The organism is Mediterraneibacter hominis (genome assembly GCF_014287475.1).
In the GTDB taxonomy this organism is placed as follows: Bacteria; Bacillota; Clostridia; order Lachnospirales; family Lachnospiraceae; genus Mediterraneibacter; species Mediterraneibacter hominis.
This window is the reverse complement of the sequence record NZ_JACOPF010000001.1, coordinates 230,687-461,372: the sequence shown is the minus strand read 5'-3', so window position 1 is coordinate 461,372 and position 230,686 is coordinate 230,687. Positions and strand designations below refer to the sequence as shown.

Below are 230,686 nucleotides of genomic sequence, written 5' to 3'. Positions count from 1 at the left end.
TGTAAATGCTCACATATACTACTTATTTTCTCAACTAATTCCTCATCTGTCAAGACAGTTACTCTTCCATCTTCATATTCTTTGTCCACCCAGTCCTTCACCTGGCTGACCAGTGCAGAATTTTTGTCCACCTGGCGTTCTTTTGGCAGTTTATAAAAGGCATTGATCCAGTAGGCAATTCCGGCAGCGCCGGATGTATTGGATACAGATACACGCGCCGGACGATTTAAAAACTTTTCTGTGTCAAAAATATTATATATTTCTTCACTTTTGAGCATACCGTCCGCATGAATTCCGGCCTTTGTCACATTAAAGTTCTTTCCTACAAACGGAGTTCCAGACGGAATATGGTATCCGATTTCCTCCTCGTAATACTCTGCAAGCTCTGTAATCACTCTGGTATCCATTCCATCCAGCGTCCCCTTTAGCTGCGCATATTCAAATACCATTGCTTCCAATGGAGTATTTCCCGTACGTTCCCCGATTCCAAACAGAGAACAGTTCACTCCCGATGCCCCGTACAGCCATGCAGTTGTTGAATTATTCACTGCTTTATAAAAGTCATTATGCCCATGAAACTCAATCAACTCGCTTGGAACCCCCGCGTGTGTCATCAAGCCATATATAATCCCTGGAATAGAACGCGGAATTACTGCTCCTGGAAAATTCACGCCATATCCCATTGTATCACAGACCCGTACTTTTACTGGTATTTTATATTCTTCCATCAGTTTCATTAATTCTACACAAAATGGAATAACAAACCCGTAAATATCTGAACGGGTAATATCCTCCAGATGGCATCTCGGCCTTACACCTATCTCCAGACAATCCCGAATAACGGAAAGATAATGTTCCATTGCTTCGCGTCGTGTTTTTTTCAGCTTATAAAAAATATGATAGTCGGAACAGCTAACCAGCACGCCCGTCTCTTTCAACCCAATATCTTTTACTAACTGAAAGTCCTTTTTGCTGGCGCGTATCCAGCTTGTTACCTCCGGAAATGCATACCCTTTCTCCAGACATTTGTATACGGCATCCCTATCCTTTTTACTGTACAAAAAGAATTCACTTTGACGGATTTTTCCCTTCGGTCCGCCAAGACGGTGCAGGTAATCAAAAATTGTCACAATCTGTTCTGTCGTATATGGTGCACGGGATTGCTGTCCGTCGCGGAATGTCGTATCCGTAATCCATATTTCATCCGGCATATGATGCGGTACGATGCGATCGTTAAACGCAATTTTAGGAATTTCATCATAGCGAAATAGATTTCTAAAGACATTGGGTGTCTTTACATCTACCAAAGGATACATATGTTCTTCTAATTCTAAAAGATTTGTATGTTGGTTCATAAATACTTTTCTGTCTTCCATGCTTTCCTCCCATTATCCAGAGCAGACCGCCGCTCTTTTTCTTTCTTTGTATAATTGTATACATTTATACATTACATGTCAACTACAAAATCTCCTGCTAAATAAAAAAGAATGTGCAAAGTACATTCTCGCGCCGAAGCACGGCTGTGTGAGCAGCCATTTTCCGCTTGCGCGCAGTGTGCATCCCCCCCCGGAGGGTTTTATTGTATAGGGAACAAAGTTTCCTATACAATAAAAAAGACTGTATCGGCAATTTTTTACAACTGCCAGTACAGTCTCTTCTTTTCTCTACTGAATGATTCGTACTTTTAATACTCCTTCAATGCTTCCGAACTTCTCTATCAGATCGGCCGGCACATTCGCGTCTACATCCATCATCGTATATGCATACTCATTTCTGCTTTTGTTGCTCATCAGAGCAATGTTTAAATTTTCCTCTGCCAGCAATGTAGTAAACTGCCCCAGCATATTGGGAATATTATGGTGGAGTACGGTAATACGTGTGCCTTCCCCTTTTGGTCCCATGTCACAATCCGGATAATTTACAGAGTGTACAATGTTTCCATTTTCCAGATAATCAATGACCTCTGCAACTGCCATACGCGCGCAGTTATCTTCTGATTCTTCTGTGGAAGCTCCCAGATGCGGAATGACGATCGCCCCTTTTACGCCTGCTATTTCCGGTGTCGGGAAATCTGTCACATAACATTTTACCGAACCGGATACAAGAGCATCTACCATGTCTTCACTGTTTACAAGGACGTCACGCGCGAAATTTAAAATGACTACATTCTTTTTCATCAGGCTGATCGCACCTTTGTCAATCATTCCTTTCGTATCCGGTGTCGCAGGTACATGAATCGTAATATAATCACATTCTTTGTAAAGTTCATCTACTGTTTTTGCATGATGGATATTTCTGGACAATTTCCATGCAGTGTCTACAGAAATATATGGATCATATCCGTATACATCCATTCCCAGATGCGTTGCTGTATTTGCTACAAGCACCCCGATAGCGCCCAAACCGATCACGCCTAATTTCTTTCCTTCCAGCTCTGTCCCTGCAAACGCTTTTTTCTTTTTCTCTGTGATCTTAGCGAGATCTCCGTCTTCCTCATGCTCCTCTACCCAGTTAATCCCGCCGATAATATCTCTTGCGGAAAGCAGCATTCCGGCAAGCACCAGCTCTTTTACTCCATTTGCGTTTGCTCCGGGCGTATTAAACACAACAATCCCCTTCTCGGCACATTTGTCCAGAGGAATGTTGTTCACTCCTGCTCCTGCGCGGGCAATTGCTTTCAGACTGTCCCCCAATTCCATATCATGCATGGATGCGCTTCTTACCAGCACTGCATCTGCCTCATCTATATTCTCTGTTGCTGCATATTTCTCTCCAAACTGTTCCAGTCCGATCTCGGCAATCGGATTCAGGCAATGATACTCATACATTTTACAGATTCTCCTTTTCAAAATTTTTCATAAATGCCACAAGCGCCTCTACACCCTCATATGGCATTGCATTATATATGCTGGCACGCATACCGCCTACCGTTCTATGTCCCTTTAAATTCTCAAGTCCAGCCGCTTTTGCCTCTTTTACAAACTTTGCATCTAAGTCTTTATTTCCCGTAACAAAAGGCACGTTCATTAAAGAACGATCCTTTTTTTCAACTGTTCCTTTAAAAAGCTTACTCTGATCCAGAAAATCATACAGCAATTTCGCCTTCTTTTCATTGCGCTCTTTCATAACAGCCAGACCGCCCATAGATTTCAGCCATTTAAACACCTTTCCGCAAATATAGATTCCATATGCCGGAGGTGTATTATAAAGAGATGCAGCATCTGCATGTGTTTTATAGGTGAGCATAGTCGGCGTGCCCGGCAGAACCTCCTCTGTAATCAAATCTTCCCGGATGATCACGATAACTACTCCTGCCGGCCCGATATTTTTCTGTACGCCGCCATAAATCACGCCATACTTCTCTACCTCAACAGGCTCGGAAAGAAAACAAGAAGACACATCCGCAACCAGTGTTTTGCCTTTTGTATTCGGGAGTTCTTTAAACTTTGTTCCATAAATTGTATTGTTCTCACAGATATATACATAATCTGCATCCTCCGAGACCGGAAGATCGGAGCAATCCGGTATGTAAGAAAAGGTTTTATCTTCGGAAGAAGCGATTCGATTCACTTTTCCATACTTCTCTGCCTCTTTTGCCGCTTTTTTTGCCCACTGTCCTGTAACAATATAATCTGCCACCCTGTTTTTCATCAGATTCATCGGAATCATTGCAAATTGCTGGGATGCTCCCCCCTGCAAAAACAAAACCTTATAATTGTCTGGTATTCCCATAAGGTCGCGCAAATCCTGCTCTGCTGTCTGAATAATTTCTTCAAAGGCTTTCGATCTATGGCTCATCTCCATAACCGACATTCCTGTACCCTTATAATCGAGCATCTCTGATGCCGCTTCCTTTAGAACTTCTTCCGGAAGCACTGCCGGCCCTGCTGAAAAGTTATACACTCTACCCATTTTTCTTTCCTCCTGCAATTCTTAAATTTTATGATAGTGGATTTATTCTTCCATATCTTCTTCATCAAACGCATCGCTGATCGCTGCCCCTGGAGCCACCATCGGCCATACTTTATCGTCAGCACCAATCTGACAGTCTATGACAACAGGACAGTCGCAGGACAATGCTTCTTTTAGCGCTTCTGCAAATTCCTCCTGCGTCTGCGCTCTGATTCCTTTTGCCCCCATTGCCTCGGCAAGCTTTACAAAATCAACTGCATCTCTAAGCACAGTTGCAGAATACCTTTCATCATAAAACAGATCCTGCCACTGGCGCACCATACCGAGCACATGATTATTTACAACAATCTGTACAATTGGAATATGATGCCGTACTGCCGTAGCGATCTCATTCATGTTCATGCGGAAACAGCCGTCCCCTGCTATATTGATCACTGTCTTATCCGGACAGCCACATTTTGCTCCCAGAGACGCCCCCAGACCATAGCCCATCGTTCCAAGCCCTCCGGAAGTCAACAGTGTTCTTGGCTTTGTATACTTGTAATACTGCGCCGCCCACATTTGATGCTGCCCTACTTCTGTGACAAGCAATGCCTCCCCGTTTGTCTGCCGATAAACTTCCTCTATGATAAACGGGCCGGTCAATGTATCTTGATGGTACTTCAACGGATATTTTTCCTTGTACTCCCTTATCCTTGCCAGCCATTCAGGATGTGACTGCTTCGGCAATTTTTCATTGATTCTTTTCAGGGTTTCTTTTAAATCTCCGACCACGCCTTGCGTGATAACCACATTTTTATTCATCTCTGCCGCATCAATATCCAACTGCAAAATCTTTGCTTTCCTCGCAAATTTTTCTGTATTGCCAGTCACTCTGTCGCTAAATCTGGCTCCTGCCACAATCAAAAGATCACAGCCGCTGACACCATAATTGGACGTTTTTGTTCCATGCATGCCAAGCATGCCGGTATACCTGGGATCTGTACCTGGAAATGCGCCTTTTCCCATCAGCGAATCTGTAACAGGGGCATCTACCTTATCCACAAACTCCTTAAGCTCTTTAGAAGCACCGGAGAGTACCGCACCCCCACCCACGAATATATATGGGCGTTTCGCTGCCTCAATCATCTGAACAGCCGCCTCAACTTCTTCCTCCGAGACAGATACTGTCTTTATCCCTTCTGTATTGACAGTCACCGGAGTGTATTCCGTCTGATTGGCAGTAATATCCTTTGGAATATCAATCAGTACCGGACCTGGTCTGTCAGATTTAGCAATCTGGAATGCCTTGCGGATTGTATCGGCAAGCTTCGTGATGTCTTTTACAATATAGTTATGCTTAGTAATGGGCATGGTAATCCCTGCAATATCAATCTCCTGAAAGCTATCTTTTCCAAGCAGAGAAACTCCTACATTACAGGTAATTGCTACAATCGGGATCGAGTCCATATAAGCAGTTGCAATCCCTGTCACCAGGTTCGTTGCCCCTGGCCCACTCGTTGCCAGACATACACCTGCCTTTCCCGTTGCACGTGCATACCCATCCGCCGCATGTGCCGCCCCTTGTTCATGGGATGTCAGCACATGACGGATTTCCTCTCTATGTTTATATAACGCATCATACACATTTAAAATCGCTCCGCCTGGATACCCAAATACTGTATCTACTCCCTGCTCCTTTAAACATGCAATTACAATTTCTGCTCCATTCAACAACATGGCGCTTTCCTCCTAGCTGTTCTTCGGTATTTCCAAAATTGCCCCCCGGTTGCCGGAAGTAACCATAGAGGCATATCGCGCAAGATATCCCGTTTTTACTTTCGGTTCTCTAGGCTGCCAGTTCTCTTTTCTTCGTGCCATCTCTTCGTCTGAAATGTCAACCTCCAGTTTCAACTCTGGAATATTGATCTTAATAATGTCGCCTTCTTCTAAAAGTGCAATTGGGCCGCCTACTGCTGCTTCTGGGGAAACATGCCCGATAGAAGCGCCTCTGGAAGCGCCGCTGAATCTTCCGTCTGTGATCAGTGCCACACTGGATCCAAGCCCATAGCCTGCAATCGCAGAAGTAGGATTCAACATTTCACGCATGCCGGGCCCTCCCTTTGGCCCTTCGTAACGGATGACTATCACATCTCCCGGATGGATTTTTCCCCCTTTAATTGCGGCTGTTGCCTCTTCATCACTTTCAAAAATACGCGCCGGCCCTTCATGGACAAGCATTTCATCTACTACCGCAGAACGTTTTACTACGCTTCCGTCAGGCGCAAGATTTCCTTTCAACACCGCAAGTCCGCCTGTCTTGCTGTAGGGATTTTCAATAGGACGGATCACTTCTGGATTTTTATTGACACAGCCTTCTATATTTTCACCGATTGTTTTTCCTGTCACCGTCATACAGTCTGTATGAAGCAATCCTTTTTTGTTCAGCTCATGCATTACAGCATAAACGCCGCCTGCCTCGTTTAAGTCTTCAATATATGTATGCCCTGCCGGCGCCAGATGACAGAGATTTGGCGTTTTTTCACTGATGCCGTTGGCAAAATCAATCTCAAAATCCATGCCTATTTCATGGGCGATTGCCGGAATATGCAGCATACTGTTCGTAGAACATCCAAGCGCCATATCCACTGTCAGCGCGTTTAAAACAGCCTCCTGCGTCATAATATCGCGGGGACGTATATTTTTGCGCACTAACTCCATCACCTGCATACCGGCGTGCTTTGCAAGCTGCAGTCTGGCAGAATACACTGCCGGAATGGTTCCGTTTCCTTTCAGCCCCATGCCCAGCGCCTCTGTCAGACAATTCATGCTGTTTGCTGTATACATGCCAGAACAAGAGCCGCAGGTCGGACATGCTTTGTTTTCAAACTCACAGATATCTGCATCTGTCATTTTTCCTGCCGCGTAGCTTCCCACTGCCTCGAACATACTGGAAAGGCTTGTTTTAGAACCTTTCACATGTCCTGCAAGCATCGGGCCGCCGCTGACAAAAATCGTCGGAATGTTGACGCGCGCCGCCGCCATCAAAAGTCCCGGCACATTTTTGTCACAGTTTGGAATCATGACCAGACCGTCAAACTGATGTGCCATTGCCAGTGCTTCTGTGGAATCTGCGATTAAGTCCCTCGTGACAAGGGAATACTTCATCCCAATATGCCCCATTGCAATTCCATCACAGACAGCAATCGCCGGAACCATGATCGGTGTCCCTCCTGCCATTGCAACTCCCATCTTTACGGCCTCTGTAATCTTATCCAGATTCATATGTCCAGGTACAATTTCATTATAGGAGCTCACCACCCCGATAAGCGGACGCTCCAGCTCCTCCTGCGTCATTCCCAAAGCATTAAAAAGGGAACGGTGCGGTGCTTGCTGCACCCCCTTTGTAACAGTATCACTTCTCATCTTTTTTCCTCCTGTTTTTTATTTCTGTCTGACGATTTCTATATTATTTAATATAGGAACAAATTCGATCTCCCATTTCAGATGTTCCGATTTGTTTTTTTCCCTCTGACATAATATCCACTGTGCGGTATCCTGCCCTCAATGTTTTTTCCACCGCTGCTTCTACCGCGTCAGCCGCTTTGTCCAGATCAAAGGAGAAACGCAGCATCATTGCCGCAGAAAGGATCGTCGCAATCGGATTGGCAATCCCTTTTTCTGCGATATCTGGGGCAGAACCGCCGCTTGGTTCATATAATCCAAATTTCGTCTCATTCAGACTTGCAGATGCAAGCATTCCGATAGAGCCAGTTACCATACTTGCCTCATCAGAGAGAATATCTCCAAACATGTTCTCCGTCAGGATCACGTCAAACTGTGCCGGATCTTTTACAAGCTGCATCGCACAATTATCTACCAGCATATGTTCCAGCGTCACATCTGGATATTCCGCCGCAGTCTCTTCTACGATTTTTCTCCATAATCTGGAAGAATCCAGCACGTTTGCCTTGTCAACGCTGGTTACTTTCTTTTTTCTCTTTCTGGCAATATCGAATCCTCTTTTTGCAATTCTGCGGATTTCTTCTTCATTATATGTAAGTTCGTCCCGCGCCGTCAGTATGCCGTTCTCTTCTTCTGTACTGCGCCTGCCAAAATACAGTCCTCCAGTCAGCTCCCGCATAATCATCATATCGAATCCGTCTTTGACAATCTCTTCTTTTAAAGGACACGCACCTTTTAACTCCTCATAGAGAACCGCCGGACGCAGGTTTGCAAACAAATTCAATTCTTTTCTGATACGCAGAAGCCCTGCTTCCGGACGTTTCGAAGGCTCTAGCTTATACCATGGGGAAACCTTTGCATCGCCTCCGATAGACCCCATCAGAACCGCCTGGTTTTCTTTTGCCTCCGAAATCGTCTCCTCTGTCAAAGGAACTCCATATGCGTCAATAGATGCTCCGCCCAGTAGAAGTTGTGTATATTGACAGGTAAACCCGTAATGCTCTCCTGTTTTGTCGAGAACCTTCATCGCCTCTTCTACGATTTCCGGTCCGATTCCATCTCCTTTGATTACACCGATCTTTAATTCCATATCTCTTCATCCTTCCAAACGTAAAAATACTAATTTTAATGATACTCCATTTCTTCAGGTGTTTCAAGTATTTCAGCATAAAAAACAGAGCACTCTCCGTTTTTTATATAGATAGAAGGAGCGCTGATCCTGTCCAAAGAATCAGCGCTCCTTCTATCTATATGGCAGGAATTTTATTTCCTTCCTATTGATATTCACTCTATGCCTTTTATTCTGCGCTCGGCTTTTCAATCTGCGCGATTGCAGATTTCTGCATTGGGATACGGCAGTTTTTGTTATTGCCAAATTCTACAATTACATCGTCATCCGTAATATCAATGATGACACCATAAAATCCGCTTGTCGTCAATGCTGTATCTCCAACTTCCATCGTAGAAAGCATTGCCTGTACCCTCTTCTGCTCCTTTTTCTGCGGACGCATAAGAAGAAACCACATACCTCCTAATACTACAGCATAGATAAGAATAATACCTATCATATCCATTTTGTTCCTTTCCTCCTAACTTCTATGGTCAAACCAATAAGATAACTATACACAAATTTTAGACAATCTTCAAGACCGTTTTTTATTTTATCGCTTTTTTAAGACAATTTTTATATTCTACGGCTGTTTTTCATTTTGCCTCATCATTCCGGTAAGCTTTTCTTTCTTGTATTCTTTATAATTTCCTGCCTCTATCGCCCCGCGAATTTCTTCCATCATATGATTGTAGAAATACAGATTGTGCAGTACACAAAGTCTCATTCCCAGCATCTCCTTTGCCTTTAATAAATGCCGGATATAGGCTCTGCTGTAGCTTTGACAGGCAGGACACTGACAGTTTTCTTCGATAGGTCTGCTGTCCAGTTCATACTTTGCATTAAACAGGTTTAGCTTTCCTCTGTTTGTATAGACATGTCCATGCCGCCCATTTCTGGTCGGATACACACAGTCAAAGAAATCTACTCCCCTGTCCACTGCCTCCAGGATATTGGCCGGCGTGCCTACGCCCATCAGATAAGTAGGTTTATCCTTTGGAAGATACGGGACGACTGCATCTAGAATTCTGTACATCTCCTCATGGCTTTCCCCTACGGCAAGACCGCCTACCGCATAACCGTCCAGATTAAGCTCTGCTATCTGCTGTGCATGTGCGATTCGAATGTCTTCATAGATGCCGCCCTGGTTGATTCCGAATAATAACTGCTCAGGATTCAGTGTGTGCGGCAGAGAATTCAGCCGCTTCATTTCTGTTTGGCAGCGCTTCAGCCATCTCGTAGTCCGCGCTACAGAATTTTCCATATATGTTTTATCTGCAACGCTGGAAGGACATTCGTCAAACGCCATTGCAATGGTAGATGCCAGATTTGACTGAATCTGCATACTCTCCTCTGGCCCCATGAAAATCTTTTTCCCATCTATGTGAGAATGAAAGTGCACGCCTTCCTCTTTAATTTTTCTTAAACCTGCAAGAGAAAATACCTGGAATCCTCCAGAGTCCGTCAAAATCGGTCTGTCCCAGTTCATAAATTTATGGAGCCCGCCTAATTTCCTGACGATTTCATCTCCCGGCCTTACATGCAGGTGATACGTATTAGAAAGCTCTACCTGTGTCCCTATCGTCCGCAGATCCTCTGTGGATACTGCTCCTTTAATAGCCGCAACAGTTCCTACATTCATGAATACCGGCGTCTCTATCGTGCCATGCACAGTTGTAAGCCTTCCCCGTTTTGCCATTCCATCTGTTTTTATTATTTCATACATCTGTCTTATTCTCCTGTTTTTTCCGGCACACCCAAAACTATCCTTGTTTGCTGCTGTCTTAGTTGTGGATGATAACCGGTGTTCCTAAAGACAGCATATTGAATAGAGCACCTGCCTGATCCAGAGGCATATTAATACAACCGTGGGATCCCAACCCATCTTGATACAAAGTACCGCCGAACGCAGGCTGCCAGGTAGCATCATGGAATCCGATGCCACTCCATGTCACTCTCATCCAGTATGCAACCGGCGTTTCGTACTCTGGTTTTCCTGTTGCAGGATCGATCTCTCCCACCAGGGTTTCATTTGGGCTTATTTCTAAAATGGAGTATACACCTGTAGGGGTAATTTTTTCTGGTATCGGAACCCCTGTTACCACGTCCGTCTCAAGTGCAATATTTCCGTCTACAATATACCACATATGCTGTGCAGACAGATCTACCTCCAGATAGGTTGTACCCCAGTCCTGTGCTCCATGTGCTGCCGCTGTCTGGTAGTAAGCGGGCTCCTTTGTCACAGTTTCACCATTTTTAATACTGTTTGTCAAAGCCTCAAATTCCGTATCTTCATCTATAGACCATCCATAGTCCCCACCCGAAACTTCTGCAGTCTTTCCCGTCGGAGTTGTAATTGTGCGCGTAGTTCCCTGCGTATCATAGGTATCTCCAAATTCCGTCAGCCATGCCCTCACCGCGTCTGTATTAAAGGTTACATTCATGTCACCGTCCACGGTAAGCCATCCAGATATCAAAGCCTTATCTACAACGACATCTTCTCCCATCGTATATGTGATGCTCGCCTTGCAGTAATTATTCATCGTATCACATGCCGCCTGTACTTCCTTTGATTCTGATGTAAACTTTGGTTCCGCATAGCAGCCTTCTTCTTTCATATCCAGCTTTGGTTTAAATTCTGAGATATACGTGTGTATCTTTTCTGACAAAACCTCCATATTTACAGCTGTTCCATAAGTTTCCGGTTCTATGACAAACTTCTCGCCGTCAAACTTCGGAGCAGCAGATACAGGCTGCGTCTGCTCCACCGTTACTGGTTTTAAATTTTGTATCAATGTATTCAGCGCATCTTCATCATAAGATACATCAACAGTCACCTTTTGGGTATTTTTTCCAAAAAATGCTTTCGGCCACAGAAAACCATTCTGCTTTTTCAATGCATCCTGAATATCGGAGTTTTCTTCATATGTCAGCGAAATGTCATCTCCGTCGATTATATCAGACTGGTTGTCCTTTTCCAGAATCTCCAGTTGATAATCCTTCACCTGTTCTTTCATATATGCTTCTACATCCGCCGCTGACTTTCCAGAGAAATCATGTCCGTTAATCTCTGTATTTACAAAGAAATGACTCATAAAAAATATGGAAATTCCAATATAAACAACTGCCAGTGCGCCAAGAATACTCCCACCGATAATCAACGGTTTCTTTTTGCCTTTTTTCCGTCCTGTTCCTCCGCGTCTTTTCCCTTTTTTCTCCTTTTCTTCTGATTCAGAAAAGTCATCCTCTAAATCGTCTTCTCCTAAAATTTCTATATCTTCGTATCCATCATCTTCGTGCGCATCATACACTTCGTCTTCTGCGCCGTCTGCATCATCAAAGTCATCATCTAGATAATACGCTTCTTCCTGCATTTCTTTACTTTTTGACTTTGTTTTATTTTCATCTTCAGAAGTAGGTACATGTTTCCTTTTTATGTCCTTATCGCTCATATAGTAGGGCTCCTTCTCTTTTACTCAATATCTGGACACCATTATAGTACGAAACTGCAAAAAAGTACAGTATTATCTGCTTTCTTAAAACTTTCTTAAAACAATTTTACATTTTTTTCAATAAATATACATAATATCCATACAAAACTCGTTGCACCTGTGATTTTTCGCTCTTATAATTCCACTCTTGTCAACATAGGATAGTTTCTTTATAATGTGTTTGTATCAGTTCAGCCATACAGTGTGCGGGAAGCATAAAACATGCTTCAGTCAGAAAGGAGTTTTCTATGAGTGGTTCTACATTTGGCAAAATATTTCGCGTTACAACCTGGGGGGAATCCCACGGTGCTGCCGTCGGGGTAATCGTAGACGGATGTCCTGCCGGCCTTTCTCTTTCGGAAGCAGATATACAGACATTTTTAGACAGACGTAAACCCGGTCAGAATAAATATACAACCAGAAGAAGTGAGGCGGATACTGTAGAAATTCTTTCCGGTGTATTTGAAGGATATACCACAGGCACCCCGATTTCCATGGTCGTGCGCAATAAAGATCAGCGTTCCCGCGACTATGGAAACATTGCTGCCACGTACCGTCCGGGACATGCAGATTATCCGTTTCAAGAAAAATACGGTTTTCGTGACTACAGAGGCGGCGGACGTTCTTCCGGAAGAGAGACCATCGGAAGAGTCGCCGCAGGTGCAGTTGCTTCTCTCATATTAAGGGAGCTTGGCATTACCGTAAAAGCCTATACCAAATCCATTGGCCCCTACAAAGTTGAAGCAAATGCATATCACTTTTCAGAAATTGAAGAGAATCCACTCTTCATGCCTAACAATGAAGTAGCCCAACAGGCACAGGCATACTTAGATACTTTGATAAAAGAGCTGAATTCCAGCGGTGGAACTATCGAATGTATCGCCAAAGGACTTCCCGCTGGAATCGGTGAACCTGTTTTTGACAAGCTTGACGCCCTTCTGGCGCAGGCAGTCATGTCCGTAGGCGCTGTCAAAGCAGTGGAAATTGGCGACGGAATCTCCGTAGCTGCCGCAGTCGGCAGTGAAAACAATGATCCCTTCTTCATGGATAAGGGGAAAGTTTCGAAACGTACCAACCATTCCGGAGGTACCCTCGGAGGAATGAGCGACGGTTCTCCTCTGGTTTTGCGTGCAAGTATAAAGCCCACCTCGTCTATTGCCCGCAAACAGCACACAGTTACCATAGACGGCCAAGACACCGAGATTTCCATACATGGACGACATGATCCTGTTATCGTGCCCCGTGCCGTAGTTGTCATTGAATCTATGACAGCAATTACCTTAACAGATCTTCTTTTGCAGAATTTATCCAGTAAAATGAAACACTTAAAAAAAGTTTATGCGGAGGATAAAAATGTCGAATAAGCTGATTGACATTCAAGACATTACAAAATCCTATGACGGCACTATAGTTCTGGACAAGCTAAATCTTTATATCCGCGAAAATGAATTTCTGACTTTACTAGGACCAAGCGGTTGCGGTAAAACTACCCTATTGCGTATATTAGGAGGGTTTGAGACACCTGACTCCGGTAATATTATTTTTGACGGTAAAAATATCAATCAACTGCCTCCCAACCGCAGGCAGTTGAACACTGTTTTCCAGAAATATGCACTGTTTTCCCATATGTCCATAGCTGAAAATATTGCTTTTGGACTAAAAATAAAGAAAAAATCCAAGGCTTATATTCAAGATAAAATTCGATACGCCCTCAAGCTCGTAAACCTGGAAGGCTATGAAGAACGTTTTGCAGATTCTCTAAGCGGCGGCCAGCAGCAGCGTATTGCAATTGCCCGCGCTATTGTCAACGAGCCAAAAGTCCTTCTTTTAGACGAACCCCTTGGCGCGCTTGATTTAAAGCTCCGTCAAGATATGCAGTACGAGCTGATACGTCTAAAAAATGAGCTGGGAATCACTTTTATCTATGTCACACATGATCAAGAAGAAGCGCTTACCATGTCTGATACCATTGTTGTTATGAATCAGGGATACATTCAGCAAATTGGTACTCCAGAGGATATTTACAATGAACCTCAAAATGCCTTTGTAGCTGACTTTATCGGTGACAGCAACATTCTTCCTGCAACTATGGTGCAAGATAAGGTAGTGAAAATGCTGGGTTCCGTCTGGAAGTGTGTAGATGTCGGATTTGGACGCGGCACTCCTGTTGATGCGGTGATCCGGCCAGAGGATATTGACCTTGTAAAGCCTGAAGAAGGCACGATTGAAGGGGTGGTCACTCATCTGATTTTTAAGGGAGTTCACTATGAAATGGAAGTTCTTGCTAATAACTATGAGCTTCTCGTACATAGTACAGATATGGTTCCTGTGGGAACAGAAGTAGGAATAAAAGTCGATCCTTTTGATATACAGATTATGAAAAAACCAGAATCAGAGGATGAGGAGGCAGTAGGAATTGAAGAGTAGGAAATTACTTACAGGCCCGTACCTGTTCTGGTCTGTATCTTTTGTTATCATCCCGCTTTTCATGATTGTCTATTACGGACTGACAGATAAAGAAGGCGGGTTTACCCTGTTAAACCTGGCACGTATAACAACACCCGAGAACTTAAAGGCGCTCGGTCTTTCTCTGTTGCTTTCTTTGGGCAGTACTCTTATCTGCCTGCTTCTGGCCTATCCTCTTGCCATGATACTGGCAGAAAAAAAGGTGCGGCAATCCAGTTTTATTGTATTGATCTTTATTTTGCCTATGTGGATGAATTTTCTTCTGCGAACGCTGGCATGGCAGAATCTTCTGGAAAAAAACGGAGTCCTCAACAATATACTGCATTTTTTTCATCTGCCGTCCCTGACGATCATCAATACTCCCTACGCAATTATATTAGGTATGGTTTACAATTTTCTTCCTTTTATGGTACTTCCTATTTATAATGTCCTCGTTAAAATTGATCGAGATGTTATCTTTGCTGCCAGAGACCTGGGTGCAAATACAATACAGACATTTACAAAAATCATATTTCCTTTGAGTCTTCCTGGCATCATCAGCGGAATTACAATGGTATTTGTTCCTTCTCTTACCACTTTTGTTATCTCTGATTTACTTGGAGGAAGTAAAATTCTGCTTATTGGCAATGTCATCGAGCAGGAATTTAAACAAGGGAGTAACTGGAATACAGGTTCCGGACTCTCTCTCGTACTGATGATTTTTATCATCGCAAGTATGGCTCTGATCGCCAAGTATGACAAAGACGGGGAGGGAAATGCATTCTGATGAAAAATATAGCAAAAAAAATCTATCTGACACTTATCTTTCTTTTACTGTACGCTCCTATCGCCACCTTGATCGTGCTTTCCTTCAACAATACAAAAACCCGTTCAAAATGGGGAGGCTTCACCGGCAAATGGTACCTTTCTTTATTCCATAATCAAGATATTATGAACGCGTTATATACAACCTTGATTATTGCTCTCTTATCTGCTCTTATCGCTACTGTATTAGGTACTGCTGCTGCGATTGGCATGCAGGCGATGAAATCAAAAATTCGGACATTTTTACTGGGAATTACAAATATTCCCATGCTCAATGCAGATATTGTGACTGGAATTTCCCTGATGCTTCTATTTATCGCTTGGCGCTTCACACTCGGGTTTTCAACTATTTTGTTAGCTCATATTACATTTAATATCCCTTATGTCATATTAAGTGTGCTTCCAAAATTAAAACAAACAAATAAAAATATATATGAAGCAGCGCTCGACTTAGGAGCTTCTCCTGTTTACGCGTTTTACAAGGTGGTCTTTCCTGACATACTTCCGGGTGTTTTTTCTGGATTTCTTTTGGCTTTTACTATGTCCTTAGATGATTTTGTCATAACCCATTTTACCAAGGGGCCTGGGATTGATACACTTTCTACGAAAATATACAGCGAGGTCAGAAAAGGAATTAAGCCAGAAATGTATGCACTGTCCACGATTCTGTTTCTGACCGTACTGCTTCTTCTGATTCTTGTAAACTTTACACCGGATACACAGAAAGAAGATAAGAAAAAAAGTAGGAAAATTACACATATACACAAAATCTCCAGCCTTATATTCAAAAAGGCAGTACCGGCTCTTATGGTAATCGTCATTACAGCCGGCGGAATATTCTATCATTCCCGGAATCAAATGTCCACGCAGAATCAAGTTATTGTTTACAACTGGGGAGAATATTTAGATCCGGACGCTGTCTCTATGTTTGAGAAAGAGACTGGTATTGATGTAGTATACGAAGAATATGAAACAAACGAAATCATGTATCCTAAAGTCCAGTCCGGTGCGATTGCCTATGATGTGGTCTGTCCTTCTGACTATATGGTACAACGTATGATTGAAAACGATCTGCTTGCAGAGATAAATTATAATAACATTCCCAACCTGGAATACATTGGGGATATTTATATGGAACAGTCTAAACAATTCGATCCTGAGAACAAATATTCTATTCCCTATCTATGGGGAACTGTTGGCATCCTCTATAATAAATCTATGGTAGATGAACCAGTCGACAGTTGGGGAATCCTTTGGGATGAAAAATATGAAGATAATATACTCATGCAGGATAGTGTCCGAGATGCTTTTGGCGTTGCTTTGAAATACTTAGGTTATTCGCTGAATTCTACGGATCTGGATGAACTAGAGGCGGCCAAAAAATTATTAATCGCCCAGAAACCTCTTGTTCAGGCATATGTCATAGATCAGGTACGTGACAAGATGATTGGAAATGAAGCAGCACTCGGAGTCATCTATTCTGGGGAAGCGCTTTACTGCCAAATGGAAAATCCCGATTTGGAATATGTAATTCCTAAAGAAGGTTCTAATCTCTGGATTGATTCCTGGGTAATTCCTGAAAATGCCAGGCACAAAGAAAATGCTGAAAAGTTCATCAATTTTCTCTGTCGTCCAGACATTGCCAAAATGAATTTTGACTATATTACTTATTCCATCCCCAATACTGCCGGGCGCGAACTCATAGAGGACGAATCTGTCCGAAACAGCACCATCGCTTTTCCAGATCCTTCACAGCTTACAAACTGTGAAACCTTCCAGTTCCTCGGAGATGAAAACGATACACTCTATAATCAACTATGGAGAGAAGTAAAATCCCAATAAATAAAGTTAATTGACAAAAATAATCCGCGCAGGAGGGCGTGTGTTGCAACGTTCGTCAGGGCTTCGCCGAGATTCCTCACTTTTGCAACACACGCCCTCCCTCGCTTACACTTTCGCCAGCTTAAGTTTATAATTTCAGACAGAACAGAACCGGCTTCCCACTGCTACAGACTTCCAGTCAGAAGTTTTTCCGTTATCTATTGAGAGGCAACTTTCTCACAGAAATTCACAAAAAAAGAAATCGGCTTCGCTTTGCTATAAATCTCCACTTAGAAGTATCTATATTACTTCCTAATTGGAAATGTATAGCAGCGTGAAGCCGATTTTTTCCGCCTAGAACTATAAACTTAAGCTGCGAAAGTGTAAGTGTGAAAGAGATGCTTTGCGTGAGTGAGGAATTTCGGCGAAGCCCTGACGAACGATGCAAAGCGTCTCTTTCACACGTCTCTTTTGTCACTTAGTTGTATATTCTAATCATAGATTATAAGTGCCATAAACACTAACGGCTCTATCCCTGTATTTTTGAGTGCATGTCCTTTTCCATCTGGGGTATAGGTTACATCTCCTGGTTTTACAGGACGGATATTCCCATTGTCATTGTACTCTCCTTCTCCTGACAGAATATAATACGTTTCACTATTCTGATGGTGTTCATGGTAGCCCAGACTGCACCCATGCTCCAGAGTCACTTCCGCATACATTTTACATTTTCCGTTTAATTCTTTCTCTCCTAAAAGACGTTTGATAATTACATGTCCTTCCCCGCCGCACATGTTTTCTACTCTTTCTATTTTCATAGATGATCCCTCTTTTCTTATAATTTTATAACTTTCTTAATTTTAGCACTTTTTTGCATACTCTGTCCAGAGGATCTATACTATAATCCGCCTCCCTAGTTTCTTATGGTTCTTCTACTTTCAGCTTTACAAGGCTGTTTGCTTTCTTCTTTAAATTGTCTCGGTATCCTATTCCTCGGTAGCGCTGAATCTGCAATGTAGTGCGTCCCATCTGTTCCGCTGTCTGTTCTTTGGTCGCTCCATACGCAAACAAATTATATGCACATGTATTTCTTACGGCCTGTGCACTGTATGGAGGAATTCCTGCCTTCTTCGTATACTTTCTCATCATACGGCTTAGATACATACTGTTCAGCCTGCGTCCGCTGCGGTTATAAAACAAGCTCTGAAATCTTTGTCGTCCCTTCATATATTTTTCTAATATGTTCCAGGCATCCTCTGGAATATAACAAGGTTCCTTTCTTCCCTGTACAATCGCATAGGCACCCTCCTCATATAAAGCAAAATTTTCTTCTGAATTTAAGGAAACAATTTCACTAGAGGATAGTCCAGCCCGATACATTAATGTCAAAATCGTATAGGCCATTCTGTCCTCTTTGGCTGCTTCAAGAAGCGCATCCATATCCTCAATTGGAATATAACGTGCAAACTTTTCATCCTTTGCCATTCCCTTCAAGTATGGATAAAAATAATCCTGAAATGTACTTCCGGCAGTTTCATCCTTTTCCGCTGTAAATACTGCAAAAGAATGTAATTCCCGAAATTTTTTTGTGGCGGTAAGTGCGCTGATTTTTCCTCTTTTTACACGCTCCTTTGAAAATTCAAAATAAGCCCTGACATCCTCTTCCGCCGTCTTTACGAATGGTTTTTCAGTAAACTGGCAAAATTCCTGTATATCAGACCAATACGAAAGCGATGTTGTCTCGCTTTTAAAATGCAGGCAAAATAATTTCCATATATTCATATTGACAAATTCATTCGGAAAGTTTTGGCTCATTGTCTGCCCTCCTCCTGCCTTGTTTATATCTTTTAAATATGTTATTTATATTATTCATACTATAACATTTATTATAAATTCTATCAATACAAATATTTTTTCTATTCTTTGTACCCTGCCTTTTTAAATATGCTATAATTTAAAGGTATACTTACAAAAAATCAGCAGGAGGATTTTTATGGAATTTCAAAAAATCAGCTCTCCTTCTCTCAAGGAGCTCTTTATAGAACAATTAGAACATATGATACTCTCCGGCAAATTAAAAATTGGAGAAAAGTTACCGCCTGAACGCCAGCTTTCTGAAATGATGCAGGTCAGCCGTGCCGTTGTAAACAGTGGAATCTCTGAGCTTGAAAAAAAGGGATTTCTGATCGTGAAGCCTCGGAGTGGAACATATGTAGCAGACTACCGGAGAAAAGGAACGCTTGATACACTGATGTCGATTATGAAGTACAACGGCGGACGCATCCGCAATGAAGAGATCCGTTCCATTTTTGAAGTCCGCATTGCATTGGATACGTTGGCTGCAAGACTGTGCATCGACCGCATTACAGATGAAGAAATTCAACTTCTTTTTGAAATTGTAGAACATATTCACTATGCACAAACCATATCTGAAGCTATCCAATACGCCTTTGAGTTTCAGCACGAATTTGCTCTGCTCTCCAAAAACACTCTCCTGCCTTTGATATTTCAGTCCTTTCGTGCTCCTGTTTTTACCATGTGGGAACGTTTCTGTGACTTATACGGCATCCAGACTCTTTATGAGAGCAATTATAAAATGTGGACGTATATCCGCGACCGCGACACCGAAGGCGCTGTCTGCTGGATTGAACATTCTATGGAACAATGTATTGATGGGGAATGGAAGATCTATTACGATTAAGAGGAGAACCTTTCAGGACTACGTTCACTTATTTATAAGTTGTCCGCTAATTCCAAAATAGGTTCTCCTCTGTGATGATACAAAATGCCGGAGCATTTATTTCTGTTCTTCTGCCCTTGCCATTGCCAGCTTGAAGTCTCTTTGATCTGTAAAGATTTCCTGTTTGTATGGGTTTTTCTTTTGTTCTTTTGCCCGTTTGATAATCACGGCCAGGACAATCACATTTGCCGCCAATGCTAGAATCGCGATAATCCCCTGCATGGTCGGATCGGCAGATGTCGGCCGCACTGCTGCGTTCATCACGCCGTCTGTGTATACCGAAGAAATCGTAGTAAAACGGCTTTCATCCTGAAATAGTGGAAATACCTGTGCAAACATACACCAAAGCGCCAGTGTATTGGCGCGGTTTTGTATCCAGCCGCCTTTGTTCCATAACGCATTGGCAAACGTAGGAGCAAGCAAAAGAGCCAGACCACAGTACCATGCATGCGTCGGCAGGTTATTGTAGGTATATTCGAAATTCCATAAATCATACGCAATGATAAAGCAAAATGTCATATCCGGCCAAAGCATATCTTTTTTATCTCTGGAGGAATAGATTCCCCACCAGCCTGTCATACATAAAATGTTCAGAATTCCAGCAATTCCATTGACCCAGTTCCACCATCCGCCGTACAGCCATACATTCTCTGAGGAGAGCCACCAGCGGTCTCCATGTTCTGCGAGCGCCATTGCGCCCCGAATGCCAGACTCAAAATCACTTACCACTGCAATCAAGATATTGATCGCCACAATCAGAAATGGAAAGATTTTAAACCACTCTTTTTTCCCAATGCTCCATTTATATTTCAGCATCATAAAGCCAATACAGCCTGCCGTTGCAGCATAGAGCTTTGCATAATGAAACCAACTGTTCATATGCGTATAAGTAGGGTTATTAAGCGCCCATTCGGCCCCGCTTGCTGCTCCTACATATATAGCGATAAAATATACAGTCAGCGCAGCCGGAAGAATCAGAAAACAAAAGATTCCTCCCGCCTTTGTACGCCTTGCAATTTCATTTGCCAAAATCAGCCCTGCGAATACCAAGAGCCACCCTAAAAGCTGCCAGCCGGCATTATCTCCATAAATCTGAAATAACATCTTCCTTCCTCCTTTTCTTTTCCTCTCTGCCTTTTCTTCTTTGTCAACAGGCTTCTATCTCTTTGATGTTAAACTCATTCCCTGTCATAAGATATGTATGCTCCCCGGCACAGTAAGGGCAGGTTTTTCCATACTTTACTGTCTCATATGTCCTGCTGCAATCCTCACAAAAAGTCACTGCCGGAATCACTTCTATTAGAAGCTCTGCCCCGTTTAACAAGTCTGACTTTTTCACCGCCCATTTCCAACAATCCTTTAGATAAGAATCTGCCACACCAGAGACTTCCCCAATTTCCAATATCACACTGGCTACTTCTTTTAGCTGGTTTTCTTCTCCTATCTTTTCCAGACTATTGATAATATGGAATACAATTCCTAATTCATGCATTTTCTTTTCCCCTGTCTTTCCTGCCGAACCTGATTTTAAATTCTCGTTTCAGCATATAGGGCAGAATTGCCTTCATCTTATCTTCCGCTTTATACATCTTGCTGCACTCTGGATGCTCTCTATAAAGATGAATTGCATCAAACTCACATTTTGTAGTACATACACCGCAGCCAATACATTTGTTTTCATCCACAATAGACGCACCGCAGCTTAGGCATCTTGCTGTCTCTGTCTTTACCTGTTCCTCTGTAAATGTTTTCTGTACATCTTTGAAGGAATATCTGGCATCTATACTTGTATCTTTTTCCGGTATCTGTCTGGAGGAGGTATCATAAGCATCTAAAACAATATTTTCTTTGTCTAACTCTTTAAACTTTCTGCGGTTTCTTCCAATCGTCAGACTGCTGTTTGGCTGTACGAAGCGATGAATGGAAATTGCCCCTTCTTTTCCCGCCGCGATCGCATCGATTGCAAATTTGGGGCCGGTATATACATCCCCACCTACAAAAATATCTGGTTCCGCTGTTTGATAGGTAAGGGCGTCCGCCACAGCGCCATTTCCCCTGCCCAACTCTACCTTAGAATCTCTTAATAAATCTCCCCACAAGATACTCTGTCCGATACTTAAAAATACATGCTCACATTCTACTGTAATCGTCTCTTTCTCATCATATTTTGGGGAAAATCTGCCTGTTTCATCAAATACACTGACACATTTTTTTAAGACAATTCCACAGACGTTTCCTTCTTTTTGCAGTATTTCTTTTGGTCCCCATCCGCAGTTTATCTGTATATTTTCTTCCTCTGCTTCCCTTATCTCCTCAACAGAAGCCGGCATTTCCTCACGGCTTTCCAGACTAAACATGCACACTTCAAAAGCACCGCAGCGCACACTGGTTCTAGCTACATCCACCGCTACATTTCCACCGCCGATAACAACGGTTCTTCCTTTCATTTCCGGCGTTTCTTCTGCCGCTTTTCTTAAAAAATCTACCGCTGTCATAACGCCGTCTGCATCTTCTCCCGGTATTCCCGCCATTTTTCCGCCCTGGCATCCGATTGCTATATAAAATGCCTTGTATCCCTGCGCGCGTAATTCTTCCAGCGTAATATCCCTGCCTACCTCAACGCCGCAGCGAATGTCCACGCCCATCTCTTTGATAACGTCAATTTCCGCGTCCACTACATCCTTTTCTAATTTGAAAGACGGAATCCCATAGACCAGCATGCCGCCAGGCCGTTCATTTTTCTCAAATACAGTCGGTCTATATCCTTTCTCAGCCAGATAAAACGCGCAGCTTAATCCAGCGGGGCCGGCTCCGACAATCGCGATTTTTTCTGTAAACAGCCTTCCTGTGGTCGGCGGTATAATCGGGGGAATGTATCGTTCCTTTGCATCCAGATCTTTTCTTGCAATGAACTTTTTCACTTCGTCAATTGCCACCGCTTCGTCTACCGTTCCCCTTGTACATGCATCCTCACATCTTCGGTTACAGACATGCCCGCATACCGCAGGGAATGGATTTTCTTTCTTGATCAAGGCAAGTGCTTCCTTATATCTCCCCTGTGCTGCCATCTTCAAATATCCCTGCACAGCAATGTGCGCCGGACAGGCAGTCTTACATGGAGCAGTCCCCGTATCATAGCAATTAATACGGTTGTTGTCGCGGTATTCTTCATCCCATTTTTCCGGTCCCCATTTTACACGATCCGGAAGTTCCTGTTTCGGATAGATTACAGGGCCGTCTTTCGTACAGAGCTTCTGCCCTAATTTGACAGCTCCCGCCGGACAATATTCCACACACCGCCCACATGCCACACAGTCCTCTTTCGTTACCCGCGCCACATAGGCAGAACGAGACAGATTCGGTGTATTAAAGAGTTGGGAAGTGCGCAGTGCATAGCAGACATTGACATTACAGTTACAAATAGCAAATATCTTGTTCTCTCCGTCAATATTCGTTATCTGATGGACAAAGCCGTTGTCCTCCGCCCGTTTCAGTATTTCCATCACTTCGTCATATGTAATATAGCGTCCGCCTTTATTGGTCTCCACTACATAATCTGCCATGTCTCCTACTGCGATACACCAGTCTTCCGGATCATCCGCACACCCTTCATCAAATGTCTGTCTGGACATCCTGCAGGAACAAGGACTTGCCGCATATTTACCGTCGTACTTTTTCAGCCAATGAGAAATATGTTCTATATCTGCTGACTGATTTTCCATCTCAATTGCCTTTTCTACCGGAATAACGTGCATACCAATCCCAGCCCCGCCCGGAGGCACCATTGGAGTCACCTTCTCGAGAGGCAGTCTTGACATTCGTTCAAAGAAACGTCCCAGTTCTGGATGCTTCTCAAGCTGCTCTTTATTCATATTCGTAAATTCTGCACTTCCTGGCACAAACATTGGCAGAACATACTGTTTTTCGTGCGCCGGATTCTCCCAGTTATACTCCAAAAGCCCGACAACACACATTTCATGCAGCAGGTTCTCCAGTTCCTTTTCCTCTTTTTTCGTCACTGCCGCCAGTTGCTTTAATGTCATAGGCTTACGCACCTTCATCTTGAGTGCCACCTCTGCCATCTCATCTGTCACCACACTGGCAAGGCCCCAGTATTCCGGATCCTCCACGGTCACCTTATGCCCGATTCTGTCCGTAATCATCTGCCCCAGCTTCAGAATCTTTTCTCGTTCTTCGCTCATACTTTTTCCACCTCCTTAAATATTTCTACCTCTCTTTGAAGCCATTTACACCACGCTTCTATTCCTTCCCCTGTCTTCGCAGAAACAGGAATAATTTCCGCTTTCGGATTTCTCTTTCGTATATTTTCCTTGCATCTTTCCATGTCAAAGTCAAAATATGGCATTACATCGATCTTATTGATCAGTACCACATCACAGACAGAAAACATAAGCGGGTATTTTAATGGTTTGTCATCTCCCTCCGGCACACTTAGAATCATCGCATTTTTTACAGCACCTGTGTCAAATTCCGCAGGACAGACCAGATTTCCTACATTCTCCAGAATAACAAGGTCTGTGTCCTCCGCCTGAAGTCCGTCTAATCCCTGCATCGTCATATCCGCATCCAGGTGGCACATTCCACCCGTATGCAATTGAATCGTCTTTACTCCAAGTCCGGCAACCGTCTGGGCATCCACATCTGAATCAATATCCGCTTCCATAACTCCAATGCGTATTTTTTCTTTCAAATGTTCGATTGTCCGAACCAATGTCGTTGTCTTACCCGCACCAGGGGACGCCATCAGGTTTAACAGAAACACCTTTTTTTCCTTTAATGTCGTTCTGACTTCTTCTGCTCTCCTGTCATTGTCGGCAAAAACACTCTGCTTGATCTCCAGAACTTTAAATTTTTCCATTCCTTCGCCCCTCTCCATATTGGTTATACCAGATTTTGTTACTTTTTTATCATTATACTATTACGCACAATTTTTGTCAATTATTCGAATAATTATTGTACATTTTTCAAGTAAATTTTCGATTAATTTTTATAAAATACGAAAATTTCATTTTTGGTATCTGGTATAACCAAATCCATATCAAATAAACCCGTTACAGCTTCTTATACGCATCATAATTTTGAATAAGAACCTTGTTATGATATAAGAAAACTTCCCTTGTATTATAAAAAGGTATCGGCAGTTCCTAAAACAGAATTACCGATACCTTTTCTTGTCTTATTTTGTATTCTCTTATACTCTATACTGACTTTCTTATTTATTCACACTTTGTAAAATACATGGAGATTCCTTGTCCGCCGCCTATACACATACTGATCATGGCATCCTTTTTATCCGTCCTCATCAATTCATACAGCACTTTCACTGTCAGGATCACTCCTGTTGCGCCAATCGGATGTCCGATAGAAATACCGCCTCCATATATATTGACTTTTTCCGGATCCAGTCCCAGATCTCTTCTGACTGCATACGCCTGGCTTGCAAATGCCTCATTTATCTCAAACATATCAATGTCTTTTAGGTTAATCTCTAATTTTTCCGCCAGTTTTTCGCTGGAGAACTTCGGAGAGTATCCCATCAGCTCCGCGTCAAATCCCGCAACCGCATATCCTTCTATCTTCAGCTTTGGAATAACTCCCAGCGCTTCTGCCTTTTCTTTCGCCATAACCACGACCGCAGCCGCCCCGTCATTTAAACTGGAAGAATTACCCGCGGTGACTGTTCCGTCTTTTACAAAGCAAGGCCTTAATTTTGCCAGTTTCTCTATTGTCTGTCCGTCTCTTGGTCCTTCATCTGTATCAAAAATTGTTACATTTCCTTTCCTGTCTTTTAGTTCCACTGGCAGAATCTCTTCTTTAAATTTTCCTTCTTTGATCGCCTCACAAGCACGCCGATGACTTTCCAGGGCAAATTCATCCTGTTCTTCTCTTGTCACCTGGTATTTTTGTGCCACATTTTCCGCCGTTACACCGTTATGGTTTCCATCAAGAGGCCAAGTGAGGATATCAATCACTCCGTCCTCAAACACTTTATGTCCCATCCTCGCTCCCCAACGCGCATCCTTTACGTAATAAGGAAGCTGGGATATACTCTCCGCGCCTCCGGCAACCACTACATCCGCCTGCCCTGTCTGAATTTCCATCACAGCTTCTGCGATCGCCTGCAGGCTCGAACCACATTGGCGGTTAACGGAATATGCAGTCGTCTCTTTTGGCATTCCTGCTTTTAAGCTGATCGCTCTTGCCACAAATCCATTTTCAGCGATTTCCCCCACCTGTCCGATCACTACTTCATCTACCTCTGATGGTTCTATTCCTGCGCGGTTTACCGCTTCTTTTACCACCATTGCCCCCATGTCAATAGCAGAAATATTTTTCAAGCTTCCCCCAAAACTTCCCACCGGAAGTCTTACTCCACTGACAATCACTACTTCTCTCATATTTCTTCTCCTTTCATTTTCCACTCTTTCTTCTATTTCTAACTGTTATTGCTTTTCGCTCTCTTATTTGTTGTATTTATAAAATCCTTGTCCGCTTTTTCTTCCCAGATGTCCTGCTTTCACCATTGTCTCAAGAAGTGGACACGGTCTGTACTTGCTGTCGTGAAAACCATTATAAAGCCCTGTCATGGTTGCCAGCATCACATCCACTCCCACAAAATCCGTCAGCTCCAATGGCCCCATGGGATGATTCGCCCCTAGCTTCATAGCATTGTCTACATCCTCTGGCTTGCACCCTTCCATTACCATAAAAGCTGCTTCATTCTGCATAGGAACCAAAATACGGTTCACAATAAAGCCAGGATACTCCGGTGCATCTACTACCGTCTTGCCAAGACTGACAGCAAACTCTCTGACTTTGTTGTAGGTATCCTCGTCCGTCGCAATCCCGCGGATCAATTCCGCCAGTTTCATCACCGGCGCCGGATAGAAGAAATGTACACCCATGACTTTATGAGGCCGCATCGTCGCCGCCGCCATTTCAGAAATACTAAGTCCTGAAGTATTGGAAACCAGAATTGCGTCTGCATCTGCAATCTTATCAAGCTGCTCAAAAACCGTTTTCTTTAAATCTATTTTTTCCGGCACAGCTTCCACAACGATCGCACTGCCCTTTACCGCTTCCATCTGGCTGCTGTATGATATTTTTGATAGAATCTTCTCCTTTTCGTCTTCCGTCATACTACCTTTTTCGATCTTCCGCGCAAACAATTTCTCGATATTCGTCTTCGCCTTATCTATTGCCGGTTCAAACACGTCGATATTTACGACTTCGTATCCAGCCTGCGCGCATGTCTGGGCAATTCCACTGCCCATTAGTCCTGCTCCGATTACTGAAATCCTCATTTTTCTCCTCCTGTCTGATTGTCATACCTTGTCGGCCAAAGCCCGCCTTCCCTAAGGGAATGTATTGCGGTGCACCCTTAGGGTATATAGTTTCCTTATACGATCATTCCACCGCCTACATTGATCACTTCTGATGTAATATAGGCCGCCTCGTCAGATGCAAGGAAGGCTACCATATTTCCTACATCTGAAGGTTTTCCTGCATATCCTGCGGGAATTCTCTTCATCATACTCTCCCATGCTGCTCCGTCATTTACTTCTTTTAACTTCAGTGTCATATCTGTTTCAATAAACCCTGGACATATCACATTGCAGGTAATACCCTTTCGTGCATTTTCTCGCGCCGCTGTCTTTGTAAGCCCCACAACGCCCGCTTTTGCCGCCGCATAATTTGCCTGTCCGACATTTCCAAGCCAGCTTCCCGACGAAATATTAATGATTCTTCCATAACCTTTCTCACGCATATATTTTACAGCTTCCTGTGTTCCATAAAAGGTTCCTGTCAAATCCACGTCAATCACTGTATTCCAGTTTTCTACCGGCATCTTATGCAGCATGCCATCCCTGTTAATTCCGGCATTATTCACCATAATATCTAACTTACCATATGTATCGATCGCAAACTGCACCATAGATTGTACTTCTTCCTGTTTTGCCACATTCACCGTATATGCAGAGGCTTCTCCTCCCGTTTCTTTGATTTGTTTCACGGTTTCTTCCGCGGGAGCCATATCTGCCGCAATCACCTTTGCGCCTTCCTCCGCCAGCTTCACAGCGATTCCGCGCCCAAGTCCTCTGCCTGCTCCTGTTACAATTGCTACTTTTCCTTCCAGTCTCATTTTTCTTACCTCCATTTTTTATTTTTACTTTGATTTAGCTAAAATCCTATCTTTCATTCCAACCGGCCCGTCAGAAAACAGATCTTCATCCATTAGTTTTAAATCCTTGGCTATAATCGGTGTAAAGTCCATCAAAGCGAGCACCTGTGTTTCCAAATCAATCCCCGGTGCAATTTCGATAAGCATAACACCTTCTTCCACCAGCTTAAACACAGCGCGTTCTGTCACAATGAATACCTCTTGCTTCTTCTCTCTGGACAGCTTTCCATTAAAAGAATATTGCGCTACCTGGGATACCATTTTTCGTATTTTTCCTTCCTTTACAATCGTTAGTTTATGGTCATCAAACCGAAATTCACACCCGCTTGCTGTAAATGTCCCGCAAAATACAACCTTCTTGGCATTCTGGGTAATATCAATGAAACCGCCGCAGCCCGTACACCTTGGCCCCATCTTCGTCGCATTTACATTTCCCTGCCCATCTAATTCACCAAAGCCCATAAACGTTACATCCACACCCGCGCCATTATAATAATCCATCTGTTCATGGTGTCCTATCATGGCATACAAATTCTGTCCGATTCCAAAGTCGATTCCCCCAGCCTGCACACCTCCGTATATGCCTGACTCTACAGTGATCATAATATCGTCATTGATTCCTTCCTCATTGCTGATATTTCCAATCACATCATTTGGAATCCCTGTTCCTAAATTTACAACACAACCCGGATATACTTCTTCTATCGCCCTTCTGCCTATAAATTTTCTTACACTCATTGGAAGTGGCTCTATAGCATTCTGCGGCACTCTTGCCTGTCCGGAATAAGAAGGATCAAAAATCCATGAAGAGGTCTGTCTGTGGTCTACATCTGGATTTTCGCACACAACAATCCCGTCAATGAACACTCCAGGTACCGTTACCGCTTTAGGATTCAAAGTCCCTGTCTGCACGACTCTTTTTACCTGTGCAATCACCTTGCCGCCAAATCTTTTTGCCGCCAGAACCCCTGCCAGAACTTCTAGTTTCATCGCTTCTTCCTCTGTCGTGAGATTCCCCATTTCGTCACATTCTGTTCCTCGTATCAGGCAGATGTCAATTGGAATCTGTTTATAAAACATATATTCCTCTTCGTGGTATTCCATAATCTCTACAATGTCGTCCAACGCCTTTGTACGCTCATTCATTTTTCCACCTTCATATCGGGGATCTACGAACGTTCCCAATCCCACCTTCGACATCTTCCCCGGCAGTCCACATGCCATACTTCTGTATAATTGCGCGATCTGTCCCTGGGGCAGACAGTACGCTTCTACCTTGTTGTTCGCGATCATCTCCATCCATCGAGGCTGCAGGCCCCAATGGGAACCTATAATTCGCGTCACGAGCCCTTCATGGGCAAAATGCTGTATTCCATCCTTCCGGTCGCTCTGTCCGCAGGAATGCAGCAAGGTAAGGTTTGCCGGATGTCCCGTTTCAAGATAGGAAGCTTCAATTTCTTTTAATACCGCTTCACTGGCACTGACAAGCGTCATTCCAATCGGGCACACCGTCATATTATCCTGTATGTACCCTGCCGCCTCTTTTGCTGTAATAAAGTTTGCTTTTAACATTTAGTTTTCCTCCATCAATATTTTTTTAATTGCCACTTTATCCGTTTTTCCATTTGGTGTCTGTGGTATCTCCTCCACCATCTTGATTTTCACAGGTATTTTATATTTTGCCATACGTGTCTTCAAATACCTTTTGATTTTTTCTTCTGTCAGAGTATATCCTACAGCAGGCTGTATCAGCGCCGCTGCGACTTCTCCATATAATTCATCCGGTATGCCGACCACCGCATTATCCTGCACACCTTCTATTGCAGCAATCTCATTTTCCACATCATAACACCAGATTTTTTCACCGCCCCGGTTAATCATATTTTTCTTCCGGTCTACTACATATAAATATCCTTTTTCATTAAAGTATCCTACATCTCCTGTATACAACCAACCGTCTGCCAGACTGTCCGACTCCTGATTATAATAGCAGTCTAAAACGACGCTCCCATTTACAGCAATCTCTCCTACCTCTCCCCTCGGAACTTCTTTTCGCTCCTCATCAACAATTTTGAATTTTGTTCCTGGGACAGGCAGACCAGACGAACCAATATATATGCTGCTAGCCGCATCATCCGGGAACACCGTCGCAGGTGAAGTCGTTTCTGTGAGCCCATAAACTGTATGGAATTTTGAATGTGGAAGCCAATTATGTAACCGCAGCAGCTTCTCCTTCGTCATATTGCTGCTTCCACACGCAAACGATCTCAAAGTCGGAATTTCTTCTTCATTTTCTCCCTCTTGTATAAGTAAATTAAAAACAGTTGGAGAAGCATGAAGAAAAGTAAATCCATATTTTACCGCATCCTCTATCACTCTCTTTGCATCAAAAAATTTATGAATATGCAAGGTTCCACCCACATGAACGAATAAGCCCAATAGAGCAACGAGACCCGTAATATGATAAATCGGGGTTGCAATTACAGAAATATCATTATCCGCAACACCAAGCGTTCTTCTATATACTTCTACGGCATGCATTACATTATAATTTTTAAGCACTACCCCCTTACTCCGGGAAGTTGTACCCGATGTAAACATAATGATCGCCGTGTCCTCAGTCTTTCCCCTTTTGTTTCTCTCTGTTTCTTCTATATCCATATCACGGTTTTCCCATCCCTGGAATACCGTTTCAAACCCATATCGTTCCCCCACGTCTGTCACAGCCAGCACAGTTTTTTCTTCAAACCCTTCTTTGAACCATCCTGTATAGTCATCATCGCAGATCAAAACCTTTATATCCGCGCGTTCTATCAAAGGCAGCACCTCCGCCTTTTTAAATTTGCTCGGTAAAGGAACTGTAACCGCCCCCAGTTTTGACAGTGCTAAAAAAGCAACACAAAATTCAACACAGTTATACATAAGCAGTCCCACATGTGTTCCTTGTCTGACAGATTTTACACAGTACAAAAAAGCCGCAAGCTCATCCACCTTCTCCAGAAATTCCCGATAACTGTATTTCTTTTTTCTGTCATCATACAGCAGTGTTTTTTCTGCGTGCTGTGAAGCTGATCTTCTCAGCGATTCATACAAATTTACAGGTAATTCCGGAAAAGTGTAGATTACCTTTTCTAGCGAAACACTTTTCTGGATCATATCCCGGATCATTTCGTTAGCCCACATAGAATTTCCATCTATCACTCTGCTTCCTCCCTTTGCATATCCCATATCTTGTCGTTGTCGGACGAATCCCTTTCCCGAAAGGAATGTATTACAGGGTGCCCTTTATAGTATACATTTTCAAAATCAACCTTTACGCAATCGGTTTCTTTGTTTTTCATCATATCAAACACATTTCCGCAAGTCAATGCACATTTCTTCTATATCTCATAGTATTTTTTTAGTTATTCTGTATATTTCACTTTTCCACACCCTTTCTTTTTGTTTTATGTATTATTTACATATTTTATTTACTATTTTTGTATATTATATACAATATGCACTCTTTTTTTGTATTTTCTCTTGTTTTTTACCCCCCCCCCATGATATTATCTATTCATATCTTAAAGAAAGCGATTTCGTTAATCTCCTCTCTGATTTAGTTATCGCTTTCTTTATATATCACCATATTACTATTTCAGAAAGGAGAAAAGGTCTATGAAAAAAGGTGTAAAAATAGCATTTGTAATCTTTAATATTATCTATTTCTTTATTGATTACATATTAGTCACGTTATTGCCCAACCCGATTCTTTTTGGTTGGCTGCCTTTGCAGTTATGTATACTTTTATTTTTACCTGTACCTGCTGCAATCGTCTGGGGTCTTTACTACAACGCTTTTTTCAATACCCAGGAACATGTAAAATAAAAATTTTAAGCGAATGAGATAATAAGGAGGATATTTATGAACCCAGCTATTCTTATTAGTTTAGGAATTTTAGCCTATGCTGTCTTTATTGTATGGCATGGCTTTCGTTCCTTTAAATCTACCAGTGAATCTTCTGAAAAATTTTTCACTGCTGACCGAGGATTAAATCCTTTTGTTCTACTGTGTACTACATCTATTTCTGTATTCAGTGCCCTTGCATTTTACGGTGCTCCTGCCGGTATTTACAAAGACGGTATCGGTTTCTATTCTAACACCGGAGGTATGATAGCCGGCCTGATGTTCGTAGCTCTTGGATACAGATTATGGCTTTTAGGAAAAGAGTACGGCTTTACGACACCAGTGGATTATCTGCGTTCCAGATATTATTCCGAAGGATATGGCCTGCTCGTCTCTATTGTCCTGGTACTTTTCATTGTCCCCTATGTTGCCATGCAGCTCATTGCTATTGGGGATGCCGTTGTCGTTACAACAGATGGACTAGTTCCTTACGTGATCGCTGTTGCAGTTGGAACGATCGTCGTATCTTTACATATTGTCGGCGGAGGTATGGGATCCGTTGCCTGGATGGATACTTTCCATATGTGCTTGGGATTCGGTACCCTGATCACATTAATTGTCTATTTGACAATGCACTATTTTCCAAATGGAGGCTTTGCCGAAGCCGTAGATATCATGAGACAGAATGGAACTTTCAGCATTCTTTCCACTCCTGGTCCAAATGGAGCTTTTGACTGGCGTGGAATAGTAGGAAACGCTCTTACCGGAGCTATCGCAACGGTTGTATGGCCTCATATTTTCATGAGAACTTTCGTTGCTTCCAGTAAAGAAAATTTCCGTCAGATGTCCTGGGCTATGCCAATTTCCTATGTACTGGTTTATACTCCTATCGTATTAATTGGTGCCATCATTGCTCCTGCAATTTTAGGACCTGGTTTTTCGCAGCCTGACAACATTGTTGCCGTATTATCTACACAGTACGCTCCACCGTTTATCGCATTTATCTCTCTGTTGTGTCTGTTTGCATTTGGTGTTTCTACGGCTGATTCCCTTTTGCTTTCCGCAAGCGCGATGGCCTCCAGAGATATCTACCTGCATCACGTATATGAGCTGAAAGGAAAGACATCTAACCCAAAACAAGTCGTAAAATTTGGACGTGTTGTTCTTTTGATTCTTATGGTAATCACACTGGTTATCGTAGCAATCCGTCCGGCTTCCATTACCGACTATGCATATAAACTTTCTTCCCCATTCTTTGCACAGATACTTCCCGCTACAATGGCAGGTTTATTCTGGAAGAAAGCTTCTAAAGAGGGTGCGATTGCAGGTACTGTCGGAGGGCTTATAGTTGCAACTGTCTTTACATTCTTTGTAACTCCTCCTCTTGGTTTTTCAGCGCTTATCTGGGCATTGGTAGCAAATACTATTTTGCTTGTTGTCATCAGTCTGTTTACCAAGGTTCCTGAGGATGTAATTTCTAAATATCATACAAGAATTGATTCTATCATTTACTCCGGCGCAGAGCTTTCTTCTCTGACAGATGCTACTATCGCCGCTGTAAACAATAAATAATTTTGTGCAGAAAGGATGTTGTATATGTTTCGTTTTAACAGAGGGAATCTTGCAGAACAAGATTTTCATCAGCCTAACCACTTACAGAAAATCGTATCTGAAGAGTATCATTTGATTCCGTTTCAAGTTTATGGAGTAAGTATCCTTCATCCGGATACGTGGCAGATATATGTAAACCCTAGTAAGTCTTTTGCATTTCACGATGGTTTCGCTAAGATCGATCGTTCTGCTGATAAGCACAGCCCTGACCAGGCTTCTCTGTCGTTGAGATGGGCAAAGCTAAAAAAAGAGACAACAATCGATGAGTATATGCAGGAAATTCAAGTGCAGTATAAGAGGAAGCAAAAGAAAAATAGAAAAGACCGTTTTGAGATCGTTTCTATAGAGCCAGTAGATGGATTGCCGCATAAAGCTTACCTTATGCACTCTTCTATTCGGGCTAACCATTCTGTTTACCGTTCTTTCGGAAAAGAAGAAACAATATTGTCACTACAACTCACTACTTACTGTGATGTAACCAAACGCCTGGTCATTGCAAGTATAGCTTCTACGCCGGAGGACTTTAAGCAAAAGGAGGAAATGTATAAAAAGATATTATTTTCTTTGACCTGTCACTAAAGAAATATATACAGCATTTTTTAAGAGGACATCTCTCCTGCCAGAGTATTAACTTATAAAAGAGAGATGTCTTCTTATTTTCTTTTTTCCTGAAAAATGCTATACTAATTATATTAATTAATATTCAGAAACAATATCAGGATAAGGGGATAAAATTTATGGATAAACATTCTTATACAATAGCTGAAGTTGCTAAAATGCTTAAGGTTTCTCCTTCGACAGTATCACGTGCTATCAATAATGCCCCTGGAGTCAGTGACTCTGTAAGAGAAAAAATTCTTAATTTTGTAGATGAGATTGGTTACCGTCCCAATACAATCGCCCAGAGCTTAAGCCGTGGCAAAAGCAATATGGTAGCATTGATCCTCGGTGATATACGAAATCCATTTTATGCAGATCTCGCTTTTGGAATTCAAAAAAATTTGGACACACACGGCTATATTGTCACAACTTTTAACAGTGAATATGATTACCGCAAGGAGATAGAGTTTATTCAATTTGCCAAACAGTATCATTACTGTGGAATCATTCTTGTGACTGTCAACAGCAAAGAGGCTGATAAATATATCAATAAACTGGAGCTTCCTATTCTGCTTGTCAACCGTATCACTGAACATTACAACGGTTCCTTTGTCGTCACAGATAACTTTCAGGCGGGTTATATAGCAGCCCGACATCTAATCAATCTCGGTCATAAGAAAATCAGCTTTATGTCCGGACATCATAAAAGCTCCACTGCTTCTTACCAGCGTTTTTTAGGTTACCGTCAGGCGCTCAAAAATTATTGCCTTTCATATAATGAACAATATTGTCTCTTTGATCTGAACTGGAAGATGGAAACAGGATATGAGGCTGCGAAAAAGATTTTTTCCCTGTCCCCTTCTCCTGATTTTCCTTCTGCTTTTCTTTTGTCCAATGACTTACTTGCCCTTGGTTTCATGGATTACTGCGAAGAACACGGGATACGAATACCAGATGACGTATCCCTCGTAAGTTTTGATAATATCGTTTATTCCGGGCTGCACCGGATACAGCTTACTACCGTCAGCCAGCACGTAGAGAAAATATCGTCAGAAGCTTCTAAAGTTATGATCGATCTACTAGAGGAACCATCGAAAGAGCCCAGAAAGATTATCATAGAACCCACTTTAATCGAACGAAACACTACGCGTGCATACAAAAACGCTGAATCTTGAAATTAAGATTCAGCGTTTTTCATAATTTGTAACTATTTCAGCAAATTCCCATCTTTAAATGCATTCCCAACTTTCTCCCCCAATGCCAGATACGTATAATTTACAGGATCAAATGTAATTGGCTTTAATTTTGCCGGATCTATTTTTCCGTTTTCATCCAATATTTTTTCATCCGCATTTACATTTACAATCTCTCCCACTACACGTTCATATTCTGTATCGTAGCTAATAAGCCTGCACTCCAGCGCCATAGGGAATTCCTCTATCAAGGGCGCGTCAACGAATTCACTTGGAAAAGTGTGAAGTCCTGCCTTTTCTAGTTTATCTGGCACTTTATTTCCTGAAACGATTCCCACATAATCCGCCTCCACAACATGCGCTTCATCTGCCATACTAACAGTAAACGCCTTACGCGCCAGAATATTTTTCACAGTTTTATGTCCCGCACTTAAGCACATGGAAATCTGATTAGACTCGCTGATTCCTCCCCACGCCGCATTCATAGCGTCCGGTGTTCCGTCTTCCCCATAAGTAGCAATAATCAAAACCGGTTGTGGATACGTAAACGGTTTTGCTCCAAAATTTTTTCTCATTTTTCTTCCTTCCTTTCCCTGTTCATATTCTTCCTGCCAGGCAAGCCTCCCATATATTCCTCCGCCCGATAGAGCCACAGTAAAAAGACCCCAGTGGTGCACCACCGGGGTCTTTGCTGTAGTCAAGTTCCATGGATTACTCACTTCATTTTGCCTATTGGCATTGTAGCATATACGATTCTTAAAAGCAATATTCTTGAAAATAGTTTTTCTTGATTATTATAAATAAACAGAAGTTTCTTAGAATTTGCCTTCTTTTGTCGCTTTCTAGGTGGAAACAGGAGCCTCTGTAAACACGGGCACATACGGCCTTTTTGTTACCTGTATGTTACCTTTTCACAGCATTTTTACTTAATCTTGTTTTCCAGCTTCTTCTAGTGCTACCTGCATTTCCTCATAGACTGGCAAGCATCACGCAGACAATACCTCTGACAATATTTTTACTTCTTTATTTCAATTGCCTTTTAATTATGCTATACTCAAATTGAAAATGAAAAGCTCAAAGGAGGTCTGATCCATGTCATTAGCACATGTTAAAATTTATACAGAGGATGATTATTACAATCTGCCTGAAAATATCCGAGCAGAACTGATTGAAGGGAATCTAATCTATAATCAAGCCGCCCCGTCAAGAATTCACCAAACTATACTCGGCGAATTACACACAGTCATCAATAATTACATTAAATCAAAAGGCGGTTCCTGTCGCATCTATCCTGCCCCATTCGCCGTCAAATTGTGGGAAGATAGAAAAACCATAGTCGAACCGGATATAAGTATAATATGCGACCGCAACAAGCTCACAGACCGCGGCTGTACTGGTGCCCCCGATTGGATTATTGAGATCGTCTCTCCTGGTAATTCCAGCCATGATTACGTTTTGAAACTGAACTTATATGCGGAAGCCGGAGTAAGAGAATACTGGATCGTAGATCCTGCAAAAAAAAGTATATTCGTTTACTATCTTGAACAGGGGCATTTTAATGCTGAAGCCCATTCTTTCCACGACAGTATCAAAGCAAATATTTACGAGGACTTAACCATTAACTTTTCGGAGCTAGATCTGTAAGTTTTCTAAATATCATTCATTTTCTATCCCGGAGAGGATATTTCTTTCCGGGTATTTTCTTGTACTTTCTCCCGATAATTAAAAAAGAAAGAGACCATGTCAGAACTCTTATAGATATGCATTAGACTTGATATAGACATGCCATCGAAGAATCGCTACTCCTTGGATATGTAAATGCCTGCCATCAGATCAACCTCCGTAATAGAACGTGTAAATTTCGCGAAGCTTTCCATCGAAGCATTGTCATTTCACAGGGATAATCCTCATACCCCAGAGTATCACTTTTATGAATCCATCTATTACTCCTTTGATTCCCCTCTCTTTACAAGAACACACACCTAAATCCATGATATTTTCGCGATTTGCGGTGTTATCCTTAATCGTCGTACTCCAGTACGCCCCAATCGTCTGCCTTGTAAAAGATGAATATGCTATTAAATACATGGTCGGACATTCCATTGCAGATATTACAGAACGGGTGTACACAAAACGTGACCCCGACCGACTGAGAACAGAAATAGAAAAAATAAAATAGAATGTAATTCGTGTTTTATCCTGTAGGAATCCGCCTGTAGAAATAATGTAGGAATAATGTAGGAGTGGTCTGTATTTTCATACATTAAACCACTCCTTGCTGCTCTTAAAAATCTTTATTTTACGCTGTTTCTTAGAATTTGCCAGCCTTAGCTGCTTCCTCAATGCTTACAGCAACCGCTACTGTCATTCCGACCATTGGATTGTTTCCTGCACCGATAAGTCCCATCATCTCTACGTGGGCCGGTACAGAAGAAGATCCTGCAAACTGTGCGTCAGAGTGCATACGTCCCAGGGTATCTGTCATTCCATAGGAAGCCGGCCCTGCCGCCATATTATCTGGGTGAAGAGTACGTCCTGTACCGCCGCCGGAAGCTACAGAGAAATATTTCTTTCCTGCCTCTACACATTCTTTCTTATATGTTCCCGCAACTGGGTGCTGGAAACGTGTCGGGTTTGTAGAGTTTCCTGTGATAGAAACGTCAACGCCTTCCTTCCACATGATTGCGACACCTTCACGTACATCATTTGCCCCATAACAGTTTACTTTTGAACGAAGTCCGTCTGAATAAGCAGTTCTGGATACTTCCTTCAATTCTCCTGTATAGTAGTCATACTCTGTCTGTACATATGTAAATCCATTGATTCTGGAAATGATCTTTGCTGCGTCTTTTCCAAGACCGTTTAAGATAACACGCAGTGGTTTTTTGCGGACTTTGTTTGCTTTCTCTGCAATACCGATAGCGCCCTCTGCCGCTGCGAAAGATTCATGCCCTGCAAGGAATGCGAAGCAGTCTGTCTCCTCCTCCAGAAGCATTTTGCCAAGGTTTCCATGTCCTAAGCCTACTTTTCTCTGATCTGCAACCGAACCTGGAATACAGAATGCCTGCAGTCCTTCTCCGATTGCCGCTGCCGCGTCTGCTGCTCTTGTACACCCTTTTTTGATCGCGATTGCAGCGCCAGTGATATATGCCCAGCATGCATTTTCAAAACAGATTGGCTGGATTCCCTTAATCTGATTATAAACATCCAGTCCGGCATCTTTTGTAATCTTCTCTGCTTCTTCCAGAGAAGCAATGCCATAGCTATTTAATACTTCATTGATTTTATCAATTCTTCTTTCATATGATTCAAATAAAGCCATTTACTTGTCCTCCTGATTATTCTAATGTTATCTGTATCCATTTGCCGCGGATGCAAAATGAACTTTGTTCCTGCCGGTGTAGTTCACTTCTGCATTTTCTGCCCGCCTTTTTGACTATTCTTTACGTGGATCGATAATTTTCACTGCATCAGCTACACGGCCATACTGTCCTTTTGCCTTTTCCCAAGCATCATTTGGTGTATCGCCTGCCTTGATAAAGTCAGTGAATTTTCCAAGGCTTACGAACTGGTATCCTATGATCTCATCATTTTCATCCAGAGCAATACCTGTTACATAACCCTCTGCCATTTCCAGATAACGAGGACCTTTTGCCAATGTTCCATACATCGTTCCTACCTGAGAACGCAGTCCTTTTCCAAGGTCTTCTAATCCTGCACCGATCGGAAGTCCGTCTTCTGAGAAAGCGCTCTGTGTTCTTCCGTATACAATCTGTAAGAACAATTCTCTCATCGCTGTATTGATTGCATCACAAACTAAGTCTGTGTTTAATGCCTCTAAAATTGTTTTTCCCGGAAGGATCTCAGATGCCATAGCTGCAGAATGAGTCATTCCAGAACATCCGATTGTCTCAACCAGCGCTTCCTGAATAATTCCATCTTTCACGTTCAGCGTCAGCTTACATGTTCCCTGCTGCGGAGCACACCAGCCTACACCGTGTGTCAAACCGGAAATATCCTTGATCTCTTTTGCCTGCACCCATTTTGCTTCTTCCGGAATCGGAGCTGGTCCGTGATTAGCACCCTGAGCCACCGGACACATCATTTCTACTTCATGTGAATAAATCATGTTAAAACTCCTTTCAAATATCTATAATTTTCTTCCTATACGGCACGTTGCCTTTTTCCGCACAAAAACGGACGACCTCACGCCACCTGCCGCGAAAGGTCAGCCCTGCACCATATACAGGTATTTTCGCACAATTTTCGACATTCGTCAATCGGTACTTTGTACAAGTTTCCACGCTAATTCGGTCTTTCCTCTAACATTTCAAGCAGCATCTCAAGCGCCGTCTGTACAGTCATCAGCCGGTTCTCCATCCGGCTTCCATCAAGGTGACATTCCTTCACTGTCACATTGCCGTCCACGAAACAGCCGATATAAACAAGTCCCACCGGCTTCTCTTTTGTTCCCCCACCTGGTCCGGCAATTCCCGTCGCACTCAACGCCGCCTCTGCTCCTGCCGCTTTCGCTGCTCCAAGAGCCATCTCTTTTGCAGTCTGTGCACTAACGGCACCATAGTTCTCCAACGTCTCACGCTGCACGCCCACCAAGCGTTCTTTTGCTTCATTAGAATACGTAATGTATCCTTCACACAGTACCTTTGATGCTCCTGCCGCATTGACAAGCGTTCCTGCAATGAGCCCTCCTGTGCAAGATTCTGCCGTAGTAACTGTCATATGACGTCTAAAAAGCGCTTCAACCACTTTTTCTTCTAATTCCATTTTACATGCCTCCTTGTGTCAGCACCTGCTTATTTTTCATAATATAGTCAAACAGTGAAATGAGCGTAAGCGCGAGCGCAATCCAGATGAGAATCTCTCCAATTACATCAAATACACCTCCAAAATCTGCAATTAAAACAATGATCATTGCCATCTGGAATACGGTCTTAAATTTTCCCCAATAGCTTGCAGCAATCACAATTCCATTGTCGGATGCCACCAGCCTGAAGCCACTGATAATAAATTCTCTTGCAATAATCACAATCACAATTCCAGCAGAAAGCTTTTTCTGCGGAATCAAACAAATCATAGCTGAGCATACGAGCAGCTTATCTGCAAGCGGATCCATAAATTTCCCAAAATTTGTCACTAGATTGTATTTTCTTGCTATCTTCCCATCCAGCATATCTGTCAGGCTGGCAATCACGAAAAGTGCAAGGGCAATCCACTTATTTGCTGCTCCTCCTACATCTGTAAGCATAAAAAATACAAAAAAAGGAACCATTATTACTCTTAAAACTGTCAGTTTATTTGGCAGATTCATTCTACTAATCCTCCTATCAAATCATAATCTATGGCGCCTGTTACCTTCACCTTAGCGAAGTCTCCGGATACAAGCACCTCTTCTGTATTGATGAATATCAGCCCGTCCACATTTGGTGCATCCCGATAAGTGCGTCCTACATAGGCATTCTCATCTGCAACCTTTCCTTCTACCATCACCAATACTTCTTTTCCAACCATCGCATCTGCATTGTCGAATGCAATTTCCTGCTGAAGCTCCATCAGCTCCGCCTGTCGCTCCTCTTTTACCTCCTCTGGAATCTGATCCGGCATGCCGGCTGCGGGGGTATCCTCTTCCGCGGAATATGTAAATACACCCAAACGGTCAAATTCCATTTCATCTATAAATTGCAGCAATTCTTCATGCTGCTTTTTTGTCTCTCCGGGAAATCCTGTAATCAAAGTGGTCCGCAGGCAGATGTCCGGAATTTCTTTCCGCAGCTTTGCAATCATTTCTTTTATTTCCGCCTTTGTGGTTCTTCTTCCCATCCGTTTTAAAACCGCATCACTTGCGTGCTGGATCGGCAAATCCAAATAGTGGCAGATCTTCTTTTCTTCCTTCATCACCTGGATAAGCTCCTCTGTGATCTCCTCCGGATAGCAGTATAGCAGTCGTATCCATCTAAGTCCCGCAATTTTGCATAATTCTTTCAATAGAATAGGCAGTGTTTTCTTTCCATATAAATCTGTTCCGTATAGCGTCGTCTCCTGCGCTACTAAAATCAACTCTTTGACTCCCTGCTTTGCAAGTTCTTCTGCTTCCTTTAAAAGTCGTTCCAGGGGAACACTTCTAAAATTCCCCCGTATTTTGGGAATAATGCAGTATGTACAGCATTTATCACACCCTTCCGCAATTTTCAGATAGGCAAAATGTCCTCCCGTAGTGACAAGCCGCTTTGTATCCACGAGCGGAAGCATATCCTTGTCCTTGAGTATCACCTCACTTTTGCCTTTCAGTGCTTCGTCCACTGCTTCCAATATTTTATCATATGCAGTCACGCCCAGAACAATATCCACCTCCGGTATCTCCTGTAAAATCTCCTCACGGTATCTCTGTGCGAGACAGCCTGTCACAATCAGTGCTTTTACTTTTCCGTTCTTTTTATATTCTGCCATCTCTAGGATATTCTGGATACTTTCTTCCTTCGCATCATGGATAAAGCAGCAGGTGTTGATCACAATTACGTCCGCCTCTGCCTCATCATCTGTCATCTGGTATCCTTTCGAATCTAAAAGTCCCAGCATCACTTCTGTATCCACCAGATTCTTATCACATCCAAGAGAGATAAACAATACCTTCATCCTCGTCTCCTTTACAGTGGAAAGGACAGATACCACACATGCGCATCTGTCCTTTCTTTTTATTCTTCTGCATTTTCAGCGATAATCTTTAACTTTCCTTCATTCAGTTCTTCGATTGCAATGGAAAGCGGCTTCTCTCCGTTTTTTGTATGAACGAGAGATGGTTCTCCATCTATGAGCTGTCTCGCCCGCTTGGATGTAGCAAGAACAATCGAATACCGGCTGTTTACGATCTTTGTCTCTCCCTCTTCAACATCCTTATTTACCACTTTCATTAAATCTGTATAAGATGGGTGCAGCATAATCCTTTCTCCTTTCTGATCCCTTTTTCAAATTTTTCTTAATTCTTCTTTTATTTCCTGTATAAATTCACTGTTGCGGCTGCTGCGCAGATGTTCTCCCTGGATAATGGCATGCATTTCTTCCACGCAGGCTTTCAGATCATCATTGACAATCAGATAATCGTAGAGCTCCATGCCTTCCGCTTCCTGGGCAGCCCGCTTCATACGGGACTCGATCATTTCCATTGTCTCCGTTCCTCTCCCCACCAGACGCTTTTTCAGTTCTGCAATCGACGGCGGCGTGACGAACAAAAGCAACGTATCCGGAAACTTCTTTTTTACCTTCAATGCGCCCTGAATTTCAATTTCCAGAATCACATCTTTTCCGGAATCGAGCATTTTTTCTACATATGCTTTCGGTGTCCCGTAATAATTTTCCACATATCTAGCATACTCGATCAATTCCTCTTTCGCAATCATTTTTTCAAATTCGTCTTTTGTCTTGAAAAAATATTCTCTGCCCTCCCGTTCCCCTTCTCTTGGGCTTCTTGTAGTAGCAGAGACAGACAATGCATACGTTTCTTCATACTTAGAAAGCAGCTCTTTCATCAGTGTTCCTTTTCCGGCACCGGAAAATCCAGAAACAACAATCAGAATCCCTCTTTTTCTCATATCTTTCTCCAACTTTTTTATACTTCGTTATCTTTTTATTCTATATTTTGTATCTGTTCTCTGATTTTTTCGATCTCTGTCTTTAGCCCGATCGCATAATTAGATACTTCCAAATCATTCGCTTTCGAAAGAATGGTATTTGCCTCTCGGTTCATCTCCTGAGCAATAAAATCCAGCTTCCTGCCGACCCCTTCTTTTTCCTCTAAAGTCTTTCGCATATTCAAGACATGGCTTTTTAGCCTCACCACTTCCTCATCTGTACAGATTTTATCTGCAAATAAAATTACCTCTGCTGCAATCCGGCTTTCTTCTATCTGCGTATCGCAAAGTAGTTCCTTTACCTTAGTCTCCAGTTTTTCTCTGTATTCTGCCATAATCTGAGGCGAACGCTCCTCCACTGATGCAATCAGCTTCTCCATTCCCGTTAATTTTTCAAGAATGTCTTCTTTTAAATGTCTTCCTTCCGCAGTACGTGTCTCCACAAACTGCTGGAATGCTCCGGTAAGCGCATCCTTTAATCCCAGCCAAAGTTCTTCTTCATCCTCACACTGTTCCTCTAACGTAAGTATCTCTGGATAACGGGACAAAGCGGACACCTTGACATCATTTTCTAAAGAAAATTCTTCCTCCATCTGCTTTAAGTACTTCAAGTATTCACCTGCAAGAGACGCATTATACTTTAAAACCCCTTCTCCTTCAGATAAATTCTCATAGGTGATGAATATATCCACCTTTCCGCGGTTTGCATACTGTTTCAGCAGATTTCGGATTGCTGTTTCAAAAAAATTCAGTTTCTTTGGCATACGGATATTGACGTCCAGATAGCGGTGATTCACACTTTTTAGTTCCACCGTATATTTTCTGGAGTCTTTTTGTATCTCACATCTTCCATAGCCAGTCATGCTTTTTATCATATTATGTATCCCCTGTTTTTATAATTAAAATTGGAGCCAGTACAAAAGGCAGATATTTCTCCTTTGTACACCTACGCTATTATACCCCCTACAATAGTATGAGGTCAACCTTCAAACAGTCTTTTTTATGTCTTTGGAGTAACAGTTCAGCCATACAGTGTGCGGGAAGCATAAAACATGCCTGCATGTTTTTGCGAGCGTACATCTGTATGAGCTTAAGCGCCCATCAATGAGTAAAACGGCGGCGGCAGCCACGATAAGCACGCAGTGCGGTTTTACGAAAGGCGTGGGCTGAACTGTTACTCTTTGGGAAATCCCTTATAGCCTCAAAATACAGCATTCTTGCTAAAAACAAGTAAAAACTCCTTCTTTTTGATGAAAATATAAGCTGCTTGTGGTATGATTTGTAAGTATATTATAAAAAGGTATACCCTAAAGGGCATCCCGTAATACATTCCCTTCGGGAGGACGGGCTTCGCCCAATAAGGTATACCCTAAAGGGCATCCCGTAATACATTCCCTTCGGGAGGACGGGCTTCGCCCAATAAGGTATACCCTAAAGGGCATCCCGTAATATACTCCCTTCGGGAAGGCGGGCTTCGCCCAATACTATATGAATTGAGGATAATTATGGCTTTTGATGGAATTGTCGTGGCGAATCTCGTCTATGAATTAAAAACAGAACTATTAAATGGAAGAATTACAAAAATTGCACAGCCCGAGCCAGATGAACTACTGTTGACTGTGAAATCTGCTGCCGGCCAGAAAAGGCTTTACATCTCGGCCAGTGCTTCTCTTCCTTTGATTTACCTGACAGAAGAAAATAAACCCAGTCCTATGACTGCCCCCAACTTCTGCATGCTCCTGCGCAAACATATAAACGGCGGGAGAATCGTAAATATATGGCAGCCTGGATTAGAGAGAATCCTGCATTTTACAATCGAGCACCTCGACGAATTGGGAGATCTGTGCCAGAAGGAGCTGATTGTGGAAATCATGGGAAAGCACAGTAATATTATCTTCTGTGATGCCAAAGGAAACATCATTGACAGCATTAAACATGTCTCCGCACAAATGAGCTCTGTGCGCGAGGTTCTGCCTGGAAGATCCTATTTCATCCCAGACACGATGAAAAAAGCAGATCCTTTCTGCGTATCAGAAGAAATGTTCTTTTCACTGCTGACTGAAAAAGCGATGCCTCTTTCAAAGGCAATTTATACAAGTTTTACAGGCATCAGTCCAACTGTGGCAGAAGAAATTACATTTCTGTGCGGTATAGATTCTTCAATCCCGGCAAAGGAGCTTTCTGGTGACGTACTGCATCATCTGTACAATCAGTTTCATATTTATTTGTCTGATATAAAGAACAACAACTTTACACCTGCCATCTACTACGACGGTGCAGAGCCAACAGAATTTTCCTCTCTGCCTCTCACCCATTTTAAAAACTATAGCCGCAGAGAGTTTTCTTCCATCTGTCTTGTCCTTGAAACCTATTATTCCCTGCGCAATACTCTTACCCGTATTCGGCAGAAATCAGCAGATCTGCGTCACATCGTTCAAACTGCATTAGAACGGAACCGAAAGAAATATGACTTGCAGCTCAAACAACTAAAGGATACTCTAAATCGTGATAAATACAAAATATATGGAGAATTGATTCATACTTACGGATACAATCTGGAGGAAGGTGCAAAAAAATTGGAAGCTCTAAATTATTATACAAACGAAATGGTTTCCATTCCTCTAGATGCGGGGAAAACGCCGGCAGAAAATGCACAGCGTTATTTTGATAAATACAACAAGCAAAAGCGCACCTTTGAGGCACTTTCCCATTTAAGCCAGGAGACAAAAGAAGAAATTTTATATCTGGAATCTATTCAAACTGCACTGGATATTGCACTGACAGAGGAAGATCTCTCAGAGATTAAAGAAGAACTTATTCGTTCCGGATATATGCGCCGGAAGTTTACAAGAAAAAAAATAAAAATTAAAAATCAGCCGCTCCACTATATTTCCAGTGACGGATTTCATATGTATGTTGGAAAAAACAATCTGCAAAATGACGAACTCACCTTTAATTTTGCCGTTGGAAACGACTGGTGGTTCCACACAAAAGATGCTCCTGGTTCTCACGTCATCGTCAAATCAGAAGGACGTGAGCTTCCGGACTCTACATTCGAGGAGGCAGGCAGGCTTGCCGCCTACTATTCCAGTATGCGCGGCGGCAAAAAAGTAGAGATCGATTACGTAGAAAAAAAACATGTCAAAAAGCCTAAGGGCGGCAAACCAGGATTTGTCGTCTACTATACCAATTACTCACTTATTATAGACAGCGATATCCGCCAGATTACACCGGCAGATTAAAAAACAACGGACGGTATTTTCAATTCTGCACTGCCGGCTCATTTTAAGCCTCCATTACAGAATTGAAAATACCGTCCATTTACTTTTTACGGTACATATATTTTATTCCGCCGCTTCTTTTACCTCCTGCGGCACCTGTATCTGCGGCACTTTCCCATAGTCTCTGAATATAAGCTCTATTGTAAAGTCGCTTACATTTTTCCCTTCTCCATAGGAATCATACAGGTTTTCTACCGCCTCTTTCATATCTACAATCATTCGCGCCGGAAGCATCTCTTCTTTATAGACGTCAAAAATCACCGGAATTTTCATATTTTCCACTGTATCCATTTCCGGAAGTTCCAAAAGTCCAAATGCATAAATCATTTCTTCGCCCAAAAAATCTGTCAATTCTTTGCATGGAATATCCCCATACATCTGATAACACTCTTTTCCCTCCACTTCTACTGTTTCTTTCGACAAGTGGAATGCTTCCATAGGTTCCTTGGCAGATTGAAAAAAGTTTTCATTCACTCCGATTTGGGAGGAAGCGCCTGCCGTTTCTTTTGTCCACTCATCATAGATACTGCTGTAGGTCACATGCTCGTTTCCCTCTGTCACCTGGTAAATCTCCATTTCACTGGCAACTTCCGTCCCTTTTACATTTACCTTTGCCGTCCCTGCCGCATGCCCTGCCCGCGGGGAGGCGGTTGACTCCATCTCCATCTCCATGGATACCCCCATACTGTCCACCACTGCATCTACCTGGAAATCTAATTTTACAGTATTGGCAAAGGACTTTTCCTTCTCCATATTCTTCGCCGCATTGTCCACCAGCTTTTTCGATGTCACCTGGCTGCACCCTGTCAGGCATGCCAGACATACACCGATTAAGGCAACGTACTTTCCTGTCAAAGCAACGCGCCTTTTCTTTTTTATTTGATCCATAACACTCTCTTTTCTAAGCTTCCGGCAATTTTTGGCCAAGCAGATAGTCAATAAACTGCTGGGCCGTTCTTCCAGACATTCCCCCGTGAGATAATTCCCACTTGTTTGCCTCCAGAAGAAGTTTTTCCTCCGGCATGGAGATTTCGTTTACTTTTGCCAGTTCTTTTACAATCTGCTGAAATTCCTTTTTATCTGGAGAACCGAAATAAATCGTCACACCGAATCTTGCCACCAGAGACAGCTTTTCCTGCACCGTATCATTGGTATGAAGCTCTTCGTCCCTGTCTGCTTTGTCTTTAAAGGTCTCCCGCACAAGGTGCCTGCGGTTGGAGGTTGCATAAATCAGAACATTTTGGGGCTTTCTCTCCAGTCCGCCTTCAATCACTGCCTTCAGATATTTATATTCCGTTTCAAATTCTTCAAAGGAAAGATCATCCATATAAATGATAAACTTATAATTCCTGTTTTTAATCTGTGCAATGACATCATTTAAGTCTTTAAACTGGTGTTTATAGACTTCAATCATCCGAAGCCCTTGATCGTAGTACTGATTTAAAATCGCCTTAATAGAAGAAGATTTTCCTGTACCTGCATCTCCATACAGCAGGCAATTATTTGCCCGCCGTCCTTCCACAAACGCCTCTGTATTGTCCTTAAGCTTCTTCTTTGCGATCTCATAACCGACCAAATCATCCAAATGTACATGAGCAATGTTGGTAATTGGAACAATCTGCGCTGTGCTCCCTTCGGGGTGTTCTACCCGGAAGGCTTTGTGAAGCCCCAGCTTTCCTACGCCGAATTCTTTATAAAATTGTGTCATTTTTTTCTTAAATGCTTCTATAGATGCAGCTTCTCCAAGTGCTTTACTTAAGTCACAAATCCTGTCCCGGATACGGCGGTTAAAAATCTTTCCAGCATTTTTGCCATTCTCATAAGAAAATAAAACAGACAAGCAAGGCGCCTTAAGCGTCTCTTCCATCGGCTTAAAATCATAGTCAAACAATTCCTTGAAAATGGAAAAGTCATGCTCTGCAATTACATTAACACTCCCTTTTACCTCTCCTACAATCTCGCAGGATGTACTGTAAGCATTCTCATCGTTTGCCAGCAGAAAGGTAAGATAAGCATGCCACAGATTTCCTTCAAATCCATGACTTGTGGAAAGCTCCAAAATTTCATTCATACATTCAAACAAAAGAGCTCTTAAATCTTCCCGATTGTAATACTCGCTGGCATAATTCTCCATCAAAAAAGCCATATCCTTTAAGACTTTTCCATAGTCCATATTTTTATATAGCATCAGTTCATTGATTCTCATTCTATATCCTCTTTTAATAATTTCCAAGTATCTTTAAATTCCTGGCTTCTTCTCTAAGTCCTCGTATTGCATTTTTTACAGCCGGTTCTGCCATATTTCCCTCAAAATCCACGAAAAACCGATATTCCCAGTTTCTTCCTTCTATCGGACGAGATTCAATCTTCGTCATACTTAAATCATTGTATATAAAATGGGAAAGAATCCTGTAAAGGGAGCCGCTTTCATGGGGCAGTTCAAAGCAAATGCTAATCTTATCCGCTTCTTTTAAAAATATTTTCTGGTTTGTCACCACAATAAAACGAGTTGAGTTATTCGGTTCGTTGTTTATCTCATCTACCAAGACAGACAACCCGTATACTTTTGCCGCATAAGCGCTGCACACAGCCGCCTGTGTTTTATCCTGATCCTCTAATATTTTCTTTGCCGCAACGGCTGTATTGACAACACTGATCTGCTGCCAGTGCGCCTGCTCATCCAGAAAGCGGGAAGTCTGCATCAGTGCTTCTGCCTTAGAATAGACTCTCTGGATGTCTGAAATATCAGCCCCCGGCAGTCCCGACAGTGTATTCGTAATTGGAATGATCGTCTCCGCCACAATATAATTTTCAAACTCGTCCAGCAGATCATACATCTCATTGACCGCGCCCGCTGATGAATTTTCAATTGGCAGCACCGCATAGTCTGCAGCACCCTCTTCAATCGCCTCCATTGCATCCCGAAATGTACGCACATGAAAGCTATTTACATTTTCTCCGAAATATGCCTGCATTGCCGCCTGTCCATAGGCGCCTTCCACACCTTGAAACACCACTCTGGCCGATTCTTTTTCCAGAGAATCTACCTGGATAAACGGCAGCTTTCCAAGAGCCCCCGCCTCTACCAACTGCTGATACTGCAGCTTCCTGCTCATAGACATGAGCTGTTGATACAGCTCTTGAATTCCTTTTTTATTAAATTCTCCAGATACCTTAGACGCTACATCCAAAAGTTTATTTTTTTCTCTAGTCCGGTCAAAAACCTTCCGGCCGGACTGAATCTTGTATTCTCCTACTTTGCTGCACACTTCCATCCGTTTTTCATACAGCTTTGCCATCTGATCATCTATTTCATCCAACTGTTTTCTTAATTCTTCAAGTGCCGCCATTTTTTCTTCTCCTTTTGCAAAAACTAAATCACATTATAATACATTTCAAGCATAAAATCTACGTTTTCTGCTCATACTTTTTCCTATGAAGAACAAATTTATTTTATGCGGCACCCTCGGCTGGTGCATGGAAATCCTGTTCACAGGATTACATTCCTTAAAAAACAAAGAGCATACGCTTACTGCACGCACCTCCATCTGGATGTTTCCGATTTATGGCATGGCCTGCCTCCTGACCCCTGCCTGCCGCCTCTTAAAAGGAAAGAGTCCCCTCCTGCGCGGAAGTATTTATACCTGTTGTATTTTTGCCGGAGAATATATCACAGGCAGTATTTTAAAAAGACACCATGCCTGCCCTTGGGACTACACAGATGCACGTTTTAATATAAATGGCGTGATTCGTTTTGACTATGCTCCGCTATGGTTTGGAGCAGGTCTTATTTTTGAAAAATTCCTGTCATAAAACTTAAAAATTTCCGGTTGAAAATCCTTTATAGATAGTATATCATTAGAGGAAGGAAATTTTGCACAGGCTTTTTGTGCCTTGTGCCAGCAGACAGGGAGGTTACATATATGAATATTACGCAATGCATCAAAACCCGAAGAAGTATTCGTAAATATAAGCCGGATTTAATTGAACATTCCATTATTGATTCTATTATTTCAGCAGCTTCTTATTCCCCTTCTTGGAAAAATACCCAAATTACTCGTTATATTGCAATTGAAGATGTTTCTCTTCGAAAACAGATTGCAGACAATTATACCCCTCCTTACAATTCCCAAATTATCAGCCAGGCTCCTTTGCTTATCGCATTGACCTTTTTAAAGGGACGCTGTGGTTTCGAACGCGACGGTTCTTATTCCACTAAAAAAGAAGACCGCTGGCAGATGTTTGACGTAGGAATATGCGCACAGACTTTCTGTCTTGCTGCAAAAGAGCACGGATTGGGGACTGTTATTATGGGGATTTTTGATGAAGACGGAATTTCCCATCTTCTTCGCATACCAGAAGATCAGGAACTGGCCGCTTTAATCGCAGTCGGTTATCCGGCGATAGAACCGGAAGCACCCCGACGCAAAGCTGTAGAAGAATTACTGGAATACAGATAAGAATATACGCCGTTTACCGGCAGCAATAGGAGGATATTTTATTTATGAGACATTTGATGAGCCCACTCGATTTTTCTGTGGAGGAACTGGACAAACTGTTGAATCTAGCCCAGGATATTGAAAAATACCCTGAAAAATATGCGCACGCCTGTGCTGGGAAGAAGCTTGCAACCCTCTTCTATGAGCCAAGTACCCGCACCAGATTAAGCCATGAGGCTGCCATGTTGAATCTTGGAGGAAGTATCATGGGATTTTCTTCTGCTGACTCTAGTTCAGCGGCAAAAGGAGAAAGCGTATCCGATACAATCCGAACGATCTCCTGTTATGCAGATATTTGTGCTATGCGTCATCCAAAAGAGGGGGCCCCTATGGTGGCAAGCCAGCACTCCTCTATCCCTGTTATCAATGCTGGGGACGGAGGTCACCAGCATCCTACACAGACACTGACAGATCTTCTGACGATTTTAAACGTAAAAGGCAGGCTGGACAATATGACTATCGGTCTGTGCGGTGATTTAAAATTCGGTCGTACTGTACATTCTCTTATTCATGCCCTGGTTCGTTATCCAGGCATCCGTTTCATCCTGATCTCTCCGGAAGAGCTTCGCCTGCCCGGATATATGCGCCATGATGTGCTGGATAAGCTTGGGATTCCATATGAAGAAGTTGTACGGTTAGAAGAGGCTATGCCGGAGCTCGACATACTCTATATGACCAGGGTTCAAAGGGAACGTTTCTTCAATGAAGAAGACTATGTCCGTATGAAAGACTTCTACATATTGGATAAAAAGAAAATGCTTCTGGCGCCTTCCGATATGTATGTGCTTCACCCACTTCCTCGTGTGAACGAAATCAGTGTGGAGGTTGATGAGGATCCAAGGGCAGCTTATTTCAGGCAGGTGCAGTACGGCGTCTATGTACGCATGGCTCTTATTCTTACCCTGCTTGATATCCATGTCGATTGACAAGGCACGCATCATATCATTGTTGTATGAAATATAATAAGAGGAGGCAGATTCTATGGTAAAAAACACTTTGAATGTAGGACGTATTTCCGAGGGGTTCGTGCTTGACCACATTGAAGCAGGAAAAAGTATGGAAATTTATAAATATTTGCACTTAGATAAGTTAGACTGCTGTGTTGCAATCATTAAAAATGCGAAAAGTACAAAAATGGGAAAAAAAGACATTATTAAGATTGAGTGTCCAATTGACTTTATGGATTTAGATATTCTTGGCTTTATCGATCATAATATCACAGTAAATATTATTGAGAATGAGCAGATTGTTTCAAAAAAAGAGCTTCGGCTTCCAAAAGAAATCACCAATGTAATCCGCTGTAAAAATCCGCGGTGCATCACTTCTATCGAACAGGGACTCGATCACGTTTTTGTTCTCACAGATGAAGAAAAACAGACTTATCGCTGTAAATACTGTGAAGAAAAATACAGCTTATAATTCTTAGCAGGCAGCTTATATGGAAACAAAGCGTATTTTACAGGAAGCTTTGATTTATGAGATTCTCTCGGTAGTCGAAGAAATCCCCGAGGGAAACGTTGCTACTTATGGACAGATTGCCGGACTTATCGGCAAGGAGAAAAATGCAAGGCTTGTCGGCAAAGTGCTTAGTATGGCAGAATACTATGGAACGTATCCCTGCCATCGGGTTGTAAACCATGCTGGGAGACTGGCTCCAGGCTGGTTTGAGCAAGGTATACTGTTAAAAGAAGAAGGGGTTCCCATGAAAGACAGTACACATGTGGATTTAAAAAAATGCCAGTGGGATCCGTAAATAGTTAAAAAAACACCCATTTCTATTTATCAGAACAATTTAGAAAGGACGTTGATTCATTTTTTGAATACAACGTCCTTTATTTTTCTTTTCACAGTACTATTTATTTTTGTTACAGCTCCTGCTTTTTAAGATTTTCGTTTTTGTATGAACATAACTGTTCCACCCAGAGCAACCGCACTTACCAACAAGAGAATACACCAAGAGACTGGATTCGTATTATCTCCTGTCTGCGGGCTTCCTTTTATTTTACCATCCTCTCCTACCGCCCCAGATGGCTTTTCTTCTACTTTTTCCATATCTTCTTTGCTTGTGTCAAATGCAGGGATAATAACTGCTTCTTTTGCATATCCACAGCTCGTACATTCTTCATGTTTTTTCCCTGGCTCTGTCTTCGTCGCGTTTTTATCTGTTACCCATTTAAAAGTATGAGACGCTTCGTTTTGCTTTATACCGCATACACTACACTCATTCCAGTGACTGTTTCCATCAAATTTCCACTCTTTTCCAGGTTTATGCTCTTTTCGTGTCACTGTATAAGTTGTACTTGCCTGTGCTGTCTGCCCGTTGTCTTTTCTTACAGCAGTAACTGTCAATGTATAAAGAGCTGTTTCTCCGTTCGCAGGAGAAATAACCATCAGAGTACTATCATCTCCTACCGGCTCACCTTCTTCATTTTCCCACCTGTAAATATAAGTATATGCCTCTTTTTCTTCTACCTCCGGCGACAAGACAGTACCTTCCATATCACTACAAGCCAGTTCTATTTTGGGATTCGTCGGTAATATAGGAGCTTGTGCCGGAATTACTGACCATTCTGCGTACAAAATAAAATTTCCCTCTTCACGCGGTATTTTGTCATTTTCAAAATCCCATTTCTTGGTCAAGCTACTATCCGTATACCATCCGTCCAATGTATAACCGTCCTTTTTCACGGTATCATCCTCTGGTTTTTTAACCGTATCATCTACAAATGACCAATAACTTAATTCTTCATATGTATTTTCAATTCCATCTTTAAAAAGTACTTTTCTTTTCACCTCTGTGTAAAGATATTTTCCCTCTTTTTGATAGCCATAATTTTGAACAGGAGCGATAAAATCTTCTGGATCTGCTTCGATTCCATCACTATATTCTACAATTCTCTGTCCAGGCAGGTAATCTCCCCAAATCTCAAGAGTAACTGGATTTACCGGAGAAAATTCTTTTGTTACCTGTATCATTTGAAAATCTGAATTTGCCTCTAATGTATCATAGTCAACTGCTTCAATTCCATTGAGCCCTGAAATTTCCGGCGTTCCACTAAATCTAAGCTGAACTCCTGGACGGATAAAAACAGCTCCATTCACCGTCTCCCCTGCATTTTGGTCTTTATTTCCTTTGATCGTTCCACCGTTAATTTCAATAACAGCCATCCCCAAATCACTGTCACTTATTATATCTACATATCCAAAAATAGCTCCGCCATCATATGCGGCAGCATTTTCTGTAATACTTCCGCCGTTCATCACAAAGGAACCAGGATGTTCTTCATATCCTTCGACATAAATAGCCCCTCCATTTCCGTCCTGTGCGGTGTTCCCACTTATGCTGCCACTATTCATTGTAACTGTACCAGAATAAACGGCCATCGCTCCCGCCCATTTTGTTGCACGGTTATTGAGGATGGATGTGCCGCTAATTTCCAACTCACCTGACACAGTAACTGCCGGAGATGCCGCCGCGGTATTTTCTTCTAATGTACCACCGTAAAGATATGCCGTTCCGCCACTATTTACCAGTATTCCTGCGCTTCCCTGTGAGGAGTTCGGTGCACTGTTGCCCGCAATCTTTCCGTCTTGCATTGTAAATATACCACCTGTATTCACTGTAACAGCGGCTCCTATGCTATTATTCTCGCTATATGTATTTCCTGAAATTTCACCGGCTTCCATGGCAAAAGAGCCATCGGTGATAAAGACGGCAGAAAAACTGCTATTTGTAAGCTTTGTCCCTATTTGCGTTCTCAATTCTCCGCCACTGACGCGAATCAAATATGCACTTTTATTCCGTGCATTTCCGTCAATGATTAGATTTTTTAAAGTCAGCTCTCCGCCTGCAGACACATAGAACATATCTTGATTACTTTCGTTTAGCTCCGATGTAATCTGAAATGACTGTCCATCTAAAATTAAAGATTTGTCAATAGAAATTGTTTCTGAAAGTGTTACATTCTTATTTAATGTAATTGTGTCTCCATCCTGTGCATTTGCAACTGCCTCCTGAAGCGTCGCATACTGCTTTTGTTCTGTCTGGGTAGCGTTGGTTACTGTTACTGCGCCCCCCCCCAGCAAAAACAACAGTAGGAATCACGACCGCTGTCATAATGCCAGCAAGAAGGCATGCCAGCCATCTTTTCATTCCTGTCATTTTCATCACTCTTATATCCTTTCATATCCCCAAATTTCCACTATCTTTATACAGTAGATACTTTTATTATATTTGAGTTTATTTAAATTTTCAACTAATTATTCAAAACATTTAAAGTCCCACAATTTACCTAATATTCATTTTTTCTTAACAGCGGTTAAGCAAGACGATAAGCCGGGTTATGTCGTTGGACAATCATCTATCTAGACCTGGCGTCGCCGCCAGGTTCAAGCGACTTACCTAAGGCGTGACGGGCAGCCACATAGCCTGCGTTTAGTCTTGCTTCGGATGGGGTTTACATGTGCCCTTCCCGTTACCGGCAAGGCGGTAGTCTCTTACACTGCCTTTCCACCCTTACCTGTCAACTCTTAAGACATTCGCCTAAGAGGCATTGACAGGCGGTTTATTTCTGTTGCACTTTCCTTGGAGTCACCTCCACCGGACGTTATCCGGCATCCTGCCCTGTGAAGCCCGGACTTTCCTCGTCTGCTGCTCTCGCAGACAGCCGCGATTGTCTGTCTTACTTAACACAGTTTCAAATTATACTATACCTGCCTGCAAATGTCCAGTCATCCTCTATGTTTTCTGCCGAAGCCCGCTTTCGTTTCTACTTTATACGCCTTCATCCACGATCAGCTCCGTCCCGTCTGCTGCTGTCGTTGCCAGTGTATCGCACCGTTCATTCTGCGGATGTCCATCATGCCCTTTCACCCAGCAAAAGCGCACCTTGTGTTTTTCTTTTGCAGCTAATAACCTCTTCCATAAATCTACATTTTTCACTGGTTCATTTTTTCCACGCTTCCAGCCTTTTTTCAGCCAGCCATCCACCCAGTGCTGATTAAAAGCGTCAACTACATATTTCGAATCGGAATACACCTCCACCTCACAAGGCCGGTTCAAAGCCTCTAACCCTGCAATCACTGCCATCAGCTCCATGCGGTTGTTCGTTGTGCGGACATATCCCTGGGACAGCTCTTTTTTATGCAGTTTCCCCTTTGTATCCACATATTCTAATACGGTACCATACCCTCCCGGCCCGTCCGGATTTCCTCTGGCCGCGCCATCCGTGTATATTTTCACCAGCATATTTATCTTCTCCTCTTCTTAGCGTCGTTGTACAAGGGGCGTATTGCCCCTTGTACAACGGCGCTATTCTCTTCCGAAATCATTCCAGGAAAAAGGTCTGCCCTTCCTTTTCTATATTTTGTATTCTTTCCAGGTATTCTTTTGTACAGTGTTCCAGGGCCAGTCTGGAAAAAATATCATATTTTTCCCAGAAGTGCATGGGAAATACCACTTTTGTGTCTGTTCGCTTCATAAAACAGTCCAGACCTAAACAGTACTGCTCCCCCAGCCTTGGATCCACCGGCACAAATGCTACATCTATCTTTTCCTTCTGCAATTTATTGATCTCATGCTGATAATTTCTTCGCATCTGCGTATTATATTCTGCTGTCTCACCTTCCCAGTACCACCAATTCAGATCTCCTGCATGATACACTGTCTTTCCCGCATAGTGAATCAGAAAAGCCACTCCTGCGTCTGTAGAACGCAGTGTCTCAATCCGCAGCTTTCCAATTCTCCTGTACTCTCCTGGCCCCATAAAAATAACATTCTCTTTTTCCTCTGCCGGTATATCCGAAGAAAGAATATACTGAATGTCCGGGTGTATATCCTGAAATGAAAAAATTTCCTTCCTGAAATGATCGTAATGCGCATGGCTTGCGAATACATACCATTCTTTTTCTCTATCTATTTTAGGAAGTTCTCCTTTATAATAATCAAACAAAAAATATGCTTCCTCCATCTCGACAAGGAAACCGCTGTGTGCCAAATATGTTACCTTCATCATACCTGCATCGTCTCCACTACTTGTACTAGTTCTGGCAAAATATATTCCAGCCCTTCTTTCGCCGCCTTCGCGCTGTCTGGAAGATTCACAATCAATGTCTTATTCCTGATTCCCGCGGCGCTGCGATCCAATATCACTTTCTTTGTATACCTAAGCGTATATGCCCGCACTGCTTCTGGTATACCTGGAAGAAGTCTGTCCGCTGATGCCATCAATGCATCCGGCGCACAGTCCTTCTCCCTGTAACCACATGCTCCTGTTGTCAAAATCAGATCCACTGCCTTTGTATCTGCAAGTCTGCAAAAAACAGAAGCTGCTATCGCCTTCTCCTGGGGAAGAACCCCCGCCGCTTTCACTTCGAATCCTACCTGCACAAGCATCCGTTTTAATACGGCTGCCGCCGGACTTTCTTCTTTTGCCTTATACATCCCTGTATCTAACGTAAATATTGCTGCTTTCATCCTTCGTACCCCTTTCGATTTTATTGTACTCTCCTTAAGATTGTTTTACTCCTGCTCTTTTAGAATCCGCCTGACTGTCTTTTCAGCCTCTTTATAAATTTCTTCTTTGGAAGAATCCAGATAAAACTCCCCATTCTGATACAGTACTTTTCCTGCTATCATTGTCATCTTTACATTCTGCTTGCTTCCGCTGTACACCAGATTTTTCTCGATATGGTGCAATGGCTGCATATTTGGCTGTTCCAGGTCTATTAAAATCAAATCTGCCTTTTTGCCCACATGCAATGTATCACATTCGGCAAGTCCCATCGCATGTGCTCCATTTACAGTCGCCATCTTAAGAACCTCCATTGCAGGCACTGCCTCTGGATCATCATATAACACCTTCTGAAGTCCTGTCACCAGAAACATCTCCCGAAACATGTCCAGACAGTTGTTGCTCGCCGGGCCGTCTGTTCCAATCGCGATCGGGATTCCCATATTCAGATACTTTTTTACCGGTGCGATCCCACTGGCAAGCTTTAAATTGGATGCCGGATTTGTCACAATGTACAGGCCCTTTTTCTTCACCACCTCAAAATCTGCTTCTTCCATATGCACTCCATGAAAAAGACCGCCGCCATGTTCAAACAATCCCAGTGTATCCATATATACAGGCGGGGTCATGCCTGTTCGTTTCTTGCAATCCTCCACCTCTTGTTTTGTCTCTGAACAATGGACGTAGACTGGCGCAGCATACTTCTTGGAAAGTGCCGCAATCCCCTCCATCTTTTCTCTGGAAGTCGTATACTCTGCATGAAACCCAAGCTGATAAGAGATAAGCTTCGACTTGTCCTTGTTATATGTGAGGTAGTCTTCCTCTACTTCCTCAACTGTCCCGCCAAAGTCATTGATACTTTCGCAGAATACATTCCTAAAGCCCGTGTCAATCGCTGCACGTGCGCCGTCCTTCCGATACATATACATATCAAATATAGAAGTAATTCCACTCGTCAGATATTCCAGAATGGCAAGTTTCGTAAGCCAATATACATCTTCTCCCGTAAGCTTGGCCTCTGCCGGAAAAACCCTTGTATGCAGCCACTCATTGAGCTTCATGTCATCTGCATAGGATCGAAGAAACGTCATCGCAGAATGTGTATGCGCATTTTTAAATCCGGGCATCAAAAGATTTTGCTTCCCGTCAATTTCCAGATCCCATTTTCTTTTGGCTGTTTCTTTTGGCTGTCCGACACAGACAATTGTATCGTCCTCAATCCAAACTTCTCCTTCTGTAATTTTTCCGCCTTCTTCCATTGTCAAAATTCGTACATTATATATTCTTGTATTCATCCTAGTCTTCTCCCATGTGCATCTTTAAAATGCTCTTTGTTACAAGCCGTTCAAATTCTTTTGCCCGCTTATCTGCCACAGCCTGTACATCCAGGTGGCTCAACTCTTCTTTTGAAATGCCGCTTGCCATATTAGAGATACAGGACACCGCGCACACACGGATATTCGCATGCCGCGCCGCCACTGCTTCACATGCTGTACTCATCCCTACAGCGTCTGCACCGACGGCGGCAAACATTTTAATCTCAGCCGGACTTTCAAAATTCGGTCCGCTGGTCTGTACATACACTCCCTTTTGAATAGAAATTCCTTCTTCTGCTGCAGTCCTGCTTATAATATTTTGCAGTCTTTTATCATAGATTTGCGTCATATCCGGAAAACGTTCCCCCAACTCCTCTATGTTTTCCCCTATCAACGGAGACGGAACAAAACTGGAAATCTGATCCGTAATTATCATAAAGTCTCCCGTCTGAAAGTCCGGATTGATCCCGCCTGCAGCATTCGTCAGAAACAGAACCTCTATTCCCATCATTTTCATCAGACGTACAGGCAGAACCACATCCTCCATCGCATATCCTTCATAGTAATGTACCCTTCCTTTCATCACCATTGCCGGAACATTCCCGATATAACCAAGCAGAAATTTCCCATCATGCCCTTGTACTGTAGAAACCGGAAAATCTGGAATATGTCCGTATGGAATTTCACATACAACCTCCATATTTTTCGCATATCCGCCAAGTCCAGAACCCAGTATCAACCCAATCTCTGGCTTAAAGTCTGTAATTGTTCTGCAGTATTCATAACAACGCTTTATCCGTCCATATTGCCTGCTCATGTATTTTCACTCCTTTTTCTTGTCTTTTGCGGTTACTATTTTTTCGTTTTCCGTCATGTTAGTATTGTACTACATAATCTCCATTTCCACCACAGAAGTTTTTGTCATACCTTCTCTTATATGATAATACATACCAGTCCACCGTTACTGTCATTGACAATTTTCTGCATAGAATCTTGTAGTTTTACCTGGCTTTCTTCATTAATTGTTGTAATCTTATTTCTCATTCCGTCCATAACCAGTTCCTCTATAGACTTGCCGAAAATATTCGTTCCCCATATTCCCTGCGGCGTCTCGCTCTCTGTCTTGATATACTCCACCAAATCCTCTGCCTGTTTTTCATTTCCAACGATCGGTGCAATCTCTGTCTCTATAACCGCACGTATCATATGAATGGACGGAGCCTCAGAACGGATTTTCACCCCATACTTGCTGCCTTGTTTAATAATGACTGGTTCATCCAGTGTAATATCTTCCTTTTTAGGACTTACCACTCCATATCCCTTCATCTTCACATCTGCAAAGGCATCTTTGATCTGCGTATATTCCGCTTTCATCGCTGACAATTCTTTCATCGCCGCGATCAGTTCGTATTCCCCTTTGATCTGCGCGCCTGTCAGTTCACTGAGTACTTCATAATAATACTGTTCTTTGAAATCAATCCGTACTTGAATACATCCCGTATCCATCGCCACTTTTTCTACCGCAGCCTTCTCTATGTATTCGCTCTCCGGAAGCTCTGGAGCATGCAGCGCGCTCCTTATGTCCTCCATCCCCTGCATAAGCGCCCGCACATTTTCTAATAAATCCTTCTTAATTTTGTGCTCTCTGGAAAGCATTTCTACCCATTTGGGTATGTAAAATTCCACTTCCGAAATGGGGAATTCATAGAGTACCTGGCGCATAATGTCGTGAATATCCTCTGCTTTAAGCTGTTCACAGTTTACCGCTGCCACAGACACTCCATATTTCTGACTGAGTTCCTCTTTTAATTCCTTTGCTTCTTGGGTGTAGGGTTTTAAACAGTTCAATAAAATCAGAAATGGTTTTCCAATACTTTTTAATTCTCTGACTGTTTTTTCTTCTGCATCTACATAATTCTCTCTTGGAATCTCTCCAATACTGCCATCTGTCGTCACGACAAATCCGATTGTCGCATGATCATGGATTACCTTCTGCGTACCGATTGCCGCTGCCTTGGTAAATGGAATTTCATATTCAAACCAAGGAGTCTTTACCTGCCGTTCTTCTCCATTTTCTGTATGTCCAGATGCGCCGTCTACCATATAACCTACACAGTCAATCAGCCGGATTTTCACCTGTACGTCCTCCGAGAGCCCCACCAAAGCCGCTTCCTTTGGCACAAACTTTGGCTCTGTTGTCATAATCGTCGCCCCGGATGCCGACTGCGGCAATTCGTCCTGTGTTCTTTCCTTTGCATGTTCATCTGTCATATTGGGAAGCACTAAAAGATCCATAAATCTTTTTATAAAGGTAGACTTGCCTGTCCGCACCGGCCCAACCACCCCAATATAGATTTCACCGTTTGTTCTTGCTTTCATGTCCTTGTATACCTGAAATGATTCCATAGAAATACCCCCTTGTTCTGCTGATAACAATCTATGCTTCCAAGGGGGTAATTATTCTGCTTTTTTCTATTTCCTGGTTCTAGTTTTCCCAGGGCAACTGTTCACTTTCACTCTTTGACGCGCGCTGCATCAGCTCATCTACTGCCTGCGCAGGAGCTTTTCCTTCAAACAGTACAGCGTTGACCTGCTCTACAATCGGCATAGATACGTCATATTTCAAGGCAAGCTGTTTTGCTGCCTTTGCAGAATACACTCCTTCTACAACCATTTTCACCTCATCCATTGCTTCCTGCATAGACTTGCCCTGTCCAATCAAGTATCCCGCCTTTCTGTTTCTGCTGTGCACGCTGGCACAGGTTACAATCAAATCTCCAATGCCTGTCAGACCTGTAAAGCTTTCAATCTTTCCTCCCATCTTGACACCCAGTCTCGCTATCTCCGCAATCCCTCTTGTAATGAGCGCTGCCTTTGTATTGTCTCCATATCCCAGCCCATCTGCAATTCCGGCGGCAAGTGCAATGACATTTTTCAAGGCCCCTCCCAATTCAATTCCCAGAATATCCGGGCTTATATATACACGGAATACCCTGCTGATGAACATAGACTGTAGAAAAATTGCTGTCTGTTTCGATTTTGCCCCGATCACACACGTTGTTGGAAGCTTTCTTCCTACTTCCTCCGCATGGCTGGGCCCTGACAAAACAGCCACATCTGCCTGCGGGATTTCCTGTTCGATCTGCTGGGAGAGCGTCATCAGAGTAGTTTCTTCAATTCCTTTCGCCACATCTACGATAATCTGTCCTTCTTTTACATAAGGGCGCATCTTCTTTGCCGTAACTCTGGTAAACGGCGAAGGAACCGCCAGTACAAGAAAGTCTTTATCCCTAATCCCTTCTTCTAAGTTACCTGTAATCACCATACTCTCTGGGAGCCTTACCCCCGGAAGCTTCGCCGTATGCTCTCGTTTCGTCTGAAGCATCTTAACTTCTTCCTTGTCGATAGACCAGACTGTCACCTGGTGTCCATTGTCACTCAAAAGTATGGACAGAGCCGTCCCCCAACTCCCAGCCCCTAATATTCCGACATTTGCCATAATTCTTACTCCTTTTTCTTTGAACCAAATTTATTTTCTGTTCCTGCCATCAGCCTTTTGATATTGTCCTTATGTCTGTACCATGCAAGGCAGGTCAGTGCAAACAGCAGTATGTACAGCTCATATAAATAAGCCGCCTTCATCTCAAAACAGCCCAGCTGTCCGCAGACTACTACTTCTAAAAAGAACATAGAATACGCCAGAAGTGACCCCAGCGATATGTATCTTGTAAAAATCACCGCTATTAAAAACGCAGCCAACGGAATCGGAGCCATCCAAATTTTCGTTGAAATCACAAGCCCGGCCAGAACGGCAATTCCTTTCCCTCCTTTGAATTTCAGATAGAATGGGAAATTGTGTCCCAATGTCGTTCCTGCTCCTGCATACATTGCCAAAAGCGGCAGCCATTGGCTCCCATCATAAATATAGCGCACAATCAAAATTGCAATCACACATTTCAGCACATCTCCTGCAAAGGTCATAAGCCCTGCTTTCCACCCCATGACTCGCAGCGCATTTGTAGAGCCGGCGTTCCCACTCCCCTTCTGTCGAATATCAATATGGTTCATCTTTCCCACCAGATAGCCTGTCTGGAAAAGTCCGCATACATAACCGATTGCAAGACAAATTAACCGTTCCATACTCTTACTGCTCCTTTTCCTTTCTTTCCCTGATGAAGAACTTCAAGGAAGTCCCCTTAAATCCGAACGCTTCCCTGATTTTATTTTCCAAATATCTTGTATAGGAAAAATGCATCAGTTCCTTGTCATTGACAAAAACAACAAACGTCGGCGGTTTTACTGAAACCTGCGTAATATAATACAGCTTCAAGCGTTTTCCCTTATCAGAAGGCGGCTGCTGCATTGCTACCGCTTCTGTCATAATCTCATTGAGCACACCGGTTGCAATCCGAAGCGTTTGATTTTGAATTACCATATCAATCATATCATACAGCCTGTTCAGACGCTGTCCTGTCTTTGCAGAAATATACAAAATCTCCGCATAAGAAAGATAGGATAAAATCTGTCTCACCTGAGCCTCAAATTCCCGCATCGTTCTGTCATTCTTTTCTATCGCATCCCACTTATTGACAACAATGATCATTCCCTTTCCTCTTTCGTGGGCAATCCCTGCAATCTTTGCGTCCTGTTCTGTCACTCCTTCTGTGGCGTCAATCACCATGACCACTACGTCTGCCCGCTCCACCGCAGTAACCGTACGGATAATACTGTACCTCTCTAACTCTTCTTTGATCTTATTCTTACGGCGCAGCCCCGCAGTGTCAATAAAAATATATTCTTTTCCGTCATGCGTTACTTCTGTATCAATCGCATCGCGTGTCGTTCCTGCAATATCTGAAACAATCACCCGGGATTCTCCTAAAAGCTTATTAATGATCGAGGATTTTCCTACATTGGGCTTTCCTACAATTGCAATACGCGGCCTGTCATCTTCCTCCTCTTCCTTCATGCTTTCTGGAAAATGCGCAATTACCTCATCCAGCATGTCCCCAAGTCCTAAGCGTGACGCAGCGGAAACCGGAATCGGATCTCCAATGCCCAAATTATAAAATTCATATACATCCGGCATATACTTTTCAAAGTGATCGACTTTATTTACAACAAGCAGAACTGGCTTGCCGGAACGCCGCAGCATGTCTGCTACCTTCGAGTCTGCATCCACAACTCCCTGCTTCACGTCTGTAATAAAGACAATCACATCTGCCGTATCGATCGCGATCTGTGCCTGTTCCCGCATCTGTGAGAGAATAATATCTTTGCTGTCTGGTTCAATTCCCCCTGTATCTATCATGGTAAATTCCCAATCCAGCCAGGAAACGTTTGCATAAATTCTGTCTCTTGTAACACCAGGCGTATCCTTTACGATAGAAATTTTTTCTCCTGCCAGGGTATTAAATAATGTAGATTTACCTACATTCGGTCTCCCTACAATCGCAACTACTGGTTTACTCATAATTATTTACTACCTTCCTAATTTTCTATACATTCTCTGCATATTTTATTCCCGTCTCTCCATGCCTTTTGGCATACCAAGAACTGCATCCAGCAGATCCTGCCCGCTTGATTTTACAATATCTACCGGAACTTGTAAAGTCTCCGCCACCGCTTCTATCGTAAAATCATCCAGAAATGTATTTTCCCCTGCACGCAGCATATTACATGGGAGCAGCAGCCTGTCGCCTAATTCTTTGCCCTTTAACTGTGCCGTCAGATCCTGTCCGGTTATCAGTCCCGAAACTGTAATGCGCTCTCCAAAAAAGTCATTGCGGATTGGATAGATATGCACTCCCACGCCTGGGAATTTTTCCTTCACCTGCCCCATCATCTCTTTCAGATAAGGCGCCGCCAGTTTCCCTGTCGCAAGAGAAAGCTCTCTCTTTCTTGTGTCTCCCTTTATCTGTGAAATGCCTTTCGCGAATTCATTCAGTAAAAGCCTTATCATCCCGACTCCATTTTCCAGTTGGGGATACCCGTCATAACGTTCTTCAGCCGGAATCACCTCTCCTGCGAGGAGATACCATTCATCTCCCGCATGAATAAAATGCCTTCCATATTCGGCAAATACTTTATCCTGCCATCTGTGAATGATGTCCAATACCTGCTTTGCATCTTCTTTTTCAAAAGGCTGCAGCGGATAGAGATTATCTCTGTACTTCGTAAGACCTACAGGAACAACAGACACACTCTGAAGCTGCGGCAGATACCCTGTCAAATCCTGAATTGTCCGTTCCAACTCTTTCCCATCATTGATGCCTTTACACAAAACGATCTGTCCATTCATCTCAATGCCGCCCTGATAAAGAATGTCTACTTTTTTCAATGCCTCCCCTGCAAACCGATTATGCAGCATTTTACATCGAAGCTCTGGGTTTGTCGTATGAAAAGAAATATTAACCGGCTCCAAACGATATCTGACAATTCTTTCCACATCCCGATCATCCATATTGGTAAGTGTGATGTAGTTTCCCTGCAAAAAGGAGAGCCTCGCATCATCATCCTTAAAATATAGTGTTTCTCTCATTCCTCCCGGCATCTGATCGATGAAACAAAACATACATTTATTTCTGCAGGAACGATATTCATCCATCAGACTTTGTTCAAACTCAATACCCAGCTCCTCTTCCTCTTCCTTCTCAATCTCTAATTCCCACTGCTCTCCATCTGTTTTTTCAATTAAAAGAAAAATATGTTCTTCTCCTGCAAGGAAATGATAATCAAATACATCTATAATCTCTTTTCCATCTATCGAAATCAGTTTATCCCCTGGCTCTATCCCCATTTCCTCGGCAATACTTCCCGGACAGATATTCTTTACTATATGTTCATGCCTTTTCCTGTTCAATTTCCATAACCCTTTCTTGGCGTTTATTAAGCTTCTGCTTTCCGATCGCATCCTATTTTTCAAACGATTGTTCCAGACTTCTGCTCTCTTAAAGGACTGCACCGTACTGTAACCAGTATAACATAATTCCTTCTCCCGGCAAAGCTATGCTTGAATTTCCAGGTAAAAAATGATATAACCATATATGTAAAAATCTAAATTATCATCAAATCTCATCAAAAGAAAACAAATCAATCATAGGAGAATACCATGCCAAATATCGAATTATTAGAAAAAACACTTCCAGTTGCCCCTTTAAAAATTGTTGCAATGGAAAGCTGTAAAGTACTTGGTCAGAAAGTAAATGACTACATTGTCTCTTTCCGGCAAAATACTATCAACGAAGTAACCGAATCCCCTCTGTATGTCAACTACAAATCCAACAATTATCTTGTCGACTGCTGCTGTCCGCGTTTTGGGACGGGGGAAGCAAAAGGAATGATAAAAGAAACCATCCGCGGTACAGATTTATTTATTATGACAGATGTATGTAACTATAGTCTGACTTACACAGTGAACGGACATTTAAACCATATGTCTCCAGACGACCATTTCCAGGATTTAAAAAGAGTTATCTCTGCCGCAAACGGTAAAGCCAGACGCATCAATGTGATTATGCCATTTATGTATGAAAGCCGCCAGCATAAACGTACAAAACGGGAATCTTTGGACTGTGCGATTGCATTGGAAGAACTGACTGCAATGGGTGTGACGAATATTATTACATTTGACGCCCACGATCCACGTGTACAAAATGCAATTCCGCTGAAGGGCTTCGACAGCTTTAATCCGCCTTATCAGTTTATGAAAGCGCTCTTCCGCGATGTCCCGGATCTCATCGCTGATAAAGAGCATCTGATGATTATCAGCCCTGATGAAGGAGCTATGCACCGTGCTGTTTATTTTTCTAATGTTCTTGGCGTAGACATGGGTATGTTCTATAAGCGCCGCGATTACTCTACTGTCGTAAATGGAAAAAATCCGATTGTGGCACATGAATTTTTAGGCGACGATGTGGCGGGAAAAGATGTGTTGATCATCGATGATATGATTTCTTCGGGTGAAAGTATGCTGGATGTCGCAAAACAGTTAAAAGAACGCAAGGCCGCGCGTGTATTTGTCTGCACCACATTTGGTCTTTTTACAGACGGATTAAAAAAATTCGACGAATACTACGAAAAAGGCTATATTACAAAAGTCATCACCACCAATCTCACATACCTTCCGCCTGAATTGTATGAAAAGCCTTATTTTGTAAAGGCAGATATGAGCAAATTCCTCGCATTGATTATCGACTCCCTAAACCACGATGTCTCCATCGGTACAGTCTTAAATCCGACAGATAAAATCCACGCACTGCTGGAAAAGCGTGCAAGAGGAGAAATATAAATTTAACGAAGCAACAAGCAGTGTGAAAAGAACAGAAGGGCCCTGCGCCATGCTTGCATGTAAGCAGGGGACTTTCTGCTTCTTTTCATTCGGCGACTGCCGATAGCGAAATGAAGCGTATGCGGAATTGAGCTGGCACTGCGGAAAGTAGCAAAAAGGACGTGTAAAAGAGATGCTTTGCATCGTTCGTCAGGGCTTCGCCGAAATTCCTCACTCACGCAAAGCATCTCTTTCACACTCACACTTTCGCCAGCTTAAGTTTATAATTCGTAACGGAAAAAATCGGCTTCACGCTGCTATGCATTTCCAATCGGAAGTAGTATAGATACTTCTAATTGAAGGGCTATAACAACGTGAAGCCGGTTCTGTTCTTTCGTCAATTAACTTTATATTTCATTATCTGAGTCTTCTTCCTTCATATTTCATCTTTGTCTTTAAAAATTTTATCAAATCTTGGTATCTTTCTTCGAGTGTACCTTCATTTTCTGTGTACTCCAGGCTCTCTGCCGCAGCGCTTAAGAAAGTGCTGTCCAGCTTCTTTTTATTTTTCTGCAAAAACTCTGCCTTTTCTTCGTTCTTTTCTAGTTCTAGAAAATCAAAGATCAGTGGAGCCTCCTTTTTTTCTTCTGCTTCTGCTTTTATATTTTTACACAGCTCAAACCGGTATACCTGTGCTGCGTCCGGATATTTATTTTTGTCTACCAGACTTAGAAACATCTCAAGGGGTCTGGCATAGATTTTCCGCTCTCCATATAGTGCCTGGTATACTACCAGTTCTTCTTCTGTCTCGGTATGCACAGCCACGCAAAGTACCTGATATTGCTGTCCTTTGAAATGTGTGTAGATTTCTCCGTTTCTGGGACTTTTTCTCTCCATGCTTTTTCGCCTTTCTTTCTTAGAGATGTTCTTCTATCGGATTAATAAAGCTTTGCACTGATTAATTTGGGCCGAAATCCTTTTTTCTCCAGAGCATCTAATATCTTTTTCTTATGCTCTGTTCCAAATGCTTCCATCGTAATACGCAGCTCCACTGCCGCATTGCGGTTTGTACTTACGAACTGATTGTGTTCCAGCTTGATAACATTTCCTTTTGCATCTGCAATGGTCGCTGCCACGCTGACCAGCTCGCCTGGTTTATCTGGAAGAAGCACAGATACAGAAAAAATTCTGTCTCTCTGAATCAGTCCATGCTGTACAATGGAGGCCATTGTAATTACATCCATATTTCCCCCACTCAAAACACAAACTGCCTTTTTCCCTCTTAAATCCATCTGCTTTAATGCCGCTACAGAAAGCAGTCCTGAATTCTCTACAACCATTTTATGATTTTCTACCATGTCCAGAAATGCTCCAATCAGTTCATCATCCTCCACAAGCAGAACATCATCTACATTTTCTTTCACATAGGGAAGAATTTTCTCACCAACAGCCTTTACCGCTGTTCCGTCGGCGATCGTATCCGCGCTGTCCAGTTCCACAACCTCTCCTGCTGCCAGTGCAGCCGTCATACTTGCCGCCTCTGCCGGTTCTGCCCCAATCACCTTAATCTTAGGGTTAAGCATCTTTGCAAGTACAGAAATTCCTGTCACCAGGCCCCCTCCTCCAATTGGAACGAAAATATAGTCCACTGTGGGAAGCTCCTGTACAATTTCCATTGCTATCGTTCCCTGTCCTGTTGCCACATCCAGATCATCAAATGGATGAACAAATGTATATCCATTTTTCTCTGCAAGCTCCATTGCATATGCACAGGCATCGTCATATACATCTCCGTACAAAATCACCTCTGCCCCATAATTTTTTGTGCGGTTTACTTTGATCAGAGGCGTCACTGTAGGCATAACAATGGTTGCCTTACAGCCATATTTTTGTGCGGCATAAGCAACACCTTGCGCGTGATTTCCTGCCGATGCTGTAATCAGCCCTTTTTCTCTTTCTTCTTCGGTCAGTGTACAGATTTTATAGTAAGCGCCTCTTAATTTATATGCGCCTGTATGCTGCATATTTTCTGGCTTCAAATAAACTTTTCCGCCAGTCTGTGCACTTAAATAATCACTGTAGACCAGTTTTGTAGGGTTGGTTACCTGCTTTACGATTTCACTTGCTTCCTCAAACTTTTCCAATGTCAACATCTCTTACCCTTCTTTCTCCTCTGTCTTATAAAACAGTGCATTTACAAATTCATCCGCATCAAATTTCTGTAAATCCTCTATTCTTTCGCCTACTCCAATATATTTGACAGGGATTCCCAGCTCTGACTGAATCGCCACTGCAATACCACCCTTGGCAGTTCCATCCATCTTTGTCAGGATTACCCCCGTAATCTCTGCCACCTCATTGAATTCCTTTGCCTGTGCAAGTGCATTCTGTCCGGTGGTCGCATCCAGTACTACCAGTGTTTCCCTGTAAGCTTCGGGATATTCCCTCTCAATTACACGGTTGATTTTCTTTAGTTCTTCCATCAGGTTCTTCTTATTATGAAGCCTCCCCGCCGTATCACAGAGCAGTACATCTGCTTTTCGTGCCTTTGCCGCCGCAACCGCATCATACACTACAGATGCCGGATCTGCACCTTCCTGTCCGCCAATCATCTCTGTTTCGGAACGGTTTGCCCATTCCTTTAACTGCTCCCCCGCAGCAGCACGAAATGTATCCGCCGCAGCCAGAACCACTTTTTTCCCTTGTGCATGAAGCTTCCCAGCCAGTTTTCCAATCGTTGTCGTTTTTCCTACTCCGTTTACACCAATTACAAATACGACCGACGTCCGATTTTCAAATTCATACGCTGTTTCTCCCACATGCATCTGTTCCCGGATACTGTCGATCAAAAGCTGTCTGCACTGGGCTGGTTCTTTTATATGCTCGCTGCGTACTTTTTCTTTCAGATTCTCAATAATTTCCATTGTCGTGCGTACGCCCAAGTCTCCCATAATCAGTGTCTCTTCCAGCTCCTCATAGAAGTCATCATTGATTTGAGTAAAACCATGGAAAATACTATCCATACCGAAGACAATATTATCTCTCGTCTTGCTAAGGCCTGATACAAGTCGTTTAAAAAAACCCTGTTTTTCTTCCATCTTTTTTTCCTTTCTTTCTAGTCAGTATCATAAATTACTATTTATCCAGCTCCTTTTCCAACAGATCCACAGATACAAGAGTGGAAACCCCCTTCTCCTGCATTGTAATTCCATACAGCCTGTCCGCAGAGGTCATCGTTCCCCTTCTGTGTGTAATCACAATAAACTGTGTATTCTCTGTCAGCTTATGCAGATACTGCGCAAAACGGTCCACATTGTTATCATCCAAAGCCGCTTCAATCTCATCCAAAAGGCAGAACGGGGAAGGCTTTAGATTCTGTATTGCAAACAAAAGAGAAATTGCCGTCAGAGCTTTCTCTCCCCCAGAGAGCTGCATCATATTCTGCAGCTTCTTTCCCGGAGGCTGTGCGATAATGCGGATTCCCGCCTCCAATATGTCCTCCTCTTCCATTAATTCCAGCGTTCCTTTTCCTCCGCCGAACAACTGTTTAAACACATGGTCAAACTCCTTGGAAATCAAGGCAAATTGCTCCTTAAACTGCCTGCGCATTGCGGTGTCCAGCTCTTCAATAATCTGCTGCAGAGATTTTTCTGCCTCTACTAAATCATCATGCTGGTCTTTTAAAAATGTATACCGTTCCAGCAGGTTTTTATAATCTTCTATGGCATTGACATTCACTGTCCCTAATTTCTTGATGTCATTTTTTAAGTTCTGTATCTGCCGTTTCATATAAGCAAGATCTGTCAGATTTTCATTTCTAAGCTCCATTGCATGATTATATGTGATTTCATATTCTTCCCACATATAATTTATCAGCTTTTCAGCCGCTTCTTCATAAGACTCTTTCTGGCTGTTCAGACGAAAACACTCTTTGTCCAGATCTGACATATGTCTGGAAATCTCTTCTCTCTCTCCTAAGAAATCCTTGTGTTTGCGGTTTAACTCTTCCCGCTTCTTAACCTGTGCTTTGATCTCTTCCTCGATTTCTATAAACAATTCTTTCGAATTTTCAATTGTCTCTTTTAATTCTACAATTTCCTTTTCTTTTTTCTGAATCTCTTCGGCCGCATTCCCTTTATTTACATCTAATTCTTTTAATTCATCTGTAAATTTCTGGATTTCTTCTTCAATACGGCTGATATTTTCCAGAATAAATACATTCTGCTGCTCTAATCCGGCTAAGGACAGATGCACTTCTTCTGAAGTATGAAGCTGTACCGCCTCTTTTTCTCTGTCTTCTGACAACATACTGTTTAGTCTGTCTATCTTTCTGTTCAATTCCTGTTCCAGACTTTCCGAAGTCTCCAACTCCATCTGAATCGAATCTTCATTGTCCAAAATTTCTTCCAGATTTCTCTTAAGTGTCTCTTGTTCAGCCCTATACGCCTCTTGCCGCTTCTTTGTCTCTGCCTGTCTGCTTTTTATCTGTTCGATATGCATCTTCGCCGTATTTTCTATAACAGATGCCTTACGAAGCCTTTCCTGTATCTCATCCATTTCATTATAGCATGCAGTACGTTTCTGTTTTATACGATTGACCGATTGCTCCATCTCATCCATATCCGCTTTTAGCAGAGCAACCGTTTTTTCAAACTCTTCAATCTCCCTGCGCCTGCTTAATAAATTACTTGAATTCTTAAACGCGCCTCCTGTCATAGCTCCGCCTGGATTGATCAGTTCCCCCTCCAGCGTCACAATCCGCAGCGACTGACGGTATTTTCTGGCAAGCTGTATTCCATGATCAATCTCGTCTACTACGATCGTACGGCCCAAAAGCTGTTCTGCAAGCACCTCAAATTGTTTTTCTACATGTACCAGTGTATGCGCAAGTCCAACAACCCCTGGCTCCTTTAACGCCTCCGGCGTGCGGATTGTATTTCCTTTTGCCATACTCGTCAATGGCAGGAATGTCGCACGCCCAAATTTGTTTTGTTTTAAATAGGCAATCATCCGCTTTGCCGTATTTTCGTTGTCTGTAACAATATTTTGAATACTGCCCCCAAGCGCTGTCTCTATGGCTATCTCATATTCCTTTTCTACTTTAATAATATCTGCCACAACGCCGAGAAGTCCTCTCTCTTTTTCCCTGTTTGCCATCACTTTGCGGATGCTGTTCCCATATCCGTCATAGCGCTCTGTAATATTTTTCAAGGATTCTAAACGGGAGGATTCCCTGTGGTACGCAGTCTGCCCAATCCGCAGCTTCTCCTGTTTTTCTGTCAGTTCTCTTTTTAAATCTTCAATCTGTTTTTCATTCTCCTCTATCTGGGCAGTATATCCTGCAATCTCTTTTCTTATTTTATTCTGTTCATTTTCATGTACAAGCAGAGCCTCATCCTGTTTCTTTGTCTCCTTGTCAAGCTCATGTAAGCTTTCCTTCAATATTTCTTTTCTGGAGGTAATCTGCTGTTTTGTTGTATCATAATGCTGGATTTTTGCTTTTGTGGAAGCGCGGTTTCCAAGCAGCTCCATGATCTCTTGTTTGCTTTTCTCTATTTGATCTGTCTGCTGCGCAATCCGTGTCTGAATTTCTATCAGAGCCTGCTTTGCTTCATTATCTTTTGCGGATATATCGCTTAATTTTGCGTGCGCCTGCTCTTTTTCACTGCACAGCTCTCTCTTTTGTGCCTGTCTCGTCTCAATCTCTACCCGAATGGTACTCAGACGATTGTCATAATGCTCATCATTCATACGAGCTGTGTTAATCTGTTCTTTTAAGACATTGATGTTTCCTTCCAGCTGTTGTTTTAATAAGGTTGTCTCATTTAACTGGCTCTTTGCTTTCTCAATAGAGTAGTCAATTTCGTCTACTTCTTCCTCTATTGCCTCATACTCCGCCTTCATCTCTTCATAATGTACACTGGCACTTTTTAATTCTTCTGAGGCAGTCTCGTATTTTTCTTCGATTCCCCGTATCTGCTCTTTTACGCGCTCTGCTTCCAAAAGAAACATATTGATGTCATAGGTTTTTAATTCTTCTTTTTTCTTTAAATATTCCCTTGCCACCTCTGCCTGTATTTCCAGAGGCCCCAGCTGATGTTCTAATTCAGAAAGAATATCGTTTACCCTGGTTAAATTCATCTGTTCTTCTTCCAGCTTCTTCACAGACATATTCTTTCTTCTCTTAAACTTCACAATTCCGGCAGCTTCATCAAAAAGCTCTCTTCTCTCTTCTGGTTTTCCACTTAGTATTTTATCAATCTGCCCTTGTCCGATAATGGAATAGCCTTCTTTTCCAATCCCCGTATCATAAAACATTTCATTTATATCTTTTAACCGGCACATTGTCCCGTTAATCAGATACTCACTTTCTCCAGAGCGATAAAGCTTTCTTGTCACTGTCACTTCTTTATAGTCAACCGGAAGCTGGTGATCGGAGTTATCCAGGGTAATTGCCACAAACGCATAGCTTAAGGGTCTTCTGTTCTCTGTTCCAGAAAAAATAACATCCTGCATACTGCCGCCTCTTAGCTGCTTTACCCGCTGCTCTCCTAACACCCATCTCACTGCATCTGCCACATTGCTTTTTCCGCTTCCGTTTGGACCTACAATGGCTGTGATCCCATTATGAAATTCAAACTTTATCTTATTGGCAAAAGACTTAAACCCCTGTACCTCTATACTTTTTAAATACATAAAATCCCCGCTTTATCTTTCTTTTTTCAGTTTCAGGATTGCTTCATAAGCTGCCTTTTGCTCTGCTGCTTTCTTAGTGCGCCCTTTCCCGATACCGAATGTTCTGTCCCCGATTTTTACCTCCACAAAAAAAGATTTGTTGTGGTCCGGCCCTTCTTCTTTTACAAGCTGATAGAGAATTCTTTCATCTGTCTGTGCCTGTATCATTTCCTGTAAAATAGTTTTACTATCATAAAAGAGTTTTTTATTCTCCAAATCTGTCATTATAAAACGATGGATGAACTCTTTTGCATTAGTAAAACCACCATCCAGGTAGATTGCTCCAATTAAAGCCTCCATTGCATCAGAAGTAATCGAATCTCTCTGTCTGCCTCCCGTTGCTTCTTCCCCTCTTCCCAGAAGCAAGTACTCTCCCAGCCCGATTTCACGTGCGCAAAACGCCAGCGACGGCTCACATACCATACTGGCCCTTGTCTTTGTCAGTTCTCCTTCTGAAACCTTCGGCTCATTTAGAAACAGATATTCACTGGATACCAGTTCTAATACTGCATCTCCCAAAAACTCCAGCCGTTCATTGCAGTAATGCTTCTCCATATGCTTCTCATTTGTATAGGAGCTGTGCATCATGGCTTTCTTTAACAGAGAAAAATCCTGAAAGGTATAGCCGATTTGTCTCTCTAGTTTTTTTAACTTTTCATTCATATATTAACTTCCTCTTAAAATGAAAAAGCCCATAGGGGCTTTTTCATTTTTCCATTCCTATTATTCAACAGCCTTTTTAATCTGATCTACTGCGTCCTGCACCGTGGTAATTTTCTCCGCTTCTTCATTGTCAATCTCAATATCAAATTCTTCTTCAATCCCCATAATAATCTGGAAAATATCCAACGAATCTGCCCCCAGGTCATCTACGAATGTAGTCTCCGGTGTAATTTCCTCCTTCTGGACATTTAAGACGTCCGCAATGATTTCCTGTAATTTTTCAAATTCCATAGTTCTCTTTCCTTTCTTTCCTGATTATTCTTCTTTTTGTTCATCCTCTGCCTTCTGGATCGCTTCTCTTATCTTCTCATTGATCCTCTGTTCTTTGAAAGTAAGGCATTGGATAATGGAATTGCATACCTCTTTTGAAGTAGAACTTCCATGTGTTTTGACAACCAGTCCATTCAATCCCAGAAGCGGTGCACCGCCGTATTCACTGGAATCAAAGTCTTTTAAAGTAGCTTTCAGCGCTGGTTTTACAAGAAGTGCTCCTATCTTGCTTCTTACAGAGCTCATCATTCCTTTCTTGATTTTCTTAACCAAGGCTCCGCCTACGCCCTCATAAAGCTTGAGAATTACATTTCCTACAAACGCCTCACAGACTATCACGTCCGCGGCTCCATACGGAATCTCGCGTGCCTCCACGCTTCCGATAAAATGAATATCTTTGCATGCCTTTAAAATCGGGAATGTCTCCTTTACAAGTGCATTTCCTTTTTCTTCCTCTGCCCCAATATTGACAATTCCGACCGTAGGATTTTTCTTGCCGAGAACATGTTCCATATAAATAGTCCCCATCCTTGCAAACTGTACCAAATGAGACGAACGCGCGTCTACATTCGCCCCACAGTCTATCAGAAGTGAAACACCCTTTAGAGTAGGTAAAAGCGGCGCCAAAGGAGGTCTTTTTACGCCTTTAATCCTTCCAACCAAAAGCTGTCCTCCTACCAGAACAGCACCGGTACTCCCTGCCGATACAAAGGCATCTGCCTCTTTCTTTTTCACAAGGTTCATGGCCACTACGATGGATGAATCTTTTTTTCTTCGAATCGCCATTACCGGCGGCTCCGCAGTTTCAATTACTTCCGTCGCATTGATAATCTCAATTTGGTCTTCCGGATAAGTATATTCTGATAATTCTTTCTTTAATACTTCCTCCCGTCCGGTCAGCAGGACATGAATATCCTTTCTTAGCTTCACGGCTTCCACTGCCCCTTTAACGATTTCTTTCGGCGCATTATCTCCGCCCATCGCATCCAGGGCGACTCTTGTAATATCAGACATTTCTTCTCCTCCTATCGCTACTGACAATTATTCTACTGGAAATCATAGTAAAAATCAATAAAAAAAGACGTAAAATACAAAGTTTTTACGCCTTTTCTCTCTTTCCTGATTAATCTACAGAAATGATTTCTTTTTTGTTGTAAGAGCCGCACGCCTTGCACACTCTGTGAGGCATCATAAGTTCTCCGCATTTGCTGCATTTTACCAGATTCGGAGCACTCATCTTCCAGTTTGCTCTTCTTTTATCTCTTCTTGCCTTTGAAGATTTATTCTTTGGACAGATTGACATAGGTTACACCTCCTTAAAATTCTTAAATAGGTCACGGACAACCGACATTCTAGGGTCAAGCCCCGTATCTTCACAGTTACAAAAACCCTCGTTCAGATTCTGACCACATATACTGCAGATTCCCCGGCAGTCTTCCCTGCACAGGACTTTCACCGGCCATCCTATCAAAATCTCATTATAGAGTAATTTCTCTATGTCAAGGTTATATCCGTCAATAATAAAATTGGATTCATCCAGTTCTTCTGTCAACTTATCATCCGGCACTTCTAAGTCTATATGCTTCTTTATATCCAGCACAAATTTCTGCCGGACTTCTTTTAGACATCTGTCACAGGGAATCTCAATGTCAAGGTCTGTCTGTACATATATCAACATTTCCTTTCCTCTGACATGCTCCACTCTTATATGCACCGGATTTTTCCTGACAATAGGAAACTGTCCTGCTTTTGACTGAAACATATCCATATTAAGTTCCACTGTTTCATCCACCGTCTCATGCCGATCTGACATGACGTCTGACAGGTTGATTAACATAACTGATTACTCCTATCCATACCTAGACTATTATAGCATGTAAATACTGTTTGTCAAGAGGTGTCTTTGATTCTATTTTACCAGCGCCATCGTCTCTCTTGCGATTGCCAGTTCTTCATTTGTAGGAATGACAAATACTCTTACTTTTGAGCCTGGTTTGGAAAGCTCTTCTTCTTTTCCTCTCAAGCCTTTGTTCTTTTCCTCGTCAAATTCCACTCCCAAATATCCCAGATAGCTGCACACCTGGCTTCTTACAATATCATCATTCTCGCCGATTCCGGCAGTAAATACAATATCGTCTACTCCATTCATGGCAGCCGCATAAGCTCCGATATATTTTGCGACACGATAGGAAAATACCTCCATTGCAGTCTGCGCCTTCTTATCCCCTGCCAATGAAGCATCCGTCAAGTCGCGGAAATCACTGGAAAGTCCTCCGGAAATCCCATAAACACCAGAATCCTTATTCAGCACCTTCATCATGCCGTCAATATCAAGTCCTTCCTTGTGTGCGATAAATTCCATAATTGCCGGATCAATATCTCCGCTTCTCGTCCCCATCACAAGCCCCTCCAGCGGAGTCAGTCCCATAGAAGTATCTACCGATTTGCCGTTTAACACTGCCGTTACACTCGCTCCATTTCCGAGATGGCACACAATTGTTTTTAGCTGATCATATGGCTTCTCCATTACTTCCGCTGCTCTCTTAGATACAAAGCTGTGGCTTGTCCCATGGAACCCGTAACGTCTTACTTTATATTTCTCATAGTATTCATATGGAAGTCCGTACATATATGCTCTTGCAGGCATTGTCTGGTGGAACGCGGTATCAAATACACCAACCATCGGTGTACCCGGCATAAGCTTCTCGCATGCCTCTACTCCGATCAGGTTTGCAGGATTATGAAGCGGCGCCAGCTCGTTGCACTCTTCTACCGCCTTCTTTACTTCCTCTGTAATGACAACAGAAGATGCGAATTTTTCTCCGCCGTGTACCATACGGTGTCCCACTGCTCCAATCTCGTCCAGACTGCTTACGACTCCTGTCTTATCATTTGTCAGCGCCTCCAGCACATACTGAATTGCCTCTGTATGTGTCGGCATTGGTTTTGCAGATTTCTCCTTTTCTCCGCCTGCCGGCTGATAGGTAAACTGTCCGTCAATTCCGATCCTTTCACAGATACCCTTTGCCATTACTTTCTCTGATTCCGCGTCGATAAGCTGGAATTTCAGGGAAGAGCTTCCACAGTTGATTACTAATACATTCATTTTCTTATTCCTCCTGAAAATTTTTCTTAATGCCTAGACAGCGCTTTTCTGTCCTCAGACCACACAAAAGCGCTTCTGTTCTTTTCTTATTGAGCCTGTGCCTGTACTGCTGTAATCGCAACTACTCCTTCGATATCTTCTGCGCTGCATCCGCGGGACAAATCATTGACCGGAGCCGCAATTCCCTGTGTCAGAGGACCATACGCCTCTGCTTTTGCAAGTCTTTGCACTAATTTATATCCGATATTTCCCGCATCCAAATCTGGGAAAATCAAAACATTGGCATGTCCGGCCACCGGGCTTCCCGGTGCCTTTGACTCTCCGACTGCCGGAACAATCGCCGCATCAAGCTGCAGTTCGCCGTCCAGTTTTAAGTCTGGTGCTAATTCTTTCGCAAGCTTTGTAGCTTCCACTACTTTATCCACATCCGCATGCTTCGCGCTTCCCTTTGTAGAATGAGAAAGCATTGCGACAATCGGTTCTTTTCCTGTCAGTGTACGGAAAGACTCTGCGGAAGAAAGTGCAATGTTCGCCAGTTTTTCCGGATCTGGATTCTGTTCCAGTCCTGAATCTCCGAAAATGAATGTACCGTCAGCTCCCATATCACAGTCCGGCACAACCATCAAAAAGAAAGCAGATACCAGTTTTGTACCTGGCTTTGTTTTCAAAATCTGAAGGCATGGACGCAATGTATCTGCTGTAGAATGGCATGCTCCGGAAACCATTCCGTCCGCATCTTTCATTTTTACCATCATAACACCATAATATAAATAATTTGACAAAAGCAGCTCTCTTGCCTTCTCCTCTGTCATTCCTTTTTTCTGTCTCAGCTCTACGAGCTTTGCAATATAACTTTCTGTCTTTTCACTCGTAGCAGGATCCACAATTACAGCTCCGGAAATGTCATAATTTTTTTTGTTTTTTTCAATTTCTTCTTTTTTTCCTACCAAAATAAGATTTGCTGTCCCGTCTCTTAAAACTGCCTCTGCAGCCTTATACGTTCTTTCGTCCTCTGTCTCAGGAAGAACGATTGTTTTTTTGTCAGCTTTCGCTCTTGCTTTGATTTCATCAATAAATCCCATGGTTTACAGCCACCTTTCATAATTTCTCACTTAAGCCTTATTATAACGCAAAGGTTTTTTGTATACAAGGAAATTTCCGGGAAATCTATGTGCATTTTTAAGTACAATCTATTTATTCTCCTTATATCTTTAACAAAGAAACGGAGCACAAACTTTCCGTTTCTGCTCCGTTCTCATTCTTTCATTTTTAAACGGTCTTCCGTCCGTATACATGGGATAACCCGCTATATTTCACTTTTGTCCTTTGCTTTTACAATTTTTGCCGCCGTTTCTTCCTTTAGCACCAAATCGTATTTTTCTCGCTGTACCAGACTTTTGATAAATCCGGCCGCCGACAGCAGCATCAGGATCAATGCAATAGGGCCTAATGCCACCAGCACTGTCTGTAAAGAATCATATCCGCCTGCCAGAAGTACAGCACATCCGAACGCTCCAGCGATAATGCCCCAAAATATACGTAATTTCACAGGAGAAGATTCCTCAGCTCCGTTTACGGTACTGCTGTCCGAAATTGCCAGAATCTGTGACTGTACGCAGGTTGCAAAAGAAAGGAATACAGCGATCAATCCGCCTATTTTGAAGAAGCCTGCCAGCGGCAGATATTCCGCAAGGGCAAAATTCGCTACCTCTGCTCCTTTTTCCTGTAAGATAGCTCCAAGATCTGCGATGCCGTTTGTCTGTATATAGATTGCCTCACCGCCAAATATTCCGAACCAGAGAAAAATAAAGATACTCGGTCCTATCAGATTCACCGCGATAAATTCACGGATCGTTCTGCCTTTTGCAAGCTTGACAAGAAAAATTCCAAATACCGGCGTACAAACTAGATACCATGCATTAAAGAATACCGTCCACTCGCCTACCCAGCCGGTTTGATATCCAGGTTCTGTATTCAGAGATATTTTTAAGAAATTATCCAGATAATATCCAAGGGCATTTGTCATACTGTCCATCTGAAAAACAGTATGACCTAAGAGAAATGCTCCTAACAGCAATGCAAAAAACAATACAACATTTATCTTCGCCAGGTACATCATCCCCTTTTTCAAGCCGGTACTTGTTGTGAGAATACAAAGGGCTGTGACAAGCAAAATAACCAGAAGATAGGCTGTTTTGTTACTGAAATCCTTGCCAAACACGTAGCCGGTTCCTCCAGTCAGTTGCAGGGCGGCCACTCCGATAGACGCACAAAGACCTCCAAATGTAACCAGAAGCACAAATGCGTCAATGACAGATCCCAGTCTGCCATCTACTCTTTTTCCAAATAATGGATACATACCGGAACTATATTTTCCTTTTCTACGTGCATGATATACCATCATTGTCAGACACAGTCCCCCTGCCGTATACAGAGAGTATGGGGTTATCAGCCAATGCATAAATACATATCCCCAGGACTCTACCGCTGCCGGCGAGCTTCCTTCTATTCCCAGAAAAGCGGGTGGGTTTACTACGAAATTTAAAGGTTCATATGTGCCATAATAGACAAGGCCGATTCCGATACAGGTCGTCAGCGCAATCGAAAACCAGGAGAATCTGGACATTTCCGGTTTTGCATTTTCTCCGCCGATACGGATATTGCCCCATTTTGTAAACATCATACCCACACAGAAAACAACCAGAAAGAACGGTCCCAATAATAAAATTGCCCCGAAGTTCTCAACTGAAAAGTCGAATACGGCAGAAGCTGCTTTCGCAAAAGATTCTGGTTCCACAAAACCATAAATAATAAACGGGATTAAAACAACTGCTACAGGAAGCACCACCCATTTATCGATCAAGGATAGAGTACTTCTTTTTGGATTTTTCACAGGATTTTCTTTCATAAACTGCCCCCTTTCTCATCTATTTGCCATTTGCTAAATTTTTTGTTTATTTGTTTTTTAAAAAATCTTTCCCAGATACCGTCACATGAAATCCGGCGTCCATAAATTTTTTCCATATGCCTCGAAGACTTTCTTCCGCAGGTTCCTCAAATCTTACGATCTCCATTCCCAGTGCTGCCGATTTAGAAAGCCCCATTTCATGGTAGGGAAGCAGCGCTGCATCAAATAATCCGTTTTCCTTCATAAAGGCGATGCTGTCCTGTATCATTTTCTCCCCATCGTTGACAGGATGTATCATTGGCATTCGTATCTGAATTTTGGCATTAAGGGAGGGGATTGCCGCAATCCTTTTCAAATTCTCAAGAATTTTTTTATTAGAAGCGCCAACATATTTTTTATGAACAGAATCGTCTATCGCCTTTAAGTCAAAAAGAATATGATCCACTGCTTCTCCCAGTTTGTAAAGAGTGTCGTAATCTCCCATTCCGCTTGTTTCTATCGCCACGTCAATGCCCTGCTTCTTTGCTTTCCTGGCGAGTTCTAGCGCAAATCTGCCGCTGCTAAGACATTCTCCTCCGCTGATAGTCAGTCCGCCTCCTGTATGCACATAGTAACCTTTGTCCTGTATCACCAGCTTCATGATCTCTTCTATTGTCATATATTTTGCTGTCGTGCGCAGAGCGCCTGTGTAACATACCTCCGTGCATGCAAAGCATTTCTGGCACTTTTCTTTCTGATAGATAAAATTATTTTCTTTATCAACCCCAATTGCTCCTGTCGGGCATACAGACGCGCATGCACCGCATACAATGCATTTTTTCTTCGTATACATCAGTTGATTTTCAAAGCTGATAAGTTCTGGATTATGGCACCATCTGCAATTCAGTGGACATCCCTTTAAGAAAACTGTCGTACGGATTCCAGGGCCGTCACCTGTAGAAAATTTCTGTATTCCGCCTATCAATGATTTCATATCAATACGACCTCTTTTACATCTTTGTAGTTTCCCTGCATCTGCGTTGGGATGCAGGGATATATTTAAGCCAAATGAATCGTGCGGTCTATAATCGTATTCTGCACCGATTCATCTAGTTCTGTAAAATAAGCAAGATACCCTGAAACACGTACTACAATATCGCGGTAGTTTTCTGGATCCTTCTGCGCTTTTCGCAGCGTCTCATTATCCACTACGTTCGCCTGGATATGATATCCGCCGTTTTCACAATAATTACGGAAAATTCCTTCTATAATTTTTGCTCCGTTTTCCCCCGCAACGCCATGTGGATCGAACCGTATATTATAAAGCTGCGCCGCATGGTTGTGCTCAATGTGCATTTTCGCTACCGAGTTGGCCGAAGCGGTTGGACCGCTCGTATCTCTTCCCATCATCGGAGAAGCATTGTCGGAAATCGGTGTATGCGCAAGACGCCCGTCCGGCGTAGCCCCGCAGTAGCTTCCAAGCGGTACATTGTGAGTCTGCGTCATGTTCCCCGCAGAGTACCTTCCTCCGCGACAGTCTTGAATCGCCTGGTAGTGATGTGCAAGGTTTTCTATAATGTCTGCCAGCCTCTGATCTAACTCTTCAATATCGTTTCCATATTTTGGCGCTCTGTTTATCAAATACTGACGCATTGCCTCATTTCCCTCGAAGTTGTCATCACAGAGCTGTATCAGTTCATCCATGGTCAGCTTCTTTTCCTTAAACACCGCAAATTCGATCGCATTGATGCTGTCCGCCGCGGTGGCGGGTCCCGCCATAAACAGGCTGGTAAACATCTGATTTGCTCCGCCCTCCTGTATTGTCTTTCCCCGTTCAATACAGCCATCCAGGAAAATAGAATGGTATACGCAGGGCAGATAATACGCCTGTACCGACATTGTCGCATTGACAGCATATGTATGCATATCCGCAAAATAATATAACTGCTTCTCGTATGCCTTTATGAATTCCTCAATGTTCTTAAAGTTCCGCGGATCACCGGTTTTCAGCCCTACCTCCAGCCCTGTTCTCGGATCCTTTCCATTGTGCAGTGTAAGCTCAAGTACCTTTGGCATATTCAGATAACCGCCGATTGGACTTCCGTCCGCCTGCCCGCATCCCGGCATTGTTTCCACACAACCTGTTGTACACCAGTCACGCGCTTCTTTTAATGTACCTCCTTTGTTCAGCACGATTTTAATTGCTGTATCATCACTAAAAAATGCCGGATTCGCCAATCCTTCCTGTATCATCTTTGTCGCTTTATTTACGATATGTTCCGGTGTTTTCTTATTATAGCGCAGAATCAACGGAGGATTGGAAAGGCGCATCTCGTAGGCTGCGTCCAACGCCATCTCTGTCAGCTCATTACAGGCATCCTCGCCGTCCTCTGTGTAACCGCCAAGATGCATATTCTGCCACGTTGGCAGTCCGGCGTTTGCTTTTGCATAATAATTATCAGCAATAAAAAACAATGAGTCAATTTTTAACATCAGTTGTTCTATTAATTCGATTCCTCTTTCACGATCGATTTTTCCCGCTTCTAAGTCCTTTTTATAGTAGGGATAAAACCATACATCAAATCTATGGAGCTGCGTTGAATGTGCATTACATTCAATGTGCATAACCACATGCATCATCCATTCATGCTGAATAGCCTCCCAGAAAGTTTCAGGAGGAAACTCCGGAACCTTTCGACAGATCCGCGCCATTTCAAGCAGTTCTTCTCTGCGTGCGTTGTCCTGCGTTTCCTCTGCCAGTTTCTCCGCTTCCTCTGCATTGCGGTGTGCAAACCGTATTGTCGCCTCCATCACAACGATCAGTGATTTCCAATACAGTACCTTCTGTTCCTTTTCCAATGTCATCGGAGTTTCATATGCCTCATCAATTCGGCGCTGGCAGTCTTCTATGTGCCAGCGGAAACCATGCCCCAGCATCCTCTTAAAATTCATACTGATCGCAGAGGAGGACAATCCCCGTCCACCCGATTTAAACGCACCTGCCGTCTCTGCATCTTTTATCCACTGCGGCATTGTAGCATTCATAATATCCTCCGTAGATTTGTTGTCCCAGTAATCCAGACATTCCAGGATTGTCTTCTGTTCTTCCGCAGTCACATCCATAGCGTCTGTCGCGCGCGTAGGCATGCCCGGCAGTTCTCCCTTCAGCCACATAAGTCCAGAACTGTATTCCGGAAAAATCAGACCCGCTCTGATTTTTTCTGTCGCAGATCCCAAAAGCAGTTCACCATCACGAATAACGATTTTCTTGTGATCCAGCACATACTCTAATATGTGCGCCCGAAAAAGCCAAATTGGCTCGCCTGCATATTTTTTGTACGCTTCTGTCGCAAGGAGTAAACGCTCTGCACTTATTGCTGGCTTTACCTTGCGCTGATTTTCCCTTAGTTTTGCCATTCTGTCAGTCATATAATCACCTCTTCCACACGCGCACATTCCCGGAAACTCAACAAGACTGAATCTCCGGGACTGCGCTATTTATTATTTTTTTCCGCTTGCAACATAATTCTTAATTTCTTCTGCTGTCATACCGTCAAGCCCTATCTCGTCGACTGTACGTCCTCTCTCGAACCAGTCTGTAGTATGTACCGCGTTATAAATATGAATAACCGAATCAATCACCGGCGTATCTACACCGAGAAGTTTTGCCAGACTTGACCATGGCACAAGACCATATGGAGCATCCTCTGTCAGGTATCTGTTATTGATATCGTTCGGACCGCAAATCGGTGTCAGAGAAATACATCCGTGTACACATCTGTACATATCCTGCCATGTATATCCTTCTTCCATTCCAAGGAAATCCTCCAGCGCGGTAATATGATAGCCCAATGCTTCACCGATCTTTTTGCGTTCATTGTCCAATTCTATATTTACCCTGGCTGCTGAAGGTGTAAAGCCGTGCTCATATAAATAGAAATCACCTGTTGCACGATTTTCAATGGGGCCCAGATTGATGACACATGGTCCCGAATGTAACGCCGGATTAATATTTGCAATTCCTGTCTCCAGAGCATCCTTATAAACCTTATGAAATGGAAAGAATTCATACAGCTCCTGCATAACCTCTCCACTCTTATTCGCAGGAATAAACCCAATCCCTACTTTGTTCCGTCCGAAACAACTGACTGTACACGGACCGGTCAGACGTGTGTCATAGGGAAGCGTGTCTGTCTCAGCAAAGATCGGTTTTTCTTCTCCTTCAAACACATGATTAAAAAGCAGACTTCCCCATGCACCCGGAATACATATAAGCACCTGGTCCTTCGTCAGTTTTCCTTTTAATAGCCGCGCATAATCGTTTTGCGCAAAAGCAGGGCATACCAGGAAAATATACTTATTGCCGGAAACAGCCTTTTCAATATCGTCCGTCACTTCATGGAGCACCGCCGTCCCTTCCACAACACCGGATATTTTGATCGTCCTTGTCTCAAAAAGCTGGGAAATTCCTGCCTTGAATCTCGGCATCTCGTACAATGTCACTTCAAAGCCTCTCAATGTAAGATCTGCCGCCATTGTGTGTGCTCCATGACCGCCACCCAAAATAGTAACCCTTTTTTCAAAGCTCATCTTTACATTCCTCCTGACTTATAATTTAGGTAAAGTGTCAGTCTGTTATTTAACTAGATCTAAAATAACTCCGACCTTTATCTTCTTTCTGACACTGAGTATAAAGGTTGGAGTTACTCCAAGGTCAATATAAATTTCAATTAATTTATCAATTTATAAGAAATATACAAAATTTTTTATGTATTTTTATAAAAAGCATACAATTCTATTGCATATATATCTTTATTTCACAAAAATATTCATGAGCCGTATAATCAAATAGCTGCAATCCTATCTCATCTGCAATCACATATTCTGTTTGAATTTTATGTCTCTCCAGATACGTGTTTAAAATGGTAAAATCCGCTTTTTCGCCAATTACCTTCACGATACTGCATAAATATCTGCCTGCCGGAAATATAATTGTTTCCTCTGACTGCCGCACACTTACTTCTGTTTTGTCGAACTCTATATACTCTCCTTTCTTGACAAAATGATTTTTCTTCATTTCTTTACTGTCTATCAGAAACCCGTAATGTCTCCGTATGGATACTTCTTCTCCCAGTATTTCTTTATTTTTTTTCATTAGCTCTATATGAAATGCTTTCTGGTTCTTGTGGTTTTCAGAATAAAATACTTTTCTTTCACCGAAATATTTCATCGTCAGAGTCTCCGGCGTACCCCCCCGCCTGTTTTATCTTCTGGTGTTGTCTCTCATACCATGAAATATCATCGACTACTTTTTGGAAATAATCCCTGAATGAAAGTGCTACCTTCTGATACTCTTTTAGTACATCCACAACCGAAGCATTTTCCTTTGACTGCAATATTTTCTTAATACTGTCCAATGGAATATTAAATTTACGGTAACAAATAATAATATCAATAATCCAAAATTGTTCAAACGTATAGTACCTGTAGTGATTATCCGGGTTGATATACCCCGGAGTTAAAAGTCCTATTTTATCGTAAAACCGTAATGTATCTTTGGAAAGACCTGTTATCTCGCTTACCTCTCCTATCGTATATAATTCGTCCATTTTGTTTTTTCCTCCTACATATATAATAAATCATCATTATAAAAAATTTCTGCCAATTCATATTTCGCTTTTGGAGGATTCCTTTCTCCAACATTCTTCTTTATATACCAAAAAATGTCGTAACGATATTAAAATATACTAATATTGTGCATGTATCCAGTATCGTTGTGATCAGAGGCGCCGCCATAATTGCAGGATCTAACCCCAATTTTTTTGCCAGAAGCGGCAGCGTACACCCAATGCACTTCGCCATGACAACCACAGCTATCATAGTAAGTCCAAGCGCCACAGAAAGCATCATATTTTGCCCATACATGATATAAATACGGATTCCATTCACAAATGCAAGCATCATACTTACTACAAGTGCAATCCTGATTTCTTTGAATATGACGCGAAAAATATCTTTAAACTGAATCTCTCCGACCGCAAGTCCGCGTATAATTAAAGTAGAACTCTGGGAACCACAGTTTCCTCCTGTTCCCATCAGCATAGGAATAAACGTGATCAAGACCGGCATCACTGCCATTGCTTCCTCATAATAGCCGAGAATCTCCCCTGTCACTGTTGCCGAAAGCATGAGAAGCATAAGCCAGGGAGTACGGTTTCCTGCATGCTTAAAGATCGAGGTGCCAAAGTAAGAGTCCTCATTTGGACTGACACCGGCCATAATACTGATGTCCTCTGTTGTCTCATCCTGCAAAACGAGCATAGCATCGTCAACTGTTACAATCCCGACCAGGCAGTTTTCATGATCTATGATCGGAATCGCAATCAGTCCGTATTTCTTAATCGTTTTTGCCACGTCCTCCTGATCGTCCAAGGTTCTTGCATAGAGTACATTTTCATCCATGATCTCTTCAATCCTTCTGGACTCTCCCGCTGTAAGCAGCTCCTTTACATCCACCATGCCGATTAAATGTCTTTTTTCCGTCACATAACAGGTATAAATCGTTTCCTTATTAATGCCGACCTGCCGAATCTTCAAAATCGCATCCGCCACCGTCATTTCTCTTCGAAGGCTGATATATTCTACGTTCATAATACTGCCCGCACTGTCCTCAGGATACTGCAGCAGTGCATTGATTTTTACCCTTGTCTCCTCGTCTGTTGCAAGCAAAAGTCTGTCCACTACATTTGCAGGCATTTCTTCTAATACATCCACTGTATCATCTACATACATTTCTTCCATGACTTCTTCCAGCTCAGAATCTGTCAGTGCATTTATCAGATCCTCCCTCTTGTCACTGTTCATATCTGTAAATACTTCCGCTGCTTCTTCCTTTGCAAGAAGGCGGAAAATCAGAATCATCTGCTTTTTGTCCAGTTCTTCTAAAATTTCTACGATGTCAACCGGGTGCATGCTCTCCAGAACTTCTTTTAACTCTTTATAATTGTGTGCTTCTAACATCTCCAGAATCTGACTTTTCCCCATTTTATGCCCGCACCCTCTTTCTTCAATGATTTTTCTACCATCAGCCTGTCTTTTTATAGTATAATAGTTCATATATTTATATACAAGGAGATTCTTATGAAAATTGTCGGTTTAATTACAGAATATAATCCTTTCCACAACGGACACCGTTACCATATTGAAGAAGCGAAACGTATTACAGGCGCCGATACAGCCATTGTCATTATGAGTGGGGATTATGTGCAGCGAGGAACCCCTGCTGTTATGCCCAAACGTCTGCGGGCGGAAATGGCACTCAAATGCGGTGCGAGTGCTGTTTTTGAACTTCCCGTCTGCTATGCCACAGGAAGCGCTGAATTGTTTGCCCGCGGTGCCGTCTCTTTTCTGGACCGCCTGAATATTGTAGACGCACTCTGCTTTGGCAGTGAATGTAACGATTTAGAAGGCTTAAACACAATTGCAGATATTCTTTTAGAAGAACCGCCGCAGTACAGGCAGCGCCTTCAGGCCGAACTAAAAGAAGGCAAATCTTTCCCGGCTGCGAGACAAGAGGCTCTTGCGGCATACAGCGGTTCAAAAGACCGCGCCTTTCTTCTCAATGATCCCAACAATATCCTTGGCATTGAATATTTAAAGGCGTTAAAAAAAATAAAAAGCTCTATTCGTCCATATACAATCAAACGAAAAGAATCCCACTACCATGACACTGCATTAAGCAGTCAGTACAGCTCCGCCTCCGCCATTCGTTCCCTGCTTGCCTACTCTAGTTCTTCTATACACACGAGCAGCTTTGGTTCCACCTTTGAAAACACTCCTTTTTCCAACATATTAGGTGAATTGGAAAGCCAGGTTCCCTCCTGCTGTCTGGAACTTTTAAAGGATTATCACCATGTCCTTTATCCTGTATATCAAAATGATTTTTCATTGATATTAAAGTATAAACTGCTGAATAAAAAACCAAAAGAATTCATACGCTACAATGATGTTTCAGAAGAACTTGCCAACCGTATCTGTTCTTGTTTAAATGATTTCTTTAACTATAAACAGTTCTGTGAACTGCTCAAAACCAGGGAAGTCACACAGACAAGAATTAACCGCGCCCTCCTCCATATTATGCTCGGCATAAAAAAAGAAAATATAGAAACATCCACGCAGCAAGGAGGACATTTTTATGCCCGCCTTTTAGGATTTCGAAAAGACAGAGAAAAAATACTTCCTCTCATTTCCAAAAAAAGCTCCCTGCCGCTTCTTGTCCGTTCCACCGATATAGAGGCACTTACAGGAACAGCAAAAAAAATGCTCACACAAGACATATTAGCCTCCAATCTCTATACCTCTGTCATAACAGATAAATATAAAACAGCTTTCGCAAATGAATACAATCAGCCTGTTATAAAAGTGTAAATTATAATAGAACCATTATCACAATATAAATTTGCTTGTTTGCTTAGAAAGGAGGAAGCCGAGAAAACCAACTCGACGCTGCCATTGTATTTAAAAAAATGTAAGCATATACTATTTACTATATTCATGCTAACGACTGCCAGCTTACTAATTTTTAGTGCACTAAATTTGCTGTGCACTATCGTTGGTAAAATACAGCCCTTTTTATTACTTTTATGGAGCATTATATTTTTATTGAATATTATTATAGATTACATTAAAAAGGAAGAAAAGAGTGATACTCCAATAAAGACTATTATTTATGCTATAAGTTTCTCGATTTTTCTGTTTAGTAGTTTTAGTTATTTATGGACGGCGGATATTTATGCAGGCGGTTTCCATGCAATGTAAAAATTTTATAAATGAAAGACAAAGGTGCCTTTCATTTATAAAAGAAGTTCATCTCTAAAGACAACTGCTTAATATTACCATTATTAAATTGACGAAACTGGGATTTGTAGTAAAATCGTCCTTAATGATAAAAACAATAATAGCATATGAATACTGCTAGTATTACTATAAAGGGAGCAATAACTATCAGACAATATGAAAAATGCTTTCCTTGTTTGGAAGAAAAACTTTGACAGAAGAAAGTACGCAGCTTTGTTAGTTAAATTTCATTAAAAAGAAATCGACTTTACGCTGCCGCGAGTTCCCAATTAGAAAAATTTGTTTACTTCCAATTGGAAATGTATAGCAGCGTGAAGCCGATTTTTTCTACCTGGAACTATAAACTTAAGCTGGCGAAAGTGTGCGTGTGAAAGAGATGCTTTGCATGAGCGGGGAATTCCGGCAAAGCCCTGACGAACGTTGCAATACATGCCCTCTTGCGCGTATCATTTTGTCAGCTTCCGCAGTCTAGTTCACTTTCTTTGTACATGTGACTGCCATCGCCCCTGGACCGATATGGCATGCCACGCTTAGAGAAAGGGGAGCTTCCATGATTTCATACTGCGGGAATCTGGCATGAATTTCTTCTCTCCACTCTTTTGCCTCTTCCACACCGCATGTATAAGCCATTCCCAATACTAATTTATCTTCTTTTCCGGCAAAGCGTCCGTTTATGTCTTTCTCAACCGCCTCCAGCATCGTGCGCTTTGCAGCCTTCCAGCCTCTTACCTTTGCATAGGCGTCCAGCTTTTCACCCTGTATCTGCAACACAGGCTTCAAATTTAAAACGGTTCCAAGCGCCGCCGCTGCAGGGGTTATTCTTCCGCCCTTTTTCAAATATTTCAAGGTATCCACTGTAATATAAATACTAGACTCTAATTTTTCTTTTTCCAGGATCTCCTTTATTTCCTTAGCGCTTTTCCCCGCCCCTGCCAAATGAAGTGCATCTATTACAGCCTGCTCCTGCGTGACAGAAATTCTTTGATTGTCCACGACCTGAACACGTCCCTCATAATTTTCTGCCAGCGTAATTGCTGTTTCACAGGTACTGCTCAACCCACTGGACATTGGAATATGCACAATTGCATCAAATTCATTCAAAAGGCTCTCCCACAGATTCATCACTTCCCCCGGTGCCGGCTGGGAAGTAGATATATTAGAATCCTCTGCCAATTTCTTATAGAATTCTTCCTGGGTAAGGTTGATGTCCTCCAGATATAACTCCCCATCGATAAAAAACGGCATTGGGACAACAAAAATCCCCATGTCTTTTCCTTTTTTCTGTGTAATTCCACTGTTGCTGTCTGTTACAACTGCTATTTTTTTCATAACCTTTCCCTCATCTTAGTTCTTAAAGCTATGAATTGGAGCTGGAATCCGTCCCTTTCTGCTGACAAATGCCTCGCATCCAAATTCGTTTACAGGCATAATCGGTGCATATCCTAAAAGTCCGCCAAACTCTGCTGTATCTCCAACATCCTTCCCAATCACAGGAATCAGCCTTACAGCCGTTGTCTTTTGATTTACCATGCCGATTGCCATTTCATCTGCAATAATGCCGGCGATTGTACTCGAAGAAGTCTTGCCCGGAATTGCTATCATGTCAAGTCCTACTGAGCATACACAGGTCATTGCTTCTAGTTTTTCAAGTGTCAGAGCTTTTGCATTGACAGCGTCGATCATTCCCTGGTCTTCGCTGACCGGAATAAATGCGCCGCTTAGTCCGCCTACATAGGAGGATGCCATCACGCCGCCTTTTTTCACCTGGTCATTGAGCATGGCAAGCGCCGCTGTCGTTCCCGGAGCTCCCACTCTTTCGAGTCCGATTTCTTCCAATATTTCTGCTACACTGTCTCCGATTGCCGGCGTCGGTGCAAGCGACAAGTCCACAATCCCAAAAGGAACTCCTAATCTCTCCGATGCTTCCTTTGCCACAAGCTGTCCGACTCTGGTAACTTTAAATGCAGTCTTTTTGATCGTCTCGCACAATTCCTCAAATCCTTTTCCCCGCACCTTCTCCAGCGCTTTCTTGACAACACCCGGGCCGCTTACTCCTACATTGATCACAGCGTCTGCCTCTGTCACTCCCAGAAAGGCTCCTGCCATAAAGGGGTTGTCATCTGGAGCATTACAAAATATCACCAGCTTTGCACATCCAAGAGAATCTTTCTCTTTTGTCGCCTCTGCCGTTTCTTTTACAATCTCCCCGCAAAGCCGCACCGCATCCATATTAATCCCTGTCTTAGTGGAACCTACATTGACAGAACTACAGATCCGTTCTGTCTGGGCAAGTGCCTGCGGAATAGAACGAATTAAATATTCATCGCTCTTTGTCATTGCTTTGGACACCAATGCTGAATATCCGCCGATAAAATTCACGCCTACTTCTTTTGCAGCTTTATCCAGTGTTTCTGCAATACTTACAAAGTCCTCCGTCCCTTTGCATGCCGCGGCTCCTACCAGCGCAATCGGGGTAACAGAAATTCTTTTATTCACGATCGGGATCCCGAATTCTTTTTCAATATCCGCCCCTGTCGACACAAGCTTTTCTGCTGTTGAAGTAATCTTTTCATATATTTTCCGGTTTAGTTCCTTTAAATCAGAATCTATACAATCTAAAAGGCTGATACCCAGTGTAATGGTACGTACATCCAAGTTCTCATGCTCGATCATTTTATTTGTTTCTGATACTTCATACATATTAATCATGTTGCTTTCCTCGCCTTCATCAACTTATGCTTACTTACAACCTGTGCATTTTTTCAAAAATCTCTTCTCTCTGGCAATGGATCTTCACCCCAATCTCTTCTCCAATTACAGTAAGCTCATCACAGACTACCTTAAAGTCTTTCTTCATATCTGTCACATCCACAATCATCATCATGTTGAAATATCCCTGGATAATCGTCTGAGAAATATCTAAAATATTAATTTCATTTTCCGCCAAATAGGCGCACACCTTTGCAATAATTCCTACTGTATCTTTCCCCAGCACTGTCACAATACATTTTTTCATAATTTTTCTCCTCACTGTGCTTAAACTATAATAATATCTGAAATAGCATCTCTTTTCGCCACAAACATATCGAGGTCATCTCCTTTATATTCATTGTCTGCCAGCGTTACTTCCAGTTTTACTGTCTCATATGCCAGTTTCGCATAATTATTCTCTTTGCTTAAATGCCCAAGAATAATATGATTCAAATTATCATGTAGTATATCACAAAGGAGCCTTCCTGACAATTCATTTGAAAGATGCCCCTTTTCGCCGAGAATCCTCTGTTTCAGATAATAAGGATAACCACCTACCTCCAGCATATGTATATCATGGTTTGCTTCCAGCAGAACCGCATCCAGATTTTTTAAATTTTCTACTGTATACGCATCATACACTCCTAGATCTGTCGCTACTGCCACCGCTTTATTCCCGCACTCCATCCGATAGCCACATGGCTCGTTCGCATCGTGGGAAATCGAAAAAGGATGAATACGAATATCACCTAAACAAAGCTCCACATCTGTATGAATCGGATGGAACAACCCTTCCGGCACCTTTCCAAGTCCTGCATATGACAAAATCCCCTGAATCGTTCCTGGTGTGGCGTATATTGGTATCTCATATTTTCTGCTGAACACCCCCAATCCTTGTATATGATCTGAATGTTCATGGGTAATCAGAATACCATCCAATTCTTCTCCTTTGATTTCCAATTCTTTTAATCCCGCGTCAATTCTCTTTTTGCTGATTCCCGTATCCACAAGCAGATGCGTATGATTACTTCCCACATAAATACAGTTTCCACTGCTTCCGCTGGCAATACTGCACATTCTCATAACAATCTGTCTCCTATTTGTCTTACTGTATTTTCAAATGTACCACTGTTGTCAATTACAATGGTACAGTTTTCTCTAAATGTTTCCTCACTAAGCTGAGAGGCAAATATTTTTTTCGTCTTTTCCTCCGTATATCCTCTGGACATTTTCAGCCTCTCCATACGTATCTTCTCTGGCACATAGATATACCATATTTCATCACAGATGTCCTTATATCCCGCCTCAATAAGCAGGGCTGCCTCTATGACATAGAACTTTTGCCCTTTCTTTTTCTGTCTCTCTATATCAGAACATACCCATGCTTTTACTTCCGGATGCACAATCTCATTCAATACTTTTAATTTATCTGCATTTTCAAATACTTTTTCGCTTAGCTTCTGTCGTTCCAGTTCTCCGTCTGCACGCAGAACATCTTCTCCAAACTCTGCTATAATCTTTCTGTAACAGTCTGTTCCCCGCCTTTGCAAATTTTTTGCCACTTCATCCAGCTGGCAGACATATGCCTTATATTTTGTCTTTAAAAGCAAAAGCACTTCACTCTTTCCGCTGCCAATGCCGCCTGTCACTCCGATAATTTTCATATCCTGCCTTATGGCTTCCTTTCTACTTGCGTCCATTCCTTTTCGTCTGCTACTTTGCCTCATACCAGCTCTGTCCTGTATGCATGTCCACAATCAGCGGCACCTTTAAATCTGCTGCTTTTTCCATCTGTTCTGCCAAGATTTCCTTCACTTGAGCCAGCTCTCCCTTTTCTGCCTCAATCAAAAGCTCGTCGTGAACCTGCAATATCAGCCTGGACTTTAGCTTACGCCGCTTCAACTCTCTGTCCACACCAATCATCGCCACTTTAATAATGTCTGCCGCTGTACCTTGAATCGGTGCATTCATTGCTACTCTTTCACCAAAAGAACGCTGCATAAAGTTACTGGACTTCAGTTCCGGAACAGGTCTGCGTCTTCCAAACAAGGTAGACACATATCCTTTTTCCTTCGCCTGATTTACTGTATCATCTAAAAATACTTTCACACCCGGGTACGTCTCAAAATAATGTTCGATATATTTTGCCGCTTCTTTTCTTGTAATACTTAAGTCCTGACTCAGACCAAAAGAGCTGATTCCATATACAATCCCAAAGTTCACCGCCTTTGCATTTCTCCTCTGCAAATCCGTCACTTTCTCAAACGGCGTGTGAAATACCTGGGACGCTGTCATCCTGTGAATATCCTTCGCTTCCCTGTATGCCTGAATAAGCTGGGCGTCTCCCGAGCAATGTGCAAGAATACGAAGTTCTATCTGAGAATAATCAGCATCTACAAAAACGAATCCCTCTTCTGGCACAAATACCTTTCGAATCAGCCTTCCCAATTCCATACGTACTGGTATATTCTGCAAATTCGGCTCTGTACTGCTAATCCGTCCAGTCGCCGTAATCGTCTGGTTAAACGTTCCGTGAATCCTTCCGTCCTTACCGATAAAATTGGCCAATCCATCTGCATATGTGGACTTTAATTTTGCCAACTGACGGTACTCTAAAATCTTTGCTACAATCGGGAAATCCGGCGCCAGCTTATCCAGAACATCTGCCGCGGTAGAATACCCCGTTTTTGTTTTTTTGGCATGAGGCATTTTCAATTTGTCAAATAAAATAACGCCCAGTTGTTTCGGAGAATTAATATTAAATTCTTCCCCTGCCATTTCATATATTTCTCTTTCCAGCCGTACAATCTGTTCTCCCAGACGGCTGCCGTACATTTTCAGCTCCTCTGCCTCCACTTTGATTCCTGCACGCTCCATATCATACAACGTAAATAACAGCGGCATTTCAATCTCTTCAAAAAGCCTGTACATTCCTGTATTTTTTAGTTTTTTTGACATCGGCTCCACCGCCTTTAAACACGTATATGCCTCGTAGCAAGCCTTGGTGGACTCCTCTATGTTTTCATCTATCATCAAATGCAACTGTTCTCTAGCTATGTCTTCATACGTATAATCATTTTTTAAAGGATTCAAAAGATATGCTGCTATAACAGCATCAAAGCAGCGCTCTCTTACAATGCCTGGAAGTAATGCAAGGTAACGCTTTATATCACACATCACAAACAGTCCGGCATGTGCTGCGACCTCGGAAAGTCTGCTAAAGAGATACTCCATGTCTGTATGCATATCACAGGGAATCGAATATATCTGCTCCTTTCCAAAAGCAAGCGCTATCCGCCCATATCCTGAAGGATGCGAAAATAATGGAAGCACATTTCCTGCATCCTTTGAGATTGCCGCCCCCACTATATCCGCTTGACATGCCTTTTCAAAAATCGCATCAATCGCTTTTTTATCCGTCACTTCTTTGAAATATTTTTCCACCTCATTTGCCGAAGCCTCTACGTCAAAACGGCCGAGCAGATTTTTAAACTGAAGACGCTGAAAATACTCATAGGCTTCCTTTGTAAAAATATTCCCATGCTTTGCCGCCTCCAAATCAAACGCAATTTCTGCGTGTGTATTGATAGTGGCAAGTACTTTACTTAATTTTGCCTGTTCCCAGTACTCTGCCAAATTCTTTCCTGCCCGCGGCGGCTTTAACTCTCCTGCATGTTCATGCGCATTTTCTATATTTTTATACTCCTGGATAATTTTTGTCGCAGTCTTCTCTCCAATCCCAGGCACACCTGGAATATTGTCAGATGTATCTCCCATCAGTGCCTTTACATCAATGAATTCTTCTGGAGTCACCCCATATTTTTCTAGAACATCAGAAGCATAGTAGTCCTCTATCTCCGTCTTCCCCTGCTTTGTCTTTGGAATTCGGATTTTCACATGCTCTGTTGCCAATTGTAGTGTATCTCTATCCCCTGAAATAATAGATACATCCAGACCTTTTGCCTCACAATCGACTGAAATCGTTCCAAGAAGATCATCTGCCTCAAGTCCCGCCTGTTCAATCGTCGCAATCTGCATTGCCTGAAGCACTTCTTTTATCACAGGTACCTGCTGACGCAGCTCTTCCGCCATCGGCTTTCTCGTTCCTTTGTACTGTTCGTACATTTCATGTCGAAAAGTTGGCGCATGTACGTCGAAAGTGACCGTAAGATACTGCGGATTTTCCTCGTCTAGTATTTTAAAAAGAATATTTAAGAAACCATAGATTGCATTCGTATGCAGTCCTTCTGCATTTGTCAGATCGGGAAGCCCGTAAAAAGCTCTGTTTAAGATACTATGACCGTCTATCAGTACGATTTTTTCTCTCATTATCCATCTCCATTGTGTCTTTTCATAAAATTTGTGTCTCTAAAGCTTACATAGTTTTTCACCATCCGGCAAAAACGCTACGAGACAAGTATACACTAAAATCCCGCTTTTTAAAAGGCTCTTTTTATGTTATGATAGCGGTGGTGTAAGGTAAAAAGAAAGGAGTTTATAAAAAACATGACTACAACTGGAATTATATTTGATGTAGACGGTACTCTGTGGGATTCTACCGATACAGTAGCAAAAGCCTGGACAGACGCAATACAGCAGCATACACATTTGAATCTGGAAATCAACGGTGCTGTCTTAAAAAATCTGTTTGGAAAAACAATGAGTGAAATTGCCGCCGCGCTTTTCCCTTCTTTGCCAGAGAAGGACAGGCTCTCCATTCTAGATATATGTTATGAATACGAAAACCGGCTTTTAAAGACACAGCCAGGCAGGCTCTATGACAAGGTATATGAAATACTTTCTATTCTTTCCAAAAAATATCCCCTTTTCATTGTCAGCAACTGCCAGTGCGGATATATTGAGCTGCTGTTGGAGACAACGAAAATTACGCCTTTTATAACAGATACGCTCTGTTTCGGCCAGACACAGACTCCAAAAAGCCAGACCATCTTAACTTTGATGGAGCGCAACCATTTAAAAAATGCCGTATATATCGGGGATACCCAAGGGGATTATGACGCTTGTAAGGCGGCTGGCATCCCGTTCATCTATGCCGATTACGGATTTGGTGAAATAAAAGATGCGCCTGTAAGTATCCATACTTTTTCTGAGCTAGTCACACTGCTTCCAGACTTTTTTTAACATCTGCGAGACAGGCAGGTATCTCTTCTGTCTGTCCCTTTTCTTATCTATCTCATCAATTTCATGCTATCTCCTGAAAACAGACAACAAAAACCGTCCTTTCGGACGGTTTTGCTGCTCAATCTTATCTTTTTTTCAAATATTTCTCAATATAGTTTATAAATCTCCCTTTTGGTCCCCTTCCAAGTAACTTTTCATCATATTCATTGTATTCTCCTCCGATTCGGCTTATAGTAAGCAATACTTTCTTTATTGCTACAGGAACCAGCATGAATACGATACACGCAGCCAAAGAAGCAGCATTTTGTGTCTCTATGCTTTCATACACGCCTCCGCCTATACAGCATATAACCCATACAGTCATATACGGACGATATTTATATAAATATGATGCAGTCGCCATAACTACTTTTATGATTGCTTTTGCCGTATTCATTGCCGCTTCCTCCTACTGGCTTTATCATAACACATTTCCTTTTATAGCTCCATAAGAGACGCGACTTTGTTACTCTAAAGTCAATAGTCAAAAAGGAAGATCTGCGCTTATCGGAATTGGTTTCTTTCTGCAAAAGAAAAACCTTTGAAAATACTGTATTTACAACATTTCCAAAGGTTTATTCAATGCGGATGGTGGGACTTGAACCCACACGTAGTCACCTACGCAAGATTTTGAGTCTTGTGCGTCTGCCATTCCGCCACATCCGCATAATCGGCTTCCACCGGAAGCCGAAGTTAATTATAGCACAGCTATACCTATAATGCAAGCTCTATTTTAAAAGCTTTTTTCCTATTTCAAAGCAGTCAAAAGTTGCAAAATACTCTTTCGGTGTTTCCGCACGGCGGATCAATTGTGTACTTCCATCCTCTTTTAAAAGTACCTCTGCGGATTTCAGTTTGCCATTATAATTATATCCCATTGAAAATCCATGTGCTCCTGTATCGTGAATCACCAAATAATCTCCTATATCAATCTTTGGCAGCATCCGGTCAATTGCAAATTTATCATTATTTTCACACAAGGAACCGGTAATATCATATTTGTGATCCTGTGGAAGATTTTCTTTTCCTATCACTGTAATATGATGATATGCTCCATACATGGCAGGACGCATCAAATTCACCGCACATGCATCTACTCCGATATAATCCTTATGTGTATGTTTTTCATGGATTGCCTTCGTAACTAAGCATCCGTATGGCCCCATCATAAATCTTCCAAGCTCTGTATAAATTGCCACATCCCCCATGCCTGCCGGAACCAGTATTTCCTCATATACACGCCGTACGCCTTCTCCGATCACCCGAATGTCATTCGGCTCCTGATCTGGACGATAGGGAATGCCAATTCCTCCTGAGAGATTGATAAACTTTATATGCACTCCCGTCTCTTTTTGAAGCTTCACTGCCTGCTCAAACAAAACCTTTGCAAGCATTGGATAGTATTCATTTGTCACTGTATTGCTGGCCAGAAACGCATGAAGCCCAAATTCCTTTGCTCCTTTTTCTTTCAGAATCTTATAGGCTGAAAAAAGCTGTTCTGTTGTCATTCCATATTTTGCGTCTCCTGGATTGTCCATAATGTCATTACTGATTTTAAACAAACCACCTGGATTATAACGACAGCTGATTGTCTCTGGAATATGCCCGATTGCCTTCTCCAAAAACTCAATATGTGTAATATCGTCCAGATTGATAATCGCTCCTAACTTATCCGCCAACTGAAAATCAGCTTCCGGAGTATCATTTGAAGAAAACATAATCTCTTCTCCTCTGATCCCAATTGCATCCGAAAGCATTAACTCTGTGTAGGAAGAACAGTCGCATCCACATCCATATTCCTTCAAAATATCTATCAAGAATGGATTCGGTGTCGCTTTCACCGCAAAATACTCCCTATAGCCTGGATTCCAAGAAAATGCTTCTTTTAGCGCTTCCACATTTCTGCGGATTCCCTTCTCATCATAAAGATGAAACGGAGTTGGATACTCCTGTGTTATTTTATCTAATTGTTCTTTTGTTACAAACGGTTCTTTTTTCATTTTATCTTTCCTCCATGTATTGTAATTAATTGGATTTCATTTGCCAACGCATCTTTAAACAGCTTCACAAAATTTTTCTGTCCGGAATACAGACATGTATTCTGGCTTCCTGTTCCGTATTCACCAGATATAACATATGCAGAATCTACAATCATTCCTATCTGGCTTCCTTTTTCATCTGTGACATAGACCTCAACACCCTCAAGCATTGTAGGACTGTCTGTTATAACTACAACCCTCTGCCCTTTTTTTACAAGCAGCTCTAACTCTTTTCTCAAACTTTCCAGACATTCTCCCGTACAAGACAAATACACCCGTTCTTTAGCATGAGACAGCAGGTTTACCATTTTGTTATAAACATTTTGTTTTCCTTCTACTGTGATATATCCTTCTTCTTCTTGCTTTACCGCCGGTGCATGCGCAATCAGCCACTCTTTTTCCTGTTCTATTTTCTGCATGCAGTTTGATAAAAATTCTTCCAACGGAACAGGGATATATTTCTTTGCTGACTCTTTCACTACATATGCCGCGCCCTTCTCCACCAAAGCCGCAAGTGCACTATACGCGTTAGATCTGGAAATTCCGATTTCTTTTGCCACTTCATATCCTGTCTGTTTTCCCTTTAAAAGCAAGTTTTCATAAACTCCTGCCTCCTGTCTGGTCAGACCAAAGTGCAGCAAATTTTCTGCAAATTGACGTTCATCCATAGAATTCATTCTTTCTTTTTTGTTATTAGTAGTTCTTTTCAGGAACACTATATAGCACATTCCTCTTCTTGTCAACATATATTTCGGATTTTCATACCGTTTTAATATGCTCACAAAATGAGGAAGGAGAACCTTCGCACTCCTCACAAGTGCGGGCAGTTCTCCTTTTCTTCGTCTGTTTTTTCTCTATTCTACCGTCGCAATTCTCATCATATTGCTTACGCCGCTTCTTTCTTTTTTTACATTCGGAGACGGGATTCCTGCTGTCAAAACTACAATATCTCCCGGCTCCACATACTGTTTTACAACTGCAAGCTCAACGGCTCCATTGCAAATATCCTCTGTTGTATCAAACTCTAATGACTTAATTGGGCGCACTCCCCAATATATAGACATTCTGCGGAGTGTCCTTTCATTCGGAGTGACTCCTAAAATTTCTTGCTTTGGTCTTAAATTAGATACAACTCTTGTCGTAGCACCTGAAACAGAAGGAGTAATAATACATTTTGCATGCAAGTTTGCCGCTGCAAGAACAGAAGAATAACCAATCGCACTGGAAACTCCGGCTTTCAGATGCTCTCCGGCTTTTTCCAGCATCACATCATATTCCAGATGCTGCTCTGTATTCTCGATAATATGCACCATCATTTGCAGCGCTTCCAACGGATATTTCCCCTGTGCGGTCTCCCCTGAAAGCATTACGGCATCTGTTCCATCATATACTGCATTTGCCACATCTGTCACTTCTGCTCTAGTTGGACGCGGATTGCGCATCATCGAATCCAGCATCTGTGTAGCTGTAATAACCGTCTTGAAGTTACTGTTACACTTCTGTATCATCATTTTTTGGAGATACGGAACTTCTTCTGCCGGAATCTCCACACCGAGATCCCCTCTCGCAACCATAATACCATCTGCCGCCCGAATGATCTCATCTATATTTTGAATACCTTCTACATTTTCAATTTTAGCAATAATCGGAATATAAGGAGCTCCCAATTCTTTCAAATATGCTCGGATTTCCAATATACACTCCGCATTTCTTACAAAAGAAGCAGCAATAAAGTCTATTCCCTGCTCCACACCAAATTTTAAGTCCTCTTTGTCTTTCTGTGTGATCGCCGGAAGTCTTACCGGCACATTCGGTACATTTACGCCTTTGCGCTCTCCTAGCTCTCCGCCGTTTACAACCGTACAAATAATCTCTTTATCTGTAGTACCGGTTACTTTCAGCCCGATTAAGCCGTCGTCGATTAAAATTGTTTTCCCAATCTCTACATCCTCAACAAGTCCTGCATATGAAATAGATACTTTTCTTTCATCTCCTTCTATTTCATCGATTGTCAATGTAAACGCTTCTCCTGTTTTTAATGTAACCTTTTTTCCATCCTTTAAAAGTCCAGTTCTGATTTCCGGTCCCTTTGTATCTAAAAGAATTGCTGTATTTGTATGCTCCTCTTCGCGGAGCTGCTTTAACATATCCATACGACCTTTATGTTCCGCATGGTCTCCGTGGGAAAAGTTAAACCGAGCCACATCCATCCCATTTTGGATGAGCTTTCTCATAAGCTCTCTGTCATTTGTATTCGGCCCCATCGTGCAAACCACTTTTGTCTTTTTCATTGTTACGTCTCCTTTTCTCTCACTCAATTTCTATCCCTTATCGGGCGAAGCCCGCCTTCCCGAAGGGAATGTATTGCGGGGTACCCTTTAAGATATACTTATTTCACATGTTCATGCGTAAATAAATGTTCTTGGCAATATTCATAATTTCCATTACATTTTGAACAAAACCGAAATTCCAACGTAGGATCATCCAGCTCCGTACGGCCACAGACAGCACAGCGGTGCCTTGCCCCATTTGCATATGTCATATGAGGCCGCGTCTGCTGCTTAAATTTTGCCTTTCTTGCCTTCTCTTTCGGCGTATAAGGCTTTAAATTCCTGCTGGAAAGGAAAAAAATAACAAAATTCAAAAGTGATGCGCCCACTGCCACCTTTGTCGCAATTCCTCCCATAACAAAATAGTAAAGTGCCATCGCCGCATACACAAACGCCATCCATTTCATCTTAATCGGCAGGATAAAGTACAGCAATATTTCCATATCTGGATACATTGCAGCAAAGGCAAGGAAAATCGACATAGTAATATAGTTTGTGCTAATCATTCCCACGCTGGAAAGTGACACAGAGAATCCGTACACTCCATAAAGCACGCCATATAAGACAAATGTAGCAATAACAGTAAAAATGATACCAGAAAAAATATATACATTATAGCGGAACGTCCCCCATGCCCTCTCCAGAGCTGTGCCAAGAGAATAGTATAACAGCACTAAAAACGCCAGAGAAATCAAATTCGTAGTAGGCGGTATCAATACCCAGGATACAAGTCTCCATACCTGTCCTCTTAAAATCAACGCCGGTTCCAGCGTAATCCAGCCTATAATCTGAGGCATAAGATACATAATTCCAAACCCAATAACATAACCTGCCAGCAGATACATAGTCAGATTTGGAATTGCAAAACGTCCAAATTTTCGTTCTAATTTGTTCAGCCAGTTCAAGAATTTTTACTCCTTACTTTTTAAATATTTATATCCATGAGTAATTGTAACGTTATGCTTCTTGTTTGTCAAACAGTTGTTGTCTACTTTCATTCTTTTTAACATTATCTTTATATAAATTCCCCATAACCCTCTGGAATTATTTTGTAAACCCGCATAATAATTACAATTGTCTTTTTACACGTCCTGTCGTATAATGTAAATTGTTGTAAAATGAAAAAACACATTTAATAGGAAATAACTGACATAAACTAAATGAAAACGAGGTTATACTTATGGGTTTAAATGAATTACATACTCTTGGAATTGATATTGGTTCTACGACAGTAAAGATTGCTGTCTTAAACACAGATAATGAAGTTCTATTCTCCGATTATGAACGGCATTTTGCCAACATCCAGGAAACGCTTTCGGATCTTTTAAGTCGCGCGCTTTACAAGCTTGGTCCAATTTCTGTCTCTCCGGTCATCACTGGTTCCGGTGGACTTACACTTGCCAAGCATCTTGATGTTCCTTTTGTACAAGAAGTCATTGCTGTCTCCACAGCATTACAGGACTATGCGCCGCAGACAGATGTGGCCATTGAATTAGGCGGCGAGGATGCGAAAATCATCTATTTTGAGGGCGGTAATGTAGAGCAGCGTATGAATGGAGTATGTGCGGGTGGAACAGGTTCTTTTATTGACCAAATGGCATCCCTTCTTCAGACAGATGCTTCCGGTTTAAACGAATATGCGAAACAGTATAAAGCGCTCTATTCAATCGCCGCGCGCTGTGGTGTGTTTGCAAAATCTGATATTCAGCCTCTTATCAATGAAGGCGCATCAAAGGAAGACTTGGCCGCCTCTATTTTTCAGGCAGTTGTCAACCAGACAATCAGTGGGCTTGCCTGCGGGAAGCCAATCCGCGGACATGTAGCGTTTTTAGGAGGGCCTCTTCACTTCCTCTCTGAGCTTAGAGAAGCATTTATCCGGACTTTGAAGCTGGATGAAGAACATACAATTGCCCCAAATCATTCCCATCTTTTTGCTGCAATCGGTTCTGCCCTAAATTCCAAAAAGGACTGTCAGGCTGAATTACAGACGCTGCAGAAACGCCTGGAAGGTAAAATCCAGATGGAATTTGAAGTAGATCGTATGGAACCTCTATTTGCAACTACCGCAGACTACGAAGAATTCACTTCACGTCACGCAAAGCATCAAGTACCTGTCAAAGATTTATCTTCTTATCACGGAAAGGCATTTTTAGGAATTGACGCCGGATCCACTACTACAAAAGCCGCACTTGTAGGCGAGGACGGCACCCTTCTTTATTCTTTCTATCACAATAATGACGGCGATCCACTGGGCACTACCATCCGTGCAATCAAAGACATATACAGCCAGCTACCCGAAGATGTAGAGATTGTTCATTCCTGTTCTACCGGATATGGAGAAGCTCTGATTAAAGCTGCCCTTCTTCTGGATGAAGGAGAGGTTGAAACCGTATCACACTACTATGCCGCTTCCTTTTTTGAACCGGATGTAGACTGTATTCTGGATATTGGCGGTCAGGATATGAAATGTATTAAAATTAAGAACCAGACTGTAGACAGCGTACAGCTAAATGAGGCGTGTTCCTCTGGCTGCGGATCTTTTATAGAGACTTTTGCCAAATCCTTAAATTACAGTGTAGAGGAGTTCGCACATGAAGCACTCTATGCGCAAAATCCGATCGATCTTGGAACACGCTGTACCGTATTTATGAACTCCAAAGTAAAACAGGCACAAAAAGAGGGAGCCTCTGTTGCAGATATTTCCGCCGGTCTTGCTTATTCTGTTATCAAAAATGCCCTGTTTAAGGTCATTAAAGTATCCAGTGCTTCTGAGCTTGGAAATCATATCGTTGTACAGGGCGGTACTTTTTACAACAATGCTGTGCTTCGCAGTTTTGAAAAAATTGCAGACTGTGAGGCTATCCGCCCAGATATTGCCGGTATCATGGGGGCATTCGGCGCAGCGCTTATCGCCAGAGAACGCTACGTAGAATGTGAAGGCACTACTATGCTTTCCATCGAAGATATAGAAAGCCTCGAATACTCCACTACAATGACAAAATGCAAAGGATGTACAAATAACTGCCGTCTGACAATCAACCATTTCAGCGGCGGGCGTAAGTTTATTACTGGAAACCGCTGTGAACGCGGATTGGGAAAAGAGAAGGCCTCCAACACACTCCCTAATCTCTTCGATTACAAATTTCACAGATATTTTGATTATACCCCGCTTAAAGAAGAGGAAGCCCCAAAAGGAACCATTGGAATTCCGCGTGTTTTGAATATCTATGAAAATTATCCGTTCTGGTTTACCTTTTTCACAAAGCTTGGTTTCCGTGTTGTACTCTCTCCTGCTTCTACGCGGAAAATATATGAGCTTGGAATTGAATCCATCCCCAGTGAATCAGAATGTTACCCTGCAAAACTCGCACATGGGCATGTACAGTGGTTAATTAACCAAGGTATTAAGCATATTTTTTATCCCTCTATTCCCTATGAGAGAAATGAATTTAAAGAGGCGAATAACCATTACAACTGTCCCATCGTCACTTCCTATCCAGAAAATATAAAAAATAATATGGATCCAATTGTACACGGAGAAGTCGATTTTATACATCCGTTTCTATCTTTCCAAAATGAAGATACTATTTCTTACCGGTTGTTAGAGGAACTCGGAGAGAAATTTTCTCTTACAGAGGAAAATGTAAAATCTGCTGTTCACGCAGCATGGACAGAGCTTGCTTCCTGCCGTGAAGACATGCGTAAAAAAGGAGAGGAAACGATTCGTTTCCTGAATGAAACTGGCAATCGGGGGATTGTGCTTGCCGGCAGACCTTATCATATTGATCCGGAAGTGCATCATGGGCTCCCTGAAATGATAAACTCTTATAATATAGCTGTGCTGACAGAGGATTCTATTTCCCATTTGAATCCGGTAGAGCGTCCTTTAAATGTCATGGATCAATGGATGTATCATTCCCGTCTGTATGCAGCGGCAAACTATGTAAAAACAACTGAAAATCTGGATCTCATTCAGTTAAATTCTTTCGGCTGCGGCTTAGACGCGGTAACCACCGATCAGGTTGCCGAAATATTGACAAACTCTGATAAAATTTATACAACCCTGAAAATCGACGAGGTCAACAATCTCGGCGCTGCCCGAATTCGTGTACGCTCTTTGCTCGCGGCAATTCGGGTACGTGAACAGCATAAAACAAAACGGGAAATTCATCCTTCTGCTATTGAAAAGATACCATTTACAAAAGAAATGCGTAAAACACATACGATCCTTTGCCCGCAGATGTCCCCCATGCACTTTGAGCTTTTAGAACCGGCATTTAAGGCGGCAGGATACAAAGTGGAGGTTCTTCCAAACGACAATAAGCAGGCGGTAGATGTAGGTCTAAAATATGTAAACAATGATGCTTGTTATCCTTCTCTAATGGTAGTTGGGCAGATTATGGAGGCAATCTTATCTGGTAAGTATGACACCGATCGTCTTGCTGTTATTATCAGTCAGACAGGCGGAGGCTGCCGTGCTTCCAACTATATCGGATTCATTCGGCGCGCGCTAAAGAAAGCCGGATACGGACACATTCCAGTCATCTCTATCAACCTAAGCGGATTAGAAGGCAATCCTGGCTTTAAGCTTACTCCTTCTCTGATTCTGCGCGGAGTCTACGCCGCTGTATTTGGAGATATATTTATGAAATGCGTTTACCGAATGCGCCCTTATGAAGCCGTACCAGGCACTACTGATGCCCTCCACCGTAAATGGGCAGAGGTCTGCAAAAAATTCGTATCTGTCGGCTATCCCTCTCGCCGTCGGTTCAAGAAACTGTGCCGAGATATAATTACAGATTTTGATAACATTGAAACATTAGATATTAAAAAGCCCCGCGTTGGAGTTGTTGGCGAGATTCTTGTCAAATTCCTTCCCGCTGCAAATAACCACCTAGTTGATTTGCTTGAAAACGAAGGTGCTGAGGCAGTAGTTCCCGATTTAATCGACTTTTTACTCTATTGCTTTTATAACCAAAACTTTAAGGTATCCCATCTCGGCATGAAAAAGTCCAAGGCGTTGGTAGGAAATTTAGGCATAAAGGCAGTAGAATGGTTCCGTGCTCCTGCCTCTAAAACATTTGCCAGAAGTAAACATTTTACCCCGCCCGCGCATATAGAAGATTTAGCAAAAATGGCATCCGAAATTGTTTCTATCGGAAATCAGACTGGAGAGGGCTGGTTCTTAACGGGTGAAATGTTGGAACTGATTCACAGCGGAGCCGGTAATATCGTATGTACACAGCCATTTGCCTGCCTGCCTAACCATGTAGTAGGAAAAGGCGTTATCAAAGAATTGCGGCGCCGATACCCGAAATCCAATATAGTAGCAATCGACTTCGATCCAGGCGCCAGTGAAGTAAACCAGTTAAATAGAATCAAGCTCATGCTGTCCACAGCAAATAAAAATATGAACTAGAATATAAATTTAACGAAGCAACAAGCAGTGCGAAAAGAACAGGCAAACTTCTGTTTACATGCAAGCATGACACAGAGTTTGCCTGTTCTTTTCGCACTGCTTGTTGCTTCGTTAACTTTATATTTTGATATTTTTATGGAGAAAGAGAAGTCCTCCGCACAGTCCTAACAGGATGCCTGCATATACCCCTGCGCAGGTAATATCCGCCAGACATTTTACAATGTTATTTCCTTTTATCCCACAGATAGCCACACCTGTAAGGATAACCAATGTAGTCCAGGCTATAATAAGCATCGTAAGATATACGGATACCGCCGTTTCTTTTTTTACGAAATGTTCTGCTAATTTCCATAATCCTTTGTACATCTTATCTTCCTCACAATTCTTTTTAAATATCGTTTTATTTTATTGTAAGGATAATATATTAAAATTATACTTCTCTGTATGCTAATTTTATGTTAAATCCAGTTATCTGCATTTTTTATAATCACAGACGCTACTTCTTCTGGACATGACACAATCCGTTCTGCCTTAGTATTTATAAGCTCTTCTCTGCTTCCATATCCATATAGTACTCCGAGTGAATGTATCCCTGTCTTTGCAGCGCCGATCATATCATAGGAACGATCGCCTACCATCACCGCTTCATTTCTCATACGAATCTTCATACTTCTTAGTACATATTCAATCACTTCTGTTTTATCTGTCCGTCTGCCGTCTAATAATGCACCGCCTATAAAACAAAAATATTTTGCGAATCCAAAATGCTCTGCTATAATTTTTGCAAAATGTTCTGGTTTTGAAGTCGCAATCATTAATTGAAGTCCTTTCTCTGTTAAGCTTTGCAATGCTTCTTCTATTCCCTCATACACCCGATTTTCGAAGATTCCCTTTGTGCTGTAATATTCACGATAATATTCTACCATCTGGAAGCTTTCTTCTCTTGTAATCCCACAGAATCTTTCAAACTGTTCTGCAAGCGGAGGGCCGATAAAGCCGCGGATTTTTTCTAAATCTTCTCGTTTTCTTCCAGCTTTTTCGAGGGCATAATTCACACTGTTTAAAATTCCCGGTCCAGAGTCTGTGAGTGTACCGTCTAAGTCAAAAATCACTGACTGTATTCCCATATTCTCTTCCTCACTTTCTGCACAGATGATTTCATATATCAGTAACTTCGGATTTTATCTTCTGACTCATCCTGTGTTTTTATAATTCTCTTAATTACTACATAATACCCAGCGCTTTCATTCACTTTTACATAGACGCGCTCTCCCTCTCTTTTCCCAAGAATTGCTTTTCCAACCGGCGACTCAATACTGATAAGCCCTTTTAAAGAGCTTCCCCGTACTGAGGTAACCAAACGGTATGTCTCTATTTCCGCATCATCCTCACAGTATAATTCCACAGTATTGTTTAATCCGACCTCATCTTCTTTCGACTGATCCTCTACAATTATTGCGGTTTTTAGCATTTTTTCTAAATATCGTATTCTACTCTCGTTTCGATTTTTTTCTTTTTTTGCCGCATGATATTCAAAATTCTCGCTTAGATCCCCATGTGCCCTGGCCTCTTTAACCGCCTCAATTAGTTCTTTTCTTTCTACCAATTTTCGATGTTCTATTTCTTCCTGAATCTTTTTCACATCATTTTTTGTCAGTTTTTCACGCATTTTTCTACCCTGCCTTTTCAACTCAAACGCCGGTATACTAAAAGAATCTCTTCTTAGCACACCGGCGCTGCACTCCTCTTTCTAAATTGCATCCCTGCTGTCAATATTATCGTATCAACAGTGATTTTCCTGTCATTTCTTCTGGCTGCTCCATTCCCATCATTTCAATTAAAGTTGGGGCAATATCTGCAAGACACCCGCCCTCTCTGAGTTTATATGATGAATCTGCATTTACTATAATAAATGGCACTGGATTTGTAGTGTGTGCCGTAAACGGCTCCCCAGTCTCTTCGTCAATCAATTGTTCTGCATTTCCGTGATCTGCACAGATAAACATCTGTCCGTCAACTTCTTTAATTGCCTCTACTGCTCTGCCTACACACTTGTCCACTGCCTCTATCGCCTGGATAGCTGCTGCTTCTACTCCTGTATGTCCTACCATATCTGGATTTGCAAAATTAATAATGATGACATCATATTTATCTGATTTGATCGCATCTACCAGTCTGTCGCACACTTCGTATGCGCTCATTTCTGGTTTTAAATCGTAAGTCGCAACCTTGGGTGATTTCACCAGAATCCTGTCCTCTCCCTCATTTGGCTCCTCCACGCCGCCATTAAAGAAAAAGGTAACATGTGCATACTTTTCTGTCTCCGCGATTCGTGCCTGTTTTAAACCATGTGCAGCAAGAAATTCTCCAAATGTATTGGTTATTTTTTCTTTTACAAAAGCAACCATCTTATTTTCAATTGTCACATCATATTCTGTAAAGCAGACAAATGTCGTCTGGATCCGCGCTCCTCTGTCAAATCCCTCAAATTCATCATCACAGAAGGTTCTTGTAAGTTCTCTTGCACGATCTGGACGGAAGTTAAAGAAAATAATGGAATCATTATCTTTGACAGTTGCCACTGGCTTTCCTTCTTTCTCAATTACCATAGGCTCAACAAATTCGTCTGTCTTTTCCGCATCGTAAGAAGCCTGAATTCCTTCCACAGCAGAACCCGCTTTCACACCTTCTCCTTTTACAAGTGCCTTATATGCTCTCTCCACGCGATCCCAACGGTTATCTCTGTCCATCGCATAGTAACGCCCAGAGACAGTCGCCACTTCCCCAACGCCGATTTCTTCCATCTTCGCCTCTAGTTCTTCTACATATTCTTTTCCTGAAGCCGGAGGGGTATCACGTCCATCCAGGAAGCAATGTACATATACTTTTTTCAACCCTTGTCTTTTCGCCAGTTCCAAAAGTCCATAAATATGTGTATTATGACTGTGTACACCTCCGTCTGATACAAGCCCCATTAAATGTAGAGCAGAGTCCTGTTTCTTTACATTTTCACATGCTGCTACTAATGCTCTGTTCTCAAAAAAATCTCCATCCTGTATGGACTTCGTAATTTTCGTAAGTTCTTGATATACAATTCTTCCGGCTCCCATATTCAAGTGTCCTACCTCTGAATTTCCCATCTGTCCCTCCGGCAGCCCTACTGCCAGTCCACTGGCATTTCCTTTTACAAATGGATATTCTGCCATCAGGGAATCCATCACCGGTGTTTTTCCTTCTGCAACTGCATTTCCTTTCATTGTATCATTTAATCCATAGCCATCTAATATCATCAATACGGTTGGTTTTTTACTCATATCTTTCTCTCCTTTACATTGATTCGCCTTCCGGTACTTATTGTACCCGTTTTTTCTGGATTTTGCAATTACCTTTTCTGCCATTCTCCGGCTCACTCTATTAAAAAGCAGCCTGTTTTTTAATCAAAACAGACTGCCCCTTCTTTCTATGTTCTTATTTATTTCTTCTGGCTATTTTCCCGATCGGCTGTTCCATCTTTTCAAGCCTGCTGCAATTACCGCGGTAAAAAGCGCCACCGCTATACATATACTTAAACCTTGTTTCGTTTTGTCTCCTGTCTGAACATTTTCATCTGTTACCTTTTCTGCTTCCGAAATACGATACTCATTGTTAAATACTGCTGCATCTTTCTTCTCCCCTGTCACATCTCCTATCTCTCGTATACTTACCACTGCTTTTAGTCCATTCTCTGCATTCAGTACCTCTACTTTTAAGCGGTACTGCCTTTTATCATACGTATACCCTGTCAGATTTCCTTGTTTTTCACATAATATATAGGTATAAACTCCCGTGCGGGTATAAGAAATAGTAATCTGTTCTTTCTCGCCATTCTTTAGTAAAATCTCTGTTCCTTCTTCTGGAAGAGGATACTCTTCTTTCTCTGGTATAATCTGAATACTAAAAGCAGGCTCTGTATCCGGCATATCCCCGTTAATCCGTTTTTCTACAGGTATCTGTGCTACAGCCTTGTCTGCCTGCGCTTTTACTTCTGATGCCGGAATCACACAGGCGCTAATCATCAGAAGCAGGAGAAGAAATCTCCCCGCTTTCTTGGTGCACCGCATCTTCCTTTCCCCCTTCCACAGTGTCTATAATCCTCGCAAATATCACATATCTTCCGTCTGTATTTCCTGAATCACACGTGGACATTCCTAAAATTTTCTCTCCGCCTTGCGGATATTCTTCCGTCCGCCACAATGCTTTCTCTGCGATATAGTCTAATAATTGTCCCTGGTTTTCCCACGTTGTCTGATTTGGCCGAAACACCAATTTATCATGGGCATTCGTGTCTATAAAAGCAAAAATTTCAATTTCATACGCCTGTTTGGGCAGATATAACATTCCACTTCTGTGGGTGGAAAAAAACGCCTCTTCTTTATACTTTTCCAAATCTCCAAACATTTTTCCACCGTTCATATGATGTCCGTACAGAAGTGAATAACTGTCTGTAAAATTTCTGTCATTCCGGTAATCCAGGAAAATACTTCCGGAAAGCAAATATTCTCCGTAAATATCATGATTCAGATATTCCGTATTGTCTCTCCCCTGCACGACAGGATAATCAATGCCGGTATCATCTACCGTAATCCACGCACATACATCCGAATTTATCTGCATTAATTCTTGCAGCGCTTCATACGGGGATTCTCTGTCTGGTTTATACTGTGCCAGTTCTTTAGAAAGTCCGGCGTTTTGATATACTTCGTATATATCCCAAAGCGAATATAGTCCATACAGCAGCAAACAGCACAAGCACAGACCGAAAATTCCATCAATCAGTGTATTGCATATGCGTCCCACTTTTTTCAGAAACCACATAAAGGGTTCCCTCCCGCCGTCAGAATACACCTTTTGTTATACATGTTTATCTTCTGCCTCTTACTTTTCTAGTTACAACAACAGCCAAAAGGACTACCGCCGCCAGAACAATAACTGCGAATGGAAGAATATCCATGAAGATTCCTGTATCTGCTTCACCCTCTTTGTTATTCGTAAATGTAATCTGATTTTCTCCTTCTGTAATACTTCCTTCCGCTTTTCTTTCCGCATTTCCTGTAATTTCCTGTCCTTTTGTACCCTTATTGTCGATCGTTGTTGTATAATCTGTAATTCCTTCGGAACTTTCTATAATCGAATAGTTCGTCCCTGCCGGCAGATAGGATACTACCAGGTACTGCCCGTCTTTTAAAGTAAATGCTGTCTGTTCACCGCTTTTTACATTGCCGCTTTTTCCTAAAGCAGGCGTACCGTTGCTTTCATATATCTGATATGTATACGTTCCTTGCGGAGTATCTCCGTTTACTGTCAGCTGGAAGGAAAACTCTTTTGTTTTGTCTCCCAAAGAACCAGTAACATCTTTATCAATTCTCAAATCCGCTGTCTGCTTCTTATTTGTGAATTCAGGTGATTTTTTTACTGCTTCCATTGTTGCACCTGTACTATCTTTTGTCTGACGAATAGCTGTTGAAAGAATCTTAAGCCCTCCATTTTCCTCTCTGACTACTGTATATTTCACTTGATATTCAGATTTATCATAAGTTACCCCTGTATTGGTCCCTGCTGTCTCAGTAATAGTGTATGTATATATTCCAATCTCGGAAAAGGTAATTCCAGGATTCCATGTTCCCGTCAAAGTCTTTGTAAAGGGACTCTGCTGCCCTGACACTGCAGCGTCTTTCCATCCCTCTCCTCCCAGAGTAAATTCCGCATTTGTAATATCGGGAACCTGCGTTCCTTCCGGCGCATCCGTCACAGTGCCTTTTGCCATTGAAAACCTGTATACTTCATCAACCGGAACATCCTTTTGCGATAATTGCAGAACCTTTGTCATATTTATCTGACCGCCTGTCTGTGCTCCTGTTGTCACTGTACCTGCTGCCTTTGCCGAAACCGACGGAATAGCCAACGCAGCCAACATCAGAAATGCCAGCACGCCTCCGCCCCACCTCTTCAGCCATGTTTTTCCTTTTTTCTTCATTGTTTCTTCCTCCTATTTTACATATTACTGTATTTAAAATCCTCTGCGCCGTATCAACGTGAAAATCCTTCCAGAAATATCTGTTTTTTCTACCGTACCGTACTGTCGGCTGTCCTTTCCATCTGTCCGGTAATCGCAGAGAATAAATACACTGTCTTCTGGCACAATACAGGGGAGGTACACCTCCACTTCCTCCCTGTTCACAGGAAAAAAGAATTCCTCCTGCTGTACACTGCCGTTTATCATCAGATATCCGTCGTCTGTAAAGTCTACGGTATCTCCTCCGCCCGCTACAATACGTCCAATAAGTTTGTTTTTCTCTGCTTCATATACAATTGTATCGTCTTGGCTGTAGTCCTGTGCAAGACGGTAGTAAAATAAAATATCTCCATCGCGAATATATGGATACATACTCTCGTCTGTTGCCGTAAATATTCCAAAAACTCCAAAAAACAATATCCAACATACTAAAAAGCCTATTACTATCTTATACACCAGTCGAATATACAGTCCTTTTATTTCATGTACCGTATCTTTTTCACCTTCTTTTACAGGTTTCCTTTTCATTTTCTCTATTTCTCTGTTTTTCTTCCTGTACTGGCCTTTTTTCTGTCTCATTTGTCGTGTACTCCTACTTTCTTCTGTTTCGGGATTTTCTGCTGCGGTTCCAGACATATCCTCCAGTACCAGCCCCTGCTATCAGTAGAATGAAAGGAACTTTTGTCATGCCAATACCAAGATCTCCTGTTGTCTCTTTTTCATTTATAAAATGTACCACCGTATTCTCCTTGAGTGTTCCTGCGGCATTATCCGGTATTGTTACCGTGTACCCATCTGTTTCCCCATCTATCTCTTTTATATCATATACATAATTTGCAGGAATCTTTTGCATGCAGATATATTCCCCATCCTTCAACTGAAATGTCGCTTTTCCTTTCACAAATTCCAAGCTGACTGTCTGAAAGATTTCCGTTCCAGTTTCACCCTTCAGACAAAGATATGAAATATTGTCAACCAGAGCTCCCTCTAGATTTTTCAGGATTACTTCAAAAGTAAACAGTTTTTCTTTATCTCCCAGATTTCCAGTCACTTCTTTTTCTACAGTAAGATTGAGTACATTCATATAAAATCCAGAGTCATTATATCTAGATTCATAGAGATATGTATTCATATCCTCTTTCTTGGGCATTTCTATTCCCCGTATCTCCGTACACGTAAGCATTCCATCTTTCATTACCGGTATTCCGTCCGAATCCATATAATCTGGCACTCCATCCTTATTTGGTTCTGACGCCTTATATATGCTTACTTCCTCCTCTGTTCCAAACCGCACTCCATAAGTTCCGACATGTAGACCCTCAAACTGATATTTTCCCCCGTCGTCCGTCTTACATATGAGAGGCTTCTTATCGTCCCCCAGTACAGTTTCATAAACTCCCTCGCCATTTTCTTTCAGCAAAGTTACTGTAATCCCCGAAAGTCCTACTTCTTCACTGTCACGAATTCCGTCCTGATTTAAATCCAGCCAGGCTGTCCCGCTCAAGGAACGGGTTAAAATATACGCCGTCGCGTCCACTTCGTTAGGTCCGTTAGAAAGGCTGTTGACTAGTTTATCTCCCGCTTTCGCGTCTGGAACTGCCATCTGTGTAGTCGCCTTGTATGCTTCATTTCCTTTCAGCGTTCCTACAGCCGCTACCGCGGTCACAGCTTCACCTTCTAACCCGGGAAGCGTACCATCCTGCGAAAGACTAATTCTTTTCCACTGTATTGTCTGTCCTCCTGTCTCAGTAGACCAATCCGTAAAATCAGACGCCGTGTAATCTTCTGATGTTGTTCCTCTTACATTCTTATCTTTCGTATAATAGAAGTTCCAGCTTGCACAGTTGCTTGACTGTGTTTTATCCAACTGCCATTTCGTAACCGTAAGATTTCCTGTAAAGCTGCTTCCTTTTTCGTCTTCGTTTTGCGGCAGAACATCCAGCATCACCTGGTTTGGTGCATCATTTGCACTGTTATTTCCCACTGTAATCGAATACCCAATACTATCTCCCTGCTCATATATGGGCTCGTCAACAAACTTATTAAGGGAAAGCGCCCCTAACTTAGAAACTCGAATTTCTTTTTCACTGTAATTGCCATTATAGGCTGCCTGTTCTCTCATATCCAGCGTACTCGTGATAGACGCTGTGTTAAGAAACGGCTGGCTGTCCTCTGCCTCTGCGTAAATCGAAGCGCTGAAATGGATTGGTTCCATTGTTCCACCTACAACGACATTCTCTATAATCCAGACCAGTTCTGTCGTGCCATCCTTATTTTTGGTAATTTCCGGTTCCATCCGGACTCCGTCTGTCACGGTCCCCTGCCGCCCCGGTTCTGGATTCTGCGTGTAAGTTCCGCCCAGGTACGCGGAACCATATATATACTCCAGGCCTTCCGGCAGTTTGTCCTTGATAACAGCCGTTGTCCTTTTTCCTTCTTCTACATCTCCCGCCGGATCTGTTATTGCTGTTTTTACCGCAGGGTAAAGTACATAATCTACTGTTCTTTGCCCGTTATCCAGATTATATACCTGCTTTTCGTCACCTATATCACTTTTCTGGGCTACATTCTTTTTTATCTGTGCTTGCTCCCCAATAATGTAAAGAGAGTCTCCCTCCTTGTAATCCCCTCTGTGTCCGCTTTTATATCCATTCTCATCATATTCTACTTTTACATAGCTTCCTTCATGCTTCGATACAGATGCTTTTGGAAGTTCTGTCGGATTTTGTGGATCATTATCAAGCAGGCTTGGAATGGGATCTTTAAGACTTACGTAATCTTCCAGTCTCCAAATCGCGGAAGTCACTGTCACCATATAAACCTGATTTAACGCTTCCTCATCTGTGCTGGCTGTCACGGGAAGAGACGCCATAGGATAGGAGCCTCCGTCATAGTACGTAATATTGTCTGGATCCCCCTCCTTTGGATATACTTCAAACAATGCCCCGACGCAGACATGTCCCTCTGGGATCTCCTCTAACGAACGGTAATACTTCATGTCTGTTATTTCCGCCGCGCGCAGTTCTGTTTCACTTTTCCAGTCTGTACCGTCTGCCTTCGCCGCAAAATACACATTTGCCTCATACCCTGCCTCTTGTACAGATGCCGTCCGGTAGAGTATCTCTCCTGTGAGCTCCACTCCACCCGGTTCAAACTTCATCAGAGATTTCCCTGCCACCAGCCTGTTCGGGATATCTCCGCCTTCTTTATTCGCCATTGCCCATGAAATCGCCAGACGCTGTCCCGGAACTGCCCAGTCAAGTCCGTTTCTTAGGCAACTACCGAGTTCTCCGTCCCCTCTTCCGTTTACGTCGTACAGACCCTGCTTTTCATCCGTAGACCACAGAACAGTATTGTCGTAATTGCCGGCCTGCCGCAGCGGCATCGTACTTACGACACGATCATCTGTCGTGTCCGTCTGATTTTCATTGCCATCCGGGTCCTCTGGCAATGTCTGTCCGCTGACAGAAGTCGCCTTTAAATTCCGCGAGCGGACTACAATTTCAAAGTCCCCGCCTTCAACCTCCTTGTCTCCTACAATAGACGAATCCTCCAAAATATAGTCTCCTGACTCACTGCTGTTATAAGGCACTACAAAATAAAATTCCCCGGCTGAAAAACACCCCCTCTCAATCTCTTCTCGCGTACCGTAAATCTCATCTGTACCCTCTCTACCATCAATATTCATAATTGGAAAGTAATCTACGTCGATCTGATAATCGGACACTGTCACATGAATGATATTGCCTTCCTTTTTGGCATGCCACTTTCCTCCTTTATGGCACCTGCTTGCTATGTAGCCTTGCTGCTCATTGCTTCCCTCGTTGTACGGAGCCGCTTGGCTGGGTCTGAAGACATTGTCTGCCGCACCTTGATCTCTTTCATCCGCTCCTAAGCGCTGACCACTGCTCATATCGTAGCTCCACAGTAATGGCGCGTAATTTTCCATGACGTCTATCTCTTCCGCGCCCTCTTCCTTTAAGTAAAAGGAATTCTCCAGCACTAAGTCAAATGTAATCTCTCCCTGCGGAAACTCAATCCCCTTAAGCCCTTTTCCCTCGCCGCTATATAGCTGCAACGTGACTCCATATGTATTGATTCTCCCGCTCACTTGTCCGGCCTCTTTATCCTGGGCGTTGTCATTTCCTGTACTGAAATCAAATATACCCGTTTTCTTTGACTGGGAGGAACCTGGGACCTCGTCTATCTTTACATTATAGTTTGGCGCCGCGCTTACCGTTACTTCCTCCGGTACCGCCTCTGCCTGCGGTTCCTTCTGCTGATGTTCCAGCCGTACCCGGAAGATTGGCTGCATGGCAGCATTGTTCGGCATTGCCTGTACCTTCACCACTACATTTAACTTTCCTGTCCCTGGAATCGCGTTCTCAATAGAGGCAGACGGAAGAATATGGTATTTTCCCCGCAATACCTGGCAGGTCTTTGTCTTCCCTCCAATCTGCATCTCTTCTGAGGTAAGCGTATAGCCGCTTTCCATCCAGGACATCGAATCTGTCACAAATTCTGCTTCCTGCGACGTATATGGAAGAAGAAATTCAAATTCCAGATATCCTGACTTTACATAGCTTACCTCAGAAGAATCTAATATTTGGGTGACAAAGTTCAAATTGTATGTCACTGTGTCAAAGCTTCGTACCCTCTTATTATGATCATTTGCGTCATTGCCAGGATTGTCATTCCCTTCAAAGGGTCCCGTTCCGTCTGTCATCTTCTCTACTGTCAGACTCTCCACATAGGCATACTCTCCGTCCAGTTCTTCTTTTATCACACTGTCTCGCATTGGCAAAATGTCTGTATGCTCTGTTCCCTCGGACAGGACTTTCTCCTCTGTTTGTTTTTCCTCCCCGAGATCGTCTTCTCCTTCTGTCTGTTTTGTTCCCGTAGAAATGTCTTCTCCCCCTACCTGTTCTGCATAAACTGGAAAAGACATTCCTGTCATGAGCATAGCTGTACATAGCAAGGCAGTTATCCGCTTTCTCATTTTCTCTCCTCCTGCTTTAAATCATTCCACTAAATTTATTTGAATTTTCTTTTCTCTTTTGAATCAACACAATATTATTACATATCATATTATGATATATACGTTATTCAAATATTATCACAATATGGCATAGAATAACAATAGTTTTTTTTAATAACTAATATTATGTACATGTAATAATATAAAACATACCAGGAGGTGAGCGCTTGAGCATTGATATTAATTATGTACAGCTCGGACAGAGAATAAAAAAACAACGTACACTTGCTCACATGACACAAGAGCAACTGGCATCAAAGGTTGATATCGCTACATCTAATATAAGCCATGTAGAACGGGCCACCACAAAGGTTAGCCTACCCACCCTGGTAAAAATTGCAAATACTTTGAATGTTTCTCTCGATCAGCTCGTATGCGACAGCCTTCCTGTTGCAGATTCCTATTTAGAAAAAGATTTTACTGCTTTATTAAAAGACTGTACTACCTCTGAAAAAAGAATTTTATATGATGTGGCTTCTGCCGTGAAAAAATCAATAAGAAAGAATCAAAGATAAAAAAAGGAGTTTGAACATCGCGTTTCAAACTCCTTTTTTACAAAATAGAAATAAAATGTCTCAGACCTGATTTTCCATCCACACTTTCAACAGCTCTATCCATGACTGTACCGCCCTGCAAATTTGACCACCATCCTTTTTGCTGGTAGAGGCATTGCCTAACGACAGCCCATGTTCTCCTTCCTGGTAAATATGCATCTCTACATTTATCCCTGCCTTTCTAAGCGCTAAAAACAAAAGCAGTGAATTCTCCACCGGAACAGTCTTGTCTGTATAAGTGTGCCATATAAAGCAAGGGGGAAATTGTGTTCCCACCTGCTTTTCTATAGAAAGCTGTTTCTTTAATTCCTCTGAGGCATTTCCTAACAGGTTTTTAAAGCTTCCTTCGTGTATATATTTTTTCTCTGTAGTAATAACTGGATAACAGAGAATCACCCCGGCAGGTTTCAGCAGTTCTGCCCGAACTCCTGTCTTCGCATAAACCATTTCTTGTTTCCAGAATGCCCCAAGACTTGCCGCGAGATGACCGCCTGCCGAAAAGCCCATCACATAAATTTTTTTCCTGTTCACATGCCATTCTCCGGCATGTTCATGTACTATTTTCATCGCCTGCGCAAGCTCTAAAAGTGCCGTCGGAAATCTGGCAGGAGCTACGGAATATCGCAGTATTCCGACATGGTATCCCTGCGCAAGAAGCTGCATCGCTACAGGCTCCGCCTCTCTGTCACTTGTATGTTCATATCCGCCGCCCGGACACAGCAAAATCATGGGCCGCACAAGTCCTTCCTGATAACTGGGCGCACTGTCTAAGATATAGGCATGCAGTCTTGCATATTCTAAAGAACCTTCTGCCTGTATAGAAATCGTCTCGTATATCATGTTTTGTATTCCCTCCTAAAAACAAGGAACTTCATTTTCTTAAGAAAACCCGCTTCCAACAGCTGTCTGCTGTGGAAACGGGTCTTTTACACACTATTTGTTATAATTTACAATTTTTCCAAAGTCAGCTTTTAATGAAGCCCCTCCAACGAGTCCGCCGTCAATATCGGGCTGCGCAAACAATTCTGGAGCTGTCGCCGCATTTACGGAGCCGCCATACTGAATCCGAATTTCCTCTGCTGTAGCCTCATCATATACTTCTGCAATACATGCGCGGATTCCTGCGCAAACTTCCTGTGCCTGTTCTGTCGTCGCAGTTTTTCCTGTACCAATTGCCCAGATTGGCTCATATGCAATCACTGCCTTTTTTGCCTGCTCTGCAGTTACATTCTGAAATCCTACTTTTACCTGCTGACGGATAAAGTCCATTGTAACTCCCTGCTCTCTCTGCTCTAACGTCTCTCCACAGCACATAATCGGTGTAATTCCATGCTCAAATGCCTTTAAAACCTTCTTATTTACATCTTCATTTGTCTCTCCGAAATAATCTCTTCTTTCAGAATGTCCGAGCACCACATATTTTACGCCTGCATCCACAAGCATTGCCGGAGAAATCTCTCCTGTGAAAGCTCCACTTTCCTCAAAATACATATTTTCTGCCCCGACCTGGATGTTTGTTCCTTTACAAGCCTCTACAACCGGTACAATATCAATTGCCGGAACACAGAATACAACATCTACATCATCGTTTGCTACCAATGGTTTTAATTCTTCTACAAGCGCTACTGCCTCGCTTGGTGTTTTATTCATTTTCCAGTTTCCCGCGATTATTTTCTTCCTTGCCATTTTCTATTCTCCTTTGTCGTTTCATGTCACATATTCAGTCAAATGCCAGACTTCCTTTTACTAAACCTTTTACTTGTCGTTAGCCGCAGCTACTCCCGGCAGCTCTTTTCCTTCCAGGAATTCCAGTGAAGCGCCGCCGCCTGTAGAAATGTGTGTCATCTTATCTCCATATCCAAGCTGATTTACTGCCGCCGCAGAATCTCCGCCGCCGATGATCGTAACAGCATCTGTCTCGGCCAACGCTTTTGCCACTACCTCTGTACCGTTTGCAAATTTTGGCATTTCAAAGCATCCCATCGGTCCGTTCCATACTACTGTCTTTGCTGTTTTCACGGTATCTGCATATAATTTTGCTGTCTCAGGTCCAATATCCAAGCCCATCCAGCCGTCCGGAATTTCATCCTGTGCGACAACCTTTGTATTTGCATCATTTGAAAAATCATCCGCAATCACAGAGTCAACCGGAAGAAGCAGGTTTACTCCCTTTGCCTTTGCCTTCTCAATCATATCCAATGCATACTGGCAGTAATCTTCTTCCAGAAGAGATTTTCCAACTTTTCCGCCCTGTGCTTTGCTGAATGTATAGCACATTCCGCCTCCGATAATCAGAGTATCTACCTTCTCCAACAAATTTTCAATTACAGAAATCTTGCTGGAAACTTTAGAGCCGCCCAGAATTGCTACAAACGGTCTCTCTGGGTTTTCAACCGCATTTCCGAGGAAGTCGATTTCCTTCTGCATCAAATATCCTACCACCGCTGTATCTACATATTTTGTGACACCTACATTCGAGCAGTGTGCTCTGTGCGCCGTTCCAAATGCGTCGTTTACAAATACATCACAGAGAGATGCCAGTTCTTTTGAGAATTCCTCCCCATTTTTTGTCTCTTCTGCTCTGTAACGTGTATTTTCCAGAAGAATAATTTCTCCGTCTTTCATTGCCTCTACTGCTGCTTTCGCATTTGGCCCTACTACTTCTGGATCAGCCGCAAATTTTACTTCCTGTCCAAGAAGCTCAGAGAGTCTTACGGCAACTGGCGCAAGAGACAGTCCCGGTTTTGGCTCTCCCTTTGGCTTTCCAAGATGAGAGCACAGAATAATTTTCCCACCGTCAGCTGCCAGCTTTTTGATTGTAGGCAGCGCTGCTACCAGACGATTTTCATCGGTAATCTTGCCGTCCATCAACGGTACATTGAAATCACATCTTACAAGTACCTTTTTTCCTTTTACATTGATATCATCTACTGATTTTTTGTTAAGCATTTTATCTTGCCTCCCTGTTTTTCATTATAAAAAAGAATGTGCTTTGCTGTACAAAAAGAAGTCCGGTCCAAATTAGACCGGACCCCTCGTGAGTCAATTTCTTTTATTTTCCGGATTACAGTAATGTTCCGAAATGTTTGATTGTTCTTACCATCTGGCTTGTGTAAGAATTCTCATTGTCATACCAGGAAACAACCTGTACTTCTGTTGTTCCGTTTTCCAATGGAAGAACCATTGTCTGTGTAGCATCAAATAAAGAACCATATTTCATGCCCACGATATCGCTGGACACGATCTCATCTGTATTGTATCCGAAAGATTCATTTGCTGCTGCTTTCATAGCGTCATTAATCTGATCCACTGTTACGTTTCCTTCTACTACTGCTGTCAGGATAGTTGTAGATCCTGTCGGAGTAGGAACACGCTGTGCAGAACCAATCAGTTTTCCGTTCAGTTCTGGAATAACAAGACCGATAGCCTTTGCTGCACCTGTGCTGTTAGGAACAATATTGCAAGCTGCTGCGCGAGATCTTCTCAAATCTCCTTTTCTCTGTGGTCCGTCCAATGTCATCTGATCACCTGTATAAGCGTGAATTGTGCACATAATACCGGATTTGATTGGAGCCAGATCATTCAATGCTTTTGCCATTGGCGCCAAGCAGTTTGTTGTACAGGAAGCTGCGGAAATAATGTTGTCTTCCTTTGTCAGCTTTTCGTGGTTTACATTGTATACAATTGTAGGAAGGTCATTTCCTGCCGGAGCAGAGATAACAACTTTCTTTGCACCTGCGTCAATATGAGCCTGTGCTTTTGCTTTAGATGTATAGAAGCCTGTACATTCCAAAACTACATCTACACCGATTTCTCCCCAAGGAAGTTCTTTTGCATCTGCCTTTGCATAAATTTTAATTTCTTTTCCATCTACGATAATAGAGTCTTCCCCTGCTTCTACTTTATCAGCTAATTCATATTTTCCCTGTGTAGAATCATATTTTAATAAGTGAGCCAGCATTTTCGGAGATGTCAAGTCATTGATCGCAACAACCTCATATCCTTCTGCTCCGAACATCTGTCTGAATGCAAGACGTCCAATACGTCCAAAACCATTAATCGCTACCTTTACTGCCATGATTAATTCCTCCTAAGGTTTTAATAAATTATTGACCGTTTTCCCGGTCTTTATGGTAAATCCTCAACAATCCCCTAATAATTGTTAAAGATTCATCAACTAGACTCATTGTACTAAAACAAGAACAAAAATTCAAGTACTAAATGTATTTTTATGGAACATGCTTAAAAATCGGTTTTCTTTCTTTAAATTCTGTATAATATTCGAATCCGCAGTCCTTTAGGATCCTTCCTGCCTTCTGAAAATCATATGCAATGTGTTCCGGACAGTGTCCGTCAGCTCCAATCGTAATAATCTCACCGCCCAGTTCCTTATACCGTTTTATTATGTCTGGATGTGGATGTGCGAAATTGAGCCCATACTTAAACCCTGCCATGTTCATCTCGATCCCTTTTCCCATATCGATTATTTTCCTCAAAATGTCATCAATATAAGACGCAAATCTTCTATAAGAATATTCCTGCGCCCCATGTGTCCCATACCGCACCACATAATCTAAATGTCCAAGCACATCAAAATCCTCCACAGACTCAAGGTCTTTTAATGTAGCCGCAAATGTCTCTGCATAGGCCTCTTCATCCGACTTATCCTGAAACATTTCTTTATAATAAGGATCTTTTCCGTTTACTACATGGACAGAACCGATCACAAAATCAAACGGATACTTGTTTACCAGCTCTTTATAGTACTGGCCTAAATGCGGCTGGAGTCCCAGTTCAATTCCAATACGGATCTCTATCCTGTCTGCGTATTCCTTTTGAAGCTCTGTAAGTATGCGAAAATATTCCTCTAGGTCAAACTCAAATTTTTGCCCCTGCATTTCTCTATGTTCTGGATAATCCCTGTCATTATGGTCGGTGATACAGATTGTTTTCAGTCCCTTTTTCACAGCGCCTTCTACCATTTTGCGGGCAGGTACATCGCAATCCCCTGAAAATGCCGTATGCATATGAAAATCACTTCGTATCATAGTATGGTTCCTCCCCCTAAAACATATTCATCCTGATAGAAAACAACTGCCTGTCCAGGTGTTACAGCGCGCTGTGGTTCCTCAAAGGTACAGACTACTTCATCTTCACTTGTCTTTTCTATTGTACACCATGCGCCTTTATGATTATATCTGATTTTTGCAAAAACACGCACTGGTCCTTCAATATCCTCCACAGCCATAAAGTTTAACTGATTCGCATGCAGCGTACTGGTCAATGACTGTGCATGTGTTCCAATCACCACTTCGTTCGTCTCCGGACGAATTTCCAGCACAAATACCGGATAGCCCAGCGAAAGTCCAAGCCCTTTTCTCTGTCCTACTGTATAGTGTGTAATCCCTTTATGTTTCCCTAAAATTTCCCCTTCTAAAGTCACAAAATTTCCTTCTGGTATTGGAATTTCTGTATTTTCTTCTATATAAGAAGCGTAGTCTCCGTCAGGTACAAAGCAAATGTCCTGGCTGTCCGGCTTATCTGCCGTCTTAAGATGTATCTTAGAAGCAATTTCACGCACTTTTTCTTTGCTGTAACGTCCTACCGGCATCAAAGTCCTTTTTAGCTGTTCCTGTGTCAGATTATACAGCGCATAGGTCTGATCCTTTTTTAAATTTTCTGAACGCTTCAATGCATATCTTCCATTCTTTAGTTGTTCTATCTGCGCATAGTGTCCGGTCGCTATATAATCCGCTCCGATCGCAAGACTTCTTTCCAGAAGAGATTCCCATTTTACATATCGGTTGCAGGCAATACAGGGATTCGGAGTTTTTCCCTGTAAATAAGAATTCACAAAGTAATCTATTACCTTTTTTTTAAACACATCTTTAAAATTCATCACATAATATGGAATATCCAGCGCCGCTGCCACACGTCTTGCATCCTCCACCGCGCTTAACCCGCAGCAGCCCGCATTTTCTTCCATGACTGTCTGCTCTTCCTCCTGCCAGATCTGCATGGTAACTCCAATCACATCAAACCCCTGTTCTTTTAAAAGATAGGCGGCGACAGAAGAATCTACGCCTCCCGACATTCCCACTACTACTTTACTCATTAGTATTCTTCTTCCTCTTCTTCCTCGCCCTCATGGATATCTGACTTTGGCTTTTCCAAACCTTCTATTTCAATCCCATGTTTCTGTGCATAGTCCCAAAGGGCGGCATGAATTGCCTCCTCTGCCAGGAGAGAGCAGTGCACCTTTACCGGCGGAAGTCCGTCGAGCGCTTCCATCACCGCCTTATTTGTCACCTGCAATGCTTCATAAATTGTTTTTCCTTTTACCAGTTCCGTCGCCATGCTGCTTGTAGCAACTGCTGCTCCGCATCCAAATGTCTTAAATTTTACATCTCTGATAATCTGGTTGTCATCTACATCCAGATAAATTCTCATAATATCCCCGCATTTTGCATTACCTACCGTACCGACCCCACTCGCATTCTCGATTTCTCCTACATTTCTCGGATTCTGAAAATGATCCATTACTTTTTCTGTATACATACTAATCAACCTCCTGATTTTTTCTATTATTCTCCCTTTTTATTTGTTTGCCTGTTTCCTCACAAAATCCTCATATAGAGGGGACATACCGCGAAGATGCTCTACTATCTTTTTCAATTCTTCCACCACATAATCAATATCGTCCTTCGACGTATCTGCGCCCAGCGTCATACGTAAGGATCCATGTGCGATTTCATGTGGAAGCCCGATCGCCAGAAGTACATGAGAAGGATCCAGAGAACCGGAAGTACATGCAGAGCCGCTGGACGCGCAGATCCCTTTCATATCCAGCATAATCAAAAGAGATTCTCCCTCGATAAACCGGAAGCTAAAATTCACATTGTTAGGGAGTCTTTTTGTTCTGTCTCCATTGAGTCTGCAATAAGGAATCTCTTTTTCAATTCTTTCAATCATATAATCTCTTAAAGCTCTTTCCGCCGCAGTTCTCTCCTCCATAGAATCCGCCGCCAGTTCAGCCGCTTTTCCCAGTCCTATAATCCCCGGCACATTTTCTGTCCCTGCGCGGCGTTTTCTCTCCTGTGCGCCTCCATGAATAAACGAACGGATTTTTACGCCTTTTCGGATATATAAAAAGCCAATTCCCTTCGGGCCATTGATCTTATGTCCACTGGCGCTAAGCATATCAATATGACATGCATCCACATCAATTAAAATCTGTCCAAATGCCTGCACCGCATCTGTATGGAATAAAATTCCATGCTCATGCGCTATCTGTCCAATCTCTTTTATCGGCTGTATACTCCCAATTTCATTGTTGGCAAACATGATAGAAATCAAAATAGTATCTGGACGGATCGCCTTTTTTAGTGCTTCTAAATCTACAATCCCATTCTCATCCACATCTAAGTAGGTTACTTCAAAGCCATGCTGTTTTTCCAGATACTCACATGTATGCAAAATCGCATGATGCTCAATCCTGCTTGTTATAATGTGTTTTCCTTTTGCCCCGTATGCTTCCGCCGTCGCTTTTAATGCCCAGTTGTCACTTTCTGTTCCGCCTCCTGTAAAGTAAATTTCATTTTCCTTTGCTCCCAATATAGAGGCAATTCTTTCCCTTTGTTTTGCAATTCTTTCTTTGTTTTGGGACGCAAAACCATATACACTTGACGGATTTCCAAAATACTCTGTAAAATATGGCAGCATCGTCTCCATTACCTCCGGTGCAATTTTCGTTGTCGCTGCATTATCTAAATAAATGAATTTTCCCATCTCGTTTCCTCCTCTTTTATAGTGTTCTTCTCTTCTTTTCGCTATTCTTAATTCCGACATTCTACTTTTGCTCTTCTGCCTGCAGTACATTGTTTCTTCCTGCTTTCCTGCACAAGCTGCTCCAGTTTTATTTCATCTACTGTCTGACTGATGCTTTCATTTATTCGTTTCCAGACATATTTTGTCACACAGACGTCGGAGGCACTGCAGCTATTTCCTGGCTCTAATCCTGCGCACTCGACAGGTTCTAAACTCCCTTCTAACGCCCTTAGGACATCCCCCACTGAAATTTCTCGCATAGGTTTAGCCAGAACATATCCTCCCCCAGCTCCACGTACACTTTTGACAATTTCTGCTTTTTTCAGTTTTGCCATCAACTGTTCCAGATAACGTTCTGAAATATCCTGACGACCGGAAATACTTGTTATAGAAATCGGCCCTTCTTCGCTGTATTGGGCAAGATCAATCAGTGCTCTTAGTCCATATCTTCCTTTTGTCGATAATTTCAAATCTTCACCTTCTTCATTTCATCCGATGAGCATCGGCAGTTTCACATTTTATTTCCTATTATTTTACTAGGATTTCCCTCCTGTAGAATATCATCTGCTTCAAGTTCTGTCAAGCCGCAACTGTGAATATGTTTTAAAAAGTATATATTTTAGGAGAAACCTATGGCCAAAAAGCACGCTTTCATTCATGGAACACTGGTTTTAACCTTTACTGGCCTTATCACCCGTTTTATGGGCTTTTTCTACCGTATATTTTTAAGTCATGCCTTCGGTGAAGAAAATGTAGGACTCTATCAGTTAATCTTTCCCGTTTATACACTGTTCATCTCCTTGTCCTCCGCAGGAATACAGACAGCCATCTCACGTACTGTAGCCAGGAAAATGTCTCTTGGAAAACCCGGTGAAGCCAAAAATGTCCTTTTGTCAGGTCTGATTTTTTCCTGTTCTCTTGCCTTTGCCGGCCTATTATTTATCCAGGCAAACGCTGCATATATTGCAGAAGAATTTTTAGGAGACTCTAGGTGCTTAAGTTTACTGACAGCAGTCTCCTATGCACTTCCCTGCTGCGCTGTACATAGCTGTATATGCGGCTACTGTTATGGTTTAAAGCAGACCAAAATTCCTGCTCTTTCCCAATTAATAGAACAGACTGTCCGTATCACCTCTGTTGCGCTTCTATATTTTTACCTTAAACAAGACGGCACACAGCCCTCTGTCGTGATTGCAGTATTTGGTCTCGTCTCAGGAGAATTCGCATCTGCTTTATACTCTGCAAAATCTTTATGGGGACACCATTTTCGTCTCCCGCATTTTATGCCTGCCAAAGCCGCCGGCAATACAAAAGAGCTGCTCTTCCTCTCTCTGCCCTTGACTGCAAACCGGTTGTCTGTCACTCTTTTGCAGAGTATCGAAGCCGCTGCAATCCCAAACTGCCTGAAGCTGTACAGCCACAGCACTTCTGAAGCTTTAAGCATTTACGGAGTCCTCACTGGAATGGCGCTTCCGTGTATTCTTTTCCCTTCAGCGATTACCAGCTCCGTATCGATTATGCTAATGCCTGCTGTCGCCGAAATTCAGGCTTCCGGACAGCAAACAAAGCTAAAACACCTTGTTAAAAAAGCGGCAGGCTCCTGTTTTATTCTTGGTCTCGCCTGCTGCCTTTTCTTTTTGGTTTTTGGCCCCTTTATCGGCTCTGTTATTTTTCACAGCGCCACTGCCGGCAAATTTATCGTCACCTTAGCTTGGATTTGTCCGTTCCTCTATGTAAACGGAGCATTCTTAAGTGTTATCAACGGATTAGGCAAGACAGCATTTACCCTCGCCATTAATCTCCTGGGACTTGGCATACGTATTTTAAGCGTATTTTTCATAGTGCCCGGTTTCGGTATACAAGGCTACCTGTGGGGACTCCTCGCAAGCCAGTTCTTAGTCACACTATGCGCTCTCCTCATACTAAAATTTAATTATAAAGTTAATTGACGAAACATAAAATTTAAGTGACAAAAAGAACGTGTGAAAGAGATGCTTTGCATCGTTCGTCAGGGCTTCGCCGAAATTCCTCACTCACGCAAAGCATCTCTTTCACACTCACACTTTCGCCAGCTTAAGTTTATAGTTCCGGACGGAAAAAATCGGCTTCACGCTGCTATGCATTTCCAATCGGAAGTAAACAAATTTTTCTGGTTAGGAACTCGTGGCAGCGTGAAGTCGATTTCTTTTTAATGAAATTTAACTAACAAAGCTGCCTTCCGAATGGCGGGGTAAAAACTTCTGACTGAAAGTGACAGCAAAAACACTGTGTCAGATAAACAGGGCATTGACAAGGAGCGTTCCGAATACAGTTCGCCTGGTTCTTAGTGCAAAGCATCTGCGTGTTCCAATGGACACACAGATACTTTGTGCTTAGAACCACTCGAATGGATGAGGTAAAGCGGGTCCTGCCCTGTGTTCTGATACAGTGTTTTTTGCGTACTTTCTGTTAAAGTTTTTTTCCTACACTGCTTTCCACTTTTTTACTGGTTCTTTATAGTATATAATCCCTTCTTTTATTATCTTCGGCACTCCATCTGTAATCTCTACAATTGTCACTGCACAGTTTGGCGGCACTTCATATTTCCAAAAATCGGCTGTCTTCGTATTATTTCTAATATGGTTTAACAGAGAAGTCATAGCCGCCCCATGGGTGGAAACCAGTACATTCTTTCCTTCTAAGTCTTTTCGGGCACACATTTCTTTTAGGAAATCTTCTGTTCTTTTATTTACCTGTTCAATTGTCTCTCCATGTCTGGCTGGTATAAAATTGGCTGTGTCACCGAAAAACTTCTGAAATTCTTCGCTTTTTTCATCTTTATTTTGCCCTGCACAGCATAGTCCTTCATACTCCCCAAATCCCATCTCTTTCACTCTTTCCTCTTCATATAATGGAATCTTTCTTTCGCCTAGTATAATCTGTGCGGTCTGCCGCGCTCTTTTTAGCGGGCTTGTATATGCTGCATCAAATTTTGTGTCCTTTAGTCCTTCTGCGGTCTCTTTTGCCAAATGTATTCCATATTCATTCAAAGGAATATCTGAATGTCCCTGTACTCTCCGCTTTTTATTCCAGTCCGTCTCTCCATGCCGGACAATATATAGTCTTGTCATCTCTCTTCCTCCGTTCTCTCCTGCCAATTCACATACTACTATATTTATCATCTTTCTATTGCCAGTAACAGACAGCCTTCTGATCATCTGTTACTATTGACGCTCTCTTAGTATAAACTTTTCTTTTCAATTTTGCAAAAAAGATTTATACTAATAACATCGACAATCGAAAGGAGTCTCCTATGGAAAAAATAGCAAGCTTTACAGTCAACCACCTAAAATTAGTTCCCGGTGTCTATGTCTCACGCAAGGATTTCTTTTGCGGAACATGCGTCACTACCTTCGATATCCGTATGACTTCTCCTAATGACGAGCCTGTAATGAACACGGCTGAAGTGCATACAATCGAGCACCTCGGAGCTACTTTTTTAAGAAATCATCCAGAATTCAAAGATAAGGTGCTATACTTTGGCCCCATGGGCTGTCGGACGGGCTTCTATCTTTTGCTCTTCGGCAACTACGCCTCTCTTGATATTCTCCCTCTTCTTAAAGAAATGTTTACTTTTATTGCAGAATATCAGGGAGAAATTCCAGGTGCTTCTGCCAAGGACTGCGGAAATTACTTAGATATGAACCTTCTTATGGCAAAATACCAGGCAAAACGCTATCTAAAAGAAGTTCTTTTAGATATTCAGGACTGCCAGCTTTACTATCCTGAATGAAAAACAGCGCCAGTGTACAAGTATTTCTTTGTACACCGGCGCTGTTTTTCCCTTTTATTTATCTTCTCTTTCTCAAAATATTTGTCCGAATATACCGATATGTCTTCTCCTCTCCTTCTTTTGCCAGCATACGGAGAAGTTTTTCTAACAAAGCCTGTGTATCCGGATGCATGAGATATTCTCCTTTTCCTTTGAGGTAATACTCCAAAGGGGAACGATCCGTATATTCTTCCCCTTTATACACCTTACAGGCAGCTATCCGATCCAAAAACATCTCCACTACATATTTGACTGGCATTTTCATGCCGATCATCCCTTTCTCCCCATCAAGGCCATAGTCAATCCAGTATTCATAGTGATGCTTATTTCTTCCTTTGTGATGCAGCCACGCCGAGGAGTATCCGATCGCCTCGCGCTCTGCGTTATTCGGACTGCGCGATCCTTGATAAAACTTACATCCTATCTTAAATTCTGTCCAGCTGTACTTCGATAAATCATGGAGCAAGCCTTGACGATATAACCCCACCTGGAAACATTCTTTCATAACCAATATCTTGTGCCTTGTAATTGTACAAAAATGTTGTAATGCTTTCATATTCTCATGCCGCCCTGCTCTTCTATCTTCCTACCAGAAATACGATACTTCTTTCTTTTACTTCTATTGTCCTCTGGTTCTCTAAACCTTCTTCTTTTTCTGTCTCCTTTTGTGTCCCAAACACCTTATACCACTTCTTTCCTCCATTGAGGGCCGGCAAGGCAAATGTGTGTTTAACCCAGTGCATATTATATGCGATAAAACAGCTATCCTTTTTTTCCTCATCATAGTACAGAACCCCCAGCTGCCGGCTGGAAACCTCCTTTTGTATCTGCCAGGCATTTTCTCCATGATAAGATACATCTGGTATTCCGCACGCTGTCATGTCCATCCCGCGTATTTCTTCCTTCTTATGCAGCACTGCATGCATTTTTCGCAGCGCTATCAGTTGCTTTACATATAAAAATAATGTGTTGTCTGTCTTAAGCTTTCCCCAATTCAGCCATGCCAGTTCATTGTCCTGGCAATAGACATTATTGTTTCCTTCCTGGGAATTGTAAAATTCATCTCCTGCCAACAGACATGGAGTCCCCTGCGCTGTAAGCAGTAAAAGGAAGGCATTTCGCACCTGATTTTTACGAAGCCGTACTACGCTTTTCTTCCTGCTGGGCCCCTCAACGCCGCAGTTCCAGCTATAATTATAATCCGGCCCGTCTTGATTTTTTTCTCCATTTGCCTCATTGTGTTTTCCGTCATAAGAGACAAGATCCCATAATGTAAACCCGTTGTGGGAAGTAATATAATTGCATTTTCCGTTCTCCCCCGAATTGTGCTTTAATGCCCAGATAACGGAATCAATCATTCCCTCATCCCCTTTTAAAAAACGACGCATTACATTTTGGAAGCCGTCATCCTTACACATAATCTTTCCATCTTTCAGAAGCGGATCTTTATGCAGCATTTCCCAGGATACATGATATGGATTCACAACAAAACCGTCTATATGGTATTCCATCATATAATATCTCAGACACTCCAATGCTGTCTGAGGCAGAATTTTATGATCAAAGGGCATTTCCAGAACTACCTCTATCCCTGCACTGTGGCACGCCTTTACCATATCTTTTAATTCTCTTCTTGCATCTTTACCAGCCGCATAAGAGATTTTTGGCGCAAAGAAATACCCTGGTCCATATCCCCAGTAATTTGTATATCCCTTTACAGATTCTTCAAATTCATAAACCGGCATACACTGTATCTGATTGATCCCAAGCTCTTTCAAATACGGGATTTTCTCTATCACTCCCCGGAAAGTTCCTTTGTGACGTACACCAGAAGAACTATGCTTTGTAAATCCCTTTACATGAATACTATAGGCAATGATTTCATGGTAAGGAAGATGCAGTCTTTTATCCCCTTCCCAGTCGTACTGCCTCTCTGCAATTTTTCCCCGCCTCTGCAAGGTATGTTCTTCTTTTTCTTCCAGATATTCTCCATAATAAACCAGTTCTTTCGCAAAAGGGTCTGTCCATATCTGAGCTTCTGTCTTATAATTATACTCATACTTCCCAAGCGCCGTTCCTTCTACAGACAGAAAGCGGAGCTCTCCGATTCCTTCTTCTTCCGGCATCTCAAATGTATATGCCGGATTTTCTTCTCCTGTTCTATATAGCATAAGAATACACTCTTTCCCTGCCGGTACTGTGACGGAAAAATTTACTTTGCCTTCTTCTACTGTTGCCCCCAGTGGAAGCGGATGCCCTTTTGTCTTCTTCACCATTTCATACTAGTCCTTTCTTACTGCCAGCCATCAGTTCCATACATCTCTACATTTTCCCTGCTGATAAAAAATGTCTCCACATGTACTTCTCTTTCATAATCTTCTCCACTTAAAATCGCCTTCGCTGTCTCCACCGCTGTTTTTCCAATACTGATCGGAGACTGTGCTCCGGTTCCCCTCATTGTATTTGTTCCTTCCGCCAATAACTGCTTTACCTCTGGAGAGCCATCCACACCATAAATCAAAATGTCTGCGCGCTTTGCAGCCTGCACTGCCTGGTATACCTCCATTGCCATCTCATCATTTCCACACATCACAGCATCAATTTGGGGATACTGATTCAGCACTTCTGCCATTACATCTGCAACATCCTGCTCACCGCTGTTAATTCTTGTCAGTACTTCAAATCCCCCCTTTGCGATGGCCTCCTCAAATCCGGTAATCCGGTCATTTACAGAATTTACCGACGGACATTCCACAATCACAATTCTTCCTCCGTCCGGCTTCGCGGCTATTAAATCCTCCCCACATACATAACCGGCATTTTTATTGTCAGAGCCAATATATGCATCAATCAAATCTGTTTCTTTTACTTCTGTATCTAAATTAATGACAGGAATATCCGCTTCCTTGAGCGCTTCTAATGCCGGTGTAATCTCTTCCCAGTCCGCGGGACATAAAAAGACGGCGTCTGCCCCCTCCTCAATCATCTCTTGAATCTGGGTAATCTGCACCTGTACGTCCCCTTCTGGATTCTTGACAATCAAGTGTGCCCCCTGCTCTTCTAAAGATGTCTGAATTGCCGTTTTTAACGTATCGTAAAACGGATTGGTCAGATTAATACAACTGTATCCTAAAACATATTCTTCTTGTTCTTCGGGTTCTTCCTCTTCTTGTGTCTCCACCACTGCATTGTCTTCAGGAGTACCGACATTTTTTTTGCAGCCGCCTGTAAAAACAGCCGCTATTGTCAACATCAGCAGTAGTTTTGCAGCCTTTCTTTTCATCCTGTCATTTCCTTTCTTTTTTCTATTCCTGTAAAGAGACAAAAATACCTGTGCCGCCTTTTATGCACAGGCACCTGTAGATACTATGTATTGAATAGATCTTTTTATGTCTGTTTTTATGCCTCACTCTTACATTCTACCTTATTTCAGAGGATTGTCAACCGATCGCCGTCTATGTTTTTCTTGCTTTTTTATATTCGATCTGATAGAGTTTTAATAGCAGTGGTTCCCTTATTCTAATGAGGAATCCAATACAATAAAGGAGAAAAACAATGAACGAAAATGAAGCGCTCACTGTCACCTTGACACTGGACAATGACGAAGAATTGGAATGTGCGGTACTTACTATATTTGAAACCGGCGGGCAGGAATATATTGCCTTGCTGCCTCTAAATGAAAACGGAGACAATGAAGACGGCCAAGTCTATCTGTATCGTTTCTTTGAAGGTACCTCTGAAGAGCCAGAGCTTGAAAACATCGAAGATGACGATGAATTCGAGCGTGCCTCCGAAGCCTTTGATGAATGGCTGGATACACAGGAATACGAAGAGCTTGATTTAGACGCTCTTGAGTAAATCATTTACAAAACGGGAGGGAACTGTCTCTTTCCCGTTTCTTTGTTTTACATAGCAGATCTGCAGCACTTCCTTTGCCCGCGTCATTGCCACATAAAACAGCCGTCTTTCCTCTTCTGTCTCTTCCTCACTTTTTGCTTTTTTATACGGAATTTGGCCTTCATTTGCCCCTATGATAAATACCGTATCAAATTCCAATCCCTTTGCGGCATGAATGGTCATCAAATGTATCCCTTTTTGTTCTTCTTTCTTTTTCTGTTCCTTTCTGCGCAAAGCCTCTGTATACTCCTCCACATGCCGGAACCATTCTTCAAGTGTAGAAAACGGTCTTGCCGCCTCTTCTATCTCGGAAAGAATTTCAAACAAATCGGCAGCCTGTATCTGTTTTATCTTTGCATAGTCTCTTAAAAAATCGTCGTATCCGATTTTTTTGCGCATATACTGGATTGCCGCATAAGGCGCCATTTTAGAAAGCATTTTTAAATCCCACTCCAACTGGTCAATTCTATCCTGCATCCATTCCTTGTCGAAATAGAACTTCCGAAGCTCCTCAAAAGAAACCTCCCCTTGCGTAAGACTTTCCCTGGAAAGATAGCGCTTCGGACGGTTCATAATCTGTAGAAATTCTGCGCGCAGTCTGCTTCCCTGGGCCATATGAAAATAGGCCTGTATATCCTTTCCGATAAAATGGCTGTACAGGTTTGGAAGATGCTCTCGCATCTGAAATGCAATTTTATGTTCCAGAAAGCATTCTGCCAAAGGCCTGGCATCAGTATGTACCCGAAACAAAACAGCTATCTGCTCTGCTAAAACTCCTTTTTCTATCCGCCTTTCTATCTCTCTTACTATGTATTTGCTTTCCTCCACCGGATCTTTTACTTCCTGTATATGTACGGTTGTCCCCTTTTCCTTTGCCGCGTGCAGCTTCTTTTTAAAACGGACTGTATTTTTTTCGATGACTTTCAGAGAATTGTTCACAATGTTGGCAGTCGAACGGTAATTTGTATTTAAAAATATTTGCTCTGCCTTAGGGAAATCCTTTAGAAATTCAAACATAATTTTCGAGTCTGCCCCGCGGAATCCGTAGATTGCCTGATCATCATCTCCTACCACAAACAGATTATTTTCCGGCAGAGCCAGCATTTTTATGACATCGTACTGAATACGGTTTATATCTTGAAATTCGTCGATCAGAATATACCGAAACTTCTTCTGCCACTGTTTTAAAATATCCGGATGGGTTAAAAATAAATTGCGGCAGAGCAATAGCATATCGTCGAAATCAATTTTTTTTAACTTTTTCTTCTGTCTTTCATATGCTTTGTAAATTTCATAAAAAGCATCGCTGTCACACTTTTTCGAATGAAATTCCTCTATAGCAATCCCATTGTTCTTTATTACACCTATTTCGGAGACAAGCCCTTCGAGAAAATCTTCTTCATCGAACACTTCCATTTTTTGCTGGGCGACGGCTGCTCTTAGAATCTGGTATTTTTCTTCCTCTGAAAGAATATTGCCAGAGCCTATCCGATAGGCCCATTTTAATATTCCATAATAGATTCCGTGAAACGTCCCCGCCGTAACTGGAGCTGCACTTTCCCCTGCCTGTTCACACAGACGGCTTTTCATCTCAGATGCCGCATAGCGGGTAAAAGTAACGACCAGAATTTCTTCTGGTCTTACCTTATACTCCTCAATCAGGAATCTTATTCTATTTACAATCGTCCTTGTTTTTCCAGATCCTGGCCCTGCAAGTACAAGGCAGGGTCCATTCTTTATCCTTGCTGCTTTTTCCTGTGCCTGATTCAATCTTTATTTGTTTCTCCTTTATGCTTTTAGTTTTTCGATTCCCGCGCGGATCCTTTTGAGTGACTCGTCTTTTCCAAGTACTTCCATAATCTCTGTCGCTCCGCCCGGCGTATTTTGTCTGCCTGATACGGCAGTCCGAAGCGGCCACATCACATAACCGATTTTATATCCATGTTCTGTGGCATATGCTTTGAGCACCTCAAACAGAGCGTCATTGCTGTAATCCTCCTGCTCCTTAAGCACCGGTAAAATTTCCTGCAAAAACGCCAGTGCATTTTCCGGATTCGTTTTCATTTTCTTATGCGTATATAATGCCACATCATAGTCCGGCACGCTCTCAAAGAAATCGATCTGCTCTTTTATATCGGGGAAGGTTTCGATTCTCGTCTTAACAAGAGCTGCTATTTTTTTCAAATCATAGTCTGCTGTTATGACTTCCTTGATATAAGGCTCTGCCATCTCATAAAAACGTTCAAATGACATCGCCTTTAAGTATTCTCCGTTCATCCATTTTAATTTTACCGTATCAAATACGGCCGGAGACTTGCTCATATGGCGATAGTCAAACGCTTCCACCAGCTCTTTTAGAGAAAAGATTTCCCGATTGTCAGTCGGACACCAGCCAAGCAGGGCCACATAGTTGACAACCGCTTCTGATACATATCCCTGTTCTATCAAGTCTTCATAAGAAGCGTGGCCGCAGCGTTTGCTTAATTTTTTATGATTTTCATCTGTAATCAGAGGACAGTGTACGTATACCGGTACCTCCCATCCAAACGCCTCATACAGGCGGTTATATTTCGGCGCAGACGACAGATATTCATTTCCTCTTACAACATGGGTGATTTCCATCAGATGATCATCTACCACATTCGCAAAATTATAAGTTGGAAATCCGTCTGATTTAATCAGTATCATATCATCAAGTTCTTGATTTGGAACTGTAATATCTCCATATATCTCATCATGGAAGGTTGTTGTTCCCTCATTCGGTACATTGAGCCGAATTACCCAGGGTTTGCCTGCTTTTAAATTTGCCTGTACTTCCTCCGCACTTAATCCCAGACAATGCTTGTCATATACGACAATATCTGTTCCGTCCTCTGAAACAGAGGTTTTTAAAGATTCCAGCCGTTCTTTATCGCAGAAGCAATAATATGCGTCTCCCTGTTCTACCAGTTGTTTTGCATATTTCAGATAGATTCCCTGTGCGCACCGTTCACTCTGTACATAGGGACCATATCCGGCATCCTTATCCGGTCCTTCATCATGGTGAAGCCCTGTCTTTTCCATTGTGCGGTAAATAATGTCGAGTGCCTCATCTACAAACCGTTCCTGATCCGTATCCTCCACTCTTAAAATAAAATCCCCGCCCTCGTGCTTTGCAATCAGATATGCGTACAATGCGGTACGCAAATTTCCGACATGCATTCTTCCTGTAGGACTTGGAGCAAATCTTGTTCTTACTTTTCTATCCATCGTTCTTTCTCCACCTTCTGTTTTATTTTACTATAAACTGGTATTTTATCAGCTATTCTGTACCTTGACAACTTTTTTCATATTCTTTTACCAGATTTTCCAGAAATACATCACATCTGGAATGTATGCATATATCTGCCTGTGTATCTGAAAAATGTTCCGATGACTTTACGACAATGAACTGATTTCCTTCATAATACTGTCTCAGCATTTGACACATCGGCGCATGGACGGGGGCGCCCAATACAAGTATCACATCTGCCCGTTCCATTTCCATTGCTGCTTCTGTTATCACGGAATTGTCCACCGCTTCCCCAAACAAACATACCTTAGGCCGTATCGGAGCCAGACACACTTCACAGAGTGGAACTCCTTTTGTATTCCTGATATATTCCATAGAATATCTTTTTCCACATTTGGGGCATACATTCGTATAAATCGTTCCATGTAAGTTTATTACATTTAAGCAGCCTGCCCTGTCTTCCAATCCGAAAATCCGCTTCGTAATGATTGTCTGTATCAGTCCGTGATCCTGCAGCTTTTTAAGGCTTACATACCCTGTTCCCGGAGTTTTTTGCGCCGCCTTTAATATCTCTTCTTTATAAAACTGAAAGAAGAGTTCTTTACGTGTTGCATAGAATACACTGCTTAAAATCTCCTCCGGACAATACCCATACTTTTTCTCCACATCATAGGAAGCAAAACCATCTCTTAATGCCGGGTATCCATTCTCAATCATCATTTCCACGCCTGTCAATACTACTGTATACTTGCTGTTTTTCAGAACCTGAAGTATATTCTTTTCCCCCATATAGTACCCTCCATTGTTCTTGACTGAAAAAACACCACCCTGCTTCTTCTAAGCAGCCAGGGACACGAGAAGCCCCGTTCCTCATTCATATTATAGAACATGTAAAAGGATAGTTCAACAAACAAAAAAGCCGATTTTTATGTAACAGTTAAGCCATACAGTGTGCAGGAAGCATAAAACATGCCTGCATGTTTTTGCGAGCGTACATCTGTATGAGCTTAGCGCCCATCAATGAGTAAAACGGTGGCGGCAGCCACGATAAGCACGCAGTGCGGTTTTACGAATGGCGCGGGCTGAACTGTTACATTTTTATACCTTTTTTTCTCTTTTCCCCACTATTTTAAACAACGTGTCCATAATGAAAATCGCCAGAGCAATCACCCCTGCGATCTCTAATGTCTGCAGCAAGTAATATCCACTTTTTTCGCTGTCATTCTGAATCAGATAATATGCAGTCCTGTACATTCCGGCCCCGGGAACCGTGGGTAGAATCCCTGCAATTAAAAATACGGTAACTGGCTCTTTAAATATACGTGCAAACAAGTGTGCCAAAAACGCGATAGCTAATACAGACAAAAAGGAAGAAAATACAACGCCCAGTTCATTTTTTGTTCCCAATAGATACACAAAGCCTCCTACCGCACCAACTCCCCCTGCATGAATCAAATATGATTTCGGAGTTTCCAGCAATATCGCAAATGCCGTAACCGAGAAAAAGCATCCCGCCACACCAATGAGCAGACTCATCACCGTACACCTCCCGCTATAATCACTCCTGCAATCCACATGCCAGCTCCAGCACCGATGGCGATCCCTGCTGCCGTCAGAAATGCTTCTAACACTCTTGCATTGCCAGACATGTAGTCTCCCTGTAAAATATCTCGGACAGCATTTGTGATTGCCACCCCCGGCACAAGCGGCATAATTGCACTGATAATTACAATGTCCAAATCCACACCCGATATTTTAGCGCCCAGGAGAAACACTGCCGCTGCGACCATGAAGGACGATACTGTATCTAATATAAATCCATTTACATTCCACCGTTTGCCCACAGTGATGATCAGCGCCAGCAAAGCTCCCATCGCCGCAGACAGAAGTATCTCCGGCATCTGTCCTCCAAACAGGGGCGCAAATCCCGCCGGAATAATCAGTGTAGCCAGATTATAAATACCTGTTTTATACTGCTTCTTCTGAATACCGCCAAGTCGTTCATACGCCTCCTTCAACGGCATTTCCCCCGCACAGTATTTTCGTGAAATATCATTCACCTGCATAATCCGGTTCAAATTTGTACCAGAATTTTTTACCCGCCGCATCATTGTAACCGGCTCTATATCAGGATTATCAATTGTAGCCAGAATCCCCGTCCTAAATACAAGCGCCTCTGCCGTCTTTGTATGAGCTGTCTTGAGTATATGATTCATGGTATCTTCTACCCGGTATGTCTCTGCTCCGCTTAACAACATCAGTTCCCCCGCCAGGACCGCTGTACGGATAACAAGCTTATAATCCATCGGCACACCCCCTTAGATGAAATTAAAATGCACTTTCCACCGTCACATCATAACACAGAAACGCATTCTGGTAAATCTCCTCCGTTCCTTCCGGCACTGTTATTGTAATTCCCGTTCCGTTTCCTTCTCCAAATATGGAGGTTCCAATTTCTACTATTCCACATAATCTCATGTCGATTTTGGTAAGAGAGGTATGAAAGAAGGAATCATCTTCAAATCTCGTTACTGTCTCCGGAACAATATATGTTTCTATTCTTCCACTTGGAAATGCAACAATGCAGCTCAAATCAGATGTGACTAAAACTCCATCCCGACTTGCATAGCTTTCATTTCCAGGTGCTGTCTCTATCCATTCCAGCTCATTTAATCCGATAAATGCGCCAGCCTCAATATTCGTGATATTTTCCGGAATATACATTTCTATTGCTCCCGCAGAAATATCGGCAAACGCACCTTTTCTGATTCCATTTACATTTTCTTGTGGAAGGCTGAGAAGATAACCGTCGTAAAGAATCTCCGTTCCTGGTTCGATTCCATAGATCATGCCAGCTTCATCTACCAGAAATCCATTCACTGAAACAACAGTTCCAGCACCGTTTTCGCCATCTGGATTTTCCAATGGAACATCGGTTTCCGGAGTAATGGGAATTTCAGGAACCATGCTCTCTTCATCTTTTTCAACTGGTACCTCCGTCACAATATCTGTTGTCACAGTTTCTTCATTTACTGGAATAGCTTCCGGCACATATGTAGCTTCAGCCGGCAAAGCAGGAGAATCTGCTGCTATATCTGAATAACGATCCGCCTTTATCATTCCAGAAGCTGTACTGACTGCGGACTCCATCATCCCATACAAATCTGTAAACAGAACTTTCTCTTCTGTTATCTCTGCCTCTTTGTCTGCTTTTGCTCTGTCATCTCCTTCATGAATTCCTTTCGTAAAATTTTCTGTAAACTCATGTGCCGCTAAAGAGAGAATACTCAAAAATACTGCCGTAAGAATTCCTCCCAGCAGCCGGACATACATTTCTCTTAAATTCAATCTGCTGTAAAACTTTTCACAATGTTCCATACACTTCACCTATACCTTTCCTATTTCACTAAAACACCTATTAAAAATTAGCATAAGAAAAAGGAATGCCGCAATCATTTGCAACATTCCTTTGCACAAAATTCATCTCTTCTAAATCTCTGGTCTGCTTTGGAATTATATATGAATTTCTGCCTTCATTCCAAGTACATCTTCATTTTTTTTAAGGAGAGGGGAAATTACATTCTTTAGATACGCTTCCACCTGCTCTTTCGCCCGCCCTATATATCTGGATGGCTCCATTGTCTTTTTCAGTTCTTCCAGAGTCATATTAAACGCCGGATCCTCTGCAATCAATTCGAGTAAATTGTTCTCCTCACCCTTTTCTTTTACATTTCTGCCGGCTTCCATGGAAAGTTCACGGATTCTTTCATGCAATTCCTGTCTGTCGCCTCCTGCTTTCACCGCATCCATCATAATATTTTCTGTCGCCATAAACGGCAGCTCCGACATAAGGCGTTTTTCAATTACTTTCGGATATACAACAAGTCCATCCACTACATTCATACATAAGTCTAAAATCCCATCCACTGCAAGAAAGCCTTCCGGTACACTTAAACGTTTATTCGCGGAATCATCCAGAGTTCTCTCAAACCACTGCGTTGCAGATGTAATAGCAGGATTCAATGCATCAATCATAACATAGCGCGACAAAGATGCAATTCTTTCACTGCGCATAGGATTTCTCTTATAAGCCATCGCTGAAGAACCAATCTGCGTTTTTTCAAATGGTTCCTCAATTTCCTTTAAATGCTGCAGCAGACGGATGTCATTTGAAAACTTATGGGCACTGGCTGCAATTCCAGCCAGCACATTTAATACTCTTGTATCCACTTTTCGGGAATAGGTCTGTCCAGATACCGGATAGCATGCCTTAAATCCCATTTTTTCTGCGATCATTGGATCGATCTTGTCTATTGTCTCTTGATCTCCGTCAAAAAGCTCCAAAAAACTTGCCTGGGTACCTGTAGTACCTTTAGAACCCAGCATTTTCAAGCTGCTAAGTACATAATCCAGATCTTCTAGATCCATTTCAAACTCCTGCAGCCAAAGTGTTGCCCTCTTGCCCACCGTTGTAGGCTGTGCAGGCTGAAAATGCGTAAAAGCAAGCGTCGGCTGGCTCTTCTGAGCATCCGCAAATTTTGCCAATTCCGCAATTACATTCAATAATTTTTTTCTCACCAGCTTTAATGCCTCAGACATAATAATGATGTCTGTGTTATCGCCTACGTAGCAGGAGGTCGCTCCGAGGTGGATAATCCCCTTTGCCTTAGGACACTGTACACCATAGGCATATACATGTGACATCACATCGTGACGCACAACCCTTTCCCGTTCTTTCGCCACGTCATAGTTAATGTCCTCGGCATGCTCTTTCAATTCTTCTATCTGTTCTTCTGTAATATTTAATCCCAGCTCTTTCTCTGTTTCCGCCAGAGCTATCCATAGTCTTCTCCATGTCTTAAACTTCTTATCCGGAGAGAAAATATATTGCATCTCTCTGCTGGCGTAACGCTCTGACAGAGGACTTGCATAACGTTCATTACTCATATGTGTCTCCTATTCTTAACTAAGTACCTGCCCGCCGCTTTTTCAACGCAGCATATACGCACTGCCTTATTTGATACCAATCCGTTTAAATACTTCCTGATATGCATCCTCCACATTTCCCATATCTCTGCGGAAACGGTCTTTATCCAGCTTTTCATGCGTCTCTTTGTCCCACAGACGGCAGGTATCCGGTGAAATTTCATCCGCCAGTATAATCTCCCCGTGGTATCTTCCAAATTCAATCTTAAAATCAATCAGCTCAATTCCTGCTTCATCAAAAAATTTCTTCATCACTTCATTTACTTTAAATGTATATTTCGTGATTTTATCAATCTCTTCGCGCGTAGCAGCGCCGATGGCAATCGCAAAATAATCGTTGATCATCGGATCGCCGAGATCATCGTCTTTATAGCTGAATTCCAGGGTCGGTGCCAACAATTTTCTTCCTTCTTCAATGCCAAGCTTCTTAGAAAAGCTTCCTGCGGCTACATTTCTTACAATTACCTCTAACGGTACAATCTCTACTTTTTTCACCGCTGTTTCCCGATCACTTAATTCCTCTACATAATGAGTCGGAACGCCCTCCTTTTCCAATATCTGGAAAATATAATTTGTCATCCGGTTATTAATAACTCCCTTTCCTACAATCGTTCCTTTCTTCTCTCCATTGAATGCAGTTGCATCATCTTTATAGTCTACGATTACAATATCCGGATCTTCTGTGGCAAATACTTTCTTTGCTTTTCCTTCATAAAGCTGTTCTAATTTTTTCATATGTTTACACCTGTCCCTTTCTTTTTTCTAAAATACAAGGTTCAATGCAGGCAGAAAAGCCTGACCACTTCCATTCCTGCTGCATTTCTGATTATAATATAAGGCGGAGGGAAAATCAATATTCCCGCCGCCTTATCCGCGTATCTCTCATTATTTATTTTCTCGCAGTTTAATAAGCTTTACTTATATATAACCATCTATTTATTATCTTTCTGATGTCAATTTTCCAAGAAATTCTCTGATTCTTTCATTCTTTGATCCAAATACATCCTCCGGCGTCCCTTCTTCCGCAATGACGCCTTTGTCCATGAAAATAATATGATCTGCCACCTTTCTGGCAAAACTCATCTCATGTGTGACAATCACCATTGTCATATGCTCCGCTGCCAGATCTTTAATTACTTTTAAGATTTCACCTGTCAGCTCCGGATCCAGCGCAGAGGTTGGCTCATCAAAAAACAAAATATTCGGATGCATCATCAATGCCCGCGCAATCGAAACTCTTTGCTGCTGTCCTCCCGAAAGCTGATATGGATACGCATTCTCCTTGTCCTCCAGTCCCATTTTTTTCAAAAGCCGTCTTGCTTCTTCAAATACTTCCTCTTTTCCACGTCTTTGTACCTTCAGCGGAGCATCTGTAATATTCTTCATCACAGAAAAATGGGGAAACAAATTAAAATTTTGGAAGACCAGACCAAAATAGGACTGTATTTCCTTTCTTTCTTCTTTCTTTGGGAATACGGGTTTTCCGCCTTCTACCCATGCCGCCCTCCTGCCAAGATACTGTATCTCTCCGTCATCTATCGTTTCAAGCATCGTCGCACAACGCAAAAGCGTCGACTTCCCAGACCCCGAAGGGCCGATAATCGCGAGAATCTCTCCTTTTTCCACAGAAAGAGAAATATCCTTTATTACTTGTACGCCGTTGAACGCTTTCTTTATATGATTCATTTCCAGAAGTTTCATATCATCTGCCTCCTATCGATAGTAATCCAGACGTTTCTCAAACAGTTCCATCACTCCGGCAACTGCATAGTTAAATATATAGTAGAATACACCGGCGATAAAAAATGGAAGCACAGTCGTCTGCGCTGCCGCAATCTGCTTTGCCACAGCAAACATTTCGACATAGGACAAGGAATATACAAGAGAGGTATCTTTTACCAGCGTAATCACCTCATTTGTCACAGACGGCAAAACAATTTTCACCACCTGCGGCAAAACAATCTTGAAAAATGTCTGCTGTCTGGAATAGCCCAAAAGTGCAGCCGCCTCATACTGCCCTTTGGGTATAGATTCGATACCAGAACGGTAGATTTCCGCAAAGTATGCCGCATAATTCAAGGAGCATCCGATTAAAATAGCAGTCAGCTTATATCCTCCGATATTCATGCCCCACAGATAGAATGGAGCGAAATACCAAACCAGCAGTTGAAGCATAAGAGGCGTTCCTCTCATAATGGATATGTAAATCTTCACCAGCCAGCTGATTGGCTTTATCCTGCATACTCTTCCAAAGTATACAACCATTCCCAAAGGAAGTGAAAATACCAAAGTCAGGAAAAAAATCAGACACGTCTGTCCAAATCCTTCCAATAATTGTCTTAACATTACCTCAAAACTCATGTAACATCCTCCCAGACACAAGTATGCCCCCCGGAGGCCTCCGAGGGGAATGTTTTGCACGATACGCCCTGCAATTTGCACTGCATTTTTCTTTATTCTGCTTTCAAAGTCACCATATCGGCAATCTCATATTTTTCTGCCAGCTTCGCAACTGTTCCGTCGTTTGTAAGTGTCTGAAGATCTGCGTTTACCTTTTCGCACAGTTCATCATTCCCTTTTTTGAATCCAATTGCATACTGTTCTTTGTTCAGTGTTTCATCTAAAATTACATATCCGTCCCCGCGGGAATTGATCTGGTATTTTGCCACACCGATATCTATCGCCAAAGCATCCAGCGCACCTGCCTGTAATTCTGTAAATGCAGTGTTATAGTCTGCAAACTCATTCAAGGAAGCAAAGGTATCTGCCAATGTCTTCTGGTCGCCGTTCAATACATCTAAAGCCGCGGAAGCCGCCTGTACTCCCACTACTTTTCCTGCCAGATCTTCCAGATTTTCTATTCCTGCACTTTCCGATACAACGATTACCTGGCTGTTATCCACATAAGGAGTGGAAAACGTATAGTCGTCCTCTCTGCCGTTCATAGTAAATCCGTTCCAGATACAGTCGATAGAACCAGAATTCAGTTCCATATCTTTAGAATCCCAGTTAATTGGCTTTTTCTCCAGCTCCCAGCCTTCGATGTCGCAGACTGCCTGTGCAAGTTCCAGATCGAACCCGGTGTACTCGCCATTATCATCCATATACCCATATGGCGGATACTCTGCGTCAAAACCTACTACAAAAGTGTTCCCGCCATTTGTGACTGAATCAGATGTGCTTTCTGTTTTCTTATCCTCATTTCCATCTGACTGCCCTTCTGTTGTCTTGCCGCATCCTGCCGCCACGACAGAGACTGTCAAAACTGCCGCAAACATACACGCTATTTTTTTCTTCATCATACATATCCTCCTTGCCGTGGTGCTTTATCATATTAGTAATTGATTACTTTACCACGCTAAAATATGTGGATATAGTATCATATTTCTGACACTCTGTCAAACCTTTTATCAGGTATGGCTTCTCCTGTGCCTCCGCTTCCATTTCTCGATCCATTCACGCCCTGGCTCTGCAGGCACTTTTTTCATTATCTCTTCCATTTCCCGCCGCATCTGGGCATTGACTTCTACATATTCTTCGTGCTTGGTAAGCAGAATATGATATTCCTCCAACGACATATATTTATAGGAAGCGTAAAGATATGGCTTCAATAATGCCTTATCCCCACAAATTTGATATGCCCTGTCATACATTTTGGCAGACTCCTGGTATAAAAACAGCCTGCCATATGCCGCGCCTAAACATGCATAAATTTTTCCATAAAATTTTGCATCTACGCTTTCATCTCTTTCCCCATTTAAAATTGCCTGATATACAAGAATTGCCTCCTCAATTTCTCCGCTTTCTAAAAGGTTATCCCCTTTATATTTTTGCCGTTCAATATCTTTTTGATTTTTCAGATGTTCGAGGACATTCTGAATCCGGATCATCTCCGGCTCTCGGTAAATCTTCGATGCTTTCAAAATTGTCAGTACAAATTTTTCCACAGACCCCTTCAGACGGATGACATCCCTTAGCTGTCCTGCCAGTTCTGTCATCTCAAGTTCTTCCTCCAGCCAGCTTAAAAGCTGTTGATTCATGATCGTATAATCGATCAGATAGAGATTGTTGCACAGATAATAGCAAAGTTCTTCCAGTGTAAAAATCTTACAGTGGATTCTCGTAATTTCATATGGATGAGTCGCGTGTTTATCATGACAAAGAATTAAACTTCCCATCATTTCCTCCTAAATGTATGATTTTTTCCTCCTGAAAATCTGTCGGCTGGAAGAATTCTCCAAATCCGGCATCACGCACTGTTATCTTACAGGTTTTTTCATCCAAAAACAATGTCTCAATCTGAAGGCGCATAGAATATTCTGCTCTCTTAGGGAACTTTTCCAGTGAAATCTTCTCTGTTTTTAAACTTCCCTGAATCAAAGATTCTATATGGAACTCGATATCCTCCACATCTTCTAACAGCACTTCCCACTGATTGTTTGATTCATACCAGTGTGCTCCCCACGAAACAATCGGATACCACATCTCCTGTCCATCTACCCGCATATTTACTGTAATCTGATCCGTCAGCTTATCTTCAGAAAGATACACTGGATTTTCAATATGCATAAACAACTTCCGGTATGCAGTATAACATGCGCCCTTACTGTAAAGATTATTTCCGATGAACGCACGTCTTCCATTGCACAAAACTCTAAGCGCTTTGGGATACCAGTTATTTTCAAATCCCTCTCCTGTCAAAAAGACAGAAGATACAATTCGTTTGTCAAATACACTTTCTATGAACCGGCAGAACATTAAATCCGCTTCTTTTGCCTTGTCCTCATTTAATACCGGATACACAGCCGCCAGTTCTTTCATGTGCGCGCTTGCAACCTCGTCGACCGTCACGAAAGTCGTCTTTCCTCCTCCGAGCCCCGGTCTCAGCCTTCTAAGCATATATGCCTTAATTTCATTTCTGTCACAACAAAACAAAGCTGCATCATACTGCCACAATTCTTTTGGCTGGTAAAAAAGATAGTTGCAGAAGCTTTCTTTGTAATCCTGTATAAAAATGTGCCGTTTATCGATATTCATACGAACCGCAATTCCACGCAGCATCTGTGCCAGTTCCTCTGTCAGTACAGGAACGCTGAATACAATTCCGTCAATCTGCGGAAAAGACTGCAATGACATCTGGATAAACTGTGACAACAGCCATACTGCGTCATACGTTTCTTCTCCAAATTCAATTTTTTCCCCTGATAAGCTCTTATCTAAAAGCCGCGTCACTGTAAAGCCTTCTTTGATCGTAACCAGTCTTTTTGCCTCTTTACCGTATGCCCAGGTATCTCTTAATTTTCCTATAATCAGCGGAATCTGGTAATTATCCGTATCAACTTCCAATGTATCGGGCTCTAATTCCTCTTCATTATAATAGCTGATCTGACATGTCTTTTCATTGATTTCATACCCGATAATACTGCCTTGTCCCATAGGCAAAATGCCTCCTTAATATTGTATAAACATATGCGCCGCCACCGCATCTTCCACAGCGTAGGCCCGTATCATTTTTTGCTGCTTTTCCTTCTCTTCCTCCAACAGAATATCGTTGAGCCGCCCGTATCTTCCGGCTTCCCCTTTTTTCGCCTCGCGTTCACAGCTTTCCTTACTGCTGCGATAGGAATTTCCATCTATGGTTTCTTTAAAATAGTATTTTAATTTTTCATTGGCAAACAATACAAATTTTTTGACATACAGGTTCTCATACATAGGTGTAAGCACTTCTGTAGAATAATCTGCCGGCTCCATACTGCCCTTTTGAAGCTGGTAATACAGCATTACCCGACTTCCTTTCTGCCCTTTATACTCGATCAGCGTCTTATCCCAGAGCTGCAGCTCAATCAGCCAATCCTTTTCATACTGTAAAAAGAATGGGAAATAGATCTGCTTTCCGCACAATTCCTGAAGAAATTTTTTCAATGTTTTGCGTGTCTGCGAACTATATTCTCTCTGTGCGTAATATTTCAAGACTGCGATTTTACATATGTCAATGGTATCCTCACCCTTCTCGTACTCCCGACAGATTATGTCAATGATGCTTTTCCCAACCTTTCTCTCCTCCACCACATATTCTCTGGATATATACGCCAGGTATGCCTGCTGTAACCTAAAATACGCGCCTTCTGCATAGTATTCTTCAAAGACTGCCGCTTCCTGGAACACCTCCTCAGAAAATAGCATCTGTGTCAGAATTCGCTCCGCCAGTTTATGTGTATGTACTTCATATTCTCTTGCCTCTCTCCAGAGCCATTTCATATCAGAAGTCGCGCCGCAGTAATAATTTGCGAGATAGGTCAATATCACCTTGTCATACTGTCCGCGTTTAAATAATTCAAAGCATATATAGGTCAAGAAGTCATCAGATTCATAGTTACTCTCCCGAATCGTTTTGCTGCATAAACCAAACATTTCCTCTTCCGAATAATTCTCCATTCCCTGTGCTTTGACAACCTGAAGGTTTAACTCCTGCTCCTGTTCTTCTTCCCTGCTCCTTTTCAGTCCGTTTATAAACTTCCGGCACATATCCATATATCGCAGTTCATAGAACAGACGCCTGCTGTCATAAGGGATTGAATCGGTATAATGCCTGCCGTCCTTTCCCTCCCATACAAGCCTGTCTGTCTTTGCATATAAAAAGACCTGCGTTCCATTGTCTGTATATGGCACCTTCTGCGTAACTGAGCCATCCTCTGCAATCACATGGATAAATTTCATATTCGGTACTTTTGTCGTAATTTCATATGCATGGCAAATATCATACAGCGCTTTTACCCTCTCCGGATTCATAGAACGTTCCACAATAAATCTTTTATAAATCACCCGAAGCAGTTCATCTATGTGTCTGCGATCCAACTGGTTCCAGGCAAACGCCTCCATTTCATCACGGTAATGCGCATAGATTTCACTTCCTTCATCTTCATATGTAATTAAGTTTGCATACAAAAATGCGCATTTGTGATAGTCCAGATTATTTCCATGCATAAAATATAAATACACAGAACGCGGCAAAGCTTTGTTGAAATAATGTGGATCCGCTGCCGCCATATAGTACTCATAAAGCTGTGCTATCTTTAACTCTGACTCTACTGCCTTTTCATACCATTTAAAATAGGTACTTTCCATACGGTTTCCTTTGATCAAAAGCGTACAGATAGCTGTCAGAATCATCGATTCCTCATACATCTCATAAGACAGCACCAATGTATCATAAAGATGCCTGTCAAAGGTTTTTAACTGACTTGCAAGATTCGCAGTATAAAGAGCCAATTCCTTCGTCATCATCTTATATTTTACTGCAAAGAAAAGTACTCTTACTTCAAACATTCCCAGCTTTTTCAGAGAGGAACTTTTATCGCGGAAACACTTGAACGCTTCCAGATAAAACCAAATACTGTGGGATTTTTCTTCATAGAACTGTTTTTCTAATGCCCGCAGTCTCTCGCTGTAAATCTTGTATTCTGAATCCACATTCACAAGCATACATAAAATCTTCCAGCTCTCCGGATGTTTCATATAGGATTTTGAAAGCTCCTCTGCTACCCGGCGCTGTCCGATACTGTCATTGCTTAAAAGTGTAGTAAGGTAGAGATAATACGAACTCATCTCTACATCCTTGCCAATTGCAAACCGATTGTAATTATAGGATTCTAAAAGCCATTTTGCCTCCTCCGTCATCCTTCCAAGCAGGCAGATATGCGCATGTACCAGCAGATACACCTCATTTTTGCTGTCTATATCACGCAAATGTTCAATCCGCTTCAAGGCCTCCTTCGTCCATGTATTGATATCTGTCTTTCCCGCCTCATAGTTTAAATAGCTTTTTATAATTCCTGCAAACTCTTGATCTGCTGCTCTGTATTCTTCATCTCTTTTTACATTTTTCTCCACCACGATCTCATAAGAAAGGGTTTCATACGGTGTCTCCAGCACGATCTGTCCGAAATTACTTCCATTATGCAGGTTCTCAGTTGTAATAAAATACTCCAAACGGTAGGAATTTCCGATAAATTCTTCTGTCGTGATCCGCGTATGCTCTACAGAAAGAAAGTCTCCCTCTGCCCTCACGTCCATTTCCAGATACCCCCACGTATTCTTTTTCACGGTAAAGGTCTCTTTCCTGGCTTCCTCCAGAGAGATAAAGGCACGACTTTCTTCCTCCAACGTCAGAAAAATTTTTTCTTTCTGTTTACAGCCGACAAGAAATTCCTCCAGTGCATGCTGGTTTAATTCCCATTTGCGCATATTGTCATATAAAGCCTGAATCCGCTTATCCTCATATTTCAATATTTCATAGAAATCTCTGGAACGGAACAGCTTTTCAGCCTCAGCCCTGTCTCTAAAAGCCAGCTTCTTAAAATCCTCCAGGCTCTGTACTTTCCCATAGCTTGTCATAACAAACGGCTTTTCTATAATCGCAGTAAATGCAATATCGAACTCTCCGCCATTGCAGACAATCGTGAATTTGCCATGCTCTACATGTCCTGGAACCAGTCCCGTCCCATCATATGTATAATAAATATTTACCGGATTTCCATCAAATCCCTGCTCGTCACAATGCACACGAAAAGAAGAGGGATATACAAGCCCTCTGATTGTTCCTTCTCCTTCATTTTGCAGGGAAAAGCTTCCTCTGTATTCTTCTCCCTCTCCGACACGCATGATAATCCGTGTTTCCGGAAATATGATTTCCGGCTGAGGAATATGAAAATCTCCCTTTGCAAATCGTTTGATTTTATTCTTCAAGTCAGTCACCTACTCATATTTCTTCTTTTGACATGGCATAGCGCCAGAACATTGACGCTGACATACTACAGTAGATTATAGCATTATTGTAGTATTTCTTGCAATGCCAGAATAGAAGAAATTCTGTTCGGATTGTATACACGTATTACACCTTTAATATAAGTGCAATAAAAATGAGATCTTCTTTCCCATTGTTTTTCATACCATGTCCTCTGCCGTTCTCACAGAAAAATACATCTCCCGGCTCCGCCTTATGTGCTATTCCATCGTCCTCATACATGCCGTATCCGGAAAGAATGTAATAGGCTTCGGTCTCCCCATAGTGTTCGTGATGTCCTAACTCACATCCTGGCTTTAAAGTCACCCTTGAAAACATACTACAGTGCTCTCCCAGTTGTGCTGCATCTAAGAGCGCTTCCTTAATAACGAAACCAGCTCCTCCATTTACACGCTCTATCGCCTCTGTTTTTCGTTCGTCAGCTTTCGTCATACATCCTCCCTCTGGCTGTCTTTTACCATCTGTACATATTTCAGCACTTCATACCCACATCGTTTATATAAAGCAATTGCTCTTACATTTTCCTCCTCCACTTCCAGGCGCAGCCTTGTCACCTGAGGTTCCTTTGTTTCTTCTACATAACGCAAAAATTCACTTCCCAGCCCCTTAGACCGGTACGCCTCCAGAATATATAACTCTTCCAGCCAGTATACATATCCTCCTGCTTCTTGTGAATAGCTTTTTGAAACCAGTCCGTAGCCCGCTGTATTTCCTTCCCATTCAAGAATATATCCTCTTGCATATCCTTCCGGACGCATGCATTCCTCAAACGTCCTTTCAAAACATGCATCCGGTATAGGATGCAGGACTGCAGGAGAATGATAAAAATCATACGCCATTCTAATATATACTTCCCTGTCTTTCTTTTCTAATTTTCGGATCATACATTTCTCCTTTCTTTCCTTCCGTTTATTTCCTGCTGCCGCTCTTTTTCCCGTCCAACGTCTGTTTTATGATGCTTCGCATCACATCTTCTGAAAGCTGTCCCTGCACATACCCAAAAATGTTCCCTTCTTTGTCAATCATAAAGGTAGTCGGGTAAGCAGTAATTCCATACTGTGCAAAGACTTCCCCTCTGGAATCCATCACTACAGGGTAAGTATACCCATTTTCTTCTAAAAATTGTCTGATTTCCTCTTCATCGGTCTCATTTCCATAACCTGGGGCGGCGATTCCAAGAATCACTACCTCCGCTTCTTTTCCATTTTCTCCATATTCTTCATATAATTTCTGAATATCTGGCATTTCTGCCTTACAGGGAGGACACCAGGTTGCCCAGAAGTTTAAAAACACAACTTTTCCCTTATACTCAGAAAGTGTATGTTCTTCTCCATATTGATCCCGCAGAGTAAAATCATAGTCTGCCCGTTTCTCTCTCTGTTCTTTTTTCTCCTGCCCTGTATTTTCTTCCGCCTTTGTTTCCTGCTTTGTACCTGTACCCGACAGATACCCTGTCACAACATTCATTTTTCCTGTAAACATCATCAAGCCCATCAACAGCATTAAAACACCGCCGGCTTTTACTGTATAACGCACTGCCTTTCCATGCTTTTTAAAGAAGCTTAGCACCTTTGCCGTAAACAAGCCTACCGCCAGAAACGGCAGTACAAAGCCTGCTGTATACACACCGATCAGCAGAAAACCTGCCGCTTGTGTCTGCGCACTTCCTGCCATCACAAGGACACTAGCCAGAGCCGGACCTACACAGGGTGTCCAGGCAAAACTAAAGGTGACTCCAAACAAAAGCGCTGTCAGAGGAGACATAGTCAGCCTGTCCAAATGAATTGGCAGACGATGTTCATTTCCCAGCACTTTAGACTTTCCAAAAGCACCCAACTGGTACAGCCCGAACAAGATGATTAGAATACCTCCCACTCTTGCAAAGAGTATCTGATGTTCATGCAAAAAACTGCCTGCTGCTGAAACACCTGCTCCCATCAAGAAAAAGGACACACTGATCCCAATGACAAAACAGATGGTATGAAGCAACAATTTTCCTCTGTGCTTTGAAAAATCGTTTTCTCCTTGAACACCACCGGAGAGGTAGCCCAAATATAAAGGAACCAACGGAAGCACACAGGGAGAAAAAAAGCTCAGCAATCCCTGAAAAAATACAGTCATCACAGGAATACTCATTTCTAATTGAAATCCCATTTCTTTTTCTCCTTATTTTTCCTGATTTTTTGCCTTCTCCGGCTTAAGTGGGTATATTATACCATGTCTACCAGGCTCGCGGAATACCTCGCCAAGTGGAACAGGTATAACTCGCACTAAGCTCGTAAAAACCTCGCTAAGTGCTCATATTATACCATGATTCTTTTTATCTTACAATTTTATAATATTCTCTGGAGGTCACAGCAAATACAAGTACATAAAATACCACGAAAACCAGAACCGTTGCCCCTGTACAGAGGGCAAGTAATGGAACATTCGTCAAATACATGATTTCCAAAAGCTTTGCCATCAATTTAAATGCGACACCCAAATGCAGCACTGCCGCCGCAAGAGGCAAAAAAAACACCGTCATAACCTGGCTTTTTATAGAGCGTACAACTTCCCGTTTATCCATCCCTACTTTCTGCATAATCTGGTATCTGTCCCTGTCGCTGTATCCTTCCGAAATTTGTTTGTAGTAAATAATCAGCACAGTCGCCATCAAAAACAGAGATCCTACAAAAATTCCCAGGAATAAAAACCCTCCATCTATTTGCAGGAAATCCGCCTTGTGTTCTTCACGGATCTCTATCCTTGCGCTCTCTCCGATTTGGTTAGAAATATTCCCTTCCATTTTTTTCATCGCGCTGCTTACTGCTTCCTTTTTTCCTTCCAGATTAAATTCAATGTTATAGCTTAACGCATTGGCACCTTCTATTCCGTATTGCCGCACCAGGTTGTCCATCTGTGTTTCTTCTGACATAATCACGTAAATATTTCCGGTCACATTAGACATGGTCCCTTCTTCTATCCGCATACTGTCTAATTTTTCTTTTACTTCATACATGTTTTCTCCCAGCTTCAGCGTATCTGCGGTATATGGTTTAGAACCGGAGGAAAAGACCATAACTTGATTCTCGGAAAGTGTCACGTCTGTGCCCTCCAGCTCATTGTAATCTGAAACAGGAAGTAAGATCAACTGGCAGTATTCCTCCGCCAAAGTAGAAAAGTTCTCATCTACTTTCGTCATATCTACTACTATCTCATTTCCGCCGTCAAACATACAAGCCAGATTTCCAGATGTGTATTCTGCCAAATCCTTGATTATGACATCCGCTGTCTTAGCTTCTTCTTTTACAATCTGGTCTGCCCTCTCCTTCGCTCCTTCCTCAGGCATATAGATCTCTGTCTTGAAATCTGTAGGATACCGTGTCGCTATCACATCATCAATCCCCACATATAAAGATACCGTCATGGTTATCAGAACCAACACAACCGTGCTCATAATACAGATGTTTGCAAGTCCTACCGCATTTTGTTTCATACGGTATATCATACCAGAAACCGAAATAAAATGCCTCGTCTTGTAGTAATATTTCTTCTTCTTTTTCAGCGTCTTTAAAAGAGCAACACTCCCTGCCACAAACATGCAGTAGGTACCTATGATTACCAGCACAACTGCTATAAAAAACTTTGGAATCGCTGTCAGTGGTTCCTCTGTCGTAAGCGCAATATAATATCCCCCTGCAAGAGTGACGATTCCTACCAGCACAAGCAGCCACTTTGTTTTCGGTTCCTTTTCTCCTATACTTTCTCCTTTAAGCAGTTCAACCGGTTTTACCCTTCCTACTTGAAACAGATTCGTAATAAGCGTTGCCGCGAAAATCCCCAGAAACAAAAGAGTTCCTTGCAGAAGTGCCACAGGCTCCACCGAATAGGAAAGCGGTACTGGAAACTGCACCACCTTTAAGAGAAGCAAAAACATCAATTTGCCGAACAGCATCCCCAGTAAAAGTCCTACTGTCAGACCGATAACTGTCGTAATAACAGTCTCACAGATCTCCATTTTTATTAAGTTCCTTTTGTCCATCCCCAAAACCTGATATACACCGAATTCTTTTTTCCTTTGCCTGATAAGGAAACTATTTGTATAGAACAAAAATATCACAGCAAAAATTCCTGTTGTCCAGACTGCATATTTTAAAATCCATTTCAGACTTTCACTTCCGTTCATCTGATCCAGACCGGAATTTCTCGAAACGGCACTTAGGCAATAAAACATCATAATCGTGATAATACAAGTCAGAAGATACGGGATATATGTTTTATGGTTTTTCTTCAAATTTGTAAATGCCAGTTTAAAATAGAACACCTTACTCACTTCAGTTCACCCCCTGTTGTCAGGACGGTCAGTGCAGCTGTAATTTTCTGATACATTTCCTCATTCGTCTGACACCCTCGATAAATCTGGTGAAAGACCTGTCCATCTTTGATAAACAGTACTCTCTTGGCACTGCTTGCCGCCTTTACACTGTGGGTAACCATCAAAACAGTCTGCCCACTCTGGTTGATCTGCGTAAATAGATTCAGCAATTCATCCGAAGCCCGGGAATCCAACGCCCCTGTTGGTTCATCTGCAAGAATTAACTGTGGTTTTATAATCAGCGCCCGTGCAACCGCAGCCCTCTGCTTCTGTCCTCCTGATACTTCATATGGATATTTTTTCAAAATGTCCATAATCCCCAGGTGTTCTGCTATAGGAAGCAGACGCTTGTGCATCTCTTCATATTTTTTTCCCGCCAGTACAAGCGGAAGATAAATATTGTCCTCCACAGAAAAGGTATCTAACAGGTTGAACTCCTGGAATACAAAGCCCAGATTCTGCCTGCGAAACGCTGCCATTTCCTTCTCTTTTACCTGGCTTAGGTCTCTTCCTTTTAAATAGACTTTTCCACTGGTCGGTTTATCTAATGCAGCCAGAATATTAAGAAGTGTTGTTTTTCCCGAACCACTCTCTCCCATGATTGCCACATACTCCTGCGGTTCCACAGAAAAGCTGACATCCTTTAATGCCTGGACTTTACTTCCTCCAAACCGTGTTGTATAAATCTTCTTTACATTTTTCACATCCAATAATGCCATAGTATCCCGCCTTTCTTTCATTTTTCAAGAATCAGGCTGCAAAATATATCCTGCTCCTGAATCTTCTTAAATTATAAAGAGATACGCTGCCTATCTGCCATAACCTTCCCTTACAATTCAAATCCTGATTCTTACATTTTTGTAATGTTGCTGTCTTTTTAGCAGGACACTTATCTTTTAGTCATCACATTGAAGCTCTCTGCGTGAAAGGCCCAGCACTACTTTCGTTCCTTTTCCCTGCACAGAATATATCGCAATATCATGGTTTAATTTCTCACAGACTGACTTACATAAATACAACCCGATCCCTGTTGATTTTTTATCCTGTCTGCCGTTATATCCCGTAAAGCCTTTTTCAAAAACCCGCGGCAAATCCTCTTTACTGATTCCGATCCCCGTATCTTCTATTACAAGTACACTGTGTACACTTTCCTCTTGTCCTTTTTTGTGCACAGCAACATTTCCAGCCTCCAAATTTTCACCTGGCTCCGTATAGATAGAAATAGCTCCTTTTTTCGTATACTTTAAGGCATTGGATAAAATCTGTTCCAGTACAAACACCATCCATTTTTCATCTGTAAGCACCATTTGTCTGCACTCTTCATAATTCAGCTTTATCTTTTTTAAAATAAACATCTGAGAATACTTACGTACAGCCTGCCTTATCAAAGTATCAATTTTATACCAGCAAAGCATCATATCAGAAGAAATATCTCCAACTCTCAAATAGGTCAGTACCATTTCCACATACTGTTCTGTCTTGAACAATTCCAATTTTAATTCTTTCACTGCCTCTTTTCTCTGTTCTTCATTATTTTCTTCCATCGTCTGAAGTAACAGGTTCATTGCTGAAATGGGTGTCTTAATCTGGTGTACCCACATTCCATAATAGTCCTGCATTTCCTGATATCCGATACGCATTTTAGATTCCAGTGCATTCTTGTCCTCAAACAGCTCCGTCAGTCTGTTCTGGTAAGTTTCTTCTGTTATTTCTTCTGACTCCGGAAATTCTCCCAGCTCATCTGGCAGTCCCTTTACTGCCTGTGCCACTTTCTCATAATGTCGAAGATAATGTATAAGTCCTAACATTCCTGCTGACAAACAGAAGAATCCTCCAAGCAAAATCATATATCTTAATGCATCCTGCCTGATATTATATAGATACAGCACCAGATAAAGGATACCCAAAAACCCTAAATAAAAGAGCATATTTTTCCAACTCTTTTTCAAATAAGCCGCAAACACCTTTTTCATCATTCTATTAAATACCCGATTCCTTTCTTGGTCTTTATAAAATCTCTTAAATCTGCCTCCTCCAATTTTTTTCGGATTCTCGTTATATTTACGGTCAGTGTATTGTCGTCAATAAATGTGTCACTCTCCCACAAACGCTGCATCAGTTCTTCCCTTTTTACAATTTTCCCAGCGTTTTCCATAAGTACTTTTAATATTTTAAAATCGTTTTTTGTCAATTCTATTTTTTCATTTTTATATGTCAGCGTAGCATCGCTCAAATTCAGAAACGCACCATTTCTCTCCAACAAATTGACCTGTCCTTGAAAAGAATATGTCCTTCGAAGAAGAGCCTGTATTTTTGCCGTCAGCACATTTAGATCAAACGGTTTCTCCACAAAATCATCTCCGCCCATATTCATTGCCATGACAATATTCATATTGTCACTGGCAGATGACAGAAATAGTATAGGCACTCTGGAATTTCTTCTTATTTCTGTACACCAATGATATCCGTTATAAAATGGAAGCAGAATATCCAGCAGCACAAGCTCTGGACCAAACGCAACGAATTCTTCCATGACATTATGAAAATCCTGTGCCACACATACTGAATAATCCCATTTTTCCAAGTGCTTTCTCACACTCTGCGCAATTGTAATGTCATCCTCTACGATAAAAATCTTATACATATATGCCTCCTGTCTCCAGCCCTTTCTTCTCTTTTTTCACATTTTAAGATTCCTTAAAATCTGTTTTTCATTATACTCTATCTTCTTATCTTTCAACAAGTATCCTGTAATTTTATTTTTCAAATACCTATTGACATTATATATTATACACTATATAATATAAACATATTAAATATATGCATTTTATTTATATATATTTAAAATTATTATATAGAAAGGACTGGTGTACTATGACATTTACTTTAAATGCGCCTATGCTTGATTTTCTCGTCTTATCTGTCATCGCCGAGGGGGACACTTACGGCTACCAGATAAGTCAGATTATCAAACGTGCTTCCAACACAAAGGACTCCACACTTTACCCGATTCTCAAAAGACTTCAGGAAAATAGTCTGGTAGAAGCCTATGATATGCAGTATCAAGGCCGTAACCGTAAGTACTACTCCATCACAGAGGACGGCCGCAGACATCAGCAAGAGCTGCTCAAGGAATGGGAAGCTTATAAAACCATTATCGACGACATTGTAAAGGGAGGAATTTCAAATGAATAAAAATGAATATATGAAACAGCTTGCAAGAAAATTGCGCCGCCTGCCAAAGGAAGACTATGACAAGGCGCTTGCCTATTTTGATGAGTATTTTGAAGATGCCGGCCCTGAGAATGAACAACAGGCGATTGCGGATCTTGGTTCTCCTGAGGAAGCTGCAAAAGAATTGATTATGAATCTTGCCGAACAAAATATAGAAGAACCACCAAAGACAATGAAAAAAGGGCTTTCCGCCGTCTGGGTAGGAATCCTGGGCGTATGTGCGGCGCCGATTGCCCTGCCGCTTATGCTTGCTTTTGTCATTGTCGCGGTGGCTCTGATTTTTACGGTATTCGTTCTTCTATTTTCTCTGATTCTCTGTGCTATAGCGGTAGCAGCAGCCGGCGTCCTGGGAATATTTGGAGGCAGTATTCTCTTGTTTCACACATTTCCTGACGGGCTATGCAATTTAGGCTTGGGGATTTTTGCTCTGGGTACAGGTATTCTCTGTATATATGGTGCTATTTTACTATTTAAATGGTTTTTGAAAAAGACGACTTGTTCACTTGGAAAAATCGCAAAAGGAGGACGAGAAAAATGAAAAAAACAACAAAAAGGATTTTACTTTTCTCCTGTTCCTTAATGGCAGCCGGACTTCTCTTTACAGGCATCGGCTTTGCCGCAGGCGGACGCCCTGGAATCTCCTGGACACAAAAAGGAATTGTTTCTGTATCCTCTCAGACAGAATATAGACTCGAAAAGACGAAAATAGATTCTTTCAAAAATGTACAGATTGACATAAATTCCATGGCAGACCTCCGTATTCTGCCCTCTGATGACAAAAACTACTATATAGAATATATTCTGGACGGAGATTACAATGAGCCCTCATACGAGGTAAAAGGTGATACACTATATTTTAATCAGGACGGTTCTTCTATTTCCTTTATTAACTTCGGCTTTGATTTTTCAAATATGTCCAATACAAAATCCTACTGTAATCTGTATGTTCCCGAGAATACAGTACTTGGAACACTAACTGTTTACAATGATGCCGGCAATTTTTCCGTCTCATCGACTTCCGCCGATACAGCGGATATAACTCTCGATTATGGCGATTTAAATATAGAAGATTCCTCATTTAAAAATCTGACAGTAGATATGGATGCCGGTGATGTTGTCACAAAATCTGTCCACGCAGAGGTACTCTCTCTTATAAATGCTTTCGGTGACTCCACATTAAAAGATTTTTCAGGAAAAGAAGCATCTGTTGAGATAGATTCCGGTGATTTTTATATGGAAGCAAATACACTGGATTCCTTCAATGGAGAAAATGATTTCGGAGACATGACCCTTCTTCTGCCTGAAGCGCTGAAAATATATACCTTTGATTTGAACACAGACTTCGGAAGTATACGCCTTCCAGAAGATGCGCCAAAAGGTTACTACTCCGAAGATGAAGTCATGGAAGAATACTATAAAACCGATGGAGAAACCAATAAAACAATCCATATTATCGTAGACTCCGGAGATATAGAAATTAAAAATTTATAGATTTAACGAAGCAACAAGCAATGCGAAAAGAACAGGCAAACTCTGTGTCATGCTTGCATGTAAACTGAAGTTTGTCTGCTTCTTTTCATTTGGCGACTGCCGATAGCGAAATGGAGCGCAGCGGAATTGAGCTGACACTGCGGAAGCTAACAAAAATGGTTCGCGCAAGAGGGCGTGTATTGCAATGTTCGTCAGGGCTTCGCCGGAATTCCTCACTTTTTCAACACACGCCCTCCCTCGCTTACACTTTCGCCAGCTTAAATTTATATTTTCTCCTCCCACTCCTTTTCTTTAAATCCTACCAATACTTCTTTTTCTGTAACGAGAATGGGGCGTTTTACAAGCATACCGTCTTGTCCTAGAAGCTTAAGCTGTTCTTTTTCACTCATCGATGCCAATTTTTCTTTCAACTGCATTTCTTTATAAAGTTTTCCACTTGTATTGAAAAATTTTTTGAGTGGAAGTCCACTTTTTTTGTACCATTCTTCCAGCTCAACGGCAGATGGATTCTCTGTTTTGATGTCTCTTTCTTCAAAAGAAATATGGTTTGCCTCCAGCCATTTTTTTGCTCTCTGGCAGGTGCTGCATTTTGGATAACATACAAATAACATACTTTTTCTCCCTTCACTGTTATGACCTCTTTACTATAATCTATTTTCCCTTTGATTACAATTCTTCCAGACAAAATGATACTTTTTGTACGAAAACAAGTACCTGTCTTGCTAATTTCCACTTTTATGTTAAAATAGATACGGCAGTAACCTTATAATTGAATGTTATCTTTTCTATAATATAAAGGAGGAACTCACAAATGCATAATTACAGAAAAATAACAGAGGATTTGTACTGGGTAGGAGGAAATGACAGACGCCTGGAACTATTTGAAAATATTTTTCCGCTTTCTAAAGGCGTATCTTACAATGCTTACTTATTAATGGATGAAAAAACTGTGCTTTTAGACACTGCTGATGCTGCAATAAGCCGACAGTTTCTTGAAAATGTCACAGCAGCCTTAAACGGACGTTCCTTAGATTATCTCATTGTAAATCATATGGAACCGGATCATTGTGCTTTGATCGAAGATCTTCTTTTGCGTTATCCTGAACTTAAAATAATCGGAAATGCAAAAACATTTCCCTTAATCAACCAGTTTTATGATCTAGAAACAGAAGGTAAAACGGTTACAGTAAAAGAAGGAGATTCTCTCAATTTTGGCAGACATACCCTGCACTTTGTTATGGCGCCTATGGTGCACTGGCCGGAAGTTATGATGACTTATGATGAAACAGACAAAATCCTTTTCTCTGCCGACGCGTTCGGAACTTTCGGTGCTTTAAACGGCAATCTTTTTAATGATGAAATTGATTTCGACCGCGACTGGCTGGATGAAGCAAGGCGTTATTATACAAATATCGTCGGTAAGTACGGCATGCAGGTACAAAATGTACTGAAAAAAGCAGCCGGACTGGATATCCTAATGCTCTGCCCTCTTCATGGCCCAATATGGAGAAATAATCTCTCTTACATTCTGGACAAATACAACACCTGGAGTAAGTATGAGCCGGAAGAGAAAGGTGTTATGATCGCGGCGGCTTCTATGTATGGAAATACAGAAAACATGGCAGAAATCTTTGCTTCCATGCTTGCAGAAGCAGGAGTAAAAAATATCTGCTTTCACAATATCTCAAAGACACATGTTTCTGAATTGATTTCTGATACCTTTAAATACAGTCATATCGTCCTGGCCGCTCCAACTTATAATAATGGTATCTATCCACTCATGGATAATTATCTGGAAGATATGAAAGCACTTGCTGTACAAAACCGAACTTTTGCTGTTCTTGGGAATGGAAGCTGGGCTCCCCAGTCTGCAAAACTCATAGAGTCAAAGTTAGGTGAAATGAAAAATATTCGTCTTATTACGGAAAATTTCGCAGTCAAATCTGCTTTGAAAACGGAGCATACACAGTTATTAAAGGAACTCGCAGAAAAAATAGCAGAAGAGCTCAAATAGATAATTCTTCATTTTTTTACAGATTAGTGTTATAATGTACAGCATATACAAAGGAGGAGTTATTATGAAGTTAGTCATTACTATGAGCCGTCGTTTCGGAACCGGTGCCAGCGTAATTGCGGAAGAGCTTTCTAAACGACTTCATATCCCTGTCTATGATAAAGCTTCCATTGAGCAACAGCTAAATGACCATATATACGAAAATGAGGCGCAGGCAATTCGTAAGCTTGCAGAGCACCCATGTATTATTCTTGGACGCTGTGCTTCTGATATACTCAAGGATAAGCTAAATGTACTGAACATTTTCGTATGTGCTCAAAAAGAAGATCGGATACAGAGGATCATAAAATTATATTCTCTTACCTATGAACAAGCAAAGGAATTAGTTGAATCCACGGATGAACAGCGTGCTGCTTACTATTATGAACATACAGGTAAAACGTGGGGAGATGTAAATGATTATCATATGATTCTAGATACTTCACAGCTTGGCATTGATAACTGTCCGGATATTCTGATGCATTATTTTGAAAAACTAGAATATATTTAAATACCATGTATCGCAAATTATGTAACAGTTCAGCCCGCGCCATTCGTAAAACCGCACTGCGTGCTTATCGTGGCTGCCGCCACCGTTTTACTCATTGATGGGCGCACACTGTATGGCTGAACTGTTACTAAATTATATATTTCTAAAAAAGGACAGTCTCTTTTGGAGACTATCCTTTTTCATTTTACATTATTCCTCTGTTGTTTCATCCGTATACTCATCTGGGCTTTCCAGAATCGTCACGCCCTGGTCTTCAAAATCTACTTTTTTCCACACATTTTTGTGTACTTTAATCTCTGTATCATTCCGCCATTTTTCTAACAATTTATCATACTGCTCTTCTTTACGCTCTTCCACAATACTTGTCTTTTTTGCATCAGTTGCTTCTCTGTCCAAAAGACTAGTAAGCTTGGCTACATATATCCCGCTGTCTGTCACAACAGGTCCGGCAATTTCCCCTTCCTTTTCCAGCGCATCTGCCGCCGCAACTAAATCTGCATTCGGACTGGTCGATTCAGAATCAAATGTTGCTGTCTGCACTTCCAGCCCTGCATTTGCGGCCGCAGTGTCTATATTTCTTGTTTCATCTGCATTTAGATTATCCACAAATTCCTGTGCCGTTGTTTTAAGCGCTTCTTTCTCCTCATCAGTCAGCGTTACAGAATTTCCACTTTCATCTGTTGTCGTATAAGAAAAGTATACATACTGCATACTCTTCTGCGCCGCTTCCTCATCAGAAACCTCTGTATCCACATCCGCCGTCATTGCTTCTTTCATCCGCGTTTGTATTGTTGCAAGCTGCAATATTTTCTCCACATTCTTTTTATATCCGGAGACCATTTCTTTGTCTTCCAGGCTATTATCCTCATCAAATATTCCCACCGCTTTTGCAATGGCCTTTTTATCTTCCTCTGTAATACTTATATCGTATTCTTCCATATGCTGGGAAAGAAGATACATATCTTCCAGATTTTTTAGAATACTCTCCTTTGTCGTTTCCTCATAGGTTTTATCTTCTCCGGACTCCTGTGTCCACATTGCCTCCGGTGTCGTCCCCATCATACCAGCATAATACGTTTCATACTGCGCCTGCTGCATTCTTGCATAGAAATTCGCAACGCCAAATGGAATCTCCTCATTCCCAACTTCTGCTACAACGGCATCGTCCGAAGCTTTACATCCTGTAACCCCGGTTACTGCCAGGACCAAAACTGCTGCCGAGATGACTATTTTCTTCCTAAACGGTCTCATACTATCCTCCTAAGTAGATTTCTTCGGGCAAAATTCTATCGAGTACCCCGAATAACTTATATATTATACCCTGTTTTTTACAGACAGACAACCCCTTCTGAAATTTTGCCTGCCATCTGTCTGAAATTTTGTAACAGTTCAGCCCGCTTTTAAGCGCTCCATATCCAGCAGAAGCTTTTCTGTTACTTTCAGTATATCTTCCTGTTTCTTCTGGATATTTTTCCCCTTCCTCTGATAAAGAAAATACGGAGGCTCTTCATTTTTAAATGTCAGGCTTCCCGCATACGCTTCCAAAAGCTCTGGTATTTTCTGTGGCTCCAGACGTGCCTTCTCATACATCGTAATTTTCAGTTCGCTGCCTTTTTGTTCCACTGCAGTCACATAACAGGAATGTGCCAGTGCTTTTAAGCGGGCGATACAAAGAAGCTGCTCCACTCTCTTTGGAATATCTCCAAACCGGTCTATCAGTTCTTCCGTCATATCCTCTAATTCTTCTTCACTTTCAATTCCGGCAATCCGTTTATAAATATCAAGCTTCTGATATTCATTTGGAATATATGTCTCTGGAATGTAGGCATCTACATTTAAATCCATTGTTGTAGTAAATATTTCTTCTTCCGATTCTCCTTTTAACCGCCTTACTGCTTCTCCAAGCATTTTGCAGTATAAATCATATCCCACTGCCGCCATATGCCCGTGCTGCGCCTCTCCGAGCAGGTTTCCTGCGCCTCTTATTTCCAGATCCCGCATAGCGATTTTGAACCCAGAGCCCAGATCTGTAAATTCTCTTATCGCCGCCAGGCGTTTCTCCGCTACCTCCTTTAAAAGTCTGTCTCTGCGGTACAGCAAAAATGCATATGCCATGCGATTCGATCTTCCTACTCTGCCTCTAAGCTGATATAACTGGGAAAGTCCCAGACGGTCTGCGTCATGGATAATCATAGTGTTTGCATTGGATATATCCATACCTGTCTCAATGATGGTTGTACACACCAGAACATCAATGTCCCCATTGATAAAATCATACATAATATTTTCCAGCTGGCGCTCATTCATCTGTCCATGTGCAAAAGAAACATTTGCCTCAGGTACTAGTCTTTGTATCCTTCCTGTTATATCAGCAATATCTGTCACCCGATTATATACATAGTATACCTGTCCGTTTCTTGAAAGCTCTCTTACAATCGCCTCGCGCACCATCTCGTCATTGTATTCCATCACATATGTCTGAATCGGCATCCGATCCATAGGCGCTTCCTCAAGTACACTCATATCTCTGATTCCTATCAGGCTCATATGGAGTGTACGCGGGATTGGAGTGGCAGTCAGTGTCAAAACATCTACATTCTCTTTTAATTTCTTAATCTTTTCCTTATGCGTAACTCCAAAGCGCTGCTCTTCGTCGATCACAAGGAGCCCTAAATTTTTATATTGTACGTCTTTTGACAGTACTCTATGAGTACCAATCACAATATCTACCAGCCCCTTTTTCAAATCCTCCACCGTCTTTTTCTGCTGCAGTGATGTCCGAAATCTGCAAAGCAGGTCAATACGCACAGGGAAATCTTTCATCCGCTGCACAAAGGTATTGTAATGCTGCTGTGCAAGAATCGTTGTAGGCACTAAATAGACTACCTGCCGGCCTTCCTGTACAGCTTTAAACGCCGCGCGTATGGCAATCTCCGTTTTCCCATATCCTACATCCCCGCAGATAAGGCGGTCCATAATTTTCGCACTTTCCATATCCCGCTTTGTATCTTCAATGGCATGAATCTGATCCTCTGTCTCCTCAAAAGGAAACATCTCTTCAAACTCCTTCTGCCACACTGTATCCTGCTCATAGGCATACCCTTTGGACTGCTGCCTTTTTGCATACAGCTCTACTAAGTCCTTTGCAACCTCCTGTACTGCCCCTCTTACCTGTTTCTTTGTTTTCGCCCACTGGCTGGTGCCAAGCTTATTCAATTTAGGCTTCTTAGCGTCTGCTCCTGCGTATTTTTGAATTAAATCTAACTGTGTCGCCAGAATATATAAACTTCCTCCATCTGCATAAGAAATTTTCATATAATCTTTTGTCACTTTGTCTATTTCAATTTTTTCAATTCCCTGATAGATACCCAGGCCATGATTTTCATGGACTACATAATCCCCCACTTTTAACTCGGAAAAATTCTGGATTTTCTGGCCTTCATAAGCACGCCGTTTTTTCTTTTTCTTCTTTTTCCCGAATATATCCGTTTCTGAAATCACCATGAATTTCAGCATGGGATACTCGTATCCTTCTGCCACATGACCATACGCAGCCATAATTTCGCCGGGTTTTACTTTCCTCTGCATATCTTCACTATAAAAACTGCTCAAATCATAATCGCGCAGATCCTCCGCGAGCCTTTTTGCTCTCGTTCTGGAGCCAGAGAGAAGAACAACTCGGTACCCCGCGCTTTTCAGCCTTTTCAAATCTCGGGTCAGTAATTCAAAGCTATTGTTGTATGGGTTCACTCCCTTTGTCTGCATGCTAAAAGTGCTGTGTACTTTAAAAGAGCCGCATTTTGATTCCAGCATAGTAAGGGCGATTCCAAAATACTCATTCATCTCCTCTGCAATCCTTTTGACTGGATATACAGTGAGATCCTCTCCATCCTCATCTATTCCCGCCGTCTCCCGTTTTTCTCTGCTATGCAGATATTCCGCCTCTACTTCCTTGGCACGCTCTGTCAGGCGGATCGGCTCGTCTAAAAATAACAGGCTGTCTTTCTTCGGAAAATACTCCAAAAAGGAAACATTTCTTCCTTTTTCTTCTTTTTCTTTCGCCGGATATATTACAATCCGTTCTAAATTCTCTACGGAACGCTGACTCTCCACATCGAAGGTACGAATAGAATCAATTTCATCTCCCCATAATTCAATCCGCACAGGCAATTCCTCTGTCAAGGGATAGACATCTAAGATTCCTCCCCGCACTGCAAACTGTCCTGGCCCCTGTATCTGTTCTTCCCGTTCATACCCAAGCTGGGAAAGTCTTTTTTGAAGCGCTGTAAAGTCTACAGAATCCGCATTGGATATACAGATTCTCCTCTTTAAAATTTCATCCGGAGAAGGCAATCCATCTAAAAACGCATCTATTGTTGTAATCACTGTGATAGATTGGGACATTTCCTTTTCCACAATAGCACGGATTACTTCCATCCTCCTGCTTACCAAAAGACTTCCCTGAATATCTGCCTGGTAAAATAATAAATCCTTTGCCGGATACAAAAATACATTTTCGTCCAAGAAACGGTATTCTTCATACGCTTCTTTTGCTTTTTCTTCACTGGAAAAGGCGATGATTTTGTATTCAAAACCATCGCTGAGTGCATACATCAGATGGGTTTTCTGCGATTTTACACACCCCGAAATCTGCACAAATCCTGCTTCTTTTTTTCGCTCTTTTCTTATTTCCTGATAATCCGCGAGTTCATTAAGCGGCGCCAAAAAAGCCTGCATATCCTCTATTCATCCTTCTTTTTTCGATTAAATTCATTCATCGCCGACGTTATCTCTCCAGAGAGAATCCGTTCCGCGGCTATAACCGCGTGCGCATATCCCTCCTGCATTTTTTCTTCCTCATTTTTTGTAAAATGTCCTAGTACATAATCCGCTAAATCCTGTTTCGGAGGTTTTTGTCCGACTCCGACTTTTATCCGCAAAAACACCTGGTTTCCCAGATGGGCAATAATATTCTTGATTCCGTTGTGCCCTCCGGCGCTTCCCTTTTCCCGGATTCGAATCTGCCCTGGGTTCAGGCTGATATCATCATAGATGACAAGCAAATTAGAGACCGTATCTATCTTATAGTAATCCACCAGACTTTTTATACTCTCTCCACTCAAATTCATGTATGTCTGTGGCTTTGCCAATATCACTTTTTGACCGGCAATCATTCCCTTTCCAATATATGCCCTGTGCTTTTTTGTATCTACTGCTATATTATATTTTTCCGCCAACGCATCTATTACTTCAAATCCAGCATTATGCCTGGTCCCTTCATAGTCCCGCGTCGGATTTCCTAATCCTGCTATAATAAACATATCTTTCACCTCTCACTTCACGTATTCATTTTACAGGATGACTCTTTGTTTGTCACGCAAAGATACGAATATTTTTCCTATCCGTGTCATACACTTATAAAAAATACATTGGGAGGTTACTCTATGGGTTCCAAAACAAAAATTGTCGTCCTGCATATGAAAGAAATTATCTACACTGCTGTTTTTGCAGCGCTTGCCATTCTTTTGATCGTCCTGCTTGTAGTAATGTTCAAACCGGACGGAAACGGGAAAAATGCAGATACGAAAAAATATACTCCGGGTATCTATACTTCTTCCCTTACATTAAATAACACAAACCTGGAGGTAGAGGTATCCGTAGATGAATCCCGAATCAACTCCATCCGGTTCTCTAATCTGGATGAAGCAATGGCAACGATGTTTCCACTCATCCAGCCCGCCATAGAAGATATTGCGGAACAAATCTATGATACCCAGTCCTTAGAAGAAATTGCACTCTCTGAGGATACCCCTTATACATCACAGGTTATCCTGGATGCAATCAAGGAAGCCGTTGAAAAAGCCGCAGTCGAATAACTGCGGCTTTCTTTTCACCCTTCTACAATCAGGTATTTTCCATTGGGAAGAACGAATACTTCCGAAGCTTCTTCCAGTTCCTCTTTCGACATCTCTTCTACATCTGCTCCGATCTCCTCAAAATATTCCTTCACTTCATCCAGCGATTCTACAACAACCGCCATACAGTCCTCCAGAAATGCTTCTGCCTCTTCCAGTGTCTCCGCGACCGGTTCATCAAACAACTGAGATTGGTTCTTCAGAAAAGTAAGTAAACATTCTTCATCATACTCATTCATGTCCATTTTCCTCCTTTTTCTCTATCAGCTTTATGATTTCGTCCGGGGAACCGACAATATATCCGGCGCCTGCTTCCTTTAGCTCTTTGGCTCCTCTAAAGCCCCATGCCACGCCTATCGTCAGCATTTTTGCCGCCCTTCCTGTAGCAATGTCCACCTCTGAGTCACCGATATAGATCGTTTCCTCCACTGTGGCTCCCAGACTTTTTGCAATCGCAAGCGCTGCAGAAGGGTCTGGTTTTCTGGGTACACCTTCTTTCTGACCCTGAATCTGGTCAAACCTTCCTCTTCCAAATACTTCCTCTGCCACCTTTACTGCCTGGGCATCCGGTTTGTTTGACAGTACAGCAAGCTTCATTCCTCGTTTCTTGAGCACATCGAGAAGTGTTTCTATCCCTTCATAAGGTATTACATGATATGTGCAGTTTGCGTCAAATATACGTCTATACCGTTCCATCCCTTCCTCAAGACGGCTTTTGGCGTCTTCACCGCTTGTTAAGAGTGCCTTCTCTATCAGTACTCTTGCCCCATTTCCCACAAATCTTCTGCACTGCTCCTCTGTAATGAAAGGAAGCCCCATCTCCTGTAATGTCTGATTTACCGAAAAAACCAGTGATTCTAAAGTGTCCGCCAGTGTCCCATCCAAATCAAAAATACAAGCCTTGTACATCTTCCCTTTTTCATCCCTTCCTTTTTGCCTTGCTGACAATCTATGAATATCATAGTATGAAGTTCTGGAAATTTCAACTAAAAACAGAGCATTTTTTCAATATCGGCATTATTCTCCGAGCAGATACTGCCGCATTACTTTTAATGCATTTTTTTCCAGTCGGCTCACCTGTGCTTGTGAAATTTTAATTTCCTCTGCCACTTCCATCTGTGTTTTTCCTTCAAAAAAGCGCAGTGTAATAATATACCGTTCTCTTTCATTCAGTCTCTCCATCGCAGCCTCCAAGGATAATTCCTCAATCCAGTTTTCTTCTTTGTTTTTCTTATCGCTTACCTGATCCATCACGTACAATGTATCCCCGCCGTCGCTGTATACCGGTTCCTGCAGGCTCATAGGCATCTGAATTGCGTCTAAAGCAAATACAATGTCTTCTTTGGATATCCCTATCTCATCCGCAATTTCCTGCACTGTTGGTTCCTTCAGATGCTTTTTGATATACCCTTCCTTTGCATAGATCGCCTTATAGGCTGTATCCCGAAGAGAACGGCTTACGCGGATAGAATTATTATCTCTTAAATAGCGGCGAATCTCCCCTATAATCATTGGCACTGCATAAGTCGAAAACTTTACCATCCGTTCCGGATCAAAATGATCGACTGCTTTCATAAGGCCGACACAGCCAATCTGAAATAAATCATCCGCATTTTCATTGCTTGCCGCAAATCTTTTGATAACGCTTAAAACCAGCCTTAAATTTCCCTTAATATATTCCTCCCGCGCCTGTTCATCCCCTTCCTTGATACGCACAAAGAGTGCCTCCTTTTCTTCCTCCTTTAAAAGAGGCAGCTTCGCCGTATTCACTCCACATAATTCTACCTTATTTAACGCCATTTCAAGAATCCTCCTAGAAACATTTTCTAATAAAATGATTCTCACAGTAGGCACAAGATATGCGGTAAGGAAGAAAATTTTATAAACTTTTAGCCCTTGACAAAAAATTACGGTCTGTATTCTGTACAAACAGGAAATCCCATCTTTCCTGTAGTATAGACTACAGACCGTCTGTGCCTCCAACCAGGCGTTCTATCTATGTTTTATTCGATTTTATCCCATTTTTCTGCCAGATTCTGTATTTGACTTTCAAATTTTGCTTTATCTTTATTAGACATACCCTCGTTTCTTGTGATGACATCCAGAAGATAACGACCTGCCCTCATAAGACGTTCATATGCAGAATCTGCTTTTTTCTGAACAGCTTTCTTTGCTTTGACAGGAATCCGAACCCCTTCAGCCAGTATTTCATTGCTCAGCAGATCCACCTGTCCGCACGGATACGGAGCCCAGGCTTTTACTTGCAGGTTCTCTTCTATCGTTCTGGCAAACTCTTCGGTCACCTCATCCTCTCCATGGACAACAAACACTCTCTCAATCGGACTTCTAAAGCCCTTCAGCCAGGCAAGAAGCCCCTCTTTATCCGCATGTCCACTCACCCCATGAAGACTTTCTATCCTCGCCCGTACCTCAATTTCTTCTCCGAAAAGTTTTACCTTCTTCTCTCCGCCCAGCAGTCTGCGCCCTAATGTTCCATCTGCCTGATAGCCCACAAACAGTACGGTACATTCCGGACGCCATAGATTGTGCTTTAGGTGATGGCGAATTCTGCCTGCATCACACATTCCCGATGCGGATACAATAACCTTTGGCTTTTCAATAAAATTAATCAGCTTAGAGTCATCACTCGTGGTAGAAACCTTCAGTCCTGGAAATACAAGCGGATTGATACCCGCATTGACCAACTCCATTGCCTCTGTATCAAAGCAGTCTCTCATATTTTTTGTAAACACCTTTGTTGCCTCAATTGCAAGAGGACTGTCCAGATACACTTCAAAATCCGGAAACTCACTTAATAAATTCTTTTCTTTGATTTCCCTGATAAAATACAATATCTCCTGTGTTCTTCCCACAGCGAAAGACGGGATCACCACATTTCCGCCTTTTTTAAATGTCTCTTTTAATATCTGCGTAAAATCTCCCACATAGTCAATCTTTTCCGTCGTATGCACCCGATTGCCATAGGTGGATTCGATCACGATATAATCGGCTGTCTCCGTATAAGTAGGATCTTTGATAATCGGCTGGTTCGTATTCCCTACATCTCCGGAAAAAACAATTTTCTTTGTGACATTTTCCTCTGTCACCCACACTTCGATACTTGCCGATCCAAGCAGATGTCCTACATCTGTAAAGCGAATCTGTATTCCTTCGCAGATAGTAATCCGTTCTCCATATTGGCAGGGAACAAGCAGCTCAATTGCATCGAGCGCATCCTGCATGTCATAAATCGGTTCATAGAGGGGAGCTCCAGAACGCTTTCCTTTTCTATTGCGCCATTCTGCCTCAAATTCCTGAATATGCGCACTGTCCCGAAGCATAATATTGCAGAGATCTGCCGTCGCAAACGTTGTCATAATCTGCCCTTTAAATCCATCCTTTACGAGTTTAGGCAGCATGCCGGAATGATCGATATGTGCGTGTGTCAAAAGGACATAGTCAACCTCTGCCGCTGCAAGAGGAAGTCCGGGATTTTCATACAAATCTGGGCCCTGCTCCATTCCGCAGTCGATCAGAATATGTTTCCCTGCCGCCTCAAGCAGATGACAGCTGCCTGTCACTTCGTGGGCTGCTCCTATAAAGTTCAGTTTCATAAGCTTCACCAACCCTTTTTTTCTTATTGTACCACCTTTTTATGCGATATACACCTCTTTTATTCGTATCGTACCATTTCTCTTTTGAGTCTCTGCATAATTTTCTTTTCCAGACGCGAGATATAAGACTGCGAAATTCCAAGCAAATCTGCCACTTCCTTCTGTGTCTTTTCTTTTCCTTCTGGATTGTCAAGGCCAAACCGCATTTTGATGATCATCTTCTCCCTGCTGGAAAGCTTATTGATTGCACGGACAAGTAATTTTCTCTCCGCCTCATTCTCCAGATCTTTATAGATTGTATCCTCCTCCGTTCCTAAAATATCAGAAAGGAGCAGTTCATTTCCATCCCAGTCTACATTTAATGGCTCATCAATAGACACCTCTAGCTTTGTCTTATTATTCCGCCGCAGATACATTAATATTTCATTTTCAATACACCTTGACGCATAGGTTGCCAGCTTGATTTTTTTCGTCGGATTAAACGTATTGATGGCTTTGATAAGTCCAATGGTTCCGATAGAAATCAGATCCTCAACTCCAACACCCGTATTGTCAAATTTCTTTGCTATGTAAACGACAAGCCGCAAATTATGTTCAATCAACAGCTTTTTTGCCTCCTGGTCATATTCAGAGCCAAGCCTTTGTATCACTTCCGTCTCCCGTTCGTTATCCAGCGGCGCCGGCAAAACTTCTGACCCTCCAATGTAATGGATTTCCTTATGGTTTGCAAACAACAGACTTCGTATATCGGGTATTACTTTTAATTTAAACTGCTGCGGTACAGCGACTTTTACAATCATTTTATATTCCTCCTAATATGTCAGGATTCAAAATCATCTGATATGCATCCTGTTCTGATATTCTTTCTTCTCCAATTCCAAGCACCGGACGAAACACCCACTTTTCTTCCTCCATGTGAATACACATTCGTTCGATCACAAAAGCAGGCATTACACTTTCTTTCCCGACACACCGGTATGGTATGTAGTGAAACCCTTTCAGCGGTTCCTCCTTACAGATAGTTTTGGCAAACACTTTGTCTATGATACTTACCGGTTCTCCCGTCAAAGAATCCTCCAAAGTATTTCCTGTATCAATCAGAGCCTTGATTTCATACTCTCCTGTATTCGTATACAATATGACCGTACAGATATTCTTCTGTTCTCTTCCAGTCCTTCTTAAAAATTCCCATCCCTTTATCAACAGGCAGTAGCTGCACACAGCAGCGAAAAAAAACAGGCTTGCTGTTCGGATATAGGGATGTAGAAACTGTAAAATTCCACCCAGAAGGAAAGAAGACAGGTACAAAAGACACAAGGCTTTTCCCAGAGCTTTTATTCCTTTTATCTTTATTCCAGCTTTTATCATTATGGTATTTACCACCATATGGAATAGCAAAAATTTAACGGCTCCTGGAAGCGGCAGGGAAATTACCAGACAGGTAAGCCCGCTTCCTACAGCGCTCCCTAAAAATATACGACCATATGTAGATGGGCTTTTGATTACTTTATTCACTGCAAGAAGAAGCAGGGAGTCCATCATAAAGTTCTCCAAAAACAACACGTCTATGTATAACTCATAGTACATGCTCCACCTTCTTTCTCCTTGGTACAAATCGATTTAGCACTCAAGCACTGCCTATTATAGTCTTGTTCTTTTTGAAAATTTGTCAGATACTGACATAAGATATGGAATATGTTTCGACAAAAACAGCCTGTCCCTATACAGGACAGGCTGTCTGGTTTAGATTTTTTATTACTTATTTCTTAAAGAAATCCGGTATCTTAATGGACTGTTCCTTTACATTGCTGGACGGAGTGCGCGGCTGCTGCAATGTCGGCATTGTACCGCCAGCCGTTCTCTTTGCAAACCCACCGGCAGTTCTTCCTTCTCCGTCAGAAGCTCTTCCAAGCATATCTCCGGATGGAAGAATAGAACCTACTTTCTGCTGACCCTCTAATCTCGCTTTTAACTTAGAAGCACTTCCGCCTACATTATGTAATCCTGTAGCAATGACCGTAATTCTCGCCTCATCTGATTTTGTATCATCATACATTGCACCAAAGATAATATTCGCGCTCTCACCTGCCAGCTCCTGTACATAGTCTGCCGCATCAGAAGCATCCATCAAGGTAATGTCGCCGGAAATATTAATAATCACATGGGAGGCACCCTGGATCGTTGTCTCAAGCAGCGGACTTGCCACAGCCTGCTTTACAGCCTCCAATGCCTTATCGTCTCCGCGGCCTTCTCCAATACCAATATGTGCGATACCCTTATCCTTCATAACTGTCTGGATATCTGCAAAGTCCAGATTGATAAGAGATGGAACGTTGATCAAATCCGTAATACCCTGGATACCCTGTTGAAGAACCTCATCTGCCTTTTTCAATGCCTCCGGCATCGTTGTCCTTCTGTCAACTACTTCTAACAGTTTATCATTCGGAATTACGATAATTGTATCTACATTTTCTTTTAATTTATCAATTCCCGAAAGCGCATTTGCCATTCTCGTCTTAGACTCAAACCGGAAAGGCTTTGTCACAACTCCGACAGTCAGCGCCCCTTGTTCTTTTGCAATTCTCGCTACAACAGGAGCCGCCCCGGTTCCGGTTCCGCCGCCCATCCCACAGGTAACAAAAACCATATCCGCACCTTTTAACGCTGCTGAAATCTCTTCTGCGCTCTCCTCTGCCGCTTTCTCTCCTACTTCCGGCTGCGCTCCCGCGCCAAGTCCTTTCGTAAGCTTCTCCCCAATCTGCATTAAAGTCGGCGCTTTACATAACTGCAATGCCTGCTTGTCCGTATTTACTGCTATAAATTCCACACCTGCAATCTGCTCGTCAATCATACGATTTACCGCATTATTTCCGCCGCCGCCGACACCGACAACTATAATTCTTGCAGCTGCTTCTGATTCATTGGTTTTAATTTCTAACAAGAGTATTTCCTCCTTTGTCGTCCTATTAATTTTTTTATACATCCCTTTATTGAACGATATAATCCAATAAGTATATAATATAGTCTTTTTAGCAAATAATCAATAGATTTTTTTGTATTTTCTTGCATTTTCACACACTTTTTATTCTCTATTCTGCTATTCTCCCTCCGCTGCTTCCGGCACAAAACGAATCGCTGTATTTGAAGTGTCATAATTTTCCAAATGCAAAATTCCCGCCTGATCTGGATACTGCTCTGTCAGCTTTTCAAGAATAGGCGGAATCTGTGCAATACGATCCTCATATTCTTTTTTTCCCAATTGAACAGTCACCACTCCAAACGTAAGATAAATCTCTCCTCCCGGGCAGGATATGCTGTCCGGATTGAGCTGGTATTTTTCTAAATATTTAGAAACTTCCACAATTTTCTGAAAAATATTTTTATCTGACACAGGAAGCGCTTTTCCTATCTTTACCTTAGACAGCTCTACTTCCATGCCCTGAATATAAGGTACTCCCTCTATCACCTTTTTCGTGCGCAGGCTCGCAGTTCCCTCTTTGTCAAAATACAGATATGCATTGTCATAATCAATGTATCCTATCATCGTCTTTTCCTTTACCTGCACCTTTACAGTCCAAGGAGATTTTAGAGACACCTTCATCTCTTCCACGCCGGAAGGGAGAGTCGGATTCATAAAACGATATTTTAAAAAAGTATAAAGAGAATTGACAGACAATTTATCCTTCGAAATCCACGTCACAATCGAATTCTCGCCATAATAAGAGTTTCCTGTCACCTGAATGTTTTTTGTCCGGAATCCAAACACCACAATCACGCCAAGCAGGAACAATGTCAGAAAAGTAATCAGAATTTTTCTTCCTGTTTTCCTCTTTCGTCTCTTTTTCTTCATTCAAATTCCTCCTTCATGTACATACAGGTGTGTTCTATTCTACCAGATTGGACACACTTAACACAAGCCCCATTTCTAATAGAAGAAACACCACCGAGGTTCCTCCATAACTGATAAACGGCAGTGTAATTCCTGTATTAGGAATGGTATTTGTTACAACCGCAATATTTAAAATTACCTGAATCATCATATGTGCCATCGCGCCAGACGCAATCATTGCTCCCAGCAGATCTTTTGCCCGCGTCGCAATCACAAAAAAACGCCAGATAAGAATCAGAAACAACAGAATAATTATACTTGCACCCACCAGCCCTAATTCTTCGCATATAATAGAAAAAATCATATCATTTTGTGCTTCTGGAAGAAATCCCAGTTTCTGGACACTCTGTCCGAGCCCTCTTCCAAACAGCCCTCCGCTTCCGATCGCATAGAGTCCCTGCAAGGTCTGATATCCTTTCTCATACTGTTCCGGATTTCTCCAGATGGCAAGGCGCTCCAGCCGGTAGCTTTCCAGTGCCAGAAACACTGTAAGAAATGCGGCGGCTGCTGCCCCCATCCAGATAAACTGTGCATATTTCGGACTCGCTACAAACACCAGTACGACTGCAATTCCAAGAATAATGATAGCTGTACTCAAATTGCTTGCACCTACCAATCCCACAATGGGGAGCACAGGAAGCATCACCTTAATCAATGTTCTGAATTTATCCATCTTCTTTACATTCTTCGTAATCAGACAGGCGAGAAACAAAATGACTGCCACCTTCGCAAATTCAGACGGCTGAAATGAAAGCGGGCCCAAAGACAGCCATCTTTTGGACCCGTTGTACTCATCTCCTACTAATATAACGGCAACTGAAAGGGCGATTGCTGCCAAATACCCCAGATTCGCCAGTGGAACCCACCTGTGATAATCAATCCTGGCAACGATAAACATCCCTGCAATTCCAAGTAAAGTCGCAAATCCCTGTTTTTTTAAATAGTAAAAGGAATCATGGAACTTTGTTTCGCCATTATACGCACTCGTACTGTAAAGCAAAATCAATCCGATTCCTGCTAAAATGATCACCACAACCAGCAGCGTATCGTCATACCGCCTCTTTTTTGCCGGACGCTCCAATAAAATTCACTCCTTATAGCTGATTTACAAGTTCTTTGAATTTATCTCCACGTTCCTCATAATTTTTAAACATTCCCCAGCTCGCACATGCGGGTGACAAAAGCACCGCATCTCCAGGGGCAGCCATCTCCACACACAAAGAAAATGCCTCTTCAAATGTATCTGCCAGTACTACGTCCTTAAAGCCTAATTTCTCCGCCGTTTCTGCGATCTTTTCTTTTGTCGCCCCGATGAGAACCAGCTTTTTTACCTTCCCGTCAAAGGACTGTATCCATTCCTCATAGGAGGATTCTTTATCATATCCGCCTCCAATCAGAAGCGTCGGTCTTTTCATTGCCCGAATCCCCCGGATTGCCGCGTCTGGGTTTGTTCCCTTAGAATCATTATAGTAAGCGACCCCGTTCTTTTCCGCAACAAACTCGATTCTATGCTCTACACCTTTAAATTTCTTCACCGTTTTTTGAATACTTTCTATCGGTATTCCATAAGAAAATGCCATTGCAGCCGCAGCCATCACATTTTCATAATTGTGTGTCCCTAAAAGCTGCAGTTCCTCCACATGACAGAGCTGTATTTTTTCTCCTAAGTCAAACACAATACTGCCGTTTTCTAAGTATACACCTCTCTTAAGTTTACGCTGGCTGCTGAAAAATAGAACCTCTGCTTCTATTTTTTCTCCGAATTTTCTTGTCACTTCATCCTCATAATTTAGGATACAAAAGTCTGTTTTTGTCTGATTCCCGGCAATCTTTTCTTTCGCCTCAATATATGCCTCCATCGTGTGATGACGATTTAAATGATCCGGCGTAATATTCAAAATAGCGCTTACCTTTGGTCTAAACGTATGTACTGTCTCCAACTGAAAGCTGCTCATCTCCGCAACAATTACAGAGTCGCTCTTCGTCTCCAGTGCAATATCTGTATATGGATTTCCTATATTTCCAACGACAAAGGTATCTTTGCCGGCCTCTTTCATAATCTCTCCAAGCAGCGCCGTTGTTGTTGTCTTACCATTTGTTCCTGTAATAGCCAGTACCTCTCCCTTACCGAACACATAAGCAAGCTCAATCTCTCCCCAAATCGGAATTTTTCTTCTGCGCATTTCCTCCACAATCGGCAGGTCTGTCGGAACTCCAGGACTTATCACTGTCAAGGACAGCGAATCCAAAACCTCTAAAGGCAGTTCCCCTAGGATCACTTCTACTTCGCCCGCTGTTCCACCAGCTATTTGAGCGTGTATTTTTTCTTTATCCAGGGATACATTCCCATCATACAAAACCACCTTCGCTCCCTGACACAGAAGAAGCCTGCCTGCCGCTGTTCCACTGATTCCAGAACCAAATACAAGTACCTTTTTTCCTTTTATGTTCATCTTTATACCCCCATCAGCGCAATCAGGCAGAGGATCGCTGTGATAATAGAAAATACTGCAACCACTCTTGTCTCAGACCATCCGCACAGTTCAAAATGATGATGTATCGGTGCCATTTTAAAAATTCGTTTTCCGCCGGTTTTCTTAAAATATGTTACCTGGATCATAACAGAAGCAACTTCAACTAAATAAATCAGACCTACAATGATAATATACAGGGGCATCTGCATCATATAAGCAGTTCCGGCGACAAAGCCTCCGAGGGCAAGAGACCCTGTATCTCCCATAAATACACTCGCAGGATAAACATTGAACAAAAGAAATCCCAGCAGAGCACCTACAACCGCACAGGTTATCGGTTCCACTCCACTCTTCGTTCCAATAGCGACCACTGTAAAAAATGTTGCTACTAGGACTGTCACGCTGGACGCAAGCCCATCAAGCCCATCTGTAAAGTTCGTTCCATTGACAGTGCCAATGACCGCAATAAACAGAAGCGGGATCGCTGCCCAGCCGACATCCAGATATTTTCCGTCTGAAAAAGGAATCAAAAGAGTCAGCGGCACATGTGCCACTTTTACAATATAATAGGCAAATACTGCTGTCACTACAATCTGAAGCGCCATCTTCTGTTTCGGATATAATCCATCCGAACGTTTCATCACCACTTTTAAATAGTCATCCAGAAAGCCGATAATTCCAAATCCTACTGTCAGAAACAGTATTGGAATAATTTCGCTGTATTCTTTTACATATAACAGCGAGGTAATAATAATACTGGCGAGAATGATGATTCCTCCCATTGTAGGAGTACCTGCCTTTTTCAAGTGGGACTGTACACCCTCCTCACGCTCTGTCTGCCCCATCTTCAGTTTTCTCAGGAAAGGAATTACCACCGGTCCTAATATCAGACTGATTGCAAAGGATATAAGCACCGGAATAATTACGTCATTATTCATAAATACACCTCTTCATCTCTTTTGTCTTTACAGGTTTACGCTCAAAATACCCCATACAGTATACAGCATAACCTATTCTTTTTCAATCCCCATATACGGCAGGACATTGTCAAAAATATTTCGCAGAACAGGAGCCGCAATCGTACCGCCATAATAGACACCCTGCGGATTGTGAATCACAACCATTCCCAATATCTGTGGATTATCTGCAGGCGCAAATCCGATAAATGAAGAAATATATTTGTTCGCACTTCTTGGAAGTGTCTGGGAGGTTGCCGTTTTTCCTCCAATAGAATATCCTTCAATATATGCATTTTTTCCAGACCCCTCTGCCACCACAGACTCCAAAAGCATCTGCATTGTCTTTGATGTATCCTCTGATACAATCCCTTTTTGTGTCTCATAAGAAAAACGCTCTATCTCATTTCCTGCTTCGTCCAAAACTGCGACCCCTAAATGCGGTGTAACCCGCGTACCTCCATTTATCAGAGAACTCACTGTCGTCGCCATCTGTATCGGAGTGATCTGAAAAGACTGTCCAAACGCCATTGTTGCAAGTTCTACGGTTCCTATATCTTCTTTTTTGTGCATAATCGTACCTGCCTCTCCCGGCAAATCTACATTTGTCATATCTAATAATCCAAACTGCTCAAAGTAGTCGTAAAATTTTTCTGCCCCCAGCCTAAGGCCAATGTCGATAAATACTGGATTACAGGAATTCTGAATTCCTTCTACAAATGTTTCACTTCCATGGCCGCCTACTTTATGGCAGCGGATTTTTCTGTCCTCTACAATCCGATAACCCGGACAGGAAAAAGTATCATCCAAAGATACTACGCCTTCCTCCAGACATGCCGATGAAGTAATGATTTTAAATGTAGAGCCTGGCTCATATGTATCATTGATACAGCCATTTCTCCACATCTGATTCAATGCATCCTGTAATTCCTCGTCTGATAAGGTTTCTTCATTCACACCAGTATTTAACTCATAAGGTTCATTTAAATTAAACTCCGGCACATTTACCATAGATAAAATTTCCCCATTCTGTGGATTCATAAGCAGAATGGACACGCTGTCCGCCTGTTTTTCTTCCATTACCTTCATAGCCGCCTGTTCGCAGTATGCCTGCATATTATAGTCCAGACTGATCTGAAGTGTCTCTCCGGCAACCGGTTCAATTCTGTCCTCCGCGATTCCCTCCAGTTCAATCCCTCTTGCGTCTGTCATGGTCAGAATCGTGCCGTTCGTCCCTTTTAAATAGTCTTCATATTTTACCTCCAGGCCGATAATACCCTGGTTGTCTCCTCCGGTAAATCCGAGCACCTTGGACGCCAGTTCATTATAAGGATAATATCTTTTGTAGTCTTCATCTACCTTCACTCCAGCCAGATTATAGTTTCGAATCCTGTCTCCTACCTCTTTTTCTACATTTGTCTTTACTTTCTCCATGGAAGACACTTTTTCTACTTTCTTTCTCACTGTTTCCTCATCCAGCTCCAGTTCTTTTGCCAATGTCTGTATCACCAGTTCTTCGTCCTCAATCTGACTGTGAATCACAGAAATCGTGCAGACTGTTTTGTTTGTCGCCAGGACAACCTTATTCCTGTCTACTATTTCTCCTCTCGCCGCCTTGATTTCCCGTTCTCTTTCATGCAATGCCTTTGCCATTTCCTGATAATATTCTGCGTCAAATACCATCAGATATACCAGTCTTGCGATCAATCCAAATAAAATAACAAACGCGCACCCAAATACGACTAAAATTTTCTTTTTATTATATGTTTTGTTCTTCATAAAATAAATGACCTTACAAAAGAATCTTTCTAAAACATATTAATTCTTCTGTAAGGTTATTCATTCTCTTATCTTATAATCGGATTATTCCGATGGTGCTCCCGTGGCCCAGTCATCCAAATCTGGTGTATAACTGTCATCCACATATGCCCCGTCTTCGTTGCTGTACGTGTCTTCATAATTTGCGTCAAAATCTGTATATTCCGTCTGTGTATCCCCGCTGTTTGCTTCTGTGTCTGTACCGCCGCTTTCCGGTGTATATCCATCTATGGTTGTAATATCCAGATACGGAAATGCCTGCGCCATAATATTCTGTGCTAATTCCAACACAAGCGCACTGTTATCCTGGTTTTCCACATTCGGTTCGTCAATTACCACATACACCAGCACTTCTGGATTCTCCTGAGGCGCATATCCGGCAAAGGAAAGTAAATATTTCTTATCATCCCGCGGCAGCTTTTCCGCGGTGCCTGTCTTTGCTCCAATGTCATATCCCTCCACATTCGCCGCTGTTCCTGTCCCATATTCCATTGTCCCCTTCATATACTGTTTCAGCTGTGCGGAAGTCTCTGCAGAAATCGTTTTTCTAAGCAATACCGGATCCTTTGTCTCGATTACTTTACCGTCCTCATCCTGTATTTGTTTTACTACATGGGGCTCGTAATAATATCCTCCATTAATCAAAGAACAAAATCCCGCTGCCAGCTGTGTCATCGTCACATTAAATGTCTGCCCGAAGGAGTTGGTCGCCAAATCCGTAACCTGCATCGTATCTGCTGTATAGAGAAGCGGTGCTGTAGACGCTTCTCCCGGCAAATCAATCCCTGTATACTCTCCAAAGCCGAAAACCCTCTGGTATTTTGTAAAATTTTCAATCCCAATCGCTTCGGCAATATGCATAAGCGCCACATTACAGGAATATGCAATGGCATCCTGCACAGATACTGTCCCATGACCTGTTTTTAAATGGCAGCTGATGTCATAATCTCCTACATGCAGGTAACCGCCGCACTCATATGTTTCATTTCCTGTGATTGCTCCTGTCTCCAGACCAGTCGCAACGGTAAAAGGCTTGATTGTAGAGCCAGGCTCAAAGGTATCACTGACACAGAAATTTCTCCACAATGTATTCATGGCCTCCACCTGCTCTTCTTCCGACATTGCCTTCCACTCTTCTTCTGAATATAAAGAAGACAAATCCCTCGGATTGTTTAAATCAAAATTGGGATAGGATGCTTCTGCCAGAATTTCTCCTGTATTAGGATTCATAATAATCACTGCTGTATTCTTGCTGCCTGTCTCTCCCTCTTCTGCATATTTGCTGTTGAAATCTAAAATACACTGTTCCACAATACTCTGCAGCGTCACATCAATCGTAGAGACAACGGTATTTCCATTCTGCGGGGCCTTTACTGTACCTTCCACCGACGACTTGCCCGCAAAATAACCGTACTCTCTTCCATCTGTACCGTTTAACACATCGTTATAGGCGCTCTCTATTCCGACAGCTCCTTCATTTCCCGAAACAGTAAAGCCCACTACGTCACTTGCCAGCGTATTATATGGATACACACGCTCATAGTCGTCTTCCAGCCAGACCCCTTTTACATTCGGGTAATTTTCTGTATCGTTCTCAATGTCCTGAAACCTTTTCGCTGTCTCATATTCTACACCTTTTGCAAGTATTTCATACCTGCTGTCCGGATTTTTTTCTATCACTTCATCTACAGTGCTTTCCTCTATTCCGAAGCAGTCTTTTAATACTTCTCTGGTTGGATTCAGATATTCTTCCTTAGAGGTTACTACTTCTACGTCTAAAATTACATTGTAAACTCGTTCGCTGGTGGCCATCTTCGTACCGTTACGATCTACAATATCTCCTCTTTTATATGGAATCACTCTGCTGTCATAGCCCTGCTGATCCAAAACAATCTTTGTATATCCACTGCCTTTGGAAGCATTAATATATGTAATTCTTCCTATAAGAACAACAAAAGCCAGTATAATTGCCATAAACAACAGTACCAGCTTTTTTTGCATCCTCGTCGGAAATTTTTTTGTTAAAAACTCAAATCTGTTTTTTCGCTTATTTTTTCTAGCCATTTATTAAAATCCTTACTCCGTTACGCTCTTAGACTGTGCCAGCACCCCGTCTTTCGGAATATCACTGTACTGCCTCACGTAATCACTCGTCGGGCTGTCATACTCAATCACTGTTCCCTGTGCCGCATAGACCATCCCGAGCTCATCCATTGCTTTGCTGCGCACTTCTTCCAGATTTACAGAATCTGTAGCTGCATTATAAGCTGTATCATTGGCTTCTGTCAAGTCTGTCAATTCCTGCTGCAGCGCCGTAATATTTTCTGAACGGCTTACTATATCTGATTGAAGCTGCAAATACATCATACATACAAATACTGCGCAGAATGCTGCTACTACAAGAAAGCCTGCATATGCCGGACTTATACTAAGCGCTCTGTTTCTATTTTTTCTGACTTGTCTGCTTGTCCGCCTAGGTTGCTCTGTGTGCTCTCTTGTCTCTCTCTTTGGCAGAATCTCCGCCTGGCGTACGGTATTTCCATAGACATAAAATGCTCTCTGGTCTCCGCCAGCATATCTTTGTTGCCTGTAACTGTTTGTATTTCTTCTTGCTGTTGCCATAAGCGTCTGCCCCTTTCTTAATCTGTTTTGTCAGGCTCTCCCCTTCCTGACATCTTATATTTTTAGATACTCCCAGTTGTTACAGTCGTTCAAAAACCCGAAGCTTTGCACTCTTAGAACGGCTGTTGTTCTCCATCTCTTCCTTAGTCGGAAGGATCGGCTTTTTTGTAACCACTCTTCCCTTTGCTGTTTTCCCACAAACACAAACCGGAAAGTGACTTGGACAGGTACATGGATTTTCATTCCTTTTAAAAGTACTCTTTACAATCCTGTCCTCCAGTGAATGAAACGTAATGATGCATATCCTTCCCCTTGGATTTAACATCTCTATCATCTCATCCAGCGAACCTTTTAAAACTTCCAGCTCCTGATTTAATTCAATCCGAATCGCCTGGAATGTCCTCTTTGATGGATGTCCGCCTGTTTTCTGAATCTTCATCGGAATCGCCTGCCTGATTACTTCATTAAGCTGTCCTGTCGTTTCTATCGAATGTATCTTACGCTCCCTGACAATATGTTTTGCAATATTTTTTGCAAATTTGTCCTCCCCATAGTCGCGGATAACCCGATATAGCTCCATTTCACTGTAATCATTGACAATGTCTCTTGCTGTTTTTGTCTGTCTCTGATCCATTCTCATATCCAGAGGAGCATCCACACGATAGGAAAACCCTCTGTCTGCAGTGTCCAATTGATAAGACGAGACTCCAAGATCCAGTACAATACCATCTACTTTTTCAATTCCCAGTTCACCTAGCCTCAACTTCAAGTCACAATAGTTGCTTCTGATAATTGTGACCTTCTCCCCAAAGTCAGACAGCCGGCTCTTTGCCGCTTCAATCGCCGCGGCATCCTGGTCTATTCCTATAAAACTCCCCTTGCTGCTTAAACGCCTGCACACTTCAAAGGCATGTCCCCCTCCTCCGAGTGTCGCGTCTACATACGTCCCATCTGGTTTTATTTCCAGACTTTCTACTGTTTCCTCAAGTAATACTGATGTGTGCTTGAATGCCATCCTTCTCTCCCACCTTGCCTTTACTGTTTCAAATCAGATGCGGATCCCGATTGATTCCATACGTTCCGCAATCGCATCCAAATCTTCTTCGCTGACTTGGCTTCTCTCTTCCCAAAGCGCTTTATCCCAGATTTCCACGCGATCCTGAACTCCCACTAAAACCACGTCTTTTTCCAGGTGTGCAACTTTCCGTAAAGATGGTGGTACCAGCACTCTCCCCTGCTTATCAAAACTGCCTTCTGAGGCACTTCCGAAAAAGTAACGCTTAAAGATTCTGGCATCTTTATTCATTCGTGGCAAGGTTTCCAGTTCAGCAACAAATTTGTTCCATTCTTCCTGTGAGTAGACAAAGAGACATCCCTCCAGCCCATTGCAGATTACGAAACTCTCTCCCAAATCGTCCCGTAATTTAGCTGGAATGATTAATCGGCCTTTTTCATCAATGCTATGATTAAACTCCCCTAATAACATCTGGAACCCTTTCTCTTTATGTGGGCCTCCACATTTCTCCCCACTTTGTACCACTGTCTACCACTTCTCACCACTTGACTCCATTGTAAACCACACTTTCCCCTTTTTCAACCCCTTTTTTGTGATTTTTTTGTTTCTTCAGTTTTTCAAAGCAATAAAAAAATATCCTGAAAATCTTTTAAGTTTTCCTTATATACTAAATGTAGGATGCACGTTCTCTCACGCATCCTACATCTAGTATATTTTTCAACTCTCACCGATTTTCAGGATATTCTGTTTATTTTTAAATTTAAGTCTGGAATTTTTTGCCTTTCGTCTATTCTGCTGTTTCTTCTGTCTTTGTAAGCCCATTTAAATAGGTGTTCACTGCGTCATAGTTAACCTGTGCCACTGTTCTTTCCTTGTCAGAATCATACATATCATAAGCTGAGTATCCTATCCAAACCACCAAAGCCAATGCTGCCAGAGAAAGAACCGTCTTGCGCATAATTCCCATCATTCTCTGCTTCTTCATAATTTTCTTTCTGTTTGCTTTTTCTTTTTTATAACGCTCTACTTTCTCCTGGCTCATTTTTGCTTACTCCTTCACTATCCATTCTTAAACTAGTTTACCACACTTCTCCACAATTTGACAAGTAGCGGTTAAAGTATGAAAGACTAGATGTAACTGCTCAGCCATACAGTGTGCGGGAAGTATAAAACATGCCTGCATGTTTTTGCGAGCGTACATCTGTATGGCTGAACTGTTACGACTAGATAACAACAATAATACCTCCGTCATTGGCATACATTGTGCTGATTCCTGCTGTATCTACAATAAAGCTTGCCTTTACTTCCAGCTTTTCTAAAAGCATCTGCTTTACTTCCTCTGCTCGTTCGGGACAGTTACAATGTGCAATTCCCAATATCTTTTTCTTAGAATCTATACATTCTTTTGCAATCTGTTCGACCATTTTTGTCAAAGCGCGCTTGATGCCTCTTGCCTGCCCCAACTGGCAAATCGTTCCCTGCGGTGTAGCACCCATGACAGGCTTGATATTTAATGCGCTTGCAACCATTGCTTTTATCCCCGTCAGCCGTCCATTTTTTCTCAGCGTTTCCAAATTCTCCAACACAAAATACGTGTGCTGCCCTTCGATATAATTTTCCACTGTCTGTACAACCTCTTCAAACCTCATACCTTCTTCTTCACATTCACGTATCTTTAGTGCAATCAAAGTCTCTCCTACAGAAGCAGATCTGGAATTAAACACATGTATCTGTTTTTCTTCGTTTCCTTCCATATATAGCTTCTTTCCTAATTCTGCACTGTTATAAGAACCACTCAGTTCAGATGAGAGCGTCACTGCATACACTCTTTTCGCCTCTCCTTTATAGCTCAACATATACCTTTCAGGAGAAGGGCAGGATGACTTTGGACATTCTGGGCTTTGAGCCACTCTTCTTAAAAAATCTGCCTGATTAAAAGACTCATCATCCACAATATTCGCTCCACCCACCTGCATGCTCAAAGAAGCTGTCTCATACACTCCGCTTTTTTTCATCTCTTCTGTAAGCTCGCCACAGCTGTCTACAATTATCTTATATTCCATCTTCCATCCTCCTGCACCGTATTCCGTGTAGTATATTTCTATTATATGTAGTTTTAATTACTACATAACTCCATATCAATATATCACACTTTTCACAGTATGAAAAGGCTTTTTCTCAATCTTAAAAAGAAGCTGTTACAGAATCTGTCAATCCTCCAGTTTAATTCTTCTCGATATTCCCAGAGCAATCCCCATCTCCGTCATCAAAAACAAAATAGAGGTTCCCCCATAACTGATAAACGGCAATGTAATTCCTGTTGTGGGAATCAGATTTGTCACAACTGCAATATTTAAAATAACCTGAAGTGCAATGTGTACAAAAATTCCGCTGGCAATCAAAGCACCATATAAGTCCGGAGCATTTCTGGCAATAAACATCAGACGATATAACAAAAAGCCAAACAACAGCAGAATGACAATCGCACCGAACACTCCCAATTCTTCACAAATAACTGTCAGAATCATATCATTTTGTGCCTCTGGTATCACTCCAAGTTTCTGTGTACTGTTTCCTAACCCTTTTCCAAAGAAGCCGCCAGAGCCAATCGCGTACAGGCCCTGCATAACCTGAAACCCGCCCGTATCAGAATGATTCTCCGGATCCAGCCAAGTAAGGATACGTCTCAGACGGAAATTATCGCTGTTTACTAAAGTAACTGACATCACCATCACCGCAACCGCAAACACTGCTGCCACCCCAGCCGCTATTGCTATGAAAGGTTTGGTTTTCGGATGAACAATAAAAATCAGAATACAAGATATTGCCATCACAATAATCGCTGTACTTAGGTTGTCTGTCAGAAACATTACACCGCCTGCCGCCACTGCACCAAAGGCAAATACGCGCAATATTCCAGCTCTGGTATTTATTTTTTTTCCAATTCTACATAGTTCATAAGAAAGGAATAGAATTACTGCAATTTTTGTAATTTCTGAAGGCTGTAGTGTCATATTTCCCGGCAGCTGTATCCATCTTCTCGCTCCATAGATCGTCACTCCCAACGGTGTTTGCACGAGCGCCATCAAAATCATTGCAAAAATATAAAGTTCAAAAGAAAATGCTCCATAAAAATGGTAATCAATTTTGGAAACAATCATCATTCCCACAAAACTAACCGCCCCAATCAATGCCTGCTTGGAAAAGTAATACATATCATTTCCAAAATCCGCCTGTGCGCTGTATGCGCTGGTACTATACAGCATAACAAGCCCAAAGCACATCAAAAATACAATCGCCAGCAGCAGGTCATAGTCAAAATATTGTACTGCATTTGTTTCTTTCCCCTTTGCTCTTGTGCCAAGCAGTGCACCTGTCACACTACTTTGCTTTTTTTTCACTTTCTTTTCAAGCTGCGCCTCTGGTTTTGGTACAGAAATTTCCTTTCTGCGCCGTGAAACTGCCTGCTGGTATCTTCCTCTATATGAGGCTGACCTTGTCTTCCTTTGCCCTGAGGGTATTCTTATCGGCTGGGTATCCGAGGACGCCCGCAATGGTTGTGTATGCGAAGATACTTTTATAGGCTGGGTATCCCCTATTGCATTTTTCTTTTTCCTCCCCCGCATACTTTTACTCTGTTCCCGCCGTTTTACCGGCTGTACAGTTCTGCTTCTCATAAAATCTCCTAACTATCTGACATGCATTGCTGGATGTACCGGTTTGCCATGTCCAAAAAATCTGTCATACCAAACAAGAAAAATATAGACCGTCCAGATTTTTCTGCTGTTATCCGTTTTTTCATTTAGATTTTTTCCATTTTTGTGGTCATCCAGCATCTTTACAAGTAAATCTGTATGAAAAAATTTCTTAGCCGCTTCCGAGGTAAACATCTCTTTTACTCGGTTATAATATCTCTCCTCTTTTAGCCAGACACGAATCGGAATTGGAAATCCAAGCTTTTTCTTCTCTGCCGTCTTGCTCTGAATTACTTTCTCTGCTGCTCCTCTTAAAGCTACCTTCGTTTTCGGCGCCCTTACTTTGTATGCAAGTGGAAGAGTCTGTGCAAGCTCCAATACCTTTTTATCCAGGAATGGTACCCTCACTTCGAGGGAATTTGCCATGCCCATCTTATCCCCCTTCATCAGAATATCATGCACCAGCCAAAGATGCAGATCTACGTACTGCATTTTCGTCACCGCATCCTTTTCTTTGACTCTGTCATACAACGGCCTGGTCACTTTACAAATGCCCGGCTTACATCCCTTTTTCAAAATCTTGTCCGCTTCTCTCTCTGTAAAAATATTTGTCGCATTCGCAAAGTACCTCTCTTCCAGTGTCTTGCCATGTCGTATCAGAAATCCGCGTCCCTTCATTCCTCTCGGCAAACAATATTCCGCAAATTTTCCGAGAAGCTTTCGGATTCCAAAAGGAATTTTATTGAATCCTGTATGTTCAAGTGGTTCACAGTAAATATTATACCCGCCAAACAATTCATCGGAGCCTTCCCCCGAGAGTACAACCTTTACCTTTTTCGATGCTTCCTCACTTAAAAAATACAGCGCAACCGCAGCCGGATCTGCTACAGGCTCATCCATGTAATACTGAATATCCGACAGTTTATCCCAATATTCTTCCGGACTTATTACTTTCGCATCATTTTTCATCTGAATACTAGCCGCAAAATCTTTTGCGTCCTGAATCTCACTGTACTTGCCCTCGTCAAATCCCACTGTAAAGGTGCGATCTACTTGTCCAAGATACGTCAGATAACTGGAATCTACGCCGCTGGAGAGATAGGAAGCAACCTCTACATCGCTGATCTTATGTTTTTCCACAGACTCTTTCATCACTCTCTCGACTTCATCCACCACTTCTTCAAACGATTTCTGACAGTCACCCGTAAAGTGTGGTTCGAAATATCTGACAATCTCCATTTTCCCATTTTCATACGTAAAATAATGCCCCGGCTGAAGAGAGAAAACACCTTTGAAAAACGTCTCATTCGTAGGAACAAACTGAAAGGACAGGTAGTTGCCGAGCACTTCTTCATTAAATACTTTGTCAAATTTCGGATGCTCCAGAAATGACTTAATTTCTGACCCAAACAGAAGGGAACCATTCATCTGTGCATAGTACAACGGTTTAATTCCAAAAATGTCTCTTGCTGCAAACAATTTTTTATTCTTTCTATCCCATATGATAAACGCATACATTCCCCGCAGCTTGTTTACCAGCTGTTCTCCCCACTGTTCATAGCCATGCACCAATGTTTCAGAATCTGTATTTGACACAAACACATGCCCTTCCTCTATGAGTTCTTCTCTCAATTCCTGATAATTGTATATTTCTCCATTAAATACCAGAACCATACTCTTTTCTTCATTATATAATGGTTGATCTCCCACAGCAGACAAATCAATAATGCTGAGCCTGCGAAAGCCTAAAGCTGCATCCTCATCTACATATCTCCCTTCACTGTCTGGTCCTCTGTGAATAATCGTATTCATCATATTTACCAGCACTTGCTCTCTATTTTCTACTTCTCCGACAAATCCTGCAAATCCACACATCTTATTCGTCTCCTTCTAATCTAGCCAACACAACATATTTTTCCTTATAATCTTAATTATTATAGCCTCTTTTATTCCCAAAAACAACAAGGAATCAAAATTAGTTGAACAGCAGACAACAAAATAGGTAAAATATGACAAATTTCGACAAAAGATGAAAAAGTCTACCTTAGCGTACAAAAATGTAGTATCTTATATTAAGTTTATGTGGTGTTTCTCGTAAAATGACAACCGAGGGAGGAAACAGCTACGGAAAAGAAAACACATATCTATATTTTGGATGAAGACGGGATGTGGATGAAAGTGGAAATTGAAGACATCTATTATATTCAGACAATCAAATCTACTCATTACTGCGAAGTCATCACTAAAAATGGAGAAGGAAAACTCAGAGCCGACATAAAGCCGCTGCAGAAAAAACTATCAGAAAAGTTTTTTAAGACAAGAGCCTCCACACTGGCAAATCTAGATTTAATCTGCAAAATCGATACGAAAAAGCGTCTCCTATATTTTAATGAAAAAATTTACTGCACTTATACAGAACGTGTAGCAAAAGAATTGAAACAGCGGCTGGAGCTTCGCAGCTACAGAAGCTAAAATGTGCGAATTATACTGTTTGTCCAAAGTACACTCATGGTATAATAGAGAAGAGGTGCAGTCATGCAGAATAAATTCGCGGAGAGGCTCAAAATGCTAAGACTAGAATACGGAATTTCCCAGAATATGCTGGCAAAATGTATTGGAGTAACCAGACAGGCAATCGGTAACTACGAAAAGGGAAAACGTGAATGCGGGTTTGACATATTGATAATGTTGGCAGAAATGTTTGGAGTAACAACAGATTTTCTAGTCGGTTATTCTGATAAAAGAAATGGAAACTGAAGCGCTTTTATGACAATTGCCGCTTCCTGACTATAGGAGGCGGCAATTTCATATTTATTGTAAATGGTGTTATCTGCATCCGCAATCCTGATGTGTATCAAATTCAGGATTGATAGCATAGAAGTTTTTACTGTCCAATTTCTCCTGGACGATACGAAGACTTTCTCCGAACCGCTGATAGTGTACAATTTCACGTTCACGCAGGAAACGGATCGGTTCACATATTTCTGGATCCTTTACTAATCTTAGTATATTGTCATAGGTTGTGCGTGCTTTTTGTTCTGCAGCCATATCTTCGTGCAAGTCAGTAATCGGATCTCCCTTCGACTGGAAATAGGTGGCCGTCCACGGTGCCCCACTTGCTGCTTGGGGCCACAGGGCAAGGGTATGATCTACATAGTACGTTCCAAAGCCGGACTTTTCGATTTCTTCTGGGGTTAAATCTTTTGTAAGCTGATAGACAATCGCACATATCATTTCCATATGAGCAAGCTCTTCTGTTCCAATATCTGTAAGTATTCCAGTAACTTCTTTGTACGGCATCGTATAACGCTGAGACAAATAGCGCATAGAGGCGGCTAATTCTCCATCTGGCCCTCCAAACTGAGAAATAATAATCTGAGCAATTTTGGGATTGGTCTGCGTGATTTTTATAGGATACTGTAATCTTTTCTCATAATTCCACATATTAACATCCTCCTTCCTGCCATGGCCAAGGATCATTTACCCAGTTCCATCTGTCAGAACAGGAGGAATCGGCTGTATCCACTGTTAATGGTCCATAGTATGAAGCATATTCTTTAAGTGCCTGGTTTCGCAGACGGCTGTATTCCTGAAAATAAGAAAGTGCTTCCTTATCGCATGGGTGGGTATCCAGGTACAGTTTTACATCATCTACCACAAAGCTGACCTGATTAATATAGTTAAGCCGTTCTTTTTTGCCTGGCTGTTTGTTCATCGGTTGCATCCCCCTTTTCCATAGAATAGTTTATCAAGATCTTGAAAAATCGTCCCCTGGCTAAGGCCCTTACAAGGTTCATAAATATTCTGCCATTTCTGCCAGGGAACATACGCCATAGCAAGAGGCATTGTATCCACCGGGGCCTGGGAATACTCCGGACAGATTGAAGAAGCGCGGCTGTTTTGAACACTGCGGTTTACTGGTTCTGGCACAGGGCGGCATCCGTTATTCTGATTCTGCACATACGGGTTATACATGGAAGTCTGACGTCCATAGCGCATATTGTTTTGACAATTCGCCATTTGCGATTGCTCCTTTCCTAAAAGCTTTACAGTATATAGTATGGAAAAAAAGAAAAAAAGGTTCCGCTTTACTTTTGCGTAAAAGTTGTATATAATATATAAGGCACCGGGGTGTGGCTCAGTTTGGTTAGAGCGCACGGCTGGGGGCCGTGAGGTCGCAGGTTCGAATCCTGTCACCCCGATCTTTAAAAAGAGCTGTGGCATTAAAAATGTCACAGCTCTTTTGGGTTTATAAAACTACCCTATTTTTTCCCTAATATTACATCCATTTCTTCTTCTGTATATTCTCCGTTATTTTCCGGTATTTCAACAGTCAACGTCACTTTTTCTCCCTGTTCGTAATATTGCAGTTCATTTTTCAAGTTCTCCATACTGGTGACTGTCGTTCCATTAATTCCTGTAATAATACTTCCTTTTGTCAACCCTGCATCGGCTGCTCCGCCGCCTTTTGTCACCTCTGATACGTAAACACCAATCGGCATATTAAACTGCTGTGCATATTCTGACGTTACATCAAATCCTTTAATACCGATTGCTCCCTGATCATCTTCATCTACCTTTGTTTTCGTTTCCTGGTTCATCAGATCTGTAATAATGTCTGAGACATCACTGATTGGAATGGCATATCCAACCCCCTCCACTGTCTCTCCTACTAATTTCGAAGAATTGATTCCAATTACCTCTCCGCTTGCATTGACAAGCGCTCCACCACTGTTTCCTGGATTGATAGCTGCATCTGTCTGAATTAAGCTTACATCGCTATCTGATGCCGCTTCTGTCTGTCCATTTGCCTGTGCACTGGAGCGATCCGTCGCACTGATGACACCGGTCGTAACAGACTGTCCATATCCCAATGCATTTCCAATTGCGATAGCCGGTTCCCCAGCTTTTAATTTTGTAGAATCTCCTAGCTTCGCAACAGATATTGCATCCTTCGTATCATCTGATATAGATTTAAGTGGAACCGCAATTACCGCTAAATCATGGGCGGCATCTGTCCCTTTTAAGTCCGCCTCTACACTAGAATTGTCACGAAATGTAACTGTCAGAGTTTCACTGCCCGCTACCACATGATTGTTTGTGACGATCAGAAGTTCTGAATCATTTTGTGCAATGATAATCCCAGTCCCTGCACTTTCACTGTTTTGCTCATACACCCCGCCAAAAAAATCCTGTACCTGCTGTACACTCATATTTGTAATAGACACAATAGACGGCATCACCTGTTCCACAATCTCTGATACATCAGATGTAACAACACTGGACGTCTGTGTAAGAGAAGCATTATTTTTTACCTGTCCAGAAGAAGTACTCACTGATTTATCAGAAGACTGATTCCAGCCAAGTATTTTATTTCCAACAATATTGGCTGATATAAATGTGGCGCTGGAAACAAGCCCAAATAAAAGCGCCAGGCCTGTTACTGCGACTGCTTTTGGCATTTTCTTTTTTTTCTTTTTATTATCGCCGGACTGCTGATTTCCTGGCTGTCCCTGCGGATTATAATAACTATATTGATTTTCCATAACAATTCCTTCCTTCTTCTATTTTATGCTCCTATCATAACCGCCTTTTGTGTCAAATCTGTGTTTAATTCTTTAACAAACTCTGAAAAAGCCAAGAATGAGAACGCCGTTTTACGGCATTCTCATTCTTCATTTCCTATCAGAAATTATACTTCTTTATTCTACTGTTACTGATTTTGCCAGATTTCTTGGCTTATCTACATCGCATCCTCTTCCTACTGAAATATAATAGGAGAACAACTGAAGCGGTATAATTGCAAGAGAATTTGCAAAAAACTTATTTGTCTCTGGGATATAAATCACATAGTCTGCTGCACGTTCTACTTCGTCGTTTCCCTCATTTGTCACTGCCAGTACAAACGCTCCGCGGGTACTTACCTCCACCATATTGCTAATCATTTTTTTGTACAGCTCCTTCTGCGTCAGAACAGCCGCCACCAGCGTTCCCTCCTCAATCAGTGAAATCGTTCCATGCTTTAACTCCCCTGCCGCATATGCCTCTGAATGAATATAGGAAATTTCTTTTAATTTAAGAGACCCCTCCATAGAAATTGCGTAATCAATTCCGCGCCCAATAAAAAATACCTCATGCGCCGCAAGATAACGATTTGCAAATTTCTGTATTTTCACTTTGTTATTCAGAAGCATTTCTACTTGCTCCGGAAGTCGTTTCAAGTCTTCGATATAGCTATACACCTGCTCTTTAGACACAACACCCTTTACTTTACCAAATTTAATTGCCAGAAGGTACAGCGCAATCAACTGACTGGAGTATGCTTTTGTAGTTGCAACGGCAATCTCCGGTCCTGCCCACGTATACATTACATTATCCGCTTCTCTGGCAATAGAGCTTCCCACAACATTCACAATTCCAAGAACCTTTGCCCCTCTTTCTTTTGACTCTCGAAGCGCCGCAAGAGAATCTGCCGTTTCTCCTGACTGGCTGATAACAATCACCAGTGTTCCCTCTTCCATAATCGGATCCCTGTACCTAAATTCAGAGGCCAAATCTACCTCTACAGGAATCCGCGCCATTCCTTCAAATACATATTTCCCAGTCACCCCTGCATGGTACGCGGAACCACATGCAACAATCATAATTTTCCTGATTGCCTGAATCTCTTCATCTGTCATATTCAGCTCATCAATCACGATTTCACTGCCTTTGAGCCGAGGGGAAAAAGTATCTGTAATTGCCTTTGGCTGTTCATACATTTCTTTTAACATGAAATGCTCGTATCCGCCTTTCTCGGCAGCATCCACATCCCATTCAATATGGGTGGACTCTTTCTCAATCTGTTCTTCGTCTACGTTGAAAAACTCCATTGCATCTTTTTCCATGCGTACGATCTCTTCATTTTCAATGAAGTAAACATCCCGTGTGTATTTCAGCACCGCCGGAACATCGGACGCAATAATACATCCGTCCTTCGTATGTCCAACTATCAATGGACTATCCTTTCGTACGGCATACAGTTCATCCGGAAAATCTTTAAAGATAATTCCAAGCGCATAGGAACCTTCCATCCGGTGCATTACCTTTGTAATTGCACGCAAAGGATTACCATCATAGTAATAATCTAACAGATGGGCAATTACTTCCGTATCTGTATCGGATACAAATTCGTACCCTTTGTTGATTAGTTTTTTCTTCAACTTCAGATAATTCTCTATAATTCCATTGTGTACTACTGCAATACTTTCCGTCTTATTCAAATGCGGATGAGCATTTGTATTGGAGGGTTCTCCATGAGTTGCCCATCTTGTATGACCGATTCCCATTTTACCGGGCAGTGTTTCCCCGTCGTGTGTCAGTTCCTCTAATACCTTCAGTCTGCCCTTTGCTTTTGTCATATTGATGCTGCTTCCGTCAAACACTGCGATCCCTGCTGAATCATATCCCCTGTATTCTAATTTTGACAATCCATCTAACAGTATAGGCGCTGCCTGTCTGTCTCCAATGTATCCAACGATGCCACACATAAATATTTGCTCCCTTCGCATATATAATTTTCCGCTATGAGACATATTGTAACAAATTTTTTAAAAATTGTAAATGAACAAAGTGGACAAGCCCAGTTCAACTACCCTGCCCCCCACTCTTGAGGGGCTTGTACACTTTGCGCGCCGCCGCAATACCGCAAAGCGGTAAAATTTCCTTATTGCGGCGTGCGCATCCCGCCCGGAGGGTTTATTGTATGGGGAATGAAGTTTCCTATACAATAAAAAAGCAAAGCAGTTTCAACTCTGTTCTATAGCTTAAACTACTTTGCCTTTTATAAATATTAAGATTCTTTTACAAATCTATGAAATCTATATCATAGTCCTCATCCTTACCAGAAGAAGCTTTATTCCTTCTTCCGGTTTTTACAGTGCCCTTTGCTCTGCTTCTGCCAGCAGGTTTTACTTCTTCCTCATAATCGTCATAAATGTCTTCTTCATCCTCATAATCGGCTTCCTCGTCGGCTTCTTCATATTCCTCATCGTACTCTTCATCATAATCGTCATATTCTTCCTCATAATCGTCATCGTATTCTTCATCCTCATAACCGACAAACTGTTTTCTGGATTTCGCTTTTTCCGGAAGCTTTTCCTGCGATTCCTCCTCCAGCGGAATATCATATTCCTCATATAAATCATCTAACTCCTGATTCCGGTGGATTACCTTGATAGCCAGGACAATTACCAATATCAGAAGAAACAGCACCAGTACAGCGCCTGCAATCATGGCGATCAGCAAATGTTCTGCAACAAAATTCTTTACTTTTCCAAGAAAAGAAGCATCTGTCTTTTCTTCTACTACTTCCGGTGCTTCGAAGTTCTGATATGTACCATCCTCCATATCATACTGGTACAGCCCCTTGGCTCCCGTCCTTGTATTCAATGCATAGATGATATAATATCTTTCATTTCCCGCCGCATCGTTCCAGGTAGGGAACGTCTGATCTAAAACAGTTAAATCTGTTTCCTGATAAGAATCCGGAAGCGAAACCGCGTCTGGATCATTCAACAGAATAATCGAAGTTGTATCCGATATCTCCATCTCTACATACGGCGCAAATGTTGCATTCTCTTCATTATAAAGGAAAAAGCTTCCTATTCCTGTACTGTCAACCAAGTACCCGAGATACACTCCCCCTTCACTGGTGACAAATTTTCTCTCTGCTCCATTAAATGTCAAAGTCGTCTCCGTGTATCCCTCCGGAATGTCTGTAGAAGTAAATGCCTCTGAAAAGCTATACTCGACTCCGTCTACAGTCACCTTTACATCTGTAGCCGCTGCAGTACCTGCTGTAGATGAAGCTTCTATTGATGTACTGCCGTCATCTGCCGCGTTGATTTTCACTGCGGAGGAGCCCTGTGACAGGTTCAAGCTTTCATCTGAATATAAATAGGCCGTACATCCATCCACATTGATGGTCGTATCACCTGCTTTTAACGCCCTGAATTCTATCGTCGTGCGCAACTCTGTCTCACTTCCTGTACCGCCACCTGAAAATGTAAGCTTTCCAGAACCATCCGCCTGCACTCCTGTTCCGCTGACAAATTCCAAAAACGCCGCGTCATAACTCATTGTTACATCTGCGTCTCCAATCGCTGCGCCTCCTGTCTGTATCACTAAGTCCACACTTACGTTTTCCCCTACTTTTGTCTCAGGATCGGAAAACATCAGCGTACCATCTGCCGCAAATACTGTCAGAGACATTACCGGAAGGGCAAGACATACAGATAATAAAACAGCAGCCATTTTCTTCATTGCTTTCATGTAGAATTCCTCTCTTTTGTGTTTAATCTCTTTCATTATCTCCAGGTATGTATATACCAACTCTTTTATATCATACACTCTTTAAATAAAAATGTCCATAAGTATTCAGCTTTAGTCAATGGAATCCTCTTCCCGTTTTTTTCTTACCGATACAGCATTTATAGCTATCACAGCTATAATAATCAGCACTGCACTTCCCGCGCTGACGGCTCCTATTATTCCAAGTATGCCGCTGACATTCGAATCTTTCGTAACAGGCGCCTCTGCTTCCTCATATTGTACGCTGCTGTTTTTATTCTGTATTCCTGTGTCTTCCCGCTTTTCTGCTGAATCCTTTCTTGTATTTCCAGCATTTGCCGCTTCGTTTCCTTTCTCTGATATATCTGTACCAGATGCATCTGATTGTTCTAATGCACCAGACGCAGATGTATTCGGCTGCTCTGGCGTTCCCGAAGCAGAGCTTTCCGGTTTCTTTGAAGTATCTGACGTATGCCCCGCCCCGTTCTGAGGAGGCACTGTTCCTGAGCCACCAGAAGTATCCAGGCTTCCCTCAGTTTCATCTCCAGAGACCTCCGCATCCTGTATTCCTTTCACAGTTGCAGCCTGGCTGCTCATCGTCAACAATACTTCGTCCGCTGTCAGCACTCGTGCTTCTGATATGTCTATTTTATGTTCTCCTGCCTTTAATACTTTAAATACAGCCTCCAACTCAACTGTACTTTCCGCCTGTTCTAAAGCTCCCTCCAGATTTGCTGCACCAACGCCTCCTCTTTGAGAATCGTCCGGTATAAACTCTAAGCTCTGCGGATCGTAGATAAGGCTTATAGAGTAGCTGCTGATAGCCGCCTTTTCACTGCTTACTTCCGCTTTCACAGTCACCGTATCTCCAACCTTTGCTTCGCCTCCGGTCAGTTCAATGTTTCCATTGATGTTTTCATTTCCATTGTTTCCCGTATTGGAATTATTTTCCTCTGTACTTCCAGAATCTACACTGCCAGTTCCTTCTGTATTCGTACCCTCTCCTCCACTTTCCGGCGTTTGGTCTGTATCTGGCTTGGTCTGCTCTTCCTCTCTGACTGGTGTTTCATTTCCAGTTGGCTTCTGACATACTTCCTCAGGCATATTTTCATATACTGGAATCTTAAACGTCAGATTTCCCGTTCGGAGAGCATCTGTGTATGCCTCTGACATAATACTCCCCTCTGAAGCACTGCCTGCAACATTTGTCATATACTGGTGATTGTACAAATTGTCTCCCTGTACATTAAATTTCTTTAGATACAAGGTATCCTGGCCTTGATTCACATAGTTTTCTCCATAATGCTCTGCCCCGCCTATAATGGATTTTGTTCTTGTATTCCATGGACGGTTATATGATACTGCATCCTGTCCACTTCCCTTTGCAAACCATAAACCTCTTTCTACAGCAGACATGCTCTCTGTCTTATATGCTCCGATATTAAAATAATTATAGTATCCTTCGTATCCTTTTACCTTCCCGGAAATAGATGCACCGCTTCCATCTCTTCCCTGCTCCATAATGATCATAGAAGCCAGAACATATGGGTTGACCCCCGAAGCCTGCGCCGCCTGTATCAAAGCATCCGAATATAACTGCGTCTGGTCTTCCTCATAGGTTCCTGCCAGAAAAGTCCCCACAGCCATATTTTCAATTCCTTCCTTCGTCTCTGTCTGTGGATTGTAACTCTGCTTTAAAAACTGAAAAATATATGTTTCATCCAGAAAATTTCTCGGATCCATGTAATATTCTATAATCGCAGGGGACGCCGCAACCCATCCGCCTGTATCCAGTTCTGTCCATTCTCCGGTTTCCCAATTATACACCTTCTCGTCTGTCGACTTCCAAGAAGTAATACTGGAGCCCGGCACCAGATTTTTACCGATAATGCCCTCTGCACTGACTGCTTCTGTCCATTCAAGCCCTGTATGCTGCGCCTCAAAAATCCAGTTCGGATAGCTGTCATGCAATTTTCTTAACTCTGTTTTGTAGCTTTCTGGAAATCCCTGCTCTGTCAGATATGCTTCAAAATCCGTCTCACTGTACGGCTCTGCTTCCTGCATAGAATCCGCCGCCTTAACAGGCAGACTTAAAAGAGCATTGCTAAGTGCTACTGAAAAACACAGCAATGCGATAGAAATTCTTTTTTTCATTTCATCACCCCTATTATTCTTTTATTTACACTTCCCGTTTGTACTTTACAAATTTCCCCACGATATTTGTATGTGAATTATAACCTATTTGACAAAAAAAAACAACCTTTTCCAGTTGATTCTATTTTTCATCACAGTATCTGTCTTAGCTGACACAAAGACCAGGCAGTCCTTTTCAAAGTCCTGTCTGGTCTTTCTTTCAACTACTTCTATTGCCTATTGTCCTTCCACACTGCCTCCTGTATCCGTGCCACTGCCCGGAATCTCACCGCCGCTGCCTGCATTTCCTGCGCCGCCTGTATCTCCTGTACCGCCTGTCCCCTGCGATCCATCATCTACAGGTGGAGTTTCCGGGATAACAGGCTCGGTTGTTTCTGGTATCTCCTGTTCTGTATAATCCTGAGAACCGCCATATGAATTGCCTTCTTCTGAATACGTCTGCCCCGCTTCTGATGCATTTGTTTCCGTACTCGAAGTACCAGAGCTTCCTGCCGTACTTACCGTATAAGCAATGTTCGCGCTCAGTGTATTGACCGTCGACGACGGGGTGTATCCTGTAGTGCCAAACAAAAATTCATGCAGCTTTGATACGTTGCTTGCCAAATCCTGTGGAATGACGACACTTCCCAGTTCTGACAGTGTATCTGTCGTCAAATCCATTGGGAATCCTGTATTTCCAACTAATTTATAGTCCTTATATGCCTTCGCATAATTTAAAATCTCTGGCAGTGTAAAGCTGGTAGAAATCTGCGGAAATACTTCATCAATAATTTTATTGAGTGTTCCCAAATCTGTCTGTGTTGCCTTTTCTACAATTTTTTCAATTACAAGACGCTGCCGTTCTGTACGGGTAAAATCACCGCCCGCTGTCGAACGGATTCTTGCATATGTAGTCGCCTGCGCTCCGTCTAAAACCATATGTCCGCCATAGTCCAGGAAATGTGCTTCCTTCCCGGCTGAATCAGCCGTTTCCTGCAGATACTCACTGATATAATAGGCCTCTTCATCCGTAACATCCATCTCCAAACCGCCTAATAAATCAATCGCATCTGCGATTGCCCCAAAATCCACAGTTACATAATCCTGTATGTCCAAATCCAGGTTCATGTTCAGCATATTTACTGCCATCGTAGGCCCGCCGTAACTATATGCCGCATTACATTTCTGGTAGGTCCCCTCTGACAAATCCAAGAGTGTGTCTCTGTATATAGATGCCATCTTGATTTCTTTTGTCTCATTATTTAAACTGGCTACGATAATACAGTCCGTACGGTTTCCTTCTCCCAAGTTGCCGTCCCTGGAATCTACCCCAAATAGCGCAACATTTGTATATCCTTCTCCCAGGTCAATATTTTCCTGTACTTCTTTGTTGATAATCAAATCTTCTGCTTTAATTTCCTGCGTATCTACTTTGCTCCATTTTGCCGCAACATACGTTGCCGCTGTTGCCAGCAGGCAGACAAAAACCCCAACAAAACATACTAGAACTTTCTGCCATGTCCGCATCCTTGTGAACCAGTTCCCACGTTTCTTACGCGCAAGCTTTCTGCCACGCCTTCTTACATTTTTTGACATAGAATTCCTCGCTTTGTAAATTTTATTTGTATTTTTCTTACTGTTTATACTCTATTTTTTACCTGTTTATCATAGTACAACAAAGGATAAAAAGATTCAACTATTTATTGAGAAATTCCTGAATTCTCCGAAAATTGAAAAAAGTCCAGCAAAACTTTACGCCGGATATAAACATATACAGCTCCACTTTTATTCTGGGCACTTATATACCAAAAGCACGCTAAAGCCTTATAATATGATACCGGCTTACTGAAAAAAATATCTTTTTATAAGCCGGTATCCTTTTTATTTCTTTTCTAGAAAAAGTTTTCTTGTCACAAAATTATATATCATAACAATCGCCGTAACAATAATTTTAGCTAACATATAAAAAACACACAGCCCATCTACGAAAGCCCACATCAATATCTGATTCAATCCCAGTCCGATAAGGCTTAGAACTACAAACCACAAAAATTCTTTCTTTTTATCATTGGACTTATCAACATCAAATACCCATTTTACACTTAACATATAATTATATATAACCGATACGGCAAAAGAAATCCCACTAGATACTAAATAATGGATTCCCAAAAACTCCGTCAAGGCAATCATGAACCCATAATCTATTAAAAACGCACTTCCACCGACTACGCCAAATTTTAAAATCTGTGCCATCAATTTATTCATCTGTTCTCTCCATCTGATTTAACAGAATCTCATATAGCTGACGATGTTTTTTTACGATCACTGTAAGAATAATACCGCATACCCATAAAAGCATCCCCATTACCGCGATAATCCCAGATACAATCAATGTCGGAAACCGCAGCACCAAACCGGTATGCAGAAACTCTATTAATACTGGAATAAACAGAACTGCTGCGAGCAGCCACAAAACTACTGCAACACAGGAAAAAAATGAAAATGGCCTGTATTCTCTGAATAATGTGGCTATCGTAGATAACACCTTTATTCCGTCTGAAAACGTATTCAATTTTGATTCACTCCCATCCGGTCTGTCTCTATACAAAACTGGTATTTCTTCTAACAGGAAATTTTTATCTACAGCATGAATTGTCATCTCTGTCTCTATCTCAAATCCTTTTGACAAAACCGGAAATGATTTTACGAACCTTCTGCTGAACGCTCTGTATCCAGTCATAATGTCCCTAACTTCATTGCCAAACAGTTTATTGATAAAAAAACGCACCATTTTGTTACCCATATTATGAAACGGCCTTTTATTCTCTGTAAAATAAGTAGAAGATAATCTGTCTCCAATTACCATATCTACGCCTTTATCCAGTACCAGTTTTGCCATGTCTTTTGCATGTTCCGCCGGATATGTGTCATCCCCGTCCGCCATAATATAACAGTCTGCTTCAATATCCCGAAACATACTGCGAATCACATTTCCCTTGCCCTGACGGTATTCATATCTCACAACTGCCCCTGTTTTTTTTGCTATTTCATCTGTATGATCTGAAGAATTATTGTCATATACATAGATAGTTGCCTCTGGAAGAGCTTCTTTAAAATCTTTTATCACCTTCTCGATTGTCATGCCTTCATTATAACATGGTATCAACACTGCTATTTTTCTCATTTTTTCTCTCCTGTAAATTACTACATCCTATTACTACAAACAATGGCATCGTCGTTATCATTGCATAACTATAACGAAACTCCGCCTGCACCGGAGTTGCAATAAACAAGGATATAAGAATTGTCAGCACTGGCAGAAACGGTAGAATTGACTTTCCCTTCTTGATAGAAACTCCTGCCAGTACAAACAACATCCATGTATAAAATCCAATACTCCATAGAAGTCCCAAAACAGGAATATCTATATATATGTTTTCCCAAAATTCCATACCCTTCACAACACTATCCGGAAGTTTTGAATCGCGGAACATTCCCCAGTCATTTTCCTTTAGCATAGTAGTTGTCACCCAGTATTGTACATCTGGATACCAATATCCTTTTGTCTGGTCAATTTGTGCCTTAAGATAGGTAGAAGGATGTCTGACGCCAAGCTCCAGCCATAATTTAAAGTAGTCCCATTTATGCTTTTCTATATATTCTTGATCTCCGGTTTCTCTGACTAACGTTTTTATAGGATCCGAAATCGTAGGAAAATATACCTCTTTTATCTGGCTGACATCTACTGCCCTTTCCAAAAGCTCATACTGCTCCCGTGTAAGTTCCCCTCCGTCTGCTATGACTCTGGCAATATGCTGTGCTGGAACAGACAATGATTCAATTCTATCTGGGGGCTCTACTTCGTAGTATTCTAAAACAGGTCCTTTATAAAATACAGTAAGCATTACTGTTGTTATACATATCGGAATTATAATTTTACGCTTTCTTTTAAAAAATAGAATAAAAAACGGTATACACAATAAATATGCATAATATCCGTTACTTCTTAATATACAAAGTAAAACTCCCGTTATACCAAATAAAACATAATCACCTGCTCCTTTTCCAGCTTCACTTTTTCTAATTATTTTCCATATAGAAAGAGAAAACAAAAGCACTACAGCGCCAAGCAGCACATCCTTCCATAAAGTCACTGCATAGACTGCATTAAAAGGAATAACCGCAAAAAATAACAGACAACCAAAAATAAAATATTTATGCAGCTTTTCTTTGTAAAATGTCATTAAAAGATAAGCATAGCTGCCTGCCATCACGCACATCTGCGCTATAACACAGGCTGCAACCCCTGCATTAGGCGTATGAAACAGAGAAAAACCTAAAAAATAAAACAGTCTGTGGAGCATTGTGTGTATCCACGGCTGGTGATTGCTGTAAGACCGTAATCCTATTGCCTGCGCCAGCTGCCACTCTGCATCATCTGTTATAATTCCCGGATAATAGGCAAGGAAATAAGGAATCCAGCATAGAATACAAACGCCAAAAACAGCGGCTGCAAATACCCAAGGTCTTATTTTTAATTTTCTTTCCTCATACAGTTCAATCGCCAGCAGCTTATGAAAAAGCAGCCCTAAAATCTTATTTATCAGCATATACAGTCCACATACTGATATTATATACTGTAATATCTTTCCTACGCAGTTCATCTGATATGCTTCATAATTTCCTGCAACCCATAAAACAGAAAATCCAATAGACAATATAGAAACAATTCGTCTTTCTAGCCTATCGTGCTCATATACCTTTGTCTGTAAAAAGAAATATACTCCCACCAAAAGTATAACTGCGAAAATATTCGATGTCTGCAGCTGCAATGTCCAGATAACCGCGGCTGTGATTATGAGCAGCTGCATATAAATATTTTCAGTCACTGTCTTTATCTTCCTCATAACCTTATCCCCTCTTTTACCTCTTCCCTAGTATTCCTTTTACCCGCACCAGTAACTCTTTAAATTCCTGTGGTTCCGCCAGATAGTTTACAGCCACAATTATGACTACAGCTGCGCTTCCCATCCCTGCCGCATAGAAAAACCAGGAAATAAAGGAGGTCATTTCCTGCGGAATAATGAAGATACCCAGGCATATCAACACCCCTACCGCAACCCCGTTTCTGAAAATGCGGATAAATGACATTTTCCCGGAGCCTTTTATCAGATACTTATTGTTATATAGCACAATATCACATGACCGGTATCCGTATGAGCACACTGCCCCTGCCAGTACCCCTGCCATTCCGAATTTCCAGACAAAAGACAAAGATACAACAAGGTGAATGATTGCCTCAAGTATTGCCTGTCGTCTCGTCTCTTTATAATGCCCTGCAGCACAGATGATCGTAAGCCCTGGAATTCTGACATTCTGCATCAGTACAATGAGCGTAAATAAAGCGCCCAGTACCGGACGAACATACTCTACATCTTTTAAATTTATCGTGTATACCTTAATAAAAGGAAGAATCAACACTCCCATACATGCAATTACTATAAATAAAATCACCATATACATATATTCATAGCTGGAATAGCTTTTCTTTAATACCTCATCTTCCCCTTTGGCAATCACTTCCCCGAATCCGGCAGTCAGCCCGTTAGAAAAGGAAGTCATCAACTGGTTTACCGCGTTTACCACCAACATATAGGTTCCATAGACGCTGACCTCAAGAAGCGATCTACTGCCAAGGCAGACTGTCAGTATGGCGGTATCCGTATTATTTACAATGATACTCACTACCTGATGCAAAAGTGCCGCATTCTTCTGCTTCAGTGCATTTTCCTTCGGCTCCGCATGGAAATCAAGCTGGGGGTACCTACGTTTTGCATATGCCTTTACCAAAAACAGACGAAGCATATACACACCTGTTGCAACTGCTTTTACAACCAGAACACTAGACCCCATATAAATCAGAAGGATAGAGACCACCATGTTTACGACAGTACCAGCCGACTGTATCAGCGCCACCACATACCCTTCCTGATTTGCTGTGAGTAATACTCTGTACTTTCCCAGGAAAAAATAGTCTACAAGCGTACTTCCCGCCAATACAAGGATCATTCCTCTGACTAGTCCGTTATCTAACTGCTGTGATATTAAAAAAGGATATACATATACAAGAACAAGTACCAGACCCAAAAACAACATGCCGGAACGGTTATAGAACCGGCGTGATGCGGAAAGGATAGAATTTACTTCATCCGTCCTTTTTAAAGCCAGCGGATTATACAATGCTACAACTGTCGCTGTCCCTACTCCTGCTTCCGCCAATCCCAGATAGGTGAGAAACTGATTTACAGAGGTAATCATTCCATTGACACTGGAACCATAGGCTTCCAGAATAAATCTGGGCAGTATAATCCCCGACAAAAATACGATAACCTGCAACAGCAGATTCGCAGTCATATTTTTAAAAGCCAGTTTACTTCTCATGCGTTTTCCTTTCCTTTTCCTGCTTTTTCTGTATTGTCTCAAACACCATATCAACGATATCGCTATCGATAGTCTCATCAAATTTTCGTGCAAACAAATGTGGTGCATCTATCAGTTCTTGAAAATCTTCTTTTCTCCAGACATATGGCTGTCCCCGTTTCCAGTCAATCAGGCGTAAACAGGCAAAATAATCATCCTTCAAAGAAAACACATTTTTTCTGAAAGGAGAATTCCACACTAGCGTCTGTACAAAAAACTCATCACAACAGAGTGTTGCATGAAACATTTTATAAATGAGCCTTTCATTTTTTAAAATGTACTTTAACAATCCATGTGTTATACTCATCCAGTTTGCTCCAAGACAACAGCATATGTTCCCATAATTCCGGCAGATTCCCAGTTTTCTCTGTAAGAATAAAGAGACTCTCTCTGCCTGATATAGTATACCTCTGTTCTCTCTGCCGATTTTTTCCTGCAAAAAGCGATATTGTTCATATTTATATGCAGATTCTTTCCAAAAGTCAGACGGACAGAAATACAAAAATTCCTTTCCCTCATTCTGCTTAAAAAATGAATGTATCTGATCCTGTGTTTTCAACGGCAGATCAGCACCACTCAATAAATGATAATATACATACTCCCCTTTTTCAGCAGCTTTAAAAAGGGACAGCTCACTTTTAATCTGGCTGTATCCACCCCATGTCTCCTTTACAGGGGGCACAAAATAAATATGGGATCGTACAGTACAGCTTTCTAGCTTTCTCTTGTCATATATAACATTCTTTCCTATATGGATATATATATCATTTCTTTCATCATCCAGCAGTATCAGCAGCTTTTCAAGCAATCCGAACTGATGATGTGCTTTGATTAGATACGCATGCTTTTTCATTTTTCACCTTTTCTTTTCTTCACTGATAAATACCAGTCTTCGGTACACGCCTATATTAAAAAATAAAATCAATGCTGATACTTTCCGCTTCTTCTGGAAATAGGGATTTTTCATGATCAAAAACAGATGTCTTTTTATAAAGTACTTCAGTTCTTTATATCCCTCCAGCTTTTTATACCCTTCTTCCATAAGCATTTTATCTAATACAATAAATCTGGACCATATCCACAGGCACTGTGCCTCCTTTTCCAGACTTGGAAATGCCCTTTTTACAACCTGGTAATTCTTTGTATACCCGTCAATAATATCAAAAAGCTGCGGTCTGTATGCCCTGCCTGTGATACTGTCCTCTCTGTGAAGATAATAATATTTGGGCTTTGTTCCGACTGCTACTTTCTTTACTCTCTGCATTAAATCCACAGTATAATAAATATCTTCATACAGTCTGCCTTTCGGAAACCGGAGATCTGCCATACATTCTTTTCTTATCAGCTTATTCCATATCTCTCCGCGTATCGTATGTCCCCGCAATATGCAGCGGAATGCTTCCTCACCACTGCATACAAAATCGTCTTTCTCTTTCTGCGCCTCTATTCTGTCCTTATAGACTTCATAAATGCCGCATGTCGCCATATCAGCGTTAGCTTCTTTTATATTTGTATATAAATATTCCAGCATATCGCTTTCAATATAGTCATCACTGTCCAAAAAAATCACATATTTGGCTTCTGCATAGGGAATTCCTGTATTTCGTGCGTCGCTCAAGCCGCCGTTTTCCTTATGCACTACTTGTACTCTTGTATCTTTTCTGGCATATTCCTCACAGATGTCTCCACACCGATCGGGGCTTCCATCATCCACCAGGATGACCTGTATATCTGAAAATGTCTGTCCCAATATAGAATCCACACATTTATGAATATACGGCTCTACTTTATACACTGGTACGATCACACTAATTTCTGCCATTCTCCCTCTCCTTCTTTCCACTTTCATAATAGGATAACAAAGTCTGCGCCGCGCTCTCGATGTCATATCCTGCCTCACAGAATTGTCTCTTTATCGCAGAATTGTATGCTTCCTTTTGTTTATGTTTTTCAGCCGCAAGAATACAATCCCGCCATTTCTCCTTTGTCGCTTCCAAAGAAAGAAACTCTACGTGGTCTGTTAATTTTACTTCCTTTGTAATTGTATCTGCCATAACGCTGTATATTCCAGATGCCTGTGCCTCCAAAGCAACGATTGGAAGACCTTCAAATAATGACGGGAAGACGAATACATCCATCGCTTTCCAGAGTCTGTCCACATCCTTTCGGATTCCAAGAAAACGTACTTTTTCTTCCAGATGACAGTCTTTTACTTTTTGTCTGGCCTTTTCCTGCAGTTCTCCGTCACCGATCAGTAGAAGCACCGCGTCCTTTCGCGCCTCTGCCACCTTTTGAAACACCTCTATCAAAAACAAATGATTCTTCTGTTCCTCAAACCTTCCCACATGCCCTACCACAAATTTTCCGTCTAGGTGTAGTTCTGCTCTTACTTCTTTCCTGACAGATTCAGAAAATAAAAATTTTTCCATGCACAAAGCATTGTGAATCAAATGAAACGCATTCCCCTTGACAATCTTTTCCGAGAAAAGCCAATGTCCCGCCACTTCACTGCATGCAAAATAGACAGACGCCGTCCTGGGAATCAAACTTTTATTTACGCGGTGAAGAATATTGCGCAGTAATCCCGGGGTAGAAGAATTGTGAGAATGTGCGGCTATTATGGGCACATTGCTCTGTTTTGCAGCCAGCAGAGGAACAATATTCGCCGCCGACAGCATGTTTACATGAACTACGTCATAGTGCTCCTTCTTTAAGATTTGTATCATTTCCTTTTGAAATGCCATTGGGTGCTTTCTGGCATCTGTTGTATGAAATACCCTGCCTCCCAGAGAAAGAATCTCCTTTTCATAGGCAAGTTGTGGGAACATACTAATAAAATCGAACTGTACCCCCATCTTTCTCATCTGCCTGTAATATGTCATCACAAAGCTCTCGATTCCACCGGGATTATAGGACATCCCTACTTGTAATACTTTCATTTTCTTTCCCGTCCTGTCTGCATACCCTATGCATGCTTTGTCAATTCCTCTATTAGCTCCTGCCATTGCCTGTATATCTGTTCCTTCTCAAATCGCTGTATACCCTCTTTTGTATACTCTGAGAATGCTGCTCTTTTTTCATCGTCCAGCATAAGTTCTTCGATCCGCTGTGCCATCTTGTCCAAATTATACGGTTCAATCAGATAGCCGTCTTTCCCATCCTCTATAATCTCCCGCGGTCCAGTCATTACATCAAAGCTTATCATCGGCAGTCCGCAGGCTTTCGCCTCCAAAAGTACAAGCGGCAGCCCTTCCCTGTAAGAAGGAAGGACAAGAAATGCATAGTCCCCAAATTTTCTGTATACCTGCTTCACATTTCCCTTAAAAATCACCTGTGAAGTCAAGTGGTTTTTCTCTATACTTTCACGTATCTCTTCCAAAGTATCACCTGTTCCATATAAATGCCATTCCCAGTCCGGATGTACTGTCAGCACCCTTTTCGCAACCTCCACAAGCATATCATATCCTTTTTCCTCACTGAATCTGCCTACCGTAATAATTTTCTTTGATGTATGGTCGTATTCCCCACGACATTCCAAAATCTCCGGTGCAATCCAGTTATAGATACTTTGCACTTTCTTCGGATTCATATGAAACCTTCGTATATAATCCTGCCGGTTTTGCTCTGTCAAAGTCACCGTCTTATGAGAAATCAGAGAAGCCCAGAATCGAAAAGCTGTAATATCCTTTTTCTCCTGCTCATTTATCAAAGCTCCGTGATCACAAAAGACATACCTTGCCCTCGTAAAAAAGCGGACTGGAGATACTGTCAAAGCCGGATGATTCTCCATTAAAAACACAAGGTCTATCTGATTCTCTTTTATATACTTTTTAAATGGTTTAAAACATTTTTGGATTCTCTTGCGTATCCTGCAATCCCATTTTAGTTCGGCGTGGTAATGTATCCGTTCGTCCCATTCATAGGGCACTTTACCATCTTTCCCAAAAATTGCAAATATATATACTTCATAATCATTGCAGAAGGCATTGGCAAGTGAAGTTGTCACCTGTTCAACGCCTCCTGTCACTGTCATATCATAATTTACAAAACATATTCTTTTCATGCTAACCTCTTATTTTCGTTTTATCTAACTGACTTTATGTCTAAAACACTCTCTATAACACTTCTTTCCTATTATAAGCAGAAGTAACTGGCTGCGTCAATAAAATCATTAGAACCATCAAAGTCATATTCCATAAACTACTCAAAATATTCAAGGTTGAAAATAGTCGAATTAATTCTATTGTTTTCCAAATTTTTCCATTTTAATATAATTAGCGGAGATTATAAATGGATTGGAGGATATTGTCATTGAATTATAGACAGATTATCAGTCGGCTTCTAGATTGTCTGGGTGCTAACAATTCATGTACAGGATATGATTACATAATATATGGTTTGTTATTAGTTATGGATGATGTAAAAAGGATAAACTTAATTACAAAATCTCTATATATTGATATTGCTAAATTTTACAATACAAGTTGGAATTGTGTCGAAAAGAATATCAGAGCTGTCGTCAATTCTATATGGAATTCAGGTAATGAAGAACTATTAGAAATCATTTTCAAAAAATCGATGCAAAAGAAAAAACTAACGAATAAACAATTTTTTAGATATATGTATGAATATATTTCTGTTTTATATAGTAAAGCATCGATTGAAGATTATAATTTTTGTTTCACATGTCCAATTTCTCAGCATTATTGTAAATGGCTGGATGAGTTTTATAAAAACGTAAAAAGCCAGTCTGAAAATTAGAAGAAAAATTCCAACACAGACTGGCTGGAGTCCGAAAACTTTCATAAATATATAGTCTAAGACTCTGATATAATAAATTTTAGTATTCTGATATTTATAATTGCCGCAATGTCTATCATTATAAACATATATGACTAAATCGGCCTCTAGTCAAAGTTATTTCATAATCTTTACAGACATATCTTACTAAAGCTAACACTATTGTCACTATTTTTTCTAAAACAGAATACCAGCACCGCATCATATTTCAAGTAAAACTATCCGACGTATATTTCTGACAAGCCTCGGAAGGCTTTCTCTGCAACTCTGATAACCAGCTATCTGCTCCCAGATGAAAGGGAAAATAACTAATTTTTAATTAAGAAACCGAAAAAATAGTTTATAAATATTCAAATTTTATGACGAGCCAAAAGAATACCCAGAGTACACTTTCTCCTACTTTTAAATTTTCATCAGCTATCCTAAAATTATCTATACGACTAATACTATAGAAGTATTAAATTTACCTACTCGAAATTAATCAGCAACGGTGTATTTACGCAAAAAATACTTATATTATTGAAAACTCATATCTAACAGCCTTCACTCCTATAATGAAATTGCCCTCTACTATCTGGAAATATAGTCATACTTATGAACCATTAAACATCATGTATGTGTACAGTTAATAACTTAAAGCATTCTTTTTATTTGGTTTAAAGTAGGAGCGAATGCTGTACTTCTCAATATAGCATCAAATGATAATAATATAAAAACAAAATTTTTTAACTCAATATAAATTTTATTTCAACTTATTTAATTCCTATAAAATATTTATCATTAAATTAACTAAAAATTGTTATATACAAACGACACTTCTGGCCCGGTATTAATAACAATTCCCCACAACAATATCAATAAAAGAATTGCATATCCTAAACAACGTAAAATTCCTGTACTCTTAAGTTTTTCAATAATACTCCGATATTTTATAATCCACATATAGCCATCCTTTCCACCCCAAGTGCATTGCATCATGCATAAAATATGGTTCATACTCTTTTTCTTCCAAGGTAAGACAATCTATATCATACTTCTTACATTGCTCTGATACCCAATCATATAGTTCTCCCCGTACATCTTGGTTAATTCCTATATAATCATAATAATATCCATTTGTATTCATCATAATTATATATGGTTTTATTCCTAAATCCTTACATATAGAAAGAAAATGGATAAAATCTTCTCTTTCCTTTGATTCAAATTTCACATTAATACCTGTATTTTTTAATTCCTCTACTTTATCTTTAATATATGTGTTATAATATTCATCCTCTACATAAAAAGGATTATTAGTACAACTCATTTTTCCTTGTTGTTCTGCTTTTTCATTCTCCTTTTCCCAATTAATTTCTAACACTTCTTCTGAAGAACTCTCCATTACTTCAATACTTTTCATTTTATTATACAACTCATATTTATCCCTGAATTTCAACATCTCATAATTTAGCCTATAATATGGTTGTAGTACTGTCAGTATAACTTGATTTAAAGTAGTATCCTTCCCATAAAGAGTAGAATATATTTTCACATCTTCATATTCAGCTGTAGTCTCTAATATTTCTAAAAGCCTTTCACATATATATTTCTTATTTTCAAAACTTATTTTTTCATTATACATTAATGTATAAAATTGGAGTTCTGAAAAATTAGCTAAAAATCCCGGAATATCAATATCATCACCTTGAAACCATTGTAATGAAACAATCGCAACAGTTTTCGGGTCCTCCGTAGTCATCGCACTTTCACCTAACGTGGCTATATTCATAGATTGTAATAGACTTTGTACATATGCTCGTCCCACAATTGTAACATCTGCCTCCAAATCAGAATTTGGAAACATATTAACCGGATTTTGCTCTACCATTGAACTTAATTCTGAAGATCCTAAAATTATTAAGTTGTCCCTATCAACACTTTTTTCTAACACATAGTTTGACTTAGTTCCATATTCATGTTCAAGATAGTTTGTATACATCTTTTCTATCTCATTGTCTATATACCTATTTATTAATAAGAACATACTCATAAATATGATAATTGTGCCCAATAAAATAGTTGCACCATGGATCAGTTGTTTCTTCATATTAGTATTGTACCTTTTTCTCTAAATATTTTACAAAATTAGTTACTGTTGAAATATCCTCTTTCTGTATATCAGTTGGTTGTAACCGTATTCCACATTTTTCTTCTATTCCTAATAATACAGAAACTATTCCTAACGAATCTAAATATCCTGCTTCAAATAAATCCAACTCCTCATCTTCTCTTACCTCATCTGTTTCACATGCTTCTTCCAAAATTTTTAGTGCAATCTCTTTTAAATTTTCCATTTCCATTACCTCCTACTTAAATTGAAAAAAGATACCCTGAAAAAATTAACATTCCCACAGCTACAACATGAAAACATACAACCCGGCTAAGCCAATTATAATATTTTCTCTTTTTAAAATTTTTATAAACTTTACTTTTCATATATATGTCTGTTATCACTAATGCTATGCCTTCATATAAGCCATATAATATATAGAACAAATATGGGCCATGCCAAATTCCCATAACAAGCATTGTAACCATATTTCCACATCTCGCAGCATTTTTTTTGTTTTTAAACAACCCATTTCTCATATTATTTAAAACAAATCTTTTATAAATATAATCTCCAAACCATGTTGAAAGTGAAATATGCCATCTTTCCCAAAATTCTTTCATATTACGTGCCAAAAATGGCTTATTGAAATTTTCCATCACTTTAATTCCAAGAATATAGCCACTTCCAATAGCCATACTAGAATACCCTGCGAAGTCAAAAAATAGATATAATGTGTATGCATACATATATATAATAATTGTTTTTATCGTATGTTCATCTGGCAATGATAATATAATATATTGGTTTATTAAAAAAGCAAAACCAAACTTATAAATAATACCTTTGCCAATTTTTCTAAGTCCTGCCCCTAAATATTCTGTCAAGTATTCTGTACGTGGTATCACTCTATTCGCATCCTGTTGAAATCTTTCGTATCTATCAATAGGCCCGGAACTCAATGTTGGAAAAAAAGTAATAAAATATATTATAGTTCCAAATGACAGTTTTTCTATATGCTTATCATGAATATCTATAATCAACTGCCATATACGAAAACTAATATATGAAATTCCTATAAATCCAACTCCACTAAACCTTGTATATACACTTAATTTCACAAGAAATATAGGTAAAATTGACATCCCTAAAACTATAAAGTATACGAATTCGCTAGAAATCTTTTTTGAAATATAATAATATGCAATTATTAATATCAATTCACATACTATAAATACACAAAATAATTTTATTGCCAAACTGTCGAGCCCGAGTAACAAAATAAACATAGGAATACTTAAAACTATTCCGTAATACTTTATTTTTTTTTGAAACAAATTTGCTATAATAGCTGGAATAAGTAATAAGGTAAAAATATATATTATCAATAAACTTCCATATTGAGTAAAAGGAATCATTTCAGATATTCCTCCTCCAGCTTTTTCTTGTCAACTTTTCCATTTGTATTCATCGGAAATTGCTCTACTATTACTACTTTTCTAGGCACCATATAAGATGGAATTAGCTTTCTAAGTTCTTTCTTTATCTCAATTCCTTGTTTCATTTCAGATAAATTTTTCTGTTCTTTCAACATAACAAAAGCCACAAGATACGAAACCCTGCCTTCTTTATATACAGGTATTACAGTACTATTACTTACATTGTCAATTTTATTTAAATTATTACTTATATCTGTTAATTCTACTCTAAACCCATTTAACTTAATCTGGGTATCTTTTCGTGTTACATAATATAATAATCCATTTTCTTCAAAGACTATATCACCTGTATAATATCCTCTTCTACCACTTTCATCATTAAAAAATGCTTTTTCTGTCTGCTCTTTATTATTAAAATATCCATTGCTGATACTATCACTTACAACAACAAGCTCTCCGCATTCCCCTTCTTTTACTTCCTTTCCATCTTTCAGTATCCTATATTTTCCATCTGCTAAAATTTTTCCTATAGGTAAACATTTTATATCATTTAACATTTCTTGCGTAATCTCGCAAGCGCTTAAAAGTACAGTTCCCTCTGTAGGTCCATATCCATTTATAATTTTAATATTAGGGAACTTATCCTTTATGGATTCAACTAGCCTTTTAGAAAGAATTTCGCCCGCAAGTATAATCAATTCTAGTTCTTTCAACATTTGGCAGTCAAACTTTTCATCAAATGAGCAGATTTCTAAAAACGTAGGAGTAGACACCCAAGCTGCAATATTACTTTCTTTCAAATACTCAAACAATTCCTTTAAATTATCCATCATAAGTTTATCGATGGAATATAGCGTTTTCCCCATAGCAAGATATATGTATATTGCTATGACTGATACATCAAAGGAGTACGATACTTGATTTAATACAATTTGTTTATTTGAGGGTAATACGCATATCTTACTAAACCAGTTGACAAAATTCATAATATTCTTTTTTGTAATTTGTACTCCTTTAGGTTTTCCTGTACTCCCAGAAGTAAATAAAATATAGCAGTTTTCATCTTCTTTAACAGAAACTAATTTATCTATATTCCTCCCTTGCTTTTCTATAAATATACTTTCCAATTTATTTTTATTAATAGAAACTATGTCTACTATATCTTCACAGGTATAATTAAAAATAACTTCTGCCTCAGTTTCCTTTATAATTTCCTTTACTCTTCTTAAAGGAAACGTAATATCTAACGGAACATACGCTCTTCCCGTTTTCAATGCTGCAACCATAGCAATAAGGATCTCAACATCCTTATTTCCATATATCACCACCGGTCTTTTTGTCTTCAACACACTTTCCATCCATACAGCTAAACTTTCGGACTTTCTCCATAAATCTTTAAATGAAAGTTTAACCTCTCTGTGGTAGATAGCTATATCTTCACAGTTTTTTCTTTTTTCTAGTTCATCTAATAACCACATATATTCACCTAAGTCTCCCTCTCCTATTTAACGTTTTACTTCATAATATAATTGGCAATATTTTTCTTTAATATCTATAATATCCAATATTCATATCGACATTCCCTGATATACCTTGTACACTTCCTCTAGATGAATACTGCCAAATTGTAACATTCCCCGGCCCACTATATTGATACCCCAAATCTGGTGTATAGTCTCTATATTGAGCTATCCAGACATCTTCCTGACTAAATTGCTTCATATCAATAATATTCTCTAGCCAGTTTTTATTTGCGTATATCATAAATTGATATCCATTACTTTCTATTACCTGCTTAAAAGCTTTTATAATATTAGTAAGTTCAGTCTTTGACAAATTTCCCGGGCCTTGTGTTTCAATATCTTCCACATCATAAGCAACAGGATATGAAATATCATAACCACTCGATTTTAATGCATTAACCACCATTTGAGCTTCTCTTCTCGCTTCATCAACACTTTCAGCATATCCATAACGGTATACTCCTACAGAAATACCATTATTACTTGCATTTGCAATATTATTATAAAATTGGCTATCTATCGTTAAGTTATCCATTGTCCCTGATAGAACTCTAAGCATGGCAAAATCCACATCTGATTGTTTTACTTTGCTCCAATCCACATATCCCTGCCATGCTGAAACATCAATTCCTTTATCAAAAGTTCCATTTGAAACCACATTTAGATTATATGATAACGTTAATACAGCATTTGCTTTATCCTTTATATTTACAGAATATGTATACATTCCTGGCATTTTGGTTCTAAATGAATATGTATTAGTTTCACTATACTCTTGAACAATTTTTCTTTCTCCTTCAAATATCTGGATAAATTGATACTCATATCCACCATACCCATTTGTTACATTAGCAGTCAATACAACATCACGACTTGAATATACTGGACTAGTAACACTACTATTCAAAGTTCCTGTCATTTGCTTGGCCGGATGCCCTATAACCTGAATAGAGTATTTCAATGTTATTTTCTGTTCTTTAGCATCTTTTATTATCACATAATAGTCGTGTATGCCGATTGTATCTGTTCTAAAACTATAAACATTATTTTTACTATATTTCTGTACAACTTTTCTTATTCCCTGATATTCTTCTTCAAACTGGTACTGATATTCTCCATATCCTCCTTCTGCTTCTGCTGTTAAATACATACTTCTGTCTACATACTCATAATTTGAAGCACTATTTGTGACTTTTCCCGATAACTTATATGCAGGATGGCCGACAACTTCTAATTTATATGATAACTCTATTTCTTTCCCTTTACTATCCTTAATAGTCACATAATATACATACTCTCCAATTTTATCTGAATTAAAAGTATATATATTATTTTCACTAAATTTCTGAACTACTTTCCTATCTGTATTGCCATATACTTCCTCAAACTGATATTTATATCCCCCATTTCCACTCAAAACATTTGCAGTTAATACTATATTTCTTTCAGCATATACCGGACTTGTTTGATTACTCGTAAGCGTTCCTTTTAATTCCTGGGACGGATATTCCCTTACTTCCATTGCATATGACAATTGTAGAGTCTTCCCTTTTGCATCCCGTACATCCACATAATAGGTATGTACTCCTACTCCTTTTATCCCGTTTACTGTATAGCTATTCTCTCCACTATAACTTTTTACTATATTCTTCTTTCCATTATATACTTCTGTAAACTGATACTCATATCCACCATTTCCACTGCTTATCTCTGCCGTCAGTGTCACTGTCCTTTGTTCATACACAGGACTTGTAGGATTACTCGTAAGTGTTCCTTTTAATCCCTGGGACGGATATTCCCTTACTTCCATTGCATATGACAATTGTAGAGTCTTCCCTTTTGCATCCCGTACATCCACATAATAGGTATGTACTCCTACTCCTTTTATCCCGTTTACTGTATAGCTATTCTCTCCACTATAGCTTTTTACTATATTCTTCTTTCCATTATATACTTCTGTAAACTGATACTCATATCCACCATTTCCACTGCTTATCTCTGCCGTCAGTGTCACTGTCCTCTGTTCATACACAGGACTTGTAGGATTACTCGTAAGTGTTCCCTTTAATTCTGTAGTTTCTACACTTCCTCCTGCCAGTGCAATATCTATTTTTTCTTTCCAAACATTATATCCCTCTGCCCTAAGATGTACTCCATCACCATAATATAATTCTTTTTTAATTACTTTCGAATCACAAAATTCAGGATATAGATTAATAAAGTTTACATTTTCACCTCGACATAGATTTTCAAGAGCCGTATTTACCTCTTCTACTTTACTATTTTTCACATAGCTCTCACCTGTTGGTAAAATACTTTGTATAAAAATATCAGAAACCGACATATCTTTTTGTAATTTTTTTATAATCGTCTGCATATTTTGTACAATTTCTGCTGTCTCAATACCTTGTGTTAAGTCATTAATTCCTCCCATAATAAAAATCTTATCGGATTTCACTTCTATAACAGAATCTATTCTCTGAAGCATCTTACCAGTGGTGTCACTTCCTACTCCCATATTATTCACTTCATATTCTGGGTACATTGATGCCCAATCATTTCTCGCAGTTAAGCTATCACCTAAAAAAGTCATTTTAATTTTTTCATTACTTTGCAGAGACTTACCTGACTGTACTTCTATAGTTCTTGATAATTCTAAAGTTTTTTCCTTTGCATCCCTTATGTTCACATAATATGTATGCGTTCCTAGCCCTATAACTTTATCGATCATATAGGTGTTATCGCTACAATATTCTTTTAATATTTTTGTCTGTCCATTATATTCTTCTGAAAACTGGTACTCATATTCACCATTTCCTTCCACTATATCTGCAGTTAAAATAATCTCTCGACCCTCATATATTGTTTCTGATACACTGCATTCTAAAGTCCCTTGTATATCAATAACTGATTCTAAATCCTTACTATTACTTTCCTCACTATTGGTTTCCTCTTCTGTTATTTCTGAACCTTTTTTGTCGATTACCGATATGCAAACAGCTTTTGTAGATACTATATTTTCCTCATCTTTAACATTAATTATATATTCGAAATATCCTTCTTGATCACAGACAATATCAAAATTGCTATTGTCACTATACTCCTGAATGACTACTTCCTGAACTCCATCGTTTTTCACAAGTTCGTATTGATAAAATTTATCCTGTATTTGGGGTATAACAACAATTTTTAATGAACAATTTAAGTCTTTTTCCAAATTAATTTCGTTTTTGCTTTCGTCAAAGACTTCATTATTTCCATTCTCGTCTTCTATTGTTAACAAAAAGGAATTTTCTAATAATGTACTTCCTTGTTCTTCTGCATCAGCTATATTTGTTCCACTACTTATCAGTAATATCACTATTAATACTACACTAAATATTTTCTTTAAAGCTCCTCTTTTTTTCATCGTTCTTCTTCCTTTACATTAAAGTTCTAAATATGTTTGATTTTCCTTTTCCAAAATGGTAATTTTATGATTCCTACTAATGTTCCTACTCCATAAGCTACATGTAAAGATAAAAAAATTAATGGAAGTAATAAATAATATATATAGATTCTCTGGTTTTTAATAGCAAAAAATGACATAATTATATCTAGTAAAAAATATATTATTAAAATTCCAGACAGAATCCATGTTATTCCTAATATGAAGCAAAATAATGCTATAATCAAAGACATTATAAATCCAAATGGTACAAAATGATAAATAGAAAAACATCCTGGACAGATCCCCAATGTCAATCCAATCCAAAGTCCATTTCCGAACTTCTGACGAATCATTTCCCTCCAAGTCCCTCTGGAATGCTGATAAGATATAATTCTAGGATCGTAACAAATTTTATATCCTGCTTTTCTTATTCTATAATGCATTTCATTATCTTCTGTTCTTCCTAAATTTTCATTGAAAAAACCCGCTTTTTCAAACACTTCTTTTTTATATGCTCCATGAAATACAGATTTTACATATGTTTTATGGTGGCTTTTTCTATATGGTGCAATGCTACTTCCAAACATTGATGTTTCTGCTAAGTATAAAGTATGCTTCCAAGGGGTACTTTCCTCTGGTATGTTAGGTCTCGGACCACCAGTTACATCCTCTCCGCTTTTTATACACCGTACATTGTTTGAAACAAATTCTTTTGGAATTACTGTATGAGCATCAATACGTAAAATAATATCTCCCTTTGCCTCTTTTATTGCAATATTCCAGCCTGCTGCTTGTATTTTTTTTGGATTGTCTAAAACCTTTACCCGAAGGAATCCATTCTCTTCCTTAGCAAAGTTCTCCATCAATTCCTTTGTTTTGTCTGTAGACATAGCATTAACAAAAATAATTTCTATTTTATTATGAGGATAATCTTGATTTCTTATATCTGAAAAAAGAGAACCAAGATTCCTTTCTTCATTATAAGCAATCACACAAAATGATACTATCATTTGTTTCTCCTTATTTTTTTACTATTTAACGCATATATTATATCATCTTTTTATATTCTATCAACTTAAATTTCCCTTTATCTCATTATTTTCGATAATAATAATATTTTTAATCAGCCAAATTTCAGCTCAGTTAACAGGTCGTTTTTTAACCTCTAAATGATAAACTAATGTTGTACTATTTCCATGATCATCTTTTACATCAACATAAAATGTATGTTCACCTAAATTTTCTGTAACAAAAGAATACTCATTATCCTCGCCATATTTCTGAACTATTTTTTCAATACCTTTAAACGACTCAGAAAATTGGTACTGATAGTTTCCCTTTTCTTCCATTGTAACAGACAATGTCACTCTCCTATTTTCATATTCAGCTCCCTGAGTTTGAATACTTGCTTCTATCGAACCATGCAATTGAGTTTTTTCTTTAATATATAGATATGAAAAACTGCCCAATAAAGCTAAGATGCACCCTATCGCAATCCCCCTTCTAACTTTTTTATTTTGTAAAAACCTGATTTCTTTTTTATTGCTTACTTTTATTCCTTCTATTGGCATCAGCTTCATTTTTATATAAATAGTCTGTAATATTGGTATTTTTGCAGAAATCAAAGCTCCTAGCCAACAACATCCTACACATACCCAAAACTGCAATGTAATACTAAACATAATCCAACTTGTAGATTCTGCTCTCGGGATATAAAATATAGTAAGTAAAGAAATAAATATAATCGTATCTGACAATAAGTGCTTTCCTATATAATATAGCATCCATATGAGAAGTGCTCCTAATAGTAAGCTTATTACCATAACTCCTACATACCCAAAATCAATGTAATTTTCTAACACATAAGAAGACCCCCAGCCTTGTCCTTCTAGATACTCCTTTCCCTTTGTTACATAAGATAAATTATGAGATAGACTATTACTCTGTGTTCCATTAATTACGCTATTTTCAACAGGCAAAGCCGATGTTCCAAATAATGCCTGGCCTATACGTCCATGTACAATATAATCAATAAACTGACCAAATGTATAATTTCGTCCATTTCTTTTGGGCAGCTTGTCTATTACGGAAATCCCACGCGCAACAACTTCAAAGGTAACTCCCTGTCCTATAAAAAAGTCCTCTATCATTTTAAATATATTAAAATTGAGTACACGTAAACCAGATCTAATAAAAGAATATGCTGTCATAAATGCAAGTGCTATTGGCGTTCCTATTATAACAATTCCTTTTTCAAATCTCCCAAACCACTTTTCCTTATCTCCTTTAAAATCACGTATAAGATAATAAACAAGGATAAAAATGGAATTTAACATGATTGTTCCACGTACTCCTACAATTAAGTCAGGTAATGCACTTAATTCAAATAATGCCAATACAAAAAATGTTCGTCTCTTTCTCGGCCTAGTTGCTAAAAATATGCACATGCTATATTTCATCATGGCACCTATTGTAGAAATAAACCATGGCAGTTTACTTGAAAAACTACTATAATATTCCAAATAACTATGTGTATAAACATATAATATTTTTTCTATACCCTCAATAAAGAAAAAAACTGCCGTCAGATAAAATACCACCATCGAAACTATCTGCAAGCAGTTCCTGAACATTGTACTATCCTCTTTTTTACTTAATACCACCTTATTTGCTTCAATACTATTTATATTTAATATGCGTGATGTACCTTCTGCGCCTAATTGCATAAACAGCAATGAAAGAAAAATAATTAATACAGCTACATAAAAATTTTCTTTTCCAATACCTTCTACATCCCACCATTTCTGCCCTGTAACAGCTTCTATTACTGGACGTACAATTAAAAAAACACCAATTGTAATTTGCATCCAAAAAAACAACATTCTTTCTTTAAAATTTTCAAATGCAAAAACAAAATTTAATAGCCAAATCGATGTCATAGATAAAATATTCATAGAATAATTCTTCTTATAGAACCCTACTAAGCTTACAATTAAAAGTATACCTAATAGTATATAACGTATCCTATATATTGAGTGCTTTTCTATTTTCATTGATGTTTTCCCTTCTACTCTATGTAAAATTTTGCTATACACTTAATCATACTTTCAAAAATTTGTTAATTGTATACCGCCAGTTAAATGTTTCATTTGCTTTAAGAAATGAGACTCCTGTAGCCAAAAAGCAAGTTATCTTACATGTTGCCAATGTCTTTAATATTATGCAGCATATTAAAATAATCCCCCCCATTTTTACTCCCACACTAATAATTCCTTCCACTTCCCATCCTATATAAGAAAATATTCTATTTAATAAATTATGCATCAGATAAATTCCAAAAGACATTTGTACAAATGGCACTATATTCACTTTACTCTCTACAGAATCTAAATTTTGTTTAAAGAAAAGAAAAATACACGCTGCTAATAAAACAGCAAATCCTGCACTTTGATCTTGAATTTTTCCTGTATAGCTATCTTCCAGTGTAATAAAAATTGTACTTGATGATATCAAAAGCAAATCAATAAATCCAACTGAAATTAGTATTAGATTAGGTATATGCCGTTTCATACTGCCTAAAAAATATCCAAGTATAAATGTACATAAATGGCCTTTTAAAAATCTCAATTCTGCCAAGGGAGCAACAGCTATAATATCTTTTATATCATCAGGTACTATAGCAGAAACCATACTTTGTAAAAAAATAAATATAATTAATACAAATAAATATTTTTTGCCTTGTCCATTCAAATTATTAATTGCCACATATAAAATCGGAGAAAGCAAATAAATTGCAATCAACGTATATACATACCAAAGATGCTGCATAATAGGCGTAGAAAACACTGATAACATATATTTTATAAAACTGCATAATAACATGTCGTCATTCTTCCACATCACCCATAAGGTAACTAAGCAACTCCAAAAGATTAATGGAACTATTAAGTGTACAATTCTATGTTTTAATAATACAGTTACTTTTTCTGTTTTAGAATCTGTTAGAATTAAATATCCTGACATCATAAAAAAGAGTGGAACTGCCGTATATCCAATTGTAGAAAGCACTATCAGAATACTTCTTACTATTGAATTAACATATATATCTCCTGAAATAATCGGTGAAGCTACATGCAGATATACGACCAGAAACACTCCTAAACTTCTTAAATAGTCAAAATATTTTATATGCTTTCTTTCCATATTATTTTCCTATATAATCTTTTATCAACTCTGTTACTAATTTTACCTCTTCCTCAGTTAAATACGGGTGAATCGGAAGTGAAAGAACAGTATTACACAATTTTTCTGCTCTTGGACATTCTACATACATATCTATTGCTTTAAAAGCGGTTTGATGATGCATAGCTTTGGGATAATAAATCATAGTTGGTATTCCAGCTTTCTGTAAATGCTCTTTTAACCCATCCCGCTGAATATGGTTTTGTAATCTTATAGTATATTGTGCCCAACTAGAAAGAAAATTTGGTAATATTTCCGGAACTTCCACTACCCCTTTCAGTAACTTTGTATATTGAGAAGCTACACGATTAACATTTTTCACCTCATAATTTTTAAATGCATTTAACTTCACTTTTAGAATTGCTGCTTGTATTGTATCCAGCCTTGAGTTCCACCCAATTCGTATATTATCATATTTATATGTTCCCTTTCCATGAACTGATATGGATCGCAAATATTCCGCCATTTTATCACTATTAGTAAAAACTGCTCCTCCATCGCCGTAACATCCTAGCGGCTTTGCTGGAAAAAACGATGTAGTAGCAACATCACCAAAACTGCATGCCCGTTTATTATTTATCATTCCACCAAACCCTTGAGCACCATCCTCTAAAAGAAATAAATCATATTTGTCTGCTATTTTTTGAAGTTTAGAGTAATCAGCAGGCTGACCATATAAATCAACTGCAATAATAGCTTTTGGTCTCAATTTTCCCTCTTTAATAACCGCAACAATTGCCTTTTCCAAAGATTCTGCATCTGCATTGTAGGTATTCTCGCATACATCATAAAATACAGGGGTCGCTCCTTCAAAGGAAACAACCTCTCCTGATGCAAAAAAAGTAAAGTCGGGTACAAATACAGCATCTCCTTCTTTAATTCCCCATGACATCAATACCATAGTTAAAGCATCTGTCCCATTACCGCAGGTAATACAATGTTTTACACCTACATAATCCGCAAGCTGCTTCTCCAATTCCTTTACCTGCGGACCATTAATATACTTGCAATTATCTAATACCTCCTGTATAGCCTTATCCATTTCTTCTTTTAATGTCAAATACTGTGTGTTTAAATCACGAAATTGCATTTTTGTCACCTTTCTTTCATACATTATTTTTTTCATTAATATATCTAATAATTTTTGCAGGATTTCCGGCAATCACACAATTTCCTTCCGGAAAGCTTTTTGTAACAACTGCCCCTGCACCCACCGTAGTATGTGCTCCCAAAGTAACTCCTGGTAAAATAACCGCATTCATTCCTATCCAGCATTTTTCCCCAATATATACACTTTTTCCCGCCTTCCGTAACTCTGGATCCGTAACATCATGATTTGATGCTATAATTCCTACTCCTGCAGCAATCCAAGTTCCTCTGCCAATAGTTATATGTGAATCCATAGCTTGATAATACACTCCTAATCCTTGAAAATTACGAAGATCTTCTGGGCAAAACTCAATATTTTCCCAACCTATTACTTTAACATTTCTTCCAACCGGCCACGGTACTCCTGGATTACTTCCTTTTAATAGCCTGTCCCAGCCGTCGTGATAAACCCATTTCCAACCGGGAGCTAAAAAACAACCATATTTTCCTCTAAACCATTCGCCAGTTAGATATTTCTTTTTATAATAACATAAAACAAAAATCTGCCCCCAAAAATAACACCAAATTCTTTTAATTATTTCCCTCAACATTATACTTTTCCTCGTCATCATTATTAAGACTTTTCCACAATTTTCTAATTACTTTTTTCTCTAAAGACAGATAGATTAAGCCGCCTATTCCACATAAAATAATTGTTTCAAATATACTTCCAATATTTTTTTCTAAAGGCAATATTCCTTTTGTCATAAACATAACTGTTCCTATACATATGTTATAAAAAGTAATTTTCCCCAAAGATTTCCAAGGGAAAATTTTTTGAAACGATATCCCTGTTACTTTCGATGTATACAAAAGCTGTATAAAAGCTGTGATTGATATAGATAAAAATGTAGCTATTGCCGGACCTATAAATCCCACTGTAAAATATCCCACTGCATTTAGTATAACATTCAAAATCAAACTTATAATCGATGTAACAAAAATAAATTGTGTTTTACCTATTGCATTTAGAATTATGCCAAAATACGTAACCCTTAATAATAAAACAAGGGTATAAACTCTAAAAACGCTAATACCTGGAAGATATTTTTCTGAATACAAAACAATGATAACATCTTGTGCAAATACAAAAAGAACCGTGGACAAAAATGCTATAAAAATGTATGCCAAACTGGTTGCATTTTTCCAAAGTTCTATAGCCTTTTTCTTTTTCTCTGCTTTTAATAATTTAACTAATTGGGGCATAAGTACTGCTGTAATCGAACTAGCCACAATTGTTACCGGCATTTCTTTAGAAGCGTTTGTATAAATCGCCAACTCTTCTGTAGTATAAAAGAATCCTATCATCATTTTATCCAGTTCTATACTAATTGTTCCTACAACTGACGCCAATCCTACAGGTATTGAAAACATCAAAATTTCTTTTATTCTATACTTCTGAAAAGAAACTTTTAATCCCCCTACTAAATTAAAAGAAATTTCATAAACCCAAATAGAAAAGAATATTTCTGTTAACAAGAAAAAAATCATGTATATATAAAAAGAAATTTTAAGCCACCAACATACAGCTATAACTCCTAACGTTAACAAACCATATAAAATTTTAAATATTACTAATTTTCTTATGTTATGAAAAACAATTAATATATTCTCAATTCCAGAAAGTATAATCTTTGTCCATGGATACAAGAGTAAAAAATACCAAAATAAACCTATTAATGAATTATTAAAATACTTTTCTATTACTGGAATAAGTAAAATTAAAATAATTCCTGATACTATTCCCGCAATTGTACATAAAGAAAAATAGATAGATAAAAAGTCTTTTTGTTCTTTTCGGTTGTCTGCTTTCGCCAAAAAATAATTAATGCTATTTGGCAAGCCAATCATAAAAATAGTAACGACAATTGTAATAACTAACTGTAATTGTGAATATATACCATATTCTTCCAAAGTTCTAAACCGAGATAAAAGCATTGTTGACAGCATAGTTAATAACGTAGTTGCAACTTTTACAGCAGTTAATTTAGTCGCATCTCCAGCAATAGAATTTTTCATCTGTACCCCTTTCTTCACTTGATATTGTCACATGCCGCCTCTATCTCTCTAACCACTTCAGACCAATCAAATTCCCTCGCACGTTCTCTTGCGCACTCAACCCAACTGTTTGCTACTACCGGATTTTTTAACACGAAGTAAATCCCATCTGCAAGAGCTTTTGTGTTCCAATTATCAACCAACTTCGCCGAAACCCCATCTTGTAAAAGTTGTCGATAAATCGCAGAGTCCCATGCAACAATCGGACGTTTAGAAATCATTGACTCTAATATAGACATTCCATAACCTCCCCCACCAGCGGCGCAAACATTAACGTCTCCGCCTTTGGCATACGATACCACATTTCTGTGCTCTCCTAATAAATGAACTTGTTCTGCTACTCCTAAATTCTCTGCATATTTATTAAATTTCTCAATATTTCCTTTTCCAAGACCAACTAAATGCACTTTAATATTATAAAATTCTTTCAAATATTTTACTGCATCAATTATTGCATAATATCCTTTAATCTTCTGTACAGTTCCTATCGTAACCAGTTTAATCTCATTCTCCAAATCCAACTTACTATAATCAAATGGTTCTACTTGATCATATCTATCGAAATCAACTCCATTTTTTATTACAATACTATGAAAGCCCTTCTTTTTTAAAGCTGCCTGTGTATCCAGTCCATTTGCCCATATTGCATCCATTGCCTGCAGATTTTTCTTTTCCATTCTTTTAGCAATACCGCCAATTCCAGGATAAGTTTCTCCCAAAACTTCTGGGTGCAAACTTCGACAAGACGCTACCATTTTTGAATTTGGAAAATCTTTTTTCAAAAGTCTCGCAGTTTTTGCTGCAAATACTGTTCCTAATCCAATAAAATAATACTTTTCATTTCTATCTAAATACTTTTTAATAGCTTTGCGCATACTATACACTGTTATATTAGAATTATATACAGCTATATAAGAACGCACAAATGGCCTTAAAATTTTAATATGATTCAAATTAGATACTGGTATTATTTTAATTTTAGGATTAATATCAGTAAATTTACCAGCTTCATTACCTTTTCTGTAATTTTTGACAGTAAAAATTGTTATATCATGTTTACTAATCATTTTCTCACATACATGATATATCCAAGTCTCAATTCCTCCTGTATAATAAGGATATGTTGAATCAAAAATAAACACTAGTTTCATAGCACTTTTCTCTTAGTAATATGTTTTCCTTCCTAATAAAAAATTTTTACAAATAGAATTAAATATAGTTGATTCTGTCTTTGTCTAAATTCCTTATATTGATAAAGATATAGAGTATTATACAAAACAAAAAATACATTGTATACACATTTGAAGGGCCAATTACCCATATAGGGAAACTAAAGATAAATATAATACTCAATTTTTCTATAGCTCTCAAAACATTCTTCCCTAAATATAACTTTATTGCGTATAATAGTGGAAAAACTAATAAAATAATACCTAGAAATCCCCAGTCAACCATAAATTCCAACCATGCATTGTGAAGATTTAAGCTTGATCCATTTAATGCCTGTACATATTCTGGATTTAAGTCTGGGAACTCAGCTTTTAGGGCAATCCCTAAATTTCCAGCTCCAAATCCTATTCCTTTCATTTCCCATATTTGTTTTAAAGCAAATAACGTAGTATTAGTTCTGAAAGAAACTGAAGCAGTATACGTAGGATATGGGTTATCAGTAAGTATTCTGCTAATTGGCTCCATAATAATTCCTTGTAAGGAATACCCATTAATAGTTGGATTTAGTAAAATAACACCAACACCTATAAATAAAGCTAACATAGGCACTGTCAAACGCCTAATAATGAAAGACCCCTTTGTAGACTTTGTGTTGACACAAAAAAGTAGGACTATTTGAAACAGACATCCGAACAAAGACGCTTTACAATCATTTATATATAGCAGTAAAAAGAAAAAAACTATCATCAATAAAAAAACTATATTTTTTCTTTCTTGTAATCTTAAAAGATATATAGGCAGAATGGCAGCAATATAACATCCGTAATTATTAGGATTATCTATCGGAAGATTCCCAAAAAAGAATGGAAAAATATCTGATAAAAATAAAATAATTCCAAGTAACATGCCCATAAAACAAAGCCAGTCTCCAAACTTTTTTTCAAATCTATTCCCTTCTTTTTCTTTTATTATAGAAATGAGCACTACAATTAAGAAAATAGAAAAATATAAAATTGTATATTTTATATATGCTGAAAAATCAAACACAAGATCTGTTCTATAAACTCTATAAAAAATCACATTAAAAATACTATTTATAAAGACAAAGACCATGCCACCTATAATTAAACGTCTAAACCATTTTGGATATAAAGCAATTATAAGCACTGCTATGGGAATGCTTAATCTGAAAAAAGTATATGTTGTTCCAGGGATACGTAAAATATCACTTAATACAGCCAATGTTAATATAAAATAGAATATTTTTTCAGTATATCGCTCGTTATTCATTTTAAAATATAATTCTTTATTCATGGTTTTAAATATACCCAGCCATTAAATTGTTTGTCATATAGTTTGTTTAACTGTAGAATGACATTCAATTCTTCTTTTTTAGTTGTCATAGATTTAATGATGAGGTATGTTTTTACTGTTGATTCTTTAGAAACAATTTTATTATAATTTTCAAAATCAGTAATATAAAGATTATCCAAATTTAATGCTTCCAGTTCTATTTTGATTTCTCTGATGTTATTTCCTAACACTAAAATTGCTTTTTCTTTTTTATTGAGAATAGTACACCATATTTTTAATAACTGACTATCTTTTTTACTAAGTTGTAATATTTCGTCTTTACCTAAAGCTTGTCTCAACTCCTCAGGAGAGGAAATGTGTTTATCCAAAATCATCAACACATAAACCAGAAAAACTCCACTTAACATAACTGCAAAAAATATTAAAACATCTTTCAATAAAACTGGACTATTCTCATCTTGAGTAACATATCTCTCAAGTCCCCCTATTTTTATTAATTCTGTCTCCTGTCTATAATTCTTCATTTTTTCATTAAGAACACTAAT

The 230,686-nt window shown here is 41.1% G+C and carries 202 protein-coding genes, 2 tRNA genes and 1 other RNA gene (2 of these 205 cut by a window edge); 34 read left to right on the top strand and 171 right to left on the bottom strand.

Annotated features, from left to right (window positions below):
* The 9 genes from H8S37_RS02080 to H8S37_RS02040 form a co-directional block, all read right to left on the bottom strand.
* On the bottom strand, positions 1 to 1,376 hold the 5' portion of the coding sequence (locus H8S37_RS02080; protein ID WP_186874394.1) for a 2-isopropylmalate synthase. 13 nt of this gene lie to the left of the window's left edge; the window shows 1,376 of its 1,389 coding nt (coding positions 1-1,376); it begins with the start codon at positions 1,374 to 1,376; its stop codon lies beyond the left edge, outside the window.
* A gap of 288 nt (positions 1,377 to 1,664) precedes the next feature.
* On the bottom strand, positions 1,665 to 2,828 hold the full coding sequence (locus H8S37_RS02075; RefSeq protein ID WP_186874393.1) for a phosphoglycerate dehydrogenase: 1,164 nt from the start codon (positions 2,826 to 2,828) through the stop codon (positions 1,665 to 1,667).
* A 1-nt stretch (position 2,829) separates the two neighbouring features.
* The gene (serC, locus tag H8S37_RS02070; RefSeq protein WP_186874392.1) at positions 2,830 to 3,912 is read right to left on the bottom strand and encodes a 3-phosphoserine/phosphohydroxythreonine transaminase; all 1,083 of its coding nucleotides are present in this window, start codon (positions 3,910 to 3,912) and stop codon (positions 2,830 to 2,832) included.
* Between the two features lie 42 nt (positions 3,913 to 3,954).
* Positions 3,955 to 5,631, bottom strand: a complete 1,677-nt coding sequence (ilvB, locus tag H8S37_RS02065; RefSeq protein WP_186874391.1) for a biosynthetic-type acetolactate synthase large subunit — start codon at positions 5,629 to 5,631, stop codon at positions 3,955 to 3,957.
* A gap of 12 nt (positions 5,632 to 5,643) precedes the next feature.
* The gene (gene ilvD, locus H8S37_RS02060) at positions 5,644 to 7,317 is read right to left on the bottom strand and encodes a dihydroxy-acid dehydratase (protein ID WP_186874390.1); all 1,674 of its coding nucleotides are present in this window, start codon (positions 7,315 to 7,317) and stop codon (positions 5,644 to 5,646) included.
* A gap of 43 nt (positions 7,318 to 7,360) precedes the next feature.
* The gene (gene leuB, locus H8S37_RS02055) at positions 7,361 to 8,446 is read right to left on the bottom strand and encodes a 3-isopropylmalate dehydrogenase (RefSeq protein WP_186874389.1); all 1,086 of its coding nucleotides are present in this window, start codon (positions 8,444 to 8,446) and stop codon (positions 7,361 to 7,363) included.
* A gap of 208 nt (positions 8,447 to 8,654) precedes the next feature.
* On the bottom strand, positions 8,655 to 8,930 hold the full coding sequence (yajC, locus tag H8S37_RS02050; RefSeq protein WP_330604805.1) for a preprotein translocase subunit YajC: 276 nt from the start codon (positions 8,928 to 8,930) through the stop codon (positions 8,655 to 8,657).
* A 117-nt stretch (positions 8,931 to 9,047) separates the two neighbouring features.
* On the bottom strand, positions 9,048 to 10,190 hold the full coding sequence (gene tgt, locus H8S37_RS02045) for a tRNA guanosine(34) transglycosylase Tgt (RefSeq protein WP_186874388.1): 1,143 nt from the start codon (positions 10,188 to 10,190) through the stop codon (positions 9,048 to 9,050).
* Positions 10,191 to 10,248: 58 nt separating this feature from the next.
* Complete coding sequence (locus tag H8S37_RS02040) at positions 10,249 to 11,916, bottom strand: L,D-transpeptidase family protein (RefSeq protein ID WP_243207039.1); 1,668 nt, start codon at positions 11,914 to 11,916, stop codon at positions 10,249 to 10,251.
* 287 nt (positions 11,917 to 12,203) lie between these two features.
* Here H8S37_RS02040 and aroC point away from each other — a divergent pair, with 287 nt between their 5' ends.
* The 4 genes from aroC to H8S37_RS02020 are packed head-to-tail and all read left to right on the top strand — an operon-like array spanning position 12,204 to position 17,067.
* Positions 12,204 to 13,319 carry a chorismate synthase gene (gene aroC, locus H8S37_RS02035; RefSeq protein WP_186874387.1) on the top strand — a complete coding sequence of 372 codons (1,116 nt, stop codon included), beginning with the start codon at positions 12,204 to 12,206 and terminating at the stop codon, positions 13,317 to 13,319.
* Positions 13,309 to 14,382 carry an ABC transporter ATP-binding protein gene (locus H8S37_RS02030; RefSeq protein WP_186874386.1) on the top strand — a complete coding sequence of 358 codons (1,074 nt, stop codon included), beginning with the start codon at positions 13,309 to 13,311 and terminating at the stop codon, positions 14,380 to 14,382. The genes aroC and H8S37_RS02030 overlap by 11 nt, the downstream gene beginning before the upstream one ends.
* Positions 14,372 to 15,187: an ABC transporter permease gene (locus H8S37_RS02025; RefSeq protein WP_186874385.1), complete on the top strand. Its 816-nt coding sequence runs from the start codon at positions 14,372 to 14,374 to the stop codon at positions 15,185 to 15,187. Before H8S37_RS02030 ends, H8S37_RS02025 begins: the two co-directional genes overlap by 11 nt.
* The gene (locus H8S37_RS02020; RefSeq protein WP_330604804.1) at positions 15,187 to 17,067 is read left to right on the top strand and encodes an extracellular solute-binding protein; all 1,881 of its coding nucleotides are present in this window, start codon (positions 15,187 to 15,189) and stop codon (positions 17,065 to 17,067) included. The genes H8S37_RS02025 and H8S37_RS02020 overlap by 1 nt, the downstream gene beginning before the upstream one ends.
* A gap of 470 nt (positions 17,068 to 17,537) precedes the next feature.
* Here H8S37_RS02020 and H8S37_RS02015 read toward each other — a convergent pair whose 3' ends face one another.
* Together H8S37_RS02015 and H8S37_RS02010 are read right to left on the bottom strand one after the other, a co-directional pair.
* Positions 17,538 to 17,864, bottom strand: a complete 327-nt coding sequence (locus H8S37_RS02015) for a cupin domain-containing protein (protein ID WP_186874384.1) — start codon at positions 17,862 to 17,864, stop codon at positions 17,538 to 17,540.
* Between the two features lie 103 nt (positions 17,865 to 17,967).
* On the bottom strand, positions 17,968 to 18,861 hold the full coding sequence (locus tag H8S37_RS02010) for a tyrosine-type recombinase/integrase (protein WP_186874383.1): 894 nt from the start codon (positions 18,859 to 18,861) through the stop codon (positions 17,968 to 17,970).
* A 178-nt stretch (positions 18,862 to 19,039) separates the two neighbouring features.
* On the opposite strand from H8S37_RS02010, the gene H8S37_RS02005 reads away from it, so the two are divergent.
* Positions 19,040 to 19,747 carry a FadR/GntR family transcriptional regulator gene (locus H8S37_RS02005; RefSeq protein WP_186874382.1) on the top strand — a complete coding sequence of 236 codons (708 nt, stop codon included), beginning with the start codon at positions 19,040 to 19,042 and terminating at the stop codon, positions 19,745 to 19,747.
* Between the two features lie 96 nt (positions 19,748 to 19,843).
* Here H8S37_RS02005 and H8S37_RS02000 read toward each other — a convergent pair whose 3' ends face one another.
* From H8S37_RS02000 to H8S37_RS01960, 9 genes are all read right to left on the bottom strand, one after another.
* Positions 19,844 to 20,890: a DUF5692 family protein gene (locus tag H8S37_RS02000; RefSeq protein ID WP_186874381.1), complete on the bottom strand. Its 1,047-nt coding sequence runs from the start codon at positions 20,888 to 20,890 to the stop codon at positions 19,844 to 19,846.
* Positions 20,891 to 20,933: 43 nt separating this feature from the next.
* A complete protein-coding gene (locus H8S37_RS01995; RefSeq protein WP_186874380.1) occupies positions 20,934 to 21,278 on the bottom strand; it encodes a hydrogenase maturation nickel metallochaperone HypA in 345 nt (114 codons plus the stop codon).
* Positions 21,271 to 23,988: an FAD-dependent oxidoreductase gene (locus H8S37_RS01990; protein WP_186874379.1), complete on the bottom strand. Its 2,718-nt coding sequence runs from the start codon at positions 23,986 to 23,988 to the stop codon at positions 21,271 to 21,273. Before H8S37_RS01990 ends, H8S37_RS01995 begins: the two co-directional genes overlap by 8 nt.
* Positions 23,985 to 24,665, bottom strand: a complete 681-nt coding sequence (gene hypB, locus H8S37_RS01985; RefSeq protein ID WP_186874378.1) for a hydrogenase nickel incorporation protein HypB — start codon at positions 24,663 to 24,665, stop codon at positions 23,985 to 23,987. Before hypB ends, H8S37_RS01990 begins: the two co-directional genes overlap by 4 nt.
* A 358-nt stretch (positions 24,666 to 25,023) precedes the next feature.
* The gene (locus H8S37_RS01980; protein WP_186874377.1) at positions 25,024 to 26,205 is read right to left on the bottom strand and encodes a thiolase family protein; all 1,182 of its coding nucleotides are present in this window, start codon (positions 26,203 to 26,205) and stop codon (positions 25,024 to 25,026) included.
* Between the two features lie 63 nt (positions 26,206 to 26,268).
* Positions 26,269 to 27,111, bottom strand: a complete 843-nt coding sequence (locus H8S37_RS01975) for a 3-hydroxyacyl-CoA dehydrogenase family protein (RefSeq protein ID WP_186874376.1) — start codon at positions 27,109 to 27,111, stop codon at positions 26,269 to 26,271.
* A 95-nt stretch (positions 27,112 to 27,206) separates the two neighbouring features.
* Positions 27,207 to 27,950, bottom strand: coding sequence for a 3-oxoacyl-ACP reductase FabG (gene fabG, locus H8S37_RS01970; RefSeq protein ID WP_186874375.1), 744 nt, complete (start codon positions 27,948 to 27,950; stop codon positions 27,207 to 27,209).
* A gap of 24 nt (positions 27,951 to 27,974) precedes the next feature.
* Complete coding sequence (locus tag H8S37_RS01965) at positions 27,975 to 29,561, bottom strand: acyl CoA:acetate/3-ketoacid CoA transferase (protein WP_186874374.1); 1,587 nt, start codon at positions 29,559 to 29,561, stop codon at positions 27,975 to 27,977.
* Positions 29,562 to 31,190 carry a class I adenylate-forming enzyme family protein gene (locus H8S37_RS01960; protein WP_186874373.1) on the bottom strand — a complete coding sequence of 543 codons (1,629 nt, stop codon included), beginning with the start codon at positions 31,188 to 31,190 and terminating at the stop codon, positions 29,562 to 29,564.
* 456 nt (positions 31,191 to 31,646) lie between these two features.
* Here H8S37_RS01960 and H8S37_RS01955 point away from each other — a divergent pair, with 456 nt between their 5' ends.
* The 4 genes from H8S37_RS01955 to H8S37_RS01940 all read left to right on the top strand — a co-directional run bounded on the left by H8S37_RS01955 (position 31,647) and on the right by H8S37_RS01940 (position 35,260).
* Complete coding sequence (locus tag H8S37_RS01955) at positions 31,647 to 31,856, top strand: hypothetical protein (RefSeq protein WP_186874372.1); 210 nt, start codon at positions 31,647 to 31,649, stop codon at positions 31,854 to 31,856.
* 36 nt (positions 31,857 to 31,892) lie between these two features.
* Positions 31,893 to 33,446 carry a sodium:solute symporter family protein gene (locus H8S37_RS01950; RefSeq protein WP_186874371.1) on the top strand — a complete coding sequence of 518 codons (1,554 nt, stop codon included), beginning with the start codon at positions 31,893 to 31,895 and terminating at the stop codon, positions 33,444 to 33,446.
* A gap of 24 nt (positions 33,447 to 33,470) precedes the next feature.
* Positions 33,471 to 34,064 (top strand): hypothetical protein, encoded by a 594-nt coding sequence (locus tag H8S37_RS01945; protein WP_186874370.1) that lies wholly within the window; start codon positions 33,471 to 33,473, stop codon positions 34,062 to 34,064.
* A gap of 158 nt (positions 34,065 to 34,222) precedes the next feature.
* Positions 34,223 to 35,260: a LacI family DNA-binding transcriptional regulator gene (locus H8S37_RS01940; RefSeq protein ID WP_186874369.1), complete on the top strand. Its 1,038-nt coding sequence runs from the start codon at positions 34,223 to 34,225 to the stop codon at positions 35,258 to 35,260.
* 32 nt (positions 35,261 to 35,292) lie between these two features.
* Here H8S37_RS01940 and H8S37_RS01935 read toward each other — a convergent pair whose 3' ends face one another.
* On the bottom strand, positions 35,293 to 35,853 hold the full coding sequence (locus H8S37_RS01935) for a flavin reductase family protein (protein WP_186875735.1): 561 nt from the start codon (positions 35,851 to 35,853) through the stop codon (positions 35,293 to 35,295).
* A 517-nt stretch (positions 35,854 to 36,370) separates the two neighbouring features.
* Between H8S37_RS01935 and H8S37_RS01930 the strand changes: the two genes are divergently transcribed.
* Entirely contained in the window at positions 36,371 to 36,922 is a 552-nt protein-coding gene (locus H8S37_RS01930; protein ID WP_186874368.1) for a Uma2 family endonuclease, read from the top strand.
* Positions 36,923 to 37,589: 667 nt separating this feature from the next.
* Here H8S37_RS01930 and H8S37_RS01925 read toward each other — a convergent pair.
* The 8 genes from H8S37_RS01925 to H8S37_RS01890 all read right to left on the bottom strand — a co-directional run bounded on the left by H8S37_RS01925 (position 37,590) and on the right by H8S37_RS01890 (position 43,796).
* On the bottom strand, positions 37,590 to 38,600 hold the full coding sequence (locus tag H8S37_RS01925; RefSeq protein ID WP_186874367.1) for a GGGtGRT protein: 1,011 nt from the start codon (positions 38,598 to 38,600) through the stop codon (positions 37,590 to 37,592).
* 114 nt (positions 38,601 to 38,714) lie between these two features.
* Positions 38,715 to 39,407: an iron-sulfur cluster assembly scaffold protein gene (locus H8S37_RS01920; RefSeq protein WP_186874366.1), complete on the bottom strand. Its 693-nt coding sequence runs from the start codon at positions 39,405 to 39,407 to the stop codon at positions 38,715 to 38,717.
* Between the two features lie 176 nt (positions 39,408 to 39,583).
* Positions 39,584 to 40,063: a CinA family protein gene (locus H8S37_RS01915; protein WP_186874365.1), complete on the bottom strand. Its 480-nt coding sequence runs from the start codon at positions 40,061 to 40,063 to the stop codon at positions 39,584 to 39,586.
* Between the two features lies 1 nt (position 40,064).
* Positions 40,065 to 40,607: a CDP-diacylglycerol--glycerol-3-phosphate 3-phosphatidyltransferase gene (pgsA, locus tag H8S37_RS01910; RefSeq protein WP_186874364.1), complete on the bottom strand. Its 543-nt coding sequence runs from the start codon at positions 40,605 to 40,607 to the stop codon at positions 40,065 to 40,067.
* Entirely contained in the window at positions 40,604 to 41,929 is a 1,326-nt protein-coding gene (gene rimO, locus H8S37_RS01905; protein ID WP_186874363.1) for a 30S ribosomal protein S12 methylthiotransferase RimO, read from the bottom strand. The genes pgsA and rimO overlap by 4 nt, the downstream gene beginning before the upstream one ends.
* A gap of 59 nt (positions 41,930 to 41,988) precedes the next feature.
* On the bottom strand, positions 41,989 to 42,231 hold the full coding sequence (rpoZ, locus tag H8S37_RS01900; protein ID WP_186874362.1) for a DNA-directed RNA polymerase subunit omega: 243 nt from the start codon (positions 42,229 to 42,231) through the stop codon (positions 41,989 to 41,991).
* A gap of 27 nt (positions 42,232 to 42,258) precedes the next feature.
* Positions 42,259 to 42,882 (bottom strand): guanylate kinase, encoded by a 624-nt coding sequence (gene gmk / locus H8S37_RS01895; protein WP_186874361.1) that lies wholly within the window; start codon positions 42,880 to 42,882, stop codon positions 42,259 to 42,261.
* Positions 42,883 to 42,917: 35 nt separating this feature from the next.
* Positions 42,918 to 43,796, bottom strand: coding sequence for a YicC/YloC family endoribonuclease (locus tag H8S37_RS01890; protein WP_186874360.1), 879 nt, complete (start codon positions 43,794 to 43,796; stop codon positions 42,918 to 42,920).
* 630 nt (positions 43,797 to 44,426) lie between these two features.
* On the opposite strand from H8S37_RS01890, the gene H8S37_RS01885 reads away from it, so the two are divergent.
* The gene (locus H8S37_RS01885) at positions 44,427 to 46,163 is read left to right on the top strand and encodes an Rqc2 family fibronectin-binding protein (protein ID WP_186874359.1); all 1,737 of its coding nucleotides are present in this window, start codon (positions 44,427 to 44,429) and stop codon (positions 46,161 to 46,163) included.
* Positions 46,164 to 46,265: 102 nt separating this feature from the next.
* On the opposite strand, the gene H8S37_RS01880 is transcribed toward H8S37_RS01885, so the two are convergent.
* From H8S37_RS01880 to H8S37_RS01870, 3 genes are read right to left on the bottom strand one after another with little or no spacing between them, the layout of a single operon-like run.
* Positions 46,266 to 47,090: a DUF6612 family protein gene (locus tag H8S37_RS01880; RefSeq protein WP_186874358.1), complete on the bottom strand. Its 825-nt coding sequence runs from the start codon at positions 47,088 to 47,090 to the stop codon at positions 46,266 to 46,268.
* A 13-nt stretch (positions 47,091 to 47,103) separates the two neighbouring features.
* Positions 47,104 to 48,408: an ATP-binding protein gene (locus tag H8S37_RS01875; protein WP_186874357.1), complete on the bottom strand. Its 1,305-nt coding sequence runs from the start codon at positions 48,406 to 48,408 to the stop codon at positions 47,104 to 47,106.
* Positions 48,409 to 48,421: 13 nt separating this feature from the next.
* On the bottom strand, positions 48,422 to 49,552 hold the full coding sequence (locus H8S37_RS01870) for a bifunctional chorismate mutase/prephenate dehydratase (RefSeq protein ID WP_186874356.1): 1,131 nt from the start codon (positions 49,550 to 49,552) through the stop codon (positions 48,422 to 48,424).
* Positions 49,553 to 49,637: 85 nt separating this feature from the next.
* Here H8S37_RS01870 and H8S37_RS01865 point away from each other — a divergent pair, with 85 nt between their 5' ends.
* The 5 genes from H8S37_RS01865 (at position 49,638) to H8S37_RS01845 (ending at position 52,454) form a co-directional block, all read left to right on the top strand.
* A complete protein-coding gene (locus H8S37_RS01865) occupies positions 49,638 to 50,015 on the top strand; it encodes a putative ABC transporter permease (RefSeq protein ID WP_186874355.1) in 378 nt (125 codons plus the stop codon).
* Between the two features lie 110 nt (positions 50,016 to 50,125).
* Positions 50,126 to 50,662, top strand: a complete 537-nt coding sequence (locus H8S37_RS01860; protein ID WP_186874354.1) for a nitroreductase family protein — start codon at positions 50,126 to 50,128, stop codon at positions 50,660 to 50,662.
* 44 nt (positions 50,663 to 50,706) lie between these two features.
* A complete protein-coding gene (gene pyrB, locus H8S37_RS01855; protein ID WP_186874353.1) occupies positions 50,707 to 51,627 on the top strand; it encodes an aspartate carbamoyltransferase in 921 nt (306 codons plus the stop codon).
* Between the two features lie 55 nt (positions 51,628 to 51,682).
* Positions 51,683 to 52,120: an aspartate carbamoyltransferase regulatory subunit gene (locus tag H8S37_RS01850; protein ID WP_186874352.1), complete on the top strand. Its 438-nt coding sequence runs from the start codon at positions 51,683 to 51,685 to the stop codon at positions 52,118 to 52,120.
* A gap of 19 nt (positions 52,121 to 52,139) precedes the next feature.
* Entirely contained in the window at positions 52,140 to 52,454 is a 315-nt protein-coding gene (locus tag H8S37_RS01845) for an MGMT family protein (protein ID WP_186874351.1), read from the top strand.
* A gap of 128 nt (positions 52,455 to 52,582) precedes the next feature.
* On the opposite strand, the gene H8S37_RS01840 is transcribed toward H8S37_RS01845, so the two are convergent.
* The 12 genes from H8S37_RS01840 to H8S37_RS01785 all read right to left on the bottom strand — a co-directional run bounded on the left by H8S37_RS01840 (position 52,583) and on the right by H8S37_RS01785 (position 65,391).
* Positions 52,583 to 54,793, bottom strand: a complete 2,211-nt coding sequence (locus tag H8S37_RS01840; protein ID WP_186874350.1) for an InlB B-repeat-containing protein — start codon at positions 54,791 to 54,793, stop codon at positions 52,583 to 52,585.
* A gap of 224 nt (positions 54,794 to 55,017) precedes the next feature.
* Positions 55,018 to 55,390: RNase P RNA component class A (rnpB, locus tag H8S37_RS01835), an RNA gene on the bottom strand.
* Positions 55,391 to 55,475: 85 nt separating this feature from the next.
* Complete coding sequence (rnhA, locus tag H8S37_RS01830) at positions 55,476 to 55,949, bottom strand: ribonuclease HI (RefSeq protein ID WP_186874349.1); 474 nt, start codon at positions 55,947 to 55,949, stop codon at positions 55,476 to 55,478.
* Positions 55,950 to 56,028: 79 nt separating this feature from the next.
* Entirely contained in the window at positions 56,029 to 56,715 is a 687-nt protein-coding gene (locus H8S37_RS01825) for an MBL fold metallo-hydrolase (protein ID WP_186874348.1), read from the bottom strand.
* Positions 56,712 to 57,176, bottom strand: a complete 465-nt coding sequence (locus tag H8S37_RS01820) for a molybdopterin-binding protein (protein WP_186874347.1) — start codon at positions 57,174 to 57,176, stop codon at positions 56,712 to 56,714. The genes H8S37_RS01825 and H8S37_RS01820 overlap by 4 nt, the downstream gene beginning before the upstream one ends.
* Before the next feature lie 45 nt (positions 57,177 to 57,221).
* Positions 57,222 to 58,508, bottom strand: coding sequence for an amidohydrolase (locus H8S37_RS01815; RefSeq protein ID WP_186874346.1), 1,287 nt, complete (start codon positions 58,506 to 58,508; stop codon positions 57,222 to 57,224).
* 1 nt (position 58,509) lies between these two features.
* Positions 58,510 to 59,346: a purine-nucleoside phosphorylase gene (locus tag H8S37_RS01810; protein ID WP_186874345.1), complete on the bottom strand. Its 837-nt coding sequence runs from the start codon at positions 59,344 to 59,346 to the stop codon at positions 58,510 to 58,512.
* 116 nt (positions 59,347 to 59,462) lie between these two features.
* On the bottom strand, positions 59,463 to 60,935 hold the full coding sequence (spoIVA, locus tag H8S37_RS01805) for a stage IV sporulation protein A (RefSeq protein ID WP_186874344.1): 1,473 nt from the start codon (positions 60,933 to 60,935) through the stop codon (positions 59,463 to 59,465).
* Between the two features lie 79 nt (positions 60,936 to 61,014).
* Positions 61,015 to 62,028 (bottom strand): NAD(P)H-dependent glycerol-3-phosphate dehydrogenase, encoded by a 1,014-nt coding sequence (locus H8S37_RS01800; RefSeq protein WP_186874343.1) that lies wholly within the window; start codon positions 62,026 to 62,028, stop codon positions 61,015 to 61,017.
* A gap of 5 nt (positions 62,029 to 62,033) precedes the next feature.
* Positions 62,034 to 62,669: a glycerol-3-phosphate 1-O-acyltransferase PlsY gene (plsY, locus tag H8S37_RS01795; RefSeq protein WP_186874342.1), complete on the bottom strand. Its 636-nt coding sequence runs from the start codon at positions 62,667 to 62,669 to the stop codon at positions 62,034 to 62,036.
* Positions 62,670 to 62,673: 4 nt separating this feature from the next.
* Positions 62,674 to 64,002, bottom strand: a complete 1,329-nt coding sequence (gene der, locus H8S37_RS01790) for a ribosome biogenesis GTPase Der (RefSeq protein WP_186874341.1) — start codon at positions 64,000 to 64,002, stop codon at positions 62,674 to 62,676.
* Positions 64,003 to 64,047: 45 nt separating this feature from the next.
* Positions 64,048 to 65,391, bottom strand: coding sequence for a DUF512 domain-containing protein (locus tag H8S37_RS01785; protein WP_279287339.1), 1,344 nt, complete (start codon positions 65,389 to 65,391; stop codon positions 64,048 to 64,050).
* 249 nt (positions 65,392 to 65,640) lie between these two features.
* Here H8S37_RS01785 and H8S37_RS01780 point away from each other — a divergent pair, with 249 nt between their 5' ends.
* Positions 65,641 to 66,819, top strand: a complete 1,179-nt coding sequence (locus H8S37_RS01780) for a ribose-phosphate pyrophosphokinase (protein ID WP_186874340.1) — start codon at positions 65,641 to 65,643, stop codon at positions 66,817 to 66,819.
* Between the two features lie 396 nt (positions 66,820 to 67,215).
* Here the strand turns inward: H8S37_RS01780 and H8S37_RS01775 are convergent, their stop codons facing one another.
* From H8S37_RS01775 to mgtE, 18 genes are all read right to left on the bottom strand, one after another.
* Entirely contained in the window at positions 67,216 to 67,695 is a 480-nt protein-coding gene (locus H8S37_RS01775; RefSeq protein ID WP_186874339.1) for a DUF1653 domain-containing protein, read from the bottom strand.
* Between the two features lie 41 nt (positions 67,696 to 67,736).
* Positions 67,737 to 68,951: a threonine ammonia-lyase gene (ilvA, locus tag H8S37_RS01770; RefSeq protein ID WP_186874338.1), complete on the bottom strand. Its 1,215-nt coding sequence runs from the start codon at positions 68,949 to 68,951 to the stop codon at positions 67,737 to 67,739.
* Positions 68,952 to 68,954: 3 nt separating this feature from the next.
* Positions 68,955 to 69,896, bottom strand: a complete 942-nt coding sequence (ftsY, locus tag H8S37_RS01765) for a signal recognition particle-docking protein FtsY (protein WP_186874337.1) — start codon at positions 69,894 to 69,896, stop codon at positions 68,955 to 68,957.
* 37 nt (positions 69,897 to 69,933) lie between these two features.
* The gene (gene smc / locus H8S37_RS01760) at positions 69,934 to 73,494 is read right to left on the bottom strand and encodes a chromosome segregation protein SMC (protein WP_186874336.1); all 3,561 of its coding nucleotides are present in this window, start codon (positions 73,492 to 73,494) and stop codon (positions 69,934 to 69,936) included.
* Between the two features lie 12 nt (positions 73,495 to 73,506).
* On the bottom strand, positions 73,507 to 74,196 hold the full coding sequence (rnc, locus tag H8S37_RS01755; protein ID WP_186874335.1) for a ribonuclease III: 690 nt from the start codon (positions 74,194 to 74,196) through the stop codon (positions 73,507 to 73,509).
* A gap of 60 nt (positions 74,197 to 74,256) precedes the next feature.
* Complete coding sequence (gene acpP / locus H8S37_RS01750; RefSeq protein WP_186874334.1) at positions 74,257 to 74,487, bottom strand: acyl carrier protein; 231 nt, start codon at positions 74,485 to 74,487, stop codon at positions 74,257 to 74,259.
* Between the two features lie 24 nt (positions 74,488 to 74,511).
* Positions 74,512 to 75,540 (bottom strand): phosphate acyltransferase PlsX, encoded by a 1,029-nt coding sequence (gene plsX, locus H8S37_RS01745; protein ID WP_186874333.1) that lies wholly within the window; start codon positions 75,538 to 75,540, stop codon positions 74,512 to 74,514.
* Positions 75,541 to 75,649: 109 nt separating this feature from the next.
* Positions 75,650 to 75,829, bottom strand: coding sequence for a 50S ribosomal protein L32 (gene rpmF, locus H8S37_RS01740; protein ID WP_004068723.1), 180 nt, complete (start codon positions 75,827 to 75,829; stop codon positions 75,650 to 75,652).
* 3 nt (positions 75,830 to 75,832) lie between these two features.
* A complete protein-coding gene (locus H8S37_RS01735) occupies positions 75,833 to 76,363 on the bottom strand; it encodes a YceD family protein (RefSeq protein WP_186874332.1) in 531 nt (176 codons plus the stop codon).
* A gap of 72 nt (positions 76,364 to 76,435) precedes the next feature.
* Positions 76,436 to 77,632, bottom strand: a complete 1,197-nt coding sequence (locus H8S37_RS01730) for an acetate kinase (protein ID WP_186874331.1) — start codon at positions 77,630 to 77,632, stop codon at positions 76,436 to 76,438.
* A gap of 86 nt (positions 77,633 to 77,718) precedes the next feature.
* On the bottom strand, positions 77,719 to 78,714 hold the full coding sequence (gene pta / locus H8S37_RS01725; protein ID WP_186874330.1) for a phosphate acetyltransferase: 996 nt from the start codon (positions 78,712 to 78,714) through the stop codon (positions 77,719 to 77,721).
* Between the two features lie 224 nt (positions 78,715 to 78,938).
* The gene (locus tag H8S37_RS01720) at positions 78,939 to 80,540 is read right to left on the bottom strand and encodes a BCCT family transporter (protein WP_186874329.1); all 1,602 of its coding nucleotides are present in this window, start codon (positions 80,538 to 80,540) and stop codon (positions 78,939 to 78,941) included.
* 46 nt (positions 80,541 to 80,586) lie between these two features.
* Complete coding sequence (locus tag H8S37_RS01715) at positions 80,587 to 81,513, bottom strand: glycyl-radical enzyme activating protein (RefSeq protein WP_186874328.1); 927 nt, start codon at positions 81,511 to 81,513, stop codon at positions 80,587 to 80,589.
* Between the two features lie 65 nt (positions 81,514 to 81,578).
* On the bottom strand, positions 81,579 to 83,948 hold the full coding sequence (locus tag H8S37_RS01710) for a glycyl radical protein (RefSeq protein WP_186874327.1): 2,370 nt from the start codon (positions 83,946 to 83,948) through the stop codon (positions 81,579 to 81,581).
* A gap of 72 nt (positions 83,949 to 84,020) precedes the next feature.
* Positions 84,021 to 85,109 (bottom strand): NAD/NADP octopine/nopaline dehydrogenase family protein, encoded by a 1,089-nt coding sequence (locus H8S37_RS01705; RefSeq protein WP_186874326.1) that lies wholly within the window; start codon positions 85,107 to 85,109, stop codon positions 84,021 to 84,023.
* Between the two features lie 205 nt (positions 85,110 to 85,314).
* Entirely contained in the window at positions 85,315 to 85,749 is a 435-nt protein-coding gene (locus tag H8S37_RS01700; RefSeq protein ID WP_186874325.1) for a hypothetical protein, read from the bottom strand.
* Positions 85,733 to 86,128, bottom strand: a complete 396-nt coding sequence (locus H8S37_RS01695; RefSeq protein WP_186874324.1) for a MerR family transcriptional regulator — start codon at positions 86,126 to 86,128, stop codon at positions 85,733 to 85,735. Before H8S37_RS01695 ends, H8S37_RS01700 begins: the two co-directional genes overlap by 17 nt.
* A gap of 100 nt (positions 86,129 to 86,228) precedes the next feature.
* Positions 86,229 to 87,563 carry a magnesium transporter gene (gene mgtE / locus H8S37_RS01690; protein WP_186874323.1) on the bottom strand — a complete coding sequence of 445 codons (1,335 nt, stop codon included), beginning with the start codon at positions 87,561 to 87,563 and terminating at the stop codon, positions 86,229 to 86,231.
* Positions 87,564 to 87,659: 96 nt separating this feature from the next.
* On the opposite strand from mgtE, the gene H8S37_RS01685 reads away from it, so the two are divergent.
* The gene (locus H8S37_RS01685) at positions 87,660 to 88,946 is read left to right on the top strand and encodes a nucleotidyltransferase (RefSeq protein ID WP_186874322.1); all 1,287 of its coding nucleotides are present in this window, start codon (positions 87,660 to 87,662) and stop codon (positions 88,944 to 88,946) included.
* 897 nt (positions 88,947 to 89,843) lie between these two features.
* On the opposite strand, the gene H8S37_RS01680 is transcribed toward H8S37_RS01685, so the two are convergent.
* Genes H8S37_RS01680 through polA form a run of 6 tightly spaced genes read right to left on the bottom strand, consistent with a single transcriptional unit; the run spans position 89,844 to position 96,455 of the window.
* Positions 89,844 to 90,704 (bottom strand): DegV family protein, encoded by an 861-nt coding sequence (locus H8S37_RS01680; protein ID WP_186874321.1) that lies wholly within the window; start codon positions 90,702 to 90,704, stop codon positions 89,844 to 89,846.
* Positions 90,705 to 90,719: 15 nt separating this feature from the next.
* The gene (locus H8S37_RS01675) at positions 90,720 to 92,084 is read right to left on the bottom strand and encodes a PFL family protein (RefSeq protein ID WP_186874320.1); all 1,365 of its coding nucleotides are present in this window, start codon (positions 92,082 to 92,084) and stop codon (positions 90,720 to 90,722) included.
* 34 nt (positions 92,085 to 92,118) lie between these two features.
* Positions 92,119 to 92,391 (bottom strand): ACT domain-containing protein, encoded by a 273-nt coding sequence (locus tag H8S37_RS01670; RefSeq protein WP_186874319.1) that lies wholly within the window; start codon positions 92,389 to 92,391, stop codon positions 92,119 to 92,121.
* A 20-nt stretch (positions 92,392 to 92,411) separates the two neighbouring features.
* Entirely contained in the window at positions 92,412 to 93,209 is a 798-nt protein-coding gene (locus H8S37_RS01665) for an MBL fold metallo-hydrolase (RefSeq protein ID WP_186874318.1), read from the bottom strand.
* Positions 93,206 to 93,853: a dephospho-CoA kinase gene (gene coaE, locus H8S37_RS01660; RefSeq protein ID WP_330604802.1), complete on the bottom strand. Its 648-nt coding sequence runs from the start codon at positions 93,851 to 93,853 to the stop codon at positions 93,206 to 93,208. Before coaE ends, H8S37_RS01665 begins: the two co-directional genes overlap by 4 nt.
* Positions 93,840 to 96,455 carry a DNA polymerase I gene (gene polA / locus H8S37_RS01655; RefSeq protein ID WP_186874317.1) on the bottom strand — a complete coding sequence of 872 codons (2,616 nt, stop codon included), beginning with the start codon at positions 96,453 to 96,455 and terminating at the stop codon, positions 93,840 to 93,842. Before polA ends, coaE begins: the two co-directional genes overlap by 14 nt.
* Positions 96,456 to 96,632: 177 nt before the next feature.
* On the opposite strand from polA, the gene H8S37_RS01650 reads away from it, so the two are divergent.
* On the top strand, positions 96,633 to 97,268 hold the full coding sequence (locus tag H8S37_RS01650) for an HAD family hydrolase (RefSeq protein WP_186874316.1): 636 nt from the start codon (positions 96,633 to 96,635) through the stop codon (positions 97,266 to 97,268).
* 124 nt (positions 97,269 to 97,392) lie between these two features.
* Here the strand turns inward: H8S37_RS01650 and H8S37_RS01645 are convergent, their stop codons facing one another.
* From H8S37_RS01645 to H8S37_RS01620, 6 genes are all read right to left on the bottom strand, one after another.
* Complete coding sequence (locus tag H8S37_RS01645) at positions 97,393 to 97,704, bottom strand: hypothetical protein (protein ID WP_186874315.1); 312 nt, start codon at positions 97,702 to 97,704, stop codon at positions 97,393 to 97,395.
* Positions 97,705 to 97,890: 186 nt separating this feature from the next.
* Positions 97,891 to 97,973, bottom strand: a tRNA-Leu gene (locus H8S37_RS01640).
* Positions 97,974 to 98,035: 62 nt separating this feature from the next.
* Positions 98,036 to 99,307: a diaminopimelate decarboxylase gene (locus H8S37_RS01635; RefSeq protein WP_186874314.1), complete on the bottom strand. Its 1,272-nt coding sequence runs from the start codon at positions 99,305 to 99,307 to the stop codon at positions 98,036 to 98,038.
* The gene (locus H8S37_RS01630; RefSeq protein WP_186874313.1) at positions 99,304 to 100,014 is read right to left on the bottom strand and encodes a TrmB family transcriptional regulator; all 711 of its coding nucleotides are present in this window, start codon (positions 100,012 to 100,014) and stop codon (positions 99,304 to 99,306) included. The genes H8S37_RS01635 and H8S37_RS01630 overlap by 4 nt, the downstream gene beginning before the upstream one ends.
* A gap of 186 nt (positions 100,015 to 100,200) precedes the next feature.
* The gene (gene pyk, locus H8S37_RS01625; RefSeq protein WP_186874312.1) at positions 100,201 to 101,637 is read right to left on the bottom strand and encodes a pyruvate kinase; all 1,437 of its coding nucleotides are present in this window, start codon (positions 101,635 to 101,637) and stop codon (positions 100,201 to 100,203) included.
* Between the two features lie 98 nt (positions 101,638 to 101,735).
* Entirely contained in the window at positions 101,736 to 102,581 is an 846-nt protein-coding gene (locus tag H8S37_RS01620) for a rhomboid family intramembrane serine protease (RefSeq protein WP_186874311.1), read from the bottom strand.
* Positions 102,582 to 102,856: 275 nt separating this feature from the next.
* Between H8S37_RS01620 and H8S37_RS01615 the strand changes: the two genes are divergently transcribed.
* Entirely contained in the window at positions 102,857 to 107,095 is a 4,239-nt protein-coding gene (locus tag H8S37_RS01615) for a 2-hydroxyacyl-CoA dehydratase (RefSeq protein WP_186874310.1), read from the top strand.
* 117 nt (positions 107,096 to 107,212) lie between these two features.
* On the opposite strand, the gene H8S37_RS01610 is transcribed toward H8S37_RS01615, so the two are convergent.
* From H8S37_RS01610 to H8S37_RS01570, 9 genes are all read right to left on the bottom strand, one after another.
* Entirely contained in the window at positions 107,213 to 107,461 is a 249-nt protein-coding gene (locus H8S37_RS01610) for a hypothetical protein (protein ID WP_186874309.1), read from the bottom strand.
* A gap of 92 nt (positions 107,462 to 107,553) precedes the next feature.
* The gene (locus H8S37_RS01605; RefSeq protein WP_186874308.1) at positions 107,554 to 108,222 is read right to left on the bottom strand and encodes an HAD hydrolase-like protein; all 669 of its coding nucleotides are present in this window, start codon (positions 108,220 to 108,222) and stop codon (positions 107,554 to 107,556) included.
* Between the two features lie 38 nt (positions 108,223 to 108,260).
* Positions 108,261 to 108,764 (bottom strand): GreA/GreB family elongation factor, encoded by a 504-nt coding sequence (locus H8S37_RS01600; RefSeq protein ID WP_186875732.1) that lies wholly within the window; start codon positions 108,762 to 108,764, stop codon positions 108,261 to 108,263.
* A 106-nt stretch (positions 108,765 to 108,870) separates the two neighbouring features.
* The gene (gpmI, locus tag H8S37_RS01595) at positions 108,871 to 110,409 is read right to left on the bottom strand and encodes a 2,3-bisphosphoglycerate-independent phosphoglycerate mutase (RefSeq protein ID WP_186874307.1); all 1,539 of its coding nucleotides are present in this window, start codon (positions 110,407 to 110,409) and stop codon (positions 108,871 to 108,873) included.
* Between the two features lie 171 nt (positions 110,410 to 110,580).
* On the bottom strand, positions 110,581 to 111,195 hold the full coding sequence (locus H8S37_RS01590; RefSeq protein ID WP_186874306.1) for a Spy0128 family protein: 615 nt from the start codon (positions 111,193 to 111,195) through the stop codon (positions 110,581 to 110,583).
* The gene (gene srtB, locus H8S37_RS01585) at positions 111,143 to 111,949 is read right to left on the bottom strand and encodes a class B sortase (protein WP_186874305.1); all 807 of its coding nucleotides are present in this window, start codon (positions 111,947 to 111,949) and stop codon (positions 111,143 to 111,145) included. Before srtB ends, H8S37_RS01590 begins: the two co-directional genes overlap by 53 nt.
* Before the next feature lie 46 nt (positions 111,950 to 111,995).
* Entirely contained in the window at positions 111,996 to 113,108 is a 1,113-nt protein-coding gene (locus tag H8S37_RS01580; RefSeq protein WP_186874304.1) for a DUF7601 domain-containing protein, read from the bottom strand.
* A 33-nt stretch (positions 113,109 to 113,141) separates the two neighbouring features.
* The gene (gene lepB / locus H8S37_RS01575; protein WP_186874303.1) at positions 113,142 to 113,726 is read right to left on the bottom strand and encodes a signal peptidase I; all 585 of its coding nucleotides are present in this window, start codon (positions 113,724 to 113,726) and stop codon (positions 113,142 to 113,144) included.
* 13 nt (positions 113,727 to 113,739) lie between these two features.
* Positions 113,740 to 118,146, bottom strand: coding sequence for a DUF7601 domain-containing protein (locus tag H8S37_RS01570; RefSeq protein WP_186874302.1), 4,407 nt, complete (start codon positions 118,144 to 118,146; stop codon positions 113,740 to 113,742).
* Positions 118,147 to 118,352: 206 nt separating this feature from the next.
* On the opposite strand from H8S37_RS01570, the gene H8S37_RS01565 reads away from it, so the two are divergent.
* Positions 118,353 to 118,700, top strand: a complete 348-nt coding sequence (locus H8S37_RS01565) for a helix-turn-helix domain-containing protein (RefSeq protein ID WP_243207038.1) — start codon at positions 118,353 to 118,355, stop codon at positions 118,698 to 118,700.
* A 60-nt stretch (positions 118,701 to 118,760) separates the two neighbouring features.
* On the opposite strand, the gene H8S37_RS01560 is transcribed toward H8S37_RS01565, so the two are convergent.
* The 9 genes from H8S37_RS01560 to H8S37_RS01520 form a co-directional block, all read right to left on the bottom strand.
* A complete protein-coding gene (locus H8S37_RS01560; protein WP_186874301.1) occupies positions 118,761 to 119,579 on the bottom strand; it encodes an alpha/beta hydrolase in 819 nt (272 codons plus the stop codon).
* A gap of 93 nt (positions 119,580 to 119,672) precedes the next feature.
* Positions 119,673 to 120,425, bottom strand: a complete 753-nt coding sequence (gene tpiA, locus H8S37_RS01555; RefSeq protein WP_186874300.1) for a triose-phosphate isomerase — start codon at positions 120,423 to 120,425, stop codon at positions 119,673 to 119,675.
* Between the two features lie 69 nt (positions 120,426 to 120,494).
* Positions 120,495 to 121,688, bottom strand: a complete 1,194-nt coding sequence (locus H8S37_RS01550) for a phosphoglycerate kinase (RefSeq protein WP_186874299.1) — start codon at positions 121,686 to 121,688, stop codon at positions 120,495 to 120,497.
* A 115-nt stretch (positions 121,689 to 121,803) separates the two neighbouring features.
* On the bottom strand, positions 121,804 to 122,817 hold the full coding sequence (gene gap, locus H8S37_RS01545; protein WP_186874298.1) for a type I glyceraldehyde-3-phosphate dehydrogenase: 1,014 nt from the start codon (positions 122,815 to 122,817) through the stop codon (positions 121,804 to 121,806).
* Between the two features lie 151 nt (positions 122,818 to 122,968).
* Positions 122,969 to 123,787: a histidinol-phosphatase HisJ family protein gene (locus H8S37_RS01540; RefSeq protein WP_186874297.1), complete on the bottom strand. Its 819-nt coding sequence runs from the start codon at positions 123,785 to 123,787 to the stop codon at positions 122,969 to 122,971.
* Entirely contained in the window at positions 123,784 to 124,854 is a 1,071-nt protein-coding gene (mnmA, locus tag H8S37_RS01535; RefSeq protein ID WP_186874296.1) for a tRNA 2-thiouridine(34) synthase MnmA, read from the bottom strand. The genes H8S37_RS01540 and mnmA overlap by 4 nt, the downstream gene beginning before the upstream one ends.
* Positions 124,854 to 125,297 carry a Fe-S cluster assembly scaffold protein NifU gene (gene nifU, locus H8S37_RS01530; protein ID WP_186874295.1) on the bottom strand — a complete coding sequence of 148 codons (444 nt, stop codon included), beginning with the start codon at positions 125,295 to 125,297 and terminating at the stop codon, positions 124,854 to 124,856. Before nifU ends, mnmA begins: the two co-directional genes overlap by 1 nt.
* A gap of 39 nt (positions 125,298 to 125,336) precedes the next feature.
* Entirely contained in the window at positions 125,337 to 126,527 is a 1,191-nt protein-coding gene (nifS, locus tag H8S37_RS01525) for a cysteine desulfurase NifS (RefSeq protein WP_186874294.1), read from the bottom strand.
* Between the two features lie 47 nt (positions 126,528 to 126,574).
* Positions 126,575 to 127,036, bottom strand: coding sequence for an RrF2 family transcriptional regulator (locus H8S37_RS01520; protein WP_186874293.1), 462 nt, complete (start codon positions 127,034 to 127,036; stop codon positions 126,575 to 126,577).
* A 162-nt stretch (positions 127,037 to 127,198) separates the two neighbouring features.
* On the opposite strand from H8S37_RS01520, the gene H8S37_RS01515 reads away from it, so the two are divergent.
* Positions 127,199 to 128,515, top strand: a complete 1,317-nt coding sequence (locus H8S37_RS01515) for a polysaccharide biosynthesis protein (RefSeq protein WP_186874292.1) — start codon at positions 127,199 to 127,201, stop codon at positions 128,513 to 128,515.
* Between the two features lie 513 nt (positions 128,516 to 129,028).
* On the opposite strand, the gene H8S37_RS01510 is transcribed toward H8S37_RS01515, so the two are convergent.
* Complete coding sequence (locus H8S37_RS01510; protein ID WP_243207037.1) at positions 129,029 to 129,727, bottom strand: histidine phosphatase family protein; 699 nt, start codon at positions 129,725 to 129,727, stop codon at positions 129,029 to 129,031.
* A gap of 131 nt (positions 129,728 to 129,858) precedes the next feature.
* On the opposite strand from H8S37_RS01510, the gene H8S37_RS01505 reads away from it, so the two are divergent.
* Positions 129,859 to 130,338, top strand: a complete 480-nt coding sequence (locus H8S37_RS01505) for an S-ribosylhomocysteine lyase (RefSeq protein WP_186874291.1) — start codon at positions 129,859 to 129,861, stop codon at positions 130,336 to 130,338.
* Positions 130,339 to 130,396: 58 nt separating this feature from the next.
* On the opposite strand, the gene H8S37_RS01500 is transcribed toward H8S37_RS01505, so the two are convergent.
* The 3 genes from H8S37_RS01500 to H8S37_RS01490 are packed head-to-tail and all read right to left on the bottom strand — an operon-like array spanning position 130,397 to position 133,660.
* Complete coding sequence (locus H8S37_RS01500; protein WP_186874290.1) at positions 130,397 to 130,933, bottom strand: DUF5662 family protein; 537 nt, start codon at positions 130,931 to 130,933, stop codon at positions 130,397 to 130,399.
* Between the two features lie 22 nt (positions 130,934 to 130,955).
* Entirely contained in the window at positions 130,956 to 132,650 is a 1,695-nt protein-coding gene (locus H8S37_RS01495; RefSeq protein WP_186875729.1) for an alpha-amylase family glycosyl hydrolase, read from the bottom strand.
* A gap of 20 nt (positions 132,651 to 132,670) precedes the next feature.
* Positions 132,671 to 133,660 (bottom strand): sugar ABC transporter substrate-binding protein, encoded by a 990-nt coding sequence (locus H8S37_RS01490; protein WP_186874289.1) that lies wholly within the window; start codon positions 133,658 to 133,660, stop codon positions 132,671 to 132,673.
* Between the two features lie 272 nt (positions 133,661 to 133,932).
* On the opposite strand from H8S37_RS01490, the gene H8S37_RS01485 reads away from it, so the two are divergent.
* Positions 133,933 to 134,235: a DUF1292 domain-containing protein gene (locus H8S37_RS01485; RefSeq protein WP_186874288.1), complete on the top strand. Its 303-nt coding sequence runs from the start codon at positions 133,933 to 133,935 to the stop codon at positions 134,233 to 134,235.
* Here the strand turns inward: H8S37_RS01485 and H8S37_RS01480 are convergent.
* The 21 genes from H8S37_RS01480 to H8S37_RS01380 form a co-directional block, all read right to left on the bottom strand.
* The gene (locus H8S37_RS01480) at positions 134,218 to 136,044 is read right to left on the bottom strand and encodes an ATP-dependent helicase (protein ID WP_186874287.1); all 1,827 of its coding nucleotides are present in this window, start codon (positions 136,042 to 136,044) and stop codon (positions 134,218 to 134,220) included. The two genes, H8S37_RS01485 and H8S37_RS01480, sit on opposite strands and share 18 nt — an antisense overlap.
* Positions 136,045 to 136,062: 18 nt before the next feature.
* On the bottom strand, positions 136,063 to 137,523 hold the full coding sequence (gene gltX, locus H8S37_RS01475; RefSeq protein ID WP_186874286.1) for a glutamate--tRNA ligase: 1,461 nt from the start codon (positions 137,521 to 137,523) through the stop codon (positions 136,063 to 136,065).
* A gap of 52 nt (positions 137,524 to 137,575) precedes the next feature.
* Entirely contained in the window at positions 137,576 to 138,334 is a 759-nt protein-coding gene (locus H8S37_RS01470; RefSeq protein ID WP_186874285.1) for an SIR2 family NAD-dependent protein deacylase, read from the bottom strand.
* Between the two features lie 309 nt (positions 138,335 to 138,643).
* On the bottom strand, positions 138,644 to 139,081 hold the full coding sequence (locus H8S37_RS01465) for a threonine/serine exporter family protein (protein WP_186874284.1): 438 nt from the start codon (positions 139,079 to 139,081) through the stop codon (positions 138,644 to 138,646).
* Positions 139,081 to 139,851: a threonine/serine exporter family protein gene (locus tag H8S37_RS01460; protein WP_186874283.1), complete on the bottom strand. Its 771-nt coding sequence runs from the start codon at positions 139,849 to 139,851 to the stop codon at positions 139,081 to 139,083. The genes H8S37_RS01465 and H8S37_RS01460 overlap by 1 nt, the downstream gene beginning before the upstream one ends.
* Positions 139,852 to 139,873: 22 nt before the next feature.
* Positions 139,874 to 140,923 carry a leucine-rich repeat protein gene (locus H8S37_RS01455; RefSeq protein WP_186874282.1) on the bottom strand — a complete coding sequence of 350 codons (1,050 nt, stop codon included), beginning with the start codon at positions 140,921 to 140,923 and terminating at the stop codon, positions 139,874 to 139,876.
* 135 nt (positions 140,924 to 141,058) lie between these two features.
* Positions 141,059 to 142,492 (bottom strand): adenylosuccinate lyase, encoded by a 1,434-nt coding sequence (gene purB / locus H8S37_RS01450; protein ID WP_186874281.1) that lies wholly within the window; start codon positions 142,490 to 142,492, stop codon positions 141,059 to 141,061.
* Between the two features lie 66 nt (positions 142,493 to 142,558).
* The gene (purC, locus tag H8S37_RS01445; RefSeq protein ID WP_186874280.1) at positions 142,559 to 143,266 is read right to left on the bottom strand and encodes a phosphoribosylaminoimidazolesuccinocarboxamide synthase; all 708 of its coding nucleotides are present in this window, start codon (positions 143,264 to 143,266) and stop codon (positions 142,559 to 142,561) included.
* 204 nt (positions 143,267 to 143,470) lie between these two features.
* A complete protein-coding gene (locus H8S37_RS01440; protein WP_186874279.1) occupies positions 143,471 to 144,232 on the bottom strand; it encodes an amino acid ABC transporter ATP-binding protein in 762 nt (253 codons plus the stop codon).
* A gap of 12 nt (positions 144,233 to 144,244) precedes the next feature.
* Positions 144,245 to 144,892 carry an amino acid ABC transporter permease gene (locus H8S37_RS01435; RefSeq protein ID WP_186874278.1) on the bottom strand — a complete coding sequence of 216 codons (648 nt, stop codon included), beginning with the start codon at positions 144,890 to 144,892 and terminating at the stop codon, positions 144,245 to 144,247.
* 92 nt (positions 144,893 to 144,984) lie between these two features.
* Positions 144,985 to 145,830 (bottom strand): amino acid ABC transporter substrate-binding protein, encoded by an 846-nt coding sequence (locus H8S37_RS01430; protein ID WP_186875728.1) that lies wholly within the window; start codon positions 145,828 to 145,830, stop codon positions 144,985 to 144,987.
* Between the two features lie 111 nt (positions 145,831 to 145,941).
* Positions 145,942 to 146,709, bottom strand: a complete 768-nt coding sequence (locus H8S37_RS01425) for a hypothetical protein (RefSeq protein WP_186874277.1) — start codon at positions 146,707 to 146,709, stop codon at positions 145,942 to 145,944.
* Positions 146,684 to 147,967 (bottom strand): DUF5716 family protein, encoded by a 1,284-nt coding sequence (locus H8S37_RS01420; protein ID WP_186874276.1) that lies wholly within the window; start codon positions 147,965 to 147,967, stop codon positions 146,684 to 146,686. Before H8S37_RS01420 ends, H8S37_RS01425 begins: the two co-directional genes overlap by 26 nt.
* Positions 147,968 to 147,982: 15 nt before the next feature.
* The gene (locus H8S37_RS01415) at positions 147,983 to 151,276 is read right to left on the bottom strand and encodes a DUF5717 family protein (protein WP_186874275.1); all 3,294 of its coding nucleotides are present in this window, start codon (positions 151,274 to 151,276) and stop codon (positions 147,983 to 147,985) included.
* A 145-nt stretch (positions 151,277 to 151,421) separates the two neighbouring features.
* Positions 151,422 to 151,766, bottom strand: a complete 345-nt coding sequence (locus H8S37_RS01410) for a cupin domain-containing protein (protein ID WP_186874274.1) — start codon at positions 151,764 to 151,766, stop codon at positions 151,422 to 151,424.
* Complete coding sequence (locus H8S37_RS01405) at positions 151,763 to 152,218, bottom strand: GNAT family N-acetyltransferase (RefSeq protein ID WP_186874273.1); 456 nt, start codon at positions 152,216 to 152,218, stop codon at positions 151,763 to 151,765. Before H8S37_RS01405 ends, H8S37_RS01410 begins: the two co-directional genes overlap by 4 nt.
* Positions 152,219 to 152,243: 25 nt before the next feature.
* Positions 152,244 to 153,488 (bottom strand): cytochrome c biogenesis protein/redoxin, encoded by a 1,245-nt coding sequence (locus H8S37_RS01400; protein WP_186874272.1) that lies wholly within the window; start codon positions 153,486 to 153,488, stop codon positions 152,244 to 152,246.
* A 166-nt stretch (positions 153,489 to 153,654) separates the two neighbouring features.
* Positions 153,655 to 155,649, bottom strand: a complete 1,995-nt coding sequence (locus H8S37_RS01395; protein ID WP_186874271.1) for an ABC transporter permease — start codon at positions 155,647 to 155,649, stop codon at positions 153,655 to 153,657.
* Positions 155,646 to 156,410, bottom strand: coding sequence for an ABC transporter ATP-binding protein (locus tag H8S37_RS01390; protein ID WP_186874270.1), 765 nt, complete (start codon positions 156,408 to 156,410; stop codon positions 155,646 to 155,648). The genes H8S37_RS01395 and H8S37_RS01390 overlap by 4 nt, the downstream gene beginning before the upstream one ends.
* 177 nt (positions 156,411 to 156,587) lie before the next feature.
* Positions 156,588 to 157,619 (bottom strand): sensor histidine kinase, encoded by a 1,032-nt coding sequence (locus tag H8S37_RS01385; protein ID WP_243207035.1) that lies wholly within the window; start codon positions 157,617 to 157,619, stop codon positions 156,588 to 156,590.
* 44 nt (positions 157,620 to 157,663) lie between these two features.
* A complete protein-coding gene (locus H8S37_RS01380; protein WP_186874269.1) occupies positions 157,664 to 158,335 on the bottom strand; it encodes a response regulator transcription factor in 672 nt (223 codons plus the stop codon).
* Positions 158,336 to 158,565: 230 nt separating this feature from the next.
* On the opposite strand from H8S37_RS01380, the gene H8S37_RS01375 reads away from it, so the two are divergent.
* From H8S37_RS01375 to H8S37_RS01365, 3 genes are read left to right on the top strand one after another with little or no spacing between them, the layout of a single operon-like run.
* Positions 158,566 to 158,886, top strand: a complete 321-nt coding sequence (locus tag H8S37_RS01375; RefSeq protein WP_186874268.1) for a PadR family transcriptional regulator — start codon at positions 158,566 to 158,568, stop codon at positions 158,884 to 158,886.
* Complete coding sequence (locus H8S37_RS01370) at positions 158,879 to 159,463, top strand: DUF1700 domain-containing protein (protein ID WP_186874267.1); 585 nt, start codon at positions 158,879 to 158,881, stop codon at positions 159,461 to 159,463. Before H8S37_RS01375 ends, H8S37_RS01370 begins: the two co-directional genes overlap by 8 nt.
* Positions 159,460 to 160,416 (top strand): DUF4097 family beta strand repeat-containing protein, encoded by a 957-nt coding sequence (locus H8S37_RS01365; RefSeq protein WP_186874266.1) that lies wholly within the window; start codon positions 159,460 to 159,462, stop codon positions 160,414 to 160,416. Before H8S37_RS01370 ends, H8S37_RS01365 begins: the two co-directional genes overlap by 4 nt.
* Positions 160,417 to 160,679: 263 nt before the next feature.
* Here H8S37_RS01365 and H8S37_RS01360 read toward each other — a convergent pair whose 3' ends face one another.
* Positions 160,680 to 161,027, bottom strand: coding sequence for an arsenate reductase family protein (locus H8S37_RS01360; protein ID WP_186874265.1), 348 nt, complete (start codon positions 161,025 to 161,027; stop codon positions 160,680 to 160,682).
* Between the two features lie 200 nt (positions 161,028 to 161,227).
* Here H8S37_RS01360 and H8S37_RS01355 point away from each other — a divergent pair, with 200 nt between their 5' ends.
* Entirely contained in the window at positions 161,228 to 162,430 is a 1,203-nt protein-coding gene (locus H8S37_RS01355) for an FprA family A-type flavoprotein (protein WP_186874264.1), read from the top strand.
* Positions 162,431 to 162,494: 64 nt separating this feature from the next.
* On the top strand, positions 162,495 to 162,980 hold the full coding sequence (locus H8S37_RS01350; protein ID WP_186874263.1) for a cytidylate kinase-like family protein: 486 nt from the start codon (positions 162,495 to 162,497) through the stop codon (positions 162,978 to 162,980).
* Positions 162,981 to 163,169: 189 nt separating this feature from the next.
* On the opposite strand, the gene H8S37_RS01345 is transcribed toward H8S37_RS01350, so the two are convergent.
* The 3 genes from H8S37_RS01345 to pth all read right to left on the bottom strand — a co-directional run bounded on the left by H8S37_RS01345 (position 163,170) and on the right by pth (position 168,301).
* The gene (locus H8S37_RS01345) at positions 163,170 to 164,231 is read right to left on the bottom strand and encodes a SurA N-terminal domain-containing protein (RefSeq protein WP_186874262.1); all 1,062 of its coding nucleotides are present in this window, start codon (positions 164,229 to 164,231) and stop codon (positions 163,170 to 163,172) included.
* A gap of 138 nt (positions 164,232 to 164,369) precedes the next feature.
* The gene (mfd, locus tag H8S37_RS01340; RefSeq protein ID WP_186874261.1) at positions 164,370 to 167,717 is read right to left on the bottom strand and encodes a transcription-repair coupling factor; all 3,348 of its coding nucleotides are present in this window, start codon (positions 167,715 to 167,717) and stop codon (positions 164,370 to 164,372) included.
* A 5-nt stretch (positions 167,718 to 167,722) separates the two neighbouring features.
* Positions 167,723 to 168,301, bottom strand: coding sequence for an aminoacyl-tRNA hydrolase (gene pth / locus H8S37_RS01335; protein WP_186874260.1), 579 nt, complete (start codon positions 168,299 to 168,301; stop codon positions 167,723 to 167,725).
* Positions 168,302 to 168,424: 123 nt separating this feature from the next.
* On the opposite strand from pth, the gene H8S37_RS01330 reads away from it, so the two are divergent.
* A complete protein-coding gene (locus H8S37_RS01330; RefSeq protein WP_186874259.1) occupies positions 168,425 to 168,856 on the top strand; it encodes an FMN-binding protein in 432 nt (143 codons plus the stop codon).
* A gap of 14 nt (positions 168,857 to 168,870) precedes the next feature.
* Here the strand turns inward: H8S37_RS01330 and H8S37_RS01325 are convergent, their stop codons facing one another.
* The 20 genes from H8S37_RS01325 to asnB form a co-directional block, all read right to left on the bottom strand.
* Positions 168,871 to 169,134 (bottom strand): glyoxalase, encoded by a 264-nt coding sequence (locus H8S37_RS01325; protein ID WP_186874258.1) that lies wholly within the window; start codon positions 169,132 to 169,134, stop codon positions 168,871 to 168,873.
* A complete protein-coding gene (locus tag H8S37_RS01320; RefSeq protein WP_186874257.1) occupies positions 169,127 to 169,804 on the bottom strand; it encodes an HAD family hydrolase in 678 nt (225 codons plus the stop codon). The genes H8S37_RS01325 and H8S37_RS01320 overlap by 8 nt, the downstream gene beginning before the upstream one ends.
* A gap of 108 nt (positions 169,805 to 169,912) precedes the next feature.
* Positions 169,913 to 170,695 (bottom strand): RNA polymerase sporulation sigma factor SigG, encoded by a 783-nt coding sequence (gene sigG, locus H8S37_RS01315; protein ID WP_186874256.1) that lies wholly within the window; start codon positions 170,693 to 170,695, stop codon positions 169,913 to 169,915.
* Positions 170,696 to 170,898: 203 nt separating this feature from the next.
* Complete coding sequence (locus H8S37_RS01310) at positions 170,899 to 172,509, bottom strand: MBL fold metallo-hydrolase RNA specificity domain-containing protein (protein ID WP_186874255.1); 1,611 nt, start codon at positions 172,507 to 172,509, stop codon at positions 170,899 to 170,901.
* Positions 172,510 to 172,568: 59 nt separating this feature from the next.
* Entirely contained in the window at positions 172,569 to 173,309 is a 741-nt protein-coding gene (sigE, locus tag H8S37_RS01305; protein ID WP_186874254.1) for an RNA polymerase sporulation sigma factor SigE, read from the bottom strand.
* A 1-nt stretch (position 173,310) separates the two neighbouring features.
* Positions 173,311 to 174,096, bottom strand: coding sequence for a sigma-E processing peptidase SpoIIGA (locus H8S37_RS01300; RefSeq protein WP_186874253.1), 786 nt, complete (start codon positions 174,094 to 174,096; stop codon positions 173,311 to 173,313).
* A 172-nt stretch (positions 174,097 to 174,268) separates the two neighbouring features.
* Positions 174,269 to 175,450: a cell division protein FtsZ gene (gene ftsZ, locus H8S37_RS01295; RefSeq protein WP_186874252.1), complete on the bottom strand. Its 1,182-nt coding sequence runs from the start codon at positions 175,448 to 175,450 to the stop codon at positions 174,269 to 174,271.
* 156 nt (positions 175,451 to 175,606) lie between these two features.
* Positions 175,607 to 176,359, bottom strand: a complete 753-nt coding sequence (locus tag H8S37_RS01290; protein ID WP_186874251.1) for a cell division protein FtsQ/DivIB — start codon at positions 176,357 to 176,359, stop codon at positions 175,607 to 175,609.
* A gap of 34 nt (positions 176,360 to 176,393) precedes the next feature.
* Entirely contained in the window at positions 176,394 to 177,479 is a 1,086-nt protein-coding gene (gene ftsW, locus H8S37_RS01285) for a putative lipid II flippase FtsW (RefSeq protein WP_186874250.1), read from the bottom strand.
* 13 nt (positions 177,480 to 177,492) lie between these two features.
* Complete coding sequence (gene murD / locus H8S37_RS01280; RefSeq protein ID WP_186874249.1) at positions 177,493 to 178,851, bottom strand: UDP-N-acetylmuramoyl-L-alanine--D-glutamate ligase; 1,359 nt, start codon at positions 178,849 to 178,851, stop codon at positions 177,493 to 177,495.
* Between the two features lie 2 nt (positions 178,852 to 178,853).
* Positions 178,854 to 179,810, bottom strand: coding sequence for a phospho-N-acetylmuramoyl-pentapeptide-transferase (gene mraY, locus H8S37_RS01275; protein ID WP_186874248.1), 957 nt, complete (start codon positions 179,808 to 179,810; stop codon positions 178,854 to 178,856).
* A gap of 72 nt (positions 179,811 to 179,882) precedes the next feature.
* Positions 179,883 to 181,607, bottom strand: a complete 1,725-nt coding sequence (locus H8S37_RS01270) for a peptidoglycan D,D-transpeptidase FtsI family protein (RefSeq protein ID WP_186874247.1) — start codon at positions 181,605 to 181,607, stop codon at positions 179,883 to 179,885.
* A gap of 84 nt (positions 181,608 to 181,691) precedes the next feature.
* Positions 181,692 to 183,710, bottom strand: coding sequence for a peptidoglycan D,D-transpeptidase FtsI family protein (locus H8S37_RS01265; RefSeq protein ID WP_186874246.1), 2,019 nt, complete (start codon positions 183,708 to 183,710; stop codon positions 181,692 to 181,694).
* Between the two features lie 12 nt (positions 183,711 to 183,722).
* Complete coding sequence (locus H8S37_RS01260) at positions 183,723 to 184,268, bottom strand: hypothetical protein (protein ID WP_186874245.1); 546 nt, start codon at positions 184,266 to 184,268, stop codon at positions 183,723 to 183,725.
* A 79-nt stretch (positions 184,269 to 184,347) separates the two neighbouring features.
* Complete coding sequence (rsmH, locus tag H8S37_RS01255) at positions 184,348 to 185,283, bottom strand: 16S rRNA (cytosine(1402)-N(4))-methyltransferase RsmH (RefSeq protein ID WP_186874244.1); 936 nt, start codon at positions 185,281 to 185,283, stop codon at positions 184,348 to 184,350.
* 33 nt (positions 185,284 to 185,316) lie between these two features.
* Positions 185,317 to 185,754 carry a division/cell wall cluster transcriptional repressor MraZ gene (gene mraZ / locus H8S37_RS01250; protein ID WP_186874243.1) on the bottom strand — a complete coding sequence of 146 codons (438 nt, stop codon included), beginning with the start codon at positions 185,752 to 185,754 and terminating at the stop codon, positions 185,317 to 185,319.
* 316 nt (positions 185,755 to 186,070) lie between these two features.
* Complete coding sequence (locus H8S37_RS01245; protein ID WP_186874242.1) at positions 186,071 to 186,325, bottom strand: hypothetical protein; 255 nt, start codon at positions 186,323 to 186,325, stop codon at positions 186,071 to 186,073.
* Between the two features lie 181 nt (positions 186,326 to 186,506).
* Positions 186,507 to 187,346 carry a DegV family protein gene (locus tag H8S37_RS01240; RefSeq protein ID WP_186874241.1) on the bottom strand — a complete coding sequence of 280 codons (840 nt, stop codon included), beginning with the start codon at positions 187,344 to 187,346 and terminating at the stop codon, positions 186,507 to 186,509.
* A gap of 147 nt (positions 187,347 to 187,493) precedes the next feature.
* A complete protein-coding gene (locus H8S37_RS01235) occupies positions 187,494 to 188,960 on the bottom strand; it encodes an FtsW/RodA/SpoVE family cell cycle protein (RefSeq protein WP_186874240.1) in 1,467 nt (488 codons plus the stop codon).
* A 12-nt stretch (positions 188,961 to 188,972) separates the two neighbouring features.
* Positions 188,973 to 190,853, bottom strand: a complete 1,881-nt coding sequence (asnB, locus tag H8S37_RS01230; RefSeq protein WP_186874239.1) for an asparagine synthase (glutamine-hydrolyzing) — start codon at positions 190,851 to 190,853, stop codon at positions 188,973 to 188,975.
* A gap of 291 nt (positions 190,854 to 191,144) precedes the next feature.
* Between asnB and H8S37_RS01225 the strand changes: the two genes are divergently transcribed.
* Together H8S37_RS01225 and H8S37_RS01220 are read left to right on the top strand one after the other, a co-directional pair.
* The gene (locus H8S37_RS01225) at positions 191,145 to 191,450 is read left to right on the top strand and encodes a LytTR family transcriptional regulator DNA-binding domain-containing protein (protein WP_207723863.1); all 306 of its coding nucleotides are present in this window, start codon (positions 191,145 to 191,147) and stop codon (positions 191,448 to 191,450) included.
* A 63-nt stretch (positions 191,451 to 191,513) separates the two neighbouring features.
* On the top strand, positions 191,514 to 191,735 hold the full coding sequence (locus H8S37_RS01220) for a helix-turn-helix transcriptional regulator (RefSeq protein ID WP_279287335.1): 222 nt from the start codon (positions 191,514 to 191,516) through the stop codon (positions 191,733 to 191,735).
* A 69-nt stretch (positions 191,736 to 191,804) separates the two neighbouring features.
* Here H8S37_RS01220 and H8S37_RS01215 read toward each other — a convergent pair whose 3' ends face one another.
* Genes H8S37_RS01215 through H8S37_RS17465 form a run of 3 tightly spaced genes read right to left on the bottom strand, consistent with a single transcriptional unit; the run spans position 191,805 to position 192,998 of the window.
* The gene (locus H8S37_RS01215; RefSeq protein ID WP_186874237.1) at positions 191,805 to 192,422 is read right to left on the bottom strand and encodes a manganese catalase family protein; all 618 of its coding nucleotides are present in this window, start codon (positions 192,420 to 192,422) and stop codon (positions 191,805 to 191,807) included.
* A gap of 1 nt (position 192,423) precedes the next feature.
* Entirely contained in the window at positions 192,424 to 192,693 is a 270-nt protein-coding gene (locus tag H8S37_RS01210) for a spore coat protein CotJB (RefSeq protein WP_186874236.1), read from the bottom strand.
* Complete coding sequence (locus tag H8S37_RS17465; protein ID WP_330604797.1) at positions 192,690 to 192,998, bottom strand: spore coat associated protein CotJA; 309 nt, start codon at positions 192,996 to 192,998, stop codon at positions 192,690 to 192,692. Before H8S37_RS17465 ends, H8S37_RS01210 begins: the two co-directional genes overlap by 4 nt.
* Positions 192,999 to 193,105: 107 nt before the next feature.
* Here H8S37_RS17465 and H8S37_RS01200 point away from each other — a divergent pair.
* Positions 193,106 to 193,180 (top strand) — tRNA-Pro (locus H8S37_RS01200).
* Positions 193,181 to 193,240: 60 nt separating this feature from the next.
* Here H8S37_RS01200 and H8S37_RS01195 read toward each other — a convergent pair.
* From H8S37_RS01195 to H8S37_RS01135, 13 genes are all read right to left on the bottom strand, one after another.
* Positions 193,241 to 194,524, bottom strand: a complete 1,284-nt coding sequence (locus H8S37_RS01195) for a S1C family serine protease (RefSeq protein ID WP_186874235.1) — start codon at positions 194,522 to 194,524, stop codon at positions 193,241 to 193,243.
* A 156-nt stretch (positions 194,525 to 194,680) separates the two neighbouring features.
* Positions 194,681 to 196,507: a glutamine--fructose-6-phosphate transaminase (isomerizing) gene (gene glmS / locus H8S37_RS01190; protein ID WP_186874234.1), complete on the bottom strand. Its 1,827-nt coding sequence runs from the start codon at positions 196,505 to 196,507 to the stop codon at positions 194,681 to 194,683.
* Positions 196,508 to 196,820: 313 nt separating this feature from the next.
* On the bottom strand, positions 196,821 to 198,290 hold the full coding sequence (locus H8S37_RS01185; RefSeq protein ID WP_186874233.1) for a cohesin domain-containing protein: 1,470 nt from the start codon (positions 198,288 to 198,290) through the stop codon (positions 196,821 to 196,823).
* A gap of 111 nt (positions 198,291 to 198,401) precedes the next feature.
* The gene (locus H8S37_RS01180; RefSeq protein WP_186874232.1) at positions 198,402 to 200,462 is read right to left on the bottom strand and encodes a cohesin domain-containing protein; all 2,061 of its coding nucleotides are present in this window, start codon (positions 200,460 to 200,462) and stop codon (positions 198,402 to 198,404) included.
* A 216-nt stretch (positions 200,463 to 200,678) separates the two neighbouring features.
* Positions 200,679 to 202,037 (bottom strand): LCP family protein, encoded by a 1,359-nt coding sequence (locus tag H8S37_RS01175; RefSeq protein WP_186874231.1) that lies wholly within the window; start codon positions 202,035 to 202,037, stop codon positions 200,679 to 200,681.
* A 285-nt stretch (positions 202,038 to 202,322) separates the two neighbouring features.
* Positions 202,323 to 202,709, bottom strand: a complete 387-nt coding sequence (locus tag H8S37_RS01170) for a GtrA family protein (protein WP_186874230.1) — start codon at positions 202,707 to 202,709, stop codon at positions 202,323 to 202,325.
* Entirely contained in the window at positions 202,702 to 203,628 is a 927-nt protein-coding gene (locus H8S37_RS01165) for a glycosyltransferase family 2 protein (protein WP_186874229.1), read from the bottom strand. Before H8S37_RS01165 ends, H8S37_RS01170 begins: the two co-directional genes overlap by 8 nt.
* The gene (locus H8S37_RS01160) at positions 203,594 to 205,351 is read right to left on the bottom strand and encodes a DUF6020 family protein (RefSeq protein ID WP_186874228.1); all 1,758 of its coding nucleotides are present in this window, start codon (positions 205,349 to 205,351) and stop codon (positions 203,594 to 203,596) included. Before H8S37_RS01160 ends, H8S37_RS01165 begins: the two co-directional genes overlap by 35 nt.
* Positions 205,352 to 205,367: 16 nt before the next feature.
* Positions 205,368 to 206,885 (bottom strand): lipopolysaccharide biosynthesis protein, encoded by a 1,518-nt coding sequence (locus tag H8S37_RS01155; protein WP_186874227.1) that lies wholly within the window; start codon positions 206,883 to 206,885, stop codon positions 205,368 to 205,370.
* Positions 206,875 to 207,777 carry a beta-1,6-N-acetylglucosaminyltransferase gene (locus H8S37_RS01150; RefSeq protein ID WP_186874226.1) on the bottom strand — a complete coding sequence of 301 codons (903 nt, stop codon included), beginning with the start codon at positions 207,775 to 207,777 and terminating at the stop codon, positions 206,875 to 206,877. The genes H8S37_RS01155 and H8S37_RS01150 overlap by 11 nt, the downstream gene beginning before the upstream one ends.
* Positions 207,778 to 207,780: 3 nt before the next feature.
* A complete protein-coding gene (locus tag H8S37_RS01145) occupies positions 207,781 to 208,746 on the bottom strand; it encodes a glycosyltransferase family 2 protein (protein WP_186874225.1) in 966 nt (321 codons plus the stop codon).
* A complete protein-coding gene (locus tag H8S37_RS01140; protein ID WP_186874224.1) occupies positions 208,733 to 209,863 on the bottom strand; it encodes a glycosyltransferase family 1 protein in 1,131 nt (376 codons plus the stop codon). Before H8S37_RS01140 ends, H8S37_RS01145 begins: the two co-directional genes overlap by 14 nt.
* Before the next feature lie 26 nt (positions 209,864 to 209,889).
* Entirely contained in the window at positions 209,890 to 210,987 is a 1,098-nt protein-coding gene (locus H8S37_RS01135; RefSeq protein ID WP_186874223.1) for a glycosyltransferase family 4 protein, read from the bottom strand.
* Positions 210,988 to 211,235: 248 nt separating this feature from the next.
* Between H8S37_RS01135 and H8S37_RS01130 the strand changes: the two genes are divergently transcribed.
* A complete protein-coding gene (locus H8S37_RS01130) occupies positions 211,236 to 211,685 on the top strand; it encodes a sporulation initiation factor Spo0A C-terminal domain-containing protein (protein ID WP_207723862.1) in 450 nt (149 codons plus the stop codon).
* A gap of 949 nt (positions 211,686 to 212,634) precedes the next feature.
* Here H8S37_RS01130 and dltD read toward each other — a convergent pair.
* The 14 genes from dltD to H8S37_RS01060 all read right to left on the bottom strand — a co-directional run.
* On the bottom strand, positions 212,635 to 213,813 hold the full coding sequence (gene dltD, locus H8S37_RS01125) for a D-alanyl-lipoteichoic acid biosynthesis protein DltD (protein WP_186874221.1): 1,179 nt from the start codon (positions 213,811 to 213,813) through the stop codon (positions 212,635 to 212,637).
* 1 nt (position 213,814) lies between these two features.
* Positions 213,815 to 214,060, bottom strand: a complete 246-nt coding sequence (locus tag H8S37_RS01120; RefSeq protein ID WP_186874220.1) for a phosphopantetheine-binding protein — start codon at positions 214,058 to 214,060, stop codon at positions 213,815 to 213,817.
* 16 nt (positions 214,061 to 214,076) lie between these two features.
* Positions 214,077 to 215,234, bottom strand: coding sequence for a D-alanyl-lipoteichoic acid biosynthesis protein DltB (gene dltB / locus H8S37_RS01115; RefSeq protein WP_207723861.1), 1,158 nt, complete (start codon positions 215,232 to 215,234; stop codon positions 214,077 to 214,079).
* Positions 215,231 to 216,733 (bottom strand): D-alanine--poly(phosphoribitol) ligase subunit DltA, encoded by a 1,503-nt coding sequence (dltA, locus tag H8S37_RS01110; RefSeq protein ID WP_186874219.1) that lies wholly within the window; start codon positions 216,731 to 216,733, stop codon positions 215,231 to 215,233. Before dltA ends, dltB begins: the two co-directional genes overlap by 4 nt.
* Positions 216,734 to 216,800: 67 nt before the next feature.
* Positions 216,801 to 220,187 carry a GH25 family lysozyme gene (locus H8S37_RS01105; protein WP_186874218.1) on the bottom strand — a complete coding sequence of 1,129 codons (3,387 nt, stop codon included), beginning with the start codon at positions 220,185 to 220,187 and terminating at the stop codon, positions 216,801 to 216,803.
* A gap of 26 nt (positions 220,188 to 220,213) precedes the next feature.
* Positions 220,214 to 221,218, bottom strand: coding sequence for a glycosyltransferase family 2 protein (locus tag H8S37_RS01100; RefSeq protein ID WP_186874217.1), 1,005 nt, complete (start codon positions 221,216 to 221,218; stop codon positions 220,214 to 220,216).
* Between the two features lie 129 nt (positions 221,219 to 221,347).
* Positions 221,348 to 223,261 (bottom strand): O-antigen polysaccharide polymerase Wzy family protein, encoded by a 1,914-nt coding sequence (locus H8S37_RS01095; RefSeq protein WP_186874216.1) that lies wholly within the window; start codon positions 223,259 to 223,261, stop codon positions 221,348 to 221,350.
* A 46-nt stretch (positions 223,262 to 223,307) separates the two neighbouring features.
* Positions 223,308 to 224,411 (bottom strand): acyltransferase, encoded by a 1,104-nt coding sequence (locus H8S37_RS01090; protein WP_186874215.1) that lies wholly within the window; start codon positions 224,409 to 224,411, stop codon positions 223,308 to 223,310.
* Between the two features lies 1 nt (position 224,412).
* On the bottom strand, positions 224,413 to 225,612 hold the full coding sequence (locus H8S37_RS01085) for a DegT/DnrJ/EryC1/StrS family aminotransferase (protein ID WP_330604795.1): 1,200 nt from the start codon (positions 225,610 to 225,612) through the stop codon (positions 224,413 to 224,415).
* The gene (locus H8S37_RS01080) at positions 225,557 to 226,150 is read right to left on the bottom strand and encodes a DapH/DapD/GlmU-related protein (protein ID WP_207723860.1); all 594 of its coding nucleotides are present in this window, start codon (positions 226,148 to 226,150) and stop codon (positions 225,557 to 225,559) included. The genes H8S37_RS01085 and H8S37_RS01080 overlap by 56 nt, the downstream gene beginning before the upstream one ends.
* Complete coding sequence (locus H8S37_RS01075; RefSeq protein ID WP_186874214.1) at positions 226,131 to 227,618, bottom strand: oligosaccharide flippase family protein; 1,488 nt, start codon at positions 227,616 to 227,618, stop codon at positions 226,131 to 226,133. The genes H8S37_RS01080 and H8S37_RS01075 overlap by 20 nt, the downstream gene beginning before the upstream one ends.
* Before the next feature lie 14 nt (positions 227,619 to 227,632).
* Entirely contained in the window at positions 227,633 to 228,808 is a 1,176-nt protein-coding gene (locus tag H8S37_RS01070; RefSeq protein ID WP_186874213.1) for a glycosyltransferase family 4 protein, read from the bottom strand.
* 58 nt (positions 228,809 to 228,866) lie between these two features.
* Positions 228,867 to 230,141 carry an O-antigen ligase family protein gene (locus H8S37_RS01065; protein WP_186874212.1) on the bottom strand — a complete coding sequence of 425 codons (1,275 nt, stop codon included), beginning with the start codon at positions 230,139 to 230,141 and terminating at the stop codon, positions 228,867 to 228,869.
* Positions 230,138 to 230,686 carry the 3' portion of a hypothetical protein gene (locus tag H8S37_RS01060; RefSeq protein WP_186874211.1) on the bottom strand. It continues 411 nt past the right edge of the window, so only the last 549 of its 960 coding nucleotides appear in the window; the start codon falls outside the window, past its right edge; the stop codon is at positions 230,138 to 230,140. The genes H8S37_RS01065 and H8S37_RS01060 overlap by 4 nt, the downstream gene beginning before the upstream one ends.

Bases quoted from the DNA above. Each gene is read 5' to 3' on its own strand.
- H8S37_RS02075 (WP_186874393.1), bottom strand. From the start codon at position 2,828: ATGTATGAGTATCATTGCCTGAATCCGATTGCCGAGATCGGACTGGAA.
- serC (WP_186874392.1), bottom strand. From the start codon at position 3,912: ATGGGTAGAGTGTATAACTTTTCAGCAGGGCCGGCAGTGCTTCCGGAA.
- ilvB (WP_186874391.1), bottom strand. From the start codon at position 5,631: ATGTTGTTGAATGGAGCAGAAATTGTAATTGCATGTTTAAAGGAGCAG.
- ilvD (WP_186874390.1), bottom strand. From the start codon at position 7,317: ATGAGAAGTGATACTGTTACAAAGGGGGTGCAGCAAGCACCGCACCGT.
- leuB (WP_186874389.1), bottom strand. From the start codon at position 8,446: ATGGAATTAAAGATCGGTGTAATCAAAGGAGATGGAATCGGACCGGAA.
- yajC (WP_330604805.1), bottom strand. From the start codon at position 8,930: ATGGATATGATAGGTATTATTCTTATCTATGCTGTAGTATTAGGAGGT.
- tgt (WP_186874388.1), bottom strand. From the start codon at position 10,190: ATGTATGAAATAATAAAAACAGATGGAATGGCAAAACGGGGAAGGCTT.
- H8S37_RS02040 (WP_243207039.1), bottom strand. From the start codon at position 11,916: ATGAGCGATAAGGACATAAAAAGGAAACATGTACCTACTTCTGAAGAT.
- aroC (WP_186874387.1), top strand. From the start codon at position 12,204: ATGAGTGGTTCTACATTTGGCAAAATATTTCGCGTTACAACCTGGGGG.
- H8S37_RS02030 (WP_186874386.1), top strand. From the start codon at position 13,309: ATGTCGAATAAGCTGATTGACATTCAAGACATTACAAAATCCTATGAC.
- H8S37_RS02020 (WP_330604804.1), top strand. From the start codon at position 15,187: ATGAAAAATATAGCAAAAAAAATCTATCTGACACTTATCTTTCTTTTA.
- H8S37_RS02015 (WP_186874384.1), bottom strand. From the start codon at position 17,864: ATGAAAATAGAAAGAGTAGAAAACATGTGCGGCGGGGAAGGACATGTA.
- H8S37_RS02010 (WP_186874383.1), bottom strand. From the start codon at position 18,861: ATGAGCCAAAACTTTCCGAATGAATTTGTCAATATGAATATATGGAAA.
- H8S37_RS02005 (WP_186874382.1), top strand. From the start codon at position 19,040: ATGGAATTTCAAAAAATCAGCTCTCCTTCTCTCAAGGAGCTCTTTATA.
- H8S37_RS02000 (WP_186874381.1), bottom strand. From the start codon at position 20,890: ATGTTATTTCAGATTTATGGAGATAATGCCGGCTGGCAGCTTTTAGGG.
- H8S37_RS01995 (WP_186874380.1), bottom strand. From the start codon at position 21,278: ATGCATGAATTAGGAATTGTATTCCATATTATCAATAGTCTGGAAAAG.
- H8S37_RS01990 (WP_186874379.1), bottom strand. From the start codon at position 23,988: ATGAGCGAAGAACGAGAAAAGATTCTGAAGCTGGGGCAGATGATTACG.
- hypB (WP_186874378.1), bottom strand. From the start codon at position 24,665: ATGGAAAAATTTAAAGTTCTGGAGATCAAGCAGAGTGTTTTTGCCGAC.
- H8S37_RS01980 (WP_186874377.1), bottom strand. From the start codon at position 26,205: ATGAGAGAAGTAGTGATTGTCAGTGGAGTAAGACTTCCGGTGGGAAGT.
- H8S37_RS01975 (WP_186874376.1), bottom strand. From the start codon at position 27,111: ATGAGGATTTCAGTAATCGGAGCAGGACTAATGGGCAGTGGAATTGCC.
- fabG (WP_186874375.1), bottom strand. From the start codon at position 27,950: ATGAGACTGGAAGGAAAAGTAGCAATTGTAACAGGAGCAGGCAGAGGA.
- H8S37_RS01965 (WP_186874374.1), bottom strand. From the start codon at position 29,561: ATGTTAAAAGCAAACTTTATTACAGCAAAAGAGGCGGCAGGGTACATA.
- H8S37_RS01955 (WP_186874372.1), top strand. From the start codon at position 31,647: ATGAAAAAAGGTGTAAAAATAGCATTTGTAATCTTTAATATTATCTAT.
- H8S37_RS01950 (WP_186874371.1), top strand. From the start codon at position 31,893: ATGAACCCAGCTATTCTTATTAGTTTAGGAATTTTAGCCTATGCTGTC.
- H8S37_RS01945 (WP_186874370.1), top strand. From the start codon at position 33,471: ATGTTTCGTTTTAACAGAGGGAATCTTGCAGAACAAGATTTTCATCAG.
- H8S37_RS01940 (WP_186874369.1), top strand. From the start codon at position 34,223: ATGGATAAACATTCTTATACAATAGCTGAAGTTGCTAAAATGCTTAAG.
- H8S37_RS01935 (WP_186875735.1), bottom strand. From the start codon at position 35,853: ATGAGAAAAAATTTTGGAGCAAAACCGTTTACGTATCCACAACCGGTT.
- H8S37_RS01930 (WP_186874368.1), top strand. From the start codon at position 36,371: ATGTCATTAGCACATGTTAAAATTTATACAGAGGATGATTATTACAAT.
- H8S37_RS01925 (WP_186874367.1), bottom strand. From the start codon at position 38,600: ATGGCTTTATTTGAATCATATGAAAGAAGAATTGATAAAATCAATGAA.
- H8S37_RS01920 (WP_186874366.1), bottom strand. From the start codon at position 39,407: ATGATTTATTCACATGAAGTAGAAATGATGTGTCCGGTGGCTCAGGGT.
- H8S37_RS01915 (WP_186874365.1), bottom strand. From the start codon at position 40,063: ATGGAATTAGAAGAAAAAGTGGTTGAAGCGCTTTTTAGACGTCATATG.
- pgsA (WP_186874364.1), bottom strand. From the start codon at position 40,607: ATGAATCTGCCAAATAAACTGACAGTTTTAAGAGTAATAATGGTTCCT.
- rimO (WP_186874363.1), bottom strand. From the start codon at position 41,929: ATGAAGGTATTGTTTATCTCTCTTGGATGTGATAAGAATCTGGTGGAT.
- rpoZ (WP_186874362.1), bottom strand. From the start codon at position 42,231: ATGCTGCACCCATCTTATACAGATTTAATGAAAGTGGTAAATAAGGAT.
- gmk (WP_186874361.1), bottom strand. From the start codon at position 42,882: ATGAGAAAAAGAGGGATTCTGATTGTTGTTTCTGGATTTTCCGGTGCC.
- H8S37_RS01890 (WP_186874360.1), bottom strand. From the start codon at position 43,796: ATGATAAAAAGCATGACTGGCTATGGAAGATGTGAGATACAAAAAGAC.
- H8S37_RS01885 (WP_186874359.1), top strand. From the start codon at position 44,427: ATGGCTTTTGATGGAATTGTCGTGGCGAATCTCGTCTATGAATTAAAA.
- H8S37_RS01880 (WP_186874358.1), bottom strand. From the start codon at position 47,090: ATGGATCAAATAAAAAAGAAAAGGCGCGTTGCTTTGACAGGAAAGTAC.
- H8S37_RS01875 (WP_186874357.1), bottom strand. From the start codon at position 48,408: ATGAGAATCAATGAACTGATGCTATATAAAAATATGGACTATGGAAAA.
- H8S37_RS01870 (WP_186874356.1), bottom strand. From the start codon at position 49,552: ATGGCGGCACTTGAAGAATTAAGAAAACAGTTGGATGAAATAGATGAT.
- H8S37_RS01865 (WP_186874355.1), top strand. From the start codon at position 49,638: ATGAAGAACAAATTTATTTTATGCGGCACCCTCGGCTGGTGCATGGAA.
- H8S37_RS01860 (WP_186874354.1), top strand. From the start codon at position 50,126: ATGAATATTACGCAATGCATCAAAACCCGAAGAAGTATTCGTAAATAT.
- pyrB (WP_186874353.1), top strand. From the start codon at position 50,707: ATGAGACATTTGATGAGCCCACTCGATTTTTCTGTGGAGGAACTGGAC.
- H8S37_RS01850 (WP_186874352.1), top strand. From the start codon at position 51,683: ATGGTAAAAAACACTTTGAATGTAGGACGTATTTCCGAGGGGTTCGTG.
- H8S37_RS01845 (WP_186874351.1), top strand. From the start codon at position 52,140: ATGGAAACAAAGCGTATTTTACAGGAAGCTTTGATTTATGAGATTCTC.
- rnhA (WP_186874349.1), bottom strand. From the start codon at position 55,949: ATGCTGGTGAAAATATACACGGATGGCGCGGCCAGAGGAAATCCGGAC.
- H8S37_RS01825 (WP_186874348.1), bottom strand. From the start codon at position 56,715: ATGATGAAGGTAACATATTTGGCACACAGCGGTTTCCTTGTCGAGATG.
- H8S37_RS01820 (WP_186874347.1), bottom strand. From the start codon at position 57,176: ATGAAAGCAGCAATATTTACGTTAGATACAGGGATGTATAAGGCAAAA.
- H8S37_RS01815 (WP_186874346.1), bottom strand. From the start codon at position 58,508: ATGAATACAAGAATATATAATGTACGAATTTTGACAATGGAAGAAGGC.
- H8S37_RS01810 (WP_186874345.1), bottom strand. From the start codon at position 59,346: ATGAGCAGGCAATATGGACGGATAAAGCGTTGTTATGAATACTGCAGA.
- spoIVA (WP_186874344.1), bottom strand. From the start codon at position 60,935: ATGGAATCATTTCAGGTATACAAGGACATGAAAGCAAGAACAAACGGT.
- H8S37_RS01800 (WP_186874343.1), bottom strand. From the start codon at position 62,028: ATGGCAAATGTCGGAATATTAGGGGCTGGGAGTTGGGGGACGGCTCTG.
- plsY (WP_186874342.1), bottom strand. From the start codon at position 62,669: ATGGAACGGTTAATTTGTCTTGCAATCGGTTATGTATGCGGACTTTTC.
- der (WP_186874341.1), bottom strand. From the start codon at position 64,002: ATGAGTAAACCAGTAGTTGCGATTGTAGGGAGACCGAATGTAGGTAAA.
- H8S37_RS01780 (WP_186874340.1), top strand. From the start codon at position 65,641: ATGCCAAATATCGAATTATTAGAAAAAACACTTCCAGTTGCCCCTTTA.
- H8S37_RS01775 (WP_186874339.1), bottom strand. From the start codon at position 67,695: ATGGAGAGAAAAAGTCCCAGAAACGGAGAAATCTACACACATTTCAAA.
- ilvA (WP_186874338.1), bottom strand. From the start codon at position 68,951: ATGTTGACATTGGAAAAGTTTGAGGAAGCAAGTGAAATCGTAAAGCAG.
- ftsY (WP_186874337.1), bottom strand. From the start codon at position 69,896: ATGGAAGAAAAACAGGGTTTTTTTAAACGACTTGTATCAGGCCTTAGC.
- smc (WP_186874336.1), bottom strand. From the start codon at position 73,494: ATGTATTTAAAAAGTATAGAGGTACAGGGGTTTAAGTCTTTTGCCAAT.
- rnc (WP_186874335.1), bottom strand. From the start codon at position 74,196: ATGAATGAAAAGTTAAAAAAACTAGAGAGACAAATCGGCTATACCTTT.
- acpP (WP_186874334.1), bottom strand. From the start codon at position 74,487: ATGGAATTTGAAAAATTACAGGAAATCATTGCGGACGTCTTAAATGTC.
- plsX (WP_186874333.1), bottom strand. From the start codon at position 75,540: ATGTCTGATATTACAAGAGTCGCCCTGGATGCGATGGGCGGAGATAAT.
- rpmF (WP_004068723.1), bottom strand. From the start codon at position 75,829: ATGTCAATCTGTCCAAAGAATAAATCTTCAAAGGCAAGAAGAGATAAA.
- H8S37_RS01735 (WP_186874332.1), bottom strand. From the start codon at position 76,363: ATGTTAATCAACCTGTCAGACGTCATGTCAGATCGGCATGAGACGGTG.
- H8S37_RS01730 (WP_186874331.1), bottom strand. From the start codon at position 77,632: ATGAATGTATTAGTAATCAACTGTGGAAGCTCTTCCCTGAAATTCCAG.
- pta (WP_186874330.1), bottom strand. From the start codon at position 78,714: ATGGGATTTATTGATGAAATCAAAGCAAGAGCGAAAGCTGACAAAAAA.
- H8S37_RS01720 (WP_186874329.1), bottom strand. From the start codon at position 80,540: ATGAAAGAAAATCCTGTGAAAAATCCAAAAAGAAGTACTCTATCCTTG.
- H8S37_RS01715 (WP_186874328.1), bottom strand. From the start codon at position 81,513: ATGAAATCATTGATAGGCGGAATACAGAAATTTTCTACAGGTGACGGC.
- H8S37_RS01710 (WP_186874327.1), bottom strand. From the start codon at position 83,948: ATGACTGACAGAATGGCAAAACTAAGGGAAAATCAGCGCAAGGTAAAG.
- H8S37_RS01705 (WP_186874326.1), bottom strand. From the start codon at position 85,109: ATGAGCTTTGAAAAAAGGGTTACTATTTTGGGTGGCGGTCATGGAGCA.
- H8S37_RS01700 (WP_186874325.1), bottom strand. From the start codon at position 85,749: ATGAAATATTTCGGTGAAAGAAAAGTATTTTATTCTGAAAACCACAAG.
- H8S37_RS01695 (WP_186874324.1), bottom strand. From the start codon at position 86,128: ATGGACGAATTATATACGATAGGAGAGGTAAGCGAGATAACAGGTCTT.
- mgtE (WP_186874323.1), bottom strand. From the start codon at position 87,563: ATGGGGAAAAGTCAGATTCTGGAGATGTTAGAAGCACACAATTATAAA.
- H8S37_RS01685 (WP_186874322.1), top strand. From the start codon at position 87,660: ATGAAAATTGTCGGTTTAATTACAGAATATAATCCTTTCCACAACGGA.
- H8S37_RS01680 (WP_186874321.1), bottom strand. From the start codon at position 90,704: ATGAAAAAAATAGCAGTTGTAACAGACAGCAACAGTGGAATTACACAG.
- H8S37_RS01675 (WP_186874320.1), bottom strand. From the start codon at position 92,084: ATGATTAATATGTATGAAGTATCAGAAACAAATAAAATGATCGAGCAT.
- H8S37_RS01670 (WP_186874319.1), bottom strand. From the start codon at position 92,391: ATGAAAAAATGTATTGTGACAGTGCTGGGGAAAGATACAGTAGGAATT.
- H8S37_RS01665 (WP_186874318.1), bottom strand. From the start codon at position 93,209: ATGAGAATGTGCAGTATTGCCAGCGGAAGCAGTGGAAACTGTATTTAT.
- coaE (WP_330604802.1), bottom strand. From the start codon at position 93,853: ATGAGGCAAAGTAGCAGACGAAAAGGAATGGACGCAAGTAGAAAGGAA.
- polA (WP_186874317.1), bottom strand. From the start codon at position 96,455: ATGAGAGAAAAAATCGTACTGATAGACGGTCATAGTATCTTAAACAGA.
- H8S37_RS01650 (WP_186874316.1), top strand. From the start codon at position 96,633: ATGACTACAACTGGAATTATATTTGATGTAGACGGTACTCTGTGGGAT.
- H8S37_RS01645 (WP_186874315.1), bottom strand. From the start codon at position 97,704: ATGAATACGGCAAAAGCAATCATAAAAGTAGTTATGGCGACTGCATCA.
- H8S37_RS01635 (WP_186874314.1), bottom strand. From the start codon at position 99,307: ATGAAAAAAGAACCGTTTGTAACAAAAGAACAATTAGATAAAATAACA.
- H8S37_RS01630 (WP_186874313.1), bottom strand. From the start codon at position 100,014: ATGGATGAACGTCAATTTGCAGAAAATTTGCTGCACTTTGGTCTGACC.
- pyk (WP_186874312.1), bottom strand. From the start codon at position 101,637: ATGAAAAAGACAAAAGTGGTTTGCACGATGGGGCCGAATACAAATGAC.
- H8S37_RS01615 (WP_186874310.1), top strand. From the start codon at position 102,857: ATGGGTTTAAATGAATTACATACTCTTGGAATTGATATTGGTTCTACG.
- H8S37_RS01610 (WP_186874309.1), bottom strand. From the start codon at position 107,461: ATGTACAAAGGATTATGGAAATTAGCAGAACATTTCGTAAAAAAAGAA.
- H8S37_RS01605 (WP_186874308.1), bottom strand. From the start codon at position 108,222: ATGGGAATACAGTCAGTGATTTTTGACTTAGACGGTACACTCACAGAC.
- H8S37_RS01600 (WP_186875732.1), bottom strand. From the start codon at position 108,764: ATGCGTGAAAAACTGACAAAAAATGATGTGAAAAAGATTCAGGAAGAA.
- gpmI (WP_186874307.1), bottom strand. From the start codon at position 110,409: ATGAGTAAAAAACCAACCGTATTGATGATATTAGATGGCTATGGATTA.
- H8S37_RS01590 (WP_186874306.1), bottom strand. From the start codon at position 111,195: ATGCGGTGCACCAAGAAAGCGGGGAGATTTCTTCTCCTGCTTCTGATG.
- srtB (WP_186874305.1), bottom strand. From the start codon at position 111,949: ATGTGGTTTCTGAAAAAAGTGGGACGCATATGCAATACACTGATTGAT.
- H8S37_RS01580 (WP_186874304.1), bottom strand. From the start codon at position 113,108: ATGAAGAAAAAAGGAAAAACATGGCTGAAGAGGTGGGGCGGAGGCGTG.
- lepB (WP_186874303.1), bottom strand. From the start codon at position 113,726: ATGAGACAGAAAAAAGGCCAGTACAGGAAGAAAAACAGAGAAATAGAG.
- H8S37_RS01570 (WP_186874302.1), bottom strand. From the start codon at position 118,146: ATGAGAAAGCGGATAACTGCCTTGCTATGTACAGCTATGCTCATGACA.
- H8S37_RS01560 (WP_186874301.1), bottom strand. From the start codon at position 119,579: ATGATATACGAGACGATTTCTATACAGGCAGAAGGTTCTTTAGAATAT.
- tpiA (WP_186874300.1), bottom strand. From the start codon at position 120,425: ATGGCAAGGAAGAAAATAATCGCGGGAAACTGGAAAATGAATAAAACA.
- H8S37_RS01550 (WP_186874299.1), bottom strand. From the start codon at position 121,688: ATGCTTAACAAAAAATCAGTAGATGATATCAATGTAAAAGGAAAAAAG.
- gap (WP_186874298.1), bottom strand. From the start codon at position 122,817: ATGGCAGTAAAGGTAGCGATTAATGGTTTTGGACGTATTGGACGTCTT.
- H8S37_RS01540 (WP_186874297.1), bottom strand. From the start codon at position 123,787: ATGATACGAAGTGATTTTCATATGCATACGGCATTTTCAGGGGATTGC.
- mnmA (WP_186874296.1), bottom strand. From the start codon at position 124,854: ATGAGTAAAGTAGTAGTGGGAATGTCGGGAGGCGTAGATTCTTCTGTC.
- nifU (WP_186874295.1), bottom strand. From the start codon at position 125,297: ATGTATACAGAAAAAGTAATGGATCATTTTCAGAATCCGAGAAATGTA.
- nifS (WP_186874294.1), bottom strand. From the start codon at position 126,527: ATGGGAAAATTCATTTATTTAGATAATGCAGCGACAACGAAAATTGCA.
- H8S37_RS01515 (WP_186874292.1), top strand. From the start codon at position 127,199: ATGGCCAAAAAGCACGCTTTCATTCATGGAACACTGGTTTTAACCTTT.
- H8S37_RS01510 (WP_243207037.1), bottom strand. From the start codon at position 129,727: ATGATAAATATAGTAGTATGTGAATTGGCAGGAGAGAACGGAGGAAGA.
- H8S37_RS01505 (WP_186874291.1), top strand. From the start codon at position 129,859: ATGGAAAAAATAGCAAGCTTTACAGTCAACCACCTAAAATTAGTTCCC.
- H8S37_RS01500 (WP_186874290.1), bottom strand. From the start codon at position 130,933: ATGAAAGCATTACAACATTTTTGTACAATTACAAGGCACAAGATATTG.
- H8S37_RS01490 (WP_186874289.1), bottom strand. From the start codon at position 133,660: ATGAAAAGAAAGGCTGCAAAACTACTGCTGATGTTGACAATAGCGGCT.
- H8S37_RS01485 (WP_186874288.1), top strand. From the start codon at position 133,933: ATGAACGAAAATGAAGCGCTCACTGTCACCTTGACACTGGACAATGAC.
- gltX (WP_186874286.1), bottom strand. From the start codon at position 137,523: ATGGATAGAAAAGTAAGAACAAGATTTGCTCCAAGTCCTACAGGAAGA.
- H8S37_RS01470 (WP_186874285.1), bottom strand. From the start codon at position 138,334: ATGGGGGAAAAGAATATACTTCAGGTTCTGAAAAACAGCAAGTATACA.
- H8S37_RS01465 (WP_186874284.1), bottom strand. From the start codon at position 139,081: ATGAGTCTGCTCATTGGTGTGGCGGGATGCTTTTTCTCGGTTACGGCA.
- H8S37_RS01460 (WP_186874283.1), bottom strand. From the start codon at position 139,851: ATGGATTATAAGCTTGTTATCCGTACAGCGGTCCTGGCGGGGGAACTG.
- H8S37_RS01455 (WP_186874282.1), bottom strand. From the start codon at position 140,923: ATGGAACATTGTGAAAAGTTTTACAGCAGATTGAATTTAAGAGAAATG.
- purB (WP_186874281.1), bottom strand. From the start codon at position 142,492: ATGAGTAATGAACGTTATGCAAGTCCTCTGTCAGAGCGTTACGCCAGC.
- purC (WP_186874280.1), bottom strand. From the start codon at position 143,266: ATGAAAAAATTAGAACAGCTTTATGAAGGAAAAGCAAAGAAAGTATTT.
- H8S37_RS01440 (WP_186874279.1), bottom strand. From the start codon at position 144,232: ATGAAACTTCTGGAAATGAATCATATAAAGAAAGCGTTCAACGGCGTA.
- H8S37_RS01435 (WP_186874278.1), bottom strand. From the start codon at position 144,892: ATGAGTTTTGAGGTAATGTTAAGACAATTATTGGAAGGATTTGGACAG.
- H8S37_RS01430 (WP_186875728.1), bottom strand. From the start codon at position 145,830: ATGAAGAAAAAAATAGCGTGTATGTTTGCGGCAGTTTTGACAGTCTCT.
- H8S37_RS01425 (WP_186874277.1), bottom strand. From the start codon at position 146,709: ATGGGAAGTTTAATTCTTTGTCATGATAAACACGCGACTCATCCATAT.
- H8S37_RS01420 (WP_186874276.1), bottom strand. From the start codon at position 147,967: ATGGGACAAGGCAGTATTATCGGGTATGAAATCAATGAAAAGACATGT.
- H8S37_RS01410 (WP_186874274.1), bottom strand. From the start codon at position 151,766: ATGACGAAAGCTGACGAACGAAAAACAGAGGCGATAGAGCGTGTAAAT.
- H8S37_RS01405 (WP_186874273.1), bottom strand. From the start codon at position 152,218: ATGATCCGAAAATTAGAAAAGAAAGACAGGGAAGTATATATTAGAATG.
- H8S37_RS01400 (WP_186874272.1), bottom strand. From the start codon at position 153,488: ATGGGATTTCAATTAGAAATGAGTATTCCTGTGATGACTGTATTTTTT.
- H8S37_RS01390 (WP_186874270.1), bottom strand. From the start codon at position 156,410: ATGGCATTATTGGATGTGAAAAATGTAAAGAAGATTTATACAACACGG.
- H8S37_RS01385 (WP_243207035.1), bottom strand. From the start codon at position 157,619: ATGCTCTTTTATTTAGGGTTTTTGGGTATCCTTTATCTGGTGCTGTAT.
- H8S37_RS01380 (WP_186874269.1), bottom strand. From the start codon at position 158,335: ATGTATAAGATTTTTATCGTAGAGGATGACATTACAATTGCGCAGAGT.
- H8S37_RS01375 (WP_186874268.1), top strand. From the start codon at position 158,566: ATGACATTTACTTTAAATGCGCCTATGCTTGATTTTCTCGTCTTATCT.
- H8S37_RS01370 (WP_186874267.1), top strand. From the start codon at position 158,879: ATGAATAAAAATGAATATATGAAACAGCTTGCAAGAAAATTGCGCCGC.
- H8S37_RS01365 (WP_186874266.1), top strand. From the start codon at position 159,460: ATGAAAAAAACAACAAAAAGGATTTTACTTTTCTCCTGTTCCTTAATG.
- H8S37_RS01360 (WP_186874265.1), bottom strand. From the start codon at position 161,027: ATGTTATTTGTATGTTATCCAAAATGCAGCACCTGCCAGAGAGCAAAA.
- H8S37_RS01355 (WP_186874264.1), top strand. From the start codon at position 161,228: ATGCATAATTACAGAAAAATAACAGAGGATTTGTACTGGGTAGGAGGA.
- H8S37_RS01350 (WP_186874263.1), top strand. From the start codon at position 162,495: ATGAAGTTAGTCATTACTATGAGCCGTCGTTTCGGAACCGGTGCCAGC.
- H8S37_RS01345 (WP_186874262.1), bottom strand. From the start codon at position 164,231: ATGAGACCGTTTAGGAAGAAAATAGTCATCTCGGCAGCAGTTTTGGTC.
- mfd (WP_186874261.1), bottom strand. From the start codon at position 167,717: ATGCAGGCTTTTTTGGCGCCGCTTAATGAACTCGCGGATTATCAGGAA.
- pth (WP_186874260.1), bottom strand. From the start codon at position 168,301: ATGTTTATTATAGCAGGATTAGGAAATCCGACGCGGGACTATGAAGGG.
- H8S37_RS01330 (WP_186874259.1), top strand. From the start codon at position 168,425: ATGGGTTCCAAAACAAAAATTGTCGTCCTGCATATGAAAGAAATTATC.
- H8S37_RS01325 (WP_186874258.1), bottom strand. From the start codon at position 169,134: ATGAATGAGTATGATGAAGAATGTTTACTTACTTTTCTGAAGAACCAA.
- H8S37_RS01320 (WP_186874257.1), bottom strand. From the start codon at position 169,804: ATGTACAAGGCTTGTATTTTTGATTTGGATGGGACACTGGCGGACACT.
- sigG (WP_186874256.1), bottom strand. From the start codon at position 170,695: ATGGCGTTAAATAAGGTAGAATTATGTGGAGTGAATACGGCGAAGCTG.
- H8S37_RS01310 (WP_186874255.1), bottom strand. From the start codon at position 172,509: ATGAAACTGAACTTTATAGGAGCAGCCCACGAAGTGACAGGCAGCTGT.
- sigE (WP_186874254.1), bottom strand. From the start codon at position 173,309: ATGATTGTAAAAGTCGCTGTACCGCAGCAGTTTAAATTAAAAGTAATA.
- H8S37_RS01300 (WP_186874253.1), bottom strand. From the start codon at position 174,096: ATGTACTATGAGTTATACATAGACGTGTTGTTTTTGGAGAACTTTATG.
- H8S37_RS01290 (WP_186874251.1), bottom strand. From the start codon at position 176,359: ATGAAGAAAAAGAGACGAAAGAGGAAAACAGGAAGAAAAATTCTGATT.
- murD (WP_186874249.1), bottom strand. From the start codon at position 178,851: ATGAACATAAAAGGAAAAAAGGTACTTGTATTTGGTTCTGGAATCAGT.
- mraY (WP_186874248.1), bottom strand. From the start codon at position 179,810: ATGAATAATGACGTAATTATTCCGGTGCTTATATCCTTTGCAATCAGT.
- H8S37_RS01270 (WP_186874247.1), bottom strand. From the start codon at position 181,607: ATGAAGAACAAAACATATAATAAAAAGAAAATTTTAGTCGTATTTGGG.
- H8S37_RS01265 (WP_186874246.1), bottom strand. From the start codon at position 183,710: ATGGCTAGAAAAAATAAGCGAAAAAACAGATTTGAGTTTTTAACAAAA.
- H8S37_RS01260 (WP_186874245.1), bottom strand. From the start codon at position 184,268: ATGGCAACAGCAAGAAGAAATACAAACAGTTACAGGCAACAAAGATAT.
- rsmH (WP_186874244.1), bottom strand. From the start codon at position 185,283: ATGGCATTCAAGCACACATCAGTATTACTTGAGGAAACAGTAGAAAGT.
- mraZ (WP_186874243.1), bottom strand. From the start codon at position 185,754: ATGTTATTAGGGGAGTTTAATCATAGCATTGATGAAAAAGGCCGATTA.
- H8S37_RS01245 (WP_186874242.1), bottom strand. From the start codon at position 186,325: ATGAGCCAGGAGAAAGTAGAGCGTTATAAAAAAGAAAAAGCAAACAGA.
- H8S37_RS01240 (WP_186874241.1), bottom strand. From the start codon at position 187,346: ATGGAATATAAGATAATTGTAGACAGCTGTGGCGAGCTTACAGAAGAG.
- H8S37_RS01235 (WP_186874240.1), bottom strand. From the start codon at position 188,960: ATGAGAAGCAGAACTGTACAGCCGGTAAAACGGCGGGAACAGAGTAAA.
- asnB (WP_186874239.1), bottom strand. From the start codon at position 190,853: ATGTGTGGATTTGCAGGATTTGTCGGAGAAGTAGAAAATAGAGAGCAA.
- H8S37_RS01225 (WP_207723863.1), top strand. From the start codon at position 191,145: ATGTGGATGAAAGTGGAAATTGAAGACATCTATTATATTCAGACAATC.
- H8S37_RS01220 (WP_279287335.1), top strand. From the start codon at position 191,514: ATGCAGAATAAATTCGCGGAGAGGCTCAAAATGCTAAGACTAGAATAC.
- H8S37_RS01215 (WP_186874237.1), bottom strand. From the start codon at position 192,422: ATGTGGAATTATGAGAAAAGATTACAGTATCCTATAAAAATCACGCAG.
- H8S37_RS01210 (WP_186874236.1), bottom strand. From the start codon at position 192,693: ATGAACAAACAGCCAGGCAAAAAAGAACGGCTTAACTATATTAATCAG.
- H8S37_RS17465 (WP_330604797.1), bottom strand. From the start codon at position 192,998: ATGGCGAATTGTCAAAACAATATGCGCTATGGACGTCAGACTTCCATG.
- H8S37_RS01195 (WP_186874235.1), bottom strand. From the start codon at position 194,524: ATGGAAAATCAATATAGTTATTATAATCCGCAGGGACAGCCAGGAAAT.
- glmS (WP_186874234.1), bottom strand. From the start codon at position 196,507: ATGTGTGGCATCGTTGGATACATTGGAGACAGACAGGCAGCGCCTATA.
- H8S37_RS01185 (WP_186874233.1), bottom strand. From the start codon at position 198,290: ATGAAAGCAATGAAGAAAATGGCTGCTGTTTTATTATCTGTATGTCTT.
- H8S37_RS01180 (WP_186874232.1), bottom strand. From the start codon at position 200,462: ATGAAAAAAAGAATTTCTATCGCATTGCTGTGTTTTTCAGTAGCACTT.
- H8S37_RS01175 (WP_186874231.1), bottom strand. From the start codon at position 202,037: ATGTCAAAAAATGTAAGAAGGCGTGGCAGAAAGCTTGCGCGTAAGAAA.
- H8S37_RS01170 (WP_186874230.1), bottom strand. From the start codon at position 202,709: ATGAATAAATTGATGGCACAGATTTTAAAATTTGGCGTAGTCGGTGGA.
- H8S37_RS01165 (WP_186874229.1), bottom strand. From the start codon at position 203,628: ATGAGAAAAATAGCAGTGTTGATACCATGTTATAATGAAGGCATGACA.
- H8S37_RS01160 (WP_186874228.1), bottom strand. From the start codon at position 205,351: ATGAGGAAGATAAAGACAGTGACTGAAAATATTTATATGCAGCTGCTC.
- H8S37_RS01155 (WP_186874227.1), bottom strand. From the start codon at position 206,885: ATGAGAAGTAAACTGGCTTTTAAAAATATGACTGCGAATCTGCTGTTG.
- H8S37_RS01150 (WP_186874226.1), bottom strand. From the start codon at position 207,777: ATGAAAAAGCATGCGTATCTAATCAAAGCACATCATCAGTTCGGATTG.
- H8S37_RS01145 (WP_186874225.1), bottom strand. From the start codon at position 208,746: ATGGCAGAAATTAGTGTGATCGTACCAGTGTATAAAGTAGAGCCGTAT.
- H8S37_RS01140 (WP_186874224.1), bottom strand. From the start codon at position 209,863: ATGAAAGTATTACAAGTAGGGATGTCCTATAATCCCGGTGGAATCGAG.
- H8S37_RS01135 (WP_186874223.1), bottom strand. From the start codon at position 210,987: ATGAAAAGAATATGTTTTGTAAATTATGATATGACAGTGACAGGAGGC.
- dltD (WP_186874221.1), bottom strand. From the start codon at position 213,813: ATGAAGAAACAACTGATCCATGGTGCAACTATTTTATTGGGCACAATT.
- H8S37_RS01120 (WP_186874220.1), bottom strand. From the start codon at position 214,060: ATGGAAAATTTAAAAGAGATTGCACTAAAAATTTTGGAAGAAGCATGT.
- dltB (WP_207723861.1), bottom strand. From the start codon at position 215,234: ATGATTCCTTTTACTCAATATGGAAGTTTATTGATAATATATATTTTT.
- dltA (WP_186874219.1), bottom strand. From the start codon at position 216,733: ATGTGGTTATTAGATGAACTAGAAAAAAGAAAAAACTGTGAAGATATA.
- H8S37_RS01105 (WP_186874218.1), bottom strand. From the start codon at position 220,187: ATGAAAAAAAGAGGAGCTTTAAAGAAAATATTTAGTGTAGTATTAATA.
- H8S37_RS01100 (WP_186874217.1), bottom strand. From the start codon at position 221,218: ATGATAGTATCATTTTGTGTGATTGCTTATAATGAAGAAAGGAATCTT.
- H8S37_RS01095 (WP_186874216.1), bottom strand. From the start codon at position 223,261: ATGAAAATAGAAAAGCACTCAATATATAGGATACGTTATATACTATTA.
- H8S37_RS01090 (WP_186874215.1), bottom strand. From the start codon at position 224,411: ATGGAAAGAAAGCATATAAAATATTTTGACTATTTAAGAAGTTTAGGA.
- H8S37_RS01080 (WP_207723860.1), bottom strand. From the start codon at position 226,150: ATGTTGAGGGAAATAATTAAAAGAATTTGGTGTTATTTTTGGGGGCAG.
- H8S37_RS01075 (WP_186874214.1), bottom strand. From the start codon at position 227,618: ATGAAAAATTCTATTGCTGGAGATGCGACTAAATTAACTGCTGTAAAA.
- H8S37_RS01070 (WP_186874213.1), bottom strand. From the start codon at position 228,808: ATGAAACTAGTGTTTATTTTTGATTCAACATATCCTTATTATACAGGA.
- H8S37_RS01065 (WP_186874212.1), bottom strand. From the start codon at position 230,141: ATGAATAAAGAATTATATTTTAAAATGAATAACGAGCGATATACTGAA.